Source organism: Pseudomonas sp. PDM32, from assembly GCF_019219225.1.
GTDB lineage: Bacteria > Pseudomonadota > Gammaproteobacteria > Pseudomonadales > Pseudomonadaceae > Aquipseudomonas > Aquipseudomonas laurylsulfatiphila.
On the sequence record NZ_JAHUWE010000001.1, the window covers coordinates 568,063 to 731,293 of the forward strand.

At 59.5% G+C, this 163,231-nt stretch carries 137 protein-coding genes and 2 tRNA genes (1 of these 139 cut by a window edge); 68 read left to right on the forward strand and 71 right to left on the reverse strand.

Translation table 11 applies throughout. The features are described from left to right. From dgcB to KW846_RS02665, 4 genes are all read left to right on the forward strand, one after another. A protein-coding gene (gene dgcB, locus KW846_RS02650; RefSeq protein ID WP_218481220.1) for a dimethylglycine demethylation protein DgcB crosses the window boundary here: on the forward strand, positions 1-1,162 show its 3' portion. The gene continues 782 nt to the left of window position 1, outside the view; 1,162 of the gene's 1,944 nt are visible here — the last part of the coding sequence; the start codon falls outside the window, past its left edge; it ends in the stop codon at positions 1,160-1,162. Beyond that, the gene (locus KW846_RS02655; RefSeq protein WP_218481221.1) at positions 1,162-2,382 is read left to right on the forward strand and encodes an electron transfer flavoprotein subunit alpha/FixB family protein; all 1,221 of its coding nucleotides are present in this window, start codon (positions 1,162-1,164) and stop codon (positions 2,380-2,382) included. Before dgcB ends, KW846_RS02655 begins: the two co-directional genes overlap by 1 nt. A gap of 15 nt (positions 2,383-2,397) precedes the next feature. Next, a complete protein-coding gene (locus KW846_RS02660; protein ID WP_218481222.1) occupies positions 2,398-3,168 on the forward strand; it encodes an electron transfer flavoprotein subunit beta in 771 nt (256 codons plus the stop codon). Between the two features lie 323 nt (positions 3,169-3,491). After that, positions 3,492-4,658 (forward strand): retropepsin-like aspartic protease, encoded by a 1,167-nt coding sequence (locus KW846_RS02665; RefSeq protein ID WP_218481223.1) that lies wholly within the window; start codon positions 3,492-3,494, stop codon positions 4,656-4,658. Positions 4,659-5,433: 775 nt separating this feature from the next. On the opposite strand, the gene gbcA is transcribed toward KW846_RS02665, so the two are convergent. Beyond that, a complete protein-coding gene (gene gbcA / locus KW846_RS02670) occupies positions 5,434-6,729 on the reverse strand; it encodes a glycine-betaine demethylase subunit GbcA (protein ID WP_218481224.1) in 1,296 nt (431 codons plus the stop codon). Positions 6,730-7,011: 282 nt separating this feature from the next. On the opposite strand from gbcA, the gene gbcB reads away from it, so the two are divergent. Then, positions 7,012-8,112 (forward strand): glycine-betaine demethylase subunit GbcB, encoded by a 1,101-nt coding sequence (gene gbcB, locus KW846_RS02675; protein ID WP_218481225.1) that lies wholly within the window; start codon positions 7,012-7,014, stop codon positions 8,110-8,112. A 207-nt stretch (positions 8,113-8,319) separates the two neighbouring features. Here the strand turns inward: gbcB and KW846_RS02680 are convergent, their stop codons facing one another. The 3 genes from KW846_RS02680 to KW846_RS02690 all read right to left on the reverse strand — a co-directional run bounded on the left by KW846_RS02680 (position 8,320) and on the right by KW846_RS02690 (position 10,841). Then, positions 8,320-8,538: a hypothetical protein gene (locus tag KW846_RS02680; protein WP_218481226.1), complete on the reverse strand. Its 219-nt coding sequence runs from the start codon at positions 8,536-8,538 to the stop codon at positions 8,320-8,322. A gap of 170 nt (positions 8,539-8,708) precedes the next feature. Next, positions 8,709-9,539, reverse strand: coding sequence for an NAD(P)-dependent oxidoreductase (locus KW846_RS02685; RefSeq protein WP_218481227.1), 831 nt, complete (start codon positions 9,537-9,539; stop codon positions 8,709-8,711). Positions 9,540-9,803: 264 nt separating this feature from the next. Then, positions 9,804-10,841: a low specificity L-threonine aldolase gene (locus tag KW846_RS02690; protein ID WP_218481228.1), complete on the reverse strand. Its 1,038-nt coding sequence runs from the start codon at positions 10,839-10,841 to the stop codon at positions 9,804-9,806. Positions 10,842-10,973: 132 nt separating this feature from the next. Here KW846_RS02690 and KW846_RS02695 point away from each other — a divergent pair, with 132 nt between their 5' ends. The 8 genes from KW846_RS02695 (at position 10,974) to fdhA (ending at position 21,014) form a co-directional block, all read left to right on the forward strand. Next, the gene (locus KW846_RS02695; RefSeq protein ID WP_218481229.1) at positions 10,974-11,726 is read left to right on the forward strand and encodes a TraX family protein; all 753 of its coding nucleotides are present in this window, start codon (positions 10,974-10,976) and stop codon (positions 11,724-11,726) included. A gap of 257 nt (positions 11,727-11,983) precedes the next feature. Beyond that, positions 11,984-13,237 (forward strand): serine hydroxymethyltransferase, encoded by a 1,254-nt coding sequence (gene glyA, locus KW846_RS02700; RefSeq protein WP_007980421.1) that lies wholly within the window; start codon positions 11,984-11,986, stop codon positions 13,235-13,237. Between the two features lie 23 nt (positions 13,238-13,260). Beyond that, on the forward strand, positions 13,261-14,511 hold the full coding sequence (locus KW846_RS02705; protein WP_007980419.1) for a sarcosine oxidase subunit beta: 1,251 nt from the start codon (positions 13,261-13,263) through the stop codon (positions 14,509-14,511). A gap of 14 nt (positions 14,512-14,525) precedes the next feature. Beyond that, complete coding sequence (locus KW846_RS02710) at positions 14,526-14,855, forward strand: sarcosine oxidase subunit delta (protein ID WP_007980417.1); 330 nt, start codon at positions 14,526-14,528, stop codon at positions 14,853-14,855. Next, entirely contained in the window at positions 14,852-17,869 is a 3,018-nt protein-coding gene (locus tag KW846_RS02715; RefSeq protein WP_007980415.1) for a sarcosine oxidase subunit alpha, read from the forward strand. Before KW846_RS02710 ends, KW846_RS02715 begins: the two co-directional genes overlap by 4 nt. 165 nt (positions 17,870-18,034) lie before the next feature. After that, a complete protein-coding gene (locus KW846_RS02720) occupies positions 18,035-18,667 on the forward strand; it encodes a sarcosine oxidase subunit gamma (RefSeq protein WP_007980412.1) in 633 nt (210 codons plus the stop codon). Positions 18,668-18,823: 156 nt separating this feature from the next. Continuing rightward, entirely contained in the window at positions 18,824-19,681 is an 858-nt protein-coding gene (purU, locus tag KW846_RS02725) for a formyltetrahydrofolate deformylase (protein WP_218481230.1), read from the forward strand. Positions 19,682-19,814: 133 nt separating this feature from the next. Continuing rightward, the gene (gene fdhA, locus KW846_RS02730) at positions 19,815-21,014 is read left to right on the forward strand and encodes a formaldehyde dehydrogenase, glutathione-independent (RefSeq protein ID WP_007980407.1); all 1,200 of its coding nucleotides are present in this window, start codon (positions 19,815-19,817) and stop codon (positions 21,012-21,014) included. Between the two features lie 43 nt (positions 21,015-21,057). Here fdhA and KW846_RS02735 read toward each other — a convergent pair whose 3' ends face one another. The 4 genes from KW846_RS02735 to KW846_RS02750 all read right to left on the reverse strand — a co-directional run bounded on the left by KW846_RS02735 (position 21,058) and on the right by KW846_RS02750 (position 23,656). Next, positions 21,058-21,546 carry a DUF3757 domain-containing protein gene (locus KW846_RS02735; RefSeq protein WP_218481231.1) on the reverse strand — a complete coding sequence of 163 codons (489 nt, stop codon included), beginning with the start codon at positions 21,544-21,546 and terminating at the stop codon, positions 21,058-21,060. 165 nt (positions 21,547-21,711) lie between these two features. Further along, positions 21,712-22,386, reverse strand: coding sequence for an anti-sigma factor domain-containing protein (locus KW846_RS02740; protein ID WP_218481232.1), 675 nt, complete (start codon positions 22,384-22,386; stop codon positions 21,712-21,714). Continuing rightward, positions 22,383-23,009 (reverse strand): sigma-70 family RNA polymerase sigma factor, encoded by a 627-nt coding sequence (locus KW846_RS02745; RefSeq protein ID WP_218481233.1) that lies wholly within the window; start codon positions 23,007-23,009, stop codon positions 22,383-22,385. Before KW846_RS02745 ends, KW846_RS02740 begins: the two co-directional genes overlap by 4 nt. A gap of 53 nt (positions 23,010-23,062) precedes the next feature. Further along, positions 23,063-23,656 (reverse strand): fasciclin domain-containing protein, encoded by a 594-nt coding sequence (locus KW846_RS02750; protein ID WP_218481234.1) that lies wholly within the window; start codon positions 23,654-23,656, stop codon positions 23,063-23,065. A 268-nt stretch (positions 23,657-23,924) separates the two neighbouring features. Between KW846_RS02750 and KW846_RS02755 the strand changes: the two genes are divergently transcribed. Then, on the forward strand, positions 23,925-24,485 hold the full coding sequence (locus tag KW846_RS02755; protein WP_218481235.1) for a DUF2780 domain-containing protein: 561 nt from the start codon (positions 23,925-23,927) through the stop codon (positions 24,483-24,485). 1 nt (position 24,486) lies between these two features. Here the strand turns inward: KW846_RS02755 and KW846_RS02760 are convergent, their stop codons facing one another. Beyond that, positions 24,487-25,374 (reverse strand): acyltransferase, encoded by an 888-nt coding sequence (locus KW846_RS02760; RefSeq protein ID WP_218481236.1) that lies wholly within the window; start codon positions 25,372-25,374, stop codon positions 24,487-24,489. A gap of 274 nt (positions 25,375-25,648) precedes the next feature. On the opposite strand from KW846_RS02760, the gene KW846_RS02765 reads away from it, so the two are divergent. Further along, positions 25,649-26,155, forward strand: coding sequence for an ATP-dependent zinc protease (locus KW846_RS02765; RefSeq protein ID WP_218481237.1), 507 nt, complete (start codon positions 25,649-25,651; stop codon positions 26,153-26,155). Between the two features lie 12 nt (positions 26,156-26,167). Here KW846_RS02765 and KW846_RS02770 read toward each other — a convergent pair whose 3' ends face one another. The 8 genes from KW846_RS02770 to KW846_RS02805 all read right to left on the reverse strand — a co-directional run bounded on the left by KW846_RS02770 (position 26,168) and on the right by KW846_RS02805 (position 35,378). Then, on the reverse strand, positions 26,168-26,797 hold the full coding sequence (locus KW846_RS02770) for a glutathione S-transferase (protein ID WP_218481238.1): 630 nt from the start codon (positions 26,795-26,797) through the stop codon (positions 26,168-26,170). Positions 26,798-26,904: 107 nt separating this feature from the next. Further along, on the reverse strand, positions 26,905-27,084 hold the full coding sequence (locus tag KW846_RS02775; protein WP_218473404.1) for a hypothetical protein: 180 nt from the start codon (positions 27,082-27,084) through the stop codon (positions 26,905-26,907). Next, entirely contained in the window at positions 27,081-28,211 is a 1,131-nt protein-coding gene (locus KW846_RS02780; RefSeq protein ID WP_218481239.1) for a PepSY domain-containing protein, read from the reverse strand. Before KW846_RS02780 ends, KW846_RS02775 begins: the two co-directional genes overlap by 4 nt. A 72-nt stretch (positions 28,212-28,283) precedes the next feature. Beyond that, a complete protein-coding gene (locus KW846_RS02785) occupies positions 28,284-30,719 on the reverse strand; it encodes a TonB-dependent siderophore receptor (protein ID WP_218481240.1) in 2,436 nt (811 codons plus the stop codon). Between the two features lie 271 nt (positions 30,720-30,990). Next, a complete protein-coding gene (locus KW846_RS02790; RefSeq protein ID WP_218481241.1) occupies positions 30,991-31,965 on the reverse strand; it encodes a FecR domain-containing protein in 975 nt (324 codons plus the stop codon). After that, positions 31,962-32,480 (reverse strand): RNA polymerase sigma factor, encoded by a 519-nt coding sequence (locus tag KW846_RS02795; protein ID WP_015097109.1) that lies wholly within the window; start codon positions 32,478-32,480, stop codon positions 31,962-31,964. Before KW846_RS02795 ends, KW846_RS02790 begins: the two co-directional genes overlap by 4 nt. Positions 32,481-32,733: 253 nt before the next feature. After that, the gene (locus KW846_RS02800; RefSeq protein WP_218481242.1) at positions 32,734-33,441 is read right to left on the reverse strand and encodes a PolC-type DNA polymerase III; all 708 of its coding nucleotides are present in this window, start codon (positions 33,439-33,441) and stop codon (positions 32,734-32,736) included. Continuing rightward, positions 33,438-35,378 (reverse strand): putative nucleotidyltransferase substrate binding domain-containing protein, encoded by a 1,941-nt coding sequence (locus tag KW846_RS02805; RefSeq protein WP_218481243.1) that lies wholly within the window; start codon positions 35,376-35,378, stop codon positions 33,438-33,440. The genes KW846_RS02800 and KW846_RS02805 overlap by 4 nt, the downstream gene beginning before the upstream one ends. A 254-nt stretch (positions 35,379-35,632) precedes the next feature. Here KW846_RS02805 and KW846_RS02810 point away from each other — a divergent pair, with 254 nt between their 5' ends. Together KW846_RS02810 and KW846_RS02815 are read left to right on the forward strand one after the other, a co-directional pair. Then, entirely contained in the window at positions 35,633-36,091 is a 459-nt protein-coding gene (locus KW846_RS02810) for a response regulator (RefSeq protein ID WP_218481244.1), read from the forward strand. A gap of 364 nt (positions 36,092-36,455) precedes the next feature. Beyond that, entirely contained in the window at positions 36,456-37,367 is a 912-nt protein-coding gene (locus tag KW846_RS02815; protein ID WP_218481245.1) for an EamA family transporter, read from the forward strand. A 74-nt stretch (positions 37,368-37,441) separates the two neighbouring features. On the opposite strand, the gene KW846_RS02820 is transcribed toward KW846_RS02815, so the two are convergent. Beyond that, positions 37,442-39,619 carry a malate synthase G gene (locus KW846_RS02820; RefSeq protein ID WP_218481246.1) on the reverse strand — a complete coding sequence of 726 codons (2,178 nt, stop codon included), beginning with the start codon at positions 39,617-39,619 and terminating at the stop codon, positions 37,442-37,444. A 546-nt stretch (positions 39,620-40,165) separates the two neighbouring features. Between KW846_RS02820 and KW846_RS02825 the strand changes: the two genes are divergently transcribed. Further along, positions 40,166-40,684, forward strand: a complete 519-nt coding sequence (locus KW846_RS02825) for a glycine cleavage system protein R (RefSeq protein ID WP_102700735.1) — start codon at positions 40,166-40,168, stop codon at positions 40,682-40,684. A 215-nt stretch (positions 40,685-40,899) separates the two neighbouring features. Here KW846_RS02825 and rarD read toward each other — a convergent pair whose 3' ends face one another. The 5 genes from rarD to KW846_RS02850 form a co-directional block, all read right to left on the reverse strand. Beyond that, the gene (gene rarD / locus KW846_RS02830) at positions 40,900-41,787 is read right to left on the reverse strand and encodes an EamA family transporter RarD (RefSeq protein WP_218481247.1); all 888 of its coding nucleotides are present in this window, start codon (positions 41,785-41,787) and stop codon (positions 40,900-40,902) included. A 125-nt stretch (positions 41,788-41,912) separates the two neighbouring features. After that, positions 41,913-42,887 carry a serine/threonine protein kinase gene (locus tag KW846_RS02835; protein WP_015097103.1) on the reverse strand — a complete coding sequence of 325 codons (975 nt, stop codon included), beginning with the start codon at positions 42,885-42,887 and terminating at the stop codon, positions 41,913-41,915. Positions 42,888-43,084: 197 nt separating this feature from the next. Continuing rightward, entirely contained in the window at positions 43,085-44,986 is a 1,902-nt protein-coding gene (locus KW846_RS02840) for a PhoX family phosphatase (RefSeq protein ID WP_218481248.1), read from the reverse strand. A 65-nt stretch (positions 44,987-45,051) separates the two neighbouring features. Then, positions 45,052-45,816, reverse strand: a complete 765-nt coding sequence (locus KW846_RS02845) for a TOBE domain-containing protein (RefSeq protein WP_218481249.1) — start codon at positions 45,814-45,816, stop codon at positions 45,052-45,054. A 184-nt stretch (positions 45,817-46,000) separates the two neighbouring features. Next, positions 46,001-46,741, reverse strand: coding sequence for a ComF family protein (locus KW846_RS02850; RefSeq protein WP_218481250.1), 741 nt, complete (start codon positions 46,739-46,741; stop codon positions 46,001-46,003). A gap of 93 nt (positions 46,742-46,834) precedes the next feature. Here KW846_RS02850 and bioB point away from each other — a divergent pair, with 93 nt between their 5' ends. The 6 genes from bioB to KW846_RS02880 all read left to right on the forward strand — a co-directional run bounded on the left by bioB (position 46,835) and on the right by KW846_RS02880 (position 51,855). After that, positions 46,835-47,890 carry a biotin synthase BioB gene (bioB, locus tag KW846_RS02855; protein ID WP_218481251.1) on the forward strand — a complete coding sequence of 352 codons (1,056 nt, stop codon included), beginning with the start codon at positions 46,835-46,837 and terminating at the stop codon, positions 47,888-47,890. A 161-nt stretch (positions 47,891-48,051) separates the two neighbouring features. Further along, complete coding sequence (gene bioF, locus KW846_RS02860) at positions 48,052-49,230, forward strand: 8-amino-7-oxononanoate synthase (RefSeq protein WP_218481252.1); 1,179 nt, start codon at positions 48,052-48,054, stop codon at positions 49,228-49,230. Beyond that, positions 49,223-49,954, forward strand: coding sequence for an alpha/beta fold hydrolase (locus KW846_RS02865; RefSeq protein ID WP_218481253.1), 732 nt, complete (start codon positions 49,223-49,225; stop codon positions 49,952-49,954). Before bioF ends, KW846_RS02865 begins: the two co-directional genes overlap by 8 nt. Beyond that, positions 49,947-50,759 carry a malonyl-ACP O-methyltransferase BioC gene (bioC, locus tag KW846_RS02870; protein ID WP_218481254.1) on the forward strand — a complete coding sequence of 271 codons (813 nt, stop codon included), beginning with the start codon at positions 49,947-49,949 and terminating at the stop codon, positions 50,757-50,759. The genes KW846_RS02865 and bioC overlap by 8 nt, the downstream gene beginning before the upstream one ends. Continuing rightward, positions 50,756-51,436 carry a dethiobiotin synthase gene (gene bioD, locus KW846_RS02875; RefSeq protein ID WP_218481255.1) on the forward strand — a complete coding sequence of 227 codons (681 nt, stop codon included), beginning with the start codon at positions 50,756-50,758 and terminating at the stop codon, positions 51,434-51,436. Before bioC ends, bioD begins: the two co-directional genes overlap by 4 nt. Before the next feature lie 122 nt (positions 51,437-51,558). Continuing rightward, positions 51,559-51,855 (forward strand): pyrroloquinoline quinone biosynthesis protein PqqE, encoded by a 297-nt coding sequence (locus KW846_RS02880; protein ID WP_095964108.1) that lies wholly within the window; start codon positions 51,559-51,561, stop codon positions 51,853-51,855. A 47-nt stretch (positions 51,856-51,902) separates the two neighbouring features. Here the strand turns inward: KW846_RS02880 and KW846_RS02885 are convergent, their stop codons facing one another. Next, positions 51,903-53,144, reverse strand: coding sequence for a delta-60 repeat domain-containing protein (locus KW846_RS02885; protein ID WP_218481256.1), 1,242 nt, complete (start codon positions 53,142-53,144; stop codon positions 51,903-51,905). Positions 53,145-53,488: 344 nt separating this feature from the next. Between KW846_RS02885 and KW846_RS02890 the strand changes: the two genes are divergently transcribed. Next, positions 53,489-55,294: a phenylacyl-CoA dehydrogenase gene (locus KW846_RS02890; RefSeq protein ID WP_007980335.1), complete on the forward strand. Its 1,806-nt coding sequence runs from the start codon at positions 53,489-53,491 to the stop codon at positions 55,292-55,294. Positions 55,295-55,372: 78 nt separating this feature from the next. On the opposite strand, the gene KW846_RS02895 is transcribed toward KW846_RS02890, so the two are convergent. Next, positions 55,373-57,154 (reverse strand): hypothetical protein, encoded by a 1,782-nt coding sequence (locus tag KW846_RS02895; protein WP_218481257.1) that lies wholly within the window; start codon positions 57,152-57,154, stop codon positions 55,373-55,375. Between the two features lie 1,153 nt (positions 57,155-58,307). Here KW846_RS02895 and KW846_RS02900 point away from each other — a divergent pair. The 4 genes from KW846_RS02900 (at position 58,308) to KW846_RS02915 (ending at position 65,763) form a co-directional block, all read left to right on the forward strand. Next, positions 58,308-60,395: a cytochrome-c peroxidase gene (locus tag KW846_RS02900; protein WP_256356564.1), complete on the forward strand. Its 2,088-nt coding sequence runs from the start codon at positions 58,308-58,310 to the stop codon at positions 60,393-60,395. Between the two features lie 151 nt (positions 60,396-60,546). Further along, complete coding sequence (locus tag KW846_RS02905; protein WP_218481259.1) at positions 60,547-61,839, forward strand: GGDEF domain-containing protein; 1,293 nt, start codon at positions 60,547-60,549, stop codon at positions 61,837-61,839. An 85-nt stretch (positions 61,840-61,924) separates the two neighbouring features. After that, positions 61,925-63,721 (forward strand): acyl-CoA dehydrogenase C-terminal domain-containing protein, encoded by a 1,797-nt coding sequence (locus KW846_RS02910; protein WP_218481260.1) that lies wholly within the window; start codon positions 61,925-61,927, stop codon positions 63,719-63,721. Between the two features lie 263 nt (positions 63,722-63,984). After that, positions 63,985-65,763, forward strand: coding sequence for an acyl-CoA dehydrogenase C-terminal domain-containing protein (locus KW846_RS02915; RefSeq protein ID WP_218481261.1), 1,779 nt, complete (start codon positions 63,985-63,987; stop codon positions 65,761-65,763). 228 nt (positions 65,764-65,991) lie between these two features. Here KW846_RS02915 and KW846_RS02920 read toward each other — a convergent pair whose 3' ends face one another. Next, positions 65,992-66,921 (reverse strand): LysR family transcriptional regulator, encoded by a 930-nt coding sequence (locus tag KW846_RS02920; protein ID WP_116582267.1) that lies wholly within the window; start codon positions 66,919-66,921, stop codon positions 65,992-65,994. Positions 66,922-67,090: 169 nt separating this feature from the next. On the opposite strand from KW846_RS02920, the gene KW846_RS02925 reads away from it, so the two are divergent. The 3 genes from KW846_RS02925 to KW846_RS02935 all read left to right on the forward strand — a co-directional run bounded on the left by KW846_RS02925 (position 67,091) and on the right by KW846_RS02935 (position 69,172). Then, a complete protein-coding gene (locus KW846_RS02925) occupies positions 67,091-68,374 on the forward strand; it encodes an aspartate aminotransferase family protein (protein WP_218481262.1) in 1,284 nt (427 codons plus the stop codon). A 235-nt stretch (positions 68,375-68,609) separates the two neighbouring features. Beyond that, positions 68,610-68,930 (forward strand): DNA-binding transcriptional regulator, encoded by a 321-nt coding sequence (locus KW846_RS02930; protein WP_218481263.1) that lies wholly within the window; start codon positions 68,610-68,612, stop codon positions 68,928-68,930. 83 nt (positions 68,931-69,013) lie between these two features. Continuing rightward, the gene (locus tag KW846_RS02935; protein ID WP_003228885.1) at positions 69,014-69,172 is read left to right on the forward strand and encodes a YqaE/Pmp3 family membrane protein; all 159 of its coding nucleotides are present in this window, start codon (positions 69,014-69,016) and stop codon (positions 69,170-69,172) included. A 130-nt stretch (positions 69,173-69,302) separates the two neighbouring features. Here KW846_RS02935 and KW846_RS02940 read toward each other — a convergent pair whose 3' ends face one another. From KW846_RS02940 to KW846_RS02985, 10 genes are all read right to left on the reverse strand, one after another. Further along, the gene (locus tag KW846_RS02940) at positions 69,303-71,129 is read right to left on the reverse strand and encodes a S9 family peptidase (protein WP_218481264.1); all 1,827 of its coding nucleotides are present in this window, start codon (positions 71,127-71,129) and stop codon (positions 69,303-69,305) included. After that, positions 71,095-72,267, reverse strand: a complete 1,173-nt coding sequence (gene pqqE, locus KW846_RS02945) for a pyrroloquinoline quinone biosynthesis protein PqqE (RefSeq protein ID WP_218481265.1) — start codon at positions 72,265-72,267, stop codon at positions 71,095-71,097. Before pqqE ends, KW846_RS02940 begins: the two co-directional genes overlap by 35 nt. Next, positions 72,239-72,514, reverse strand: a complete 276-nt coding sequence (gene pqqD, locus KW846_RS02950) for a pyrroloquinoline quinone biosynthesis peptide chaperone PqqD (protein WP_007980311.1) — start codon at positions 72,512-72,514, stop codon at positions 72,239-72,241. Before pqqD ends, pqqE begins: the two co-directional genes overlap by 29 nt. Then, positions 72,511-73,263 carry a pyrroloquinoline-quinone synthase PqqC gene (gene pqqC / locus KW846_RS02955; RefSeq protein WP_218481266.1) on the reverse strand — a complete coding sequence of 251 codons (753 nt, stop codon included), beginning with the start codon at positions 73,261-73,263 and terminating at the stop codon, positions 72,511-72,513. Before pqqC ends, pqqD begins: the two co-directional genes overlap by 4 nt. Before the next feature lie 136 nt (positions 73,264-73,399). Further along, entirely contained in the window at positions 73,400-74,311 is a 912-nt protein-coding gene (gene pqqB / locus KW846_RS02960) for a pyrroloquinoline quinone biosynthesis protein PqqB (protein WP_218481267.1), read from the reverse strand. An 81-nt stretch (positions 74,312-74,392) separates the two neighbouring features. After that, positions 74,393-74,467, reverse strand: coding sequence for a pyrroloquinoline quinone precursor peptide PqqA (gene pqqA / locus KW846_RS02965; RefSeq protein WP_003444522.1), 75 nt, complete (start codon positions 74,465-74,467; stop codon positions 74,393-74,395). 157 nt (positions 74,468-74,624) lie between these two features. Continuing rightward, entirely contained in the window at positions 74,625-77,054 is a 2,430-nt protein-coding gene (gene pqqF, locus KW846_RS02970) for a pyrroloquinoline quinone biosynthesis protein PqqF (protein ID WP_218481268.1), read from the reverse strand. 38 nt (positions 77,055-77,092) lie between these two features. Beyond that, positions 77,093-77,887, reverse strand: a complete 795-nt coding sequence (locus KW846_RS02975; protein ID WP_218481269.1) for a carbon-nitrogen hydrolase family protein — start codon at positions 77,885-77,887, stop codon at positions 77,093-77,095. Positions 77,888-77,899: 12 nt separating this feature from the next. Beyond that, a complete protein-coding gene (locus KW846_RS02980; protein WP_007980300.1) occupies positions 77,900-79,582 on the reverse strand; it encodes an NAD(P)/FAD-dependent oxidoreductase in 1,683 nt (560 codons plus the stop codon). Positions 79,583-79,803: 221 nt separating this feature from the next. After that, a complete protein-coding gene (locus KW846_RS02985; protein WP_007980298.1) occupies positions 79,804-80,265 on the reverse strand; it encodes an Lrp/AsnC family transcriptional regulator in 462 nt (153 codons plus the stop codon). A 185-nt stretch (positions 80,266-80,450) separates the two neighbouring features. Here KW846_RS02985 and KW846_RS02990 point away from each other — a divergent pair, with 185 nt between their 5' ends. Both KW846_RS02990 and KW846_RS02995 read left to right on the forward strand, forming a co-directional pair. Next, entirely contained in the window at positions 80,451-82,805 is a 2,355-nt protein-coding gene (locus tag KW846_RS02990) for a glucose/quinate/shikimate family membrane-bound PQQ-dependent dehydrogenase (protein WP_218481270.1), read from the forward strand. 184 nt (positions 82,806-82,989) lie between these two features. After that, complete coding sequence (locus KW846_RS02995; RefSeq protein WP_218481315.1) at positions 82,990-83,622, forward strand: peptidase M41; 633 nt, start codon at positions 82,990-82,992, stop codon at positions 83,620-83,622. Between the two features lie 94 nt (positions 83,623-83,716). Here the strand turns inward: KW846_RS02995 and KW846_RS03000 are convergent, their stop codons facing one another. Further along, a complete protein-coding gene (locus KW846_RS03000) occupies positions 83,717-84,025 on the reverse strand; it encodes a DUF3077 domain-containing protein (protein ID WP_218481271.1) in 309 nt (102 codons plus the stop codon). A 518-nt stretch (positions 84,026-84,543) separates the two neighbouring features. Between KW846_RS03000 and KW846_RS03005 the strand changes: the two genes are divergently transcribed. From KW846_RS03005 to KW846_RS03015, 3 genes are read left to right on the forward strand one after another with little or no spacing between them, the layout of a single operon-like run. Beyond that, entirely contained in the window at positions 84,544-85,338 is a 795-nt protein-coding gene (locus KW846_RS03005; protein WP_371321726.1) for a MarR family transcriptional regulator, read from the forward strand. Position 85,339: 1 nt separating this feature from the next. Continuing rightward, a complete protein-coding gene (locus tag KW846_RS03010; protein WP_218481273.1) occupies positions 85,340-86,041 on the forward strand; it encodes a hypothetical protein in 702 nt (233 codons plus the stop codon). Continuing rightward, a complete protein-coding gene (locus tag KW846_RS03015; RefSeq protein WP_218481274.1) occupies positions 86,038-86,709 on the forward strand; it encodes a serine/threonine protein phosphatase in 672 nt (223 codons plus the stop codon). The genes KW846_RS03010 and KW846_RS03015 overlap by 4 nt, the downstream gene beginning before the upstream one ends. A 155-nt stretch (positions 86,710-86,864) precedes the next feature. Here the strand turns inward: KW846_RS03015 and KW846_RS03020 are convergent. Further along, a tRNA-Leu gene (locus KW846_RS03020) sits at positions 86,865-86,929 on the reverse strand. A 68-nt stretch (positions 86,930-86,997) separates the two neighbouring features. Here KW846_RS03020 and KW846_RS03025 point away from each other — a divergent pair. The 6 genes from KW846_RS03025 to KW846_RS03050 all read left to right on the forward strand — a co-directional run bounded on the left by KW846_RS03025 (position 86,998) and on the right by KW846_RS03050 (position 92,177). Continuing rightward, on the forward strand, positions 86,998-88,383 hold the full coding sequence (locus tag KW846_RS03025; protein WP_218481275.1) for an integrase family protein: 1,386 nt from the start codon (positions 86,998-87,000) through the stop codon (positions 88,381-88,383). Then, the gene (locus KW846_RS03030; protein ID WP_218481276.1) at positions 88,380-88,802 is read left to right on the forward strand and encodes a hypothetical protein; all 423 of its coding nucleotides are present in this window, start codon (positions 88,380-88,382) and stop codon (positions 88,800-88,802) included. The genes KW846_RS03025 and KW846_RS03030 overlap by 4 nt, the downstream gene beginning before the upstream one ends. Before the next feature lie 151 nt (positions 88,803-88,953). Further along, positions 88,954-89,172, forward strand: a complete 219-nt coding sequence (locus KW846_RS30305; protein ID WP_218481277.1) for a helix-turn-helix domain-containing protein — start codon at positions 88,954-88,956, stop codon at positions 89,170-89,172. Positions 89,173-89,509: 337 nt separating this feature from the next. After that, a complete protein-coding gene (locus tag KW846_RS03040; protein ID WP_218481278.1) occupies positions 89,510-89,995 on the forward strand; it encodes a hypothetical protein in 486 nt (161 codons plus the stop codon). Positions 89,996-90,216: 221 nt separating this feature from the next. Then, positions 90,217-90,786: a hypothetical protein gene (locus KW846_RS03045; protein ID WP_218481279.1), complete on the forward strand. Its 570-nt coding sequence runs from the start codon at positions 90,217-90,219 to the stop codon at positions 90,784-90,786. Positions 90,787-90,956: 170 nt separating this feature from the next. Continuing rightward, entirely contained in the window at positions 90,957-92,177 is a 1,221-nt protein-coding gene (locus KW846_RS03050) for a tyrosine-type recombinase/integrase (RefSeq protein ID WP_218481280.1), read from the forward strand. A gap of 696 nt (positions 92,178-92,873) precedes the next feature. Here KW846_RS03050 and KW846_RS03055 read toward each other — a convergent pair. The 10 genes from KW846_RS03055 to rpsU form a co-directional block, all read right to left on the reverse strand. Next, entirely contained in the window at positions 92,874-93,956 is a 1,083-nt protein-coding gene (locus tag KW846_RS03055) for an HNH endonuclease (protein WP_256356567.1), read from the reverse strand. Further along, positions 93,956-95,746, reverse strand: a complete 1,791-nt coding sequence (locus tag KW846_RS03060; RefSeq protein WP_218481281.1) for a restriction system-associated AAA family ATPase — start codon at positions 95,744-95,746, stop codon at positions 93,956-93,958. Before KW846_RS03060 ends, KW846_RS03055 begins: the two co-directional genes overlap by 1 nt. Beyond that, positions 95,743-97,290, reverse strand: coding sequence for a restriction endonuclease subunit S (locus KW846_RS03065; RefSeq protein WP_218481282.1), 1,548 nt, complete (start codon positions 97,288-97,290; stop codon positions 95,743-95,745). The genes KW846_RS03060 and KW846_RS03065 overlap by 4 nt, the downstream gene beginning before the upstream one ends. Continuing rightward, positions 97,287-98,996 carry a class I SAM-dependent DNA methyltransferase gene (locus KW846_RS03070; RefSeq protein WP_218481283.1) on the reverse strand — a complete coding sequence of 570 codons (1,710 nt, stop codon included), beginning with the start codon at positions 98,994-98,996 and terminating at the stop codon, positions 97,287-97,289. Before KW846_RS03070 ends, KW846_RS03065 begins: the two co-directional genes overlap by 4 nt. A gap of 18 nt (positions 98,997-99,014) precedes the next feature. Then, a complete protein-coding gene (locus tag KW846_RS03075) occupies positions 99,015-101,813 on the reverse strand; it encodes a DEAD/DEAH box helicase family protein (protein ID WP_218481284.1) in 2,799 nt (932 codons plus the stop codon). Positions 101,814-102,351: 538 nt separating this feature from the next. Continuing rightward, a tRNA-Ile gene (locus KW846_RS03080) sits at positions 102,352-102,428 on the reverse strand. Positions 102,429-102,443: 15 nt separating this feature from the next. After that, positions 102,444-106,190, reverse strand: coding sequence for a bifunctional diguanylate cyclase/phosphodiesterase (locus KW846_RS03085; RefSeq protein ID WP_218481285.1), 3,747 nt, complete (start codon positions 106,188-106,190; stop codon positions 102,444-102,446). Between the two features lie 123 nt (positions 106,191-106,313). Continuing rightward, on the reverse strand, positions 106,314-108,161 hold the full coding sequence (gene rpoD, locus KW846_RS03090; protein WP_007980239.1) for an RNA polymerase sigma factor RpoD: 1,848 nt from the start codon (positions 108,159-108,161) through the stop codon (positions 106,314-106,316). Positions 108,162-108,228: 67 nt separating this feature from the next. After that, a complete protein-coding gene (gene dnaG / locus KW846_RS03095; protein ID WP_007980233.1) occupies positions 108,229-110,196 on the reverse strand; it encodes a DNA primase in 1,968 nt (655 codons plus the stop codon). Positions 110,197-110,676: 480 nt separating this feature from the next. Further along, positions 110,677-110,892: a 30S ribosomal protein S21 gene (rpsU, locus tag KW846_RS03100; protein ID WP_002551877.1), complete on the reverse strand. Its 216-nt coding sequence runs from the start codon at positions 110,890-110,892 to the stop codon at positions 110,677-110,679. Positions 110,893-111,091: 199 nt separating this feature from the next. On the opposite strand from rpsU, the gene tsaD reads away from it, so the two are divergent. Continuing rightward, positions 111,092-112,117, forward strand: a complete 1,026-nt coding sequence (gene tsaD / locus KW846_RS03105) for a tRNA (adenosine(37)-N6)-threonylcarbamoyltransferase complex transferase subunit TsaD (protein ID WP_218481286.1) — start codon at positions 111,092-111,094, stop codon at positions 112,115-112,117. A gap of 23 nt (positions 112,118-112,140) precedes the next feature. Here tsaD and plsY read toward each other — a convergent pair whose 3' ends face one another. Further along, positions 112,141-112,710, reverse strand: a complete 570-nt coding sequence (gene plsY, locus KW846_RS03110; protein WP_218481287.1) for a glycerol-3-phosphate 1-O-acyltransferase PlsY — start codon at positions 112,708-112,710, stop codon at positions 112,141-112,143. Between the two features lie 74 nt (positions 112,711-112,784). Here plsY and folB point away from each other — a divergent pair, with 74 nt between their 5' ends. Both folB and folK read left to right on the forward strand, forming a co-directional pair. After that, positions 112,785-113,141, forward strand: coding sequence for a dihydroneopterin aldolase (gene folB, locus KW846_RS03115; protein WP_218481288.1), 357 nt, complete (start codon positions 112,785-112,787; stop codon positions 113,139-113,141). Further along, entirely contained in the window at positions 113,132-113,650 is a 519-nt protein-coding gene (folK, locus tag KW846_RS03120) for a 2-amino-4-hydroxy-6-hydroxymethyldihydropteridine diphosphokinase (RefSeq protein ID WP_218481289.1), read from the forward strand. The genes folB and folK overlap by 10 nt, the downstream gene beginning before the upstream one ends. An 89-nt stretch (positions 113,651-113,739) precedes the next feature. On the opposite strand, the gene KW846_RS03125 is transcribed toward folK, so the two are convergent. The 11 genes from KW846_RS03125 to KW846_RS03175 all read right to left on the reverse strand — a co-directional run bounded on the left by KW846_RS03125 (position 113,740) and on the right by KW846_RS03175 (position 127,930). Beyond that, complete coding sequence (locus tag KW846_RS03125; protein WP_218481290.1) at positions 113,740-114,963, reverse strand: multifunctional CCA addition/repair protein; 1,224 nt, start codon at positions 114,961-114,963, stop codon at positions 113,740-113,742. 63 nt (positions 114,964-115,026) lie between these two features. Continuing rightward, on the reverse strand, positions 115,027-116,589 hold the full coding sequence (locus tag KW846_RS03130) for a SpoVR family protein (RefSeq protein WP_007980219.1): 1,563 nt from the start codon (positions 116,587-116,589) through the stop codon (positions 115,027-115,029). After that, positions 116,586-117,857 carry a YeaH/YhbH family protein gene (locus KW846_RS03135; RefSeq protein WP_218473455.1) on the reverse strand — a complete coding sequence of 424 codons (1,272 nt, stop codon included), beginning with the start codon at positions 117,855-117,857 and terminating at the stop codon, positions 116,586-116,588. Before KW846_RS03135 ends, KW846_RS03130 begins: the two co-directional genes overlap by 4 nt. Positions 117,858-118,061: 204 nt before the next feature. Further along, positions 118,062-119,984, reverse strand: coding sequence for a PrkA family serine protein kinase (locus KW846_RS03140; protein ID WP_007980217.1), 1,923 nt, complete (start codon positions 119,982-119,984; stop codon positions 118,062-118,064). A gap of 297 nt (positions 119,985-120,281) precedes the next feature. Continuing rightward, entirely contained in the window at positions 120,282-120,611 is a 330-nt protein-coding gene (gene glpE / locus KW846_RS03145; protein WP_218481291.1) for a thiosulfate sulfurtransferase GlpE, read from the reverse strand. Positions 120,612-120,644: 33 nt separating this feature from the next. Then, positions 120,645-121,526 (reverse strand): symmetrical bis(5'-nucleosyl)-tetraphosphatase, encoded by an 882-nt coding sequence (locus tag KW846_RS03150; protein ID WP_218481292.1) that lies wholly within the window; start codon positions 121,524-121,526, stop codon positions 120,645-120,647. Further along, the gene (gene apaG / locus KW846_RS03155) at positions 121,526-121,906 is read right to left on the reverse strand and encodes a Co2+/Mg2+ efflux protein ApaG (protein WP_007980214.1); all 381 of its coding nucleotides are present in this window, start codon (positions 121,904-121,906) and stop codon (positions 121,526-121,528) included. Before apaG ends, KW846_RS03150 begins: the two co-directional genes overlap by 1 nt. A gap of 115 nt (positions 121,907-122,021) precedes the next feature. Next, positions 122,022-122,840, reverse strand: a complete 819-nt coding sequence (gene rsmA, locus KW846_RS03160) for a 16S rRNA (adenine(1518)-N(6)/adenine(1519)-N(6))-dimethyltransferase RsmA (RefSeq protein WP_218481293.1) — start codon at positions 122,838-122,840, stop codon at positions 122,022-122,024. After that, positions 122,837-123,826 carry a 4-hydroxythreonine-4-phosphate dehydrogenase PdxA gene (pdxA, locus tag KW846_RS03165; RefSeq protein WP_218481294.1) on the reverse strand — a complete coding sequence of 330 codons (990 nt, stop codon included), beginning with the start codon at positions 123,824-123,826 and terminating at the stop codon, positions 122,837-122,839. Before pdxA ends, rsmA begins: the two co-directional genes overlap by 4 nt. Then, a complete protein-coding gene (surA, locus tag KW846_RS03170) occupies positions 123,823-125,145 on the reverse strand; it encodes a peptidylprolyl isomerase SurA (RefSeq protein ID WP_218481295.1) in 1,323 nt (440 codons plus the stop codon). The genes pdxA and surA overlap by 4 nt, the downstream gene beginning before the upstream one ends. Continuing rightward, positions 125,120-127,930 carry an LPS-assembly protein LptD gene (locus KW846_RS03175; protein ID WP_218481296.1) on the reverse strand — a complete coding sequence of 937 codons (2,811 nt, stop codon included), beginning with the start codon at positions 127,928-127,930 and terminating at the stop codon, positions 125,120-125,122. The genes surA and KW846_RS03175 overlap by 26 nt, the downstream gene beginning before the upstream one ends. Before the next feature lie 130 nt (positions 127,931-128,060). Here KW846_RS03175 and KW846_RS03180 point away from each other — a divergent pair, with 130 nt between their 5' ends. The 3 genes from KW846_RS03180 to KW846_RS03190 are packed head-to-tail and all read left to right on the forward strand — an operon-like array spanning position 128,061 to position 130,517. After that, positions 128,061-129,080: an aminoglycoside phosphotransferase family protein gene (locus tag KW846_RS03180; RefSeq protein ID WP_218481297.1), complete on the forward strand. Its 1,020-nt coding sequence runs from the start codon at positions 128,061-128,063 to the stop codon at positions 129,078-129,080. Next, positions 129,077-129,748, forward strand: coding sequence for an N-acetylmuramate alpha-1-phosphate uridylyltransferase MurU (murU, locus tag KW846_RS03185; RefSeq protein ID WP_218481298.1), 672 nt, complete (start codon positions 129,077-129,079; stop codon positions 129,746-129,748). Before KW846_RS03180 ends, murU begins: the two co-directional genes overlap by 4 nt. A gap of 1 nt (position 129,749) precedes the next feature. Continuing rightward, on the forward strand, positions 129,750-130,517 hold the full coding sequence (locus KW846_RS03190) for a TerB family tellurite resistance protein (RefSeq protein ID WP_218481299.1): 768 nt from the start codon (positions 129,750-129,752) through the stop codon (positions 130,515-130,517). A gap of 138 nt (positions 130,518-130,655) precedes the next feature. On the opposite strand, the gene KW846_RS03195 is transcribed toward KW846_RS03190, so the two are convergent. Further along, a complete protein-coding gene (locus KW846_RS03195; protein ID WP_218481300.1) occupies positions 130,656-131,645 on the reverse strand; it encodes an alpha/beta hydrolase family protein in 990 nt (329 codons plus the stop codon). A gap of 73 nt (positions 131,646-131,718) precedes the next feature. On the opposite strand from KW846_RS03195, the gene KW846_RS03200 reads away from it, so the two are divergent. From KW846_RS03200 to trpE, 10 genes are all read left to right on the forward strand, one after another. Further along, positions 131,719-134,115, forward strand: a complete 2,397-nt coding sequence (locus KW846_RS03200; protein WP_218481301.1) for a PAS domain S-box protein — start codon at positions 131,719-131,721, stop codon at positions 134,113-134,115. Between the two features lie 102 nt (positions 134,116-134,217). Continuing rightward, positions 134,218-134,871 carry a response regulator transcription factor gene (locus tag KW846_RS03205; protein WP_007993216.1) on the forward strand — a complete coding sequence of 218 codons (654 nt, stop codon included), beginning with the start codon at positions 134,218-134,220 and terminating at the stop codon, positions 134,869-134,871. 342 nt (positions 134,872-135,213) lie between these two features. Then, positions 135,214-136,338 carry an ABC transporter ATP-binding protein gene (locus KW846_RS03210; protein WP_095964077.1) on the forward strand — a complete coding sequence of 375 codons (1,125 nt, stop codon included), beginning with the start codon at positions 135,214-135,216 and terminating at the stop codon, positions 136,336-136,338. Positions 136,339-136,386: 48 nt separating this feature from the next. Next, positions 136,387-137,430: an ABC transporter substrate-binding protein gene (locus KW846_RS03215; RefSeq protein ID WP_056726652.1), complete on the forward strand. Its 1,044-nt coding sequence runs from the start codon at positions 136,387-136,389 to the stop codon at positions 137,428-137,430. Positions 137,431-137,613: 183 nt separating this feature from the next. Beyond that, positions 137,614-138,861, forward strand: coding sequence for an ABC transporter permease (locus tag KW846_RS03220; RefSeq protein WP_007980201.1), 1,248 nt, complete (start codon positions 137,614-137,616; stop codon positions 138,859-138,861). A gap of 12 nt (positions 138,862-138,873) precedes the next feature. Beyond that, positions 138,874-139,698, forward strand: coding sequence for an ABC transporter permease (locus KW846_RS03225; RefSeq protein ID WP_007980200.1), 825 nt, complete (start codon positions 138,874-138,876; stop codon positions 139,696-139,698). A gap of 224 nt (positions 139,699-139,922) precedes the next feature. After that, positions 139,923-141,071, forward strand: a complete 1,149-nt coding sequence (locus tag KW846_RS03230) for an iron-containing alcohol dehydrogenase (protein ID WP_218481302.1) — start codon at positions 139,923-139,925, stop codon at positions 141,069-141,071. 115 nt (positions 141,072-141,186) lie between these two features. Next, a complete protein-coding gene (gene rpe, locus KW846_RS03235) occupies positions 141,187-141,861 on the forward strand; it encodes a ribulose-phosphate 3-epimerase (RefSeq protein WP_007980198.1) in 675 nt (224 codons plus the stop codon). Then, a complete protein-coding gene (locus tag KW846_RS03240; RefSeq protein WP_015097053.1) occupies positions 141,858-142,676 on the forward strand; it encodes a phosphoglycolate phosphatase in 819 nt (272 codons plus the stop codon). The genes rpe and KW846_RS03240 overlap by 4 nt, the downstream gene beginning before the upstream one ends. Before the next feature lie 69 nt (positions 142,677-142,745). Beyond that, positions 142,746-144,227, forward strand: coding sequence for an anthranilate synthase component I (trpE, locus tag KW846_RS03245; protein ID WP_218481303.1), 1,482 nt, complete (start codon positions 142,746-142,748; stop codon positions 144,225-144,227). A gap of 186 nt (positions 144,228-144,413) precedes the next feature. On the opposite strand, the gene estP is transcribed toward trpE, so the two are convergent. Then, positions 144,414-146,324 (reverse strand): esterase EstP, encoded by a 1,911-nt coding sequence (gene estP, locus KW846_RS03250; protein WP_218481304.1) that lies wholly within the window; start codon positions 146,322-146,324, stop codon positions 144,414-144,416. A gap of 408 nt (positions 146,325-146,732) precedes the next feature. Between estP and KW846_RS03255 the strand changes: the two genes are divergently transcribed. The 4 genes from KW846_RS03255 to KW846_RS03270 all read left to right on the forward strand — a co-directional run bounded on the left by KW846_RS03255 (position 146,733) and on the right by KW846_RS03270 (position 150,019). Continuing rightward, positions 146,733-147,326, forward strand: coding sequence for an aminodeoxychorismate/anthranilate synthase component II (locus KW846_RS03255; RefSeq protein ID WP_007980194.1), 594 nt, complete (start codon positions 146,733-146,735; stop codon positions 147,324-147,326). 9 nt (positions 147,327-147,335) lie between these two features. Further along, positions 147,336-148,385 (forward strand): anthranilate phosphoribosyltransferase, encoded by a 1,050-nt coding sequence (gene trpD / locus KW846_RS03260; protein ID WP_218481305.1) that lies wholly within the window; start codon positions 147,336-147,338, stop codon positions 148,383-148,385. Beyond that, positions 148,382-149,218: an indole-3-glycerol phosphate synthase TrpC gene (gene trpC, locus KW846_RS03265; protein ID WP_104449988.1), complete on the forward strand. Its 837-nt coding sequence runs from the start codon at positions 148,382-148,384 to the stop codon at positions 149,216-149,218. The genes trpD and trpC overlap by 4 nt, the downstream gene beginning before the upstream one ends. Before the next feature lie 99 nt (positions 149,219-149,317). After that, complete coding sequence (locus KW846_RS03270) at positions 149,318-150,019, forward strand: lipoate--protein ligase family protein (protein WP_218481306.1); 702 nt, start codon at positions 149,318-149,320, stop codon at positions 150,017-150,019. A gap of 10 nt (positions 150,020-150,029) precedes the next feature. Here KW846_RS03270 and crp read toward each other — a convergent pair whose 3' ends face one another. Beyond that, entirely contained in the window at positions 150,030-150,674 is a 645-nt protein-coding gene (gene crp, locus KW846_RS03275; protein ID WP_104449986.1) for a cAMP-activated global transcriptional regulator CRP, read from the reverse strand. A 224-nt stretch (positions 150,675-150,898) separates the two neighbouring features. Between crp and KW846_RS03280 the strand changes: the two genes are divergently transcribed. After that, on the forward strand, positions 150,899-151,321 hold the full coding sequence (locus KW846_RS03280; RefSeq protein WP_003176451.1) for an OsmC family protein: 423 nt from the start codon (positions 150,899-150,901) through the stop codon (positions 151,319-151,321). Between the two features lie 239 nt (positions 151,322-151,560). Further along, on the forward strand, positions 151,561-152,352 hold the full coding sequence (speD, locus tag KW846_RS03285; protein WP_007980189.1) for an adenosylmethionine decarboxylase: 792 nt from the start codon (positions 151,561-151,563) through the stop codon (positions 152,350-152,352). A gap of 116 nt (positions 152,353-152,468) precedes the next feature. Here the strand turns inward: speD and coq7 are convergent, their stop codons facing one another. The 6 genes from coq7 to hemJ all read right to left on the reverse strand — a co-directional run bounded on the left by coq7 (position 152,469) and on the right by hemJ (position 157,034). Continuing rightward, the gene (gene coq7, locus KW846_RS03290) at positions 152,469-153,116 is read right to left on the reverse strand and encodes a 2-polyprenyl-3-methyl-6-methoxy-1,4-benzoquinone monooxygenase (protein ID WP_116582236.1); all 648 of its coding nucleotides are present in this window, start codon (positions 153,114-153,116) and stop codon (positions 152,469-152,471) included. A gap of 158 nt (positions 153,117-153,274) precedes the next feature. Continuing rightward, positions 153,275-153,613: a histidine triad nucleotide-binding protein gene (locus tag KW846_RS03295; protein WP_218481307.1), complete on the reverse strand. Its 339-nt coding sequence runs from the start codon at positions 153,611-153,613 to the stop codon at positions 153,275-153,277. Positions 153,614-153,694: 81 nt separating this feature from the next. Next, the gene (locus KW846_RS03300) at positions 153,695-154,483 is read right to left on the reverse strand and encodes an SDR family oxidoreductase (RefSeq protein ID WP_218481308.1); all 789 of its coding nucleotides are present in this window, start codon (positions 154,481-154,483) and stop codon (positions 153,695-153,697) included. Between the two features lie 61 nt (positions 154,484-154,544). Further along, on the reverse strand, positions 154,545-155,510 hold the full coding sequence (locus KW846_RS03305; protein ID WP_218481309.1) for a DUF805 domain-containing protein: 966 nt from the start codon (positions 155,508-155,510) through the stop codon (positions 154,545-154,547). A 93-nt stretch (positions 155,511-155,603) separates the two neighbouring features. Then, entirely contained in the window at positions 155,604-156,572 is a 969-nt protein-coding gene (locus KW846_RS03310) for a nitronate monooxygenase family protein (RefSeq protein ID WP_218481310.1), read from the reverse strand. 33 nt (positions 156,573-156,605) lie between these two features. Then, positions 156,606-157,034 carry a protoporphyrinogen oxidase HemJ gene (hemJ, locus tag KW846_RS03315; protein WP_116582234.1) on the reverse strand — a complete coding sequence of 143 codons (429 nt, stop codon included), beginning with the start codon at positions 157,032-157,034 and terminating at the stop codon, positions 156,606-156,608. A 134-nt stretch (positions 157,035-157,168) separates the two neighbouring features. Here hemJ and argC point away from each other — a divergent pair, with 134 nt between their 5' ends. Both argC and erpA read left to right on the forward strand, forming a co-directional pair. Continuing rightward, the gene (argC, locus tag KW846_RS03320) at positions 157,169-158,203 is read left to right on the forward strand and encodes an N-acetyl-gamma-glutamyl-phosphate reductase (protein ID WP_007980174.1); all 1,035 of its coding nucleotides are present in this window, start codon (positions 157,169-157,171) and stop codon (positions 158,201-158,203) included. A 166-nt stretch (positions 158,204-158,369) separates the two neighbouring features. Next, positions 158,370-158,720, forward strand: a complete 351-nt coding sequence (gene erpA / locus KW846_RS03325; RefSeq protein WP_007906865.1) for an iron-sulfur cluster insertion protein ErpA — start codon at positions 158,370-158,372, stop codon at positions 158,718-158,720. 68 nt (positions 158,721-158,788) lie between these two features. On the opposite strand, the gene KW846_RS03330 is transcribed toward erpA, so the two are convergent. Next, positions 158,789-159,880: an anhydro-N-acetylmuramic acid kinase gene (locus KW846_RS03330; RefSeq protein ID WP_218481311.1), complete on the reverse strand. Its 1,092-nt coding sequence runs from the start codon at positions 159,878-159,880 to the stop codon at positions 158,789-158,791. Between the two features lie 3 nt (positions 159,881-159,883). Beyond that, positions 159,884-161,308, reverse strand: a complete 1,425-nt coding sequence (locus KW846_RS03335; RefSeq protein WP_116582232.1) for a peptidoglycan DD-metalloendopeptidase family protein — start codon at positions 161,306-161,308, stop codon at positions 159,884-159,886. 211 nt (positions 161,309-161,519) lie between these two features. Here KW846_RS03335 and tyrS point away from each other — a divergent pair, with 211 nt between their 5' ends. Beyond that, positions 161,520-162,719: a tyrosine--tRNA ligase gene (gene tyrS / locus KW846_RS03340; protein WP_007980168.1), complete on the forward strand. Its 1,200-nt coding sequence runs from the start codon at positions 161,520-161,522 to the stop codon at positions 162,717-162,719. Positions 162,720-163,231 lie beyond the last annotated feature (512 nt).

Consider the following 163,231-nt stretch of genomic DNA (forward strand, 5'->3'; position numbering starts at 1 on the left):
CCAGCCGCTGAACCCGAAAAAACTGATTCAGGACATGGTCGTCGGCCTGGCCGGTGGCACCGATGCAAAATTCGCTGGCAGCCCATATCCCGGCAAAGCGATTGGCGAGCACGCCGGCAATCCGCATCAACCGATCGTCAACGGTCTGGTGGACGCCGAGACCCTGTGGTCGTGCACAACTTGCCGCGCCTGCGTCGAGGAGTGCCCGATGATGATCGAGCACGTCGATGCCATCGTCGACATGCGCCGTCACCTGACACTGGAAAAAGGCGCGACCCCGAACAAGGGCGCCGAAGTCCTGGAAAACCTGATCGCCACCGACAACCCGGGCGGCTTTGCGCCGGGCGGGCGGATGAACTGGGCGGCAGACTTGAACCTCAACCTGCTCAGCGAAAAGAAATCCACCGACGTGCTGTTCTGGGTCGGCGACGGCGCCTTCGACATGCGCAACCAGCGCACCCTGCGGGCTTTCGTCAAAGTGCTGAAGGCGGCGAAAATCGATTTCGCGGTACTCGGCCTTGAAGAACGCGACAGTGGTGACGTGGCCCGACGCCTGGGCGATGAAGCAACGTTCCAATTGCTGGCCAAGCGCAACATCCAGACCCTGGCCAAGTACAGCTTCAACCGCATCGTCACCTGCGATCCGCACAGTTTCCATGTGCTGAAGAACGAATATGGCGCCTTCGACGGCAACTACCTGGTGCAGCACCACAGCACCTACATGGCGGAAATCATCGATGCTGGCGCGCTGAACCTCGGTCAGCACAAAGGCGACAGCGTGACCTACCACGACCCGTGCTACCTGGGCCGCTACAACGGCGAATACGAGGCGCCGCGCCAGGTACTGCGCGCGCTCGGGATCGAAGTGAAAGAGATGCAACGTTCCGGTTTCCGCTCCCGCTGCTGCGGCGGCGGCGGCGGTGCGCCGATCACCGACATTCCGGGCAAGCAACGCATTCCTGACATGCGCATGGAAGACATCCGCGAAACCGGTGCCGAACTGGTGGCCGTGGGTTGTCCACAGTGCACCGCGATGCTTGAAGGCGTGGTCGAGCCCCGGCCGCTGATCAAGGACATCGCCGAACTGGTGGCCGACGCGTTGCTCGACGACGCCGCGCCCGCCAAGAAACCCGTCAAGCGCGAACCTGCGGAGGCCCACTGATGAGCGACATTATCCGCCGCGACCCTCGGGCCGAATGGATCGCCCGCAACCGTCTGCATCCATTGCACGCGGCCATGCAACCGGCGCAGCACAGTTGGATGGGGCCTAACGGTGTCATCCGTAAGAATCCCCATGGCATTGGCTTTATCGGTCCCAATGGCATCAAGCGCATCGACCGCAGCGGCGCCCAGCAGGGCGGGACGACTAAACGTTCAGCCGCGGTTGAAGTGCAATTGCCATTGCATCAGGTGGCCGCACCGGCGTTTTACATCAGCGTGGTGCCGGACATGGTCGGTGGCCGCTTGAGCAGTCACGACCGCGATTTGCTCGGCCTGGCCCATCAACTGGCCGGCAAGGACGGCGCGGTGCTGGCCGTGGTGTTCGGTGAGCACAAGGAAAACGCTTTTGCCACGGCGGGCGTCGACCGCCTGCTGGTGCTGGAAGGCGAAGCATTCAGCGGTTATGCACCGGAACAACGGGTCCAGGGCCTGCGGGCTGTGGATAACCAGTTCAGCCCGCGCCACTGGTTGTTGCCGGACAGTCGCACCGGTGGCGGGGAACTGGGTCGGCGCTTTGCCGCCGCCCTGGGCGAACGCCCGGCCACACGGGTCTGGCAGGTCAAGGATCAGGAGTGCATCGGCCGCGCTGGTGCTGGTCTGCAAGACCTTGCCCGTCCGCTGGCGCGCTTGATTCTGGCGGCTGCCGAGTGCGCCGAGCCGGTCAGTGAAACCCGTCATGAAGCATTGCCGGTGGAGTTATCCACAACCGTGGCGCGCAGCCTGTCGCGGATCGAAGATCTGGGCGCGGTGGCGGTGGACCCGGCGGCGATTCCGATGGCCGAGGCCGAGTTCATTTTCTCCGGCGGCAACGGGGTCAAGGACTGGGGACTTTTCCACAGGACCGCCGAAGCCCTCGGCGCGACCGAAGGCGCATCCCGGGTGGCGGTGGACGATGGCTTCATGGCCCGCGATCGTCAGGTTGGTGCATCCGGTACCTGGGTGACTGCACGGGTCTATGTGGCCGTGGGGATTTCCGGGGCGATCCAGCACCTGCAGGGCATCGGTGCCTGCGACAAGGTGGTGGCGATCAACCTCGACCCTGGCTGCGACATGATCAAGCGTGCCGACCTCTCGGTGATCGGTGAGAGCGCGGAGATTCTTCAAGCCTTGATCGACGCGGTAGAGGCTTACCGCAACGACGCCAAGCGCGATGCGGCTTAAGGGAAGGAAAGGGTTATGAGCACGAAAATCATCAGCCTGGTGTCCATCGGCGCCCACCCGACGTCCGGTCGGCCGCGTCGCGCGGAACAGGATGCGCGGGCGGTGGAACTGGGCCTGCAACTGGCTGGGGATAACTTGCAGGTGCTGCATGCCGGCGATGTCGCCGAGCCTGCGCTGCGCGCCTACCTGGGCATGGGCCTGGAACAGTTGCATGTGCTTGAGCAGCCCGAGGGGGCCGATGCGCTGCCGGCATTGACCGAGTATCTGCGCGATGCCGGTGCTCAGGTGGTGTTGACCGGCAGCCAGGCGGAAACCGGTGAAGGCTCGGGCATGTTGCCCTTCCTGCTGGCTGAAAGCCTGGGCTGGCCGCTGGTGGTGGGGCTGGCACAGGTCGAGTCCATCGATGGCGGTTCGGCGCTGGTGCTGCAAGCCTTGCCGCGCGGTCAACGTCGTCGGCTGAAGGTGCGCCTGCCGTTTCTGGCAACGGTGGACAACGCCGCGCCCAAGCCTCGCCAGAGCGCGTATGGCCCGGCCCGACGCGGCGTGCTGCAAGCGCAGGACGTTGAAGTCATCGATGATGAGCTGCTCGCGGTCGCCAGCCTGCAACCGGCCAAGCCACGGCCCAAGCGCCTGAAAGTGATCAAGGCCAAGAGCGGCGCCGACCGCATGAAAGCCGCGACGGCCAAGGCCAGTGGTGGAGGCGGGCAGGTGCTCAAAGGTGGGACGGCCCAGGCTGGTGCCGAGGCGATTCTCAAGCTTCTGATTGAAGAAGGTGTAGTTCGCTAGGGCTTGTTGTAGGAGCTGCCGCAGGCTGCGATCTGTTGATCTTGTTTTTAAAGATCAAGGTCAAAAGATCGCAGCCTGCGGCAGCTCCTACACCGGCCAGGCATTGTACGCCCCGGACGACATCGATTTCTCCTGCCAGAACGGCCTGATTGAGCGATGCGGCACGATCACACTGACGGTGAGCTACAGTTTTCTATGCGCTGATCAAGGGTGTGGCACGCTTTCGGGAGTTTTCAGACATTCAGCGCTGACTCATAAAACCCGGTTTTATGACTGGCTTGAATATGAAGACTTTCGCTCTTTTGGCGCTCTTTGCTACGGCCATGTGGGTATCCACAGGCCTGGTGTCTGCCGTCCAGACAAAAGCACCCGTGGCCGATCAGGACTTTTATCAGTGGGTCGAGACCGAACAGGGGCACAACGCGTCCCTGGCTCAACTGCGGCAACAGTGCGACAAGGTACTGGATGCCGATAAGCACCTCGACTGTTCGGTGACGGTCCTGGCCAGAATGCTCGAAGCCAAGGTCGTCAACCAACTCCCCGAATACTATCTGGCGATCAAGGGCAGGCATGCCCGGGCGATAGAGGCCAGCGCCGATCTGAAACCGCTGTTCTCCATGTTCGGCGACAAATCACTGGCTATCCTGGCGATGACTGGCAATTTCTCGGTCAGCGGTTCGGCGCGGCATGAGGTACTGCCGCTGCACCCGTATGCCAACGACTTTTACATCGCGCAGGAAGTGCTGCCGTTTATCGATGTCGGTGCGGCCAACGGTGTCTCGGCGCGTTTTGTGCTGGACACGGGGGCACCGCAAACCCGGGTCAACATCGACACGGCGAAACAGATGGGCATCAGGTTGTTGCCCGATGCTCAGTATCGCTACAGCACGTTTTATGGCGAAAAGGGCCTGGCCGCCAGGCTGGGCATTCTCCGGTCACTCAAAGTCGGCACACGCGAGTTCAGGAATGTCCTGGTGTTTGTCAGCGAGCGGGATAATTTGTTGGGGCTGGACCTGATCAGCAAACTGGGGCGCTTGAAAATCACCAGAAGCGCCCTGGAACTCAATCCTGCGCCTGTCAGGCGCTGCGATGCGTTCATTGCCTTTAGCCGCCAGGATCTCAACCAGCGGCTGGTGGTGGCCGCTCAGTTGGATCGCAGGACAACGCAGGCCATCATCGATACGGGAAATGTCGACTACCTGACGGCCGCGTCACCTGGCAGGCAGGTCAATGCCGTGCAGGCACAGACACCAGGAAGCTCGAACGGTTACACCGGCGACAACAAGCACTTTCAACGCTTCGACGGCGTATTGGTCATGCAAGGCAACATCATGGCTGTCAGCTACAAGTACTACCCGGGCTTCACCATCCCGCCGTCGCTGCTGGACGGGCAATACGTGCCGTCGATATTGCTCGGTTGGCGCGCCTTCAAGGACTTTGAATTGAACCTGGACCTGGCCTCGGGTCGCTCATGCTTCAATAAAGTCTGAACACGGCGGTGTTTACCCACAATCCCTGTTGGTGGTTCTGTGGATAACATGTTCGCCCCTCGCTACGCCCCATGTAAATCAAGCGCTGCAAGGCGTCGTTCAAAAAATGATCAGTCTGGTTCGTGGTTTTTCCAAGCTTTTTCAAGGGGATAAGTGCTGCAGTTAACGCAGACTTGCCCCCAATCTCTGTTGGCGCTTCTGTGGATAAGATGTTTGCTATTGGCTGTAGGCCTTGTAAACAGAGGTGTGCAGGCATTTGATCATAAAATGATCAAAAGGTGGTTTTGCATTGCCGGTTTTCACGCAAACGCTGGATTTTTCAAGGTTTCAGCGGTTTTCCACAGAGCCTTTCAAGTTAACCCCAAAGTCTGTTGGCGCTTCTGTGGATAAGGTGTTTGCCATCCTCTGAACGCCTTGAAGACCGTGGCTTTCAGGCTTTAGATCAAAAAACGAACAGTCCATCCGTAGAAGCAGGCTTCTGGATAAGTCACGGTTTTTCTTTGGTTTTTGTGAAGAGAGTTTCCAGCATATCCACAGTTGTCCCCAATAGCTGTGGGTGGAGATGTGGATAACTTGTTTGCGGAAGGCTGGGAGGTGCGGCGGGCATAGGTCTGAACGAGATAGGTCATATTTCGTACAGTTCTACGAATGACGGGCAAGCCCCCTGTAGGAGCGAGCCTGCTCGCGATGGACGTTAACGATAACGTTGGCAACCTGACACCTGGCGGCGTTCTCAGGCTCATCGCGAGCAAGCTCGCTCCTAGAGGGAGTGGATTTAGCCTTGGACTGGAACGCCTTTGAGGTACGGCGCAGGCTCGGCCCCCAGGTTGCTCAGCAGACGCTCGCTGTACCAGTCCACGAAGTTCACCACGCCGAACTCATAAGTCTTGGAGTACGGGCCAGGCTGGTACGCGGTGGAGTTGATGCCGCGCTGGTTCTCTTCGGCCAGACGACGGTCCTGGTCGTTGGTGGCGTCCCAGACCTGGCGCATGCGCTCCACGTCGTAGTCCACGCCTTCGACCGCATCCTTGTGCACGATCCACTTGGTGGTGACCATGGTTTCCTGGGCGCTGATCGGCCACACGGTGAACACGATGATGTGGTCGCCCATGCAGTGGTTCCAGGAGTGCGGCAGGTGCAGGATGCGCATCGAGCCCAGGTCCGGGTTCTTGATGCGGCCCATCAGCTTGGCGCAGCCTTGTTTGCCGTCCATGGTCATCGACACGGTGCCCTTGAGCAGTGGCATGCGCACGATGCGGTTGCGCAGGCCGAAGCTGGCGTGGGCGTACGGGATCTTCTCGGCTTCCCAGGCGGCGGCGGAGGCGGCCACGTGGTCCTTGAACGCCTGGTCGGCGCGTGGGTCGGTGACGTCGTCCCATTCCAGCAGGGTTTTCAGCAGTTCCGGGTGCGATGCGTTGCAGTGGTAGCACTCGCGGTTGTTCTCTAGCACCAGCTTCCAGTTGGCCTTTTCCATCAAGGTGGTTTGCACCGCCACCTTGGTGTTTTCCATGTCGTACGGTTCCATGTAGTGGTTGAGCGTCGACAGGAAGTCATCGATGGCTGGCGGGTTCTCCGACAGGCTGATGAAGATGTAGCCGCCGGCAGTCTTCACGTTCACCGGTTTGAGGCCGTACTGATTCATGTCGAAGTCGGCGCCCATCTCGGTGCCGGCGAACAGCAGGCGGCCGTCGAGTTCGTAGGTCCATTGGTGGTAGTGGCAAACCAGCTTGGCGACCTTGCCCTTGTCGCTGGTGCACAGGCGTGAGCCACGGTGGCGGCAGACGTTATGGAACGCGTGCACCACGCCTTCGGCGCCACGGATCACGATGATCGGGTTCTTGCCGACCTGCAGGGTCAGGTAGTTGCCCTTGGTAGGGATCTCGCAGGTCATGCCGGCGATCAGCCACTCTTTCTGAAAGATTTCCTGCATGTCGATATCAAACAGGCGCTCGTCGGAGTAAAACGGCTGCGGCAGCGAGAACGTGCGCTCGCGTTCCTGCAGCATCTGCGCGGTGGCCTTGCGTGCGGGTTCCAGCGGATCGCCCAGGCTCAGGGTAGTAGTGACGTCCATCGTTTAATCCTCAAGGCCATCTGCGTGGCCGGCGAAAGTGGCTAATCAGGGTTGCTACGCAAGGTGTAATGGTTGTGTCTTGGTATGGGGCGAGTGTGGGGCCGGCGCTGGCCAGAACCTTATCCATGGGCGACATGGTGCAATCTGTTCCCGACGCGCAAGCCCCGGTCGTTGGGGGCTGGTCGCGATAAGCATGTCAATGTCGCAGATAGGTAAATGGGTGATCCGCGCTATACGCAGAATCGCCAACATGAAGGCCGGCAGTCGGCCGTGGAGATCAGCATGTCCAACAGCTTCCTGAATCCGGTAACCACCCAGACCTGGGCCAATGGTCGGCACATCGTCCGTTGCGTCAAAGTCATCCAGGAAACCTGGGATGTGCGCACCTTTTGCTTCATGGCCGACCAGCCGATCCTGTTCTTCTTCAAGCCGGGGCAGTTTGTCACCCTGGAGCTGGAGATCGAAGGCCAACCGATCATGCGTTCGTACACCATTTCCAGCTCGCCGTCGGTCCCCTACAGCTTTTCGGTGACCATCAAGCGCGTGCCGGGCGGCAAGGTCTCGAACTGGCTGCACGACACCCTGCACGAAGGCCAGGAGCTGGCGGTGCACGGCCCGGTCGGGCTGTTCAATGCCATGGACTTCACCGCGCCGAAGGTGCTCTACCTCAGCGGCGGCGTTGGTATCACGCCGGTCATGTCCATGGCGCGCTGGTTCTACGACACCAACGGCAATGTCGACATGGTGTTTATCCACAGTGCCCGTTCGCCGAAAGACATCATTTACCACCGCGAACTGGAGCACATGGCGTCGCGGATCGAAAACTTCAGCCTGCACCTGATCTGCGAGAAGCACGGCATGGGTGAGCCCTGGGCCGGTTATCGCGGTTACCTGAACCACAGAATGCTTGAATTGATGGCGCCTGACTTCCTCGAGCGCGAAGTATTCTGCTGTGGCCCGACACCCTATATGAATGCGGTCAAGCGCTTGCTCGAAGGCGCAGGTTTCGACATGTCGCGTTACCACGAAGAATCCTTCGGTGCGACCCCGCCAGAGGCGCGCGCCGATGCGGTAGAACATGCAGTACAAGCGGCCGAGGCACCGGAAGTCGATTCGGCGGACCTGCATCAGGTGGAGTTCACCGCCTCCGGAAAGAGCATCCGCGTGGCCCCAGGCGAGACCGTGCATGCGGCGGCGGCCAAGGTTGGCCTGATGATTCCGAAAGCGTGCGGCATGGGCATCTGCGGCACCTGCAAGGTGTTGAAGCTGGGTGGCGAAGTGGAGATGGAGCACAACGGCGGGATCACCGAGGAAGACGAAGCCGAAGGGTTCATTCTGTCGTGCTGCAGCGTGCCGAAGGGCGACGTGCGCATCGAGTTTTAAAGCCGGGGAGTGATGTCAAATTGTGCAGGGGATGAGACTTGTCATCATATACTAAGATTTTATAAAAAAGGCAGTGTTTGAGCGAGTCGTTTGAACACTGCCTGATGCTTTGTAAGCCTCATGAGTTTATTTTTGGTTGATGTTGGAGTTTTCTAGAAAATGTCACTGTTTTGAAGTTACTGTCATAATTTATGAAGTGCTTCTAGATCAAGGGTAAATTTGTCTGGATACAACGCCGTCGAAAATAAATGTACCGTGGTCGACGATGTATCGTTTCTCGAGAACTTCATATAGACGCATGCCATCGCCGCTGCGTAGCTTGTCGCCAGGACGTATCGACAATGCTACAGCGTCTTCGGTAAATAACTGGGCTTGGGTGTCTTCCTGACCTTCAATAATAAGTTTAAAGCCGTTTTTCTTGTTCATGTCGGTGCGCTCTTTTTGGAGGATTGTAGATCTGTTGTTTTGTTACTAACTGCCCAATGACGTTTGGGGGGGTATATTTATTCAGATGCTTCGATTCGTCTACCGTCAAAGTTGACAGTAGACATTCTTCAATCTTTATGCGGCGGCCATCTTTGACTAAACAATCCTTATCAGTTTTCGCCGATAAATAGGTCGGGCATTAGTGGGTCGGTCGTGTCTGGCGCAAACCGATAATGTTCGAACTCTGTCACGCCGTTGTCCCGCAATATTTCCTCATCAATCAACAACCGCCCGGTCAGGCTGCGGTTTATGCTGCTCAGAATCACATGCGCCGCATCCGCCATGATTGCAGGCGTTCGCGCATGCTTGAAGGATTCCTTCGACCCCAGCTGAAACTCGATGGCCGCAGTGGCAATCATCGTCTGTGGCCACAGCGAGTTGACGCTGATGCCGTAATTCCTGAATTCCTCACTCATGCCCAGGGTCAGCATGCTCATGCCGTACTTGGTGACGGTATAGGGGCTGTACTGGGCGAACCACTTGGTGGCCAGGTTCAGCGGCGGAGACAGGTTGAGGATGTGGCCACCGGACTTCTTCAGGTACGGTAGCGCAGCCTGGCTGCACAGCAATACGGCGCGGGTGTTGATCTGGTGCATCAGGTCGAAGCGTTTCAGCTCAAGGTGCTGGACCCCGGTCAGTTTGATCGCGCCGGCGTTGTTGATCAGTGCGTCGATACCGCCGAAATGTTCGTTGGCCTGGGCCAGGGCCGCACGTACGGCATCCTCTTCCCGCACATCCACCTGCAAGGCCAGCGCCTTGCCGCCTGCGGCTTCCACTTCCCGGGCCACGCTGAAAATCGTGCCCGGCAGCTTGGCATGGGGTTCGGCGCTTTTGGCGGCAATCACAATGTTGGCCCCATCGCGTGCGGCCCGTAGGGCTATCTCGCGGCCGATGCCGCGGCTGGCGCCGGTGATGAACAGGGTTTTGCCTTGCAAGGACATGTTGATGCTCCTGATTGTTGTTATGTGAGCGGGTCGGCTCGACAAACAATGTAGACGAAGTCGTTCAGGCGCTGCGGCAAGAGATGTGACTGAATGTGGGCAGGGAAGAGGTGAGCGAAGCTGTGGCGAGGGGGCTTGCCCCGTTGGCCTGCGCAGCAGGCCAATAGCCTGAGCACGCGACCTGGCAGGCAGATCGCATCAGTCGGTTTTACGACGGCTACGCCGCCGAACGGGGGCAAGCCCCCTCGCCACACGGGATCGCGGTTATGCCATGACTTCTCGGATGTCCTTCGCCAGCTCGCGCACGCGCGCTTCTTCGGTATCCCACGAGCACATGAAGCGTGCGCCGCCGTTGCCGATGAAGGTGTAGAAACGCCAGCCCCTGGCGGTCAGGGCAGCGATGGCCGGTTCCGAGAGTTGTAGGAATACGCCATTGGCCTGCACCGGGAACATCAATTCCACGCCAGGAATGTCGCTGACCAGTTCGGCCAGCAATTGGGCACAGCGGTTGGCGTGGTTGGCGTATTTGAGCCAGGCGTCGTTTTCCAGGATGCCGACCCAGGGTGCCGACAGGAAGCGCATCTTTGAAGCAAGCTGCCCGGCCTGTTTGCAGCGGTAATCGAAATCTTCGGCGAGTTTGTGGTTGAAGAACAGAATCGCCTCGCCCACTGCCATGCCGTTCTTGGTGCCGCCGAAGCACAGCACGTCGACGCCGGCCTTCCAGGTCAGGTCGGCCGGGGTGCAGCCGAGGAATGCGCAGGCGTTGGAGAAGCGTGCGCCGTCCATGTGCAGGTTCAGGCCCAGTTCCTTGCAGGTGGCGCTGATGGCGCGGATTTCGTCCGGGGTGTAGACGCTGCCGACTTCGGTGGCCTGGGTCAGGGTTACCACGCGAGGTTTCGGGTAGTGGATGTCCTGGCGCTTGAGCGCGACCTCGCGGATCGATTCCGGGGTCAACTTGCCGTTTTCAGTGCGGGCGATCAGCAGCTTGGAGCCGTTGGAGAAAAATTCCGGGGCGCCGCATTCGTCGGTTTCGACGTGAGCGGTTTCCGAGCAGATCACGCTGTGGTAACTCTGGCACAGCGAGGACAGCGCGAGCGAGTTGGCGGCGGTGCCGTTGAAGGCGAAAAACACTTCGCAGTCGGTTTCGAACAGTTTACGGAAATCGTCGGACGCGCGGGCGGTCCATTCGTCGTCACCGTAGGCGCGCTGGTGGCCGTGGTTGGCCTGTTCCATGGCCGCCCAGGCTTCAGGGCAGATGCCGGAATAGTTGTCGCTGGCGAATTGTTGGCTCTTGTCGGTCATGGCCTGCTTCCGTGGTCGAGATGCCTATGGTGAAGCGTCCCGTGGTCAATGAGGGTGCGCACTGTACCCAAGATCGTCAGGTGGAGCGCACAGGATGTCGCTGTGGGGAAAATACAGTGTCGAAGGGCAATTATGCACGTGACAACGCAGGAGATCATGCACAAGGCCATGCACTTAAAGCAGCGCGACGGGGCACTGGATCTGCTCAAGTGGCTGGCGCTATTGAGCATGGTGCTCGATCACCTGCGATATGTCGGTTATTCCGCCGATTGGTTGTATGTGCCGGGGCGCCTGGCGTTTCCGTGGTTCTGCCTAGCGATGGCGGCCAATCTGGCGCGCGAGCGGACTCCGACGACCGGTGGCCAATGGCGTTATCTGGGTTGGTTGCTGCTGTTTGGCGCGGTGAGTGAAATTCCTTACCGGATGTTCATTCCCCATCCCGACACCTTGAACGTGCTGCCCACCCTTGCCCTGGGTTTGCTGGTGGTTCGTGGCTGGCAGCAGCCGGTGCCTGCATCGCGACTGCTGGCAGCTGGCGCATTGGTGCTGGCGGGCATTTTCTCAGAGCGACTGATGTTCGGATTCTTTGGTGTGTTGTTGCCGTGGGTGATGTTGCTGGTGTTTCGACGACCCTGGTATTTCGGGCTGTTGGCGGGGTTGGTCTGTCTGGCAGCCAATCAATGGCAGGTGCTGTATCACGCGGCACGGCTGGGCAATCACGCGGCCATTCCGGCTATCGCCGCTTGTCTGATTGCGCCATGGCTCGGACTGTTCTTGTTGCGACATGCCAAGGGCGTAAATCCACCACCGATGCGGCGTTGGGCGTATGCGCTCTATCCGGCGCATTTCCTCATTCTTCTGGCCTTGCGTCAGGCTCTGGCCTAACCCCTGTAGGAGCTGCCGCAGGCTGCGATCTTTTGATCTTTTGGAAGGGCGAGGTCAAAAGATCGCAGCCTGCGGCAGCTCCTACAGCGGCATACGTATCCCCGCTGGGCAGTCCATGTCGTAAACGCACCTTTGCGTGGCGCCCGTAGGCATTTGACGACTCCAAGCCAGTCATACCATCGCTACCAAAGGGCACTGCCGAAAAGCCAGTGCCTCACCGAGACGAATGGCGCACCGCCGCCGCTGGGAGAGACGCGATGTTCAGCAAGCAAGACCAGATCCAGGGTTACGACGATGCACTGCTGGCGGCGATGAATGCCGAGGAGCAACGTCAGGAAGATCACATCGAGCTGATCGCGTCGGAGAACTACACCAGCAAGCGCGTGATGCAGGCCCAGGGCAGCGGCCTGACCAACAAATACGCCGAAGGTTACCCGGGCAAGCGCTACTACGGTGGCTGCGAGCACGTCGACAAGGTCGAGGCTCTGGCCATCGAGCGCGCCAAGCAACTGTTCGGCGCCGATTACGCCAACGTCCAGCCGCACTCCGGTTCCTCGGCCAACAGCGCCGTGTACCTGGCCCTGCTGCAAGCCGGCGACACCATTCTCGGCATGAGCCTGGCCCACGGCGGTCACCTGACCCACGGCGCCAAAGTGTCGTCCTCGGGCAAGCTGTACAACGCCGTGCAGTACGGCATCGACACCAAGACCGGTCTGATCGACTACGACGAAGTCGAGCGCCTGGCCGTCGAGTGCAAGCCGAAGATGATCGTTGCCGGTTTCTCGGCCTACTCCAAGACCCTCGACTTCCCGCGCTTCCGCCAGATCGCCGACAAGGTCGGTGCGCTGCTGTTCGTCGACATGGCCCACGTTGCCGGTCTGGTTGCCGCCGGTCTGTACCCGAACCCGCTGCCTTATGCCGACGTGGTCACCACCACGACCCACAAGACCCTGCGCGGTCCGCGTGGCGGTCTGATCCTGTGCAAGGCCAACGAAGAAATCGAGAAGAAGCTCAACGCGGCAGTTTTCCCGGGTGCCCAGGGCGGCCCGCTGATGCACGTGATCGCCGGTAAGGCGGTGTGCTTCAAGGAAGCGCTGGAGCCTGGCTTCAAGGCTTACCAGCAACAAGTGATCGACAACGCCCAGGCCATGGCCGGCGTGTTTATCAAACGCGGCTACGATGTAGTGTCCGGCGGTACCGACAACCACCTGTTCCTGGTCAGCCTGATCCGTCAGGGCCTGACCGGCAAGGACGCGGATGCCGCCCTCGGTCGCGCCCATATCACTGTGAACAAGAACGCTGTGCCGAACGATCCGCAGTCGCCGTTCGTGACCTCCGGCCTGCGCATCGGCACCCCGGCGGTGACCACGCGCGGCTTCAAGGTGGCCCAGTGCGTCACGCTGGCCGGCTGGATCTGCGACATCCTCGACAACCTCGGCGATGCCGATGTCGAAGCCAATGTCGCCGAGCAAGTGGCAGCCTTGTGCGCGGACTTCCCGGTTTATCGCTGAGTGCGGTTTTGGAGTAAATGACTATGCAACGCTACTCGGGCTTCGGCCTCTTCAAACACTCTCTCAGCCACCATGAAAACTGGCAGCGCATGTGGCGCACGCCGACCCCGAAAAAGGTCTACGACGTGGTCATCGTCGGCGGTGGCGGGCATGGCCTGGCCACGGCTTACTACCTGGCCAAGGAGCACGGCATCACCAACGTGGCCGTGGTCGAGAAAGGCTGGCTGGGCGGCGGTAACACCGCGCGCAACACCACCATCGTGCGCTCCAACTACCTGTGGGACGAATCGGCCCACCTGTACGAACACGCGATGAAGCTGTGGGAAGGCCTGTCCCAGGACCTGAACTACAACGTGATGTTCTCCCAGCGTGGCGTCTACAACCTGTGCCATACCCTGCAGGACATCCGTGATTCCGAGCGTCGGGTCAGCGCCAACCGCCTCAACGGCGTGGACGGCGAACTGCTGGATGCCAAACAGGTTGCCGACGAGATCCCGTACCTCGACTGCTCGAAAAACACTCGCTACCCGGTGATGGGCGCAACCGTCCAGCGTCGCGGCGGCGTGGCCCGTCACGATGCCGTGGCCTGGGGCTTTGCCCGGGCCGCCGACGCCCTCGGCGTGGACCTGATCCAGCAGACCGAAGTGATCGGTTTCCGCAAGGAAAACGGCGTGTGCATCGGCGTGGAAACCAACAAGGGCTTCATCGGCGCCAAGCGCGTCGGCGTGGTGACTGCCGGTAACTCCGGGCACATGGCCAAGCTCGCCGGTTTCCGCCTGCCGATCGAATCCCACCCGCTGCAAGCGCTGGTGTCCGAGCCGATCAAGCCGATTATCGACAGCGTGATCATGTCCAACGCCGTGCACGGCTACATCAGCCAGTCCGACAAGGGCGACCTGGTGATCGGCGCCGGTATCGACGGCTACAACGGCTACGGCCAGCGTGGTTCGTACCCGGTGATCGAACACACCATCCAGGCCATCGTCGAGATGTTCCCGGTATTGTCCCGCGTGCGCATGAACCGTCAGTGGGGCGGCATCGTCGATACCACACCGGATGCCTGCCCGATCATTTCGAAAACCCCGGTACCGAACATGTTCTTCAACTGCGGTTGGGGCACCGGTGGCTTCAAGGCCACACCTGGCTCGGGCAACGTGTTTGCCGCGAGCCTGGCCAAGGGTGAAATGCACCCGCTGGCCGCACCTTTCTCCATCGACCGTTTCCACAACGGTGCGTTGATCGATGAACACGGCGCTGCTGCGGTTGCCCACTAACAGGAGAAATCCCGATGTTGCATATCTTCTGTCCTCACTGCGGCGAACTGCGCTCCGAAGAGGAATTCCATGCATCCGGCCAGGCGCACATCCCGCGCCCACTGGATCCGAACAGCTGCACCGACGAGGAGTGGGGCGACTACATGTTCTTCCGCGACAACCCGCGCGGTCTGCACCACGAGCTATGGGATCACGTCGCCGGTTGCCGTCAGTACTTCAACGTCACCCGCGACACCGTGACCTACGAGATTCTCGAGACCTACAAGATCGGCACCAAGCCACAATTCACCGACAAGACCGATAGCCCGAAAGCGGCCAGCACGGCTCTGGGAGAGAAGGTATGAGCCAGATCAATCGCCTGTCCAATGGCGGACGGATCGACCGCAACAAAGTCTTGAGCTTCACCTTCAACGGCCAGAACTACAAAGGCTTCGAAGGCGATTCCCTGGCCGCTGCACTGCTGGCCAACGGCGTCGACATCATCGGTCGCAGCTTCAAGTATTCCCGTCCGCGCGGCATCTTCGCCGCCGGTGCCGAAGAGCCGAACGCGGTGCTGCAGATCGGCGCCACCGAAGCCACGCAGATCCCGAACGTGCGTGCTACGCAACAGGCGCTGTATCAAGGCCTGGTCGCCACCAGCACCAACGGCTGGCCGAGCGTGAACAACGACATGATGGGGATTCTCGGCAAGGTCGGCGGCAAGCTGATGCCGCCGGGTTTCTACTACAAAACCTTCATGTACCCGCAATCGTTCTGGATGACTTACGAGAAGTACATTCGTAAGGCTGCCGGTCTTGGCCGCTCGCCGACCGAGAACGATCCGGACACCTACGACTACATGAACCAGCACTGCGACGTGCTGATCGTGGGCGCTGGCCCTGCTGGCCTGGCGGCTGCACTGGCGGCTGCGCGCAGCGGTGCCCGTGTGATTCTGGCTGACGAACAGGAAGAGTTCGGCGGCAGCCTGCTCGATTCCCGCGAAAGCCTCGACGGCAAGCCGGCGACCGAGTGGGTCGCCAGCGTCATCGACGAACTGAAGAACACCCCGGACGTGCTGCTGTTGCCGCGCGCCACCGTCAATGGCTATCACGACCACAACTTCCTGACCATCCACGAGCGCCTGACCGATCACCTCGGCGACCGCGCACCGATTGGCCAGGTGCGTCAGCGTATTCACCGGGTTCGTGCCAAGCGTGTGGTGCTGGCGACCGGCGCTCACGAGCGTCCACTGGTCTACGGCAACAACGACGTGCCGGGCAACATGCTCGCCGGCGCCATCTCGACCTACGTGCGTCGTTACGGTGTGGCACCGGGCAAGAAGCTGGTGCTGTCGACCAACAACGACCACGCCTACCGCGTTGCCCTGGATTGGCTCGACGCCAGCCTGCAAGTGGTGGCCATCGCCGATGCCCGCAGCAACCCGCGTGGTGCGCTGGTGGAAGAGGCGCGTGCCAAAGGCATCCGCATTCTCACCGGCAGCGCCGTGATCGAGGCTCGTGGCAGCAAGCGCGTGACCGCTGCCCGTGTGGCCGCCATCGACGTCAAGGCCCACGCCGTGACCAGTCCTGGCGAATGGCTTGAATGCGACGTGGTGGCGAGTTCCGGTGGTTACAGCCCGGTGGTTCACCTGGCTTCGCACCTGGGTGGCAAGCCGATCTGGCGTGAAGACATCCTCGGTTTCGTACCGGGCGAAGCACCGCAGAAGCGCGTATGCGTCGGTGGCATCAACGGCGTCTACGGCCTTGGCGATTCTCTGGCTGACGGTTTTGAAGGTGGCGCCCGCGCCGCTGCCGAAGCCGGGTTCCAGACGATTGAAGGTGTGTTGCCAAAAGCCCTGAGCCGTCTCGAAGAGCCGACCCTGGCGCTGTTCCAGGTGCCCCATGAAAAGAACACCGCACGGGCGCCGAAGCAATTCGTCGACTTGCAAAACGACGTCACCGCCGCCGCCATCGAACTGGCGACCCGCGAAGGCTTCGAGTCGGTCGAGCACGTCAAGCGCTACACCGCACTGGGCTTCGGCACCGATCAGGGCAAGCTCGGCAACGTCAACGGCCTGGCCATCGCTGCCCGCTCGCTGAACGTGACCATCCCGCAGATGGGCACCACCATGTTCCGTCCGAACTACACGCCGGTGACTTTCGGCGCCGTGGCCGGTCGTCACTGTGGGCACATCTTCGAGCCGGTGCGTTACACCGCGCTGCATCAATGGCACCTGAAAAACGGCGCCGAGTTCGAAGACGTCGGCCAGTGGAAACGTCCGTGGTACTTCCCGAAATCCGGTGAAGACCTGCATGCCGCGGTCAAGCGCGAATGCAAAGCCGTGCGCGACAGCGTCGGCCTGCTGGATGCTTCGACCCTGGGCAAGATCGATATCCAGGGCCCGGATGCGCGCGAGTTCCTCAACCGCGTCTACACCAACGCCTGGACCAAGCTTGATGTGGGCAAGGCGCGTTACGGCCTGATGTGCAAAGAAGACGGCATGGTGTTCGACGACGGCGTGACGGCCTGCCTGGCCGACAACCATTTCGTCATGACCACCACCACCGGCGGCGCGGCTCGTGTGCTGCAGTGGCTGGAGCTGTACCACCAGACCGAATGGCCGGACATGAAGGTGTACTTCACTTCCGTCACCGACCACTGGGCAACCATGACCCTGTCCGGGCCGAACAGCCGCAAGCTGCTCAGCGAAGTCACCGACATCGACTTGAGCAGCGAAGCCTTCCCGTTCATGACCTGGAAAGAAGGTTTGGTCGGCGGAGTGCCGGCGCGAGTGTTCCGGATTTCGTTTACCGGTGAACTGTCGTACGAAGTCAACGTGCAAGCCGACTATGCAATGGGCGTACTGGAAAAAATCGTCGACGCCGGCAAGAAGTACAACCTGACCCCGTACGGCACCGAAACCATGCACGTACTGCGGGCCGAGAAGGGCTTCATCATCGTCGGTCAGGACACTGACAGCTCGATGACCCCGGACGACCTGAACATGGGCTGGTGTGTCGGTCGCACCAAACCGTTCTCGTGGATCGGCTGGCGCGGCATGAACCGTGAAGACTGCGTGCGTGATCAGCGCAAACAGCTGGTTGGCCTGAAGCCTATCGATCCGAACAAATGGCTGCCGGAAGGTGCGCAACTGGTGTTCAACACCAAGCAAGCCATCCCGATGACCATGGTGGGGCACGTGACTTCCAGTTACCTGCACAACTCCCTGGGCTATTCGTTCGCCATGGGCGTGGTCAAGGGCGGGTTGCAGCGGATGGGCGAGCGAGTGTTCGCACCGCTGGCCGATGGCAGCGTGATCGAGGCGGAAATCGTTTCTTCGGTGTTCTTCGATCCGAAAGGCGAACGCCAGAACGTTTGATGGCTTCAAGACTTGTGAGTGGGCAATGACACCGAGTCGGCCCATTCGCGAGCAAGCCCGCTCCCACAGGGGAATGCGGTCGAATGTGGGAGCGGGCTTGCTCGCGAAGGCGGCGCAACAGCCACCACAAGGGCCGGAACCAACAGAATTCAGAACAGGTGCTTTATGACCGCAGCCAATGTTTACCAACAACGCCCAACCTCCGGGGCCAAGGCCGAGTCGTCCTTGCATCATGCCGACCTCGCCAGCCTGGTGGGCAAGGGTCGCAAGAACGCCGGCGTGACCGTGCGTGAGAAAAAACTCCTCGGCCACCTGACCATTCGTGGCGACGGCCACGATGCCGCGTTCGCCGCCGGTGTGCACAAGGCCCTGGGCATCGAATTGCCGGGCGCACTGAGCGTCATCGTCAAAGGCGAAACCAGCCTGCAGTGGATGGGGCCGGATGAATGGCTGCTGATCGTGCCGACCGGTGAAGAACTGGCCGCCGAGCAAAAACTGCGCAAGGCGCTGGGCGATTTGCACATTGCAATCGTCAACGTCAGCGGCGGCCAGCAACTCCTCGAACTGAGCGGTCCGAACGTGCGCCAGGTGCTGATGAAGTCCACCAGCTACGACGTGCACCCGAACAACTTCCCGGTGGGTAAAGCGGTCGGCACGGTGTTCGCCAAGTCGCAACTGATGATCCGTCACACCGCCGAAGACACCTGGGAACTGCTGATTCGTCGCAGTTTCTCCGATTACTGGTGGCTGTGGTTGCAGGATGCTTCTGCCGAATACGGGCTGAGCGTGCAAGCCTGATCACCACCTTCCTCTGTGGGAGCGAGCCTGCTCGCGATGGACTTGAGGGCGACGCGTTAAATCAGGAAGTACGCGTCATCGTTGACGTCCATCGCGAGCAGGCTCGCTCCCACAGATGGGTGCTTTGTTTACAGATCTCACAGGAGTCACCGCACCATGAGCCGCGCCCCAGACACATGGATTCTGACCGCCGACTGCCCCAGCGTCCTCGGCACCGTGGACGCGGTGACCCGCTTTCTGTTCGAGCAGGGCTGCTACGTCACCGAGCACCACTCTTTCGATGATCGGCTCTCGGGCCGTTTCTTCATTCGTGTGGAATTCCGTCAACCCGACGGTTTCGATGAGCAATCATTCCGCGCGGGGCTCGCTTCACGCGGTGAAGCCTTCGGCATGATCTTCGAACTGACTGAACCGAACTATCGGCCGAAAGTGGTGATCATGGTCTCCAAGGCCGATCACTGCCTCAACGATTTGCTTTATCGCCAGCGCATCGGCCAATTGTCGATGGACGTGGCTGCGGTGGTCTCCAATCATCCGGATCTCAAGCCACTGGCTGACTGGCACCAGATTCCGTACTACCACTTCCCGCTGGACCCGAACGACAAGCCGTCGCAAGAGCGTCAGGTGTGGCAGGTGATCGAAGAGTCCGGTGCTGAGCTGGTGATCCTTGCGCGCTACATGCAAGTGCTGTCGCCAGAGTTGTGCCGCAATCTCGATGGCAAGGCAATCAACATCCACCACTCCCTGCTGCCGGGTTTCAAGGGCGCCAAGCCCTATCACCAGGCCTACAACAAGGGAGTGAAACTGGTGGGCGCCACGGCGCATTACATCAACAACGACCTTGATGAAGGCCCGATCATTGCCCAGGGCGTCGAGGCAGTGGACCACAGCCATTACCCGGAAGACTTGATCGCCAAGGGGCGGGATATCGAAGGGCTGACACTGGCGCGGGCGGTGGGTTATCACATTGAGCGTCGCGTGTTTTTGAATGCGAACAGGACGGTGGTCCTGTAGCGATTTCGATATCGCCAAGATCGCAGCCTTCGGCAGCTCCTACTGGGGTATGCGATCTTTTGATTTACCGAGCACTTAACGCGCTGCCTGCCTGGGCGACGCGGTTCCATAAAAACAACAGCGAGGTGAAAGCATGTCTGGCAATCGTGGTGTGGTGTATCTCGGCGCTGGCAAGGTCGAAGTACAGAAGATTGACTATCCGAAAATGCAGGACCCGCGCGGTCGCAAGATCGAGCACGGGGTCATTCTCAAAGTGGTTTCCACCAACATCTGTGGTTCCGACCAGCACATGGTGCGCGGGCGTACCACGGCGCAAACCGGCCTTGTGTTGGGCCATGAAATCACAGGCGAAGTGATCGAGAAGGGCAGCGACGTCGAGAACCTGAAAATCGGCGACCTGGTGTCCGTACCGTTCAACGTGGCTTGCGGGCGCTGCCGTTCCTGCAAGGAAATGCACACCGGCGTGTGCCTGAGCGTCAACCCGGCCCGCCCGGGCGGTGCTTACGGTTATGTCGACATGGGTGACTGGACCGGTGGCCAGGCGGAATACGCCATGGTGCCGTACGCCGACTTCAACCTGCTGAAACTGCCGGATCGTGACCGGGCCATGGAAAAAATCCGCGACCTGACCTGCCTCTCCGACATCCTGCCGACCGGCTATCACGGTGCCGTGACTGCCGGCGTTGGCCCAGGCAGCACTGTGTACATCGCCGGTGCCGGTCCGGTCGGTCTGGCGGCGGCCGCATCCGCTCGCCTGCTGGGCGCTGCGGTGGTGATCATCGGTGACGTCAACACCGTTCGACTGGCCCATGCCAAAGCCCAGGGCTTCGAGATTGCCGACCTGTCCCTGGACACGCCGCTGCACGAACAGATCGCCGCACTGCTGGGCGAACCGGAAGTTGACTGCGCCATCGACGCCGTCGGCTTCGAAGCCCGTGGCCATGGCCATGACGGCGTGAAACACGAAGCCCCGGCCACCGTGCTCAACTCGCTGATGGGCGTGGTGCGTGTGGCCGGCAAGATCGGCATTCCCGGCCTCTACGTGACCGAAGACCCGGGTGCTGTCGACGCTGCCGCGAAAATGGGCAGCCTGAGCATCCGCTTCGGCCTGGGCTGGGCCAAGTCCCACAGCTTCCACACCGGCCAGACCCCGGTAATGAAGTACAACCGCGCGCTCATGCAAGCGATCATGTGGGACCGTATCAACATCGCCGAAGTGGTGGGTGTTCAGGTGATCAGCCTGGATCAGGCTCCGCAGGGTTATGGCGAGTTTGATGCGGGCGTGCCGAAGAAGTTTGTGATCGATCCGCACAAGATGTTCAGCGCGGCGTAAGCGTCGGGTAAAAAAGGGCGACCGAGGTCGCCCTTTTTTGTGTTCAATGACCTGTTGGGGGCGTGGTCAGGAACTTGTAGTTGAATTCACATTCCTTTTGGACAAGTGACTCGCATTGCGCGAAGTAGTTGACTTTATGGGAGGCGCCGGCCTGTTCTTTAAAGGGCTGAGGCTTCCACTTCGTCCCGTTGACGGGTGCCCACCCATTGAAGGAATACAGTGTCATTCGGGCACCCGCGTCATCGCCGTCACCCTCGTAATCACAGGACACCACATCCCAGTTTCCTTCGGAGCTGACAGTCCGGTAGAGCGCACGTTTGAACACGAAGGTTTCAAGATCTCCTTCCTCGGCCATGGGGTTTTCGCCTACCCAGAGGCGGCCATTCGGGCCGGGAGCGGAATAGCTATAGCCTGGCCCATCTTCCTTTTGTGTGATGCTTTCAGCTGACGGACACACAGCGATTGCTGCCAGGGCGTTAGTTGTGAATACCGACAGTAATACGGCGCTTGCCGCGAGTGTTTTACGTATCATGATGTACTCCTTTACATGGTTTGGAGTAGTCATGTTGGAGGAGGATGGATGCGGTGTGTACTGTCGGTATTGATAGGTTTGCGTGGCGTTTCGAGATAACGGCCAGGGTGATAGTCAGGGAAAGGAAAGGCACAAGGCGCGCTCATGAAGTGCGCTTTGTTCGCGTCAAAGCAAAACCAAAGCACCTTGATAAAGGACGGGGCCAGTCGGTTTCCCGGTCGGTGAGCCACCCTTCGGTTCAAGGCTGACCGCCAGCGCAATCGGCTTGCCGATCAGCGCTGTCTGCGCCTCGCTCAATTCGACTTTGCCTTTGCCGTTCGGCGGAATCACTCCGAGGGAAATCGGTTTGCCGTCCGCCGGTATCGCCCACAATTCCAGGCTGCGATCCGGCCCGATTGCGGCCAATGCCAGTGGCTCGACCTGCAGGTAATCCTCGTGGGCCAGCACGCGCAACGCCGGTTGCGCGTCGGCGCTCACCAGCGTGGCGCTGTAGCGGGCGTCGTCGGGGAGGTAGAGCACACCGAGCGTCACTGCGATCAGTAGCGAGCCAACCGCCGCCGTCACTCGTAGCCAATTCCAGAACGGACGCTTCTCTGGCACGTGCAGCACTTGTGGTTCGATTCGCGCGGTAATGCCTTGCCAGACGCGATCCGGCACCGGCTGCTCCGGCAGGGCATCGGTCAGGCTGACCAGGCTTTCCTGCCACTGTGCCAGTTCTGCGCGCAATGCCGCATCTTCCAGCAACAGCTGTTCGAAACGCCGGCGCGCGGTGGCAGGCATCAGGCCAATGGCATAGTCGGCGGCGAGGGCGCGGCGCAGGGTCGGGGTTCGATAGTTCATGATTCAAGGCACCTGCGCAGGCGTTCCATGCCGCGGCGGATCCAGGACTTCACCGAGCCCAGCGGCGCGGCCAGGTGTTCGGCCAGTTCGGAGCACGACAGTCCCTGGAAATAGGCGACGGTTATCGACTGGCGCTGCATGCCTTCGAGGCTGTCCAGGCAACGGTTCAAGGCGCTGGCTTCACGAGCACTCTCCAGTTGCTCGTGGGCCGATGGGCTTTCATCCACGAGACTCTGTTTTTCGAGGTCGCTCAATGGCCGATCGCGGTGTTTGCGCAACTGGTCGATGGCCTGGTGACGGGTGATGTTGATCATCCAGGTCAGCGGCGCCGACAGATGCGCTTCGTAGCGCGATGCATTGTTCCAGATGCGCACGAAGCTCTCTTGCAACACCTCTTCGGCCAGGTCCGGACGGCCCATGAAGCGCAACGCTACCCCGTGCAGGCGCGGGCCGACACTGCGGTACAGCGTCTCGAAGGCGCGGCGGTCGCCCAGTGAACACTGGGCCAGCAATTGCCTGAGCTGATCGGCATCGGCGATGGGAATGGCGGTTCTCCCGGAAAGCGGGGCAGGTAGCCGGTTGCAGGCAGAGGTTAGTTCACGGCGTGCAGTTGTTCCATTCACGGCGAACACCTCGGGCGGACCGCCGCCCCGATGTGCTGGGGCGGCGGCACGGCTCAGCTTTTCGGCATCAGCACCTTGTCGATGACCTGAATGACCCCATTGGACTGGTACACGTCGTAGGTGGTGATGTCAGCGACGTCGCCCTGTTCATCCTTGATGGTGATGTTGTGCGGACCGTTCATCATGGCCCACAGCTTTCCGCCGGCCACCGTGGTCAGCTCGGCCTTGCCGCCACCAGCCCTGATTTTCTCGGACAGGGTCATCATGTCGAGTTTCCCGGCGACCACGTGGTAGGTGAGGATGTGGGCCAGTGTGGCCTTGTTGGCCGGTTTGAGCAGGGTGTCGACGGTGCCCGCGGGCAGGGCGGTGAAGGCCGAATTGACCGGGGCGAACACGGTGAACGGGCCTTTGCCCTTGAGGGTGTCAACCAGGCCGGCGGCTTTTACTGCGGCGACCAGGGTGGTGTGATCGGCGGAGTTCACTGCGTTATCGACGATGTCCTTGCTCGGCAGCATGCTCTGGCCGCCGACCGTGACGGTGCCGTGGCCCATGTCCGCCGCTTGCACGGTGTTCAGGACGAGTCCGCCACCAAGGGCCAGGGTCAGCAGGCTGGCAATCAATGGCGTTTTGATCGAAGTGCGTTTCATGGTGATGATCCTTGTGATGAGAATCGGCCAGGAGTGTCTGTCCGTACTTGATATACGCAGGCACGGTGGGATTGGATGCAGTGGATCGCTATTTGCCACGACACCGACCCTGTAGGAGCTGCCGGAGGCTGCGATCTTTTGATCTTGATCTTTAAAGATCGCAGCCTCCGGCAGCTCCTACAGGGCCGGGAACAATCCTTGAGGGCGTCAGTCCAATGGGCAGTTTTTCGCCGCCCATTGTCGGGCGGTGTTCATCGAGGATGTCTGAATGAAGATTTCACGCGGTTTTGCACTGGCATCACTCCTGACCCTGGCTGCCAGTCCGGCCTTTGCACAGTTCAACCTGAGCGATGCAGCCAATGTCATTGCCGGCATGAAGGGCGATGACGCGACCGCGACCGCCGCACCGACGCCGCAGACTGCCGATTTGCTGAGCACCCTCAGTGAATTGGACATCACCCCGGAGCAAGCCATCGGCGGCGCCGGGGCGATGCTGGGCCTGGCGAAGAACCAGTTGAGTTCGACCGACTACGCGCAATTGGCCAAAAGCGTGCCGGGCATCGACATGCTCTCGGGCGGCGGTGAGTTGGGCGCGTTGGCGGGGCTGCTTGGCTCCAGCGGCAAAGCGGCAGGGCTGGATAACGCCCTGGGCAACGTCAAGGACACCAACGACCTGAACAACGCCTTCAGTGCCCTGGGCATGGACAGCGGCATGATCGGCCTGTTTACCCCGGTGCTCTTGCAGTACCTCGGTCAGCAAGGAATCGGCGGTACGTTGCTGAGCAGCCTGGGCAACATCTGGGGCGCCGGCACCGGCACCGGTAGCTGATTCAGTAGCGATCGGTGCGCAAGGCGTCGATGCGCCGGTCCTTCTCGATCCAGAGCTGGTTGACCCAGTTCTGGATCTTCTCGCGAAACACCGGATCGTTTTCGTAATCGCCCTGCCACAGCGCCGGGTCGAGCTCGCGGGTCTTGATGTCGATGATGACCCTTGGCAGATTGCCGCTGATCAGGTCCCAGAACCCCGGAATCTTCTGCTGCGGATAAACCACCGTCACATCGAGAACGGCGTCCAGCTGTTCACCCATTGCCGCCAGCACGAATGCCACACCGCCAGCCTTGGGCTTGAGCAGGTGAGTGAATGGCGACTGCTGTTGAGCGCTTTTCGCTGCGGTGAAGCGCGTACCTTCCAGATAGTTGACCACCGTCACCGGCTGGCGCTTGAACAGCTCGCAGGCCTTTTTGGTGATCTCCAGATCCTTGCCCGCCAGCTCCGGGTGTTTGGCCAGGAACGCCTTGCTGTAGCGCTTCATGAACGGGTAGTCCAGCGCCCACCACGCCAGGCCCAGGAAGGGCACCCAGATCAGCTCTTTCTTGAGGAAGAATTTGAAGAACGGCGTGCGCCGGTTCAGCGTCTGGATCAGCGCCGGGATGTCGACCCAGGATTGATGATTGCTGATCACCAGATACGAGGTATCGCGGCGCAGATCTTCACCGCCACGAATGTCCCATTGGGTGGGGATGCAGACGCGGAAAATCAGCTTGTCGATTTCCGACCAGGTTTCGGCGATCCACATCACGGCCCAGGAAGCGAAATCGCGCAAGCGGCCGGGCAGGATCAGCTTGAGCAGGGCAAACACCAGCAATGGCCCGATCAGGACCAGGGTATTGAGCAGAAGCAGCAGGGTCACGAAACAGCCGGTGAGCAGGCGGCGCATAAGTCACTCGTGGAAGCGGTTGGGCGCGCCATGATAAGCAGCTTCGGGCGACAGGCCAAATCGCTATGACGAATGCTTCACCTGGGCGGCGGTAGGCTGGATACCCTCGTCCCTGTAGGAGCTGCCGAAGGCTGCGATCTTTTGACTTTGTCTTGAAGATCAAAAGATCGCAGCCTTCGGCAGCTCCTACAGGGCTTTGATCTTCAAATATCTGCGAACGAATTCAACGGCCACGGTCTAAAATTTCGCTGCCCATCCTTCAAGGAAGCCCTACGTGAAACCGCTCCTCGCACTGCTTTCCCTTCTGGCCCTGCCGGTCATGGCCGCCGAGCCGACCCTTTACGGCCGTTACGAATACATCGCCCTGCCGGAAATCGGCGGGCAGGTCCTCAAGGCGAAAATGGACACCGGCGCCCTGACCGCGTCGCTGTCGGCCAAGGACATCGAAACCTTCAAGCGTGACGGCGAAGACTGGGTGCGTTTCCGCCTGGGCACCAAGGATGCGGGCAACCAGGTCTATGAACACAAGATCGCGCGCATCAGCAAGATCAAGACCCGCTCCGAAGAGGACGAGGAGGACAGCGAGGTCGTCGCGCCGACCAAGCGTCCGGTGGTCGATCTGGAGCTGTGCCTGGGTAACGTCAAGCGCACGGTCGAAGTCAACCTGACAGACCGCAGCAGCTTCAACTATCCGCTGCTGATCGGCGCCAAGGCGTTGCGTGAGTTTGGTGCGGCGGTGAATCCGGCTCGGCGATTTACGGCCGACAAGCCGGACTGCTGATTTTTCGAAGGCTTAAAGCCTGGGCATCGTCGCAATCATCGAAGGCCGCTGGCTCACCTCGAAGTACCACGCCGCCAGTTGCGGATTCGCCGTGCGCCAATCCAGATCCGGGTGGCGCAGGTCCAGGTAACCCAGTGCACAGGCCACGCTGATCGCGGCCACGTCGAAGTGGCAGGTCAGCTCGGCAATCGCGTCTTTTTCTAGCAGGGCCAGGGCGCGGCGGATCTTGTCGCGCTGGCCGTCGAGCCATTCGTCCCAGTGTTTTTCCGGGGCACGCAGGGCGACTTCGTAGCGCACCAGCACGGCCGCGTCCATGATCCCGTCGGCAAGTGAGGCGAGGGTCAGGCGCCGCCAGCGGGCCGAGCCTTCGCGTGGGATCAGCGGGTTCCCGACGTGTTGCTGATCGAGGTAGTCGAGAATGACCCGGCTGTCATGGATGACATTGCCGTCGGCCAGGCGCAGGGCCGGGATTTTGCTCAGGGGGTTGTCGTCGATCAGGGCCGGGTCCGGGGTAACCGGGGTGAGGACGCTGGTCTGCAGCGCCACGCGGTCCTGTTGACCGGTTTCGTGCAGCAGCACCATGACTTTGCGAACAAAGGGAGAGAGCGGGTTGTGGTACAGGGTCATGCTCGGGGCGGACATGGCAGCGTCTCGATCGGTGGCAGAGTCGGGCAGCATAGCGTGTTGGGGCGATTGCTCAAGATGGCAAATACCCCTGTAGGAGCGAGCTTGCTCGCTCCTACAGGGGGTCAGCGGCGTTGCAGGAGGCCGCGCAGGGCCAGCACAGCCGGGATGCCCAGCCCCAACCAGCTCAGTGAATCCCACACACCATCCCCGAGCAATGCGGCGAACAGCCCTGCCGCGCTGAGCACCGCGATGACGGTCGGAATGGCAAAGACCTTCCAGAAATTCGACTGCCGGGGCTTCATGCCACGTTCTCCGCTTTTTCCAGCACAGGCCTGGCAGCCTTGCGCCGCACCACCCACAGATAGACTCCGCTGCCGAGCACAATGATGGTCAGCACATCCAGGGTCGCCCAGAGGATTTGCATCGGCATGCCGCCGTAGTCGCCGAAGTGCAGCGGTTGCGACATGCCCATGGCATCCATGTACCAGGGCCGCTCGGCCACGGCGGTGACTTGCAGGGTGCTGGCGTCGATCAGCACCGGCGTCAGCAGGTGCGAGGTCAGGTGCGTGCTGCCTTTCATGAACACCGCGTAATGGTGCTCGCTGGAAAACCGCGTGCCGGGGAAGGCGATGAAGTCCGGCTGCATGCCCGGTGCGACGTCCTTGGCGATGTCGAGCAGACGGGTGGCCGGCGCCAGTTGCGTCAACGGTGGCGCATCGCGGTACGGCGCGACCATCGCGCTCAGGCTGTCGTTGCGCCAGGCGGCAATGATCAGGTCGGCGCAGGCACTGATCACGCCGGTCACGCCGACCACCAGGGCCCAGGTCAAGGTCACGACGCCAATCAGGTTATGCAGGTCGAGCCAGCGCAGGCGGGTGGATTTGTCCTGGCGCACGGTGGCGAACTTCAGGCGGCGCATGAAGGGCAGGTACAAGACGGTGCCGGAGACGATCGCCACCACGAACAGAATGCCCATGAACGCCAACAGCAGCTTGCCCGGTAAGCCGGCAAACATGTCCACGTGCAGGCGCAGCATGACCATCATGAAACCACCGTTTGCCGACGGCATCTCCAGGGCCTCGCCGGTACGGGCGTCGAGCATGAAGGTGTGGGACGAATTGGGCTCGGTGCCGGCGGTGGGGGCCATGATCGCAATCGCCGCATTGGGCTCGTCGTCCTCGAAGCCGAAATACTGCATGACTTCGCCAGGGCGATGCTTTTCAGCCGCAGCTACCAGCTGCTGCAGATCAAGGCGCGGGGTGTCTGCCGGCATCTGCTTCAGCTCGGCGGCATCACCGAGGAGATGGTCGATCTCGTGATGGAAGATCAGTGGCAGACCGGTCAGTGCCAGCAGCAACAGGAATACCGTGCAAATCAGGCTGGTCCAGGTATGAACAGCGGACCAGCGGCGAATTGTTTTACTTTTCATTTCATGGCCTTCAGAAAAACCAAAGCCGTCCTTTGGGGACGGCTTGGTCATAGGGCGTGTCGGCTCAAACTGTTACCACTTGTACGTTGCACTGGCGACGACACTGCGCTGGTCGCCGTAGTAACAGTAGAAGCTGTCGCAAGTCGAGATGTAGTCCTTGTCGAACAGGTTGGTTGCGTTAACGGCCAGCGAAGCGCCCTTGAGGCTGTTGTCGAGGCGGCCGAGGTCGTAGTGTACCGCGGCGTCGAACACCGTGTAGGCACCGGCCTTGCCCAGCCAGGTGTTGGCCTCGTCGCCATAAGTGTTGCCGGTGTAGCGCGCGCCGGCGCCGATGCCGAAGCCGTCGAGCACGCCGTTGTGCCAGGTGTAGTCGCCCCACACCGATGCTTGCTGGTTAGGCATCAGTTGCAGGCGATTGCCCTTGAACGCGCCGTCTTGCACTTCGGACCTGGCCAGGGTGTAGGCGGCGGTGACCTTGAGGTTTTCGGTCACGTCGGAAACGGCTTCCAGCTCCAGGCCTTTGACTCTCACTTCGCCGGTCTGGCTGGTGACCGTCACGTTGCCCACATTGTTGGTGACGGAAACGTTTTTCTGGGTCAGGTCATACACAGCGGCTGTCAGCAATGTGTTGCTGCCCGGTGGCTGGTACTTGATACCCAGTTCCCACTGCTTGCCTTCGGTTGGCTTGAACGAATCGGTCGGCGAGGCGACGGCATTGCTGGCCGGCTGGAACGATTCGGCGTAGGACAAGTAGGGCACGAAGCCCGAGTCGAACACATAGCTGATCGCCGCGTTGCCGCTGAAGTTCTTGTCGCGCTGGGTGTTGGTGGCATCGCCCTTGTTGAAGAATTTGGTGCCGGTATGCACCCAGTCTTCACGACCGCCGAGGGTCAGGCGCCATTGGTCGAGGGCCATTTGATCCTGGACGTACAGACCGGTCTGGTAGGTCTTCTGGTCATAGTCATAAAACGCCGAGGAGCGTGGTGGACGGGTGATCGGCAAGCCATAGACCGGATCGTTGACGTTGATGGCCGGTGCGCCGCCAAATATCGAGGTGTAGTTGGTGTTGCTGCGCTGGTGGTCCAGGCCGATCAACAGCGTGTGATTAATGTCGCCGGTGGCGAAGTCGGCCTGGAGGTTGTTGTCCACGGCGAACTGGCTGATGTCTTCGTCGACATTGGTCGTGCCGCGCCCGGTGTTGCCTTCATCGTCCACGACAAATCCGATAGAGGGAAAGTAGCTGTTGACGGTCACCGTCTGGAACGACAGGTCTGACTTGGTGTAGCGCAGGTTCTGGCGGAACTGCCAGACATCGTTCAAGCGATGTTCGAAGGCATAACCCAGTGCGTAATAGGTGCGGTCGTAGAAATCGTAGTCCGGATCACCCAGGTTCTTGTGGTGCGAGATCTTGCCGAACGGCATGTCGATCTTGGTGCCCTGAATCGGATAGAACTGGCTGGTAACGCCGGTATCGTCACGGGTGAACTGCGTCAGCAGGGTGAAACGGGTGTCTTCGTCGATGTTCCAGGTCAGGCTTGGCGCAATGTTGTAGCGCTTGTCATCGATATGGTCGATCTGGGTGCCGCCGTCACGCACCACGCCGCTCACGCCATAGAGAAACCGGCCTTCGTCGTCGATCTTGCCGGTGCTGGCGAAGTTGATCTGGCGATGGTTGTCGCTGCCGTACTGCAGCTGGATTTCGCTGCTGGCTTCGGCGCTCGGGCGACGGCTGACCATGTCCAGCAGGCCGCCTGGCGGGGTCTGGCCGTACACGGACGAGGCCGGGCCGCGCAGCAAGGCCAGGCGGTCGAGGTTCCAGGTTTCCTGTTTCGGGTTGGCGTAGACGCCTTTTGGCAGGGGCAGGCCGTCGAGGAATTGAGTCGGCTCGAAACCACGCACCCGCAGCCAGTCAGCGCGGGTGTCGCTGCCGTAGCTGCTGGCGGTGATGCCCGGCAGGTAGCGCACGGCGGCGTCAAGGGTATGCGCGTTGCGGTCGTCCATCTGCTCGCGAGTGACGACCGAAATCGAGCGCGGTACCTCGACCAGCGCGGTATCGGTCTTGGTGCCGGCGGCGGTGCGCTTGGCCACGTAGCCTTGTACCGGGCCCCAGGCGCTTTCAGTTTCTTCCACACCAATCACGCTGGTTGCCGGCAGAGCCATCACGCCCTCGGGCACGGCCACCAGGCTGTAGGTGCCGGCACTGCTTTGTTCCAGTTGCAGCCCGGTGCCACGCAGGGCTTCGCGCAGGGCGCCGGCGGCGTCGAACTGGCCGTTGACGGGTGCCGAGGTTTTGCCTGCCGCCAGGGATGGGTTCAACGACAAGGCCAGGCCGGCCTGGCTGGCGATCTGATTCAGGGTGCTGGCCAGTGGTGCGGCTGGCAGGTTGTAGGCGCGAACGCTTGACGCCTGTTCAGCGGCGACCAGTTGGCTGCTCGCCAAAGGGGTGCAAAGGGCAACGGCGACCGCCAGCAAACTGGGGCGCAACAGGGTGTTCAGCGAACGGGGCATACGGCGGCTCCTGAATGGAAACATTTCTCAATTGCCTGTGTGCCGAACGAGAATCTGAAAGTGATAGGGCTGGATGGAAATAATTTCGATTCAGTTATTCAATAAGCACTGAAGGGTTTCAGGTGTGCGCCTTTGTGGCGAGAGGGCTTGCCCCCGTTGGGTCGCGAAGCGGCCCCCGCGATTTATCAGGTAAACCGCATTTGCGGTTTGGCGACTGCTTCGCAGCCGAGCGGGAGCAAGCTCCCTCGCCACAAAGGGGCTGTGTGCAGGTTCAGGGCTTTGTTTCGGCCTTGGCTATTACCTTCACCCACCATTGCGTGTGCTGTTCGATCTGCACGGGCAGTGTCGGCAGCAGGGCATTGAGCGCCAGGTCGGTGTCACGCAGCGGGAAGCTGCCAGTGATGCGCAGATCGGCCACTTCCGGCGCAACGCCTGTGTAACCGGTTCGATAGCGACCGATTTCATGCACCAGATCTTCCAGCCGCGTGTTGTCCACCACCAGCATGCCGCGGGTCCAGGCATCCGCGCCGAAGTTGACGGCCAGAACCGGGCCCAGGCCGTTATTGCGGATCAACACCTGCTGGCCTTCGCGCAGAATCTGTTCATCCGGGCTGGACTCTGGGTGAACCGCCACCGCCGACTGCAACACACTCAGACGTGTGCCTTCTTCTTCGCGCTTGACCAGAAACCGCGTACCCAGCGCGCGCATGCTGCCTTCACGGGTTTCGACGATGAACGGCCGGGGATCGCCATGACCGGTTTCAACCAGGATCTCGCCTTCCTGAAGCACGATGCGCCGCTGCTGCTCATCGAAGCGCACATCCAGGGCGCTGTGGGTGTTGAGATTGACCAGTGTGCCATCCGTCAGGCGCAGGGTGCGCTGCTCGCCAACAGCGGTGCGCTGGTCGGCCAGCCAGTAATCGATCGGCAGGTAACGTGGCCCGGCAAATAACGCCAGGCCGATCACGGCCACCACGCTCGCCACGCCATTGCCGAGTTTGCGCACCCGTCGGCGGATGCCTTCACGCGATTGCAGCAGGGCAGTGCGAGCCGGGCCACTGGCTGCGCTGAAGCGTTGGTCGAGCATGCCCAATTGGCGCCAGGCGCGGGCGTGCTCTTCGTGGGCAGCGTGCCACTTGGCGAATTCTTCGCGCTCTACCGGGTTGGCGCCGTCCATGGACAACTGCCAGGCAATCGCTGCGTCCAGCACGTTGGCCGATACCGGTTTGGAACCGAGCGGGTTCATGTCGGCTCACCGTACAGCGCGATGTAGCACTGGCGAATGCCCTGGGCCAGGTACTGGCGTACCCGCGGCACCGATACCCCCAGGCGCTCGGCGATTTCTGCGTGGCCAAGACCGTCGAGACGGTTGTAGAGAAACGCCGCCCGGGCCTTGGTGGAAAGTTTGCCGAGTAAACGGTCGATGTTTTTCAGGTCTTCGAGGATCATCTGCTGCTCTTGCGCCGACGGTTGTTCGGCTTCGGGAATCAGCATCAGTTCAGTGAGGTAAGCCTGCTCCAGCGCGGCGCGACGGAAGTAATCGAATAGCAGGCCTTTGGCGATGGCCACCAGGAATGCCCGCGGTTCGCGTGGTTCCTTCAGTTCCTCACGGCCCAGCAAGCGCACAAAAGTGTCCTGGCTCAGGTCTTCGGCCCGCTGTGGGCAGGCGACATTGCGTCGAAGCCAGGCCAATAGCCAACCGCGATGGTCGCGATATAACGCACCGACGAGCTCACTTTGAGGGCTTGGGACTGACGACACGCAGCATCACCGCTTGGGAAGTATTAACTAACGAGAATTGTTCGCGATTGTGGCAGAGGCGCGGGAGGTCCGCAATCGGCGTTGGTCGGGTGGTTTGCCATGCAGGCGAACGGAAACCTGTGGCGAGGGGGCTTGCCCCCGTTCGGCTGCGAAGCAGTCGTAAAATCAGCAAATGCGTTTTAACTGGAAAATGCGGGGGCCGCTTCGCGCCCCAACGGGGGCAAGCCCCCTCGCCACAGGATTACATACAGCTCTAAAAGGACGGCGCTTGTTGCCGCCGCTTCCACTGACTCAAGCGCTGTTGCAAATTCAGCGGGCTATGAATCTGCTGCTGCCGCGCGCGGTTGAACAGTATCAGCGCCAGTTCGGCCGTGGCCAGGGCGTCGGCGCTGGCGTGGTGACGTTCGAAGACTTCGAGCTTGAACCAGTCGATCCAGTCGTCCAGCCCGGCCTCGCGAAAGTGCGCCTGGGGGCATAGCAGTGGTGCAATGTCCGCCACGTCCAGAAACGGATGCTGCAACTTGAAGCCCAGGTGATCTTTCAGCGCACGGCCGAGCATGTGCTGGTCAAACGGCGCGTGGAAGGCCAGTACCGGGCTGTCACCGAGGTATTCCATCAGATCCACCAGCGCTTCTGCGGGATCGCTGCCCGCCGCAATGGCGCTGGGGCCAATGCCGTGGATCAGCACGCTGGGGCCAAGTTTGACTTGCGGATATTGCAAAGTGCGTTCGAACAGTTGGCGAAAGTCGATGGCCCCGTCCTCGATCGCCACCGCGCCAATCGACAACACATGGTCCTTGTTCAGGTTCAGCCCGGTGGTTTCCAGATCGAGCACCACCCAGCGCTGCTCACGCAGGCTGCATTCGCCCAGGGCGGTAGCGGCCGGCAAGCGATCCAGGCGATGTTGCAGGTCGGCGGGCAGGGTGGGGCTCGGCGGGCGCAGCCAGGAAAACAGGCTCATAACTGATACCGCAAGGTCAGGCTGCTCTGCAGGCGTTGGGCCTGACGCAGGGACTCACGCAGGATGCGCCGGTCCAGATGATTGAGGCTGTCGGGATCGACCCGATTCGAGTAGGGAAAATTTTCCCTGGTCTGTAATTGATGTTGCTGCATGCGGGTTTGCTGAATGAAGTGATAGGCCTCTTCGTACGCGGCGCCGTCCAGGGGTTCGATGACCTCTTTGGCGACCAATTGGCGAAAACGCTCCAGCGTGTTATTAGCCTCGATGCCATGGGCCAGGGCCAACAGCCGGGCGCCGTCGACAAATGGGGTCAGCCCCTGAACTTTCAAATCCAGGGTGGCCTTCTCGCCATTTTTGCGCGTCAGCACGAACTCGCGCAAACGCCCTACGGGGGGGCGATTGCGCAGCGCATTCTCGGCCATCATGCGCTGGAACAAACGGTTGTCGCCGACCTGATCGAGAATGCTCCGACGCAACTGCTCGCAGCCTTGCTCGCTGCCCCAGACCACGCGCAAATCGAAATAGATGCTCGAACCCAGCAGGTTCTCCGGGGTGGCCTCGCGGATGAACGCCGCAAAGCGCCGCGCCCATTCGGCCCGGGACAGGCACAGCTCGGGGTTGCCGGCCATGATATTGCCCTTGCACAAGGTGAAGCCGCACAGCGCCAGGCTCTGGTTGATCTGCTGGGCGATGGGCAACAACTTGCCGCGAATCTCGGCGGCATGGGCTGCATCCCTGGCTTCAAACAGAATGCCGTTGTCCTGATCGGTGTGCAGGGTCTGCTCGCGACGGCCTTCACTGCCGAAGCACAGCCAACTGAATGGCACGCCGGGATCACCTTTTTCGGCGAGGGTCAGTTCGATCACCCGGCACACGGTGTGATCGTTGAGCAGGGTGATGATGTGGGTGATCTGCGTCGAAGACGCGCCATGGGCCAGCATGCGCTCGACCAGTTGGCCGATTTCGCCCCGCAGCGCCACCAGGTTTTCCACCTTCTGCGCGTTGCGGATGGTGCGCGCCAGGTGCACCAGGTCGACCCGTTGCAGGGAAAACAGATCGCGCTCGGAAACCACGCCGCACAAGCGTTGGTCCTTGACCAGGCAGACATGGGCGATGTGGCGCTCGGTCATGGCAATCGCCGCGTCGAATGCACTGTGATCCGGCGACAGGAAAAACGGCGCCCGGGTCATGTGCCCTTCGATGGCTTCGTTGAAATCACTGCTGCCGTTGGCCACGGTCTGACGCAGGTCGCGCAGGGTGAAAATCCCCAGTGGCGCCTTGAGTTCATCGACCACCACGATGCTGCCGACCTGTTGTTCGTGCATCAACGTCACGGCTTCGCGCAAGGGCGTCTGCGGGGCGCATGACACCGGGTGGCGCATGGCCAATTCACCCAGTCGGGTATTGAGCGAATATTGGGTGCCGAGGGTTTCCACGGCTTTTTGCTGCACTTGCTGGTTGACCTGATCCAGCAGGCTGCTGACGCAGCGCAGGGCGAAGTTGCGGAAGGTGTCCGATAGCGAAAACAGGCGGATGAACGCCGGCTTGTTCAGTTGTAGGCAAAAGGTGTCTTCGCCGGCCAGGTGCTCGGTACGGGTGGCCCGTTCACCCAGCAACGCCGCGAGGGGAAAACATTCGCCGGTGGTGATCTCGAAGACCGTTTCGGTGCCACCTTTTGCCGTATCCGGACGCTCGCCCACGACCCGACCTTGCTTGACGATATAGAAGTGCTCGACCGGGCCGTCGGCGGGTTTGATGATGCTCTCGCCGGGGGCGTAGAAACGCAGCTGACATTGCTCAACCAGATACGCCAGGTGCGCGTGTTCCATCTGGTTGAACGGCGGGAAGCGCTGAAGGAATTGCAACGTGCCCTGGATGTTCTGCAACACCGCGGTTTTCCCTGCCTGTGTGAAGGCGTCCGCTTTACTCATAACCATTACCGCAGTCTTTTTTGAATTGTTGTAGTCGGATGACTTGGACATGGTCGACCCCTGTAGCCGGGGTGCCCATTGGACGTAAGTCTAGGTAGTCCGTTAGTGCCCTGAAATGTCGGAAGAATCCTACGCAATCGTGCGAAAAAACCTCTCTTCTGCCCTATTGGAAAATTTTCCGACCAGGTGCACATTGATGGTCTGCTTAGCGATGTCTCACCACTGTGCTAGGGAATTGTATTGAACATATAGAGAAAGCCATGTCCGACCACGATATTTTGAGCGACGCCGAGCGCGAAGCGCTGAGTGCCGTCATGCTGGAGCCTGATCTGCCCCTGCAACGGGTGTTGATCGTCGACGACGATAAAGACGCCCGGGAACTGCTGTCAGAGATTCTTGCGTTGGAGGGGATTCGCAGCAGGACAGCAGCCAGTGGCGAAGCGGCACTCAATATCCTGGTGGCTGAGGCAGAAATCAAAAAGCTCTCGATCGGATTACTGATCACCGACCTGCGGATGGGCCATGTAGATGGGTTGGATCTGATCCGTCAGGTACGCGAGTCGGTGCGGGCGGCATTGCCGATCATCATAGTGTCGGGTGACGCCGACGTGAAGGATGCCATTGCGGCGATGCATTTGAATGTGGTGGACTTTCTGCTCAAGCCGATCGATGCCAGTCATTTGCTGGCACTGGTAAAACGCGAATTGGGCATTAAATAACTGACCTCCTGTAATTGTTAATTACAGGTTCGATTTATTTTTGTGGGTTTAACTTGTAATTAAGTTTATCTAATCGGTTTGCGAAAAAGCTACTCACAAATAGCTTATTTTTTCTATCCATAATTCAGCTATCGTTCACTTCCTGAAATCAATGCAGACATTTGTTTGATGTCGTGCCTGGTTTAATAAAATCTGTTATAGCACTCTTCAGGTTGTCAGTTTTGCTCTCCGGTTTTAGCGGTATGTTTATGCCGATGGTTGTGGTGTATTCAGACTTCGGCTAGTTCCTGCGGATAAAATGCTGTCAAGGGTCAGGGCATTGCTCCTCCTGGATTGTGTGGATGTGTATCGCAATGAGGACGATATGATAAAGAAAATGGAGTTTCGCGATCTTGTACTTATTATCGGTGTGACAGTCATGTGGGGTAGTAATTATACGGTAATTGATATCAGTCTTGACGGTATCGATCCGTTCATATTGACAGCGTTGCGTTTTACTTTCTGTGCATTGCCATTGGTGTTCTTCATCCCGAAGCCGAAGGGTATCAGCACTTTTGTAACTATAGTTTACGGTTTGTTGTTTGGTGTCGGAATGTGCTGGCTGATGAACTATGGCATGTTTCTTGGTGTCAGTGCCGGCGTGACATCTTTGCTCTTGCAATTCAGTGCATTTTTTACGGTCATCTGGGGGGTATTGCTGTTTGGGGAGAAAATGACGGGAATACATGTGGCTGGTATTCTCATGGCGTTGCTGGGGCTGATGTTTATTATTCATGTAACGGACGGTTATGCCGAAAGCTTTGGCCTTTTCCTGATACTCCTCGGTGCATTCTTCTGGAGTTTGTGCAATGTGCTAGTCAAGAAAAGCAAGGTGGTTGATGTATTTTCCTTTGTCGTTTGGTCGAGTCTGTATGCAACACCGCCGTTATATCTGATGACTTACTGGGTCAAGGGGGCTGCCCCCTTCCAAACGTTGTTAACGGACATAACTGCTCCGGTGCTGGTATCTGTCCTGTTCCAGGCCTATGTGGCGACAGTATTCGGATATTGGGTGTGGAACCGAATGATTGAGAAATATCCGGCGAGCCTGGTTGCACCGTTGTCAGTGATTGTTCCGATATCGGGTATTTTGACCTCGTGGTATGTACTCGATGAACCCATTGGTGGTGAAAAACTGTTTGCTCTCATCATCACGGTCCTTGGAATTGCCTTGTTCATGAATGCATCGAGAATAGGCCAGCACATCGCTGCCAATGCGTTGCGCTACCGGAGATAGCCCTGCATCTGCAGGAGGCAGAAACAAAAATCCCCCGGTTTTTCAACCGGGGGATTGCTGTGGAGTGAACTGGATTACAACCCGTTCTTTGCTTTGAACTCGCGACGACGACGGTGCAGGACCGGCTCGGTGTAGCCGTTTGGCTGTTTGGTACCTTCGACCACCAGTTCGACCGCCGCCTGGAAGGCGATGTTGCTGTCGAAGTTCGGGGCCAGCGGACGGTACAGCGCGTCCCCGGCGTTCTGCCGGTCAACCACCGGCGCCATGCGCTTGAGGCTTTCCATGACCTGCTCTTCGGTGACGACGCCATGGCGCAGCCAGTTGGCGATGTGCTGGCTGGAAATACGCAGCGTGGCACGGTCTTCCATCAGGCCGACGTCATTGATGTCCGGCACTTTCGAACAACCGACGCCCTGGTCGATCCAGCGCACGACGTAACCGAGAATGCCCTGGCTATTGTTGTCCAGTTCGTTCTTGATCTGTTCGGCGGTCCACTGCGGGTTCACCGCCAGCGGGATGGTCAGGATGTCGTCTACCGAAGCGTGGGCACGTTTGGCCAGTTCGGCCTGACGGGCGAACACGTCGACCTTGTGGTAGTGCAGTGCGTGCAGTGCAGCGGCAGTCGGCGAAGGTACCCAAGCGGTGTTGGCACCGGCCAGCGGGTGAGCGATTTTCTGTTCGAGCATCGCTGCCATCAGGTCCGGCATGGCCCACATGCCTTTACCGATCTGCGCGCGACCTTGCAGTCCGGTGCTCAGACCGATATCGACGTTGGAGTTCTCGTAGGCGCCGATCCATTTTTCCGCCTTCATGTCCGCCTTGCGCACCATCGGGCCGGCTTCCATGGAGGTGTGGATTTCATCGCCGGTGCGGTCGAGGAAACCGGTGTTGATGAACACCACACGCTCGCTCGCCGCCTTGATGCAGGCCTTGAGGTTGATCGTGGTACGACGCTCCTCGTCCATGATCCCGACTTTCAAGGTGTTGCGTGGCAGGCCCAGCACGTCTTCGATACGACCGAACAGCTCGTTGGTGAACGCGGCTTCTTCAGGGCCGTGCATCTTTGGCTTCACGATATAGACCGAGCCGGTGCGGCTGTTCTTGCGTGAGCTGGTGCCGTTGAGGTTGTGGATCGCCGACAGGCAGGTCACCAGGCCATCGAGAATGCCTTCCGGCACTTCGTTGCCCTCTTTGTCGAGGATCGCGTCGATGGTCATCAGGTGACCGACGTTGCGCACGAACAGCAACGAACGACCGTGCAGGCTCAGTTCACTGCCATCGACCGCGGTGTAGGTACGGTCGGCGTTCATGGTGCGGGTAAAGGTCTGGCCGCCCTTGGCGACGGCTTCCGACAGATCGCCCTTCATCAGGCCGAGCCAGTTGCGGTAGATCACCACTTTGTCATCGGCGTCGACGGCGGCAACCGAGTCTTCGCAGTCCATGATGGTGGTCAGTGCGGCTTCCATCAGGATGTCTTTGACGCCGGCCGCGTCCGTCTGGCCGACCGGGGTGCTGGCGTCGACCTGGATTTCGAAATGCAGGCCGTTGTTTTTCAGCAGGATCGCGGTCGGTGCAGCGGCATCGCCCTGGAAGCCGATCAGCTGAGCGTCGTTGCGCAGGCCGGTGTTGCTGCCGCCTTTAAGGGCGACCACCAGTTTGCCGTCGACGATCTTGTAGCCGGTGGAATCGACGTGGGAGCCGGCCGCCAATGGCGCTGCTTCGTCGAGGAAGGCACGGGCGAAGGCGATGACCTTGTCACCGCGCACCTTGTTGTAGCCTTTGCCTTTTTCCGCACCGTTGGCTTCGCTGATGGCGTCGGTGCCGTAGAGCGCGTCGTACAGCGAGCCCCAGCGGGCGTTCGAGGCGTTGAGCGCAAAGCGGGCGTTCATGACCGGCACCACGAGCTGCGGGCCGGCCATACGGGCGATTTCATCATCGACGTTTTGCGTCGTTGCCTGGAAATCGGCCGCTTCTGGCAGCAGATAACCGATGTCTTGCAGGAAGGCTTTATAGGCCACGGCGTCGTGTGGTTGACCAGCACGCGTTTGGTGCCAGCCATCGATACGAGCCTGGAAATCATCGCGTTTGGCGAGTAGGGCTTTGTTCTTCGGCGCCAGGTCATGGATGACCTTGTCGGCACCGGCCCAGAACTTATCGGCGGTGAGGCCGGTACCGGGAATGGCTTCGTTGTTCACGAAGTCGAACAGGACTTTGGCGACCTGCAGGCCACCGACTTGAACGTGTTCAGTCATTGCTTGCCTCACTCTGCTCAGCTATTTCGCTTTTCAGCTCTTCAATTTAACAATGAAGCCTTTGGCCATTTAAACCACAAACCCCTCTGCCAGTACATGCCCATGACGGGCGGCTGGGTTGGGACCAATCAACGGCTTGGGGCCTTGCTGACAGGGCTTTCAGGGTTGCGAACGTGCCGGCGGCAGACATCGATCCAACGTTATGTAGTGCGCGCTGCGGCATACTACATGATGAATTGCGGTTGTGAAAATTAGACTAATTACGTCGTTCTGCGACCCCATGACGCATTGCGGTCACGGCGCGGAACAGGATGTTCTCAAAAAACCAGTAGATTGTTCCAGTTAAATATCAAAACTTGTACACGATTTGTTGGGCCGGTCAGATCGGCGGTGCCTTCATTCGCGAGCAGTCTCGCTCCCACAAAGGCCCGCGCAACCCTTGTGGGAGCGAGCCTGCTCGCGAAGGCGCCTGACCTGTCGGCGCAGGTCCAACCCTTGCCTATACTTGGTTCTCTGCAACAAAAATCATGACCAGAGGGCTGCGCCATGGACCACCTCGTACTCACCGTTTTTGCACCGGACAAGCCCGGGCAAGTCGAGCGCATTGCCCAATGCATTGCCGAGCACGGCGGCAACTGGCTGGAAAGCCGCATGTCGCGCATGGCCGGACAATTCGCCGGCATTCTGCGGGTGGGAGTGCCGGCCGAGGCCTATGACGAATTGGTCGATGCCCTGCAAGGCTTGTCCACCCAGGGCATTCGCGTATTGATCGCCGAAAGCAGCATCGAACAATCCTGCACCTGGAAGCCGATCGCGATGGAACTGGTGGGCAATGATCGCCCGGGGATCGTGCGTGACATCACACGCTTGTTGAACGAGCAGGGGGTGAGTCTGGAACGGTTGGTTACCGAAGTGCGCCCGGCACCGATGAGCAGCGAGCCGTTGTTCCATGCCGAAGCGATTCTTGCCGTTCCGCTGACGCTGTCGCTGGACGTCCTGCAATCACGCCTTGAAACCCTGGCCGACGATCTGATGGTCGAATTGGTGCTGCGCAGTGAGCCCTGATCAGGTTATCCAAGTTAAACGTGCACCGGCTTGTGGATAACCTGTAGAGACACCCCGCCAGGCCACGCCGACCGGGGTTCTTCGGGATCTGATCAAAAAACCAGCAGTTTCAGCCACTTGCGCACAATCAGCGGGGATCACGCTGTGGATAACCTTGGGAAGGAATGGTGCAGGCCACGGAGCTCGTGGCCTGTAGAGGTTTGTATGTTTTTTGATCAGCTGCGGCGACGCAAACTGAGCCACGCATCCACGCTGTAAACCGCCAGACCGGCCCAGATGAACATGAACGCTACCAGGGTGCTGGACGACAGGTGCTCGCCAAACAGCAACACCGCTTGCAGCAGCACCAATGTCGGCGCCAGGTACTGGAGAAAGCCCAGTGTCGTGTAGGGCAAATGCCGTGCAGCCGCGTTGAAGCAGACCAGCGGCACCAGCGTGACCGGTCCGGCTGCCACCAGCCACCAGGCTTCTGACGTGGTCCAGAACTCGGCCTGAGCGCTGTGGGCGGTCGGATTGAACAGCAACCAGACAATGGCAATCGGCACCAGCATCCAGGTTTCCACCACCAGCCCCGGTAGTGCCTTGACCGGCGCCTGCTTGCGAATCAGCCCGTAGAATCCGAAGGTCAGTGCCAGCACCAGCGACACCCACGGCAGGCTGCCGACTTGCCAGACCTGTTGTGCCACACCTACAGCCGCCAGACCGACGGCAATCCACTGCATGCGCCGTAGTCGTTCGCCAAGGATCAGCATGCCCAGCAACACGTTCACCAAGGGGTTGATGTAGTAACCGAGGCTGGCCTCCAGCATGCGGCCGTTGTTCACCGACCAGACGTAGGTCAGCCAGTTGGCCGCGATCAGCGCACCGCTCAGGGCCAGGATCGCCAGGCGTCGGGGGTTCTCCCGCAGCTCGCGCCACCAGCCGGGATGCTTCCATACCATCAGCAACAAGGCGCCGAACAGTGCCGACCACAATACCCGGTGAATGATGATTTCCACGGCGGGCACGCTGGCAATGGCTTTGAAGTAGAGGGGGAAAAGTCCCCAGATGATGTAGGCACTCAGGCCCAGAATGTACCCGCGACGCGGGTTGGCGGCTTGCATGCAGAATCCTTGCTTAGGCAGCTAACAAAGAAGGGATTGTAAGGTGGTTGTATAGATGTGTCGTGTCAGAAAAAAGATCGCAGCCCTGTAGGAGCTGCCGAAGGCTGCGATCTTTTGATTTTCGATTAAAACAGCTTCAACGGCTCTTCATTGAGCGCCGCTAGTTGTTCGCGCAGTGCCAACACCTGATCACCCCAGTAACGCTCGGTGCCGAACCACGGAAAGCTGCGGGGGAACGCCGGATCGTCCCAGCGACGGGCGAGCCACGCGCTGTAGTGCAACAGACGCAGGGCGCGCAAGGGTTCGATGAGCGCCAGTTCACGCGGGTCGAAGTCGTGGAATTCGTTGTAGCCATCCATCAGTTCCGACAACTGGCTCAGGCAATCCTGGCGATCACCGGCGAGCATCATCCAGATGTCCTGTACCGCCGGCCCCATGCGGCAGTCGTCGAGGTCGACGATATGAAACATCTCGTCGCGGCACATCATGTTGCCGGGGTGGCAGTCACCGTGCATGCGGATGTTCTGGTGCGGCGTGTTGCTGTAAGCATCTTCCACACGCTTGAGCAGATCGCGGGCCACCGACTCGTAGGCCGGCAGCAGGCTGCGGGGGATGAAGTTGCCGTCGAGCAACGTGGCCAGCGAGTCATGGCCGAAGTTTTTTACCGCCAGCGCTTCACGGTGCTCGAACGGCCGGGTCGAGCCGACCGCGTGCAGGCGTCCGAGCAGTTGGCCCAGGCGATACAATTGATCGAGGTTGCCCGGCTCCGGTGCGCGGCCGCCGCGGCGGGGGAACAGGGTAAAACGGAAACCGCTGTGTTCGTGCAGGGTTTCACCGTTGTGAATCAACGGCGCCACGACCGGCACCTCGCAATCGGCGAGTTCGGCGGTGAACTGGTGTTCTTCCAGAATCGCTTCGTTGCTCCAGCGTTGCGGCCGGTAGAACTTGGCGATCAGTGGCTCGGCGTCTTCGATGCCGACCTGATAGACGCGGTTCTCGTAGCTGTTGAGCGCCAGGATGCGCGCGTCGCTGAGAAAGCCGATGCTTTCGACGGCATCGAGCACGAGGTCTGGCGTAAGGGTTTCAAACGGGTGGGCCATGCTGACTCCTGCGCGCAGCAGGCTGCTGCGTCCGGCCAGGCATGGTAGCGCAGACGGCAGGGCTTTAGGGGGTGGGCTTGAGATGTGTGGTGTCTGGGCTGACGCCTTCGCGGGCAAGCCCGCTCCCACAGGATTGGCGCTGATTTGGAATCTGCGCATAAGCCTGTGGGAGCGGGCTTGCCCGCGAAGAGGCGGGATCAGGCGCCGACGATCCCGCCATCTTCCCGCGAAATCGCCATCACCGAAGACCGCGGCTTGCCATTGGGCAGATGCTCGGGGAAGGTCGAGCCACCGTTTTCACCCGGGTGCTGGATTCCGACGAACAGGGTTTTCTGGTCCGGCGAGAAGCTGATCCCGGTCACCTCGCAGCCCACCGGCCCGACCATGAAGCGGCGAATCTCGCCGGTCGCCGGATCAGCGCAGAGCATCTGGTTATTGCCCATGCCGGCAAAGTCACCGGTGTTGCTCACATCACCGTCGGTCAGGATCCACAAGCGTCCGGCCTTGTCGAAGCCCAAACCGTCCGGGCTGTTGAACATGTTCTGCGGCGTAATGTTCGACGAGCCGGCCTTTGGCGTCCCGGCATGTGCGGCCGGGTTGCCGGCCACCACAAACAGGTCCCAGGCAAAGGTGTGTGAGGCGTGATCGTCGCGCTCGGTGCGCCAGCGCAGGATCTGGCCGTAGACGTTCTTCTCCCGCGGGTTCGGTCCGCCCGCCGGTTGCCCGTCTTCGCCGCGCTTGGCGTTGTTGGTCAACGTGCAGTAGACCTGGCCATCCTTGGGGCTGACCACGATCCATTCCGGGCGGTCCATGCGCGTGGCTTTCACCACACTGGCGGCGAGACGGGCGTGGATCAGCACCTCAGCCTGATCGGCAAAGCCGCTGCTGGCGTCGATACCGTTTTTGCCGTGGGTCAGTTCGATCCATTCACCCCGGCCCTTCGGGTGATCGGCGTTGCCGTCCCCTGCATCGAAACGCGCCACATAGAGGGTGCCGTGATCGAGAATGTCGCGGTTGGCCTTGGGGTTCTTGTGGTCGATCTTGTCGCGGCTGACAAATTTGTAGATGAACTCGCCGCGCTCATCGTCGCCCATGTACACCACGGCATGGCCATCGCCGGTTTCGGCCAGGGCGGCGTTTTCGTGTTTGAAGCGGCCCAGGGCAGTGCGTTTGACCGGCGTCGACTGTGGATCGAACGGATCGATTTCCACCACCCAGCCGTGACGGTTGAGCTCGTTGGGGTTCTTGGCCAGGTCGAAGCGCTCGTCGTGTTGGTGCCAGTTGATCTCTTTGCTGGTCACCACCGCGCCGTAGCGTTTTTGCGCCGGGTCGAACTTCTGCTCGGCGTTGCTGCTGCCGAAGCAGTCGGTGAAGTTCTCTTCGCAGGTCAGATAGGTGCCCCACGGCGTCTTGCCGTTGGCACAGTTCTGGAAGGTGCCGAGGACGTTCTTGCCGTGGGGATCGGCGCTGGTCTTCAGCAGTGCGTGACCGGCGGCCGGACCGCTCAGGCTGATCGGCGCATTGCCGTGAATCCGGCGGTTGTAGCGCGAGCCCTGGACGAATTGCCATTGGCCATTCTTGCGCTGCACTTCAATCACCGACACACCTTCGCAGGCCAGCGCCTTGCGCACGTCCTCCGCCGATTGCGGCATGCCGCCGTGGGCGTAGAGGTAGCGGTAGTTGGTGTATTCGTTGTTGATCGCCATCAGCGCCCGGTCTTTTTCGCCCGGAAACTCGAACAGACTCATGCCATCGTTGTTGTCGCCGAACTGGGCCTCCTGATGCTCGGCGCTGCCGTTGCCGCTCGGGTCGAACGCCGGGCCGTCCTTGTGCAGGGGCTGGCCCCAACTGATCAGCACCGAGGACTTGTAGCCCGGTGGCAGGGTGATGGAGTCGCTGGTGGCGGCGGCAATGCTGTCAAAGCCCAGCAACTGGCTGTTACCGGCGCTTACGCTGGCGGCCATCACGCTGCGGCTCAGCAGGTTGCCGCCGAGGAACATCGCTGCGCCGCACAGGGCACCTGCGCTGATGAAGCTGCGACGACTGAGGCCGACCATGGTTTCGAGGTCGGTGGACTGGTTTTCTTCTAATAGGCTCATTTCAGGCTCCCTGCGGTTTTGCAGACACCTTAATGATGAGTAATGAACCTTTTGTTGCAGTTTGCTTAAAGCGGTGTACCCAGCAGAACCCTGGAGGGCGAAAACTCCACGCGCACGGGTTTGCCGCAGGTCAGCCCCAATGCCTGCAGATGCGTTGGTTCGTCCAGCGCGCACAGGGTCAGGCCGTTAGGCAGTGTGATGCGCACTTCGCTGGGGCCATCGTCGGCGTCGAGAATTTTCTCGATGGTGCCTTTCAGGCAATTGTTTCCCGGCGTTTCGGCTGAATCGACCTCCAGCACATCGAGCCAGCCGGCCTTGATCAAGGCCACGACTTCGGTGCCGATTTGCAGTTCCAGGCGCTCGGTGCTGTCGTGGGTGATTTGCGCATCGACGATCAAGCCTTCGGCGACTTCGAGGCGAATCAGGTCGTTGCGTCCCTGGGGCTCGATCGTCATCACCTTGCCGTGCAACTGATTGCGCGCGCTGGTGCGCAGCATCAAGCGCCCGAGCAGGTCGAGGTCGCTGGCATCTTCAGCGGCTTCCAGCACCTGGGCCTGCAAGGCTTGCAGCTTCTGGTACAGCCGCAGCACCCGCTCGCCTTCTATGGAGAGACGGGCACCGCCCCCACCCTTGCCGCCAACAATCCGCTCCACCAACGGCTTCTGCGCCAGGTTGTTCAGCTCATCGATGGCATCCCAGGCAGCCTTGTAGCTCAGGCCCGCGCTTTTTGCCGCACGGGTGATCGAGCCTTGCTCGGCGATGTGCTGCAGCAGGGCGATGCGCTGCGGACGGCGGACAATGTGCTGGGACAACAAGGTGGGCAAAGACATGGCAAGTCGCTTTGGGTGGTGGCGATGGGGAGGACGGTGGCGGCTGAAAGCCTGGGAGTCAAGCCACGCCACAATCCTTGTGGGAGCGAGCCTGCTCGCGATGAATTCATCATATTCAACATTGGCGTGTCTGATACACCGTCATCGCGAGCAGGCTCGCTCCCACAGGTTTTGTGCGCTCAGGTCAAACCGCATCGCCGGGCTTGGGCGTGCGGGCCAGGCAATAGACGTCGACCCTCGCGGCACCGGCGTCGATCAACAGCCAGGCCAGGGCCTGGGCCGTGGCACCGGTGGTGAGGACGTCGTCGATCAGGGCCAGGTGCCGGCCTTTGACGGCGGCACCGGGTATCAGGCTGAAAGCGTTGCGCAAATTCTTGCGGCGCGCTTGGGCATTCAAGGCCTGTTGGGCATCGGTGTCCTGGGTTCGCAGCAATAACCGTTCGTCGCAAGGAATGTCCAGAGCGTCACTCAACCAGCGGGCAAGCATCGCCGCCTGGTTGAACCCGCGCTGGCGCAGGCGCCGGTTGGCCAGCGGTACCGGAATCAGCGCATGGGGTCGCTGCAGACCGTCTTCGAAGCGATGTTGGAGGTATTGAGCGAGAAGTTCGGCGAGTAAGCGGCCAAACGGCCACTTAGCGTTGTGTTTGAAGCGGGTGATCAGGCTGTCGACCGGAAAGCTGTAGGTCCAGGGGACAATCACGTGTTCAAAGGCCGGTGGCTGCTTCAGGCAATGGCCGCAGGTCAGGCCCGCGGCCGGGAGCGGCAGGGCGCAGGTATGGCAGTGAGCGCCAAGCCAGGGCAACTCGGTTTCGCAGGCAGTGCAGACCGGGGCGATGCCGTCTGCGGGTTCATCGCACAGCAGACACGACTGTTTGTTTTTTGACCAGATGTAAACCTGTCCTTTGTACTGTGGTTGACAGCGCATCGCTCTTCCTTAAATATGCCGAAACATCTGTGAGGCGGCTGTGACATTCCATGACCCAGCCGCATGCCAAAGCATAATTCAAAGGAAACGCCCATGAGCGCCAGCACCACTGCAACCCTGCGTCATGACTGGTCTTTGGCCGAAGTCAAAGCACTCTTCGTTCAGCCATTCAATGACCTGTTGTTCCAGGCGCAGACGGTGCACCGTGCGCATTTCGACGCCAACCGCGTCCAGGTGTCGACCCTGTTGTCAATCAAGACCGGCGCCTGCCCGGAAGATTGCAAATATTGTCCGCAGTCCGGTCACTACAACACCGGCCTGGAAAAAGAAAAACTGATGGAAGTGCAGAAGGTCCTCGAAGAGGCCGCGCGCGCCAAGGCCATCGGCTCGACCCGCTTCTGCATGGGCGCGGCGTGGAAGCACCCGTCGGCCAAGGACATGCCGTACGTACTGAAGATGGTTGAAGGCGTGAAAGCCCTGGGTCTGGAAACCTGCATGACCCTCGGCCGCCTGGATCAGGAGCAGACCGAGGCGCTGGCCAAGGCCGGCCTCGACTACTACAACCACAACCTCGATACATCGCCGGAGTTCTACGGCAGCATCATCACCACCCGCACCTACAGCGAGCGCCTGCAAACCCTGGCCTATGTGCGTGAGTCGGGGATGAAGATCTGCTCCGGCGGCATCCTCGGCATGGGCGAGTCGCTGGACGACCGCGCCAACCTGCTGATCCAGCTGGCCAACCTGCCGGAGCATCCGGAATCGGTGCCGATCAACATGCTGGTGAAAGTCGCCGGTACGCCGCTGGAAAATGCCGACGACGTCGACCCGTTCGATTTCATCCGCATGCTCGCGGTCGCGCGCATCCTGATGCCGCAATCCCACGTGCGCCTGTCTGCCGGCCGCGAAGCCATGAACGAGCAGATGCAGGCTCTGGCGTTCTTCGCCGGTGCCAACTCGATTTTCTACGGCGAGAAACTGCTGACCACCGCCAACCCGCAGGCCGACAAGGACATGCAACTGTTCGGGCGCTTGGGGATCCTGCCGGAAGCCCGCGAAGAGCACGCCGATGAAGTGCATCAGGCGGTGATCGAGCAGGCGCTGGTGGAGCAGAAGAGCAGCGAGCAGTTCTATAACGCCGCCGTCTGAAATTTGCTCCGGTTCCTCTGAAGGAATGCGAAACCCCCTGTGGGAGCGGGCTTGCTCGCGAAAGCGTCGTGTCAGTCGACATCAATGTTGAATGTCAGACCGCATTCGCGAGCAAGCCCGCTCCCACAGGGGACATGTGTCATTTGAAAGTCGAGGCCTGCATGTCTTTCGATCTCGCCGCACGCCTTGCTGCCCGTCGTGCCGAAAATCTCTACCGCCAGCGTCCGCTGCTCGAAAGTCCGCAGGGGCCGCAAGTGGTGGTTGATGGCCAGCCGTTGCTGGCGTTCTGTAACAATGACTATCTGGGGCTGGCCAATCATCCACAAGTGATCGAAGCCTGGCGTGCCGGCGCTTCGAAGTGGGGGGTGGGCGGCGGCGCCTCACATCTGGTCATCGGCCATAGCGCCCCGCACCATGCCCTGGAAGAAGCCTTGGCCGACCTGACCGGTCGCCCGCGCGCGCTGCTGTTCACCACCGGTTACATGGCCAACCTCGGTGCGGTCACGGCGCTGGTGGGGCAGGGTGATACGGTACTCGAGGACCGGCTCAATCATGCGTCGCTGCTCGACGCGGGGCTGCTGTCCGGCGCGCGGTTCAATCGCTACTTGCACAACGACCCGGTGAGCCTGGCCAAACGCCTGGAAAAAGCCACCGGCAATACCCTGGTGGTTACCGACGGCGTGTTCAGCATGGATGGCGATATCGCCGATTTGCCAGCACTGGCCCGAGAGGCCAAGGCCAAAGGCGCCTGGTTGATGGTCGACGATGCCCATGGTTTTGGACCGCTGGGCGCCAACGGTGGCGGCGTCGTCGAGCATTTCGGTTTGAGCCAGGAAGAGGTTCCGGTGCTGGTCGGCACCCTCGGCAAAGCCTTCGGTACCGCGGGCGCCTTTGTGGCCGGCAGCGAAGAGCTGATCGAAAGTCTGATCCAGTTCGCCCGGCCTTACATCTACACCACCAGCCAGCCACCGGCGCTGGCCTGCGCCACGCTGAAAAGCCTGGAACTGCTGCGCAGCGAACACTGGCGACGCGAGCATTTGCAGGCGCTGATCCGCCAGTTCCGCCAGGGTGCCGGGCAGATCGGCCTGGAACTCATGGACAGCTTCACTCCGATTCAACCGATCATGGTCGGCGATGCCGGGCGCGCGGTGCGTCTATCGCAAATGCTGCGCGAGCGCGGGTTGATGGTGACCGCGATTCGCCCGCCGACTGTGCCTGCTGGCAGCGCCCGATTGCGGGTCACGCTGACGGCAGCCCACAGCGAGGCCCAGGTGCAGCTATTGTTAAACGGACTGGCCGATTGTTTTCAACAACTGCAGCCGGAGCCAAGCCATGCGTGATCGTTTGATTCTGCTGCCCGGCTGGGGCCTTGGCGTTTCACCGCTGGAGCCTTTGGCCGCGGCTTTGCGCGGCCTGGACGAGCACTTGCGCGTCGAGATCGAGCCGTTGCCCGACCTGGAGTCGAGCGATCTTCAAGAGTGGCTCGATGAGCTTGATGCGACGTTGCCGCAAGACGCCTGGCTGGGCGGCTGGTCTTTGGGTGGCATGCTCGCCTGCGAACTGGCGGCCCGGCGTGGCGATCGCTGCTGCGGCGTGTTCACTCTGGCCAGCAACGCGTCCTTTGTCGTTCATGAACACTGGTCAGCCGCCATGCCAACGGAAACCTTCGATGCGTTTCTGGCGGGATGTGCAGCCGATCCGCGCGCGACCTTGAAACGCTTTTCACTGCTCTGTGCCCAAGGCGCCGAAGACCCGCGCGGATTGTCACGGTTGTTGCTCGCTGGCGCACCGAACACTGCCGCGCCAGTGCTGCTGAACGGTCTGCAAGTGCTTGCGCAAGTGGATACGCGACAGGCACTGCAATCGTTCCGCGGTCCGCAACTGCATCTGTTCGCCGGCCTCGACGGGCTGGTGCCGGCGGAGGCGGCGGGCGATTTACTGGCGTTGTTGCCGGACATAGAAATCGGTCTGATTGAGCAGGCCGGTCACGCGTTTCTTCTGGAAGATCCCCACGGTGTGGCGGGGGCGATCCAGGCCTTTTTGCATGAGTCCGGCGATGACTGATTTATCCCTTCCCAACCTGCCCGGCGGCTTGCCCGACAAACGCCAGGTCGCTGCATCTTTCTCCCGCGCGGCGCAAAGCTACGACAGCGTGGCCGAGTTGCAGCGTGATGTCGGCAGCCAATTACTCAGGCGCTTGCCGCAGGATTTTGTACCGCAGCGTTGGCTGGATCTGGGCTGCGGCACCGGGCATTTCAGTCGTGCTTTGGGTGAGCAATTTCCGAGCAGTCACGGTGTGGCGTTGGATATCGCCGAGGGCATGCTCAATCACGCCCGGCCATTGGGCGGTGCCACGCATTTCGTCGCCGGCGATGCCGAGCGCTTGCCACTGCAGGATTCGACCTGCGACCTGATCTTCTCCAGCCTGGCGGTGCAGTGGTGTGCGGATTTCGACTCGGTGCTCAGTGAAGCTTATCGAGTGCTGAAACCGGGTGGCATTTTTGCGTTTGCTAGTCTTTGTACAGGGACGTTGTTTGAACTGCGCGACAGCTGGCGACAGGTCGATGGCATGGTGCACGTCAACCGCTTCCGGGAGTTCGGTGTTTATCAGCAGTTGTGTGCGACCAGTTGCTTGAGGGTGGTCAGTCTGCAAAACCTTGCGCATGTGCTGCATTACCCGGATGTGCGCAGCCTGACCCATGAGCTCAAGGCGCTGGGTGCGCACAATCTCAATCCCGGTCGACCGGGTGGCTTGACCGGCCGGGCGCGGATTCTGGGTTTGATTGAGGCTTATGAGCAGTTTCGTCAGGCCCGAGGCCTGCCGGCGACTTATCAAGTGGTGTACGCCATTTTGGAGAAACCCTTATGAGCGCAGCCTATTTCATCACCGGCACGGATACGGATGTCGGTAAAACCACGGTCGCTGCGGGGCTGCTGCATGCGGCGCGTTCGGCGGGTTTGAGCACGGCGGCGGGCAAGCCGGTCGCTTCCGGTTGCGATGTAACGCCCAAAGGCTTGCGCAACGCCGATGCGCTGGCCTTGTTGGCGGAGTGTTCGCTGCCGCTGACCTACGCACAGGTCAATCCGATGGCCTTCGAACCGGCCATTGCTCCCCATCTGGCGGCACGGGAGGCGGGCGTGGCGTTGACGGTGCAGTCGTTGCTGGCGCCGATGCGGCAGATTCTGGGTCTGCAAGCGGACTTCACCCTGATCGAAGGCGCTGGCGGCTGGCGCGTACCCTTGGCGGATCAGGACAATCTGTCGGACCTGGCCATTGCATTGAGGCTGCCGGTGATCCTGGTGGTCGGCGTGCGCCTGGGGTGTATCAGCCATGCCTTGTTGACCGCCGAAGCGATCGCCCGGGACGGCTTGCAACTGGCGGGATGGGTGGCCAACATCATCGATCCGAAGACCTCGCGGCTGGAAGAAAACCTCGCCACCCTGGCCGAGCGCCTCCCCGCGCCGTGCCTGGGGCGTGTGCCAAAACTCAAGGCCGTGACGGCAGAAGCCGTGGCCGAGCACTTGCAACTGGACCTGTTGGACTGACGTTTGGCAATGCGGGCTTTGCCTATGGCAAGGCACTGTGCCATTGGTGTTTTTGACGGGTGTTTTGCCAGCCACTCTGCTTCAATGGCCGTTGTTGATCCTTTGAAAGGACGAGTTCTCCCATGGAAATCTCAGGAAATACCGCTTTTTATGCCGGTCTGAGCACCCTTCAGTCAGGGCAGAACCGTGTCGATCAAGCCGCCGGGCAGATCGCCAACACCACCCTTGAGCGTTCGCTCACCAGCCAGTCCTCCGAGGCGCAGGTCGATCGTCTGCGATCGGTTGATCGCAGCCGGCAATCGGACCTGGCCAGCAACGTGGTCGAAATGGCCCAAGGCAAGATTCAGGCGGAGCTGGGCGTGAAAGTCGCCAAGGCCGCCGATGAAGTGCTCGGAACATTGATCGATACTTACGCGTGAGCTTCACGTAGCTTTCCAGTTGTGGATGTTCTTTATGTAAAAAGCGCTCAAGTCTCTTTGAGCGTTTTGTTTCGTTTATGAACCTTGGAACTGCTTAACAATCCCAGCGCCAAGGCGTAACCGCTATTATTATTCGCCGTCACTATCAGTCGTTTCGATGTTGGCTGGATGGCGATATCCGAACAGCGCAAAGGCTTTGTTGTCCAGACGAAGCTGTTATCGGGTTGGCCGTTTTGCAGAAAGCGTCTGATTACGCAATCCCGTGCACTAACAACCACAATGCTGCCGTCTGGCTGGGTTTCAAGTGCGACCCACTCAAAGCCTGTGAATTGCTCCTGGGTCAATACCGGCTTGCCACCGTTGAACTCTGGATCGATATGGCCGTCCGCAGTCACCATCAAAAGCAGAGCCCCGCCGTTCGTGTCGTTTACACGGCCTGCACACAGGATTTTATCTTGATAGACAATGAAGCTATTGAGCACGGTATTGTGGCGATCCAAATGCTTGTACAGGAAATAACCCTTGTCACCAAAGGTTAGATCAAGCTCCCCGTCGGCTGTATAGCGTGCCAATAGAAGCTTGTGAGTATTGGTGTCGCCGCCGACGATAATCTTTCCGTTACTCTGAACTTGAACATTCGCGGCATTGACTTGTGCATTGGGAAACACCACATCGATGCTGCCATCCTTCCCGAAGGATGAGTCCAGGGTTCCGTCGCTGTTCAATCTCGTCAACTTGCTGAAATAGTTGGCCGAGTTCGGATCCGGTAATTGATAGGAGCCCGCAATCAGGATTTTTCCGTCGGCCTGCAAGCAGCCATCGGCCATCTTTCGCGGAATTCGTGGGACCGTCGCATTTACGGGTCCATTTGACAAAACGTGACGACCGAAAACCAGATCGGGAGTGCCATTGGCATTGAACCGTGTGATTGCTGGTCGGCTCACTTTGGGTGGGTGTGTTCCGTCACTGGTGAAGGTGCCGATCATGACGATTTTCCCATCAAGCTGTCGCAGTAGCCGAGTCGGACGGGATGCGCCGCTTTCAGCAAAGGTAGAAATCGTGGGTTTACAACCGTCAATTGTGAAGCCTAGCGCATTGGCACGATTGAACTCATAGGAGCCGTCCGCAAGCAAACTAGCCAGGTAGAGGGATTCATCATCCCCTAAAACAACGGCGCATATGTCACTGCGTGTACCGGGTTTCGGGAAGAAATAACCTCTTTCGGGACCGAATGCTGGATCCAGATCTGGATCCCTATTCAGAGCGTTATTAACCTTTTTGGCGTCCATAATTACTTCCTTGAGTTTGGGTTGATCGGAGCGTTTGGCATAAGTGGTGCCTGGCTCCTTATGGAAAGTCAGATCAACTCCGTGAACAACTGTCACAAATACCAGTTCTGTCTGACTTTGCAGGTCTTTGAGGTATCTGCGAGAGCCGCGGGGTCCACAGGGATCCTGTTTCATCCATGCTGGATGGTCAGAAAAACCCGTGGATCAGGGGTAAAGGACGAACGGCAAAAGATCGACGCTTGACAAGATTTCGGCGTAAACGTATGTTTCAAACAACTGTTTGATCGCAACAACAAATCCATGCGGTCGTTCATTCCCGGTTACATCAGCAGAGGTTTATCGCTATGCCTGACTACAAGGCCCCCTTGCGTGATATTCGCTTCGTTCGTGACGAACTGCTCGGCTACGAAGCGCACTATCAGAGCCTTCCGGCTTGTGCCGACGCAACGCCGGACATGGTTGACGCCATTCTTGAGGAAGGCGCCAAGTTTTGTGAGCAGGTACTGGCTCCGCTGAACCGTGTGGGCGACCTCGAAGGCTGCACCTGGAGCGAGTCTGGCGTTAAGACGCCGACTGGCTTCAAGGAAGCCTACAAGCAATTCGTTGAAGGCGGCTGGCCGAGCCTGGCTCATGACGTCGAGCACGGCGGCCAAGGCTTACCGGAATCCCTGGGCCTGGCCATCAGTGAAATGGTCGGCGAGTCCAACTGGTCGTGGGGCATGTACCCGGGCCTGTCGCACGGTGCGATGAACACCATCTCCGAGCACGGCACCCCTGAGCAGCAAGAGGCTTACCTGACCAAGCTGGTTTCCGGCGAATGGACCGGCACCATGTGCCTGACCGAGCCGCACTGCGGCACCGACCTGGGCATGCTGCGCACCAAGGCCGAGCCTCAGGCCGACGGTTCCTACAAAGTCTCCGGCACCAAGATCTTCATTTCGGCCGGTGAACACGACATGGCCGACAACATCGTCCACATCGTACTGGCCCGCCTGCCGGATGCACCGGCTGGCACCAAAGGCATCTCCCTGTTCATCGTGCCGAAGTTCCTGCCCAACGCCGATGGCTCGGTTGGCACGCGTAACGCTGTGTCTTGCGGTTCCCTGGAACACAAGATGGGCATCCACGGCAACGCCACCTGCGTGATGAACTTCGACGGCGCCACCGGTTTCCTGATCGGCCCGGCGAACAAAGGCCTGAACTGCATGTTCACCTTCATGAACACCGCTCGCCTGGGTACCGCGCTGCAAGGCCTGGCCCACGCTGAAGTCGGTTTCCAGGGCGGCCTGAAATACGCTCGCGACCGTCTGCAAATGCGCTCGCTGACTGGCCCTAAAGCGCCGGACAAAGCCGCTGACCCGATCATCGTGCACCCTGATGTACGTCGCATGCTGTTGACCATGAAGGCGTTCGCCGAAGGCAACCGCGCGATGGTTTACTTCACCGCCAAGCAAGTCGACATCGTCAAGTACGGCGTGGACGAAGAAGAGAAGAAGAAAGCCGACGCACTGCTGGCCTTCATGACGCCAATCGCCAAGGCTTTCATGACCGAAGTCGGTTTTGAAGCGGCCAACCACGGCGTGCAGATCTATGGCGGCCACGGCTTCATCGCCGAGTGGGGCATGGAGCAGAACGTTCGCGACAGCCGCATTTCGATGCTGTACGAAGGCACCACCGGTATCCAGGCACTCGACCTGCTGGGCCGTAAAGTGCTGATGACCCAGGGCGAGGCTCTCAAAGGCTTCACCAAGATCGTCCACAAGTTCTGCCAGACCAACGAAGGCAACGAAGCGGTTCAAGAGTTCGTCGCGCCGCTGGCTGCACTGAACAAGGAATGGGGCGAGCTGACCATGAAGGTCGGTATGGCCGCCATGAAGGATCGCGAAGAAGTCGGCGCGGCCTCCGTGGACTACCTGATGTACTCCGGTTACGCCTGCCTGGCCTACTTCTGGGCTGACATGGCGCGTCTGGCTGCCGAGAAACTGGCTGCCGGCACTTCCGAAGAGGCGTTCTACACCGCCAAGCTGCAGACTGCGCGCTTCTACTTCCAGCGCATTCTGCCGCGTACCCGCACTCACGTCGCAACCATGCTGTCGGGCGCCAACAACCTGATGGACATGAAAGAAGAGAACTTCGACCTGGGCTACTAAGCCTTAGGGGATGTTCAAAAGAGCCGCCGCTTCCTCCCGGGAGCGGCGGTTTTTTTTTGCACTAGGGTCAGGCCTTGATCACCATGGCGTCGGATCCAGAGGGCCGACGCCAGTCGGGGAGGTCGCGCCTTCGCCGTTACGTATGAACGGCAGGTGCCAGAAGTCGTTAGGCACCACCGGATCGCCAGGCTTGACGCCCTCCGGAAAGATGAACTCGAACACTGGCGCCACATACTGTCCGGCAACCAGTCCATTGGCGACGGTCAGCCGGCCCGCATTCTGGATGCAACTGTCCACACCGGCCTGGGATAAGGCTTGCTGCGGAACGCAAAGTGACCGTGCAACGACGCGCAAGGTACGTGTCGGCTGGCTAAGTAGCCCAGTAGGCGCTTTGGTCGCACGCAATCTGGCGCGTTGTGGCTGAGGCCCCGTGTTCTGTGTGGTAATACCCCCCGAGGCTCCCAGGCAACTGGTCGCAAGACCCAGTGCAGGGTTGCATTCACCCGTCATCTCATAGGGTGTCACCCAGCGATTGGTTTGTACGCCCGTCGATGGATTGACATCTATCAGGTAAATGTCGACCGGGGTCTTGATGTCGGTGGTCGAGGCCTCAAGGAAAATCCGGTCCTGCGTCTCTTGGGCTACTCCGTTGATGGCCGTTGCGGCCGGGTCGGCCGTACCGATGCCAAATTCCCCGATAGCCAGGTAGCTGGGCTGCGAACCAGGTTGAGTGTAGATCCCGACATTCGCCTCGATCGTGTGTGCAGAGACGAAGTCCGGGAGGCCCGTTGTTGCTGACTTGAACAGAGTACCGGACCAACTGATGAAGTCGCCGACTTCGAAGGGTGCCTGTTGGGTCGGGTCGGGGTCCGTCGCCGTACGTGTCGCATCGCTGAATCTCTTCATGACGTACTGGCTGCAATAGGTTTGCCCCACCGCCGGCCCCGAGAGCTCCCCGCTGGCCGGAGGCGTGACGCCAGCCTGGCTGAAGTTGCGGCAGTTGTTGGTTGTGGTCGGAGTGACCACTTTTGGCCGGTTTTTCTGCGGGCAGAGCGCATCGTCCCCGGAAATCGTGCGCGGCACGCACATTGGGTAGCCGGTGGCGGCATGGATGGTCGGGTTGGCATCATCGACGGAGAAGCGTGGGTCGGGGCTTTGGGCGCGGCCAAAACGTCCGTTCGGGTCGTTGATCTGAATAATCGTGGGTTGCGTCGGGTTCCCGCTGTCGACTTCGAGGTTGCCGTTGGTGTAGTCGATCCGGGTGATGAACCCGCTACCGGCGTTGACGGATTGCTGGGAGACAAAGATCAGCCCGGCAATCGGCTTGTTGGAGACGGTATTGCCTACTACATGGATCTCGAACGAGGGATAGGCCGCCGGAGATTTTCCGAGCGCCAGGGTTCCACCCCTGACGAAGTCAGCCCAGGTCAGGGTATTGGCTGGCATCTGCATAACGGTGTTGCAAGGGACAACAATCGTGACGCCGTTCAGCTGGACGGTCCCCCCGAAGCGACCCGGGTCGCTGGTAGTGGGGCAATTCGTATTGGTGGTGTCCAAGGTCATGTTTTGGATAAAACCGGTAACGTCAAACCCATGAATCGCAGTCGGGTTTGTAAAAATCGGATCGGGCAGTGTGGGTGTCGTGAATGGCGAGGGCAAACCCGGGGGCTTGGCAGTCCCGCCTCCGCCCCCACCGCCACCGCCAGCTCCGTTTTTGGCAAATGCATCTCCACCACCACCAATGACCAGTGCGATGGCGACAGCACTGGCGAGCAGAGCATGGCGACTGAAGATGCCGTTGAGTCGTTTGTGAGGCAGCAGCGGTATCGCGAGCGTTTTTTCGTACAAAGATAAGCTCATGGCTCACTCCAGAATCTTGCAGGACCAATTGTCGGCCAATCGGGATCACAGATCTGCTGATGCGCTTGATCCTGCGCAAGAGAAACGCAAAGCCGTGAGTGTCGAATGGGGCTCGATCCAGCGGATTCAGTGCCTGTGTAAGGTCGGCACTTGCCGTTCGGATGCTTTCACCTGCGTGCGTCGGCCGGTTACGGACGCAAACGCGAGAGACATTTCCTTGAGCCTGAGGGGCACATAGCAGTAGTTGTGCCTGATTGGCACAATTGCTTGTTAGCCAGCAAACATGCGGGCTGCGCTGAAGTTGGTGATATACACATAATTGTATGTTATGTGGTTTACACCAAAGTAGGTGGGGGTATACACCCAAGTTTGGAGTGCTGTGAAAACTGTAGGTAAGTGTATCGCCGCTAGTGGCAGATGAGAAGTGTTGCCTATTAAGTACTACTAAGGTCTTAGGTGTGTAAAGGGAATGTTTAAGAAAGGGTGAGAAAGTAGTCTTGTGTGGGAGGTTTAAATAAAAATAGCTAGCGCAGTGCAACTTGCGCGCGAATGGTTCGTTGTATGTCTGGTGGGTATTTTTATTGGCTGGTGATGCGGAGTTGCAGGTTTTTTAACGTGCCATTTACATCGAGGTGCTTAGAGGAGCAAATACTCTGCCAATTTCGAAAAAAAACGCGTCTGGTGACGCTTTGTCCTTTAAAATATGGCCTTGGAGGTCGTTGTTGATCACCTGTTACTGACTGTCCGGGGAATGTCACCCAATAGTGGGAAAAGTTTAACCAGAACTGAGGGATAGTGCGCAGTTGCTGTAGTTAGTAGAGTTTTTTGATCCGATTAAATTAAAAAATATTGAAATTTTCCTGATGAAATGTTTTGTTGCGTCTAGAGTTTCGTGAAGCGCTACCCAGTGCTGCGAAATATCACTGTTTAAGAATGCCTGAGTCACGAGAGTGCTTTGCCAGTCAGGTCTCGCAATACCCATGTAACTTAAAGTTGGCGTGGTTGTTCGAGCGAACAGCAAGATTCATGGCGATGAGCTCATCTTGTAACAGGGTAACCGCGGAGGCTGACTACTCCGTACTGAATCGGGAACGTCGTCATGTTTAAGTATTTGAGCATCTTCCGAACCACCTGTTTGGCCAGGGCGATGGCGATGACTCTCTTCGTCACCGGCCTGCCTGTCATGAACGTTTGGGCCGCTGACCCGGTAGTGGTCGATCCGCCCGTGCCGGACGTGCCCACTCTGCAATCGCTGCGAGGGCTGCTCCCGCCCGACCCATCGGGAACCGAAGGCGGGCGCAAAGTCGACCTGATGACCGACTACGTGCTCAATCGCTCGGCGGCAGTGCTTCTGGGCAAGGCACTGTTCTGGGACATGGAGATCGGCAGTGACGGTTCCACGGCTTGCGCGTCATGTCACTTCCACGCGGGCGCCGATCACCGCACTACCAACCAGATCAACCCGGGTCAGGCGAACACTAACGCGAACGTCTCGTCGATCTTCAACAAACCGTTCACCGCCTCGGACATTCCGGGGGACGTGCCAAGCTACACCACCAAATCAGGAGGTAAGGGCGGTCCGAACTACCTGCTGAAGAAAGGCGACTTCCCGACCCATGTGCTGGCTGATCCGCTGGATCGCAATTCGGCGATTGTCTATTCGACTGACGATGTGATCGGTTCGCAAGGCGTGTTCGACGCCAACTTCGTCAAGCCTCATCAGTCGCGTTTCGACAGGTGCATCCAGCAACCGGACGGCATCTTCCAGGTGGGAGGGATCAATGTTCGCCGCAGCACCGGACGCAACGCACCCACGGTGATCAACGCCGCGTTCAACGTGCGCAACTTCTGGGATGGCCGGGCCAATAACGTCTTCAACGGCTTCTCACCGTTCGGCAATCGCGACCCTGACGCCGGGATTTTCGTGACCAGCGATCGCAGTGGCGTGGCGACCAAAGTCAGGCTGACGCTCAAGGATGCTTCCGCCGCCTCGCAAGCGGTAGGTCCACCCGGCAGCCCGGTGGAAATGTCCTGCGGCGGGCGTACCTTCGCCGACATCGGCCGGCGCATGCTCGACACCTTGATGCTCAAGCAGCAGCGGATTTCATCCACTGATTCGGTGCTCGGGCCGGTATCCGGTGCCCGCCGCCCGACGTACCGTGAACTGATCAAGAACGCGTTCCAGCCGCGCTTGTGGAATGCCACGCAGCAGGTCTCGCTGGGCGGCGCGCCGTACACCCAGATGGAGGCCAACTTCCCGTTGTTCTTCGGGCTGGCGATTCAGCTGTATGAGTCGACGCTGATATCGGACCAGGCACCGCTGGATGCCTATTTGCAGGGCGATCACACCGCCATGAACAGCCAACAGGTCCAGGGCATGAACCTGTTCCTGGGGAAAGGCAAATGCGTCAATTGTCACGGTGGCGCGGAGTTGACCAACGCCGGCAGCCGCTTGCTGTTCCATCCTCGGGAACGTATCGAACGGATGATCATGGCCGACAACCTGACCACGCTCTATGACAACGGCTTCTACAACACCGGGGTGCGCCCGACCTCGGAAGACCTGGCACTCGGTGGCTCGGATGCGTGGGGTAATCCGTTGTCTTTCACCCGTCAGTACAACACCGTACTGAAGGGCGGCACGATCCCTGATCTACTGGACGTCGATGTGTGCACCTTCGAAGCGCGTTTGAGCCCGGCTATTCCCTGTGATGCGACGCTCAAGCCCAATGTCGATTTCCGCGACGCGGTCGATGGCGCCTTCAAGACGCCAACCCTGCGCAATATCGCGTTGACCGGCCCGTACTTCCACAACGGCAGTCGCGCAACGCTGCAGCAGGTCATGGAGTTCTACAACCGTGGTGGCGATCGGCGTGGAGAGGATGCCAGCAATACCAGTGGCTTCGAGCACCCGGCGGTCAATCAGCACAACGGCTCGAACCTCGACCCGGACATGACCCGGCTGAACCTCACCCCGGATGAAGTGGATGCGCTGGTCAAGTTCATGGAGGTCGGGTTGACCGATCCTCGGGTGGCGTGGGAACGGGCGCCGTTTGACCATCCTTCGCTGGTACTGCCGCAGGGCGAAAAGGGAGATGAAAACTCCGTCGGGCAAAAACCGGCCAGTCCGAAGATCACGACGAGGCAGGCGCAGGATGCGGACTTCCAGCTCAAACCGGTCGGTGCCGAGGGTCGCCCGGCTCTGGAAGGGCCGCTGCAACCGTTCAACAACGACCTGTAACCGTATTTCCCCTTGCGCCACTGGCATCTGATGGATGTCAGTGGCGCCCTTTTACAATTACCTCAGTAATTCACTCAGCAATTCGGGGTTTCTGCCGTTACAGTAGTGGGCACATTGCCATCTATTGATTTGACGGGTCGGAGCTTTACCCTTGCCGCGCTCATCCGCTGTACGTTTCAGTCATTTCCTGCCGTCATTACTGCTGTTGCTGGCGGGGCTTGCGGCTGCTTACATCAAGGATCTGAACGTCTTTTTCACCTCGCTGTTCAACGTGCTGCCCACCCTGGTATTGTTACTCGGCGGCGCCTATTGCGCGGTGTACCGACGCCAGCGTGAACTGTTTCTGATGGTCACGGTGTACATCGCCTACTTCCTGCTCGACACCCAGACCGACTATTACCGCGACAACGGCAAGGTGCGTGACGATGCCGCCGTGATCTTTCACCTGTGTTGCCTGCTGCTGCCATTGTTGTTCGGGGTGTTCGCGGCATGGCAGGAACGCACCCATCTGTTCCAGGACATGGTGGCGCGATTCGCCGTATTGCTGGCGGTCGGCAGCGTGGCGCTGGGACTTGAGCAAAGTTATCCACACGCGCTGCTGATCTGGTTGTCGGAGATTCGCTGGCCCGCGTTGCATGGCGCCTGGATGAGTCTGATCCAGTTGTCCTATCCGGTGTTCATTGCCGTGTTTGTGCTGCTGACCTGGCAATACTGGCGCAACCCGCGACCGCTGCATGCCGCGCAACTGGTGGGATTGCTCGGGTTGTTCTGGATGCTGCCGAAGACCTTCATCCTGCCGTTCACGCTGAACATCATGTGCAGCCAGGTGATGCTGATGATCGCCGCCGCCGTTGCCCACGAAGCCTATCAAATGGCCTTCCGCGACGAACTGACCGGGCTGCCGGGCCGCCGTGCGCTGAATGAACGCATGCAACGGCTGGGGCGCAACTACGTGTTGGCCATGAGCGACGTCGACCATTTCAAGAAATTCAACGACACCCACGGCCACGATGTCGGCGACCAGGTGCTGCGCCTGGTGGCCAGCAAACTGTCGAAAATCGGCGGTGGCGGTAAGGCGTATCGCTATGGCGGTGAGGAATTTGCCCTGGTGTTTGCAGGCAAGACCCTCGAAGAGTGCATGCCGCACCTGGAAGTCATCCGCGAGTCCATCGCCACATACAACATTCAGCTGCGTAATCAGGAAAACCGCCCGCAGGACGACAATCAGGGGCGCCAGCGGCGTTCCGGTGCCGGTGCGTCGAGTGTGTCGGTGACGGTCAGTATCGGCGTTGCCGAACGGATCGATCAGCGCACCCCGGAAGAGGTGCTCAAGTCCGCTGACCAGGCGCTCTACAGCGCCAAGGGCGCCGGGCGCAACTGCGTGATGGCGTTCGGGCAGAACCGTCGCGGCGCCGTACGCATGGACGCCGCTACGGTTGAGTGATGATCGCGCATTCAGCGACTGGACATTGATTGTGGCGTAGTGTCGACGGCAGTAGGTTGGAAAAAACTGCCGACGGAGAATGACCATGCCTGAGTACAAAGCTCCCTTGCGCGACATGCGCTTTCTGATCGATCACGTCTTCGACTTTCACAGTAGCTACGCCGCGCTGGGGGCCAGCGATGCCAGCCCGGACATGGTCAATGCGATCCTCGAAGAAGGCGCGAAGTTCTGCGAAAACGTGCTGTCGCCGCTCAACCGCAGCGGTGATGAAGAAGGCTGCCATTTCGACAACGGCGTGGTCACTACGCCCGCGGGCTTCAAGCAGGCCTTCGCCCAATATGTCGAGGGTGGCTGGCATGGCCTGGCGGCGGACCCGGTCTACGGCGGTCAAGGGTTGCCGATCTCTCTGGGGCTGGTCATCAGCGAGATGGTGGGTTCCAGCAACACCTCGTGGGGCATGTACCCCGGCCTGACCCACGGAGCGATGTCGGCGATCCACGCCCATGGCACCGAGGCGCAAAAACAGACCTATTTGAAGAAGCTCACCGCTGGCCAATGGACCGGCACCATGTGCCTGACGGAAGCCCATTGCGGCACCGACCTGGGCATCATCAAGACCCGTGCCGTGCCAGCGGCCGATGGCAGCTATGCGATCTCCGGCAGCAAGATCTTCATTTCTGCGGGCGAGCACGACATGAGCGCTAACATCATTCACTTGGTGCTCGCCAAATTGCCGGACGCACCGGCCGGAACCAAGGGGATTTCGCTGTTTATCGTGCCCAAGTTCCTGCCCGACGCGATGGGCGAAGCGGGTGAGCGCAACAACGTGTCCTGCGGCTCGATCGAACACAAGATGGGCATCAAGGCCTCGGCCACCTGCGTGCTTAACTTCGATGAGGCCAAGGGCTTTTTGATCGGCGAGCCGAACAAGGGCCTGAATTGCATGTTCACCATGATGAACCACGCGCGGTTGGGCACGGGCATGCAAGGTCTGTGTCTGGGCGAGGCGAGCTTCCAGGGCGCGATCAAATACGCCAACGACCGTTTGCAGATGCGCTCGCTGACCGGCCCGAAAGCGCCGGAAAAAGCCGCCGACCCCATCATCGTGCACCCTGATGTGCGGCGGATGTTGCTGACCATGAAAGCCTTCAACGAAGGCAACCGCGCGCTGACCTACTTCACTGCACAGTTACTCGACATTGCACACCTGAGCCCGGACGAAACGGCGCGCCAGGATGCCGAAGACCTGCTGGCGTTCCTCACGCCGATCTGCAAAGCCTTCATGACCGACACCGGCCTGGAAGTGACCAACCATGGCATGCAGGTGTTTGGCGGCCACGGGTTCATTCGTGAGTGGGGGATGGAGCAACTGGTACGCGACTGCCGCATTGCGCCGATCTACGAAGGCACCAACGGCATTCAGGCACTGGACTTGCTCGGGCGCAAGGTACTCGGCAGCCAGGGCATGCTGTTGCGCGGGTTCACCAAAATCGTCCACAAGTTCTGCGCGGCGAACGCCGGACATCCACAACTGGGCGGGTATGTGGCGCAACTCAATCAACTGAATCAGCAGTGGGGTGAGCTGACCACCAGGGTCGGCATGGCGGCGATGAAAAACCCGGACGAAGTCGGTGCCGCGTCGGTGGACTATCTGATGTACAGCGGTTACATCATCCTCGGCTACCTGTGGTTGCGCATGGCGCTAGTGGCTCAGGCGCAGCTCGATGCTGGCAGCGGTGATGCTGACTTCTGCCGGGGTAAACTGGCGACCAGCGAGTTTTACTTCAAGCGTCTGTTGCCACGCACCACCGCTCATCGGGCGGCCATCGAAGCGGGGAGCGACTGTCTGATGCAACTGCCGGCCGAGATGTTTGCGCTCTGACACATACCCTGTAGGAGCGAGCTTGCTCGCGATGGTCGTGAACGATAACGCGTAAAACCAGATGTCCAGTGGCGCCTAGGGGTTTTTCGCGAGCGGGCTCGCTCCTACAGTTCTATGTTTCGCCTCTCCATATCGCAATGACTAAAAATTACAAAACGGTCATGAGCTGACCCTATGTGTCACAAAAGTTGTTGAGGTACACTCCGACCCAACGAAAACCACTCTTCCTGTGAATCACCTGTATAGATCTTGCGAGGTTTGCCATGGCTGACTACAAAGCGCCCCTGCGCGATATGCGCTTCGTCCTCAATGAAGTTTTCGAGGTCGCCAAACTCTGGGCCGAACTGCCTGCGCTGGCCGAGACCGTCGATGCGGAAACGGTCGAAGCCATCCTGGAAGAAGCCGGCAAAGTCACCAGCAAAAGCATTGCACCGCTGAGCCGTGCCGCGGACGAGGAAGGTTGCCACTGGGCAGACGGTGCCGTCACCACGCCGGCGGGCTTCCCGCAGGCCTATCAGACCTACGCGGAAGGCGGTTGGGTCGGTGTCGGTGGTGATCCGGCCTACGGCGGCATGGGCATGCCCAAAGCCGTTTCGGCTCAGGTCGAAGAGATGGTCAACTCCGCCAGCCTGTCGTTCGGCCTGTATCCGATGCTGACCGCCGGTGCCTGCCTGTCGATCAACGCTCACGCCAGCGAAGAGCTGAAAGCCGCGTACCTGCCGAACATGTACGCTGGCATCTGGGCCGGTTCCATGTGCCTGACCGAGCCACACGCCGGTACTGACCTGGGGATCATTCGCACCAAGGCCGAGCCTCAGGCCGACGGTTCCTACAAGGTCAGCGGCACCAAGATCTTCATCACCGGTGGCGAACACGACCTCACCGAAAACATCATCCACCTGGTGCTGGCCAAGTTGCCGGATGCACCGGCGGGGCCGAAAGGCATTTCGCTGTTCCTGGTGCCGAAGTTCATGGTCAATGCCGACGGCAGCCTTGGCGCGCGCAACCCGGCGAACTGCGGGTCGATCGAACACAAGATGGGCATCCAGGCGTCCGCGACCTGCGTGATGAACTTCGATGAGGCCGTGGGTTACCTGGTTGGCGAGCCGAACAAAGGCCTGGCGGCGATGTTCACCATGATGAACTACGAGCGCCTGGGTGTCGGTATCCAGGGCCTGGCCACAGGCGAGCGCTCGTACCAGAACGCCGTGGAATACGCCCGTGACCGTCTGCAAAGCCGTTCGCCGACTGGCGCGCAGAACAAGGACAAAGTGGCTGACCCGATCATCGTCCACCCGGACGTGCGTCGCATGCTGCTGACCATGAAAGCCTCGAACGAGGGTGGCCGTGCATTCTCCACCTACGTGGCGATGCAACTGGACACCGCCAAGTTCAGCGAAGATGCCGCCACCCGCAAGCGTGCGGAAGACCTGGTGGCCTTGCTGACCCCGGTGGCGAAGGCGTTCCTGACCGATCTCGGTCTGGAAACCACCGTTCACGGCCAGCAGGTGTTCGGCGGCCACGGTTACATCCGCGAGTGGGGCCAGGAGCAACTGGTGCGTGACGTGCGCATCACCCAGATCTACGAAGGCACCAACGGCATTCAGGCGCTGGACCTGGTCGGGCGCAAGATCGTCGGCAGCGGCGGGGCGTTCTACAACCTGTTCGCCGACGAGATTCGTCACTTCACCGCAACGGCCAGCGCTGACCTGGCGGAGTTCACCAAGCCGCTCAATGACGCCGTGACCACCCTCGACGAACTGACCGCGTGGTTGCTGGACCGGGCGAAGAGCAATCCGAACGAAATCGGCGCGGCATCGGTCGAGTACCTGCAGGTCTTCGGCTACGTGGCGTATGCCTACATGTGGGCCCTGATGGCCAAGGCCGCATTGGGCAAGGAAGCGCAAGACGATTTCTACGCCAGCAAACTGGGCACTGCACGTTTCTATTTCGCCCGTCTGTTGCCGCGGATTCACTCGTTGAGCGCGTCGGTCAAGGCCGGTAGCGAATCGTTGTTCCTGCTGGATGCAGGACAATTCTGATGACGTAATGGTTTGTAAGCATTCTCTTACATAACGTGCTGCTGTTCTCCCATAGATGCAAATTGGATCCACAGCTAATCTACTTCTCATGGACGTAGCGCAGGAAGCGCAAAGCAACAACAGGGACACGTAGGATTCTGCCAGGATGGCGGAGTGAAATGGATGTCAGGGAAACAGTCTGCAAAGCCCCGCTTCGGCGGGGTTTTCTTTTGCCCGAAGAAAAGTTTCCTAGCTCAGCCCGTCCAGAGCCTGCGCGCTGTTCAAGCGTTCAGCGGGGCCATTGATTACTTCTTCCAGCAATGTCCGCAGCAAGGCCAGCGAGGCCTGCTGCCGTTGCACATCCCGACACACCAACCCGACTTTCAGTGGTACTCGTGGTTCGCTCAGGGGTTTCCACAGCAATTCGTGGTTGCCATGGGTCTTTTGCGAGCGTCCGGGCAGCACCGTCGCCAGGCGTGTGTGCGGCAGACTGTCGAGGATGCCGGCCATGTTGTTCAGTTCGGCTTGCACCTGTGGGCGACGTCCGAGGTTCGCCAGTTGGGTTTGCCAGATCTGCCGGATTTGAAATTCCTCGCCCAGCAGCAACATCGGCAGCTCGGCGGCCTGGCTCATGGACACCTTCTTGAATTCACGCAGCGGGTGCTCTGCCGGGATGACCAGGGTCAGTTCATCTTCGTACAGCATCACGCCATGCAGGCCAGGCTGGCGGGGCGGCAGGTAGCTGATGCCGATATCCAGAGAACCGTTGAGCAGTCGCCGCTCGATTTCCAGCCCGGTCAGTTCGTAGATCTGCACGACAAGATGCGGCTGCGCCTTGCGCACGCGTTCGAGCATCTGTGGAACGAGGCTGGTATGCACGGTCTGCAATACACCGATGGCCAGGGTGCGCAGCGCCTGACCCTTGAAGTTGCCCAGCGCCTCCCGTGCTCGTTGCAGGCCATCGAGCAAAGGCAGGGCGTGATTGTACAGCGTGTGGGCCGCGAGGGTCGGCAACAGGCGTTTGCTGTTGCGTTCGAACAGACTCACATCGAGGTTTTGCTCGAGGTGCCGGATTTGCTGGGACAGTGCCGGCTGGGAGATCGACAGGCGCTCGGCGGCCCGGCCCACATGGCCTTCTTCATAGACCGCGACGAAATAACGCAGTTGCTTGAAATCCATAAGTAATACTTATCGAAAATGCTGGGAAATCGAAATGGCTGTATGCCTTGTCTGGGCCTAGTCTAACCGCATTCACAGGGCTTACAGGGCCACAGAGCGCGATGAATACCCTTTGCTTCGATGCTGTTTACATAGGTAAGGCAAAAAACCTCATCAGAGGTTTTTTCGGATGAATCTGTTCAGTCTGCGCCGTAGTCCTCCCAGTCTTGATGATCTGGTCATGGACGCCTCTCTCCCTTCCAAAGACAACAGTCTTTCCAGCGAGTACTTGATGCCCGGTATCGAGCGGCCGAAACAGGTGTTTGTGCGCGGCCAGGGCTCATGGTTGTGGGACAGCGATGACCGTGCGTATCTGGATTTCTCCCAGGGCGGTGGGGCCAACAGCCTTGGTCATAGCCCTTCGGTACTGGTCAACGCCATCACTGCCCAGGCTCAATCGCTGATCAATCCGGGTTTCGGCCTGCATAACCGCGGCATGCTCAAACTTGCCGAACATCTGTGTGCCAGCACCGGCAGTGATCAGGCCTACCTGCTCAATACCGGCAGCGAAGCCTGTGAGGCGGCGATAAAGCTGGCGCGCAAATGGGGTCAACAGCATCGCGGCGGTGCGTCGGGAATCATTGTGGCCAACAACGGTAACCATGGCCGTAGCCTGGCGACGATGTCGGCGTCGGACAGTTCGACATTGGCTAACCGATTCGAGCCGCAACTGCCGGGCTTCAGCCATGTCCCGTTCAATGACCTTCCGGCATTGCATGCGGCCGTGGATGAACGGACCGTCGCGATCATGCTCGAACCGATCCAGAGCGAAGCCGGTGTGATCCCGGCCACCGCGCATTACCTCAAGGGCGTCGAACGCCTGTGCCGTGAACTCGGCATTTTGCTGATCTTCGACGAAGTGCAAACCGGCATCGGTCGTTGTGGCACCTTGCTCGCGGAACAGTCCTGCGGGGTCACGGCGGATATCGTCGTGCTCGGCAAAGGTTTGGGCGGCGGCGTGCCATTGGCCGCGCTGCTGGCGCGGGGCAAGGCTTGCTGTTTCGAACCCGGCGAGATGACCGGTACCCATCATGGCAATGCACTGATGACCGCGGCGGGACTTTCGGTGCTCGATACGGTTCAGGACAAGGCTTTCCTCAAGCACGTCGCAGAAGCCGGTCAGCACCTGCGTGAAGGCTTGGGGCGTTTGGCCCATCGTTACGGTCACGGCGAGTTGCGCGGACAAGGGCTGCTGTGGGGGCTGACGCTGTCGGACGACTCCGCTGATGCGGTGGTCAAGGCCTCGCTCTACGAAGGCCTGTTGCTCAACGCCCCGCAACCCGACTGCCTGCGCTTTACCCCTGCGCTGAATGTCAGCAACGCCAACATCGATGAAATGCTCCTGCGCCTGGCGCGCGCCTTCTCCCGAGTACGCACCGCGCAATTGCAGTGCCGCAAAGGGATTGCCGTCTGACTCGACGCGCCCTGCACACATTCCCGAACCGTCTCGCGGTAATACGCACGCCTCACGCCTGACATTTTTGGTGTGGGGCGTTTTTTTGTGGCTGGTTTTTGCCAAAGGCAATTTCGGCTTGAGCGGTTAACCCATCAATGGCTTTCTAGCGTGCATCGGCAGGGAGTGCCGGTGCCAGCGATTGAACCTTGTTTCGTCGTTGGCTTTGAATTCCATACCACTGGGTAGATACCAAATGAGTAAAAAATTCAAAAGTGAGCTATCGGAATCGATCCACGAATCGGCCAGTGCCCTCTATGCCATCGGTGCAATCAGCAAGGCGACCATGCGTGAATTCGATGAGTCTTGTCTTGCAACGGTGCCGAATGCGATTCCCGCTGAGGAGATCAAGGCATTGCGCGAACGCAACAATGTCAGCCAACCGGTGTTTGTGCGCTACCTCAACACCAGTGCTTCCACGGTCAAACAATGGGAAGCAGGGGATAAGCACCCCAGTGGCATGGCGTTGAAGTTGCTGAGTATCGTGCAGAAACACGGTCTGGAAATACTGGCCTGAGGAATCGGGCTGAACCCTGACAAACGGCACCGGTCGATTAGCTGTAGGGCTCGAACGAGTCCACCCAAAACAGGAGCTGCCCCATGGACTTTATTCGCATCATCATCGCCATCCTGTTGCCGCCGCTGGGTGTGTTTTTGCAAGTGGGATTCGGCGGAGCGTTCTGGCTGAATATTCTGCTGACGTTGTGCGGTTACATTCCGGGGATCGTGCATGCTGTTTACATCATCGCCAAGCGCTGAATTTTGCGGCGGCAGGTCGGCCGCCTTCGCGAGCAAGCCCGCTCCCACAGGATTTGTGCAAACCACAGAACCTGTGGGAGCGGGCTTGCCCGCGAAGGGGGCGCCACCGTCTCGGCAATGAGCACAGGCTTCAGTCCACTGAATCCATCACCCGCCGATAAAACAACCACTCCTGCTCCAGCGCATGGGCCTGATTGCCGGCCTTGCGAAAGCCATGGCGTTCTTCCGCGTAGTAATGCGCTTCAACCGCAATGCCGTTGTCCCGCAGCGCCGCGACCATGTCGCGGGTCTGTTGCGGGACGACCACGGCATCCAGTTCTCCCTGAAAGAAGATCATCGGCACGCGGATGTTGCCGGCATGCAGCAGCGGAGTGCGGGCGGCGTAGCGTTCGGCGTCCAGCAGAGGATCGCCGATCAACCAGTCCAGATAGTCGCTTTCGAATTTGTGGGTCGCACGCCCCAGCGCGACTGGGTCACTGACCCCATACAGACTGGCTCCGGCACAGAACACGTTGTGAAACGCCAGGGCGCAAAGTGTTGTGTAGCCGCCGGCGCTGCCGCCGCGAATGAAGGCCTTGTCGCCGTCGATCAGGCTGCGTTCGTTGAGGTAACTGACCACCGCGCAAGCGTCTTCGACATCCACATCACCCCAGCTCAAATGAAGCGCCTGACGATAGGCCCGGCCATAACCGCTGCTGCCGCGATAGTTGAGGTCGGCCACGGCGAAGCCCCGCTGTGTCCAGAACTGGATGCGCGGATCGAGCATCGGGTAGCACGCCGACGTCGGGCCGCCATGGATGAACACCACCAGTGGCGGTTTCGCCTCACCGGTCATTGCCGGGTAGAAGAAGCCGTGTGCTTCGCCTGAGCCACTGGGGTAGCGCAAGGTCTGCGGGCGGCTGATCCGTTCGGGAGGAAGCGGTGCGATGCCGCCTGCCAGCACCTTCACTTGCCGGTTTTGACGATCGATGGCGATGACGGCGGTTGAGCTGACGGGCGACGCTGCAATGCAATAGATGAACTGCCCATCCACGGCGAGATGGCGGAAGCGGCTGTAGTCGCCGGTGAAGTCGGCGCAGGAGTCGCCGACTATGCCCAATCGGCCAAACCCGCCCTCGGTCCAACTGGCCAGATAACTGTCGTCGCCCAGCGGCAACCAGGTACTGCCGCCGAGTTGCCAGGGCGCCGGGCCATGGTCGGCGGCTGCACTTGGCAATGGGCTCAGGCCTTTCCCGGATTCCACCCATGGCTGCCAGTAACCGGCGCGATCCGTCAGGCAGTACAAGCGACCATCGGCATCAAACCGTGGCTGTTGCACAGACTCTTGAGCGCCATCGCCTGCCACACAACGAGCTTCGGCAAACCCGCCATGGGCGAGGCGTTCGGCAACCATCAAGCGGGTTGCTGTCCATGGCTGATCCGGGCGACTCCATTCGATCCAGGCCAGGCGCCGGGCATCAGGGCTCAGCGTCGGTGCCGCGTAAAAATCAGCACCTTCGGCCAGCAGATGGCGTGCGCCACCCAGCAGATCAATCGCCACCAGTCGGTGTTGATCGCAATGCTCCTCGACCGCCAGCACCTGCCCGTTGGCGAACTGCAGATCTCCATAACGGCACTCACCGGACGTCAGCCTCGCGGGCGCATCGCCTTGCAGTGTTTGCCGATACAACTGCTGGTCGGCTTCGTTGACGAAAACGATGCCGTCGTCCGTCAGACAAAACGCGCCACCGCCATATTCGTACACCCGACTGCGTACGCTGAACCCCGGCGGCGTCAGGCATTTCGCTGTGCCGTCACGCCAATGCCAGATCCGGCACGCCGCGTCTTCGGGTCGGTACTCGTTCCAGAACAGGCCGTTTGGACCGACCTGCAGTTCGGCAAAATCGATACCGGCAGCCACGGCTTTGGCCGCGCTGAACGGTTCAGCTTTTGGCGATGAGGCGTGAGTTTCGTTCATTGCGAAAGGCCAGTTGGTCGATGGGCTGGGTCGCGTGTTCGGCTTCTTCGCGAGCCTTGAGGATCACGCCGTGTTGTGGCGACTTGCTGCACACCGGGTCGGCGTTGCTGGCATCACCGGTGAGCATGAACGCCTGGCAGCGGCAGCCGCCGAAGTCTTTTTCTTTCTCGTCACAGGAGCGGCACGGCTCGGGCATCCAGTCATAACCGCGAAAGCGATTGAAGCCGAACGAGTCGTACCAGATGTGCTGCATGCTGTGGTCACGTACGTTGGGAAACTGCACCGGCAGTTGTCGGGCACCGTGACAGGGCAGGGCGGTTCCGTCCGGCGTGACTGTCAGAAAAATACTGCCCCAGCCGTTCATGCAGGCTTTCGGGCGTTCTTCGTAATAGTCCGGGGTGACGAAAATCAGCTTGCACGGATGCCCTTGGGCTTCCAGTTTGGCGCGGTATTCATTGGTGATGCGTTCGGCGCGCAGCAGTTGCTCCTGGGTCGGCAATAGCCCGACGCGATTGAGCTGCGCCCAACCGTAGAACTGGCACGTGGCGAGCTCGACGAAGTCCGCTTCCAGCGCGATGCACAGCTCGATGATGCGGTCGATCTGGTCGATGTTGTGCCGATGGGTGACGAAGTTCAGCACCATCGGATAACCATGGGCCTTCACCGCCCGGGCCATTTCCAGTTTTTGTGCAAAGGCCTTTTTCGAGCCGGCCAGCAGGTTGTTCACCTGCTCGTCGCTGGCCTGGAAACTGATCTGGATGTGATCGAGGCCGGCCTGCTTGAAGTCGCTGATTTTCTGCTCGGTGAGGCCGATGCCGGAGGTGATCAGGTTGGTGTAGAAACCCAGTTTGCGGGCTTCGGTAATCAGCTCGGCGAGGTCCTGGCGCACCAGCGGTTCACCACCGGAAAAGCCCAGTTGCGCTGCGCCCATTTCCCGCGCTTCACGGAACACCTTGATCCACTGTTCGGTGCTCAGCTCTTTGCCCTGTTCGGCGAAATCCAGCGGATTTGAGCAGTACGGGCATTGCAGCGGGCAGCGATAGGTCAGCTCGGCGAGCAGCCATAGCGGCAGGCCGACGTCCGGTTTGGGCGGCACTTGCACTGATGAATCAGGCAAGTTCGATCCAGTGCTGCGCACGGGCCACCTCCATGAATTGCTCGATGTCGTCACCGAGCTCGGGTACGCCGGGGAACTGTTGCTCGAGTTCGGCGATGATCGCCGCGACATCCCGTTCACCGTCAATCAAGCCACCGATCAGTGCGGCACTTTCGTTGAGCTTGATCATGCCTTCCGGGTACAGCAGCACGTGGCCTTTCTGCGCCGGTTCGTACTGGAAGCGGTAGCCGGGACGCCAGGTCGGGGTCTTGCTGCGATCGAAACTCATAAGGTGATTCCTTTGTGCCAGACCCGCTCCCCGGTCACGCTGTGATACGGCGGGCGTTTCAGTTCGTAGGCCATGCTCATGGCATCGAGCATGCTCCAAAGAATGTCCAGTTTGAACTGGAGAATTTCCAGCATGCGCTCCTGGCCTTCGCGGGTGGTGTAGTGCTGCAGCGTGATTGCCAGACCGTGCTCGACATCACGCCGTGCCTGGCCCAGGCGCGTGCGGAAATACGCGTATCCGGCCGGGTCGATCCATGGGTAATGCTGCGGCCAGCTGTCCAGGCGCGATTGGTGGATTTGCGGGGCGAACAGTTCGGTCAGCGAACTGCTGGCGGCCTCCTGCCAACTGGCGCGGCGGGCGAAGTTGACGTAGGCGTCCACGGCGAAGCGCACGCCGGGCAGTACCAGCTCCTGGGAGCGCAACTGGTCCGGGTCGAGGCCGACGGCCTGGCCCAGTCGCAGCCAGGCTTCGATGCCGCCGTCCTCACCGGGCGCGCCGTCGTGGTCGAGCAGGCGCTGAATCCACTCGCGGCGGATCTCGCGGTCGGGGCAATTCGCCAGAATGGCCGCGTCCTTCAGGGGAATGTTCACCTGATAGTAGAAACGGTTGGCGACCCAGCCCTGGATCTGCTCGCGGGTCGCCCGGCCTTCGTACATCGCCACGTGGTAGGGGTGATGGATGTGGTAGTAGGCGCCCTTGGCGCGCAGGGCCGCTTCGAATTCGGCGGGGGACATCGGGGTGTCGGTCATTGCGGTTCTCCGGTGCACAACCGTTGAAATCTTTGGTGTCTGGTCGGACGCCTTCGCGGGCAAGCCCGCTCCCACAGGGATTGTGTACACCACACATCCAATGTGGGAGCGGGCTTGCCCGCGAAGGGGCCATCCGCTACAACACAATACTCATGCCGTCATACGCCACTTCAACCTGGCGCCGATCCAGCTCCGCGCGCTCGGGCGAATCTTCATCGAGAATCGGATTGGTGTTGTTGATGTGGATAAGCACCTTGCGCTGCGTGGGCAGTTGCTCCAGCACTTCGAGCATGCCGCCGGGGCCGTTTTGCGCCAGGTGGCCCATCTCCCGACCGGTGCGGGTGCCTACGCCGCGACGCTGCATTTCATCGTCATCCCACAGCGTGCCGTCGACCAGCAGGCAATCGCTGCCGGCCATGATCTCCAGCAGCGCTGCATCCACCTTGCCCAGACCCGGTGCGTAGAACAGTTTGCCGCCCGTGCCCCGGTCTTCGACGATCAGGCCGATGTTGTCGCCCGGATGCGGGTCGAAGCGGTGCGGCGAGTAGGGCGGTGCGGCACTGCGCAAAGGCAGCGGGGTGAAGCGCAGGTTCGGGCAGGCGGGAATGGTGAAGCTTTGATCGAGCTCGATGCGGTTCCAGTTCAGCCCACCGTTCCAGTGGGTCAGCATGGTGAACAGCGGAAAACCGCTGCTCAGGTCTTCGTGGACCATGTCCGTACACCAGACCTGATGCGGGCAACCCTCGCGCAGCATGAGCAGGCCGGTGGTGTGGTCGATCTGGCTGTCCATCAGGATGATCGCGCCGATCCCGGTATCGCGCAGAGCCCGGCCAGGCTGCATCGGGGCGAAGCCCTGGAGTTGGGCGCGGATGTCCGGGGAGGTGTTGCACAGCACCCAGTTCACGCCGTCATCGGAAATCGCGATGGACGACTGCGTCCGCGCCTTGGCCCGCAGGCTGCCGTCGCGAAAGCCTGCGCAGTTCGCGCAGTTGCAGTTCCACTGGGGGAAGCCGCCGCCGGCGGCGGAACCTAGAATCTGGACAAACATGGACGCTCCATCATTTCAACACTGAAAATAAAACGCCTCGGATAACCGAGGCGTTGTGCTGCACATCTGCCAAAGCAGAGATTAGCGGCTTGCGAAGTACATAGTGACTTCAAAGCCGATACGCAGGTCGGTGTAGGCAGGTTTGGTCCAGGCCATCAATTGAACTCCTTCAGGTAGGTGGGACAGCGCTATCTATAGGTTTAGTCCACCTCAGGTCAGAGATGTTCCAAATAGTTAGGTTGCTATGTTACTCAAAATTTCAAAGAAATTGCCCGTGAAACTTTGAGAAAGCTCCTTACTGCCCCGGTAATGATCATTTTGCCGCTTGCCATGGCGTGCCTGGACTGGTGGAGCTGGCCAGGCAGCGCCAGCCGCCCTCGGCCTGATTCAGGCGTTGGGCCGCCGCCAGTAGAGCGACCCGGTCAATTTGCAAAATGGCCTCGGGCAATTGCGTCAGATAATCCGACGAGCGGCCGCCCAGCTTGCCCTGCCAAAGCAATTCCGCAGCCTGGGCAGTGGGCAAGGCAGACTGGGAAAATTGCTTGGCCAAGGTCTGGCGCCCGGCGATGAACGCGTTGTCGTCGAGGGCATTGATCAGTATTGGCAAACCGCTGAGGAACTGCTCGATGTGTTGCAGCAGATCTGCCGGCACTACGTTCGGTGATTGCACGCCGAACAGTAATCCGGTTGTCCCGTGAATCTGGCGCAGGGCGCTGAACACCGCATAGCCCAGTTGCAACTCCACTCGCAGGCGCTGGTAGAACGGCGTCTGACAGAAGTGCGCAAGCAGACGCCACGCAGCTTCGTCGGCCAACTCCCCGGTCGCGGCAGGGCAAAACAGCAGCAGTGCGTGCTCGCTGGAATCGCTGTCGACAGCGCTCCACAGACGTTGTGACGGGAGGGTTGGCGGCGGGGTCAATTGATTGTCCGGCGTGCCAGGTATACGGCTCAAGGCCAGGCCCATGGCCGCTTGAGTCTGGGCGGACAGGCCAATCGCCAGACCATCCCAGCGTGCACTCGACCAGAGTTGCTGCGCATCGTCCGTGTTCGCGGTGTGCGCAAGGCAGTGATCGGGCAATGCCTTGAGCAGCTGTCGAATGGGCATCAGTGCGACGCTCTCCGGCGCGGCTTGTGAGACGGCAGCGTCAGGTTGTGTCAGCTCTTTCAGCGCATGCTCCAGAACGGTGGGCATCGGCTCCTGCAGTCCGGTCATTTTCAGCAGCCATTCGTTGCCCGAGGCACTGAAGGAAACATCCACACCGGCCTGAAGTGCGTCTTCGCGCAACGATTGCAGGTTATTTTCCAGGCGTGATTGAAGGGCGCTGGCAGGACTCGAGTCTAGACGCCAGCGCAGATAAATCGCACCTTCCGCGCTGTTGTCCGGCAAGGCCTGGCTGAATTGCATCGGCGAACGTTCACGACGGCTGCGCGAGCGATCCTGGGCAAAGGTACGCAGGCCACGGTGGGCGCTGGTCTGGCCACGAATCAATCCGGCATTGGACGCTGGTGCTTCGGTACGCAGGAACGGGTTGGGTGCAGGCAACTGCCATGGGCCGCTGAAGCTATCCACAACGCCGATTTGAGTGAGGATTTGCTTGAGCGCTGTAACGCCTTGGCCAGATAACCCGACTTCGCGTTGTTCGCTGTCCAGCCGGGCCAATTGCAGGGCACTGCTGACCTGTTGCTGGCTCTGGCACAGGGTTGCGTATTCTTCGCGCAGTCGGGTCCAGTCCTGCCGGGCAAAAAAGCTCAGCCAGTCCATAAGGCGTTCGTGAATCCCTGTCGGCAACCCATTGGCCGGCAACGTGAACTCGAGATGCAGCAAGGCTTGACCGGCGAACTGGTACAGCGGCTGGGCTTTCAGGTGATCGGCCAGCCCGCGCTCGCGCAGGTCCGCCGACAAGCCACCGGGTTTTGCCGAACTCAGCCAGTTGCACAAGAATGCCAGCGCCTCGGCGCAAGGCTCGGGCAGCGATTCAAGGGCGAACAGCCAATCCAGTCGCCGTTCTTCAGCCTGTTGATAACTTCTTTTTGAGGTCGACATCAGTGGCACAGGAGCGTGTTGCTCAATGCTTTCTCCCTTGACGATGACGTTACCAAACGCTTCAGCCAGGGTCCTTAGCTCTTCGAGGCTTTGCGGTCCGGCCAGGCTCAACATCATCTGCCCGGTCTGGTAAAACCGCTGATAAAAATCCTGCAGGGCCTGCTGAAACTCGGGCTGCTCTACAGCCAGGGTGGCGCGATTGCCGGCATGAAAACCGCGAAGCGGATGTGCTTCTGACAGTCCGTCGAACAGCGCAAATTGCTGCTGCGCTGCCGCATCCTGCGACCAGGCGACAAACTCCGCCTGCAGCACTTCCCGTTCCCGCTGCTGATCGTCCGGATTCATACGCGGATGGGCGAGCATGTCTGACAGACGCTCCAGCCCACCGGAAAATGCCTGGGGTGGCAGTTCGAAAAAGTAGTCCGTGGTGCGCTCGCTGGTGCGCGCGTTCATCTGGCCGCCATGACTCTGGACGTAGGCCATCAACCCTTGCCCGGCAGGAAAACGCTCAGTGCCCAGAAACAGCAGATGCTCAAGAAAGTGCGCCAGGCCCGGCCACGCCAGCGGCACATCATGGCTGCCCGCGGCGACCCGCAACGCTGCTGCGCAACGCTTCAGATTCGGGGCATGACGCAGCGTCACCCGCAAGCCGTTGGCCAGGGTTTCAGTGTGGGGGCGAGGGTGATTCAGCGCGGGCATGGGCACTTCCAGAACAGTGAAGTGCCAATGCTAGCGGATTAGGACTTGTTCAGCTCGCCGTAAAGCTCGGGACGACGATCGATCAGGTAGCGATTGGCGGCACGGGAATCGACCATCAACTGTCGATCCAGCTCACCGACAATCAGCGATTCATCCAGTCCCGCCTGAGCAATACGGCTGCCATCCGGCGCAGCAATGCTGCTCTGGCCGCAATAGTGGATGTCGCCTTCATGGCCACAGTAGTTGGCGTAAGCCACATAGCATTGGTTCTCGAAGGCGCGGGAGCGCACGGTGACATCGGCGACGAAATCGAACGGGATCATGTTCGCGGTCGGCACCAGAATCAGCTCGGCGCCGCCCAGGGCCAGGCGTCGGGCATTTTCCGGAAACTCCAGGTCGTAGCAGATCAGGAAACCGAGCTTCCAGCCGTTGAGCTCAACGATGGGGAACTCATCCGCACCTGCACTGAACATCGAGTGATCGAGGTCGCCGAACAAGTGCGTCTTGCGGTAGTTACACAGGCGCTCGCCGTTAGAGTCAATCAACTGCACGGCGTTGTAGATCTGCCCGTCCTCGGTGCGCTCGGGATAGCCATACAAGATGGCAATCCCGGTTGCCTTGGCAATGCGTGCGATCTGCTGCGCCGACTCACCGTTGTACACCTCCGCCAACACGCTGACGGCATCGACGCCGATGTTGTAGCCGGTCAGGAACATCTCCGGCAGCACCAGCAGGTCCGCGCCTTTTGCCTCCAGCGCCAGTTGTTGCAGGCGTTGCAGGTTGCCGGCGACATCCAGCGGCAACGGTGGACATTGGTAAAGGGCTACGCGCATTTCGGATTCCTCTTACTCGGGCAGGGCGATCGGTCCGATCTCGTTGAACACATCTCCTGGACCCGGATTCTCGGCGTGAGTTGCACCGCCGAAGTGTTTCATGATGCCCCACACCGCGTTGAGCGAGGTCTGAACCGCGCCTTCAACCCAGGCTGGCGTCCACGAAACGTCGTCGCCAGCGATGAAGATCCCGCGCTGTTCTGCCGGCATGTCGTCTTGCATGAAGTGCGCGTACATGCGCTGGTTGTAGCGGTAGTGACCGGGCAGGGCGCCTTTGAACGCGCCGAGGAAATGCGGGTCGGCTTCCCAGGACACTGTGATCGGATCGCCGATGATCCGCGCGGCGATGTCGACTTTCGGGTAGATCTTCTTCAATGCATCCAGCGCCAGTTTCACGCGCTTTTCCACCGGGTGCGGGAGCATTTTCAGCGCGTCGCTCATCCACGAGTACGACAGGCAAATCACCCCAGGCTTGTCGTCGCCGTTGTCGAAAAGGTAGGTGCCACGGGTCAGGCGATCGGTGAGGGTCATGCTCATCAGGTCGCGGCCGGTTTCCGGATCCTTGTCCTTCCAGAACGGGCGGTCGACCATCACGAAGGTTTTCGACGATTGCATGTAACGGGTGCGGTCCAGGGCCATCCACATCTTTTGCGAGAACAGGGTTTCGTCGCATTCGATCTGGGTGGTCAGCAGCCAGCTCTGGCAGGTGGTCAACACGGCGGCGTATTCGCGGGTGTCGCCCCAGTTGTCGGTTACGGCGAAACGGCCGCCCGGCGCGTGGGCAATCTTCTTCACGCCGGTGCGTGGTGCGCCGCTGTGCAGGGAGCTGAGGCTGGTGCCGGCTGGCCAGTGTGCGCAACGCTCTGGCACATGGCGCCAGATGCCTTGTGGCACCTGTTCCACGCCGCCGACCACCAGGTGCTGGTGATCGTCGCAGTTGGTCATCACCACGCGGAAGATTTCCAGCATCGAATTCGGGAAGTCAGAGTCCCAGCCGCCGGTGCCGAAACCGACCTGGCCAAACACTTCGCGGTGATGGAACGACAGCTTGGCAAAGGCTTTGGACGTGGCGACGAAGTCATAGAAGGTGCGGTCGTCCCACAGCGGCACCAGGGTGTTCCAAAGCTCCTTGAGGCGCGGCACGTCGCGGTCGCGAATGGCTTGCTGGATATCCGAGAACTGCGAACCGGCTTCCAGGGCGTCGGCCCAGGCGTCAGCCACTTCCTGGAACAGTGCAGGAAGGTCCGACAGCTTCTGTGCGTAATGGGTCTGGCCTTCGAGGTCGATGACCGTGCTGCCCGATGCAGGCGTCAGCGGGTTGGGGAACGGTTTGGTTTCCAGGCCGAGCTTGTCGACGTAGTGATAGAACGCGGTGGACGACACCGGAAAGCGCATGCCACCCAGCTCGGCCACGATACCTTCGGCGCCGTTGAATGCCTGGGAGCGCAGACGGCCACCCATTTTCGAGGCTTCGTAGACGACCGGCTTCAAACCCAGCTTCATCAGCTCATACGCGGCCACCAGACCGGCAATCCCGCCGCCGACAATCGCCACTTCGGCCCCGTGATTGTGCTCGGGAATGCTGCCCAGCCCGGCCGGGTGTTCGATCCAGTCGTCGAAGGCGAAGGGAAAATCCGGGCCGAAAATGGTGATTGGTTTTTTACCGTCTGCAGGATGGCGATTGTTCTTGTTCATGGCTGACCTTGCTGGCGACCCGACGCGGAATGCGCATCTGAGTATAGGAAAAGATGCCAGCCATTCTAGAGAGCACAGAACACGTTAATAAGACGCAAAGTGTCGTCGTTTTGCCATTATATTAGTCGATATGACGATGTCGATGTACACACTGTCCATTGTGGGAGCGGGCTTGCCCGCGAAGAGGCCCGACCAGACACCACCAAACCATCGGCACAAACTCAAACCGGCTGCCCCCGATCAATCTTGCTGCTCAAGATGATCGACGTCGTGGTCTTCTCCACCCCATCCACACTGCCAATTTGATCCAGCAACTGATCCAGTTGCTCCGGCGAATCGGTGCGCAACCACGCCACATAATCAAATTCGCCACTCACCGCACACAACTGCTGTACCTGCGCCATCGCGCTCAGGCGGCGCAACACCTCCTTGCCGGAACGCGGTTGCACCGTGATCCCGACATACGCCTGCAACCCGCCATCCACCACCCGCTGCCCGAGGCGCACGCCGTAGCCGGTGATCACCTTGGCCTTTTCCAGCCGCGCCAGGCGCGAGGTGACGGTGGTGCGGGCGATGCCGAGTTGCCGGGCGAGCATGGCCACGCTCTCACGGGCGTTGATCTGCAGGGCGGCAATCAACTGACGGTCGATTTCGTCGAGAACGGGTGGGCGAGTGTCAGGCAAAGGGTTATCTCCAGCGGCATGGATCGGTGCGCAAGCATGTTACAGGCAGATTCTGTACGACGCTCGCGACGGATCCCTGATCTGGCCTGCGTACCGTTCATGACATTTCTGCCTGCGACAAATTGCCATAAGTAACCAGTTAGTACATTATTCCGCCCTTGTCACAAATGGGGAAAATGTCCGACATGAACAATTCTGGGGCTGCCGCCGGCAGCAAATGGTTGCTGGCGGGGCTGGGTGTGCTGATTGCACTGATCGGGCTCGGCCTGGCGGGTGGCGGCGGCTATCTGATTGCGCTGGGTGGCAGCTGGTATTTCCTGCTGATGGGCTTGGCGATGCTGGTGTCCGGCCTGTTGATTGCCCGTCGCAAGCCGCTGGGCGCCTGGCTGTATGGTGTGGCGCTGGTCCTCACCGCGATCTGGGCGGTATGGGATGCCGGTCTTGAATACTGGCCGCTGGTCTCGCGGGTGCTGACCTTCGCCGTGATCGGTCTGGTGGTGGCGCTGATCTATCCGACCCTGGTCCGCGCTTCGGGCGCGACCGGTGGGCGTGGCGCCTACGGTCTGGCCAGCATTCTGGGTGTGGGCGTTGTGGCGACGATGGCCTACATGTTCGTGCCGACCCACGTGGTCAAGGCCTCCGTTGAACCTGCGGTCACGCCGGTCCTGCCGGGCACCGAGCAGAAAGACTGGGCGCACTGGGGCAACACCACCGCCGGCAACCGCTTTGCCGCGCTGGACCAGATCAACAAGGGCAACATCGACAAGTTGCAGGTTGCCTGGACTTTCCGCACCGGTGATATCCCGCAAAGCACCGGTGCCGGCGCCGAAGACCAGAACACCCCGCTGCAAATCGGTGACACGGTCTACACCTGCACCGCCTACGGCAAAGTCTTCGCCCTGGATGCCGACACCGGCACCCAGCGCTGGAAGTTCGACCCGCAAGGCACCGCGCCCAACTGGCAGCGCTGCCGCGGCCTGGGCTATTCCGAAACCCCGGCGTCTTCGGACAATCAGCCAACCGCCTGTACGAAACGTCTGTTTCTGCCGACCGGCGATGCCCGTCTGATCGCCATCAACGCCGACACCGGCAAGCCCTGCGAAGAGTTCGGCAACAAGGGCACCGTCGACCTGACCACTGACATGGGTGAAGTGAAGCCCGGTTATTACCAGCAAACCTCGACCCCGCTGGTCGCAGGGGACGTGGTGATCGTCGGCGGCCGCGTGGCCGACAACTACTCCACCGGCGAACCGCCGGGCGTCGTGCGTGCCTACGACGTGCGTAGCGGTGAACTGGTGTGGGCGTGGGATCCGGGCAATCCGAACACCACTAAACGTCCGCCGGCCGGTGAGACTTACACCCGTGGCACGCCGAACGTGTGGTCGGCCATGTCCTACGACGCCAAGCTCGGTCTGGTCTACCTGCCGACCGGCAACGCAACGCCAGACTTCTTCGGCGGACAACGCACCGAGTTCGACGACAAGTGGAACTCGTCCATCGTCGCCATCGACGTGAAAACCGGTCAGGTGCGCTGGCACTTCCAGACCACTCACCACGACCTGTGGGACTTCGACCTGCCGGCACAGCCGCTGCTGTACGACGTGCCGGACGACAAGGGCGGCACCCAGCCAGCCCTGGCGCAAGTCACCAAGCAGGGCGAGATCTTCCTGCTCAACCGCGAAACCGGCGTGCCGATTGCCCGCGTCGAAGAGCGCCCGGTGCCGCAAGGCAAGGTTCCCGGCGAACGCTACTCACCGACGCAACCGTTCTCGGTCGACATGCCTTCAATCGGCAACAAGACCCTGACCGAATCCGACATGTGGGGCGCCACGCCGTTTGACCAGTTAATGTGCCGCATCCAGTTCAAAGGCATGCGCCACGAAGGCGTCTACACCCCGCCGGGCATGGACCGCGCCCTGCAATTCCCGGGTTCGTTGGGTGGCATGAACTGGGGCAGTGTCTCGGTCGATCCGAACACCAACTACATGTTCGTCAACGACATGCGCCTGGGCCTGGCCAACTACATGATCCCGCGCGACAAGATCAAAGCAGGGGCCAGCGGCATCGAAATGGGCGTGGTGCCGCAGGAAGGCACGCCGTTCGGCGCCATGCGCGAGCGCTTCCTCTCGGCGGTTGGCATTCCGTGCCAGAAGCCACCGTTCGGCACCATGTCCGCTATCGACCTCAAGACTCACAAACTGATGTGGCAAGTCCCAGTCGGCACCGTACAGGACACCGGCCCGCTGGGCATCCGCATGCACCTGCCGATCCCGATCGGCATGCCGACCCTCGGCGCATCGCTCGCCACCCAGTCGGGCCTGCTGTTCTTCGCCGGCACCCAGGACTTCTACCTGCGCGCCTTCGACACCGGCAACGGCAACGAAATCTGGAAATCGCGCCTGCCGGTGGGCAGCCAGTCCGGGCCGATGACCTACGTTTCACCGAAAACCGGCAGGCAGTACATCCTGCTGACGGTGGGCGGTGCGCGTCAGTCGACGGATCGTGGGGATTATGTGATTGCCTACGCTTTGCCCAAATAAGGTGACGTAGGAGCGAGCTTGCTCGTGATGGACGTTAACGATAACGCGTGCTGTCTGAATGGCCGCGGCGCGTTCAAGTCCATCGCGAGCAGGCTCGCTCCTACATGATTGTGCGGGGCGACAGGATGGACAGCGACCGTCACTCGTAGTCGAATGCGAGTACGAAGGATCCGAGGCAATGGACATGACGACGAACCTGCCTGCCGCTGTACGCGACCGCGCATTGCAGATCGCCCATCACGAAATGGGGCACTACGTGGTGGCCCGCGCCCTGGGCTTTGAAACGGGCGGCGTGACCCTGACAGTGACCAGGGATTTGCGCCACCAAGGCGGGGCTTCCATTACCTTGGTGCGCCCCATTTCGTCGATAGATGCCATGAAGGAGCATCTGGAAGCCCGGATGATGGTGCTCCTGGCGGGCGCCATGGCGCAGACACTCCCTTCAAAACCTTCATCCGCAAAACGCGTCGATAAGCCCAAAGCCACCGCCATCCTCAAAGGCGAGCAGGGGGCGGAGCAGGACTACGCAAAAATCAGGGAGCTTCAGCATCTGCTGCGCAATCTCGATTACCCCGATACCGATCCGACGTCGAGCGAGCGCATAACGGCGGAGCTTAAGACGATGACGGATCGGGTGTGGGTTCGGACGCAAAAAATCATCGAGGACCAGGCCGAGACGATTGCCGAATTGGCTGAGGCTCTGGTGGACGGGATGGTTCATGTGGAGCAATGGGGGCGGGCGGCGGATACGTATGAGGTGGTGTTCACCGGGCCGATGCTGGAGCGACTGCGGGCCGTGCAGACCATACCTTCGTGATTTGTCTGGACTGAAGAACCGAAAAATCTGGCCCTATCAGTCCCAAAAAGGGAACGCTCGGTCCCTTATTGGGAGTTTTCAGGCTCTGTTTATTCTATTGATCTACTTGTGCTCTCGTTTGAGCAGGTCTGCGCGTCAGCACCTTCACCACATCATCAATCACCGCTTTGCTCATCGACGTCAGGTAGTGCGCGGCCCAGGCGTGGCGGTCGGAGTCTCGGGCGTAGGCGGCGTCGACGGTCAGGGACTTGGCGAGGTAGAGCAGGTCGGAGGCTTGGGCCAGGGCATCGGCGATGGGAACGTTGCGGCAGACGTGGAACAGTGGTTGGTCCGAGAGATACATGAAGGGGGTGAAGCCGATGGTTTTCAGTTCTGAATGATCAGATGGATTTGCTTTTGTCATGATTTAACTCCTTGGCTTAAAGAGCTGCCTCGTTCGTTTCCAAGCGAATGGGTGGCAGCTGTGCGCAGGTTGGAAACCGGGAGCCAAGGAAACCGGCACGTCCGAAGACGTCCCACGCACAGCTGCCATAACTCTGAATCGCAGCCGTAAAAACGTCTGGAGTCGTGATGGGACTGTTGCGCTTGACTTGACTAGACGGGTTTCCAAGCCCGATCGCTGAATGGTCAGCGACGTCCGGAGACTATCCCGTCGAAGAAAAGCACAACAAGGCGGCAAAGTGCCCAAAAGCAAGATTCGGAGTTTGCCTACAAGGTCCTAAGGCGTCATCCGATATTTCGACACCTTAAGTAAACAAAGCTAAGCAATCAGGCAAAAAACTGAACGCGGCGTTTAGTTTGACGTTTAAGCCCAGGTCGGTCGCACGGCCACCATTGAGTACCAGCACAATAATCAGGGTGGTCGTAAAATGGCTTGACTGTAAAACTTTTCTTATGCGACAAGTGTCCACGTTTTATGGAATGTGGACGGCTGGGGTTTTTGAGTTCATGAAGAGTCAAGATATTTTGCTTCTTTTTAAAATGGCTAGCCTCCACGCGCAGGAGGAGAAGCTATTTGGAAGAATGGAATCGGAGTCAATGGCGGATTTATTTGAAACACTACTGGAACCCAGTGTGAGCCCATCATTGGTGGCTGGCGATCCGATGGCGCGCGCATTGGCTGCTCACAATCCAGATCCTGAAGACACAGTTTATCGCGTGCAGGAGCTTGATACCCCCATGGGTGATGCTGACAAGTGGGAGGGGTGGTCGGACGCGGTTCCGTCCCCCCAAGTGTCAAGCTGGATTGAAAGTTACTCCTTGCGTGCACTCTCGGCATCTCTTGGCCTGAGTAAAAGTGAGGTTTCGAACTCAATGGCACGGTGTCGAGAGGCGGGGTTGCTCACCAACGACTACGACACCTCTCTCCCGAAGGTGAACCGCCGAGAGCTCGTGAAAATCACGGAGCATGCCCTCAAATACTTTTACCCGGTAAAGCTAGGTGCAATTGTTCGCGGCATTCCCACCGGTTTTGCAGCGCCAGCGCTGTCCAAGAACCTCAAAAGCGCTGGTGGGCTCATTCCAGTTTGGCCTGATGCTTTTGGGAGTGAGCGCGGTCAGGCGATTGAACCGCTCTACAAAACCGTTCCACACGCGGTGAAGAAGGACAGGACGCTTTATCATTACTTGGCGCTCGTTGATGCGATCCGCGTTGGTGGACCGAGAGAGTGTGCAGTAGCGGTCAACATACTCAAGGCAGGGATGGGGCTGAAATAAGATGGCATCAAATGCTGACCACAATTACGAGCTGATCGAGTACGTGGCTGAAGGTCTGGGCAAAGATTTATTGGCTGAAGTTGCCTTTGTTGGTGGATGCACGACGGCAATGCTGGTGACCGACACCGCTGTCATGGATGACATCCGATTTACTGATGACGTTGACTTGGTAATCGAGTTGGCTGGTGTAAGTGCCTGGCAACGTCTCACAGAACGCCTGGCGGCCAAAAAATTCAAAATCACAGGGGAGGACGAGGTCAACTGTCGATTTCGTTTCAACGATGTCATCGTCGACGTGATGCCTTCAGATCCGGCTGTTCTCGGCTATGCGAACCGCTGGTTCGTGGAAGGGCTCGCTCAAGCTGTGAAGTTCGCGCTGCCCAGTGGTCTAGAGATACAGATCTTCAAGTCGACTTACTTTCTTGCTACGAAGCTGGAAGCCTTCAGTGGTCGCGGAGACGGCGATCCTTATCACAAGGATGTTGAGGACATCGTTATCCTGATTGATGGACGTCCGGAGTTGTTGGAGGAGGTCCGAGGGGCGGAGACTGAATTGCTGCAGTTCATCGCCAAGGGAGTTGGCGACCTGTTGAGGCTCAATGGTATCGACTATGCGATTCAAAGCTCAGGCTCGGTTCGGGCAAACCCCGCTCGTGGCATGCTCATCCATCAGCGTATGAAGGATCTGAGCCTGCTCGCATGAGATACGAAATCAGATCGGTAAAAGGGCAAGCCCGGGAAGCCAATCATGATTGCGCTGGCGCGGTATTCGATGGCGTCAGGGGCTTGTTTGTTGTCGTGGATGGCACTTCGCAGCCAGGTAGTGGCCAGTTGGCCCATGGATTTGTGCAAGCTGTGATGGAGGCCTATCAGGCCCTTATCAATCAAGGTGTTGAAGATTCTACTCATGGTGCCGTCGAGCTGTTGCTAAGGTCTGTGCTGACAGATTTACACGCCCCCCTTTTTGCTAAGCAGACCGGTACAACAAGCTACTTGGTCGGTGTTGTTTCTCATGGGCAGCTCACCCTTGCATATGAGGGTGACTGCTCATGTGGCTTTGCCGGCGCGGAGGCTGGAATCGAGTGGTTCACACCGCCGCATTGCAAGGCGAACTGGAAGCGTGACCGATCTCATCGGGAGCTGGCGCTTGATCCGGCCCGCAATCTGATTACCCGTTGCTATAGGGCCAACCGTTCCCCGGATCCAGATTTTGTTTTTCGTTCAGTGGCTGCAGGCGAGCGCCTGGTGTTCGCAACGGATGGCTTTTGGGCGGAGCTGACCGATGCTCGACAGGATGGCGTGCTTGCAGCTCCTGCCATTGAAATCACCGATGTAGACGATGATGTGACTTGGATTGATGTGAGGTTGTAAAACATGCGAGTTGGCCGGTTTTTTCATTGGTGCCAGCTGCGTATGAAGTGGGTCGAAGGGCTTGAAATGGAGCTGATGTTATTTCAACTGAAGAGTTCCAGTCGCGCCCACCGACCAGACACGAAAAAGCCGCGTAAAAACGCGGCTTTCTTGTTTGGTGGGCCCACACGGACTTGAACCGTGGACCAAAGGATTATGAGTCCTGACAAATGCCTATCCCAAAATACCCCGAAACGTTGATAGAATATGGCTTAAAGTCCACCTATAGCTAGGCTTTGCCATTCGTTTTTGTTGATCTGCATACCGATCTATTTTGGCCGGATGATTACAAAGTGCTTACAAAGATTCGGGGGTGTTATGGGGCAGAAGAAGCGATTCGGGCTGACAGTCAAGCGCATCAATGACCTGATGCCGCCAGCCGCTGTCGGTGGTCAGGATTTCTACTGGAGCGCCGATCAGGCAGGGTTGGCGGTCCGCGTGACTGCGGGCAAGAAGGCGTTCATCTGGCAAGGCCGCTACCTTGGCAAGGTTGTTCGGATCACCATCGGTGATTGGCCGGGTAAGAGCATTGGCGATGCCGAAAAGGTGGCGCGCACGTTCCAGGCCGAGTTGGACCAAGGCCGCGATCCCCGGCAATTGAAGAAAGACAACGAGGCTGCTGCCGTAGCTGTGGTTGAGCTGGCCCGCCTGGAGACTGTCACGCTAGCCGATGGTTGGGCTGACTACCTTGCCGACCGTCGTTCGCACTGGGGCGATGCTCATTACCAAGACCATGTGCAACTGGCCAAGGCTGGTGGCGAAAAGCGCAAGCGCGGTGCCGGTGAAACGGTTGCCGGTCCGCTGCATTCGCTGATGGGGCTGCCGTTGTCGGCGCTGAGTGGCGAGGCACTGGAGCGCTGGGCAGCCCAGGAGGGCGCAACAAGGCCAACTCGCGCAAGGCTGGCCATGCGTTGCCTCAAGGCATTCCTGCGCTGGGCAGCTGATGAGCCAAAGTATCGGGTCGTGGTGGCTGGCGATCAGGCCATCACCAAGCGCGCCAAAGATCGTTTGGGGCGTGGCGAGGCAAAGCAGGGCTGTCTGCTGAAGGAGCAACTGCCAGCGTGGTTTGCTGCTGTGCGTGGCATCGACAACCCCGTTATCAGTGCCTACTTGCAAACGCTGCTGCTCATTGGTTCGCGCCCAGGTGAGCTGCTGGCCTTGAAGTGGTCGGACATTGATTGGAAGTGGCACAGCCTGACCATCCGCGACAAGGATGCCAGTAAGGGTGGCCGTGACGGCACTAGAACAATTCCGATGACGCCCTATGTCGAACGCCTGCTGAGTGATCTGCCACGGCGCAATCAATGGGTATTCTCAAGCCCTGCCAGCGCAACCGGGCGCATATCCGAAGCAAATAACGCGCTTGAACGCGTCTGTGCTGTTGCCGGTGTGTCGGTAACACCGCATGACCTGCGCCGTTCGTTCGCAAGCCTGTCTGAGTGGCTTGAGTTGCCGTCTGGAGTTGTTGCGCAGATTGGTGGCCACAAGCCAAGCGCGACTCAGGAGCGCCACTACAAGGTGCGTCCGTTGGACCTGCTGCGCCTGCATCATGAGCGGTTCGAGGTGTGGATGCTGGAGCAGGCAGGGGTGCCGATGCCGGTCGTTGATGGCCAGCGCTTGAGGGCTGTGCAGTGACTGACAAACAACAAACCATGGTGGTGCGGCTGGAGGCTATGGCCGCAAGTGTTGAGTTGACGCTGCTCCTTGAGGTTGATGGAACTCTGCTCCCAAAATTTGAGCCTTTCCTGACAATTGGGAGTTTGTACGAGCTGTGGGACTTAATCATGTATCAAATGGGCAGCGGCGCGGTTATTGACCAAGTTGACTGCGAAGCCATGTGTTTGCTTATGAGTTTTTTGATCAGTCAAAAGACCGGGTTACAACTGCTGAAAGTGCTTCAGGAGTATGAGCGTTCGCAAACTCTGGCAGTCGATAAGCTCTTGAGGGCTGAAAGGACGATAGAAAAGCTAGCAAGTACAGACCCTAAGAGCATGACTGAAAGTCTTGAAAGGCAAGGCAGGCGCGCCAAGCAGGCTTTGACGAAAAAAACGTAACGGACACACCCACCTCTGGGGTACTTGTCAAACAGGTAGCGGACACCTCCCCCTAGGGTACTTGTCCGCTACCTTGTGGACCTGAATGTTTTGGTGCGGATAATGATGAACCCGAGAGCCGGACAAATCGGCTAGACATCGGGAGCAGCACATGGACGCCTTTCAAGCCCTGGACGCAATCGACCGTCCAATCCTAACAACGGCTGAGGCCGCGCACTTTCTCAACCGTAAGCAGCAAACCCTACGTAACTGGGCCATTCGCAATGATGGGCCGGTGAAGTGCGTTCGAATTGGCGGTCGTCTTGCGTGGCCAACTGCTGACGTTCGCGCACTTCTTGACGTTGCTCGACCAAACAAATCAGCCGCATAAAAAAGCCGGACGTGGGCGCGTCCGGCGGTGCCAAACACTCCCGCCAAGCAGTGGTAAGCACGCTGATTGTCGCACCCGATCTGGCCTTCGACAAACTATTCGGGGGGCGATCCTCATGGGTATCAAAAATGAACAGCAGGACCATTGCGTGTCGCTCGCTGGCGAGCTGGTTCCTGACAGCAAAATTCATCGATTTCACGCTCCCGGTGATAAGCCAGGACGCGATAGCGGCTGGTACTGGCTCCATCCTACTGGCGACGGCTTTTGCACTTCGTGGCACCCACACAGCACTGTCATTTGGCATGGCTCCAGCCTTCGCAGTGGGAGGGGCTGAGCTATGGCGCGTGCGCGCAATATCAAGCCCGGTTTCTTCATGAATGAGATGTTGGCCGAACTCCCAGCCTTTGACCGTCTGCTTTTTATTGGCCTGTGGTGCCTTGCCGACCGAGAGGGGCGCATCGAGGACCGTCCGAAGCGGATCAAGATGGAGCTGTTTCCCTGTGATGACTACCAAGTAGAGCAGGGGCTTGCGGCGCTGGAACAGGCGGGATTTATCGAGCGATTTACCGTCGCCGATTGGGCGGTCATTGAAGTGTTGAACTTCGCCAAACACCAGAGACCACACAGCACTGAAAAGGACGGCGCACTACCGGACAGGCATGGTGAATTAACAATCCATGTACGCAAAAAGAACGGTTGCGTCACTGGGGATACACGCAAGGTCCACGTTAATCCACCGTCAGATAACTTTAATCCACCGTTAGAAAACGCCCTGATTCACCGATTCACCGATTCACCGATTCACCGATTCACCGATTTCTGATTCCTGATTCCTGATTCCTGATTCCTGATTCCTGATATAGCCCTCGCCCCCGCTTTTGCTTCTGCTCTGCCTGATGATCGAAAGATCATTGACTTTGATCTTTAGGCCCGAGTGGGGCCCCGCTCGCGGGGTCGAGGGCTTGGGGTAAACATCAAGCTGCGCCATGCCTGGGAGATTTGCTGTCAACGACGATTGAGGCTCCGTGAACTTTGGAGGTGTGTATGACAGTTGGCTATGAATGGGCTAGGACAGTGGTTGGTGGCCTTCTGGAGGGATTTGACGGTGATCTTGTTGCAGCGGTGGTCGGCTTGATGGCGCTCGGTTACGGCCAACCGGTGCAGGTACTGCTGCAAGCGCGATGGTCCGATTTCGACTTGCAGGCCGGTTTCTGGTGTGTCGGTGGCGAGGCGTTGCCGCTGACCGCGCCTTACGTGGTGCTGCTGAAGCGCTATCGGCGCTGCTGTGCTGGCCGAGATGATCGCTTGTTCGTGGGGCGTAGTGGCGGATCACTGGGCAAGGCGGAGGCTAACGCTAGGGTGCACGAACTGTTGCGCGAGTTCTTCAACCTGGGCGACCTGTGCGCAATAACACGGCATGTGTGTCATGACCTGGGCGCGGCTGAAGGGAGAGCGCAGCGCCTGCGTGAGTACGCTGACCTCGGCGCGACTGCCGAGCAGGTCGAGGCGTTGAAGTGTGAGATTAACGGTCGCCTGCGCCGTCTGGTGGCGGCTTGGCACGGTGATGTGCTGTGTGTCGCGGCTGAGATGTCGGCGCGGGGTTTTACGCGCTGATTGAGGTCGGAAGGTTTCTTCGCCTCCAGGTCGAAGCCGACGTCGAAGCTGGCTTCACCGACTTCACCGACTTCACCGGCAGGCCGAAGGTGATCGGGTAGGCGTTAGCGTGCGGCGTGGTCCAGATCGGGCTGGCTGCTAGGTTGGTCAATCATGTGGCGAGGTATGCGATGGGTGAGACGCGATATATCGACTTCAGTGATGCAGCGATTCGGGCCGAGGCAAAAGATGAATACGTTCGCGACCTTCGCGACCAGCGCTACCCGGATTTGAGGTTTCGTTTTCTCAAAGATCGACAGCGCGGTGCGTGGTACACGGTGCACGATGGCAAGTGGCAGAAAGTGGCTGATTGGCCGCGTTGTGGCTGCAAGGAAATGGATGCGCGGCTGTCGTCGCTCAAGTTGCTGTGTGCTGGCGGTGTTCACCCTGACGCCATGCTGCGTGCTCTGTATACGGTGGGTGACGTGGTGTCGTGGTATCTGGAGCGGCATTTGAACACGGCCACGATATCCAAGGCGCGCAAGGTCAGTTGCCGGTCGCTTGCCAAAAACTGGCTTTTTCCGCGCCTGTGGGGTGTGCCGGTGGATCAGTTGAACACGGCCACGCTTGACCAGCTATTAATTCAGCCGATGCAAGCGCTGGTAGCCCCGGCCACGGTATGCAATGCCTACCGGGTACTGAGCGCGGGGTTTCGCACGGGCAAGCGGCTGGGGCTGCTGAACGTCAATCCTTTGGCTGACGTCAGGTTCACGGATTTCGGGCTGGGCCGGTTGAGACCGAAGGGGGCGCGGTTGTTTCCGCGTGATGTTGGCCGGCTGATGGATCTGCTGGTTCAGCGTCTGCCGAAGTCGCCAGGGCCTTGTCTGTTGGCGTTGTTGATGCTCTGTCATGGCACGCGGATAGGCGAGACACGGCAGGCGCGCTGGGATCACTTCGACCTGGACGCTGGATGGTGGGTGATTCCGGCTGAATTAACCAAGACGCGAACGCGGCATGAGCTGCCACTGACATCTGCTGTTGTGGCTTTGCTGTGTTGGTACAAGGATCAGCAATCCAGCAGGCCGAGCGTGTATCTGTTTCCGGGTGGTCACGGTCACGCGCTGACGGGGCCGGGGGCATCGTTGGCGATTGCCGGTCTGAGCGCTGGTGACTGGTCAAGCCACGACCTGCGCAAGCTGGCACGGGCCGGATGGCAGCATCTGAACGTCAACTATGTGATTGCCGAGCAACTGCTGAACCATGCGATGCCGGGGTTGACCGAAACGTATGTGCAGGGTGACCTGTTGTCATTGAAGCGGCAGGCGCTGGAGGACTGGCACGGTGTCGGTGCAGGTGGTGTGGATGGGCTGGATTTGTCGCGGCGCTTCGGCTTTATAGTAAATCCGCTCTAATTTTCCTGTTCCTGCCAAGGCGCGTGCTAGATGGGCTGCGCGACTCTAGCTGTGTTTACCCGGTAAAAGTGCGTTTTTTTGTGGGTGAAACGGGGGCGTTGAAGAAAAGAATAGCTACGAGATGTTTTCGGGGTAAGGCGTGAAAGCTTTGATTTAGATGGGGTGCGTGTTTTTGCTGGGTTTGGCTTATCAGTCTGAGGTGTTCGAATGTCATATCCACTGTGACGCGCTCTAGTGCCTGCCTTTGCGGGCTGTGCGTGGACCTGGCGGGTATGGGATCGGTAACAGTGGGCATGCCCAGGGCGCGCTGAAAAGATTTCACAGATCGCATCACGCCCGGTAAATCAGTGGGTTGCAAAGGGATTAGAGGGGGAAAGGCGGGGGGAGAGGCGCCTGCAATTTTTCTGGAACATCGACGCGGCAGGGCACCACCTTCGATCTAGCGCTGGTGGTCATTGTCGGCGACCGATTACTAACGGTGGCTACAGGCAGCAATCGGCCAAATTTTGGAAGCGGGCTGTTGTCACCTCCGTAACAAGGTGGTCTACCCACAACCTGTGAATAAAGTGTGCACCTTGACCGAGTAGAACTAAGAGCAAGCTGTGGATGCCCTTAACACCGGCATCGACCTAAAGCCCGCAGCCAAGTGGCCGGAGAATTCGATGCCATTACAATGAATGCTGGCCTTCTCCTTTTTTAAATGATGCCAATCTGACTGCAAGCATCGAGAAATGGTTTCTTGAGGAAGTTGCAATCGGCATATGGCCGACTCTGCGTTTGCCGCGATAATGTCTTCAGGAAATCAGCTGGCTGCCGCCCATCTTCCTTCCATTCATCTAGAACCTGGGTCAGCCAGTATTTGCCGTCATTTTCTCCGCAGAGCTTAGCTTTGTAGCGTTCCTCAATACCGTACACGTCTTTCCAAGTGTCGATTTCGGCGTTAAGAGCCGCAGGGCCAAACTGTAGATCAATGTCCACCGACTTTAAGTTAGCGATGTCTGAATGCTGCAAGGCCACCTGTAGATCGATGGTATAAGGTGTAGCCGTATATGGGTAGAAAACGGCGCGGCGATGAACTTCCCGGGTCGGATCTTTCGGCGTGTAGGCAAGGTCTTTGCTGGTTTTGTAGCTACTGTTGCAGTGGTGGCAGGCTGGAACGAGATTCTTGAAGTTGATCGAGTTAAATGGATAGAGCACCTTGGGCAGGTAATGGTCATAGGCCTCTCGCTTGCTGTGGTATTCGCCGAGTAGATCGTTGATGCCGCAGAAGGGGCATTTCCCAACTTTGTTGGTGGTCATAAAGACCTGATAGTGATTATCAATGTCACCGATCTTGGCTCGAAGCGCAGCAAGGTCTAACAGCGATTTCGAATACAGCTCCTTGAAAAACGCACCGAGTTGATTGGCAAGGTCCATGTAGGCCACGGCGATGTCGGCGTAACGAGCGAGTTGCACGGTCGGATCGTTGGCGCAAATCTTCTCCAGATCGTTATTTCCCCGATACCAATCCTTGAATTGATCAATTTGCGGTGCTGATAGCAGCGCAAAAAACTCATAGATCGTCTTCACATCTTTGTAAAACGTCTTTCCGCGCTCTGCCGCCTTAGTGGAAAAACCGAACTCGGACATGACAGCCTTGAGATCGGGATTACTCTCGAAAAGATCAGGGTGAAAGACAAGGCCGATTGGCGCTTTGCACCACACATCAAAGAAGATGAAGTCAATGAACTCTTGCATCCTATCCATTTGATGCGGCACATGAGTGTACGGAAACAGCATCAGCGCTGCGCCTCCCCGTCACGTTGCGGCTCGCTGTCGAGAATGGCCTTGATCAACAATACTTTTTCCACCGAGTCGCCGAGCTGCTGGTGAATTTCGGTAATCAATGCCTCTTTGTCTTCGTCGCCCCGTTCAAAACGTGTGCGCAATGCATCCAACAAGTCTTGGGCGTGGCCTCCAATGGTTTCTCGTTTTCCGAAGGTGTTCATAGTGATTTTGTTGATCGACGCGCCCAGCGTGTTGTAGTCCGGCTGACTGATACTAACAGTGCAGGTTGCCTTATCTTTCTCGAACACCAGCACCTTGTCTGGCTTGCTGTCGGAGATCAGGAACGGCGTGTGAGTGGTGATCAGCATTTCCTGCCCCACACTCCCCGCATCGGGCAGGCACTGGCGCAGGCGAGTGATGAAGTTGGCGCGCCAGTTCGGGTTGAGGTGGGTTTCCGGCTCGTCGAGCAGGAACAGGCTGTTGGTTTCTCGGAACAGTAAACACAGGCCGAGGCTGTGCAGCAACTGATGCTCGCCGTCCGACAGCTCCTTCAGCATCATCGAATGCGCTACGCCCTGTTTGCGAAAACGCACAAACTTAAAGCGCATGATGCGCTGGTCGGAGGCCAGCGTTGGCACCGTTTCGCTCACGTAGTGACTGGAGGATTGGTACAGGTCCGTCTTGAGCGCATCACTCACCGGGTACAGATTTAAGGTTAGCAAGACTTGAAAAGCCTGGAACAGCGCCAGTGGCGAACCCTCGAAGTTTTCGCGGAAGGCCTGTTTGGTGGCGTCATCCACCCAGTAGTCGAGCACTAGCGTATCCGAGGCCTCATCTACGTAATGCGATGACGCACAGCGCTTGAGGGCGCTCACCACCAGCGAGGACTTTTCATCGCCCTCCAACAACTGCATGAGGTTCAGCCGGTAGCGGGTGCTGCCCAAGTCATCCACTTCTGCGCGCAAGGCTGGGTTGCTTTTGACAATGTCATCGAGCGACTGACGCTGGTTCAGGTCTTCACTTGCGAAGGTGGTCAGTTGTTCAGGTGCAAGAGGAATGTTACGCCGGATGATGATGCGGAACTCCTGCAGCGCCTCGATACCAACATCCTCGCTGAAGGGCTGCAAGGTAGCCTCGTCCTGAAACAGCAGGTTGCACAGCAAGATGGCCTGACTGAAGCCATTGTCGAGGTAGGCCAGTCGCGTTTCCGGGTGGCCGGGATAGCTCAGTTGCCGAGTTAGTGCATTCCAGTACTCGTCGAACTGTACGAAGCGAAGTTTGAAGAAGGGCAGGCTGAGGATTTCGTTCTCGCCGGACGAGTACCCCAGTACGTACTGGGGAAGCAGGATGTCGGCGTGGCCGCCCTTGAAAACCTCATAGGCATCGGTATCGAATTCGCATTGGTTCTCCCACTGGAGGCGCACGGACTCGCCGGGACTTTTCCATGCCCCGACCTTAGCCCACAACGGGCCATCGGGGCGGAGGTATTCCGATGGCACACGAATCAGGTAATCCAGCTCAAACGCCACCGGCGAAAAATCCTGATCGGCGTTCTGCAATACCTCGGGCAGAAAACTGCGGCGCACACGCAGGATTTCCAGCTGGAAGAAGATCGCCGCCAGCACTTCGAGCAAATTGGATTTGCCACTACCGTTGGGGCCAGCGCAGACGAAGGGTGCGAAGCCTAGGGACTGGGTCAGTTCGTCTTGCAGGCTCCATTCGCTGCGAAAATGATGCTCAAAACCACAGGGCAGGCTGCGAAAACCTGACGGATCGGTGATCTTGAGGCGTAGAAGTTTCATACCTGCACGGCCTTGAGCTGGATGCGGTTGCCTGCGTCATCAAACGCCTGCTTCAGCGTGCCAGCGGCCAGTGCCTTGAACACCCAGGTTTTGATGTATTCGTAGTCGTTGGCGCCCAACTCAAAGTCAGTGTCCGGGTGTAGTTCGGCCAAGCGGTTTTGCGCCGCCATCATAAAGTGCTGTATCGAAAACGGCATGCTGTTCAGCTGGCAGCGATAGGCCTCTAGCCAATAACCGATCAGCGTCGCTCGTGCCTCAGTGTTCCCAAGCGCATCCAGCGGCGTGCCGGTGTCCGGCAGGTTGATGGCAAGGTCTTCTTCGATGTGAGTGTTTAAGGGTTCTGCTGCCACGGCTTTCACTTCCTCAGGTTTAATCCCAGGCAAGGGTACGCGCGACAAATCCAGCTCGCCCTTGAACGCCTGCTGACTCAATGCGCCGTAAAGCGCTTTTAACTCAGTGAAGTGCTGCTTGTATTGGTCTCTGAGCTGATCAATTTTTAAGACAAATTTCGAGAACGACAGCTGCAAATCAGGCGTCGGTTTGATTACGACCAATTTCTTTAGGTCTTTAATATTTACGCGAGGCGCGGCTCCGCCACCGATCAAACCCTGTAGTTTCGCTTTGAAGTGAACAGATTCAAGGAGTGCCCACATGAATTCAGGTGTGTTGGTGGGATTGACTTGAAACAGCATTATTCTTTGTCCGAGACAGATTTTCTCGCCACTAATTATTCTTGCGGCGTTGCCAAGCCTGCCACCTTCGCGCGAGTAAATAATGTCATTTTTCTGCGGGGAATACCTTGCAACACGATCCTCGTAAATATTACCGTCGACGTGGTAAGTCTTCGTCAAATCAAGGTATCCATCGACAATATCACTTGAGCGAACGCAGTAATAGCCCGTGTTCCCTTCGCTGTATTCCGGCGTGCTGTGTGGGCAATCGACCACTAAGCTGCAGAATCCTTCGATAGTGGAGGTTTCCCACCCACGCTCATTCCGCACCGGGTCGCCAAACATCTTCAGAAACATGCTCTTGACCAAGTCGTCGAGGTGCCGCAGGTGTTGTTTGCGTTGGGCGATCAGCCCTTCCACTTTTCCGAGCAGATGGGCTATGCGGATTTGATCATTGCGAAGTGGGACTGGGATTTCGAACTTCTTGAGCGTGTCCTGCGTGATTGCCTTAAAGGTTGAGCCTGTACCCAAAGCGTCGATTTGCTTTTCGTTCGCTTTGAGGTAGTAGTAAAGAAATTTTTCATCAAGCTCTGAAAACGGACGGATTGCTGCAAGGCCACGCCCGATGATCGACTTTTGATTACATATATTGACTGCGCCAACAGGGGCACGAACAGAAATAAGAATGTCGTTTGGTTCAGCTTCTTTTCGCTTCACACTCGTACACCACATACGGACTGTGGGGTACATATCTTTAAAATCTGCCTTACCCTGAAAAAAGGGCAACCCTTGACCAATCGAGTTATAGGTGGATGATTCTGGTGATTGACCTGCAATTATTTTTGCCAGTGAACCGAGTGGTTTAAAAATCATCCCACCATCCCCTTCAACTCAAGCAAATCGCTCACTATGCCGCTTTGTACCTTGGCTAGCTCGGCCTCGTCTACATCACCAACCTCGGCATAAATCAGCCTTTCCAGAATCACGCCCGGCGGGTCGTAGTGTACCTCCTCGAATACATCTGTTTTGTAGCGGGAGAGTGAGAGGTCGAAGTTGTTCTTGTCGTCGGCGATCTCGGCGCGCGACACCATGAAGCATTTCGCCGTTCGGTCGGTGTCGTATGCCGGGTTGCGGGCATGGTACTTGGAGATGATGTCCTGCAGGTCGCCATTGCCTTCCTGCTTGCTGCGCTTGTCGTCCAGGCTGTAGCCGTCAGCGGCCATTTCGTAGAACCAGACGTGCTCGGTGGCGGGCTGGGTGACTTTGTCCTTCGGCCCCCACACCTTGGTAAACAGCAGAATGGCGGTACTGACCCCCGCATAGGGCTTGAACACGCCGCTGGGAAGGGTGATCACGGCTTTTAGGTCGCAGCGCTCCACCAGCAACTGGCGGAGGTTTTTGAAGGCGCTGCCCGAGCCGAACAGCACACCCTGCGGCACGATCACACAAGCGGTGCCGCCTTTTTTCAGCAAGCGGTAGATATTCTCGACAAACAGCAACTCGGTCTTGGTGGTGGCCAACTGTAGGGCTTCATTGATGTCGCCCTTGTCGATGCTGCCGGTAAAGGGCGGGTTGGCCAGCACGATGTCGTATTCGGACTCTTCAAGATAGCTCTTGCTAAGGGTGTCCTTGTAATCGATGTGCGGCTCGTCGATACCATGCATCATCAGGTTCATCAGCCCCAGGCGCACCATGGTGGCGTCAATGTCGTAGCCGTAAAGTGATTCTCGTAGAATGCTCTGGGCTTTTTCAGTAAGGGCTGCGGCGACCGAGGTACGCACGAAGCCGTCCTCATCCGGGACGAGGTCATGCGTGCCTGTTTTGATGGCAAGCTGGGTAACGATGTATTGGTAGGCTCCGAGCAAAAAACCTCCGGAGCCGCAGGCGGGGTCGGCGATCTTGTGGCCCAGCTGCGGCTGCACCAGATCAGCCATGAGCTTAATGATATGGCGCGGAGTGCGGAATTGACCGTTCTTACCTGCGGTGGCGATTTCGGACAGCAACATTTCATAAACATCGCCCTGAATGTCCTGAAAGGACTGGCCGTTCTCGCGCGAGTCGTGTTCCATCACCTCGAAAATTTCGTCGATGGTCTTCACCGCCTCCACCAGCAGTGCCGGCTTGGGGATGATGAAGACGGCATTCTTCATGTGATGGGTGAAATTGGATTCGTCACCGTTCAAGTCTTTGAGAAACGGAAACACCTTGCCATGCACGTGCTGAAGCATCTCTTCGGCCTGCATGCGCTTGAATTCGCCCCAGCGCAGGTTTTGTTTGTTGATACCGTATTGACGGCTATCGTTCGCGAGAATCTCGACCAGCTCTAGAGCACCCTCACGCCCGGTGCGTTTGGTTCGATATTCGGAGGGAACCCAGACGCCGGAAAACTTTGATATGTAAGCCTCGCCAATAAATTCGGCATCTGCTTGGCGTTTAAGGTCCAGCTCGTCCAGTCGCTTCATAAACAGCAAATATGTGATCTGTTCAATCGCAGTAAGCGGGTTGCTGATGCCGCCGCTCCAAAATTTGTTCCAGAGTTGGTCGATCTTACTTTTGAGTTCGGGGTTGTTCTGTAGCATGGGATGCTCTGTCTGATCTTAGGCAGCCAACCGTTTGGTCAGCTGCAGGATTTCGGTGATTTCGGCCGGGCCGAACACGCCACGGATGCCTTGCGGATGGATGACCGTGAAGGGGGCGTTGATCAGGTCTTTCTTCTCCACCTTTTCGCGCTCGATAATGAAGTTCTTCAGCAGATTGAGGAAATCCAGTTGGCGGCCTACAAGGGCGGTGTGGGCACGAATGAACTGGTCAAACGCGGCGCTGACTTCGTCCGGGAAGCTCTGAAGTACCTCGATGCCAAGGATGTGGCGGATGAACTGGATGAAGCGTGCCTTCCGGTTCTTATAGACCTGGCGCAGTAGGTCTTCGGTTATGTGTGGGTGTTCTTCATGCAGCAATTCAGCCAGCTCGTTGGCCTCAAGCACGCTTATCTGCTCGCCGTTCTTGATCCTTTGCAGCACCGGGTTGTTCTCGGTGAGCTCGGTAATCAGGTTTTCGACCATTTCGCGGTAGCGGGTGATGCTCACGGCCTCGTGCTGCGGGCCGAACTCCACCCGTTCTTTTTTATGTAGTTCATCGACCAGATCCAGATGAGTTTGCTCTTGGTCAGTGTTTTTCTCGCGGAATTTCATCAGCGGACCCAGCTTGGCGATAATGTCATCTAAGGCGTCTTCGTTGGCCTTGGCCCAGTAGTAGCTGGTTTGCGCGGCGCGGATCAGGGCTTCTTCCTGCTTCACGAAGCTAACCGAAAGCGGCAGTTCGCTGATCTGCTCGACGATGCCTTCCTTGAGGGTTTCGGCTTGCCCCTTGTCTTCGTTCAGCACGGCCAGCGAGTACTCGAGAAGGTCACGCTCAAAGCGCATGGCCTTGAAATCTGCCTCCGACACTGTGCGAAACAACGGCTTGATTTCAGCACGCAAGAATTCGAGTTTCTGGTGAGAGAGGTTGATCCAGAAATTTTCCTGATCCAGTGTCGCCAGTGTGGCTGCGGCCTCTTTGATGACGACAGACGATTGGGGCAGCATGGCGATCTGGGTTCGCAGCTTTGTCACTTCACGTGCGGCAGTATCGACAACGCCGCAATCGTTGGCTTTCTCGATCTTGTCGAGTCGCAGGCCCACCAACCGCACAGGAAGCGGCAACTGGGATTTGAGTTCTTTGCCCTTGGGGTTGAGCTTGAAGTATTCGAAGTTGTCCCAGCAATCAAGAATCAGGAACACGTCTTTTTCAAGGCACCAGGGTTTGGGTTTGCTGGTTTCCAGCAGGCGCGTACCGCGCCCGACCATTTGCCAAAACTTGGTATAGGAGTACACCGGTTTGGCGAAGACGAGGTTGACGATCTCGCGCACGTCAATGCCGGTGTCTAGCATGTCGACGCTGATGGCGATGCGTGGCATGTCGTTGTTTGTGAACTGGTCGAGCAGGCCGCCTTTACCGTAGACGCGCGGATCATCCGACACCAGCACTTTAGCCAGTTCGCCGTTATATTGCGGATAAAGCTTGTCGAAGATTTCTTCCATACGCCGGGCGTGTGCCTTGGTGGCGCAAAAAAAGATGGTTTTCCCGGGCAGGACGCCATTGGCGTCCTTGATGGCGTCTTCCATGAATTCGCGAACTATCAGGGTGTTGGTGCCCTTGTTGATCACTTGTTTCTCGAGCTGAGAGCCTTCGAAGTTTATTTCTTCAACCTCTTTACCTTGCATAATCAGCTTTTTCTGGTCCTCCAGCGAGATGGTGCGCTTGCTGATGCCTTCCATCTGGAACTTGGTCTGAATTTTCATGACCTGGAAGTTGCAGAGGTAGGGAGGGATGTTGTTCACGGCCTCTTCAAAGGTGTAAGCAAAAGTCGGCAGACCGTCTTCGCAATGGAAAAGCTGGAAGGTGTTGTGGTCGATGATGTCAGTCGGCGTGGCGGTCAAACCCAGGGTGATGGTTTTGAAGTAGTCGAGCACTTCTCCAAAGGTGTTGTAGATGGAGCGATGGCTCTCATCAACGATGATGAAGTCGAAGAAGTGCGGCGACAATTGCTGCGTATCGCCCCGAATGATGTTAAGCATCGTCGGATAGGTGGCGACATACACGCGGCGATCTTTGGCGATGAGCGTTTCGCCTACGCGAGGCCAGCGTGGTTCGTTGGGCATGTGTTCCTTGAAGGCGGCCAGAGCCTGGTTACGCAAGGCAATGCGGTCGACTAGGAACAGCACCTTTTCGGTATGGCTTGCGCGCATCAAGGCGTCGACCATGGCGATGCAGGTGCGTGTCTTGCCTGTGCCAGTGGCCATTACCAGTAGGAAATCGCGCTTTTTTTGCTCGATGCCTTCGAGCACCGAACGAATCGCACGGATTTGGTAATCCCGCCCGGCAATCGAGGTGTTGATGAACTCTAGCGTCAGCGGTTTGCGGTTGCGGCGGATGTAGGCGAAGCGCTCCAGATCGTCGCGCGTGGGAAAACCGACGACCTTGCGCGGCGGGGCGTTTTCAAGATCCCAGAAGTAGGTCGAGTGGCCGTTGGTGTAGAAACAGAACGGTAATTCCCCGCTTAACTGCTTCTGGATATTGTAACAATACTGTTTGGCCTGCTCACGGCCGATGGCGGCGTCACGGCTGGTTTTCTTGGCTTCAATGACGGCCAGCGGTTTGCGGTCTTTGCCCAATAGGACGTAGTCGCTGAATTGATGGCCTTCGTAGGGCGAACGCGGTTCGGCCACACCTTCGGGTAAGGCGGTCAGAATGTCGAACTCTTCGATGACTTGGGTGGGATCTTTGACGTTCCAGCCAGACAAGGCGAGTTGCTGGTCGATCAGGTCCGCTCGCGTTTGTGCCTCAGATTTGGTCATGAGTTACCGTCCTCCCTGTCGGCCGTGCTGTGCTTGTAGCTGGTTCTATCACCAGCCGCCCGCCCGTTGCGCTGGCAAAGGTGATGCAGTTTTTGGTAATTTTGTTCCAGTCTACCGTCTTGCCGGTCAGCACCCGTAAGGATGTCTGGTCGAGTTGCTGTCGTCCCTGACTCACGCGATCCTTCTCCCGGCGTGCTTCATATTTGTTCTCCCTTCACTCTCCAGCTCGTCGTTGGCCCGGCCTGTGCGTACGCGACTTTATCACCAACGACGAAGTAGTGCGTAAGCAGCGTAGGAGTGGGGATCATCGGGTCCGTAGTCAACTCTCTATCAAGCTGGAGTGTCGGTCCCGAGTTGTGGCAATCGGCCAAAAGCTGAACGGTCAATGCATCGCGCGGTAGCTCTAACTCGACCGCACAAGTCCGGCAAGCCTGGTCAGTGAGTTGGGCTTTTTTGCTGGATGCTTACAAAGTGCTTACAAAGTCGTCAGAAACAAAAAAGGTCAATCGCAATGATTGACCTAACTTGTTGATTTTATTGGTGGGCCCACACGGACTTGAACCGTGGACCAAAGGATTATGAGTCCTCTGCTCTAACCAACTGAGCTATAGGCCCTCAGTAGGTCGCGGATTATAGCGACGGTTTCGCGGCTGTGCTATCCGAAAAAGCCATTACGGTTGTACGAAGAAACGTCGCGGCGAATTCGTCGGGGGGCAAGGGCAGGCTGACGATGTAGCCCTGGATCTGTTCGCAGCCCTCGGCGGCGAGGAATTGCTGTTGCGCTTGGGTCTCGACGCCTTCGGCAATCACGGTGAATTGCATGCTGCGTCCGAGGGCGATGATGGCGCGTACGATCGCCGCGTCGTGGGGATCGTCCGGCAGGCCGCGGACGAAGGACTGGTCGATCTTGAGGATGTCCAGCGGCAGGCGCTTGAGGTAGCTCAGGGACGAGTAGCCGGTGCCGAAGTCATCGATGGCCAGTTGCACGCCCAGATGTTTGAGTTGATGCAGCACCGCCAGCGCTTCTTCGGCCTGGCTCATGATGAAGTTTTCGGTGATTTCCAGTTGCAGGAATCCGGGGTTGAGGCCGTTGTCCTTGAGTAACTGCTCGATACGACCCAGCAGGTTGGGTTGGCGCAATTGGGCGCCGGCAAGGTTGACCGACAGCGGGCCGGGGCTTTCGTACAGGCGGTGCCATTCGGCCATCTGCCGGCAGGCGGTTTCCAGGACCCAGTCACCGATTTGCAGGATCATGCCGTTTTCTTCAGCCAGCGGGATGAAGTGTTCTCGCGGCACGTCGCCAAAGGTCGGGTGGCGCCAGCGGATCAGGGCTTCGGCGCCGACCAGACTGTAGTCGTCGAGGCTGATTTTCGGTTGGTAGCACAGGTGCAATTCGTTGCGCTCGATGGCGCGGCGCAGTTCGTGTTCCAGCGCCACGCGTTCGCTGGCCTGGGCGGTGAGGTCGCGGGTGTAGCTTTCGACGCGGTTGCGGCCCTTGGCCTTGGAGCGGTACATCGCCGCGTCGGCGTTCTTGATCAGCGTGGCAACGTCGCAGCCATCCTTGGGATAGAGGCTGGTGCCGATGCTGGAGCTGATGAAAAACTCGTGTTCGCCGGCCTGGAACGGCGCGGCGAAACAATTGAGCAGCTTGGTGGCGATGTTGTCGGCATCACTGGATTGTTGCAGGCCCGGCAGTAGGATAATGAACTCGTCACCGCCCAGGCGTGCCACGGTGTCGATGTCACGCAACTGCTCCTTGAGGCGTGCGGCAATACCCTTGAGCAGCAGGTCGCCCACCGGGTGGCCGAGGCTGTCGTTGATGTGCTTGAAGCGGTCAAGGTCGAGGAACAGCACGGCGCCCTGGCCGCCGTTTTCCTGCTGGTTGTTGAGTGCCGTCAGCAAGCGGCTTTCGAACAGCGTGCGGTTCGGCAGGCCGGTCAGCGGGTCGTGGTGCGCCTGGTAGTCGAGCTTGGCCTGGGCATGCTTGAGGCTGGAGATGTCGGCGAATACCGCGACAAAGTGGGTGATGAACTTGTCACGGTTGCGCACGGCGCTGATGGTCAGCCAGCTCGGGTACAGCTCGCCATTTTTGCGCCGATTGGAAATCTCGCCCTGCCAATGACCTTCGGCAGTCAATTGATGCCACATGGCCGCGTAGAACGCGCTGTCATGCAAGCCCGAAGCGAGCAGCCGTGGCGTGTGGCCCAGCGCTTCGCTTTCGCTGTAACCGGTGATTTCGGTGAAGGCACGGTTGACCGCACTGATGTGCTGTTGGGTATCGGTGATCAATACGCCTTCGGCGGTGCTTTCGAACACGGTCGCGGCTTGTTGCAGTTTTTCCTGCATCAGGTGCCGCTCGGTGATGTCCCGGGCGATGGTCAGCATGCAGTCGTCATCGCCGATCGGCAGCGGACGGCTGGACACTTCACAAAGGCGGATCTGCCCGTCGCTGCGGCGGATATGGCAACTGAAGTCGCGGACAAAACCGTCCCGATGCAGCAGGTCGAGCATTTGTTTGCGTTCATTGAGATTGACCCAGATCCCCAGGTCCAGCACCGAACGATCCACCGACATGGCGCTGTTGAATCCGGTGATGCGACTGAAACCCTCGTTGACCTCCATCAGCAAGCCGTCACTTTGCCGCGACAGCAGCAGGCCGTCGGGGGACGCATGGAAAGCCTTGGCGAACTTCTCTTCGGACGTTTGCAGTTGTTGCTGGGTTTCCTTGAGCTGGGTGATGTCCCGCACCACGACCACCAGCGCCGGTGTCATGTCGAGGTCGAACGGTTCGGCGGAGATCAGCCCGGTGAACACCTGGCCGTTGCTGCGACGAAAGGGCATTTCCAGGTTGCGGATGCTGCCGGCCTGCAAGCGTTGCAACAGACCCGGACCAACGCCGGGAATCCCCCAGATGTTCAGATCGGTGGCGGTCAGTCCAATGACGTCCTCGGCCTTGAGGCCGATCTGTTCTTCGAACGCTTCGTTGACCTCCAGCAGGCAACCGTCGCTCAGGCGGGCGATCACCAGAATGTCAGGGCATTGCTGGAACACGGAAGCGAATTTCTGTTCCGACAGGCGCAGCGCTTCTTCGGTGCGCTTGGCGTCGGTGATGTCGATCATCAACCCGCGCATCACCGGCTCATGCCCATGCTCGATCAGGCTGACGATGTCGCGCACCCACAGGCAGCGCCCGTCGGCGGTAATCACCCGGTAATCGAGGCGGTGATCGCGTCCGGCCAGCACTTCGTGATCGCAGAAAGTCTGGGCACGAATCAGGTCGGCGGGGTGAATGATGTTGCGCCAGAAGCCCGGAATCAGCCAATGGGAGAGGGGATAGCCAAGAAGATCTTCGGCGTGGGGCGATACATAGCTGTAGGTGTAGTCGGTGACCCTTGCCTCCCAGGCGATGGCCGACAGGCTCTCTACCAGGCCGCGATAGTGGTACTCGCTGCTGCGCAGTTCCTGTTCAAGATCGACCCGGCGGGCGATTTCCGAACTCAAGCGGCGGTTGATGCGAATAACCGCCGCCAGCACCAGGGTCAGCAGCAGCAATCCGGGCAGGCCATACACCAGCAGGTCATTCCAGAAAGTTCGATGATCAATGACGTTACCGACCCAATGCTCCTGAATGGCGCTGATTTCGGCGGGGCTCATGTCCGCCAGGACTTTGTCGAGAATGCCGACGAGAATTGCGTTGTTGCGGGGTACGGCCATGGCCAGTTGATAGCGATAGGGGGTTTCACCGCTGACATACAGCCCATCGAGCTTGAGTTGGCGCAGGCTCCAGACGCTGGACGCCAGATCGCCCACCACCGCATCCACTGCACCTGTGGCCAGCGCCTGTAACGCCGAGCTGACGTTCGGCATCGCCACTAGGTTCAGGTCGGGATTGTGGGTGCGCAGCAGTTCGTGGGGGGCATAGTTTTCCACCACGGCGATTTTCAGGCCATACAGGTCTTGCAGGTTGTGTGGTTGGGCGCCCCTGACATGGGCCAGGATGACGATCGGAAAATCCAGATAGGGGCGGGTGAACGACAGGTATTTCTGGCGTTCCGGGGTCGACATGATGCCCGGAAGCAGGTCGATTTTGCCCTTTTTGGCTTGTTCCAGGACGGCGGTCCAGCTCACCGGCTCAATGGGCGTGAGTCGGGTTTTCAGCCTTTGGCGAATGACCTCGATGTAATCCGCGGCAAGGCCCTGGTAGCGGCCCTCATCGTCGCGAAACTCGAAGGGCGGCCACGATGCATCGACACCCAGGCGCAAGTCCGGGTGAGCCGCCAGCCAGCTACGTTCATCCTCAGTTAGAGTCAGCGCGCCAGCCGTTGCGGTCCAGGTCATCAGCGACAGCAAAAAAAGCACGGTCGGCAGTCTGGGCATAACGGTCTCGTTATGGCTCTGGGGAATGTTTCGAGTGTAGACGGGCTACAGGGCGGAGGGGAGGTGTGGAGATATTAATCTGCCATAAAACAAAACCCCCGGCCTGGGCCGGGGGTTTTGTGATTACTCGTCGAGGAAGGAGCGTAGATGCTCGCTTCTCGTCGGGTGGCGCAGCTTGCGCAACGCCTTGGCTTCGATCTGACGAATCCGCTCACGGGTCACGTCAAACTGCTTACCAACCTCTTCGAGGGTGTGGTCGGTATTCATGTCGATACCGAAGCGCATGCGCAGTACCTTGGCTTCACGGGCAGTGAGGCCGGACAGCACTTCGCGAGTCGCTTCTTTAAGGCTCTCAACGGTTGCAACATCGATTGGCGACTGCATGGTCGAGTCTTCGATGAAGTCACCCAGATGGGAGTCTTCGTCATCACCGATCGGCGTTTCCATGGAGATCGGCTCTTTAGCGATCTTCAATACCTTGCGGATCTTGTCCTCAGGCATTTCCATGCGTTCGCCCAGCTCTTCCGGGGTCGGTTCGCGACCCATTTCCTGCAGCATCTGCCGGGAAATGCGGTTGAGCTTGTTGATCGTCTCGATCATGTGCACCGGAATACGGATGGTGCGGGCCTGGTCGGCGATCGAGCGAGTGATCGCCTGACGGATCCACCAGGTGGCATAAGTCGAGAACTTGTAGCCGCGGCGGTATTCGAACTTGTCTACCGCTTTCATCAAGCCGATGTTGCCTTCCTGGATCAGATCGAGGAATTGCAGGCCGCGGTTGGTGTACTTCTTGGCGATCGAGATCACCAGACGCAAGTTGGCTTCAACCATCTCTTTCTTCGCGCGGCGGGCCTTGGCCTCACCGATCGACATGCGACGGTTGATGTCCTTGATCTCGGCGATGGTCAAACCGGTTTCGGTTTCCAGCGCGGTCAGCTTCTGCTGGCAACGGACGATGTCCGGCTGCAGACGACCAATGGCTTCAGCGTATTTGCTTTTGCCTTTGGCCAGGGCGTCACTCCAGCTTTCGTCGACTTCGTTGCCCGGGAACTGGCGCAGGAAGTCTGCACGCGGCATGCGCGCATCACGAACGCAGAGCTGCATGATTGCACGCTCTTGCTGACGCAGGCGATCCAGGGCACTGCGAACACGCTCGACCAGGGCTTCGAATTGCTTCGGTACCAGTTTGATCGGCATGAACAGGTCGGCCAGGGCCAGCAACTCGGCAATCGCTGCCTTGTTGTGACGACCGTGCTTTTTCAGCGCCTTGCGGGTGATTTCCATCTGATCGGCCACAGCGCCAAAACGCTGGGCGGCGATGATCGGATCCGGACCGCTTTCGGCTTCTTCCTCGTCATCCGAGGCTTCACCGTCTTCGTCGTCGGTGTCGTCATCCGCCTTGACGGCTTTCGCGTCAATCGGTGGCGGCACTTCTGCCGCAGGCGGCGCGATGCCGTCGTCCGGGTCGATATAACCGCTCAGGACGTCGGACAGGCGGCCACCTTCGGTGGTGACGCGGGTGTACTCGGAGAGAATATGATCAACCGTGCCAGGGAAGTGCGCGATGGCGCTCATCACCTCACGGATGCCCTCTTCAATACGCTTGGCGATTTCAATTTCGCCTTCACGCGTGAGGAGCTCCACCGTACCCATTTCGCGCATGTACATGCGCACCGGGTCGGTAGTGCGACCAATGTCGGTCTCGACCGCAGCCAACGCTGCAGCGGCCTCTTCGGCTGCGGCTTCGTCGGTATCGGCGTCGGCCAGCATAAGGGAATCCTTATCTGGCGCAACCTCGAATACGTTGATCCCCATGTCATTGATCATGCGGATGATGTCTTCCACCTGTTCCGGATCTGAAATATCCTCCGGCAGGTGGTCGTTGACCTCCGCGTAAGTCAGGTAGCCCTGCTCACGACCAAGTGTGATCAACTCTTTGATACGAGACTGCTGTTGCGCTTTTCCGGACATAACACCCTATCCACTGAAGGTCTTGGCGGGCAAAAAACAAGCCGAGGATTATACCTGAGCTATGACCTCACGCGCCAGTTGAGGTCGGGTTTGATGCGGAAACATTGCGACTTAAAAGGTCGCGCAGTTGGTTTTTCTCTTCGGTGCTCAATTCACTTTGACGTGCTTTTCGAAGAAGTTGTTCCAGGTTTCGCTCGCGTTGGCGGGCTGACAAGCTAGTAATGGTGTCGAAAAACTGTTGTTCAAGGTTATCTCCATCAATCAGCCATTCCTTTTCCGCCAGGGCTTTGAGCAAGCGGCCCTGCTCTGTGCCGTGCCAGCGGGCAATCAGCTGAATTGAGTTTAGCTTGGGATTCTTCTGCACGGCCTCGAGCAGCGCCACCAGCAATTGTGTGTTGGTGTGATCCTCGGCGGCGAAGTGCCCGGCATCCTCGACTTTCTCGGCCAGTTGCGGGTGATGCAGCAGCGTGCGCAAGGCGGCGAGGGTCGGCGGTTCTACGGCGGCGGGCACACGTGGCGCGCGGGGTTGATCGCGATCACCGCCCCGTTTGCCATTCTTGTCCCACGGCTTCTTGTCCCATTTCTTGCCTCCTGCACCGGGTTTCTTTGGCGTCCATTCCTGCTGCGGCACATACATGTCCTGTGCCTGCGGCTGATGATAGTCGCTGTAGTCGGGCATCGCGTCGTAATCGATGCCCGGATCGTAGGCCGGCGGTGCTTCCTGCGGGGCGCTTTGTGCCAGCTGGCTCACCGCTTCGCCGCTCAGGCCGGTGATTTCGCTCAGGCGCTGACGCATCAGGGTGCGCAGGTTGGCGCCAGGGACTTTGTCGATCAGCGGTGCGGCGAGGGTGGCCATGTGGGCCTTGCCCTCGAGCGAGCGCGGGTCGGCTTCTTCCGTCAATTGCTGGAAAAAGTAATCGGCCAGAGGTTGTGCATGCTGGTTGATTCGTGCGCGGAAGGCGTCGGTGCCTTCGGAGCGGACCAGGGTGTCCGGATCCTCGCCCTCGGGCAGGAACAGAAAACGTGCACGACGACCGTCCTGCAGGCTCGAAAGTGTCGCCTCCAGTGCCCGCCATGCCGCATTGCGACCGGCCTGATCGCCGTCGAAGCAGAACAGCACGCTGGGCACGACGCGAAACAGCCGCTTGAGGTGCTCTTCGCTGGTGGCGGTCCCCAGGGTCGCGACGGCATTGCGCAGGCCTTGCTGGGCCAGGGCGATGACGTCCATGTAGCCCTCGACGACGATGATCTCGTCGAGGTTGCGGTTGGTCTTGCGCGCTTCGTACAGGCCGTAGAGTTCCTGGCCCTTGTGGAATACTGGGGTTTCCGGGGAGTTGAGGTACTTCGGCTTGTCGTCGCCCAATACCCGGCCGCCAAAGGCGATGACGCGCCCGCGGCTGTCGCGGATCGGGAACATCACGCGGTCGCGGAAGCGGTCGTAACGTTTGCCGCTTTCGGCGTTTTCGATCAGCAGGCCGGCATCGATCATGGCTTTTTGTTGCAGGGTATCGCTGCTCAAGTGCTTGAACAGGTTGTCCCAGCCAGGCGGTGCAAAGCCCAGGCCGAAGTCCCGGGCGATTTCGCCGGTCAGCCCGCGACCTTTCAGGTAGTCCACGGCGGCCTTGCGCGATGGATGGCTTTTCAAGGCCTGGCGATAAAAGTCGGCGGCGGCGCTGAGCAGCGGATACAGCGGCGAATCGGTCGGCTGCCGTGGCTTGTGCGGGCGGCCGCTTTCTTCGCGGGGGATTTCCATGCCAGCGGCTTTGGCCAGTTCTTCGACCGCCTGGACGAAATCCAGGTTGTCGTGGTCCATGATGAAGCCGAGGGCGTTGCCGCCAGCGCCGCAGCCGAAGCAGTAATAGAACTGCTTGTCGGGGCTGACGCTGAACGAGGGCGTTTTTTCCTTGTGGAACGGGCAGCAGGCGGTGTGGTTCTTGCCGGCCTTTTTCAATTGCAGGCGCGAGCTGACCACGTCGACGATGTCGGTGCGGTTCAGAAGGTCGTCAATGAAGCTCTGGGGAATTAGCCCGGCCATGGCGTTCTCGTCATCTGCGCTGAAAGGAGCCCGAAACGTACGGCGACCGAACGCGGGCGTTGATTGAAGCGCGCAAAGTGTGCGGCTCGACCAGTGTCGTCTGCGTAATCGCTGTCGGGAAGTGTATCTGCCGAAAATCCACTGACGTTAATGCCAATCAGTATTCGGCTGTTTGAATGTGTTGCGCTGAATCCGCTGCGGCCAAACACAGGCCTCGGATAGCTCATCATTCGGCACGCAAGCAGGTGCCTTGGGCTGATCGTCGTGAGAGGAATCAGTGGGTGTGCTCGTCAGTAGCCTTGAAAGGCTCGTCAGAAAAGACGTGCACCGCTGGCAAAAGAGCCAGGTCTGACGCGGTGAAGCAGATTTGTCTCGGTCGCGTCTGCGGCTTTGACAGTGAAGCATCAAGCGTTTTACGCAAATGCCATAAGCCCGGCTGAGGGCCGGGCTTGGCAGAAGCTTGCTACGGTCGTCTGCGTATTAGTACAGACGAACGGCGCGGCGCTGTTCGCGCTGAACTTTCTTGGCGTGACGCTTAACAGCAGCAGCTGCTTTGCGCTTACGCTCAGAAGTTGGCTTCTCGTAAAATTCGCGGCTACGAACTTCAGCCAGTACACCGGCTTTTTCGCAGGAGCGCTTGAAACGACGCAGAGCTACGTCGAAGGGTTCGTTCTCTTTTACTTTGACGGCTGGCATCCAGAGCTACCTTCATTCATTACCGGGGTCAACATCCTCGCGGCAAAAGAGCACTTGAAGACGTCGGTTTTTAAGGGTTGCGGATGTTAACCCCTCATCGCTCGGAATGCAAAGCCTCTGATCGAAAACCGCTGGTCGGGGCATCCCGCGACGACTATTATGCGCGCCTTCGAATTCAGCCTAAACAAGGCGCAAACCCATGCTAGTACTGGGATTAGAAACCTCCTGCGACGAAACCGGCGTCGCATTGTATGACAGTGAGCGCGGGCTGTTGGCCGATGCGCTTTTCAGTCAGATCGACCTGCACCGCGCCTATGGTGGCGTGGTGCCGGAGCTGGCCTCGCGCGATCACGTCAAACGCATGCTGCCCTTGATTCGTCAGGTGTTGGCCGAGGCCGACTGCGTGCCGACCGAGATCGACGCCATCGCCTATACCGCGGGTCCTGGCCTGGTCGGCGCCTTGTTGGTGGGGGCTTCCTGCGCCCAGGCGCTGGCCTTTGCCTGGGGCATTCCGGCCCTCGGCGTACACCACATGGAAGGTCACTTGCTGGCACCGATGCTGGAGTCGCAACCGCCGGAGTTCCCGTTCGTCGCTTTGTTGGTCTCCGGTGGTCATACGCAACTGGTTCAGGTCGACGGAATTGGTCAGTACACGCTCCTGGGCGAGACCCTGGATGATGCGGCCGGCGAAGCTTTCGACAAGACGGCCAAAATGATGGGCCTCAATTATCCGGGCGGACCGGAGATCGCTCGCCTTGCAGAGCGGGGTGTTGCAGGGCGTTTCGTCTTCCCGCGTCCGATGTGCGACCGGCCGGGCCTGGATTTCAGCTTCAGTGGCCTGAAAACCTTTGCGTTGAATACCTGGCAACAATGCGTCAGTGCCGGGGACGACGGCGAGCAAGCCCAATGCGACATCGCACTGGCGTTCCAGCAGGCCGTGGTGGAGACTTTGACCATCAAGTGCAAGCGTGCCCTTAAAGCCGCCGGCATGAAGCGCCTGGTGATCGCCGGGGGCGTCAGTGCCAACAAGGCGTTGCGCACTTCTCTGGAGAAAATGCTCGGCGATATGAAGGGCGATGTGTTTTATGCCCGTCCGCAGTTCTGTACCGATAACGGCGCGATGATCGCCTTTGCCGGCTGCCAGCGCTTGCAGGCCGGTCAGCAGGAAAGCCTGGTGATCAGCGTGCAGGCACGCTGGCCGATGGAGCAGTTGTCGGCGTTGTGATGAGCGGCGCTCATGTCCGGCCGCTAGAAATGCCGTTCGCGCCCGGCAAACAGGTCGCGTAGATTGCCGCGATGGCGCCAGACGATCAGCCCGGTGAGCGCGCTCATGGGCAGCAGGGCCGCCGGTTCTTGCCAGGCCAGCAAAGGCAGGGTCAGCGGCGTGGCGATCAGGGCGGCCAGGGAGCTGGTGCGGGTCAGGTAGAACGTCAGGAGCCAGGCGCAGACCGCCAGGAGGGCGGCGGGCGGGTACAGTCCCAGCAACATGCCGGCAGCGGTGGCGACACCCTTGCCGCCGCGAAAGCGGAAGTACAGCGGAAACAGATGGCCGATGACGGCATAGACGCCGATCCAGGCTTGCTCCTGCTGCGAAAGGCCCGCAAGGCGCGCTATCAGTACCGGCAGCAAGCCTTTGCAAAGGTCGCCGACCAGGGTCAGGATGGCGAGTTTCTTGCCGGCCAGGCGCAACATGTTGGTGGCGCCGGCATTACCCGAGCCACTCATTCGCGGATCGGGGTTACCGGTCAGGCGGCTGAGCAAAATGGCAAAGGACAGAGAGCCGAGCAGGTAGGCGAGGATCGCCAATAACCAAAACATGCTAACTATTCCGGGCGAGGAAGCCCTGATTCTAACGGCGCATTGCGCCCTTGTCGTGTAGCGGAGAGAAGTGCTTGGACAGAGTGTTTATCGAGGGCCTGGAAGTCGACACGGTGATTGGTGCCTACGACTGGGAGCGAGGCATCCGACAGTGCTTGCGTCTTGACCTGAGCTTCGCCTGGGATAATCGCCCGGCCGCAGCCGGTGATGACCTGACCCTGGCGCTCGACTACGCCAGTGTCTCCTCGCGCATTCAGGCGTTTGCCGAGCATTCCCAGTATCAGCTGGTCGAGACTTTTGCCGAGCGTCTGGTTGAAGTGCTGATGAGCGAGTTCAAGATCACCTGGGTGCGTCTGAAGTTGACTAAGCCCGGCGCGGTCCCGGCTGCCACCGGTGGTGTGGGCGTGGAGATCGAGCGCGGATGTCGCTGACTCAGGTGTACCTCGGGCTCGGTAGCAATATCGAGCGTGAAACCCATTTGCGGGCGGGGCTCGATGCATTGGCGGCGTTCCTTGTCGATATCCGCTGTTCGGCAGTGTTCGAAAGCCAGCCGGTGGGCATCAAGAGCGGTCCGTTCTTTAATTTCGTGGTGTCGGCGTATACCGATCTGCCACTGATGGAGCTTGATCGTCGGCTGAAGTTCATTGAGGCGGATAACGGTCGTTACGCACCGGATCGCCGAGGTTTGCCGCTGGATATCGACGTGTTGTTGTTCGGAGACCTGGTGGGCAACTTCGATGGCCTGATCTTGCCGCGGGCAGAAATCCTGAAAAATGCTTTTGTTCTGTGGCCGTTGTCGTTGATCGCGCCGGATAGACTGCATCCAGGTGTAGGCAAAAGTTTTGCGACTTTGTGGGGCGAAGCTCAGATCGATCAGGTCTTGGCGCCGGTGGCATTCGAGTGGCGCGGCGAACAGCTGACCCCTTCGAATTTGTTGTAAGGCAAAAGATCGCAGCCTTCGGCAGCTCCTACAGAGGATTGATGTGCACCCTGTAGGAGCTGCCGAAGGCTGCGATCTTTTGATCTTGCCTAGACTTGTTCCTTGTAGGCCTTCAATGCCTTGAGCCGCTCACGCTTGATCGCCTCGCCCAACTCTGGTCCCTTGAAACCCTTCTCCAGCAGCGGCTGCACCGCAATACTGCGTGCCGCAGTCGCCGCCCCTCGCAGATAATCCGCCTGTGGATAACTTCTCTGCTCCAGCCCTTCGCGTCCGCGCGCATCCATCTCGCATGCCGCGATGAACTCCTCGAACCGATGTGGCCGGCGGTAAATGTCGAAGCTTTGCAACAGTTCCAGCAATGTCGATGGCTTCAGCTCAAGGGCGCGATGCCCGTGGGTGTGGTACTCGCCTACCAGCATTGCCAGTTCCTGGCAGTCTCTCGGCGCCTTGAAGCGTTCGTTGACCGCTTTGATCAGCTTCAGGCCTTTGAACTCATGGGCAATGTGCCGCGGCCACTCCTCCTCTGGCGTCAGGCCCTTGCCCAGGTCGTGCAGCAGGCAGGCCCAGCGCACGGTCAGTGGCTGCTTGTGCAGTGCTGCTTGCTCCAACACGCTCAGGGTATGTGCGCCAGTATCGATTTCCGGGTGATGGGCCGGGGGCTGCGGGACGCCGAACAGTGCGTCGACTTCCGGCATCAGCACCTTGAGTGCGCCGCATGCGCGCAACACTTCGATAAACACCTGTGGCTGATCTTCCATCAGGGCGCGGGAGATTTCCTTCCAGCTGCGCTCGGGCGTCAGCGCCTCAAGCTCGCCTGACTCGCTGAGTTGACGCATCAGTTCCAGGGTTTCCGGGGCAACGGTAAAACCCAGTGCGGCATATCGTGCAGCAAAGCGGGCAACGCGCAGGACCCTGAGCGGATCCTCGGCAAACGCCGGGGAAACATGGCGCAGCAGGCGCGCTTCGAGATCGCGCTGGCCGTGGTAGGGGTCGGTCAGGTTCTGCTGATCGTCTTCGGCCATGGCGTTGATGGTCAGGTCGCGACGGATCAGGTCTTCTTCAAGGGTGACTTCAGGGCTGGCGTGAAACGTGAACCCGCCGTAACCGCGCCCGCTTTTGCGCTCGGTGCGGGCGAGGGCGTATTCCTCGCCGCTTTTTGGATGAAGGAACACCGGGAAATCCGCACCCACCGGGCGAAAGCCCTTGGCGAGCATTTCTTCGGTGGTGGCGCCGACCACGACCCAGTCGATATCGGTGACCGGTATACCCAGCAGGCGATCACGTACCGCGCCGCCGACTTTATAAATACGCATAAAAAACCTCCGTTAGCTCGACAGGATAACCCTTGCATCGAGCTTTCGGAGGCACAAAGCGGATCAAAGATGGATGACAGCCAGGTCCAGTCGACCGTAATCACCTTCACTGTGCTCGTTTCGGGGCGGCACATGGTGGGTTTTCATCACGGTGTCCCCTTGCAGGGTTTCCAGGTGAATGTCGAAACCCCAGAGACGGTGCAGGTGTTTGAGCACTTCTTCGGTCGAGTCGCCCAGCGGTTTGCGGTCGTGTTGCTGGTGACGCAGGGTCAGGGAACGGTCGCCACGCCGGTCGATGCTGTAGATCTGCACGTTAGGCTCGCGATTGCCCAGGTTGTACTGTGCCGCGAGGGTTTCACGGATGATGCGGTAGCCGCCTTCGTCGTGAATGGCAGGCACCAGCAGGTCGTCCTTCTGGTCGTCATCGAGAATGCTGAACAGCTTCAGGTCGCGGATCACCTTGGGCGACAGGTACTGCAGGATGAAGCTCTCATCCTTGAAGCTGCTCATGGCGAACTTGATGGCTGCCAGCCAGTCGGTACCGGCGATGTCAGGGAACCAGCGGCGATCTTCTTCCGTGGGTTCTTCGCACATGCGACGGATGTCACGGTACATCGCAAACCCCAGGGCGTAGGGATTGATGCCGCTGTAGTAAGGGCTGTCAAAGCCCGGCTGGAACACCACACTGGTGTGGGACGTCAGGAACTCCATCATGAAGCCGTCGGTGACCAGGCCCTCGTCGTACAGATCGTTCATCAGGGTGTAGTGCCAGAAGGTGGCCCAACCTTCGTTCATCACCTGGGTCTGGCGCTGTGGATAAAAATACTGGGCGATCTTGCGCACGATGCGCACGATTTCCCGCTGCCATGGTTCCAGCAGCGGCGCATGTTTTTCGATGAAATACAGGATGTTTTCCTGAGGTTCGGCGGGAAAGCGTGCGTTGTCCTTGTCGCTGTACTTGTCCGCGCCTTTGGGAATGGTGCGCCACAGATCGTTGATCTGTTTCTGCAAATGCTCTTCCCGGTCCTTTTGCCGGCGGCGCTCTTCTTCCGCGGAAATCGGATAGGGGCGTTTGTAGCGGTCGACGCCATAGTTCATCAGCGCATGGCAGGAGTCGAGCAGGTCCTCGACTGCGTCGATGCCGTGGCGCTCCTCGCATTGCATGATGTACTGCTTGGCAAACACCAGGTAATCGATGATCGAGCTGGCGTCGGTCCAGGTGCGGAACAGGTAATTGCCTTTGAAAAAGCTGTTGTGCCCGTAGCAGGCATGGGCCACCACCAGCGCCTGCATGCAGATGGTGTTTTCTTCCATCAGGTAGGCGATGCACGGGTCGGAGTTGATCACGATCTCGTACGCCAGGCCCATCTGACCGCGGGTGTAGGATTTTTCAGTGCTGAGGAAGTGCTTGCCGTAGGACCAGTGGTGATAACCCAGAGGCATGCCGACGGAGGCATAGGCATCCATCATCTGTTCAGCGGTGATCACTTCGATCTGGTTAGGGTACGTATCGAGGGCGTAACCCGCCGCAATGCGACTGATTTCGCGGTCGTACGCCTGGATCAGCTCGAACGTCCATTCGGAGCCGGTGGAAATGGGTTGGCGCTTCTGCTCTTTGGCGGTCATGTCACTAACCTGCGCTGGAAGAGTTCACGGAAGACCGGATAGATATCCCCGGCCGAGACCAGTTGTTGCTGGGCAAACGTATCGGAAAAGGCTTCGGCGATGCGCTCGTATTCGAACCAAAGGGCCTGGTGTTCGCGCGGGGTGATCTCAACGTAAGTGTAGTACTGCACGAATGGCATGATCTGGTTGATCAGGATGTCGCGGCATATCGGAGAGTCGTCGTTCCAGTTGTCGCCATCGGAGGCCTGGGCGGCGTAGATGTTCCACTCGTTACTCGGGTAGCGTTCGGCCATGATCTCCTGCATCAGTTTCAGGGCGCTGGAAACGATGGTGCCGCCGGTTTCCCGGGAGTAGAAAAACTCTTCTTCATCCACTTCGCGGGCACTGGTGTGATGGCGGATGAACACGACGTCGATCTTGTCGTAGTTACGCTTGAGAAACAGGTACAGCAGGATAAAGAAGCGCTTGGCGATGTCCTTGGTCGCCTGGGTCATCGAGCCGGACACGTCCATCAGGCAGAACATCACGGCCTTGGAGCTGGGGTTGGGTTGCTTGATAAGCAGGTTGTACTTGAGGTCGAACGTGTCGAGAAACGGTACGCGGTGAATGCGCGCGCTGAGTCTTTCGATTTCAGCTTCGATTTCCTGAATATCGCCGAAGTTGTCTGGTTCTTCCTGCTTGAGTCGCAGAAGTTCTTCCTTGGCTTCGCGCAGTTTTGCGCGGCTGCTGCCGGACAGGGCGATCCGCCGGGCGTGGGCTGAGCGCAGGGTGCGGATGATGTTGATCCGCGACGGGTTGCCCTCGTTGCTGATCCCTGCCCGTACGGTCTTGAAGGTGTCGGTGCCGGTCAGGTTGCGTTTGACCAGGTTGGGCAGTTCCAGATCCTCGAACATGAATTCGAGGAACTCTTCCTGGGTGATCTGGAAGACGAATTCGTCCATCCCTTCGCCGGAATTGCCAGCCTTGCCGGGGCCTCGGCCACCACCGCCTCCCGGTGGGCGGGCGATATGTTCGCCACTGGTGAACTCCTTGTTGCCCGGGTGCACGACCGTCTGCTTGCCACCGCGCCCGTGGTGAAGCACCGGCTCGTCGATGTCGCGGCCGGGAATGCTGATTTGTTCGCCGTGTTCCATATCGGTAATGGAGCGCCGGCTGACCGCCTCTTCGACAGCCTTTTTAATGTGATCACGGTAGCGCCGTAGAAACCGCTGGCGGTTCACCGTGCTCTTGTTCTTGCCATTGAGACGTCGGTCGATCACATAGCTCATGACTGCTCCTTAGAAGCTGTCCTGAAAGGGGCGAGCGGTGATACAGCATCGAACCGAGAGCCGAGGGATATTGAACGCTCCCCCAAGCGCCTTGGATGCTGCCTGAACTCGCTACCGACTTTCGAACACCTTCCAGAGGCCTGTGTAACAGAAAAAGCGCACACAGGTCTCTGGCTGACGACAACCGGTCTGACCGGCAGCGGGTTATTGTGATTTTCTGACCCGCAGGTACCACTCGGACAGCAGTCGTACCTGTTTGTCGGTGTAGCCCCGCTCGACCATCCGTGTGACGAAGTCGTTGTGTTTTTGCTGATCCTCCTTGCTGGCCTTGGCGTTGAAGCTGATGACCGGAAGCAGGTCCTCGGTGTTGGAGAACATTTTCTTCTCGATGACCACCCGCAGTTTTTCGTAGCTGAGCCAGGTCGGGTTCTTGCCGTTGTTGTTGGCCCGGGCACGCAGGACGAAGTTGACGATTTCGTTGCGGAAATCCTTCGGATTGCTGATGCCGGCCGGTTTTTCGATTTTCTCCAGTTCTTCGTTCAGGGCTACGCGGTTGAGGATTTCGCCGGTTTCCGGGTCGCGGTATTCCTGGTCCTGGATCCAGAAGTCGGCGTACAGCACGTAGCGATCGAAGATGTTCTGGCCGTACTCGCTGTAGGACTCGAGGTAGGCAGTCTGGATCTCCTTGCCGATGAATTCGATGTAGCGCGGTGCCAAGTACTCCTTGAGGAAGCGCAGATAGCGTTCGCGGGTCTCGGCCTGGAACTGTTCCTGTTCGATCTGTTGTTCCAGCACATAGAGCAGATGTACCGGGTTGGCGGCAATTTCGTGCGGATCGAAGTTGAACACCTTCGACAGGATCTTGAACGCGAAGCGGGTCGAGAGGCCGTTCATGCCTTCGTCGACACCGGCGTTGTCACGGTATTCCTGGATCGACTTGGCTTTCGGATCGGTGTCCTTGAGGTTCTCGCCGTCGTACACGCGCATCTTCGAATAGATGTTGGAGTTTTCCGGCTCTTTAAGGCGTGAGAGCACGGTGAACTGGGCCAGCATCTTCAGGGTGTCCGGCGCGCAATGCGCCTTGGCCAGCGAACTGTTGAACAGCAGCTTGTCGTAGATCTTCACTTCGTCACTGACCCGCAGGCAGTACGGCACTTTGACGATGTAGATCCGGTCGATGAAGGCTTCGTTGTTCTTGTTGTTGCGGAAGGTGTGCCACTCCGATTCGTTGGAGTGCGCCAGCAGGATCCCGGTGAACGGAATCGCACCAAGGCCTTCGGTACTGTTGTAGTTGCCTTCCTGGGTGGCGGTCAGCAACGGGTGCAGCACCTTGATCGGTGCCTTGAACATTTCGACGAATTCCATCAGGCCCTGGTTGGCCCGGCAGAGGGCGCCCGAATAGCTGTAGGCGTCGGCGTCGTTTTGTGGGAACTCCTCCAGTTTGCGGATATCGACCTTGCCCACCAGTGCCGAAATGTCCTGGTTGTTTTCGTCACCAGGCTCGGTCTTGGCCACGGCGATCTGGTTGAGGATTGACGGGTAGAGTTTCACTACGCGGAACTGACTGATGTCGCCACCGAATTCGGCCAGGCGCTTGGTCGCCCATGGCGACATGATGGTGTTGAGGTAGCGCCGTGGAATGCCAAAGTCTTCCTCGAGGATCGCTCCATCTTCAGTGGAGTTGAACAGACCCAGGGGCGATTCGAAAACCGGCGAGCCCTTGATCGCGTAGAAGGGCACTTTTTCCATCAGCTGCTTGAGCTTCTCGGCCAGGGACGATTTACCGCCACCGACAGGACCGAGCAGGTACAGGATCTGTTTCTTCTCTTCCAGGCCTTGAGCGGCGTGGCGGAAATACGACACGATCTGGTCGATGCATTCTTCCATCCCGTGGAAGTCTTCAAAGGCCGGATAGCGGCGGATGACCTTGTTGGAGAAGATGCGCGAAAGCCTCGAGTTGGTCGAGGTGTCGAGCAGTTCCGGTTCACCGATGGCCAGCAGTAGACGCTCGGCGGCGGAAACGTAGGCGCTGCGGTCTTTTTTGCACAGCTCAAGATACTCTTGCAGTGAGAGTTCTTCCTGGCGTGTGGACTCGAAGCGTTGTTGGAAGTGGCTAAAGATACTCATGACGTCACCTCGCTCGATACGTGGAGCCGACGCCGGATCACTCAGTCGATGCTGGCAGCAACCGAACAGGCGATTGCTGTTTACCCCCCAGAACTCTCCCGGAGCTGACGACTCCGAAAGCTACTCCCGATGACCCGTGCGCCGGTGTACCGGCTCTCCCCTGTTTTGGATGGCCTGGGCTTAAGGATAGTTGGGAATTCGAGAGGTAAAGGCGAGATACGTAATTAGTTGTGGCAGACCGTTCGTCTGCCACCGCGCTAGCCCGCGGGAGCCGGGGCCTGCAACGTTACAAAAAAATTATTCGGACGTGCCTTGCGCCGTTTCCGTCGGATAGGTCGTACGCCACAACTCGAATCCGCCATCCATGCTGTAGACGTCGGAGAAGCCCTGGCTGATCAGGTAGGCGGCCGCACCCTGGCTGGAATTGCCGTGATAGCAGACCACTACGGTCGGCGCATCGAGGTCGGCGCCCTGGATGAAAGCGTGCAGGGAATGATTGTCCAGATGCTTCGAGCCTGCGATATGCAGGGCGGCAAAAGTGGCCGGGTCGCGGACGTCGACCACCACTGCGCCTTGTTCGCGCAGGACCTGGGCCTGTTCCGGGGGGATACGTCTGAATTCGCTCATGGCGGGCTCCTGTGGCTCGGCAGAATGGGCAGTCTAGCGCGGTGCGCTGGCTGGCGATGTGTGGAGAATGGATGAGGCGACTGGCGGTACGGCATGGCCGTGTTCGTCGCATTTGCAGGACAGGCGCTCAAAGCTGTCGACGTTCATCAGGGTCAGGGCACCGCCCCAGACACAGCCGGTGTCGAGGGCCGAGATGCCAGGCTCATTGATATTGCCTTCCAGTGCAGCCCAGTGACCGAAGATGATCATAAGGCCCTTGGTCTTGCGCTCCTTGTGCTGGAACCAGGGTTTGTAGCCTGGTGGTGCGGTATCGAGGCCCTCCTTGCTCTTGAGGTCGAGTTTGCCTTCGGCGGTGCAAAAACGCATGCGGGTGAAATAGTTGGTGATCACCCGCAGGCGCGTCACGCCTTTGAGGTCATTGTCCCATTTCGCTGGATCGTTGCCGTACATGCCATCGAGGTAGGGCGGCAGCAGGTTGTCGTCACGCAAGGCGGTCTCGACTTCGGCGGCACACTTCAAGGCTTTGCGCAGCGACCACTGGGGTGGAATGCCGGCATGGACCAATGCCACGTTGCGCTGTTCGTCGTAGTGCATGAGCTTTTGCTGGCGCAGCCATTCGAGCAGTTCGGCGCTATCCGGCGCTTCAATGATCTCGTGCAGGGTATCGGCCTTCTTCAGGCGTTCGATGTTGCGTCCGGCCGCCAGCAGGTGCAGATCGTGGTTGCCGAGCACGCACACCAGCGATTCGCGGATGCTATAGAGGAAGCGCAGGGTTTCCAGCGACTGCGGGCCCCGATTGACCAGGTCGCCCACCAGCCACAGGCGATCGCGTTGAGGGTCGAACGCCACTTGTTTGAGCAGGCACTGCAGGGCCTGAAGGCAGCCTTGCAGGTCGCCGACAGCGTAGGTTGCCATCAGTGCAGGGCTCCGGGCACCGCCAGGCGGAAGGGCGCGATGATGGCATCGAAATGTTTGCCGTCGTCGGAAAGCATCTGATAGGTGCCTTGCATGGTGCCGACCTTGGTGGTCATCACCGTGCCACTGCTGTAGGTGTGGCTCTTGCCCGGGTCGATCAGCGGCTGCTGGCCTACCACGCCTGCGCCGCGGACTTCTTCGACATGCCCGTCACCATCGGTGATGACCCAGTGCCGTGAAAGCAGTTTGGCGGGCATTTCGCCATTGTTTTGCACGGTAATGGTGTAGGCGAAGGCAAAGCGGTCGTGCTCGGGTTGCGATTGTTCTGCCAGATAGCGGGTGACGACGCTGACGTCGACCTGATAACGAGGATCGGACATGCAAGGGGCCTTAAAAACGAAGCGGGACGCGGGGCGTAGCTGATAGGGTTCAGTCTAGGCCAAGTATCGGGTAGTAGACCAGAGTGGCGTCCTACCCGATAGCGCTCATCGCCTGTCAGTTCGCGGTTGGCTTTTGTGGCGCTTGCTCGCTGAGCTTGTCAGCCAGGCGCACGAAGGCGGCCAGGTCGAGCTGCTCGGGACGCAGGCTGCCATCGACGCCGGCGGCTTCGATTTCGGCATTGCTCAGTAGCAGCTTGAGGGTGTTGCGCAGGGTCTTGCGGCGCTGGTTGAACGCTTCGCGCACGACGCGCTCCAGCAGGCGGTGATCCTTGGCCGGGTGTGGCAGTACAGCGTGGGGCACCAGGCGCACGATGGCCGAATCGACTTTCGGTGGCGGGTTGAACGCGCCCGGGCCGACGTTGAACAGGTGCTCGACCCGGCAATGGTACTGAACCATGATCGACAGACGGCCCCAGTCACCACCACCCGGACCGGCAGCCAGGCGCTCGACCACTTCCTTTTGCAGCATGAAGTGCATGTCGCGGATCAGGTGCGAGTTGTGCAGCAGGTGAAAAATCAGCGGCGTGGAGATGTTGTACGGCAGGTTGCCGACCACTCGCAGGCTGCCTGGCGCGGCATTCAGGCTGTTGAAGTCGAATTTCAGCGCATCGCCCTGATGCAGGTTGAAGTTGCTCTTGCCGGCAAACTGCTGGTTGAGGATCGGGATCAAGTCCTTGTCCAGTTCCACCACGTCGAGTTGCGCGCCGCTGCTGAGCAGGCCTTGGGTCAGTGCGCCCTGGCCCGGGCCGATTTCCAGCAGGCGGTCTTCTGCCTTGGCATGAATGGAACGCAGGATGCGGTCGATAACGCCGGCATCGTGCAGGAAGTTCTGGCCAAAGCGTTTGCGCGCCTTGTGTTGGTAGTGCTCGGTCATAAACGGGTCTCGGCCATCTGGTAGGCGGTTTCCAGGGCGACTTGCAGGCTGCCGGTGTCGATCTTGCCGCTGCCGGCCAGATCCAGGGCGGTGCCGTGGTCGACCGAGGTACGGATGATCGGCAAGCCGAGGGTCACGTTGACTGCCGCGCCGAAGCCTTTGTACTTCAGCACCGGCAGGCCCTGGTCGTGGTACATCGCCAGCACCGCATCGCAGTGCTCCAGATATTTGGGGGTAAACAGAGTGTCGGCGGGCAGGGGGCCGCGAAGGTCCATGCCCTCGCCGCGCAGGCGCTCTAATGTGGGTTCGATGATATCGATTTCTTCATGGCCCAGGTGCCCGCCTTCACCGGCATGCGGGTTGAGCCCGCAGACCAGGATGCGCGGCCGGGCGATGCCGAACTTGTTTTGCAGGTCGGCGTGCAGGATTCGTGTGACGCGCTCCAGACGCTCCGGCGTGATCGCATCGGCAATCTCGCGAAGGGGCAGGTGAGTGGTCACGAGGGCCACGCGCAAGCCACGAGTGGCCAGCATCATCACCACTTGCGCGGTGTGGGTCAGGTCGGCAAGGAATTCCGTGTGCCCGGAAAAGGCGATGCCGGATTCGTTGATGACGCCTTTGTGCACCGGCGCGGTAATCATGCCGGCAAAATCCCCGCTCAGGCAGCCTTGGCCGGCCCGGGTCAGGGTTTCCAGGACGAACGCAGCGTTGGCCTTGTCCAGTTGTCCGGCGGTGACCTTGGCGCTGAGCGGTGTGTCCCAGACATACAGGCTGTTGGCTGGCGCGGGTGCATCCGGCCAGTTGTCCGGGGTGACCGGCAGCAAGTCGACCGCCACGCCCAGTTGCGCGGCCCGCTCGATGAGCAGGTCGCGGCTGGTAATGGCAATCAGGGGATGGGGCTGGGCTTGCGAGGCGAGCAGCAGGCACAGGTCGGGACCTATGCCGGCTGGTTCACCGGGTGTCAGCGCGAAACGTTGGGGTTTCACTGCGCTGCCTGGTCGGCGCCAGGGAGTTTGATTTCCACGTACGCTTCGTCACGAATCTGACGCAGCCAGGTTTGCAGCTCTTCGTCGTATTTGCGGTTACGCAAAACGGTCATGGCTTGCTGCTCGCGAGCCTGGCTGGTGCTGTCGGTGGCGCGACGGCCAAGGACTTCCAGGACATGCCAGCCGTATTGAGTCTGGAACGGCTTGGACAGCTGACCTTGCGGGGTCTTGGCCATCACTTCGCGGAACTCGGGCACCAGCGCGTTCGGGTCGATCCAGTTCAGGTCGCCACCGTTGAGGGCGGAACCCGGGTCTTCCGAGTAGCTTTTCGCCAGCTCACCGAAGTCTTCGCCAGCCTCGATACGGCTGTAAAGCGATTCTGCCAGGGCCTTGGTTTTCGCTTCGTCGCGGATCGGGCTCGGCTTGACCAGGATGTGGCGCACATGCACTTCATCGCGCATCTGGGTCTCGCCACCACGCTTGTCGAGGATCTTCAGGATGATGAAGCCGCCCGGGGTGCGCATTGGCTGGGTGACATCACCCACCGGCATGGTACTCAGCATGCGATCGAATGGCGGAGGCAATTGAGCGGCTTTACGCCAGCCCATGTCACCACCTTCCAGAGCGGTTTCGCTGGCGGATTTGGCGATTGCCAACTGACTGAAGTCAGCGCCTTGCTTGAGCTGCTGGTAAATCGCATCGGCCTGTTTGGCGGCACTCTGAATCGCTTCGGAGTTGGCGCTTTCCGGCGTAGGAATCAGGATGTTGGCCAGGTGGAATTCTTCGGACAGCTGCATTTTGCCCAAGTCAGACGCCAGGAAGTTCTTCACTTCCTGTTCGGAGACCTGAATGCGTTCAGCGACCCGACGCTGGCGCACGCGGCTGATGACCATTTCGCGGCGAATCTGCTCGCGTGCGTCTTCATAGGACAGACCGTCGCGAGTCAGGGCTGCGCGGAACTGCTCGATCGACATGTTGTTGCGCTGGGCAATGGTGCCCACGGCCTGGTTCAACTCTTCATCGGTAATACGGATGCCGGAACGCTCGCCGATCTGCAATTGCAGGTTTTCGACGATCAGGCGCTCAAGTACCTGCTGCTCCAGCACGCTGGACGGCGGCACGGCAGAACCACGCTTGGCAATGGTTTGCTGAACTTCATGAACGCGCCGGTCCAGTTGGCTCTGCATGACCACGTCGTTGTCGACGATGGCCACCACTTTATCGATGGACTGCACGGCGGCACTGGCCGCCGTACTCAGGAACAGCGCGCCCAGCATCAGCGGGCGCAGACAATCAGAAAGCTTGGTCTTCACGTTCACGATAACCTTGAATGCCTTTGTCGAGGAAGCTCTCTGCCTTGGCGCCGGTGAGGCCGCCGAGTCCCTTCAGAACAATTTGGAGGAAGACGCCATGGTCGCCTTTTTCGTTTTCCGGTTCTTGCTGGCTGAACTCGTCGTAATCAACGAAGTAACGGTTGATCAGGCGCAGTTTCCAGCAGCAGCTGTCGTACTCGAAGCCACCGAAGGCTTCCAGGGTACGGTTGCGGTTGTAGTCATACTGCCAGCGGCTGATAGCGCTCCATTGCGGCACGATCGGCCAGATCACCGAGAAGTCGTGCTGTTCGATCTTGTAGTAGTCCTTCACGAAGCCAGGCTGGCCAGGGGAGCCGTAGTCACCGCCGAACTGCCATTGACCGGTGTTCTGGTTGTAGATCACCTGGTCGTTACGATAGCGATAGCCAAGGTTGACGATCTTGTTCGGGTTGTCCTCAGGCTGGTAGTGGAACATCGCGCTGCCCGAGCGAGGGCTGCGGCTGTCCGGGTCCCAGTTGTAGTCGGCCGTGGTGCGCCAGTCGCGGTTCCAGCGGTATTCGTATTCCAGTGCATAAGGCGAAACATTCGAATGTGCATCGGCGCGGAGTTTTGGATCGACGCCCGGCAACTGGACTTCGCGGTCCTTGAAGTACAGGGCCTGGCCGACGCTGATGCGTTGGCGTTCGAAACCGTCGTCTTCGATCCAGCGGTTGGTCACGCCCAACGACAGCTTGTTCTCGTCGCCGACACGGTCGGAGCCAGAGAAGCGGTTGTCACGGAACAGCGACGCATAGCTGAAGGTGTATTCGCTGGTATCGAATACCGGGATGTCTAATTGGTCGACCTCAGGCACGTACAGGTAGAACAGGCGTGGCTCGAGGGTCTGGCGATAGTTCTTGCCAAACCATTGGGTATTGCGATCGAAGTACAGGCCGCTGTCGATGCTGGCGATCGGCACGCCGCGGTTCTGGTTGCTGTCGAACTGACCATTGAAATTTTCAGTCCCGTTTGCAGCTGCGTTTTGATTCTGCTGCACGATTTGACTTTTACCAGTACTGTCCAGATCCAGTTGGTACTGGGTGTACTGGTACTTGAGCTTCGGTGTCAGGAAGCCGTAAGTCGTGTTCATCGGCAGGCTCATGGCGGGCGCGAGATTCAGGCGGTCGCCATTGGCGCGAGCCAGACCTTGAACGTTTTCATCAAGGCGTTTACTGCCGACGCCATCTTCGTCAAAGTAGGTCCCGCTCAGCAGATCCCGGTCAAACCGCACGAGCTCGGTGTTGTACGTGAAATTCAGGCCTTCCGGATGATAAGGCAGCATGCCATCGAGGGTGAGCTGCGGCAGGCGGTCGTACGGCGTAATGTTCGATACGCTTGCCAGTTGGTATGCCTGGGCGTTCGCGCGAGCGGTATAGCCCTCGCCGCGATAGGTCACGGAACCTTGCTGGTTTACGAAGTCAGCACTTTTCACACCGATCTGGTCGGTCTGCAGATCCTGGAAGTAATACGGATCGCTGATCTTGGTGTAATCGACTTGCGTAAACACTCGGGAGTCGAGACCACCATTGTGCTGCCAGTTGTACATGTAGCGGGTTTTTTCGGCGTCGGACTGCTTGTCGCGTTCGTCGCTTTCGTCGTTGAGGTACGCCGCACCGAACTGGCCTTCGCTGGACTTGGTCAGGTAGCGGAATTCGCCTTCCATCAACAGGCCGTGCTTTTCCATGTAGCGCGGGTACAACGTGGCATCGTAGTTCGGGGCCAGGTTGAAGTAGTACGGGGTGACCAGCATGAAGCCGGTATCGGTGCCGGTGCCGATGGTCGGCGGCAGGAAGCCGGACTGACGACGGTCGTCGATCGGGAAATAGATGTACGGCGTGTACAGGACCGGAATGTCCTTGACCCGCAGTGTCACGTTGGTCGCCGTACCGAAACCGGTGGCCGGGTTCAGGGTGATGTTGTTGCCCTTGAGCTGCCAGGCGTTGCTGTTCGGTTCGCACGTGGTGTACGTACCATCCTTGAGGCGGATGATCGCGTTCTCGGCGCGTTTGGCGTACAGCGCATTACCGCGGATGCGTGATTTGTGCATCACGTATTCGGCGTTGTCGACCTTGGCTTCACCGGTGTCGAGCTGCACGTCGGCGTGGTCGCCGACGATCAAGGCGCCGTTGTCGCGAATGCGCACGTTGCCATTCAGGTCGCCACGGCTCTCGGCCTGATACAGGTTGGCTTCATCGGCTTCGACCTGCATGCTGCCCTGGCGCATGACGACGTCGCCGGCCAGGGTTGCTACCTGCTCATCCTGCTTATAGCGGGAGGCTTTTGCGCCGATAAAGGTAGGTGCGTCACTTTTATCCGTCTTGTCATTCATGCCAGGACGAATCGGTTCGATATAGGAACCAGAGCAATAAGGACCGGTTTCAGCCAATTGTGCGGCGGTGAGCTGCTCGCGGGGAACCCAGTCGAGGTGACTGTAGTCTTCGCTACGCGACTTCAGGCCACGGCCTTTGGATTCGGTGACCAGCACCGGCTTGGCGCCAGTGTCTTCACTGGAACCATTTTCGGCCGGGGCTTCGCCGGTGGCGGAAACTGCGCTGCCGTCATGGACGGGACGCGGTGGCAATGCAGCCGCCGGCGTCTTTGGTGCGCAGTCCCAGGAACCCGAAGCAGAGACTGAGCAGTCAAACTGTTCCGCGGCGACCACGTAGGAAGTGGCAAGGGGTTGCAGCGCCAGCAAACTGCCGGTAACCAACAACGGAAATTTTTTACGAAACGCGGGGGATTTCAATGCCATCTTATTAGTCCGGGCTTCCTGCGTGCCATCTGCCCGCGGTGTGGGCCGCACGCCTCTCGATGGTCTGAAAAAGATGCTGGATAATAAAGCATGACCCGCTTGACGGCTAGCGCCGTCGGAGACCCTTGCAATGCCTGATCAAGATGTACGCTTGCAACACCTGAAAGTTTGGCTCGATGAACAATTGGCGACCCTTTTTGCCGAGCAGGGTTGGGGCGTCGTACCCCCGGCCACGTTGACCGCGGCCAGCAGCGACGCGAGTTTCCGGCGGTATTTCCGCTGGGAAGGCGATGGCAGAAGTTTCATCGTGATGGACGCGCCACCGCCCCAGGAGAACTGCAAACCCTTCGTGGATATCGCCTTTTTGCTGGCGAAATCCGGAATAAATGTACCGAAAATTTATGCCGAAGACCTGGAGCGCGGGTTTCTTTTGCTCAATGACCTGGGCAACAAGACCTATCTTGACGTCATCGGCAGCGAAAACGCCGACGATTTGTTCAAGGATGCCCTGCAGGCGTTGCTGGCTTTCCAGCAGTTGCCGATGGTTGCACCGTTGCCGAGTTATGACGTGGCATTACTGCGTCGCGAACTGGAACTGTTCCCCGAGTGGTACGTGAAGCGTGAATTGGGCATCGAATTCGACGCGGCGCAGCAAGTGTTCTGGCAGCAAGTCAGCGATCTGTTGATCGACAGCGCCCTGGCACAACCAAAAGTCCTGGTGCATCGCGACTACATGCCGCGCAACCTGATGCTCAGCGAACCCAACCCCGGCGTGCTGGATTTCCAGGATGCGGTATATGGCCCGGTGACCTACGACGTGACCTGCCTGTTCAAGGACGCCTTCCTCAGTTGGCCCGAGGAGCGTGTACACGGCTGGCTCGAAAGCTACTGGCAGCAGGCGGGCACCCTCGGTATTCCGGTTCAGCCCGAGTTCGAGGACTTTCTGCGTGCCAGCGACTTGATGGGCGTGCAACGTCACCTGAAAGTCATCGGTATTTTCGCGCGCATCTGTCATCGCGACGGCAAACCGCGTTATCTGGGCGATGTGCCGCGTTTCTTTGCCTATATAGAGGCTGTGATCGCTCGCCGCCCCGAACTGGCCGAGCTGGATGTGCTGCTGGCCAGCCTGCGTGTCGGAGTGAAAGCATGAAGGCAATGATTCTGGCCGCGGGCAAAGGCGAGCGCATGCGCCCGCTGACCCTGACCACGCCCAAACCGTTGGTGCGTGCCGGCGGCGTGCCGCTGATCGAGTATCACCTGCGGGCGCTGGCTGCCGCCGGGTTCACCGATATCGTGATCAATCACGCCTGGCTCGGTCAGCAGATCGAAGACTATCTGGGCGATGGTTCGCGCTATGGCGTGAGCATTCAGTACTCGGCGGAGGGTGACCCCCTGGAAACCGGCGGCGGAATTTTCCGCGCCTTGCCGTTATTGGGAGATGAAGCCTTTGTGGTGGTCAACGGCGATATCTGGACTGATTACGACTTCAGTGTGCTGCACCAACCCATCAACGGCCTGGCGCACCTGGTGCTGGCCAGCAACCCGCCGCATCATCCGGCCGGGGACTTCAGCCTGGTCGGAAGCCAGGTGCACGACGGTCAACCGCAGGCTCCCACCCTGACCTACAGCGGCATCGCCGTGTTGCATCCGCACTTGTTCGACGGTTGCACCGCAGGGGCCTTCAAACTGGCGCCGCTGTTGCGCAAAGCCATGGCTGACGGGCTGGTGACCGGCGAGCAATTGAGGGGGCACTGGGTCGATGTCGGTACTCACGAGCGTCTGGCCGAAGTTGAAACATTAATAGAAGCGAGCCGCTGACATGCTGTGGCCAGGGACTCTGATCGGAGCCGGAGCGGGCTTTGCCATAGCCAGCATTCCGGGGGCCATGCTCGGCGCGTTGTTGGGGCAGGCGCTGGATCGGCGCTTGCACCTGCAGAGCTGGGGGCATTTGCGGGAAAAACTGGGCGGCCGTCCGGTGCTGCGCAACGATGAATTGCTGTTTGTCCTGCTGGGACGCCTGGCCAAGTGCGACGGCCAGGTGGTGGCCGGGCACATCGAACAGGCCCGTGCGGAAATGCGCTCGCTGGATATGTCCGGGCCGGCTCAGCGCCGTGCAATTGCCGCGTTCAACCGTGGCAAGTCGGGTCGCGATCGGCTACGCGGTTATCTGCGTCGCCTGAGTGCTCAGCCCCATGCGGCGGAGGGCGTGTTACGCGCCTGCTGGCGAATGGTCTGGGCCGATGGTCGTGCCGGTAGCGGTGAGCGTGAGTTGATCCGCCAGTGGGGTCAGTGGCTGGGCTGGACGCCGCATCAGGTGCAGGCATTGGCCCACGATTACGAGCCGCAGAAGCGGCCATTGGGCGGCAGCGTGCCAAGCTATCAGGACGCCTTGAAGCTGTTGGGGGTGTCGGCCACCACTGAGCCGGCGCAGATCAAGCGTGCTTACCGGCGCCTGCTCAGTCGCCATCATCCGGACAAGATTGCTGGCAGTGGCGCGACGGCGACGCAGGTGCGTGAGGCCACCGAGCGAACGCGTGAACTGCATAGTGCCTATACGCTGATTCGGGAGCGGCGGGACTTTCGCTAGCCCGGAAAACTTGCGTCGCCAGTGATACCGCTATCGCGAGCAAGCTCGCTCCCACAGGTTTGATGTCGTCCGCCATTTCGTGATCGACATAAAGCCTGTGGGAGCGTGGCTTGCCCGCGATGAAGGCGACACAGTCTGTCAGTCTGTCGCAGGCTGTGGATTCAACCAACCCCGCACCCGCCGGAACAATTGCTCCTGTTCGGCCTTGCTATCGGGCAAGGCCTTGAGTGCGACCTGGCTGAACGTCGAGGATTTCAAGCGTTTGCTGGCCTGCAGGCGTTCCAGTGCGGCGTTGCGGTCCAGCGCTTTGTCTTTATAGTAGATATCGGCGGTCGGCAGTTTCAGGGGCGGGGTCAGTTCCGCCAGCTCGGGCTTCGCTGCCACCGGTGTGCGAGTGGCGACCATGACCAGCTTCTCGACTTGCGATGGCTGCTTTTCGCTCAGGTAGCGCGCCGCCCAATAGGCACCCGTGCCATGCCCCAGCACCACGATGCTGCGGGCGCTTTGTTGTTCGGCAAACGCAATCGCGGCGTCGATCCGGGCAAAGATGCGCTCGGAATCTGCCTTGGACTGCTCCTCAGCGGTTTCGGCAATGGGCTTGTCGGCCACATCGGCCTCGCCACCGGCCACCTGTTCGATCGGGGCGGCGGTGGTCGAGTCCTTGCTGCCGGCTTCGGGGGCCTTGGGTGCCGGCGTTGCCTCCACGATTCGTGGCGCAACGGCATCGCTTTGCAGGTCCGGCAAGGTGATACTCAGGCTACTCCACTCGGCGTCCGGCAATTTGCGCCGCAAAGGACCAACTGCTTGCGGCCAGTCAACGGTTTCCCCGGCGCCCGGGATGATAATCACCGCACCTTTGGGTTCAGCGGTATTAGCCGGTTTCCACAAGGCCAGAAACGTCCCGGTACCCGCTTGCAGTTGTTGCTGTTCCTGAGCCGGGATTTTTCGCTCAAGTGCAGCCGCTTCTTCCTGGCTGCGCTCAGGCAGCGGCTGACGTTCGAGTGGTTTTTCTTCGGCGGACTTTTCTGCTGCGGCAGGCGCCGGTTCGGCCGCCTCCACGGAAAAAACGCAAGGCAGGATCAGCGACATGCACAATGCTGGCAGTGCCAGGCGGTAGACAGGGGGCATTGGATATTCCAGGCCAGAAGATGTTCCGGCAGCCTAATGGGTTGGTCAGTATTTGTCAGTGTGTGAGAGTTCAATGATGCGTTTTCGCTGCCTGTGGGTTATCGGCTGTTTGTGGTTTCCCTTGATGGGTTGGGCGGCAGTCGTGCCCCCGGCGCACGTTGCCCAGCTGACCCCGAAACAACAGCACTGGCTGACGCAGCAGGGCGAGTTACGGGTCGGACTGGTGTTGCAGGCACCCTATGCGCAATACGATCGCCGCTTGCAGCGTCTGTCCGGGGTGAATGTCGACTTGATGAAGCGGTTGGCAAAGACCCTCGACGTCGAGTTGAGCTGGCGCAACTTTCCCGACCTTGAACAACTGGAAGCTGCCGCACGCGAAGGCGAAATCGACATCGCCCCGGGACTGACCCAGACACCCGGCGGGCTGCGCCTCTGGCAATTCTCCGACCCCTACATGCGGGTGCCGCAACTGGTGGTCAGCGACCAGAAAAGCGCCGGGGCGATCGAACTGGAAAAACTCGACAGCCAGACCCGCGTCGCCGTGCGCATGCCCAGCGCGATCGCCGATTACCTGCACGGCAACTATCCACACCTGAATCTGCAGGGCGTGCCGATGGAGCGCCAGGCATTGCAGTTAGTGACGGGCCAGCAGGCGGCTTATGCGGTGGTCGATGAAGCGCAATTGGGGCGCCTCTCCGTCGAGCCGGAGTTTGCCGGGTTGGTGGTAGTCGGGGATGTCGGCCTGCCGCAACTGTTGCGGGTAGCCACGCGTCGAGACAAGCCGGAACTGGCGGGTATCGTCGAAAGCGCATTGCGGGCGATCCCGGCCAAGGATCTGGAGCAACTGCACAATCAATGGCTGCAGCCCAAGTATCCACGCCTCACCGAGTCGCCGGGGTTCTGGCAAAATCTCTGCCTGTTGCTGACCGTGCTGGCGTTGAGTTGCGTGGCCATCGTGTTCTGGCAGCGTCGCCAGCAGCACAGCCTGGAACAACGCCTGATGGCTGCACAGGAAGACATTGCCTTGCGTGCCGCCAGCGAAGAGGCGTTGCGGCTGACCCAGTTTTCCATCGATCAAAGCACCGTCGGCATCCTCTGGGTCAACTGGGACAGCCACGTGCGCTACGCCAATCGTGCGGCGGAAAGCATGCTCGGCTATCCAGCCGGCGCGATCATCGATCGGCCCTTGATCGATTTCGAACCCGGCCTGCACATGGATCGTTGGCTCAATCTGTGGAAGCGCGCCCGGGCCAGTGAAGAGGGCCCGCAAAGCTTCGAAACCAACTGCGTGCGCGCCGACGGCAGCATACTGCCGGCTGATGTTTCGTTGAGTTTTCTGCGTTTTCGCGATGGCGAATACCTGGTGGTTTACCTCAACGACGTCACCGAGCGGCGCCGCGCCCTGGCGGCCTTGCAGGAAAGCGAGGCGCGGCTGCAAGGCATCGCCGCCAACGTTCCGGGGCTGGTTTTCCGACTGGAGCGGGCACCGGTGACCGGCCAGATCGACTTTGCCTACATCAGTGAGGGCAGCGAAAGCCTGGTGGGTTATTCACCGGCCACACTGGCGCATCGCGACAAAGGCCTGCGCAGTCTGGTGCATCCGGATGACAAGGCGAGTTATCACCAGACCCAGGACCATGCGCTGGATACCGACAGCGACTGGTCGTGGCAAGGGCGAATTCTCACGCGTCAGGGCGAGCAGCGCTGGGCGGAAATCAAGGCCATCACCCGCCGGCTGGAAGACGGCGCCTATGTCTGGGACGGCATCGTCTGGGACATCAGCGAGAGCAAGCGCATCGAGCTTGAGCTGGCCAGCTCCCGGGAACAACTGCGTGAGTTGTCCGCGCACCTGGAGAGCGTGCGTGAAGAAGAAAAAGCGCGCATCGCCCGGGAAGTTCACGATGAACTGGGGCAGATGCTGACCGTGCTCAAGCTGGAAACCTCCATGTGCGAACTGGCTTACGCGCAACTTGATCCGGGCCTTAACGAGCGCCTGGGCAGCATGAAACGCCTGATCGCTCAGCTCTTTCAGTTGGTTCGCGACGTGGCGACGGCCTTGCGCCCGCCGATTCTCGATGCCGGCATTGCCTCGGCCATCGAATGGCAGGCCCGACGATTCGAGTCGCGTACGCAGATTCCGTGTCTGGTGCAGGTGCCGGACAATCTGCCGGTGCTCAGCGATGCCAAGGCCATCGGCCTGTTCCGGATCCTTCAGGAAGCACTGACCAATGTCATGCGCCATGCCCAGGCGCATACTGTTGAACTGACACTGGCACTGGAAGGCGATGTGTTGTGTCTGACAGTCGCCGATGATGGCGTAGGATTTGTTGCTGCGCCTGGCAGGCCAACGTCCTTTGGGATCGTCGGAATGCGTGAGCGGGTGTTGATCATGGGGGGGGAGTTGTCCCTTGAGAGTGAGCCGGGTGAAGGCACGACCCTGAGTGTGAAAGTGCCATTGGATGTTGCCTGAATAAGTTGTGTTGTCTGTACTGACGCCTTCGCGGGCAAGCCCGCTCCCACAGTGGGTCTAGGGCGGTCACAAAATCCCTTGTGGGAGCGGGCTTGCTCGCGAATGATCTTGAATCTGGAGAAGAACGTGATCCGTGTACTGGTAGCCGAAGACCACACCATTGTCCGCGAAGGCATCAAGCAGTTGATTGGCCTGGCCAAGGACTTGCTGGTGGTGGGGGAGGCGAGCAATGGCGAGCAGTTGCTCGACACCTTGCGTCATGTGCCCTGCGAAGTGGTGCTGCTGGACATCTCCATGCCGGGCGTCAATGGCCTGGAGGCCATTCCGCGGATTCGCGCCCTGAACAATCCGCCGGCGATCCTGGTGTTGTCGATGCACGACGAAGCGCAGATGGCCGCCCGGGCGCTGAAAGTCGGGGCCGCCGGTTATGCAACCAAGGACAGCGATCCGGCACTGTTGCTGACGGCCATTCGCAAAGTGGCGTCAGGCGGGCGTTATATCGACCCGGAACTGGCCGACCGTATGGTCTTCGAGGTCGGTCTTACCGACTCGAGGCCATTGCATTCGTTGCTCTCCGAGCGCGAGTTTTCCGTGTTCGAACGCCTGGCCCAAGGCGCGAACGTCAACGACATTGCCCAGCAACTGGCACTGAGCAGCAAGACCATCAGCACCCATAAGGCGCGGCTGATGCAGAAGCTCAACATCACCTCGCTGGCGGAGCTGGTGAAGTACGCGATGGAGCACAAGCTGCTCTAAAGCACACCAATGTACCTGTGGGAGCGGGCTTGCTCGCGAAAACGGAGTATCAGGCCCGGATTTGTCGACTGACACACCGCTTTCGCGAGCAAGCCCGCTCCCACAGGTCCGGTGGTAGCATGTCCATTTGCGACATCCTGCAAATCCGCTTTTGCCTTTGCTTGAAGCTCGCAGCTGACCCCTCGCCCCTGCGTTTGCCAAAACGCGCCATCCTTGTAGGGCAATCCCTACCCCCAACCTTCCATCCGGCTGAGGCGAATCTCTCTTGCCCCCCGATTTGCGTGGTCCCCAGCGTCCACTAGGCTTAACCCCACAGCAGTCATCAATAACAAAGGTGTGGGTATGAGCCAGGTCGATTCAAGCGCAGGGGCCAATGATGTTCTGGTCAGCTTTCGTGGAGTGCAGAAGAGCTACGACGGCGAGAACCTGATCGTCAAAGACCTCAACCTGGACATTCGCAAAGGCGAATTCCTCACGTTGCTCGGGCCGTCCGGCTCCGGCAAGACCACCAGCCTGATGATGCTCGCCGGCTTCGAAACGCCGACCGCAGGCGAAATCCTGTTGGCCGGGCGCGCCATCAACAACGTGCCGCCGCACAAGCGCGACATCGGCATGGTGTTTCAGAACTACGCCTTGTTCCCGCACATGACGGTGGCCGAGAACCTGGCATTCCCGCTGACCGTACGCGGGATGAACAAGAGCGACGTCAGTGCCCGGGTCAAGCGCGTGCTGAGCATGGTCCAGCTCGACAGCTTCGCCCAGCGTTACCCGGCGCAGCTCTCCGGTGGTCAGCAACAGCGTGTGGCCTTGGCCCGGGCGCTGGTGTTCGAGCCGCAACTGGTACTGATGGACGAACCCCTCGGCGCACTCGACAAACAACTGCGTGAACACATGCAGATGGAAATCAAGCACCTGCACCAGCGCCTGGGCGTCACCGTGGTCTACGTGACCCACGATCAGGGCGAAGCCCTGACCATGTCCGACCGTGTGGCGGTGTTCCATCAGGGCGAAATCCAGCAGATCGCGCCGCCGCGCACCCTCTACGAAGAGCCGAAAAATACCTTCGTCGCCAACTTCATCGGCGAGAACAACCGCCTCAATGGCCGCCTGCACAGCCAAACCGGCGACCGTTGCATTGTGGAGCTCGGGCGCGGTGAGAAGGTGGAAGCCCTGGCGGTCAACGTTGGCCAGACCGGCGAGCCGGTGACCCTGTCCATTCGTCCGGAGCGAGTGAGCCTCAACGGCTCCAGCGACCAATGCGTCAACCGCTTCTCCGGGCGGGTCGAGGAATTCATCTATCTGGGCGACCACGTCCGGGTGCGCATGGAAGTCTGCGGCAAGACCGACTTCTTCGTGAAACAACCGATTGCCGAGCTTGATCCCTCGCTCGCCGTCGGCGACGTGGTACCGCTTGGCTGGCAGGTCGAGCACGTGCGCGCGCTTGATCCCCTTCTAGAGGCGAACTGATCGCCCCGGCAATACCAACACCAACCCTGCACGTGGAGAGAACAATAAATGTTGAGATCCCTGAAATTCACCGCTTTGGCACTGGGCATGATGGGCGCGGCACACGCAATGGCGGCCGGCCCTGACCTGACCGTGGTGTCCTTTGGCGGGGCGAACAAGGCGGCTCAGGTCAAAGCCTTCTACGCACCGTGGGAAGCGGCAGGCAACGGCAAGATCGTGGCCGGCGAGTACAACGGCGAAATGGCCAAGGTCAAGGCCATGGTCGACACCAAGAGCGTGTCCTGGGATCTGGTGGAGGTTGAGTCGCCGGAACTGTCCCGTGGTTGCGACGAAGACATGTTCGAACAGCTTGATCCGAAGTTGTTCGGCAAGACCGAAGACTACGTCAAGGGCGCCATCCAGCCGTGCGGCGTGGGTTTCTTCGTGTGGTCGACCGTGCTGGCCTACAACGCCGACAAGCTGAAAACCGCACCGACCAGTTGGGTGGACTTCTGGGACACCAAGCAGTTCCCGGGCAAGCGTGGCCTGCGTAAAGGCGCCAAGTACACCCTGGAATTCGCACTGATGGCCGACGGCGTTGCGCCGAAGGACGTCTACAAAGTGCTGGCCGGCAAAGACGGTCAGGACCGCGCGTTCAAGAAGCTCGATGAACTCAAGCCGAACATCCAGTGGTGGGAAGCCGGTGCACAACCGCCGCAATACCTTGCTTCCGGTGACGTGGTCATGAGTTCGGCCTACAACGGCCGGATCGCTGCCGTGCAGAAAGAAAGCAACCTGAAAGTCGTGTGGAACGGTGGCATCTACGACTTCGACGCATGGGCCATTCCAAAAGGTCTGGATGCCAAGCGTGCTGAAGCAGCGAAGAAGTTCATCGCCTTCTCGGTAATGCCACAGCAGCAGAAGACCTACTCGGAAAACATCGCCTACGGCCCGGCCAACACCCAAGCCGTACCGTTGCTGGCCAAGGATGTCCTGAAGGACATGCCGACCACCCCGGAAAACATCGCCAACCAGGTGCAGATCGACGTCAGCTTCTGGGCTGACAACGGCGAGCAACTGGAACAGCGCTTCAACGCCTGGGCGGCCAAGTAAGACCGCACCGCGGGCTTACGCTGTAGGAGCGAGCTTGCTCGCGAAGACGTCAGTACATTCAACATCGTTGTCGACTGACACTTCGCCTTCGCGAGCAAGCCCGCTCCCACATTTGAACAGAGTGTTTTAAACGATCGAGGTGGTTCTCCGCCTCTGTACGATCAAAGATTCCCGGAGTACGTCATGGCTATCGCCGTTCCCCTGAACGAGGGCACCAGCCCCACCTTGAAGCAGCGGCTCAAGCACGCCGAGCGGGTCAACCGCTGGAAGGCCCAGGCGTTGATCGCGCCGCTGGTGCTGTTTCTGTTGCTGGTGTTCCTGGTGCCGATCGTGGCGCTGCTCTACAAAAGTGTTGGCAACCCGGAAGTGGTCGGCGGCATGCCGCGCACCGTGACTGCCATCGCCAGCTGGGACGGCCGCGGCCTGCCCGCTGAACCGGTTTACAAAGCGGCGGCCGAAGACCTCGCCGAAGCCCGCAAGAACCAGACCCTGGGCGATCTGTCCAAGCGCCTGAACATGGAGCTGGCCGGCTACCGCAGCCTGCTGACCAAAACCGCCCGCGCCTTGCCGCTCGCCACCGAGCCGGCCTCTTATAAGGAAGCGCTGGAAGGCCTCGATGAGCGCTGGGGCGACCCGGCCTACTGGCAAGCGGTGCGCCGCAACACCAGCAGCATCACCCCGTATTACCTGCTGGCGGCTGTCGATCATCGCATCGACGACCTCGGCGAAATCGCCCCGGCCACCCCGGACCAGGCGATCTACCTCGACATCTTTGCCCGCACTTTCTGGATGGGTCTGATCATCACCGTGATCTGCCTGGTGCTGGCGTATCCACTGGCTTACCTGCTGGCCAATCTGCCGTCGCGCCAGAGCAACCTGCTGATGATTCTGGTGCTTTTGCCGTTCTGGACCTCGATCCTGGTACGGGTCGCGGCGTGGATCGTGTTGCTGCAGTCGGGCGGCCTGATCAACAGCGGCCTGATGGCCATGGGCATCATCGACAAGCCGATCGAACTGGTGTTCAACCGCGTCGGTGTCTACATCTCCATGGTGCACATCCTGCTGCCGTTCATGATCCTGCCGATCTACAGCGTGATGAAAGGCATCTCGCCGACTTACATGCGCGCCGCGATTTCCCTCGGCTGCCATCCGTTCGCCAGTTTCTGGCGGGTGTACTTCCCGCAGACCTATGCCGGTGTCGGCGCCGGTTGCCTGTTGGTGTTCATCCTCGCCATCGGCTACTACATCACCCCGGCATTGCTGGGCAGCCCGAACGATCAGATGGTCAGCTACTTCGTCGCCTTCTACACCAACACCAGCATCAACTGGGGCATGGCGACCGCACTCGGTGGGCTGCTGTTGCTCGCAACGGTCGTGCTTTATCTGATTTACAGCTGGCTGGTGGGCGCGAGCCGCCTGCGCCTGAGCTAAGGGGAGAACGAAATGCTGAGTCCTTACATGTCGCCCATCGAACGGGTGTGGTTCTACAGCTTGCGGATTCTCTGCGGCTTGATTCTGTTGTTCCTGATCCTGCCGGTGCTGGTGATCATTCCGCTGTCGTTCAACTCCGGCAGTTTCCTGGTGTACCCGCTGCAAGGTTTCTCACTGCAGTGGTACCACGATTTCTTCGCCTCGGCGGAGTGGATGCGCGCCCTGAAGAACAGCATCATCGTCGCCCCGGCGGCCACGGTGCTGGCCATGGTCTTCGGTACATTGGCGGCGATCGGCCTGACCCGCGGCGACTTCCCCGGCAAGGCGCTGGTGATGGCGCTGGTGATTTCGCCGATGGTGGTGCCGGTGGTGATCATCGGTGTGGCCAGTTACCTGTTCTTCGCTCCGCTGGGGCTGGGTAACAGTTTCTTCTCGCTGATCGTGGTGCATGCGGTGTTGGGTGTGCCGTTTGTGATCATCACCGTGTCGGCGACCTTGCAGGGGTTCAACCACAATCTGGTGCGAGCTGCAGCGAGCCTGGGCGCTTCGCCGCTGACCACGTTCCGCCGGGTGACCTTGCCGCTGATCGCGCCGGGCGTGATCTCGGGGGCGCTGTTCGCCTTCGCGACGTCGTTCGATGAGGTGGTGGTGACGCTGTTCCTCGCCGGCCCTGAACAAGCGACCCTGCCACGGCAGATGTTCAGCGGCATCCGCGAAAACCTCAGCCCGACCATCGCCGCCGCCGCGACGCTGCTGATTGCCTTCTCGGTGATCCTGTTGCTGACCCTTGAATGGCTGCGTGGGCGTAGCGAGAAACTGCGGACCGCGCAGGTCTGAAGCCACGCCCCGATCACCTGTAGGAGCGAGCCTGCTCGCGATGGTCGTCAACGATAACGCTGGAAGCCTGACACCCAGCGGCGTTTTCAAGTCCATCGCGAGCAAGCTCGCTCCTACATGGGTTCTCCAGAGTCTGTTCGGACATTCATGGCCTGAATGCCAGACAAACCCCAATCCCCAGCTACTATTGTGCCCAGCTCCCCTACCTATAAGAGGCTGCGCACATGAGTCTTTCCTCTTTCAAGATCGCTCACAAACTGATCACCGGCGCAGGTGCCATCGAGCAGCTGTCCGCCGAGCTGACGCGTCTGGACATTGATAATCCGCTGATCGTCACCGATGCCGCCCTGGTCAAGTCCGGTACGGTAGAGCTGGCACTGGCGCAGTTGGGCGAACGCAGCTACGAGATTTTCGACCGGGTGCTGCCGGACCCGGAAATCGCTATTGTCGAAGATTGCATGCAGGTGTACCGCGACGGTGGGCATGACGGCCTGATCGGCCTGGGCGGCGGCAGTGCCATCGACATCGCCAAGAGCGTGGCGGCCTATGCCGGATACCACGGTGCGCTGGAGGATCTGTTCGGTATCGATCAGGTCCCGCGCAAAGGCCCGCCGTTGATCGCTATCCCGACCACGGCCGGCACCGGTTCGGAAGTGACCAACGTCGCCATCCTTTCCGACAAGGTCGCGCAACTGAAAAAGGGCATCGTCAGCGACTACCTGTTGCCGGACGTGGCGCTGGTCAGTCCGCAAATGACCCTGACCTGTCCGCGCAGCGTCACGGCGGCCAGCGGCGTCGATGCGCTGGTGCATGCCATCGAATCCTATCTGTCGGTCAATGCCTCGCCGATTACCGATGCCCTGGCCATTGGCGCCATCAAGTTGATCGCCAAGGCCCTGCCCAAGGCCTACGCCAACCCGTCGAACCTGCAAGCCCGGGAAGACATGGCCACCGCCAGCCTGATGGCCGGCATGGCGTTCGGGAATGCCGGGGTCGGCGCGGTGCATGCGCTGGCGTATCCGCTGGGCGGACGTTTCAACATTGCCCATGGCGTGAGCAATGCCTTGCTACTGCCCCATGTCATGACCTGGAACAAGATGGCCTGCATCGAACGGATGCAGGATATCGCCGAGGCCATGGGCGTGAAGACCGCTCATCTGAGTGTCAACGAAGCGGCTGACAAAGCCGTGCAAGCCATGACCGAGCTGTGTGCCGCTGTGGAAATTCCCCAGGGCCTGCGCAGTTTCGGCGTACCCGAGGACGCCATCGCGTCCATGGCCGTGGAAGCGGCGGGGATCGAGCGCCTGATGCGCAATAACCCGCGCAAGTTGAGTGCCGTCGATATCGAGAAGATCTATCGCGCGGCGTACTAGAGACTCTGCCATTGATGAATGATGGCAAGGTCCAATCATCGCGCTCACGGTGCGCGCGTCAAAGCATGAGGTATACAATGCGCGCCATCGTGATTCTGCTCAGAAAAGGTGCGTCATGCAGCCCTTCGTAATTGCTCCGTCGATTCTCTCCGCCGACTTCGCCCGCCTGGGTGAAGAAGTGGACAATGTCCTGGCCGCCGGCGCCGACTTCGTGCACTTCGATGTCATGGACAATCACTACGTACCGAACCTGACCATCGGCCCGATGGTCTGCTCGGCACTGCGCAAGTACGGCGTGACCGCGCCGATCGACGCGCACCTGATGGTCAGCCCGGTGGACCGCATCGTCGGCGACTTCATCGAAGCCGGTGCGACCTACATTACCTTCCACCCGGAAGCCACCCAGCACGTCGACCGCTCCCTGCAACTGATCCGTGAAGGCGGCTGCAAGTCGGGCCTGGTGTTCAACCCGGCGACCCCGCTGGACGTACTCAAGTACGTGATGGACAAGGTCGACATGATCCTGCTGATGAGCGTCAACCCGGGCTTCGGCGGGCAGAAGTTCATCCCCGGCACCCTCGACAAACTGCGTGAAGCGCGGGCCTTGATCGATGCTTCGGGCCGTGACATTCGCCTGGAAATCGACGGCGGCGTGAACGTCAACAACATTCGCGAAATCGCTGCGGCCGGTGCTGACACCTTCGTCGCCGGCTCGGCCATCTTCAATGCGCCGAACTATCAGGAAGTCATCGACAAGATGCGCTCCGAACTGGCGCTGGCTCGCCCATGAGTGGCTTTGAGCAGCTGTTCCCGGGGCAATTGCCACGGCTGGTGATGTTCGATCTGGACGGCACGTTGATCGATTCGGTCCCGGACCTGGCAGTGGCTGTGGACAAGATGCTGCTCAATCTCGGTCGCCAACCCGCGGGCCTGGAAGCGGTACGCGAATGGGTCGGCAATGGCGCGCCGGTTCTGGTGCGTCGCGCGCTGGCCGGCGGCATCGATCATTCGGCGGTCGATAACGCCGAGGCCGAACGGGCGTTGGAGTATTTCATGCAAGCCTATGGCGAGAGCCATGAGCTGACGGTGGTTTACCCCGGCGTGCGCGATACCCTCAAATGGCTGCAAAAGCAGGGTGTCGAGATGGCGCTGATCACCAACAAGCCGGAGCGTTTCGTCGCGCCGCTGCTGGATCAGATGAAGATCGGCCGTTATTTCCGCTGGATCATCGGCGGCGACACCCTGCCACAGAAAAAACCCGATCCGGCCGCGCTGTTTTTCGTGATGAAAATGGCCAACATTCCGGCTTCGCAGTCGTTGTTCGTCGGCGATTCACGCAGCGATGTGCTGGCGGCGAAAGCGGCGGGGGTCAAGTGTGTGGCCCTGAGCTACGGCTATAACCATGGGCGGCCGATCGCCGAAGAATCGCCGGCGCTGGTGATCGACGACCTGCGCAAACTAATTCCCGGTTGCCTGGATCCGGCCGCTGAGATAACGTTGGCCGACGCTGTCAAACCCCCTTCTGGAAACGCCATCGTGGTGGTCACTCGCAAACTCTGGATGAAAGTCATCAAGGCCCTGGCCCGCTGGCGTTGGCGCGCCTGACTTGATCCTGGCCGGTTTCCGGCGCGTTTGCATACCTGACTGTTCGACCCTCAAGCCACGAGGCACCTCATGATCCGCGAAGAATTCCTGCGTTTGGCCGCTGCCGGCTACAACCGCATTCCGCTTGCCTGCGAAACCCTGGCCGACTTCGACACGCCGCTGTCGATCTACCTGAAGCTGGCCGACGAGCCCAATTCCTACTTGCTGGAGTCCGTACAGGGCGGCGAGAAGTGGGGCCGTTACTCGATCATCGGCTTGCCATGCCGCACTGTGCTGCGGGTTCATGACCATCACGTCAGCGTGACCGTCGACGGCGTCGAGACCGAAAGCCACGACGTGGAAGACCCGCTGGCCTTCGTCGAAACCTTCAAGGCCCGCTACAACGTGCCGACCATCGCCGGCCTGCCGCGTTTCAACGGCGGCCTGGTGGGCTACTTCGGTTATGACTGCGTGCGTTACGTGGAGAAGCGTCTGGGCAAGTGCCCGAACCCGGATCCGCTTGGCGTACCGGACATTCTGCTGATGGTCTCCGACGCCGTCGTGGTGTTCGACAACCTCGCCGGCAAGATGCACGCCATCGTGCTGGCCGACCCGGCGCAGGAAGATGCCTTCGAGCAGGGCCAGGCACGCCTGGAAGAACTGCTGGAAAAACTCCGTCAACCAATCACCCCGCGCCGTGGCCTGGACTTCAGCCAGCAACAATCGGCCGACCCGGTATTCCGCTCCAGCTTCACCCAGGACGATTACGAAAAAGCGGTCGATACCATCAAGGAATACATCCTGGCCGGTGACTGCATGCAGGTCGTGCCGTCCCAGCGCATGTCGATCGACTTCAAGGCCGCGCCGATCGATCTGTACCGCGCGCTGCGCTGCTTCAACCCGACGCCTTACATGTACTTCTTCAATTTTGGCGACTTCCACGTCGTCGGCAGTTCGCCGGAAGTGCTGGTGCGGGTCGAAGACAACCTGATTACCGTGCGCCCGATTGCCGGCACCCGCCCACGCGGGGCCAATGAAGAAGCTGATCTGGCGCTGGAAAAAGACCTGCTGTCGGACGACAAGGAAATCGCCGAACACTTGATGCTGATCGACCTTGGTCGCAACGACACCGGTCGCGTCTCGGAAATCGGCTCGGTGAAGCTCACCGAGAAAATGGTCATCGAGCGTTATTCCAACGTGATGCACATCGTGTCCAACGTTACCGGGCAACTAAAGGCCGGGCTGACGGCAATGGACGCGCTGCGGGCGATTCTGCCGGCGGGCACCTTGTCTGGCGCACCGAAGATTCGCGCGATGGAAATCATCGACGAACTGGAGCCGGTCAAGCGTGGCGTCTACGGCGGTGCGGTCGGTTACTTCGCCTGGAACGGCAACATGGACACCGCGATTGCGATCCGCACGGCGGTGATCAAGAACGGCGAGCTGCACGTGCAGGCCGGTGGCGGCATCGTCGCCGACTCGGTGCCGGCATTGGAATGGGAAGAAACCCTGAACAAGCGCCGCGCAATGTTCCGTGCCGTGGCCCTGGCCGAACAAACCCCGAACACCTGAGTTCACCGCTAGCCCTGTGGCGAGGGCGCTTTTGTGGCGAGGGAGCTTGCTCCCGCTGGCCTGCGACGCAGGCCCCAACGACGACTGCTTCGCAGCCGAACGCGAGCAAGCTCGCTCGCCACAATAAGTGTTCAGCATAAAAAAACGCGGCGCCTGTAAGGGCGCCGCGTTTTTATTGCCGGCACATCAGAAGTCCAGCGCAACACCTACGTTGATGCCTTGTTGGGTGAAGTCGTCGTCCCTGCGAATGTTGTAGCTGGCGCGCAATGCCAGGTCGCGGGTGAGGTTGTGGCTCACCCCCAGGTTCACACGCTGCAAGTGGCTTTGCGGGGTGTAGCCTTCCAGCGTGAACTGGTTGTTCGGCAAGCTGTTGAGGTTGATGCCCACGTCCTGGGTATCGTCGTTGTACTCACGCTCGATTGCCGCCTCGCCGAACACCTGGGTTTGCGGAGTGATCTGGTATTTGCCCTGCAGGCCAGCCCCCAGGCGTCGGGAAATCACTTCCTGATCGGCAAAGGTCAGCGCCGTGGAATCGTTGCCGTCCTCCGAGTAGCCGTCGACTTTCGCCTTGGAGAAATCAGCGCTGATAAACGGCGACACGTGCCAAGGGCTGCTGGCATGTTGTGCAATGTCGTAACCCAGGCGAGCGCTGAAGGCTTCGATGTAGCCGCTGGTATCGCCTTTTTCACTGCGTTCGTTGGCACCCAGCTGGAACTTGCGCTTGAGGCTGTCGTAATCCAGATGGCCGGCCGTCAACGCCACGTCAGCCCAGACACGGTTTTGCTGGTATTGGGCGAATGCCGTGCCCAGGTAAGAGTTGAGCTTGTAGTCGGAATCGTTGCTGCCGGCTTCGAGTTTCTGGTTATAGAAACCCGCCGCCAGGCCGACGCGCCAGGCATCATCGATGCGGTAGCTGCCTCCGATGTTCAGGTTGGCTCCGTTGCCGTCGGCACTGACCGCGCTGTCCTGACTGTCAAAGTCCTGATGCTGTCCGCCGCCAGAAACAATGGCTCGCCATTGGCCGACGCCCTGCCAGTTTTGCCAATCGGCCAGCCACTGGTTGCGCAATTCATCCTGATGCGCGCGCAGGGTGCCCTGGGCCATTTCCGGCAGTAACGTCAGCTCCCACGGTGCTGCCAACAGGGAGTACGCGTAGTCGGCAATCAGTCGCTGCCCGGCTTCTGTGGGATGCACGGAGTCGTTGTAGATCAGTTTGGTCGGGTCCGGCGTGGCGCTGTTGATGCCGTAACGGGCATTCTCGGTACACCCATTGCCGCTGAAGCAGGTGGCGATGAGGTTCTGGTCGGTGGCCAGGCCAAACTGCGCCGGGTTGGCGAACGTCTCTTTGAGCAGTACCGGAATGTTGAGCGGGATGACTTCGGCATTGATGTTCTGCAGTCGGCTGACCAATTCATTATTGAACTGGGCGCTGAGTTGGGACGTGAACGCTTGCAGCGGGGTGCCGTTGAACGCCGGGGTAAAGCCGATATCGGGCAGCAACCAGACCATGACGTATTTGGCGCCGGCGGTTTGCAGTGTCTGCACGCTGTCGGCCAGTCGGTCGGCGGCGGCACTGGCCTGGGGCAGGCTGGTGACGCGACCTTGCAGGAAGTCGTTGCCGCCACCCGACAGGTAATACAGCGCATTCGGGTCGGCACGGAAGTTGTTCGATGGCAGGTAGCCGGCACGGGTGCGTTCGCCGGTGGCGGAAACGCTGGTGATCGAATCCAGGATCTGATCCGTGCGGTAACCGCCGACGGCCCAGTTGTTGCCATCGGGCTGGCCATTGTTGGCACGCACCGCCGAAGATGATGACGCAGTCTGGTCCGCCGAGAACCCGAGTTTTCCACCCAGTATCTGCGTGGAGTTGAGCGAGCGGACTTCGCCGCTGCCATCCAGATACACCGGCCCCGTCCGGTTGGTAAAGCGCTGCGTCGCCCCGGCAGGGCCGCCGGTGTCGGCAAAGGTCCCGGCGTCGTTTAGGCTGTCCCCGAAGACCACGAAATTTGTATAAGGATTGGGTGCGGCGTTCGCCTGGGCGCATGCCATCGCGAGCAAGCATCCTGCGAGCGGTACAAACAACGACTGTTTGATCATGAGCAAGTCCGTTTATTTATTGTTGTAGTGAACGAAACGACAGTACCAAAAACGTTCGGCCTTTTGCCATCTGTCGCGAAGCCTTTGATAGTTTCGCGGGCAGTAGCCCCGGCGATATTGCACGCTCTGCCCAGCTAAGTTACTGTGCCGGGACGTACGAACGAGACCTTCCCCGTGTTGATCATCAGTAAACTCCTGGATCAAGTCATCAAGGCACACGCCCGCTGGCGTTGGCGCGCCTGAATTCTTTTGCCGGCCTCGCCGGACCTGTACCGCTTCGCCTTCTTTACCTGTTTGAAATGCCGCTTTGCTGGCGCTCCTCCAGCACCTGACAAAGCGCAGCGCTCTGCGGGTCAATCATTCGAAGGCCATTTTTAAAGTCAGTGAATTCAAGAGGTTATTAACGCCATGTTGCTGATGATCGATAACTACGACTCCTTTACCTACAACGTTGTGCAGTACCTGGGCGAGCTCGGTTCCCAGGTCAAAGTCGTGCGCAACGATGAACTGACCATCGCTGAAATCGAAGCCCTCAATCCTGAGCGCATCGTTGTGTCCCCCGGTCCTTGCACCCCGACCGAAGCCGGCATCTCGATTGAAGCGATCAAGCATTTCGCCGGCAAACTGCCGATTCTTGGCGTCTGCCTGGGTCACCAGTCCATCGGCCAGGCCTTTGGCGGCGATGTGGTGCGCGCCCGCCAAGTGATGCACGGTAAGACTAGCCCGGTATTTCACGAGGACAAGGGTGTATTCGCAGGCCTGAACCGTCCACTGACGGTGACCCGCTATCATTCATTGATCGTCAAGCGCGAAACCCTGCCCGATTGCCTGGAGCTGACGGCCTGGACACAGCTTGAAGACGGCTCGGTCGACGAGATCATGGGCCTGCGCCACAAGACCCTGAACATCGAAGGCGTACAGTTTCACCCGGAATCGATTCTCACCGAGCAGGGCCACGAACTGTTCGCCAACTTCCTCAAACAAACCGGCGGCACGCGCTAAGGACTTATCATGAACATCAAGACAGCCCTGAGCCGTATCGTTGATCACCTCGACCTCAGCACCGATGAAATGCGCGATGTGATGCGCGAAATCATGACCGGGCAATGCACGGACGCACAGATCGGTGCGTTCATGATGGCCATGCGCATGAAGAGCGAAAGCATCGACGAAATCGTCGGCGCGGTGTCGGTGATGCGCGAACTGGCGGACAAGGTCGAACTCAAGACCCTCGACGGTGTAGTCGATGTAGTGGGCACCGGCGGCGACGGCGCCAATATCTTCAACGTGTCGACCGCTTCCGCTTTCGTGGTTGCCGCTGCTGGCTGCACCGTGGCCAAGCATGGCAACCGTGCGGTGTCGGGCAAGAGCGGCAGCGCCGATCTGCTGGAGGCGGCCGGCATCTACCTGAACCTGACGCCGGTGCAAGTGGCGCGCTGCATTGACAACGTTGGTATTGGTTTCATGTTTGCCCAGACTCATCACTCTGCGATGAAATACGCCGCCAGCCCGCGTCGTGATCTTGGCTTGCGCACTTTGTTCAACATGCTCGGCCCGCTTACGAATCCGGCCGGTGTGAAGCATCAGGTGGTGGGCGTATTCACCCAGGCCTTGTGCCGGCCGCTGGCGGAAGTGCTGCAGCGCCTGGGCAGCAAGCATGTGCTGGTGGTGCATTCGAAGGATGGCCTGGACGAATTCAGCCTGGCCGCACCGACGTTTGTCGCTGAGCTGAAGGATGATCAGATCACCGAGTATTGGGTCGAGCCGGAAGACCTGGGCATGAAGAGTCAGAGCCTGCATGGTCTGGCCGTGGAAAGCCCGGCGGCGTCCCTGGAGCTGATTCGCGATGCCCTGGGCAAGCGCAAGACCGAGAACGGTCAAAAAGCGGCCGAGATGATCATGCTCAATGCCGGTGCCGCCCTGTATGCGGCCGACCATGCCAGCAGTTTGAAAGAGGGAGTTGCACTTGCGCACGATGCGCTGCACACCGGCCTCGCTCGAGAAAAGCTAGAGGAATTGGGTGCATTTACCGCGGTATTCAAAGTGGAGAATGAAGGATGAGTGTACCGACGGTTCTGGAAAAGATTCTGGCGCGCAAAGTTGAGGAAGTGGCCGAGCGCAGCGCTCGCGTCAGCCTCGCCGAGCTGGAAAACCTGGCCAGGATGGCCGATGCACCTCGTGGTTTTGCCAAGGCATTGCTGGCTCAGGCCAAGCTGAAGCAACCGGCAGTCATTGCTGAAATCAAGAAGGCTTCGCCGAGCAAAGGCGTGATCCGCGAGAACTTCGTTCCCGCCGATATCGCCAGAAGCTACGAGAAGGGCGGCGCGACCTGCCTGTCGGTACTCACCGACATCGACTACTTCCAGGGCGCCGACGCGTACCTGCAGCAGGCCCGCGCGGCGTGCCAGCTGCCGGTGATCCGCAAGGACTTCATGATCGATCCCTACCAGATCGTCGAAGCCCGTGCCCTGGGTGCCGATTGCGTGCTGTTGATCGTGTCGGCGCTGGATGACGTGAAAATGGCCGAACTGGCAGCCGTGGCCAAAAGCGTCAACCTTGATGTGCTGGTGGAAGTCCACGACGGCGATGAATTGGAACGGGCCTTGAAAACCCTCGATACTCCGCTGGTTGGCGTGAACAACCGCAACCTGCACACCTTCGATGTCAGCCTGGAAACCACCCTCGACCTGTTGCCGCGTATTCCGCGCGATCGACTGGTCATCACCGAGAGCGGCATTCTCAACCGCGCCGATGTCGAACTGATGGAAATCAGCGACGTCTACGCGTTCCTGGTCGGCGAAGCGTTCATGCGCGCCGAAAGCCCGGGTACCGAGTTGCAGCGTCTGTTCTTCCCCGAGCGTGGCGTTCCAGTCAGCGGCTCGACCCTCGACTAAACACATCTTCATAGGCAAACCGCTTCCCCTGTGGGAGCGAGCTTGCCCGCGAAGAGACCCGCAAATCCCCTAGAGACCTCAGGTCTGTCGGAGCCTTCCATGTCGCTGCCAACCTCCCTGACCATCGAAGCCGGCCTGCAAGCCGAACAAAATCTGTTGGCCTCGGTTTGTGCAGGCGACGCGGAGTTCGGCCTGTTGTTCTGGCAGCCGAGTGATCAGGCATTGGTCATGCCGCGCCGCTTGAATCGCTTGCCGGGTTTCGAGGCTGCCTGTGAAGTGTCGGCGGCGGCCGGTTGGCCGGTGCTGCTGCGCGATACCGGCGGCGAACCGGTTCCACAATCCGCCACTACGATCAATATCGCCCTGGTTTACGCGCCACCACGCAGCGAAGGTGATTTGAACCGCATCGAAACCGGTTACCGGCGCCTCTGCGACCCCATCTGCCAGTTGCTGGATGAATTGGGTGGCTCGTCGTCCCTGGGCGAAATCGACGGTGCGTTCTGCGATGGCCGCTTCAACGTCAATCTCGACGGGCGCAAAATGGTTGGCACCGCCCAGCGCTGGCGCCAGAGCCAGGGTGGTCAGCGTCCGGTGGGCCTGGTGCACGGTGCGATGTTGATGGATGACGACCGAGCGTCAATGGTCGCCGCGGTCAATCGCTTCAACGAGGCCTGTGGTCTGGAACAACGAGTACGCGCCGAAAGCCACATCGCATTGCATGAGAAGTTCACGGCGCCCGATGCACTGGCGCGCCTCGACGAACTCTATCGATTGATGCTGGCACAGATGTTCGGCGGCTAGGTTTTCGAGCTTATCGCGTACCGAAGACCACCATGGTCTTGCCTTTGACGTCCACCAGGTTGCGTTCTTCCAGATCCTTGAGCACGCGCCCGACCATCTCCCGGGAACAACCGACAATCCGCCCGATTTCCTGACGGGTCACCTTGATTTGCATGCCATCGGGGTGGGTCATGGCGTCTGGCTGTTTGCACAGCTCCAGCAGGCAGCGGGCAACGCGGCCGGTCACGTCAAAAAATGCCAGGTCACCGACCTTACGCGTGGTGTTGCGCAGGCGCTGTGCGATTTGTCCGCTGAGGACGTAAAGAATGTCCGGGTCCTGCTGGGACAACTCGCGGAATTTTGCGTAGCTGATTTCCGCGACTTCGCATTCGACCTTGGCCCGCACCCAGGCACTGCGCTCCTGCTCCAGGCCGGCTTGCTCAAACAGGCCCAACTCACCGAAAAAATCCCCGGCGTTCAGGTAGGAAATGATCATTTCCCGTCCGTCATCATCCTCGATCAGGATGGTGACTGAGCCTTTGATGATGAAGAACAGCGTTTCCGAGCGGTCACCGGCACAAATGATGTTGCTCTTGGCCTGATAGCGGCGGCGCTGGCAATGCATCAACAGCTTGTCGAGGTTCTTGAGCTTGGGGTTGGGGGCAATAGCAACCATGGTTGTATCCCGAAAAGACTGCACGGTATGGTTTTTATAAATAGCGAACGCAGGAGTGAGGCTGGCCATGCGCCATTGAATTGGCGTCAGCTTACCAGACACCTCCTGAAGTATTCGAGCATTTACCTACAAGGCAGTGGGATATGTCCTAGGACGGCGGGCGCTGTCAATCTCGGGGGCTGTGCTAAGCTGGCGACCCTTTTTTATACAGTGGAGTCTTGGCGATGAAGGCACGCATCCAATGGGCTGGCGAAGCCATGTTCCTCGGCGAATCCGGTAGCGGTCATGTCGTGGTCATGGACGGTCCGCCCGAGGCCGGCGGACGTAACTTGGGTGTCCGGCCGATGGAAATGCTGCTGCTGGGTGTCGGCGGTTGCAGCAATTTCGACGTGGTCAGCATCCTCAAGAAGTCCCGCCAGGCCGTCGAGAGCTGCGAAGCCTTCCTCGAAGCCGAGCGCGCGACCGAAGATCCAAAGGTTTTCACCAAGATCCACATGCACTTCGTGGTCAAGGGCCGCGGGCTGAAAGAGGCCCAGGTCAAACGCGCCATTGAATTGTCTGCCGAGAAGTATTGCTCGGCCTCGATCATGCTCGGCGCGGCTGGCGTGGCAATTACTCACGACTACGAGATCATCGAGCTCGGTTGAATCGACATTCAACTATCATAAAAGCAGTGCAGACTCTGGCGAACACAAGCTGACGTCTGCATAATGCGCCACTTTTTTCAGGGTAGTGGCCCGTCAGCCGACAGGCCTCGCACCCGAACAGACAACCAAAATCGCCATCGCGAAGAGGTGTTAACCGTCCTACGCAGGTGCGTTGTTCGCATCTGACGGGCATGCTTGATCACGCGGCCGGGCCGCAAACACATAGAGAGTTTTTAACGGTGAAAAGCAAACTCAAGCTCCACGGGTTCAATAACCTGACAAAGACCTTGAGCTTCAACATCTATGACATCTGCTACGCGGAAACCCCGCAAGACCAGCAGGCTTACGTCGAGTACATCAATAAAGAGTACAACGCGAAACGCCTGACGCAGATCCTCACGGAAGTTGTCGATATCATTGGTGCCAACATCCTGAACATTGCCAGTCAGGACTATGAGCCGCAGGGCGCCAGCGTCACGATTCTGATCTCCGAAGAGCCGGTAACCCCGACCGACAGTCAGATAGAAGAGTCTCCGGGCCCGCTGCCCGAAATCATTCTGGCCCACCTCGACAAGAGCCACATCACGGTGCACACCTACCCGGAAATCCATCCGGTCAGCGGTATTGCAACCTTCCGTGTGGACATCGACGTGTCGACTTGCGGGGTCATTTCACCGCTTAAAGCGCTCAACTTCCTGATTCACCAGTTCGATTCGGACATCGTGACCGTGGACTACCGTGTGCGCGGCTTCACCCGTGACGTTGAGGGCAAAAAGCACTTCATCGACCACGAGATCAACTCGATCCAGAACTACCTCTCCGATGACACTCGCGACGCGTACCAGATGACCGACGTGAACGTGTACCAGGAAAACCTGTTCCACACCAAAATGCTGCTGAAGAACTTCGAGCTGGATAACTACCTGTTCGGTGACGCCACCAGCAACCTGTCCTCTGAGCAACGTGCCCAGGTGACCGAGCGGGTGAAACACGAAATGCTCGAAATCTTCTACGCGCGCAACATGGCGTAAGGTTCTCGAGCACAAAAAAGGCGACTTCCTTGCGGTAGTCGCCTTTTTTATTGCCGAAGTGCAGCCCTGTGGGAGCGGGCTTGCCCGCGAAGAGGCCCTCACAGGCGACCGGGAAATCAGATCCGGTAAGTACTCTTGGTCATCACCTTGGCCATCAGACTCATCCCGAACTTCACCGGCGCCGGAAAGCGGAACCCGCCAGCCTCCAGCGCGCTTTCGGCATGCTGTTCTTCATCGATACGCATCTGCTCAAGAATCGCCCGGGATTTCTCATCCTCGGCCGGCAATTGCTCCAGGTGTTCGTTCAGGTGCTTGCACACCTGGTCTTCCGTTGCCGCCACGAAGCCCAGGCTGACTTTGTCGCTGATCAGGCCGGCCACGGCGCCAATTCCGAACGACATGCCATAAAACAGCGGATTGAGGATGCTGGTGTGGCTGCCCAGTTGATGGAGGCGTTGTTCGCACCAGACCAGATGATCGATTTCTTCTTCGGCGGCATGTTCCATGGCGGCACGCACCTGCGGCAGTCTGGCGGTCAGCGCCTGCCCCTGATACAGCGCCTGGGCGCAGACTTCGCCGGTATGGTTGATGCGCATCAGGCCGGCAACGTGGCGCGTGTCTTCGTCGCTCATTTTTGCATCGGGCTGCACGATGGCCGGCGACGGACGGTACGGCTGGCCGCTGAAGGGCAGCAGGGTGCGCATCGCGGCATCGGCTTGCAGCAGAAGGCGGTCAATGGGCGAGTAGTGACGTTGGGTAGTCATGCTGACCTCCGGGGGGAATTTCGGCGGCCAGTTTAACCCAATCGGCCGGGGATGGTTTGCGCTGGGTCAAAAGCGAAAAAAGATCGCAGCCTTCGGCAGCTCCTGCAGAGATCGGTGTAGGAGCTGCCGAAGGCTGCGATCTTTGAGGGCTTGGCGAATCAGCCCGGCGGCCAGTGCATCTGGCGCTGACCCAGCACGTGCATATGAATGTGGTAGACGGTTTGCCCGCCTTCTTCATTGCAGTTCATGACAACGCGGAAACCTTTTTCGCAGCCCAGTTCCAGGGCCAGGCGCTGGGCGGTGAACAGAATGTGTCCAGCCAGTGCCTTGTCGTCCTCCGTCAGATCGTTCAGGGTGCGAACCGGCTTCTTCGGGATCACCAGGAAATGTACCGGTGCCTGTGGGGAAATGTCGTGGAAGGCCAGTACCTGGTCGTCCTCGTAAATGATATTCGCCGGGATTTCCCGGTTGATGATCTTGGTGAACAGAGTATCCACAGCTGTTTTCTCCGTTGTTTGGGCTGGCCTGAGTGTACTCATCGCGTATGCCAGCGCCCAGCCTTTTACCTTGAATGGGGATCAGCGCGGGCAGTAGACCTTGTTAACCATGCCGGCGATTGTGCGCGTCAGCCAGCGTGAGCCGAGCCTTGGCAGGAAGGCGAACCAGCGGTTGCGCCGCCCCGGAATAATGATCGCTTGATTCTTTTCCAGGGCGCGCACGGTGTAGAGCGCCACTTCCTCGGGGCTCATCAACAGTTTGCTGTTGGTCAGTTTGTCGCTGTCGAGTTGCGCGGTACGGAAGAACGCTGTGCGGGTCGGACCTGGGCAGAGCACCGAAACCTTGATCGCGCACTTTTTCAGCTCGACGCGCAATCCCTCGGAAAAGTGCAGCACATAGGCCTTGCTGGCGTAATAGGTGCTCATCCACGGTCCCGGTTGAAACGCTGCCACCGAGGCCACATTCAGAATCTGCCCGCCACCTTGCAGGGCCATGCTGTTGCCGATGGCATGGCACAGGCGGGTGAGGGCGAGGATGTTCACTTCGATCAGGTCTTGCTCGGTCATCCAGTCCTGGGCCAGAAACGGGCCGCATGTACCGATGCCGGCGCAATTGACCAACAGGTCGATCTGCCGATCGCCTTCTTCCAGCTCCAGCAGGAATCCGGACAGGCGCAACGGTTCGCCCAGGTCACAGGCACGGAACAGCACTTCCACGCCGAATCTTTGGGTCAATTCAATCGCAATGCTTTCCAGCTGATCACGTTGTCGGGCCACCAGAATCAGGCTGCGGCCGCGCCGGGCCAGCGCTTCGGCCATTGCCAGGCCGATGCCGCTGGAGGCGCCAGTGATCAGAGCGTAACGGGTCATGCAGTTCTCCATCGCAACAGCTCCGCGCCGCGACGCAGGTGTCACGGGCCAGGAGCGCTGTTCATTCTTTCGCAGAGTCTACAGGGGGCTGGGCCTCTTCGGCTGCATCGTCGGCGGAATTTGGCACCGGTTCGACCTCGACGTCGATTTCATCGGTGGTGACCGAACTGCTGTCGTAGCTGCTCTGGGCGGCGTTTTCGTATTCTTCCTGTATCGCCGAGAGACCACCGGCCAGGGAGCCGACCAGGATCAGAGCGATGACGACCAGCCACAGCGAAGACAATACTTTGACCGCGGTACTGTTCGGCGGAGGCGGTGGACCGTAGCGGTTGGCCAGTTCGTTGCCCGGTACAACCATGGTCACGAACGGAAAGAAAGTGCCCACAAACGGCACCAGGTTCAGCAACCACAGCCAGCCGGACCAGCCGACATCGTGCAATCGTTGAACGGTGATCTGGATGCTGACGAAGGCAAATCCGACAAACAGGATCAGGGCCAGCAAGCCGCCCAGGATCAGGCCGGCGGTTGAGTCCGCACCGATGAGGGCCAGAGCGACCAATGCAAACACCCCGCAAACAGCCATCAACACCAGTGTCAGCACCAGCGTCCAGGCGAGGTAACGCAAGCGACCGATACGGCCATCGAAACTGAATGGCTTGAGCGTGGCGAATTCCGCCACGGCTTCGCCGACGGGCGCGCGAGGCGGAGCGTAAGGAGACTGCGGTTCTGCCAAGGCCGCCTGGCTGCCGGCCGGGGTATGGTCATGCACGTCGGCGAGGTTCAACTCGATCGGTGTTTCGGCTTCGATGCGCGCGTCGATACCGGTCTTGCTCAGTGCCTGGAGATAGGTCTGGGCATCGGCCTGCGACAGGTTGCGTTTGAGCGCTACCGGGCGCCCGGTGAACAAACGCTCGATGGCCGTGACATCGCTTTTGAACAAATCGGCGAGATTGAGCTTTGCCGTGGTGATGTCGACACCAGGCAGCAAGGCACCTTCGAAGATGATCTTGAAACGATTTTCGCCCATGTGCGAGGCATCCTTGTCGCGAGAGGTTGAAAGAAGAAGGTTATTCCAGGGTGAGTGTAAGGCCAGCCGGGCTGGGCTGGCCAAGATTTACTGTCAGCGCGGCCAGCGTTTTGGCAGCTGGGCGGCATGCTCCAGGGCCTGGCGGTACTCGGCATCGAGACGTGCAATCAACTGCTCGACACTCGGCAAGTCCTCGATTTCTCCCACGCCCTGGCCTGCAGACCAAACGGTTTTCCAGGCTTTGGCCTCATCGCTCACAGGTTTGAGCTTGGAACCGAAGTTGATCTCGCCCTTGCCCTGCAACGCGGCCATGTCGAAACCGGCGGCTTCCAGGCTCTGGCGCATGAAACTCGCGGGGACACCTGACACGGCTGGCGTATGGATGATGTCTGCGGCTTTGGATGTCAGCAGCATTTCTTTGTAGGCGTCGGGCGCGTGACTTTCGGTCGTGCCGATAAACCGAGTGCCAAAGTAGGCCAGATCCGCGCCGAGCAATTGCGCGGCAAGAATTTCATGCCCGTGGTTCAGGCAGCCGGCCAGCAGCAGGGTCTTGTCGAAGAACTGGCGGATTTCGGCAATCAGCGAGAACGGGCTCCAGGTCCCGGCGTGTCCGCCGGCCCCGGCAGCCACGGCGATCAATCCATCCACGCCGGCTTCGGCCGCTTTCTCGGCATGACGACGTGTCGTCACATCATGGAACACCAGGCCGCCGTAGCTGTGCACCGCATCGACCAGTTCTTTGACGGCGCCGAGGCTGGTGATCACGATCGGCACTTTGTGCTCTACACAGATCTCCAGGTCCGCCTGCAAGCGGGGATTGCTGTTATGCACGATCAGGTTCACGGCATAAGGCGCGGGGTTTTCCATTGTCGCCAGTCCGGCTTCGATCTCTTCCAGCCAGGCCTTGAAGCCGCTGCTTTCGCGCTGGTTCAGCGCCGGGAAGCTGCCGACCACGCCCTGACGACAACAGGCGAGTACCAATTGCGGATTGGAAATCAGGAACATCGGCGCAGCCACCACAGGCAGGCGCAAACGTTGTTCGAGCAGAGCGGGCAGCGACATTGGAAGTACCCCGGTGAGTTGTGTCTATTGGGTTTAGAACGGCCGAACGACGACCAGAATTACGATTGCCAGCAATATCAGAACCGGAACCTCATTGAACCAGCGATAAAAGACATGGCTGCGGGTGTTTTCGCCACGGGCAAAACGTTTTACCTGGGCGCCGCACATGTGGTGATAGCCGATCAGCAACACGACCAGGGTCAGTTTGGCGTGTATCCAGCCACCCTGGCTGAAGATGCCTGGATTGAGGTAGATGAGCCAGCCGCCAAAGATCAGCGTGGCGATCATCGCCGGGCCCATGATGCCCCGGTACAGCTTGCGCTCCATGACGCTGAAGCGTTCCTTGCTGATCGTGTCTTCGCTTTGAGCGTGATAAACGAACAGTCGTGGCAGGTAGAACAGGCCGGCAAACCAGCAGACGACGCTGACGATATGAAGCGCTTTGATCCACAGATAGAGCATTTTTGGTTATTCCAGGTTCACGGTAGTCTGAATAGTAGAGGCTTGAGCGTCCGCACGTCACCTTGACGGTTGTCGCAGGGGCGCGCGGCCCCTATTATCGACGGCTTTCCAGTGGGTTCGTTGAGGGCAGGTTTATGGTCAAGGTCGGTATCGTCGGCGGCACGGGTTACACCGGTGTCGAACTGCTGCGTCTGTTGGCGCAACATCCGCAAGCTGAGGTGGTTGTCATCACTTCCCGATCCGAGGCTGGCCTGGCCGTAGCCGACATGTACCCGAACCTGCGAGGCCATTACGACGGCCTGGCGTTCAGCGTTCCGGACATCAAGACCCTGGGCGCCTGCGATGTGGTGTTCTTCGCCACGCCGCACGGTGTTGCCCATGCCCTGGCGGGCGAACTGCTGGCGGCCGGGACCAAGGTCATCGACCTGTCGGCCGACTTCCGTCTGCAAGACGCCGATGAATGGGCCAAGTGGTACGGCCAGCCGCACGGTGCACCGGAGTTGTTGGACGAAGCGGTCTACGGCTTGCCGGAAGTCAATCGCGAGCAGATCAAGAAAGCGCGCCTGATTGCCGTGCCGGGCTGCTACCCAACTGCAACGCAATTGGGTTTCCTGCCATTGCTCGAAGCCGGCCTGGCCGATGCTGCGCATCTGATTGCTGACTGCAAATCCGGTGTCAGCGGTGCCGGTCGTGGTGCTTCCGTAGGTTCGCTGTACTCCGAGACGTCGGAAAGCATGAAGGCCTATGCCGTCAAAGGTCACCGTCATTTGCCGGAAATCCGCCAGGGGTTGCGTCGTGCAGCAGGCAAAGACGTCGGGCTGACCTTCGTTCCGCACCTGACACCGATGATTCGTGGCATTCACTCGACGCTCTACGCCACTGTTGTCGATCGCTCGGTGGACCTGCAGGCGTTGTTTGAAAAGCGTTATGCCAATGAACCGTTCGTCGATGTCATGCCGGCCGGCAGCCATCCGGAGACGCGTAGCGTGCGGGGTGCCAACGTTTGCCGTATTGCCGTGCATCGCCCTCAGGACGGTGATCTGGTGGTGGTGCTGTCGGTGATCGACAACCTGGTCAAGGGGGCGTCGGGTCAGGCCGTGCAGAACATGAACATTCTGTTCGGGCTGGATGAGCGTCTGGGTCTCTCCCACGCCGGCATGCTGCCGTAAGGTTTATCGCGTACAGCAAAAGGCCCGTCTGACGGGCCTTTTTGCATTTCGGGCCGGCGATCGGAATGGTTGATATACCATAACAATAGTTGACCGCTTTTCTAGGAGAAGCGGATAATGCGCGTCATCACGCAATATGACGGCGTAACGCCGGGAGATAGTCAGCATGAGCGTCGAATCCTTCACCCCCACGGCTTTGCAATTCACCCACGGTGCCGCGCACAAGGTGAAGAGCCTGGTCGATGAAGAGGGGAATGATCGCTTGAAGCTGCGCGTATTCGTTACGGGCGGCGGTTGTTCAGGTTTTCAGTACGGTTTCACTTTCGATGAGGAAGTGGCCGATGACGACACCATCGTCGAACGCGAAGGCGTGAGCCTGGTGGTCGATCCGATGAGCTTCCAGTATCTGGCCGGTGCCGAGGTGGACTACCAGGAAGGTCTGGAAGGTTCGCGTTTCGTCATCAAGAACCCGAATGCGACCACCACCTGTGGCTGCGGGTCTTCGTTCTCGATCTGATCAGCGCGCCTGTTTCACAGAACGCCGCACGGCCTCAGGGTCTTGCGGCGTTTTGCTGTGTGGAGGATTTATGCGGGGTAGATGGCGCCGAGTACGCGTAATCCACGGGCACCGGTAACGCTCGGACGATTGGCCGCGATGCCTTCGAGGCAGCAATGAGCCAGCCATGCGAAGGCCATGGCTTCGACCCAGTCGGGGTCTACACCGTATGTCGCGGTGCTGCTGACACTGGCGTTTGGCAGCAGGCCGGCCAGGCGGTTCATCAAGGCCGTGTTGTGGGCGCCGCCGCCGCAGACCAGCAGTTCCTGCGTGTTTGCCTGGGCGCTTTGCAGTGATTCGATGATGGTCAGTGCGGTCAGTTCAAGCAGCGTCGCCTGAACATCCTCGGCGCGGAAGGTTGGCAGCTGGGCCAGATGCCGCGTCAGCCATGGCAGGTTGAACACTTCCCGCCCGGTACTCTTCGGGCCTTTGGTCACAAAGAACGGGTCACTCAGTAGCGCATTCAACAGCACCGGTTGAATGTTGCCGCTGGCAGCCCATTGGCCGTCACGGTCAAAGTGGTCGCCGCGTTGCTGATGGATCCAGGCGTCCAGCAGCACGTTGCCCGGGCCGCAGTCGAAACCGGCGACTGGCTTGCCGGGCTCGATAAGGCTGAGATTGCTGAAGCCGCCTACGTTCAGTACTGCACGGTTCCCGATCCGCTCTTCAAACAAGGCTTCGTGAAAGGCGGGAACCAGCGGTGCACCTTGTCCCCCGGCAGCGACATCGCGGCTGCGGAAGTCGCTGACCACGGTGATGCCGGTCAGCTCCGTCAGCAGGGCCGGGTTGCCAATTTGCACGGTGAAGCCGCGTGCCGGTTCATGGCGGATGGTCTGGCCATGGCTGCCAATGGCACGAATGTCGTCAGGCTTCAGTTGCTGTTGAGCGAGGAGGGTGTGAATCCCTTGCGCTGCCAGTTTCACCCAGTTCTGCTGGGCAATGGCGGAGCGGGCGATTTCGTCCGGGCCGCTGGCGCACAAGCCGAGCAGCTCGGCGCGCAGGGGGGCGGGCATCGGGATGTAGTGGGAGGCGATCAGCCTGATCGCCGGGGCTTGCTCGATCAGCGCGATATCCAGGCCATCAAGGCTGGTCCCGGACATCACACCTATATAGAGCGCCATGACTTAACGCTTGCTCGAAGCCAGCATCGTGGCTTTTTCCTGATCCATGCGCGCCATCAGAGGCTGGCTTTGGGCGAGGAAGCGTGCGCGTTCGGCCTTGGCAATCGGATCGGCCATCGGCAGCTTCTGGCCCAACGGGTCGACGTGCACACCATTGACCTGGAACTCGTAGTGCAGGTGCGGGCCGGTGGAGAGGCCAGTGGTGCCGATATAGCCAATCACCTGGCCCTGCTTCACCGTGCCGCCAGTTTTCACGCCTTTGGCGAAGCCTTGCATGTGGCCGTAGAGCGTGGTGTAGGTATTGCCGTGCTGGAGAACGACGGTATTGCCGTAGCCACCACGACGACCGGCCAGCAAGACCTTGCCATCACCGGCTGCCTTGATCGGCGTGCCGCGTGGTGCTGCGTAGTCGACGCCTTTGTGGGCGCGGATCTTGTTCAGGATCGGGTGTTTGCGGCCCATGGAAAATTTCGAGCTGATGCGGGCGAAGTCCACTGGCGTGCGGATGAACGCCTTGCGCATGCTGTTGCCGTCAGCGGTGTAGTAGCTGCTGTTGCCTTGTTTGTTGGTGTAGCGAACGGCGGTGTAGGTCTTGCCGCGGTTGGTAAAGCGTGCCGACAGGATCGGGCCATTACCGACGGCCTTGCCGTTGACCACTTTCTGCTCGTAGATCACGTCGAATTCGTCGCCCTGGCGAATGTCCTGAGCGAAGTCCACGTCGTAGCCAAACACACTGGCCATGTCCATGGTCAGGCTGTGGGACAGGCCCGCTCGGGCCGCAGACTGCGACAGCGAGCTGTTGATCACGCCGTGAACATAGGCGGAGCGCACGGTCGGTTTCGCAGTGATGCGATTGAACGTGTAGCCCTTGTCGTTCCTGGTCAGGCTGATGCTTTCGACGTCGTTGAGCTTGCTGTGCAAGTTGGTCAACTGGCCGTCAGGGCTCAGTTCGAATTCAAGTTTTTGGCCACGCTTGAGCTGGCTGAACTGCTTGGCCTGCTTGTCGCTGGCCAGTATTTCATGCACCGAAGTGGCTGGAAGCCCGACTTTCTCGAACAGCGTGGAGAGGGTATCGCCTTTGGCGACGATCACTTCCCTGTGGCTTGCCGGCTTCTTTTCTTCAACTTCAACGACCGGCGCCGGTTCGGCTTGAGCGGCTTCCTGGGTGTCTTCGGCGCTGTTGTCGATCTGCGCGAAGGGGGATGTTGCGGGTTCATTTGTGGCTTGAACGACTTCTGCAGCGTCTTGATCTTGTGTCAGTTGTTCAGCAGGACTTTCCAGTTCAAGACTCAGGGTCGTTTTTTTGGCTTCAACATCGCTGGAAGGGAATACCAGGAGCGCCAGGCTGAGAAGGGCGGCGATTCCACTTGCGGCGAGCAGGTGGGTCTTCGGGTAAAGCGGCGGCGCTTTAGACGATTCGTTGGTCATAAGTGATTTTGACTTTGAAAAAGATGAATTGGAAAAGATGAATGACATGATGAAGATGAAATAACTGTATAAAATATAACCAAATCATCTCTGAAGCAAGTCCGTAGGTGCCCTGCCTGCGGATTGGCGTCCGTGCGCCGGGCAAACCTTGTATTTGACGCGCGATCTTGTATGGTTGGTTCCCTTTGAATCTGAGCCTTGCGGGTCTGTTATGAAGTCGGTTGAAGAGCAGCTAGCGCTGATCAAACGTGGTGCGGAAGAACTGTTGGTCGAGTCCGAGCTGATTGAAAAGCTCAAGCGTGGCCAGCCGCTGCGTATTAAGGCAGGCTTCGATCCAACGGCTCCGGACCTGCACCTGGGTCACACCGTGCTTATTAATAAGCTGCGTCAGTTCCAGGAACTGGGGCATCAGGTGATCTTCCTGATTGGTGACTTCACCGGGATGATCGGTGATCCGAGCGGCAAGAGTGCTACACGTCCGCCGCTCACTCGCGAGCAGGTCCTCGAGAACGCCGAGACCTACAAGACTCAGGTCTTCAAGATTCTGGACCCGGCAAAAACCGAAGTGGCCTTCAACTCCACCTGGATGGATCAGATGGGGCCGGCCGACTTCATTCGCCTGACTTCGCAGTACACCGTGGCTCGCATGCTCGAACGCGATGACTTCGACAAGCGCTACACGACCAATCAGCCAATCGCCATTCACGAGTTCCTGTATCCGCTGGTTCAGGGTTACGACTCGGTAGCTCTGCGGGCAGACGTCGAGCTCGGAGGTACCGATCAGAAGTTCAACCTGCTGATGGGGCGTGAGCTGCAGCGTGGTTATGGTCAGGAGGCTCAGTGCATCTTGACCATGCCGCTGCTTGAGGGGCTGGATGGCGTGAAGAAGATGTCCAAGTCCTTGGGCAACTACGTCGGCATCCAGGAAGCGCCGGGTGTGATGTACAGCAAGCTGGTTTCCATTCCGGATGCGCTGATGTGGCGCTACTTCGAATTGCTCAGCTTCCGCTCCATGGATGAGATCAATGCGTTCCGCGCTGATGTGGAGGCGGGTGCCAACCCGCGCGACATCAAGATCAAGCTGGCTGAGGAGATCGTTGCGCGTTTCCATGGTGAAGAGGCTGCTGCCAACGCTCATCGTGCTGCCGGTAATCGAATGAAGGATGGCGAGCTGCCGGACGATCTGCCAGAGATCGAGTTGACAGCTGCCGAGGATATGCCGATTGCTGCCGTCCTTAATAAGGCGGGCCTGGTGAAGAACTCGGCAATGGCGCGCGATCTTCTCGGCTCGGGTGGCGTGCGTATAGATGGTGAGGTGGTTGATCGCACCTTTATATACGCAGTGGGTGCGACCCATGTTTGCCAGGCCGGCAAGAAGGCATTTGCGCGTATTACGCTCAAAGCTGAATAAGGTTGAAATTAAGTGTTGACGGCGAATTTTAGAGGCCTATAATTCGCCCCACTTCCGGCGCAGTCGAAACGGAAAACTCCTTGATAAACAAAGAGTTACGCAGTTTTCGACAGCAGGTTGCTTCAGGTCATCGAAGCCGAAAGGAAGTTGAAAAAGAGGTGTTGACAGCAGCGAGTAACGCTGTAGAATTCGCCTCCCGCTGACGAGAGATCGAAAGCGCAAGTGGTTGAAGTTGTTAAGGAATCCTTGAAAACTTCTGAAAAGAATCACTTGACAGCAAATGAGGCTGCTGTAGAATGCGCGCCTCGGTTGAGACGAAAGATCTTAACCAACCGCTCTTTAACAACTGAATCAAGCAATTCGTGTGGGTGCTTGTGGAGTCAGGCTGCTAGTCAACAGATTATCAGCATCACAAGTTACTCCGCGAGAAATCAAAGATGTAACCAACGATTGCTGAGCCAAGTTTAGGGTTTTCTCAAAACCCAAAGATGTTTGAACTGAAGAGTTTGATC

Bases quoted from the DNA above. Each gene is read 5' to 3' on its own strand.
- KW846_RS03195 (WP_218481300.1), bottom strand. From the start codon at position 131,645: ATGCCCCCTGTCTACCGCCTGGCACTGCCAGCATTGTGCATGTCGCTG.
- KW846_RS03005 (WP_371321726.1), top strand. From the start codon at position 84,544: ATGTGGACGGCTGGGGTTTTTGAGTTCATGAAGAGTCAAGATATTTTG.
- KW846_RS03060 (WP_218481281.1), bottom strand. From the start codon at position 95,746: ATGAAACTTCTACGCCTCAAGATCACCGATCCGTCAGGTTTTCGCAGC.
- KW846_RS02655 (WP_218481221.1), top strand. From the start codon at position 1,162: ATGAGCGACATTATCCGCCGCGACCCTCGGGCCGAATGGATCGCCCGC.
- KW846_RS02760 (WP_218481236.1), bottom strand. From the start codon at position 25,374: ATGCGCCGCCTGCTCACCGGCTGTTTCGTGACCCTGCTGCTTCTGCTC.
- gbcA (WP_218481224.1), bottom strand. From the start codon at position 6,729: ATGGACGTCACTACTACCCTGAGCCTGGGCGATCCGCTGGAACCCGCA.
- KW846_RS03015 (WP_218481274.1), top strand. From the start codon at position 86,038: ATGAGATACGAAATCAGATCGGTAAAAGGGCAAGCCCGGGAAGCCAAT.
- KW846_RS03210 (WP_095964077.1), top strand. From the start codon at position 135,214: ATGAGCCAGGTCGATTCAAGCGCAGGGGCCAATGATGTTCTGGTCAGC.
- argC (WP_007980174.1), top strand. From the start codon at position 157,169: ATGGTCAAGGTCGGTATCGTCGGCGGCACGGGTTACACCGGTGTCGAA.
- KW846_RS02910 (WP_218481260.1), top strand. From the start codon at position 61,925: ATGCCTGAGTACAAAGCTCCCTTGCGCGACATGCGCTTTCTGATCGAT.
- KW846_RS02845 (WP_218481249.1), bottom strand. From the start codon at position 45,816: ATGTCTTTGCCCACCTTGTTGTCCCAGCACATTGTCCGCCGTCCGCAG.
- KW846_RS03050 (WP_218481280.1), top strand. From the start codon at position 90,957: ATGGGTGAGACGCGATATATCGACTTCAGTGATGCAGCGATTCGGGCC.
- KW846_RS02720 (WP_007980412.1), top strand. From the start codon at position 18,035: ATGACCGCAGCCAATGTTTACCAACAACGCCCAACCTCCGGGGCCAAG.
- bioC (WP_218481254.1), top strand. From the start codon at position 49,947: ATGACTGATTTATCCCTTCCCAACCTGCCCGGCGGCTTGCCCGACAAA.
- folK (WP_218481289.1), top strand. From the start codon at position 113,132: ATGTCGCTGACTCAGGTGTACCTCGGGCTCGGTAGCAATATCGAGCGT.
- KW846_RS02815 (WP_218481245.1), top strand. From the start codon at position 36,456: ATGATAAAGAAAATGGAGTTTCGCGATCTTGTACTTATTATCGGTGTG.
- pqqF (WP_218481268.1), bottom strand. From the start codon at position 77,054: ATGCCCGCGCTGAATCACCCTCGCCCCCACACTGAAACCCTGGCCAAC.
- KW846_RS03175 (WP_218481296.1), bottom strand. From the start codon at position 127,930: ATGGCATTGAAATCCCCCGCGTTTCGTAAAAAATTTCCGTTGTTGGTT.
- trpD (WP_218481305.1), top strand. From the start codon at position 147,336: ATGAACATCAAGACAGCCCTGAGCCGTATCGTTGATCACCTCGACCTC.
- KW846_RS02690 (WP_218481228.1), bottom strand. From the start codon at position 10,841: ATGACCGACAAGAGCCAACAATTCGCCAGCGACAACTATTCCGGCATC.
- KW846_RS03135 (WP_218473455.1), bottom strand. From the start codon at position 117,857: ATGAGCTATGTGATCGACCGACGTCTCAATGGCAAGAACAAGAGCACG.
- hemJ (WP_116582234.1), bottom strand. From the start codon at position 157,034: ATGCTCTATCTGTGGATCAAAGCGCTTCATATCGTCAGCGTCGTCTGC.
- KW846_RS03280 (WP_003176451.1), top strand. From the start codon at position 150,899: ATGAAGGCACGCATCCAATGGGCTGGCGAAGCCATGTTCCTCGGCGAA.
- KW846_RS03150 (WP_218481292.1), bottom strand. From the start codon at position 121,526: ATGGCAACCTACGCTGTCGGCGACCTGCAAGGCTGCCTTCAGGCCCTG.
- pqqB (WP_218481267.1), bottom strand. From the start codon at position 74,311: ATGTTTGTCCAGATTCTAGGTTCCGCCGCCGGCGGCGGCTTCCCCCAG.
- KW846_RS02915 (WP_218481261.1), top strand. From the start codon at position 63,985: ATGGCTGACTACAAAGCGCCCCTGCGCGATATGCGCTTCGTCCTCAAT.
- KW846_RS03075 (WP_218481284.1), bottom strand. From the start codon at position 101,813: ATGACCAAATCTGAGGCACAAACGCGAGCGGACCTGATCGACCAGCAA.
- KW846_RS02715 (WP_007980415.1), top strand. From the start codon at position 14,852: ATGAGCCAGATCAATCGCCTGTCCAATGGCGGACGGATCGACCGCAAC.
- KW846_RS02755 (WP_218481235.1), top strand. From the start codon at position 23,925: ATGAAGATTTCACGCGGTTTTGCACTGGCATCACTCCTGACCCTGGCT.
- KW846_RS03040 (WP_218481278.1), top strand. From the start codon at position 89,510: ATGGCGCGTGCGCGCAATATCAAGCCCGGTTTCTTCATGAATGAGATG.
- KW846_RS02805 (WP_218481243.1), bottom strand. From the start codon at position 35,378: ATGGTTATGAGTAAAGCGGACGCCTTCACACAGGCAGGGAAAACCGCG.
- KW846_RS03205 (WP_007993216.1), top strand. From the start codon at position 134,218: ATGATCTTGAATCTGGAGAAGAACGTGATCCGTGTACTGGTAGCCGAA.
- KW846_RS02695 (WP_218481229.1), top strand. From the start codon at position 10,974: ATGCACGTGACAACGCAGGAGATCATGCACAAGGCCATGCACTTAAAG.
- KW846_RS02980 (WP_007980300.1), bottom strand. From the start codon at position 79,582: ATGAACAAGAACAATCGCCATCCTGCAGACGGTAAAAAACCAATCACC.
- KW846_RS03125 (WP_218481290.1), bottom strand. From the start codon at position 114,963: ATGCGTATTTATAAAGTCGGCGGCGCGGTACGTGATCGCCTGCTGGGT.
- erpA (WP_007906865.1), top strand. From the start codon at position 158,370: ATGAGCGTCGAATCCTTCACCCCCACGGCTTTGCAATTCACCCACGGT.
- KW846_RS02710 (WP_007980417.1), top strand. From the start codon at position 14,526: ATGTTGCATATCTTCTGTCCTCACTGCGGCGAACTGCGCTCCGAAGAG.
- coq7 (WP_116582236.1), bottom strand. From the start codon at position 153,116: ATGACTACCCAACGTCACTACTCGCCCATTGACCGCCTTCTGCTGCAA.
- trpE (WP_218481303.1), top strand. From the start codon at position 142,746: ATGATCCGCGAAGAATTCCTGCGTTTGGCCGCTGCCGGCTACAACCGC.
- KW846_RS02990 (WP_218481270.1), top strand. From the start codon at position 80,451: ATGAACAATTCTGGGGCTGCCGCCGGCAGCAAATGGTTGCTGGCGGGG.
- KW846_RS03305 (WP_218481309.1), bottom strand. From the start codon at position 155,510: ATGGGCGAAAATCGTTTCAAGATCATCTTCGAAGGTGCCTTGCTGCCT.
- KW846_RS03300 (WP_218481308.1), bottom strand. From the start codon at position 154,483: ATGACCCGTTACGCTCTGATCACTGGCGCCTCCAGCGGCATCGGCCTG.
- bioB (WP_218481251.1), top strand. From the start codon at position 46,835: ATGAGCGCCAGCACCACTGCAACCCTGCGTCATGACTGGTCTTTGGCC.
- rsmA (WP_218481293.1), bottom strand. From the start codon at position 122,840: ATGACCGAGCACTACCAACACAAGGCGCGCAAACGCTTTGGCCAGAAC.
- tsaD (WP_218481286.1), top strand. From the start codon at position 111,092: ATGCTAGTACTGGGATTAGAAACCTCCTGCGACGAAACCGGCGTCGCA.
- KW846_RS02820 (WP_218481246.1), bottom strand. From the start codon at position 39,619: ATGACTGAACACGTTCAAGTCGGTGGCCTGCAGGTCGCCAAAGTCCTG.
- KW846_RS03240 (WP_015097053.1), top strand. From the start codon at position 141,858: ATGAGTGGCTTTGAGCAGCTGTTCCCGGGGCAATTGCCACGGCTGGTG.
- dnaG (WP_007980233.1), bottom strand. From the start codon at position 110,196: ATGGCCGGGCTAATTCCCCAGAGCTTCATTGACGACCTTCTGAACCGC.
- KW846_RS03070 (WP_218481283.1), bottom strand. From the start codon at position 98,996: ATGCTACAGAACAACCCCGAACTCAAAAGTAAGATCGACCAACTCTGG.
- KW846_RS03200 (WP_218481301.1), top strand. From the start codon at position 131,719: ATGATGCGTTTTCGCTGCCTGTGGGTTATCGGCTGTTTGTGGTTTCCC.
- KW846_RS03310 (WP_218481310.1), bottom strand. From the start codon at position 156,572: ATGTCGCTGCCCGCTCTGCTCGAACAACGTTTGCGCCTGCCTGTGGTG.
- KW846_RS03220 (WP_007980201.1), top strand. From the start codon at position 137,614: ATGGCTATCGCCGTTCCCCTGAACGAGGGCACCAGCCCCACCTTGAAG.
- KW846_RS02880 (WP_095964108.1), top strand. From the start codon at position 51,559: ATGGAAATCTCAGGAAATACCGCTTTTTATGCCGGTCTGAGCACCCTT.
- KW846_RS03000 (WP_218481271.1), bottom strand. From the start codon at position 84,025: ATGACAAAAGCAAATCCATCTGATCATTCAGAACTGAAAACCATCGGC.
- KW846_RS02780 (WP_218481239.1), bottom strand. From the start codon at position 28,211: ATGAAAAGTAAAACAATTCGCCGCTGGTCCGCTGTTCATACCTGGACC.
- pqqC (WP_218481266.1), bottom strand. From the start codon at position 73,263: ATGACCGACACCCCGATGTCCCCCGCCGAATTCGAAGCGGCCCTGCGC.
- KW846_RS02750 (WP_218481234.1), bottom strand. From the start codon at position 23,656: ATGAAACGCACTTCGATCAAAACGCCATTGATTGCCAGCCTGCTGACC.
- KW846_RS03140 (WP_007980217.1), bottom strand. From the start codon at position 119,984: ATGAGTATCTTTAGCCACTTCCAACAACGCTTCGAGTCCACACGCCAG.
- purU (WP_218481230.1), top strand. From the start codon at position 18,824: ATGAGCCGCGCCCCAGACACATGGATTCTGACCGCCGACTGCCCCAGC.
- KW846_RS02900 (WP_256356564.1), top strand. From the start codon at position 58,308: ATGACTCTCTTCGTCACCGGCCTGCCTGTCATGAACGTTTGGGCCGCT.
- KW846_RS02925 (WP_218481262.1), top strand. From the start codon at position 67,091: ATGAATCTGTTCAGTCTGCGCCGTAGTCCTCCCAGTCTTGATGATCTG.
- glyA (WP_007980421.1), top strand. From the start codon at position 11,984: ATGTTCAGCAAGCAAGACCAGATCCAGGGTTACGACGATGCACTGCTG.
- KW846_RS02850 (WP_218481250.1), bottom strand. From the start codon at position 46,741: ATGCGCTGTCAACCACAGTACAAAGGACAGGTTTACATCTGGTCAAAA.
- KW846_RS03225 (WP_007980200.1), top strand. From the start codon at position 138,874: ATGCTGAGTCCTTACATGTCGCCCATCGAACGGGTGTGGTTCTACAGC.
- rarD (WP_218481247.1), bottom strand. From the start codon at position 41,787: ATGCAAGCCGCCAACCCGCGTCGCGGGTACATTCTGGGCCTGAGTGCC.
- KW846_RS02785 (WP_218481240.1), bottom strand. From the start codon at position 30,719: ATGCCCCGTTCGCTGAACACCCTGTTGCGCCCCAGTTTGCTGGCGGTC.
- KW846_RS02890 (WP_007980335.1), top strand. From the start codon at position 53,489: ATGCCTGACTACAAGGCCCCCTTGCGTGATATTCGCTTCGTTCGTGAC.
- KW846_RS02865 (WP_218481253.1), top strand. From the start codon at position 49,223: ATGCGTGATCGTTTGATTCTGCTGCCCGGCTGGGGCCTTGGCGTTTCA.
- KW846_RS03085 (WP_218481285.1), bottom strand. From the start codon at position 106,190: ATGCCCAGACTGCCGACCGTGCTTTTTTTGCTGTCGCTGATGACCTGG.
- KW846_RS02665 (WP_218481223.1), top strand. From the start codon at position 3,492: ATGTGGGTATCCACAGGCCTGGTGTCTGCCGTCCAGACAAAAGCACCC.
- KW846_RS03215 (WP_056726652.1), top strand. From the start codon at position 136,387: ATGTTGAGATCCCTGAAATTCACCGCTTTGGCACTGGGCATGATGGGC.
- KW846_RS02705 (WP_007980419.1), top strand. From the start codon at position 13,261: ATGCAACGCTACTCGGGCTTCGGCCTCTTCAAACACTCTCTCAGCCAC.
- rpoD (WP_007980239.1), bottom strand. From the start codon at position 108,161: ATGTCCGGAAAAGCGCAACAGCAGTCTCGTATCAAAGAGTTGATCACA.
- KW846_RS03330 (WP_218481311.1), bottom strand. From the start codon at position 159,880: ATGGCGCTCTATATAGGTGTGATGTCCGGGACCAGCCTTGATGGCCTG.
- gbcB (WP_218481225.1), top strand. From the start codon at position 7,012: ATGTCCAACAGCTTCCTGAATCCGGTAACCACCCAGACCTGGGCCAAT.
- KW846_RS02940 (WP_218481264.1), bottom strand. From the start codon at position 71,129: ATGAACGAAACTCACGCCTCATCGCCAAAAGCTGAACCGTTCAGCGCG.
- KW846_RS02930 (WP_218481263.1), top strand. From the start codon at position 68,610: ATGAGTAAAAAATTCAAAAGTGAGCTATCGGAATCGATCCACGAATCG.
- KW846_RS02685 (WP_218481227.1), bottom strand. From the start codon at position 9,539: ATGTCCTTGCAAGGCAAAACCCTGTTCATCACCGGCGCCAGCCGCGGC.
- KW846_RS03130 (WP_007980219.1), bottom strand. From the start codon at position 116,589: ATGACCGCCAAAGAGCAGAAGCGCCAACCCATTTCCACCGGCTCCGAA.
- KW846_RS03180 (WP_218481297.1), top strand. From the start codon at position 128,061: ATGCCTGATCAAGATGTACGCTTGCAACACCTGAAAGTTTGGCTCGAT.
- bioD (WP_218481255.1), top strand. From the start codon at position 50,756: ATGAGCGCAGCCTATTTCATCACCGGCACGGATACGGATGTCGGTAAA.
- KW846_RS02885 (WP_218481256.1), bottom strand. From the start codon at position 53,144: ATGGACGCCAAAAAGGTTAATAACGCTCTGAATAGGGATCCAGATCTG.
- KW846_RS02895 (WP_218481257.1), bottom strand. From the start codon at position 57,154: ATGAGCTTATCTTTGTACGAAAAAACGCTCGCGATACCGCTGCTGCCT.
- KW846_RS02810 (WP_218481244.1), top strand. From the start codon at position 35,633: ATGTCCGACCACGATATTTTGAGCGACGCCGAGCGCGAAGCGCTGAGT.
- tyrS (WP_007980168.1), top strand. From the start codon at position 161,520: ATGAAGTCGGTTGAAGAGCAGCTAGCGCTGATCAAACGTGGTGCGGAA.
- KW846_RS02840 (WP_218481248.1), bottom strand. From the start codon at position 44,986: ATGAGCCTATTAGAAGAAAACCAGTCCACCGACCTCGAAACCATGGTC.
- KW846_RS02825 (WP_102700735.1), top strand. From the start codon at position 40,166: ATGGACCACCTCGTACTCACCGTTTTTGCACCGGACAAGCCCGGGCAA.
- KW846_RS30305 (WP_218481277.1), top strand. From the start codon at position 88,954: ATGGACGCCTTTCAAGCCCTGGACGCAATCGACCGTCCAATCCTAACA.
- KW846_RS02975 (WP_218481269.1), bottom strand. From the start codon at position 77,887: ATGCGCGTAGCCCTTTACCAATGTCCACCGTTGCCGCTGGATGTCGCC.
- KW846_RS03045 (WP_218481279.1), top strand. From the start codon at position 90,217: ATGACAGTTGGCTATGAATGGGCTAGGACAGTGGTTGGTGGCCTTCTG.
- KW846_RS02995 (WP_218481315.1), top strand. From the start codon at position 82,990: ATGACGACGAACCTGCCTGCCGCTGTACGCGACCGCGCATTGCAGATC.
- bioF (WP_218481252.1), top strand. From the start codon at position 48,052: ATGTCTTTCGATCTCGCCGCACGCCTTGCTGCCCGTCGTGCCGAAAAT.
- KW846_RS02770 (WP_218481238.1), bottom strand. From the start codon at position 26,797: ATGTCCGCCCCGAGCATGACCCTGTACCACAACCCGCTCTCTCCCTTT.
- rpe (WP_007980198.1), top strand. From the start codon at position 141,187: ATGCAGCCCTTCGTAATTGCTCCGTCGATTCTCTCCGCCGACTTCGCC.
- KW846_RS02660 (WP_218481222.1), top strand. From the start codon at position 2,398: ATGAGCACGAAAATCATCAGCCTGGTGTCCATCGGCGCCCACCCGACG.
- KW846_RS02740 (WP_218481232.1), bottom strand. From the start codon at position 22,386: ATGAACTATCGAACCCCGACCCTGCGCCGCGCCCTCGCCGCCGACTAT.
- KW846_RS03065 (WP_218481282.1), bottom strand. From the start codon at position 97,290: ATGATTTTTAAACCACTCGGTTCACTGGCAAAAATAATTGCAGGTCAA.
- KW846_RS02800 (WP_218481242.1), bottom strand. From the start codon at position 33,441: ATGAGCCTGTTTTCCTGGCTGCGCCCGCCGAGCCCCACCCTGCCCGCC.
- KW846_RS02680 (WP_218481226.1), bottom strand. From the start codon at position 8,538: ATGAACAAGAAAAACGGCTTTAAACTTATTATTGAAGGTCAGGAAGAC.
- KW846_RS02735 (WP_218481231.1), bottom strand. From the start codon at position 21,546: ATGATACGTAAAACACTCGCGGCAAGCGCCGTATTACTGTCGGTATTC.
- pqqD (WP_007980311.1), bottom strand. From the start codon at position 72,514: ATGAGTTTCGATCGCAGCAAGACCCCGACCTGGCGTCCCGGCTACCGC.
- estP (WP_218481304.1), bottom strand. From the start codon at position 146,324: ATGATCAAACAGTCGTTGTTTGTACCGCTCGCAGGATGCTTGCTCGCG.
- KW846_RS03055 (WP_256356567.1), bottom strand. From the start codon at position 93,956: ATGCTGTTTCCGTACACTCATGTGCCGCATCAAATGGATAGGATGCAA.
- KW846_RS02790 (WP_218481241.1), bottom strand. From the start codon at position 31,965: ATGAACCCGCTCGGTTCCAAACCGGTATCGGCCAACGTGCTGGACGCA.
- fdhA (WP_007980407.1), top strand. From the start codon at position 19,815: ATGTCTGGCAATCGTGGTGTGGTGTATCTCGGCGCTGGCAAGGTCGAA.
- rpsU (WP_002551877.1), bottom strand. From the start codon at position 110,892: ATGCCAGCCGTCAAAGTAAAAGAGAACGAACCCTTCGACGTAGCTCTG.
- KW846_RS03270 (WP_218481306.1), top strand. From the start codon at position 149,318: ATGTCGCTGCCAACCTCCCTGACCATCGAAGCCGGCCTGCAAGCCGAA.
- KW846_RS03190 (WP_218481299.1), top strand. From the start codon at position 129,750: ATGCTGTGGCCAGGGACTCTGATCGGAGCCGGAGCGGGCTTTGCCATA.
- crp (WP_104449986.1), bottom strand. From the start codon at position 150,674: ATGGTTGCTATTGCCCCCAACCCCAAGCTCAAGAACCTCGACAAGCTG.
- KW846_RS03230 (WP_218481302.1), top strand. From the start codon at position 139,923: ATGAGTCTTTCCTCTTTCAAGATCGCTCACAAACTGATCACCGGCGCA.
- KW846_RS03335 (WP_116582232.1), bottom strand. From the start codon at position 161,308: ATGACCAACGAATCGTCTAAAGCGCCGCCGCTTTACCCGAAGACCCAC.
- apaG (WP_007980214.1), bottom strand. From the start codon at position 121,906: ATGTCCGATCCTCGTTATCAGGTCGACGTCAGCGTCGTCACCCGCTAT.
- trpC (WP_104449988.1), top strand. From the start codon at position 148,382: ATGAGTGTACCGACGGTTCTGGAAAAGATTCTGGCGCGCAAAGTTGAG.
- KW846_RS02935 (WP_003228885.1), top strand. From the start codon at position 69,014: ATGGACTTTATTCGCATCATCATCGCCATCCTGTTGCCGCCGCTGGGT.
- plsY (WP_218481287.1), bottom strand. From the start codon at position 112,710: ATGTTTTGGTTATTGGCGATCCTCGCCTACCTGCTCGGCTCTCTGTCC.
- KW846_RS02920 (WP_116582267.1), bottom strand. From the start codon at position 66,921: ATGGATTTCAAGCAACTGCGTTATTTCGTCGCGGTCTATGAAGAAGGC.
- KW846_RS03255 (WP_007980194.1), top strand. From the start codon at position 146,733: ATGTTGCTGATGATCGATAACTACGACTCCTTTACCTACAACGTTGTG.
- glpE (WP_218481291.1), bottom strand. From the start codon at position 120,611: ATGAGCGAATTCAGACGTATCCCCCCGGAACAGGCCCAGGTCCTGCGC.
- KW846_RS02835 (WP_015097103.1), bottom strand. From the start codon at position 42,887: ATGGCCCACCCGTTTGAAACCCTTACGCCAGACCTCGTGCTCGATGCC.
- KW846_RS02775 (WP_218473404.1), bottom strand. From the start codon at position 27,084: ATGAAGCCCCGGCAGTCGAATTTCTGGAAGGTCTTTGCCATTCCGACC.
- KW846_RS03010 (WP_218481273.1), top strand. From the start codon at position 85,340: ATGGCATCAAATGCTGACCACAATTACGAGCTGATCGAGTACGTGGCT.
- murU (WP_218481298.1), top strand. From the start codon at position 129,077: ATGAAGGCAATGATTCTGGCCGCGGGCAAAGGCGAGCGCATGCGCCCG.